Here is a 230,686-nt window from a genome sequence, read left to right on the forward strand (position 1 = left end):
AAACAGAAACTAAAAAATTGTTTGACGAAATCGAAATTCCGTTAGTAAGCGTTTTGGCTGATATGGAAACAGAAGGAATTCGTCTGGATGTTGATTTCTTAAAAGAAATGTCTAAAGAAATGGATGTTGAAATTAAATCTTTAGAAGAAAAAATATATGAAACTGCAGGCGAAAAATTCAACCTTGCTTCTCCAAAACAACTAGGAGATATTTTGTTTGATAAACTCAAAATTGGCGGAGCAAAGCAAAAGAAAACCAAAACCGGTCAATATGCAACCGGTGAAGAAGTTTTGACTTATCTGGCAAACGACAATCCGATTGTGCAGCAAATTTTAGACTGGCGTCAGATGGTAAAACTTCAAAGTACTTATATCCTGGCTTTACCGGAACAGGTTGATAAAAAAACGCTGCGAGTTCATACCGATTATATGCAGACCGTTGCTGCAACGGGACGTTTGAGTTCTAATAATCCGAACTTGCAAAATATTCCAATTCGTACCGAAAGAGGTCGCCAGATTCGTAAAGCTTTTGTCGCACGCGATGAAAACCATACCTTAATTTCTGCCGATTACTCGCAAATTGAGTTAAGAATTATTGCTGCTTTGAGTGGTGAAGAAAACATGATTAAAGCTTTCCAGGATGGAGAAGATATTCACAGAGCAACTGCTGCAAAGGTTTTTAATGTTGCCTTAGAAGAAGTTTCACGCGAACAAAGAAGTAATGCCAAGACGGTAAACTTCGGAATCATCTATGGCGTTTCTGCTTTCGGATTAAGTAATCAGACTTCATTATCAAGAAGCGAAAGTGCTGCTTTGATTGATGCATATTACAAAACATATCCACGTCTTAAATCCTATATTTCTGAACAAGTTGATTTTGCACGTGAAAAAGGTTATGTACAAACTATTTTAGGTCGTCGTCGTTATCTTAAAGATATTAATTCAGCAAATGCTGTTGTGAGAAGTGCTGCAGAACGAAATGCTGTAAACGCACCAATCCAGGGAAGTGCTGCCGATGTAATTAAAATTGCGATGATTAATATCCACAAAAAATTAAGAGAAGAAAACTGGAAATCTAAGATGTTACTGCAAGTTCATGATGAGCTTGTGTTCGATGTTCATAATGATGAACTCGAAAAAATTCAGCCAATGATTAAACACGAAATGGAAAATGCTTTTAAAATGGCTGTTCCATTAGAAGTTGAACTTGGTTTGGGTAAGGATTGGTTAGAAGCGCATTAATCGATATTAGATTTCAGATTGTAGATTTTAGATTTTTTGAACCAATGATAAAAAAGACTTTCATATTTCTTTGCATTTTTTATTGTGCTTTTTCGTTTTGTCAAAATCAGACTTACTATTTAGAAGGAACTTTGGCAAAAAGTAAAATCTATATGAAAATTGACGTTTATAAGTCAAACGGCGAAACAGATTTAGATGCTGTTTATTTTTACCAAAATTCATTAAAAGACATCAAATTAGAAGGAAAATTCAAAGACGCTAATAATTTCACTTTTTATTTTAAACCCGGAGATGCCGTCAGCGAAAAATTTTATTTAAAAAAGTCAAATAATAATTTCGATGGATTTTGGTATGATGCAAAAGAAAAACAATTACCAGTTCATTTGGTTCCTGTAAATTTTGCCAATTACAAGTCTAATCTAAAACTTCAATTTGAGGATGATAAACTCAATTTTGTAAAGTTTAAATTTCTAGAGTTTAAAAAAATTAAAACAACAACTTACAACAACAAAGAGTTTATATGGTATTCTGAAAAGCATTGTGATTCTGATTTTTTTAGACTGGGAAGTAATTTTTCAGATCAAAATAAAAATACAGTCAATCCAATTTTAGAAGAAATTCATGTTCAAAAAACATTAATACAATTAAGCTGTTCCTCAAGTTTCGAATATAGTAATGGTAAAGGTGTAGAAACAACAGCAACTATAAATTTTCTCAACACTAATTTACTGGGCTTTGAAACTTTTGATTCCTGGGATTGTGGAGGTGCTCATCCCGATTTTGGCAGCAGCGGTTTTCTAATTGATTTAAATAATGGAAAAGAATATGAAATTGATGATATTCTGGCATTTGACAAAAGTGTAACTGGCGACCAAAAGAATAATTTTTCTGCTTTTTCTAAATACAGAAGCGACTATTTTGCTCCAAAATTATTAGAACTTATTACTTCAATTGAACATTTTAAGAAACCCGATACGGAAGACGACTGCGATTATACCGATATTGAAAATTGGGATTTTATTTCATGGAGTTATACAGAAAAAGGAATAACATTTACACCATACTTTCCAAGAGTAAACCGTGCTTGTGAAGAACCTTTTCTGGTTCCGTTTGAGAAATTGAAAAAGTATAAAAATCCTAAATTCCCATATTCATTATAATAAAAACCCATCAGTTTCTGCTGATGGGTTTCGTTATCTTAAGCTTTTCTTGTCGATTCTCTTTCTTTCAATTTTGTTTTGATGATAATCGTTTCGTAATCAGAAGTTTCTCCTTCTGGTTCTTCAAGTCTTTCTATTAGTTTTTTGGCAGCAACTTCACCAATTTCAATTCCGTGCTGGCTTACTGTAGTTAAACTTGGAGACAAACGTCTTGAAGCTAAAATTCCATCTGCAAAACCAATTATCGAAATATCTTCCGGAACTCTGTATCCTTTTTTCAAACTTACTCTTAAAGCAGCAACCGAATCATTTTCATCCAAAGCAAAAATCGCATCAATTTTATGATCGAAAATGGCATCAATTTTAGCTTTCATATCATCTTCAGAATCAGTACGAAGAATAATTTTTTCGTTTACAGGAATATTATTGTCTTTTAAAGCTTTTAAATACCCATCGGCTCTTAATTTACCAACACTTAAATTATCTACAGAAGAAATTAAGGCGATATTTTTACATCCTAAATTAATTAAATGCTGGGTTGAGTTTAAAGCCGAATCAAAATCATCAACGACTACTTTATCACATTCTACTTCATCAGCAATTCTATCAAACATCACAATTGGTGTTCCGTCATTAATAATAGCCGAGAAGTGATTGTAATCCTGAAGTTTTTGTGCTTCTTCAGAAACAGAAAGAATAAATCCGTCGATAGTTCCGTTGCTTAACATCTCCATCGTATGAACTTCCTTTTCTAAAGATTCATTAGAAATACAAGTAATTACATTATATCCTTTTTTATCTGCTACTTTTTCGATTCCGCTAAAAACCTTTGCGAAAAAAGAGTTTAATATATTAGGTATAATTACACCAATTGTTTTCGTTTTACGGTTCTTTAAATTCAGACCAATAACATTCGGTTTATAATTTTTGAGTTTGGCATACTCCTTAATTTTCACCTTCGTCTGCTCACTAATTTCCGGGCTGTCATTCAATGCCTTAGACACTGTTGACACAGAAACACCTAGTTCCTTCGCAATTTGTTTTAGAGTTGCTTTAGCTTTCATCTAATAAAAGTTTATGTAATTAATACAAATATAGTAGAATTACCGAAAATAAAACAAAAAACACCTACCACTATTTCAAATTATAACATCTATTCGAAATAATTCTAAAAAAGAAGAATTTTCTGAAACCGCGCGTCTAAATATTTCGTTAATAAACTTAATACAATGTTATTAACTTAATAAGTCTAGATTATGAAAAATGAAGTTAAAGTCCAGGGAATTAATGCGTCTTTGGATAGCAGAAGGAGCTTTCTAAAGCTCAGCGGACTAACATTAGTTACTGCAGGTTTGGTTTTAGCTGGATGCAGCGATAATGATAATGACGATAATATGGAGGATAATACCTTACCAGGAGTCAAAAATGGTGTATTTGACTTAGGGTCAGGAGATTTTGGTGTTCTTACTTATGCATATGCCTTAGAGCAGTTAGAAGCAGATTTTTACACCAAAGTTGTAAATGCCTCAAATTTCAATACAGTCTTTAATGATATTGAACGTCAGGTTTTGACTGACTTATATCATCATGAAGTAATTCACAGGGATTTTTTTAAAGCCGCTTTAACAGGCGCGCTTCCAGATCCAGGTTCGCAATTACTTCCCTCTTTAGCCTTTAGTTATGGTTCTTTGAATTTCAACAGCCGTACCGAAGTTTTAGCTACTGCAAAAGCACTTGAAGATACTGGTGTCGCTGCTTATAACGGAGCTGGCCGACTTATAAAAACTGCAGATTACTTATTATTAGCAGGAAAAATTGTTTCTGTTGAAGCCCGACACGCTTCTGCAATTAGAAGTTTGATTAATCCTAATTCAAAAGATTTTGCCGGAGATGATATCGTAAACACTTCAACAGGATTAGATACTGCAAAAGATCCTTCGAAAATCCTACCAGTTGCCGCAGGATTTATTACGACAAAATTCACTGCCAAATATTTACCTTAAATAACTAGCTAAAATTTAGAAATTATGAATATTTTAAAATTTATAGAAACCTTTACTGATGACAGCTTAATGAAAAGCACTGGTTCAAGAAGAGACAGTTTTGCTCAGTTTGGGAATATAGGAAAAAATCTGGCGCTGGCATCAATTCCATTTGGATTATCGGCTATAGCCAATAAAGCTCTTGCAAAAGACATTACAGCAACTCCGGCTACACCAATTGGAGCTTTGCAGTTTGCATTGACTCTGGAATATCTTGAAAACGAATTTTACGCAATGGCATTAGATTCTGGAGTAATTCCGGCTTCTGAAAATGGCGGACGCGATTTAAAAGTTTTTCAACAAATATCAGCACATGAATCAGATCACGTTTCATTTTTAATTGCCGGACTTGGAGGAACAATGAGTGCTAACTTTGTTCCAAAACCCACTTTTGATTTTACTGTTGGCGGTGCATTTGATCCTTTTAATGATTATCCAACCTTTTTAGCATTGGCACAAGCATTTGAAGATACAGGAGTTAGAGCCTATAAAGGTCAGGCCGCAAATTTAATATCAACACCTGATTTACTCACCGCAGCATTACAAATCCACTCAGTTGAAGCCCGACATGCTTCTGAAGTTAGAAGACTACGAGGTTTAAAAGGCTGGATCTCTAATGCTGAAAGAGGCGCCGGAATGCCCGCCGCAACTCAGGCTGTTTATGATGGCGAAGGTGTAACGATGCAGGCAGGATTTAATACAGCAACAGCATTTGGTGCCGCAGCAGGATCAGAAGCTTACGATGAACCACTTACAACGCAGCAGGTGGTAGATATTGCCAATATTTTTATTGTTTAGATAAAAAAAAATCTAAATATTAAACCAGCTTCACGTAATTTTGAAGCTGGTTTTTTTATGCTTTTAAAAATAAAAACTGAGCGCCTGATTTTCAGGATATAAAATATTCTTTTCAGGTATTTGGTTTTAAAATAATTAATTGTACTTTTGCATCCCCTTTATTGGGGATGGAATGTTTAATTAAAATAATATTATGGACGCATTAAGCTACAAAACAGTTTCAGCTAGCAAAGCCACTGTAACTAAAGAGTGGATTGTTGTTGACGCTGAAGGTCATAACTTAGGACGTCTTGCTTCTAAAGTTGCAATGATCTTAAGAGGTAAGTACAAGCCAAGTTACACACCGCACGTTGACTGTGGAGATAACGTAATTGTTATCAACTCAGAAAAAATTAACCTTACAGGTACAAAATTGAATGACAAAATTTACATGCGTCATACAGGTTACCCAGGAGGACAAAGAACTTTAACTGCTAAAGTATTGCAAGCTAAAAACCCTGCATTATTAGTAGAAAAAGCTGTAAAAGGAATGTTACCTAAAAACAAATTAGGAGCTGAACTTTTTAGAAATCTAAATGTTGTTGTAGGATCTGAGCACAAACACGGAGCTCAAAAACCTAGAACTGTTAACCTAAATGATCTTAAGTAATGGGAGTTATTCACAAAATCGGTAGAAGAAAAACCGCTGTTGCACGTGTATATGTTTCTGAAGGAACTGGAAACATCACTGTAAACAAAAAAGAATTCGCAACTTACTTTCCAACTGCAACTTTACAATACAAAGTTTTACAACCATTGTCTATGACAGAAAACGTAAACAACTTTGACGTAAAAGTAAATGTTTATGGAGGTGGTACAACTGGTCAGGCAGAAGCTGTAAGAATGGCATTAGCACGCGTAATGTGTGAAGTTAATGCTGAAAACAGAGGAATCCTTAAACCAGAAGGTTTATTAACAAGAGACCCAAGAATGGTTGAACGTAAAAAATTCGGTCAGAAGAAAGCTCGTAAGAGATTCCAGTTCTCTAAACGTTAATATTACCTGTCTTGTTCAGATGGGACAAGACATTATCAATTATTTATTGAAATTAAAAAACACAGTTATTGTTGCTCTACTATCGAGGTAGGATATAGTTTAGCATCTAAATGTATGAAGCCTGGGAAACCGCCATTCAGACATTGCTAATCAACAGAACGTAAACTAGTACAAAAATGGCAAACAAAATAGAAGTAAAAGAATTACTAGAAGCAGGTGTTCACTTCGGACACATGACTAGAAAATGGGATCCAAACATGGCTCCTTACATTTATATGGAGCGTAATGGTATTCACATTATCAATCTATATAAAACTGCAGCTAAAATTGAAGAAGCTAACGAAGCTTTGAAAAAAATCGCTGCATCAGGTAGAAAAATCTTATTCGTAGCTACCAAAAAACAAGCAAAAGACATCGTTGCTGATAAAGCAAAAGCTGCAAACATGCCTTACATCACTGAAAGATGGCCAGGTGGTATGCTGACTAACTTCGTAACTATCAGAAAGGCAGTTAAAAAAATGTCTTCTATCGATAAAATGAAGAAAGATGGTACTTTCAACACTTTATCTAAAAAAGAGCGTTTACAAGTTGATCGTCTACGTGCTAAATTAGAGAAAAACTTAGGTTCAATTGCTGATATGTCTAGACTACCTGCAGCATTGTTCGTAGTAGATATCAAAGCTGAACACATCGCAATAAAAGAAGCTCAAAAATTAAACATTCCAGTTTTCGCAATGGTTGATACGAATTCAGACCCAAGAGAGGTTGATTACGTGATTCCTGCAAATGATGACGCTTCTAAATCAATTGACAAAATTTTATCTTTAGTAACTACTGCAGTAATCGAAGGTCTTTCTGACAGAGGTTCTGAAAAAGAAGTTGAAGTAGCTGAAGAAGCTGCTCCTGCTGCTGAAGCTGAAGCTGCTCCTGCAACTGAAGAATAAATCAAATTTTAAATTCCAAATTTTAAATTCCAAAATCCAAATACTAAAATTAAAAACGTTTTGTTGATAATTTATTAAAATTGGAGTTTGGGATTTAAAAGATGGAATTTTTTACTTTTAACATTAAAAATTCAAAATATTATGTCAACAATTACTGCTGCAGACGTAAATAAATTAAGACAATCTACAGGTGCCGGAATGATGGACTGTAAAAAAGCTTTAGTTGAAGCTGAAGGAGATTTCGACAAAGCGATACAAATCCTTAGAGAAAAAGGACAAAAAGTTGCTGCTAACCGTTCTGACCGGGAGTCTGCTGAAGGAGCTGCTGTTTCTTTTATCAATGCTGACAACACTAAAGGAGCTATCATCACTTTAAACTGCGAAACTGACTTCGTAGGTAAAAACGAAGCTTTCGTTGCTTTAGCTAAAGATTTAGTAGAAAGAGCTATCAACTTCTCTACAAAAGAAGAATTATTAGCTTCTGATTTCAACGGAATTACAGTTGCTGAGAAATTAATCGAGCAAACTGGAGTTATCGGTGAGAAAATCGAAATCGGTGGTTTCGAAATTTTAGAAGGTGCTTACGTTGGATCTTATGTTCACGTTAATAAAATTGCTGCTTTAACTGCAATTTCTGCTCCAGTTGCAAACGCTGAAGCTTTAACAAAAGACATCTCTATGCAAGTTGCTTCTATGGGAGCTGACACATTATCTTACAAAGATTTTGATCCTGCTTTCGTTGAATCTGAACTTGCTGCTCGTATTGCTGTAATCGAAAAAGACAACGAAGAAGCAAAACGTTTAGGAAAAACTTTGAAAAATGTTCCTAAATACATCTCTTTCTCTCAATTAACTCCTGAAGTTATCAAACAAGCAGAAGAAGATGCTAAAGCTGAATTAAAAGCTGAAGGAAAACCAGAGCAAATCTGGGACAAAATTCTTCCAGGAAAAGTACAACGTTTTATCTCTGATAACACAACTTTAGATCAGGAAAAAGCTCTTTTAGATCAAAACTTCATTAAAGATGACAGTAAAAAAGTTGGTGATTACGTAAAAGGATTCAATGTTGAAATTACAGGTTTCAAAAGAGTTACTTTAGGTTAATATATTATTTTCAATATTAAAAAGCCCGAATATTTATTTATTCGGGCTTTTTTACTTTTTAGATTTCAACCGGAAAATTTCTTGCTCGCATCAATGCATCAGAATTTGGAGCATGACCTCTGAAATTCTCATACATTTCTTCATTATCAATTGTATTTCCAACGCTTAAAACAGTATCATAAAGACGTTTTGAAACTATTTTATCAAAAGGTCCATTTGATTCTAAAAATGCTTCATAAGCATCTGCATTAATAACATCTGCCCATAAATAACTGTAATATCCAGCAGCATATCCATCACTAGAAAAAATATGCGCAAATTGTGGAATTCTATGACGCATTACAATTTCGGACGGCATATTAATTTCTGTCAAAACATCTTTTTCAAACTTATGCGGATCAATTGTTTCAGTTGTTAAATGTAGTTTCATATCGACAAATGAACTCGAAATTGTTTCTACAGTTGCAAAACCTTCATTAAAATTTGCTACTTTTCCTATTCTTTCGACCAACGATTGCGATAAAGGTTTATTAGTTTTATAATGAAGTGCAAACTTATTCAATACTTCAGGAGTTGCCAGCCAATGCTCTAATAATTGGGAAGGAAACTCAACATAATCTCTCGCAACTGAAGTTCCTGACAAACTCGGATACGTTACATTCGAACATAAACCATGCAGTGCGTGTCCAAATTCATGAAATAACGTTGTTGCATCATCCCACGAAATTAACACCGGTTCATCACTATTTCCTTTTATAAAATTACAGTTATTGGAAACTATTGGCAGAATGTTCTTTTTTATTTTTTGCTGATCCCGATGCGAATTCATCCATGCGCCAGAACGCTTGCCAATACGTGCATAAGGATCAAAATACCATAAACCAATTGGTTTTCCGGTATTTTTATTATTAACTTCCCAAACACGAACATCCGGATGATAAACAGGAATATCAAATAATTGTTTAAACCCTAAATCAAACAACTCTCCTGCTGTCCAAAACATTCCTTCACGCAGATTTTCTAACTGTAAATATTGTTTTATTTCGTTCTGATCTAAATCATATTTTGCTTTACGGACTTTTTCTGCATAGAAACGATAATCCCAAGGCTGAATTTTAAAGTTTCCTCCTTCTCTGTCGACCATTTCCTGCATATCCGAAACATCATTTTTTACTTTTTCCAGCGCAGGATTCCACACAGATTTCATTAAATCTAAAGTCTTTTGAGGATCTTTAGCCATTTTATTTGACAAACTCCACTCTGCAAAATTATTGAATCCTAATATTTTAGCTTTTTGCGTTCGTAATTGTAGAATAGAAACAAGTGTTAAATTTGTATTATTCGAATTAGCATTATCTCCTCTTTTCACAAAAATAGCAAAGGCTTTTTCTCTTAAATTTCTCTTATTAGAAAAAGTCAAAAAAGGTTCAATCGAAGACCTTGTATTGCCTATACATGCCAAAACCGAAAGATTTCTTTCTTTGGCTTCGGCAATTGCAGCATTTTTAAATTCTTCCGGCAAACCATCTAAATCTTCTTCTGTTTTTAATTCTAAATACTGTCCGTTTTCTTCAGCCAGTAATTTTTGACTGAAAAGCGTAAAAAGTACAGCCAGCTCCTGATTAATTCTGGCTACTTCTTTTTTATCGGCTTCATTTAATTCAGCACCTTCACGAACAAAATCAGTATAATAAAGCCAAAGTAAACGCTGTTGCTCAGCAGTAAGTTTTTTACTTTCTTCAGATTTGTACAACTTTTCAATTCTTAAAAACAGCTTTTTGTTTTGATATAATTTATCACTAATCCCTGCTAGTTTAGGAGACATTTCTGTATCAACTGCATTAAATTCTGGACTGCTTAAATTCGATCTGTAAATGCCGTAAACTGCATGAATTCTATCAAGCTTTTCGCCTGACAGCTCTAATGCTGAAATTGTATTTTCAAAATCAGGCTCTGCCGGATTATTTGCAATTGCTTCAATTTCATCCAGTTTTTCCTGAATGGCAAATTCAATAGCTGGTTTAAAATCTGAAATTTTATATTTTGTAAAATCCGGAACTCCTCCATAAGGACCTTCCCATTCCTGAAGTAACGGATTATCTAAATAAATTTGTTTTGTCATAATAAAGTATATTAATTTCTATCGTCTTTTCAACAACGACTGAATCTCAAAATTAACCAATCAAAAGCAAACTTCAAATGAAGTAATTAATCCATTTCGAACATTTCGAGAAATAGTTTAAATTTGAAACATCATAACCAAAATACGATGTTTAAAACCAGAAAAGAAATTGTTTTTGTAATCCTGGCAGGGATCTTTATAACTAATGCCGTTGTGGCTGAGCTTATTGGAGGAAAGTTAATTCAAATTGGCCCTTTTGTAATGAGTATAGGGATTTTGCCCTGGCCTATTGTATTTTTAACAACCGATTTAATTAATGAATATTTTGGAGAAAAAGGAGTAAAAAAACTTTCTTTTATAACCGCATGTTTGATCGCTTATGCCTTTTTAATTTTGTTTATGGCAATTGTCATTCCGGCCGCAAAAGGAATAAGTCCCGTAAATGACGAACAATTTCAAGCGGTATTTGGACAAAGTATGTGGATTATTGTGGGAAGTATAATTGCTTTTATGGTTTCGCAGTTAATTGATGTTAGTGTTTTTTGGTTTTTCAGAAACCGCACCGGACATAAAAAAATATGGCTGAGAACAACCGGATCTACTGTTATATCACAATTGTTTGATTCTTTTATAGTTTTGGGAATTGCATTCTGGCTTCCCGGAAAAATTGATCTTAAAACTTTTATTTCTTCCGGTTTAGTTGGATATACTTTTAAATTATCAATTGCTATTGTGCTTACGCCTGCGATTTATTTAGGTCATCATTTAATTAAAAAATATTTAGACGAGGATCCTGCTAATAAATCTTCTTAAATTAATCTTTGACTAATGGAACCAATAAGATGCGGCTGGTGTGCTGCCAGCGATTTATATAAAAAGTATCATGACGAAGAATGGGGTAAACCTGTTTACGACGATCCCACTATTTTTGAATTTTTAATTTTAGAAACCTTTCAGGCCGGACTGAGCTGGATTACAATTTTAAATAAAAGAGAAAACTTCAGAGCGGCTTTTGATAATTTTGATTATAAAAAAATGGCCAATTATTCTGAAGACAAAATCGAAGAATTGATGCAAAACAGCGGCATTATCCGAAATAGCTTAAAAATTAAATCTGCTGTTACAAACGCTCAGGCCTTTATTAAAGTTCAGGAAGAATTTGGAACTTTCTCTGATTATATCTGGAATTTCACAGGAGGAAAACCTATTATCAACAATCCAAAAACTTTAAAAGACGTTCCGGCTACAACGCCAATTTCTGATGCAATTAGCAAAGATTTAAAAAAACGCGGTTTCAAATTTGTCGGTTCAACCGTTATTTACGCTCACATGCAGGCCACCGGAATGGTCAACGATCATATCGAAGACTGCTGGACGAGAACAAAGTAGTTTTTGTTTCAGGTTTCAAGTTTCAGGTTACTTAACCAACGTAATCGCTCCGCAAAAATTACCAAACTAATACAACTTGAAACCTGAAACTTTAAACAAAAAACATTATATTTGCTTCACACTTTAGGGGTGTCTGCATAACGCAGGCTGAGATTTTACCCTCTGAACCTGATCTAGTTCATACTAGCGTAGGGAAAAGTAAGATGACTTCTTGAACGCATTTTTATGCGTTATTGTAGCCATTCCTAATGTGTATCTATACACTAAACTTGAAAAGGAATGGAACTAAAAATCAATCAACAAACTAAAAAATTCAATGCTGAATCGCTAAGCGTTCAATCATTGCTCGATCTCGAAATTCCGCATAAACAAAACGGAATCGCCGTTGCTGTCAACAATACCGTTGTTCCAAAAACTAAATGGAATGAATTCTTCGTACAAGAAACCGACGAGATTTTAATTATTTCCGCTACGCAGGGAGGATAAAGTTTAAAATTCCAAAAAGGAAATTCCAAATTCCAATTTTATACTGGACGTAGACGAACTACTGTGCGTCTCTACAGAAACAAATGCGTTAAAAAACACAATCCATATCAACTTGAAACTTGAAACTTCAAACCTGAAATAAAAATATTATGACAAACGAAGAACAAATATCCAGAACCCCTTTTCCTAATTCTAAAAAGGTTTATATCGATGGAGAAATTCATCCTATAAAAGTAGCCATGCGCGAAATTACTTTAAGCGATACCAAACTTTCGAATGGTGGAATTGAGAAGAATCCTCCCGTAACGGTTTATGACACTTCCGGAGCTTATACAGATCCAAATATTGAAATTGATATTAGAAAAGGATTACCACGCATACGCGAAAGTTGGATTTTAGACCGAAATGATGTCGAAATTTTAGATGAAATAACTTCAGATTACGGTCAAAGCCGATTGAAAGACGAAAGTTTAAATCATCTTCGTTTTGAATATTTACATCAGCCAAAACGTGCCAAAAAAGGTGCAAACGTAACGCAACTATATTACGCAAAACAAGGCATTATTACTCCAGAAATGGAATACATCGCTATTCGCGAAAACCAAAGAATTGAACTTTTAAACGAACAAACCAAAGCAATGCAATGTCAGCACGGCGGAAACAGTTTTGGTGCAAATACTCCAAAAAACAAAATTACACCTGAATTTGTACGTTCTGAAGTAGCTTGCGGGAGAGCAATTATTCCAAACAACATTAATCACCCAGAAAGCGAACCGATGATTGTGGGTCGTAATTTCTTAGTAAAAATTAATGCTAATATTGGAAACAGTGCCGTAACTTCCAGCATTGAAGAAGAAGTTGAAAAAGCAGTCTGGGCATGCCGCTGGGGAGCTGATACCATAATGGATTTATCTACAGGAAAAAACATTCACGAGACCAGAGAATGGATTATTAGAAATTCTCCTGTTCCAATCGGGACTGTTCCGATTTATCAGGCTCTTGAAAAAGTAAAAGGAATTGCAGAAGATTTAACTTGGGAAATTTTCCGTGATACATTGATTGAACAAGCAGAACAAGGTGTTTCGTACTTTACAATTCATGCTGGAGTTTTGCTTCGCTATATTCATTTAACCGCAAATCGTGTTACTGGAATTGTTTCGCGAGGCGGATCGATTATGGCAAAATGGTGTTTGTTTCATCATAAAGAAAACTTCTTATACACCCATTTTGAGGAAATCTGCGAAATCATGAAGCAATATGATGTTGCTTTTTCTCTTGGAGATGGTCTGCGTCCAGGCTCAATTGCAGATGCGAATGATGCTGCACAATTTGCAGAATTGGAAACTTTAGGCGAATTGACAAAAATTGCATGGAAACATGATGTGCAAGTTTTCATAGAAGGTCCAGGGCACGTACCAATGCACATGATAAAAGAAAACATGGACAAACAGTTAGAACATTGTCACGAAGCACCATTCTATACTTTAGGGCCATTAACGACAGATATTGCACCGGGTTACGATCATATAACTTCTGCAATTGGTGCTGCAATGATTGGCTGGTACGGTTGCGCAATGCTATGTTATGTAACTCCAAAAGAACATTTGGGTTTGCCAAACAAAAAAGATGTAAAAGACGGCGTAATCACTTATAAAATTTCTGCGCATGCTGCCGATTTAGCAAAAGGTCATCCGGGAGCTCAATATCGTGACAATGCTTTAAGTAAAGCTCGTTTTGAATTCCGTTGGGAAGACCAGTTTAATTTGGCTTTAGATCCTGATACTGCAAGAGAATTTCATGATGAAACACTTCCTGCCGATGGTGCAAAAGTGGCACATTTCTGTTCGATGTGCGGGCCAAAATTCTGTTCTATGAAAATATCACAGGAAATCAGAGATGTTGCTGCTGCAGAAAAAGGAATGCAGGAGAAATCGGAAGAATTTATTGAGCAAGGGAAAGAGATTTATATTTAGAGTTTTAGAAAATAGAGGAAAGAATATAGAAAAAAGATATGATTGTAATTTCTAATCCTTTTTTTATTGAAGATGAAATTGAAATGCTGAATTCTTTATTGGAGGAAGGATTGTCTTTGCTTCATATTCGGAAACCTGATTTTTCTGAATTGGAAATGGCTCAATTTATTAATCAGATAAAACTAGAATTTCGAAATAAATTGGTTTTGCACAATCATCATCATTTAGCAGAAGATTTTGGCATTGACCGATTTCATTTTTCTGAGAAAGAAAGAAAACAGAATTCAGGCTTTCCTGCAAGGTTTTCAAAACCTTGTAGGTCTAAATCAACGTCAACACATTCTATTGAAGATTTTAATTCGTTAGAAAACGAATTTGATTATGCATTTCTAAGCCCCGTTTTTAAAAGCATTTCTAAGGAAAATTACTATCCAAAAAAAAATCTTTTTGAAGAATTAAAATTAAAAACAAATCGGCAAACAAAAATTATCGCCTTAGGCGGAATTAATTCAGTAAATATTCAGGAAGTTTTCGAAAAAGGTTTTGATGACGCAGCACTTTTAGGAAGCGTTTGGAAAAACGAAAATCCATTAAAACAATTTAAATTATGTCAAAAGATCGCCCTTTCGTACTTACAATCGCAGGTTTAGATCCGTCTGGTGGCGCTGGAATTTTAGCTGATATCAAAACATTTGAACAGCATAAAGTTACAGGTTTTGCTATTTCGACAGCTAACACGATTCAGACCGAAAATCAGTTTTATGAAATTCAGTGGACAGGTTTAAGTTTTGTAATTCGTTCCATTGAAACCCTTTTTTTAAACTATAAAATCAACGTTGTTAAAATCGGAATTGTTTCTTCCCTGCATGATTTAAGCCGAATCCTTTCAACTATAAAATTGCTTTCGCCTTCAACAAAAATTGTTTGGGATCCGGTTTTGAAATCAACAACTCAATTTGATTTTTTAAATATTGAAACTCATTCAGATCTAAATAAAATACTCCCAAAAATAGATTTAATTACTCCCAATTATCATGAGACAGAAATATTATTTCCTGGTTTTATTTCTAAAAATCTTTGGAAAGAAAACCAGATTTCAACGAACATTTTGCTAAAAGGCGGACATAACGAAAAGGCTTTGGGAAGAGATCGTTTATTTCTAAAAGATGAAGTTTTAGAATTGCTTCCATCAGAAAAAAATTGTTTTGAAAAACACGGTTCGGGCTGTGTGCTTTCATCAGCAATCGCTTCTAATCTTGCATTAAATCAAAACACAACAGAAGCGTGTAAAAATGCCAAAATTTATATCGAAAAATACCTGAGTTCAACATCAACTTTAATTGGATATCATTATGTATAGCAAACTTCAATATATCTCGCAAGGAGAAACAATCGAAAAACAATTGTACAATATTCATCAGGCACTTGACTCCGGATGTAAATGGGTGCAAATGCGATTTAAAAACCAAACCACAAAAGACACTTTTGCTTTAGCCGAAGCCGTAAAACCTTTATGCGAAAAATATACTGCAAATTTTATTGTAAATGACGACATATACCTCGCCAAGCAAATAGATGCTAATGGCGTTCATTTAGGCTTAACTGATACTAAAATTGATGAAGCCAGAGCTTTTTTAGGCATATCAAAAGTTATTGGCGGAACTGCAAATACATTCGAAGACATTGAAAATCATATGAAAAATGATTGTGATTATATTGGTTTAGGGCCTTTTCGCTTTACAACTACAAAAGAAAAATTAAGTCCAATTTTAGGTTTATCGGGATATTTTAATATTCTTCAAAAAATTAAAAAAAATAAAATCGAGATTCCGGTTTATGCTATCGGCGGTATTACTTTAAAAGATGTCAGTCCGTTAATGGAAACCGGAATTCACGGAATTGCACTTTCTGGCATCATCACCGAAAGCGATGAAAGAGAAAAATTAATTCAACAATTAAACGAAAAATTATATGCAGACATCATTGTTTAATATTGGCGATAAGAGCTTTAAATCCCGATTATTTCTAGGAACGGGAAAATTTGGTTCGAATGAAGAAATGGAAAACGCAATTTTAGCTTCTCAAAGCGAATTGGTTACGGTTGCACTTAAACGAATTGATCTTGAAACGGATACAGACGCCATTTTATCGCATTTAAAACATCCTAATATCAATTTATTACCCAACACTTCTGGAGCGCGAAATGCTAAAGAAGCAGTTTTTGCTGCACAATTAGCTCGGGAAGCGTTAGAAACCAATTGGGTAAAACTAGAAATTCATCCTGATCCGAAGTATCTAATGCCTGATCCGGTTGAGACTTTAAAAGCCGCAGAAGAATTGGCAAAGCTTGGTTTTATTGTACTTCCTTACATTCACGCCGATCCTGTTTTGTGCAAACATTTAGAAAATGCAGGAACTGCAGCCTTAATGCCTTTGGGTTCGCCAATAGGAAGTAATAAGGGTTTAAAAACGATTGATTTTCTTGAAATTATAATTGAACAAAGTAATGTTCCGGTTATTGTTGATGCAGGAATTGGCGCTCCTTCTGACGCTGCAAAAGCAATGGAAATAGGTGCCGATGCTGTTTTGGTAAATACTGCAATTGCCGTTGCGGGAAATCCGAAATTAATGGCTGAAGCTTTTAGAGAAGCTGTTATTGCTGGGAGAAAGGCTTTTGAAGCCAAAGTTGCCAATCAGCAAAATTATGCTTCGGCTTCTAGCCCTTTGACTTCTTTTCTTTATGAGTAATTTTTTTCAACCGCAAAGTTCGCAAAGACAAGCGCTAAGAACGCAAAGCTTTGCGAACCTTGCGTAAAACTTTGCGCTCTTTGCGGTTAAACATTATGAACACATTCAAATCTATTTTCGAGCAATATAACTGGGATGATATCCAGACCAAAATATATAAAACTACATCAAAAGATGTCGAAAGAACATTGGCTAAAACCAAATATAATCTCGATGATTTTTTGATTTTGATTTCTCCAATCGCTCAGAATTATTTAGAACAAATGGCACAGAAATGCCACGAAATTACCAAAAAACGTTTCGGAAAAACAATACAAATGTATGCCCCGTTGTATTTAAGCAACGAATGCCAAAACATTTGCACCTATTGCGGATTTAGTCTCGATAATAAAATCAAACGAAAAACCCTGACTGACGCAGAAATAAAACTAGAAGTTGAAGCTTTAAAAAATACTGGTTTTGATCATGTTTTATTGGTAACCGGTGAAGCGAATTATACTGTAAATATTAATTATTTCCTGAATGCCATTAATTTAATTAAAAACGATTTTTCTATTATTTCAGTTGAAGTTCAGCCGCTTTCAACCGAAGATTATGAGCGTTTACATAATGCCGGAGTATATTCCATTTTGGTTTATCAGGAAACGTATCATCAGGAAGTCTATAAAAAGTATCATACCAAAGGCAAAAAATCAAATTTTGATTATCGATTAGAAACTCCAGACCGAATTGGTTCGGCAGGAATTCATAAAATTGGTTTGGGTGTTTTATTGGGTTTGGAGGACTGGCGAACTGATAGTTTTTTCAACGCTTTGCATTTAGATTATCTTCAGAAAAAATACTGGCAGACAAAATATTCGGTTTCATTTCCGCGTCTGCGTCCTGCCGAAGGAATTATAGAACCCAATTTTATTATGGATGATAAAGATTTGACGCAGCTCATCTGTGCCTATCGTTTATGGAATGAAGATTTAGAAATTTCTATTTCAACGAGAGAGAATGAAAAATTCAGAAACAATATTATTCCAATTGGCGTTACGAGTATGAGTGCCGGTTCTAAAACTAATCCGGGCGGTTATGTCGTAGATCCGCAGTCTTTGGAACAATTCGAAATCAGTGATGAGCGCTCTGCAGATGAAATTTCAAAAATCATAAAAAATGCAGGCTATGAACCTGTTTGGAAAGATTGGAGCAAAAGTTTTATTTAATAAATTCCAATATTTAAACCCCAAATTCCAATCTAAAATCAACAATCTAAAATCTAAAATTTAAAGTGAGCATCATAAAAGAATTCCTTCGCTATAACAGACAAACTATTCTTCCAGAAATTGGTGATGAAGGACAGGAAAAACTAAAAAAAGCCCGCGTTTTAGTTATTGGAGCAGGCGGTTTGGGCTGCCCTATTTTACAATACATAGCAACAGCAGGAGTTGGGTTTATCGGAATTATGGATTTTGATACAATTGAAATTCATAATCTTCACAGGCAGATTTTATATACCGAAAATGAAATTGGTCAGCATAAGGCAATTGCAGCAAAAGAAGCTGTTGTAAAATTAAATCCACTAATTAAAGCTTTTGCAATCAATGAAAAATTAACCGCCGAGAATGCATCAAAAGTTATGCAACAATTTGATATTATTGTTGATGGTTCAGATAATTTTTCGACACGTTATTTAGTCAACGATACTTGTGTTAGACTCAATAAACCGTTAGTTTACGGAAGTATTTTGAGATTTGAAGGCCAGATTGCGGTTTTTAATCACAACGGAAGTAAGAACTTAAGGGATTTATTTTCTGAAATGCCCGATCCAAAAGATGTCCCAAATTGCAACTTAAATGGAGTCTTAGGAACTTTACCCGGAATTATCGGAAATATGATGGCACACGAAACCTTAAAATTGATTTTAGAATTACCAACTTTAAAAAATGAAATAATAATTTTTAATACGTTAAACTGGAATTTTACAAAATTGAATTTCTAAAAAACAAGCACATCACCAACATTGATAATTCCCGAATTCAGACTCACAATATTGGTTCCGAATAAAACCGAATTATCTACGTTTCTGTATTTACTTAGCGTTTTTAGAGGTTCTTTTTTCAAACGCCCATTTTCCGGATCATTGTTAACCATTACGCATCTTCCGCAGGGCTTTACATTTTTAAATTGAACTTCACCTATTGTAAAAGCCTTAAAGTCATCTTCTTCATGAGGATTTTCACTCGTAACTACAATATTCGGACGAAACCTTTTTATTGTAATTTTTTCATCGAGTTTATCATTCAAAAAATCTAAACTTTTCGATCCAATTAATAAATAAGGATAACCGTCGGCCAAACTTACATTAAAAGTTTGTTTTGCTCTGGAGCTTTCATGTTTGCGGTCTCCATTTTTTAAGATTTTGACCAATTTACATTCAAAACCCAAATGCCGGCTAAACCATTTTGAACTTTCAGGATTTACCTCAACAACTTCACTTTTATCATCCCAAACATTTACTTTTATTGGGTTTCCCAGATGTTCATTAATAGAAAATTCATGTTTGTGAGCCTGAAAAGTTATACTAATTTTTCCATTTGAAATTTGTGGATAGAACTGACTCATAATACGATGTTCCCTCTGCGTTAACATTTGATTTTCAGCATCAATTAACATCCATCTTCGGTCATTTTCAAAACCCATTTCTTCTGCCTTGGCAGATTGAAGGCTTATTCCCGCCAGGCTTTTTATTGGATAAATATATATTTCTTTTACAACATGAATAGTACTCATTTTTATTTGCTTTTTAAAATGGACATAAATTCGTCACGATCAATTTCGCGACAGCCTAAACTATCTAAATGCGGATTATAAACCTGACAATCTAATAATTTGTAATTTTCTTTCTTTAAATGATTTACCAATGCAATAAATCCAACTTTTGAAGCATTTGATATTTTAGAAAACATACTTTCACCACAAAAAATATGGCCTAAATCTATACCGTACAAACCACCAACCAGAACCCCTTCCTGCCAAACCTCAACCGATTTTGCAATTCCTTGTTTATGAAGTTCAACATACGCTTGGATCATTTCATCCGAAATCCAGGTTCCGTCCTGACCGTCGCGTAATATTTTCTGGCAGTTTAAAATTACTTCTTCAAAATTTGTATTGAAAGTAACAGTAAAAATATTTCTATTCAAAATGTTACGCATGCTTTTGGAGACATTTAATTCGTCTAAAAATAAAACCATACGAGGGTCCGGAGCCCACCACAGAATCGATTCGCCTTCGTTAAACCACGGGAAGATTCCGTTGTTATACGCCAGTTTCAATCGTTCAGGGCTTAGATCACCTCCAACTGCCAAAATGCCTTCATCATCGGCTTCTGAAACAGGTGGAAAATATAAATTATCAAATATAAAATACATCTTAAATAATCATTTTTGAAATTCCAAACTTTTTAATCTTGTCAATTCAACCAAAGGGAGAAATGACATAAACTGCAAAAAAATAAAATTCCAAATCCCAAATTCAAGTAAATGAATTGGAATTTGGAATTTAATAATTTGAAATTTTAAACTCTTAGAACGGTAAATCGTCTGGTTCGTCTTCGTTTAAATTTGTAGCCGGAGCAAAAGCTTCTGCAGCAGGAACTGACGGAGTTTGTGCAGGTCCTTCTGGTGCCAATCTTTCGATTCTCCAACCTTGAATACTATTAAAATATCTTGTTTCTCCTTGCGGATTAACCCATTCTCTTCCTCTTAAATTGATAGAAACTTTTACTGCCTCTCCTTGTTTGTAGCTGCTTAGTAAATCGCATTTATCTTGTGTAAATTCGATTAAAATGTGCTGCGGATACTGCTCATCTGTAGTTACTACTAATTCTCTTTTTTTGAATGAAGCACTAACTTGCTGCTCAGGATTAACGACTTTTACTTTTCCTATAACTTCCATCTTCGTCTATATTAATTATTGTTTCTATTCTTATTTTTTAGCTAAAAGCACTTTCCATGCCGATTCGATATCATCTTTATCCAAATATTTTTTGGCTTCTAAGTGCACTTTTTTCTGATCATCTGAGCTTAAAACTCCTTTTACAGAAAAATTTTCTTTCACAAATATACTAACTTCTTCTGTTGTAGGCAAGGCTTCGATATTTCCAAGTTTTCCGAGATCATTCCCGTTAAACACAGCACTTTCCTTAATAAAATTAGGAATCGCATCTACTCCAACACCCAAAGTTGTCAGCGGTTTTGGCACTTCAAAAAGTCCTTCCTTAGATCTTGAATACCAATTTGCTCCTAATCTTGAAACCAAATCTATTTTATGCTGATCGATCGCTCCGTTTTCATCCAGAATCGCTTCGTGAATATGAATTTTTACTACTTCACACAAAATCAAATTTCCGGCTCCTCCTTCTGTTCCTAACGGAATAATCTGCGTTATCTTGCATTCAAATTGTACGGGAGATTCTTTTACCCGATATGGTTTAACAAAATCAGACGGAATTTGTGTTAAACCGGCTTTTATAAATTCATTTACCCCTTCTCCATATTCTGTACTTGCCAGTGAAGTCTGCTGTACCAAATCATAATTAACTACGTTTATTACAACCTCTTTCGTAGCTTCTGCATTGATTAATGTATGTTTTACCGTATTGTCACGAACACGTCTTGAAGGCGAAAAAACCAAAATTGGCGGATTAGCACTAAAAACATTAAAAAAACTAAAGGGTGACAAATTTGGAATTCCTTTTTCGCTGATTGTACTGGCAAAAGCAATAGGCCTTGGCCCTACTGAACTTTGCAGATAACCTTGTAACTGCGCCGTTGAAATTTCTTTTGGATTGATGCTAATCATAATTATTATTGTTTAACCGAACCTCATTTCGGTCATACAAAAGTATAGAAATCGTTCAATTCAGAGAAATAGTTTTTGAAGATTAAAACAAAATCTTTTTAAAGTCTTCAAAATATAAAATGTGTTTATTTCGTTATATTTATACCTCAAAAATTAGTTTATGCGTTTTTCTGAAAGTAGAAATACAACTCGCTGGGTCATAATTCTTATTTCCTTTTCTATCATTACTTTGATTCTTTGGAATACTTATACTTTTTTCCAAATTTTCAAAAATGAACAGCGTTTAAAAATGAATCTTTGGGCCAATGCACAAAAAAAAATCATCAACTCTGATGAAAATACTGATTTGGATTTACCTCTTGAAATTATAAACAACAACACTTCGGTTCCTGTAATGCTCGTGATGTACGATAAGGTGATTAATTCTGTAAATGTTCCGGATCATATTATTAATGACAAAAAGGAAACTTTATCGTTTTTGAATCATTTGAAAAGCGAAAATGACCCTATTGTAATTGAATACGCACCTGGAAAATTCCAGCAGATGTATTACGGTAATTCGGCTTTGCTGAATAAACTCAAATATTATCCCGTTGCTTTATTATTGATTATTTTTTTGTGCGGTGCTTTGATTTATAATTTTTACAAAAGCACAAAAATGGCAACACAAAATAAATTGTGGGCCGGTATGGCAAAAGAAACGGCACACCAAATTGGAACACCTTTATCCTCATTAATTGGCTGGGTTGAGATTTTGAAAACAGAAGAAATTGATCCGTCGATTACACTAGAAATTCAGAAAGATATTGAGCGTCTTCAGACTATAACTGATCGTTTTTCTAAAATTGGTTCTGTTCCTGTTTTAGAACCGCACAATATTATAGCCGAAACATTAAATACGTATGAATACCTTCAATCTCGTTTTTCTAAACAGGTTTCATTTTCGTATGAGGTTCCTGAGCAATTGATTTTTGCATTGATTAATCCAACACTTCACAGCTGGACAATTGAAAACCTTGTAAAAAATGCGATTGATGCCATGAAGGGAAAAGGAAGTTTAGAACTTCATATTGAACAGGATTCTCATCATGTAAAAATAAACGTAAAAGATTCTGGGAGCGGAATTTCTAAAAACCAGTTTAAAACCATTTTTGAACCCGGCTTTACAACCAAAAAACGCGGCTGGGGATTGGGACTTTCTTTAACGAAACGAATTGTAGAAGAGTACCACAACGGAAAAATTAAGGTCCTGCATTCTGAAATTGGAAAAGGAACTACTTTTCAAATCAGCTATAAAATTGTTGATCCTGCTTAAGATTTCGGCATAAAAAAACACCAACTCAAGTTTTGAATTGGTGTTTTTATTTTTTTATCTCTTAAAGATTAGACTGAATATCTTTTGCTAAAGCTTCAAATTCTTCTTTTGTAAGCGATACTTTATTTTGAAAACGCATTTCGTCCATGTGATTCAACGGAATCAAATGTACGTGTGCATGAGGGACTTCAAGACCTACAACAGCAATTCCGATTCTTTTGCAGGGAACTGTTTTTTCAAGGGCCGCCGCAATTTTTTTAGAGAATTTCATTAAACCTAAATACAGCTGATCATCCATATCAAAAATCTTATCGATTTCTTGTTTAGGAATACAAAGCGTGTGTCCTTTAGCGTTTGGGTTTACATCTAAAAATGCTAAATAGTTTTCGTCTTCAGCAATTTTATAAGCTGGAATTTCTCCGTTTATTATTTTAGTGAATATTGAACTCATCGTTTATTCGTTTAATCGTTGTTTCGTTTAACCGATTAAACAATTAACCGATTAAACAATAGAAAATTTATTCTCTTGTAATTTCAAGAATTTCGAATTTCAGGGTTCCGTTTGGCACTGTAATTTCAGCTACTTCTCCAACAGATTTTCCTAGTAATCCTTTTCCAATAGGAGATGTTACAGAAATTTTTCCTGTTTTTAAATCGGCTTCACTTTCTGCAACAAGTGTATATTTCATTTCCATTCCATTGCTTTGGTTTTTGATTTTTACATTAGATAAAACCAAAACTTTCGAAACATCTAGTTGGGATTCGTCGATTAATCTTGCATTTGCATACACTTCTTCAAGTTTTGCAATTCTCATTTCTAATAAACCCTGCGCCTCTTTTGCTGCATCATATTCGGCATTTTCAGATAAATCTCCTTTGTCTCTTGCGTCTGCTATATCTTGAGATGCCTTTGGTCGCATTACACTTTTTAAATGCTCCAATTCATCTTTTAATTTTTTTAACCCCTCAGCGGTATAATAAGATACTTTACTCATAACTTCATCGTTTATATAAATAGAAAAAATCCCATCGGGACGGGATTTTGTATTACAAATATACTATTATTTTTAATAGTACATAATTATATGTTAATCATATAAAAATCAAATCTAAATAAATTATTTTTGTTTAACTAATTCTTATTAAAATAATGAAAAAATTCTGGCTCTTAATTCTCTTTGTTTCTGTGCTTTTCTCATGCAGCGACAGCGAACGCAGTAATAACAATCCGTACATTCCAAATTACAACGTTAATTTGTCTGTAGATATGAACCTTCCTTTATATTCTAATCTAAAATATGTAAGTAATGGTGTTATAGTTCCAAATTACGGAGCCAAAGGAATTATTATTTTTAATGCCGGAAATAGTTATAATGCTTACGATGCTGCATGTCCAAATCAGGAATTAAGTTCTTGCAATGCCATGACTATTGACGGCATAAATGCCGTATGTTCTTGTGACAAAACTTCTTACAGTTTGTTTACCGGACTTGGAGGAAAACAATATCCGCTAAAACAATATAGAGTACAAGTAACCGGAACAGTGATTCACGTTTACAATTAAAACAAAAAGCCTGAAATTAAACTTTCAGGCTTTTTTTGTTTTAGAATTTCAAAGTTAATCTAGCTAAGAAATTGATTCCTGCCTGTGGATAATAATATGGGTAAATGTCCCACATGGCTCCGTTTGAAACATATTTTTTATCCAGAATATTATTTACCAAACCAGTTATCATAATTGATTTAAAAATCGATTTTGGTTTAATTTCAAAAGAAACATTTAAATCGTTTACAAAATAATCTGCCAGTTTTGCTTCCGGTAATTCGATATTGTTCATGTATTGTTCGCCAACATATTTCTGTAACAATGAAATATGCAAACTCTTAATTGGGCTGTACACGATTATATTTCCTGCAATAACTTCCGGAGAATATGCAATTTTTGTTGTTCCGTAGTTTTGTCCTTCAACAGCCAGATCAACATTTTTATTACTACTCAAAGTAAAGTTTGGTCTAAGTATGAATTTTTCTGAAAGCGAAATCGTCGCATCAACTTCAAATCCTAAACGGTAACTTTTATCAGTATTAGAACGAATTGGCGCTCCAACATCATCTAATCTTCCCGTTAAAATAAGCTGGTCTTTGTAACCCATATAATAGAAATTAGAATTCAATTGGAATTTTTCTGAATTAAATCTCCAGCCTAATTCAAAATCGTTCAGTTTTTCAGGTTTTACATTTCCGCCTTCATAATCGGTTCTGTTTGGTTCACGGTTCGCTCGTGCGTACGAAAAATAAAGGGTGTTTTTTTGATTGATTTCGAAGTTTAAACCCGCTTTTGGATTAACGAAATTAAACGTATCGTCTACCAAACCTGTTTCCGGACTGTTGGCTTTATATTCTACTCTTCTGTATTGTAAATCTCCGTAAAAACTCAATTTCTGAGTTAACTGATAATTTGCTTTTGCGAAAATATTCCCGTCTGTTTTGGTTGAAAAATCATCGTAATAATGATCTCCCAGTTCAGATTGTGATGCATATCTTGCCCAAATTACTTTTCCGTAATGATCGCCTTCGTATTTATTCCAGCCTCCACCAAAAATAACGTCCAGTTTTTCTTCTTTATATTTTAAAGAAAAAGTTGTTCCGTAGAAATCATTATCTAACCATTTTTGACGGACTAAATCAGTCGTAGTAATAGCACCAACCGGATTTAAATTATAATCGGCCATATCGGCATCTTCTTTATAATTTTCGTAGTAACCTTTTCCTTTTGTATAATGAAAAGCTAAATTAGAACTCCATTTATCAGACCATGATTCACTCCAGTGTAACTGATAATGATCTTGCTGATAATTATCTGTTTCATTATCATAAAAACGTACATTTCCTGCTTCGTCTGTATACATTCCTGCAGAATTAAAAGTTCGGTCTGAATTTAGAGTTTCTGCATCAATTCCGTTCCAGGATTGGTATGTTTTTTCGGTTCCGCCAAAAACCAACGCTTTAATTAAAGTAGTTTTTCCAACATAAGTTCCTTGCAGAAAATACGATTTCAAATCGGAGCTGGCACGATCAACATAACCATCAGATTTAATAGTCGATAAACGTCCTGCCAATTCAAAATGATCATTTAGCAAACCAGTACTAAATTTTACCGTTTCTTTTTGAGAATTAAAACTTCCAAATGAACCTGAAACTTCTCCAGTTGGTTTAGACGCATAACTATCAGTAAGCATATTTAAACTTGCTCCAAAAGCACCAGAACCATTTGTAGAAGTTCCTACTCCGCGTTGTAATTGCAGACTTTCTACAGAAGAAGCAAAATCAGGCATATTTACCCAAAAAGTTCCCTGACTTTCAGCGTCATTATATGGAATTCCGTTTATGGTAACATTTACCCTTGTAGCATCGCTTCCGCGGACTCTGATTCCGGTATAACCAATTCCTCCTCCAGCATCAGAAGTTGTTACTACTGATGGCAGATAATTCATTAAAACGGGAATATCCTGACCAAGATTTCTGTATTTAATCTCTTTTTTATCCATATTACTAAACGTAACCGGAGTTTTTGAAGTAACACGAACTGCCGAAACCAACACGTTATCAAGCTGATTGACTTTTGTCGAATCCTGTTCCTGTGCGAAAGAAAATAGAGAATAGAATAAAGAAAATAGAGTAAAGAAAATGATTTTGGTTCGTGTATATTGAACCTTTGTACCTTTGCAACTTAGTACCTCAGTACCTTTAAAAAATGTTTTCATTCGTAAAAATTTACGAATAAAAGGGGGAATTATTCTTTTGTTAAATTAATAAATGTGTTTCACGACAAAGTAAAGTGTGCACGCTCGAAATTGTCGTTTTTCCCTTAGCAACATTACTCGCTCAGGTTCTTTGGGTATGATCTCAGCTCGTTATTTAGAGCACCCCTTTGAGACAGTGCAAATGTAATGTTAAATATTTCAAAAATCAAATTCCAAATTCCAAAAGCACCTTCGAAGGATTTGTTTTTGGAATTTGGAATTTAAAAATTGAGATTTAATCTATATTTGGTTTTCTTCTTGATTGTTTTAAATCAGAAATATTCTTTTTGTCTTTAATTCTTTTTTTGATTACAGCTTTTGGAACTTTTGTTGCCTTTCTAATCTTTGGAACATACAAACCTTTTTTGATAATTTCTAAAAAACGTTTCGTAACAATTTCTTTGTTTTTAAGCTGACTACGGTCTTCGTCGCAATTTAAAATTAGAATATTTTCAGAAGTTAAACGAGCAGAAATATTACTTTGCAACAAAAGTTTTTCTTCTTCAGATAAAGCTTGCGATGCGTTTAAATCAAAAGACAAAACAATTTTTGATGAAACTTTGTTCACATTTTGTCCGCCGGCGCCGCTGCTTCTAACCGCTTTAAAACTTAACTCTGATATGATTTTTTCTATATCCATTATTGTGGTTGATGCGCCGGTTTTAATAAATCGTTTACGGTTTTTACGGGATTAAAAGTAATTAACGGAACGGCAACAAAAACCGTCAGCCAGTTAGACATCGAACCATTCCACAATCCGGGAAGTTCATAACTTTTTACAGGTTTTCCTTCTACACTTTTCTCAACAATAAATCCAGATTTTTGATCTACAAATTGTTTCAAATCAAATTTTTCACCTTTATAGTTTTTAATTCCGCAAACTAAATCAACCGGATTAAAATGGGTCGCTTCTTCTAAAATTTCAAGCTGTTTTTTATTGGTTAAATCAACCTGTGAGGTTTCTACAATCTGCAGAGAAATTTCACCTTTTTCATTCATTACCCAAAATGGTCCTCCGCCCGGTTCTCCTTCATTTTTTACCATTCCGCAAACTCTGATTGGTCGATCGAGAAGTTCTTTAATTTTTACAATTTTATTTTCAAAAGTAAATTTATTAAAGTCTTTAGTCAGTTTAACGTTTAGTCTTTGTGTCAAAAACTCAACAATATCTATAAGAATATTTTCGTTTATTTCACCTTTTTCAATTGCGTTTAAATAAGCAAAAACTTTTTGTTGTATTGCAATTAAAATTCCGCCTAAAGCTTTCTTGTATAACGTGATTTTATCAATGTGATTTTGAATTACATTGTCTATATTTTTTATAAAAATAATATCTGAATCCAGATTATTTAGATTTTCAATTAAAGCGCCGTGTCCGCCCGGTCTAAAAACCAAATTGCCATTTGTACTTCTCACAATCTTACTTTTTGTATCTACATTGATTGAATCGGTACTTTTATTTTGATAAGAATATCCTATATTAATTTTAGTTCCGGATTCTTCTTCAATTTTTTCTTTTACCTCATCAATTGCCGTTTCAAATAAATCCTGATGAATTTCTGAAACTGTAAAATGCAGATTCGAAACATTTTTTGCTGTAGCATAATGCACACATTCATTTAAATGTTCTTCAATAGGATTTGCAATATGAGTTTTATATAAATGAAAAGGTAAAACGGCTTTTGGTTTGTTTGCAGAATTATAATATTCTGTAGATAAAAGCAATTTTATAAAATAGTAATTTTTATAATCTCTTTCCAGATTGTCAAAATCAGGATAAAGTTCTTTTAATTTTTTATAAACGGTTTCAAAAAAAGGGAACTTATCCATCCCGATAATAAAAATGGCTAGTTCTTTATCTTTTTTTCTGTTGATGTAAGCGTTTATGGTTTCTTTCTTGATATCAAAATCATTAATAAAGGCAGTCAGAAACTTGAACATTCTGGTTGCGGCACCAGAAGCAGGAACAAATTTTTTGATTTTTAAGTTCTCTTTCTGTTTATCAAAAAAAACAGCTTTTTCTACAAAATCAGATTCAGACAAACTTAAAATTCCGTTATTGATAGTTGCCGCACTTATTAAATTACTTTTTGCAATTCCTTTTTTAAATACTTTTAATTGTTTTACAATATTTTCAAACGGAATACCATGATTATAGATTTCTACAAAATCCTCAGACGACAATCCTTTTTCTTTTAAAACTGCCAAAGCATCAACAATCATTGTAGCTTTTGCTAAACGGCTTTCTTTATTTCCCGAAAGCGTTATAAAAGGTTTTTTAGTATCTATTAAAGTTTGTTTGAAGACAGAAAATACCGTTTCTCTTCCTTCCGGAGTGTCTCTAATATCGTCTTTTTCCCAGGGAACATCAATATCCGTTAGAAAAAACAAATCATAATTATGCTCTAATGCCGCTTCGTTTAAAAGCGGATCGCAAAAACCGTAATATACTTCAGAGAAAACTTTGGTTACCATTAAATTGGTATCGCAAAATAAATATTTATTGGCTTGGGCGAGTTTTTCATTTTCCAATGCAGTTTGCCCGTAAGCAATAGGCATCATATCATCGGCCGTACAGATATGCTGATTTTCTTCCCATTTTTCCTGTAGATAATTGCGTGCAAATTCCGGAACCCATTCGGTTTCGTAATATTCTGCAAGCTGTTTTGCTAAAGTTGTTTTTCCTGTACTTTCAGGTCCAAATAAAGCAATTTTTATTATAGTTGACTTTTGCTGTCTAAGATTTTTCTCCATTCTAAATAAGCTGAAATAGCTAAAATTGTAAAAATTAAATATTGAAGTGACAGCATACCTAAGTTGCGATATGCATAAAGAGGTACAACAATTATATCACCAATGATCCAAAGTGTCCAGTTTTCTATTTTTTTTCTGGCCATGTACCACATTCCTGCAAAGAATATTCCAGACGAAATCATATCAACGTAATTGTCTGGTTCTATTTTACGTCCAAAATATTTATAAATGCCGAAAACTACAAAAACGGTCACAATAAACAGTAAGATTCCAATTATTTTTTCATTAAAAGTTGTGCGTGTAATAGGTAGATTATTCTCTGCAGTCCCTCCTTTTGCCCACACATACCACCCATAAATACTCATTATTGAAAAATAAAAATTGATGATCATATCCCCAATATAACCTGCAACATATAGCAAATAAACCGATATTGCCGTAGCGATTAATCCTGTTGGATAGACCCAGATATTTTCTTTCTTAGCAAACCAAACACTTAAAATACCGAATACAAAAGTTATAAACTCTAAGACAATATGCCATAAGGGTATACCTTTATAATAATCAAGAAAAAAATCTATCATTGTTTTGAGAAATTTGGATTCTTATTTATAATTCAAAAAAATGGCTGTCATTTTCAAAAGCAGTTCCAATAACTACTAAATCTGCACCGGCGTTGTAGGCATTTTTGATTCCGTGCAAATCTACAATTCCTCCTCCAACAATTACAGGAATTTCTATGTTTTGAGCAATTAACGATATCATTTCCAGCGGAACTGGCTTTTTTGCCCCGCTTCCGGCTTCCAGATAAATCAATTTATTTCCGAGCATTTCGCCGGCTTGAGCGGTTGCAAGGGCCAGATCTAAATTTTCACGATTAAGCGGTTCCGTTTTACTAACGCGGGCAACTGCCGTTTCATTGCCGCTTTCGATCAAAATATATCCTGTTGAAATTACTTCGAGATTTGTTTTCTTTAAAATTGGCGCTGCCTGCACCTGATATTCAATTAAATAATCCGGATTTCGACCTGATAATAACGACAAAAATAAAATACCGTCGGCTTTTGATGAAATTTGAGAAGGATCTCCAGGAAACAAAATTACCGGTAAATTGGTTTTTTGTTTTAATTCCGCAATCAATTCTTCTAAAATATTATTCTGAACAATACTTCCTCCAACAAAAATATGCGTAGCAGGCGACTGATTGATTTTTTCAATTAATCGTCCTAAATTTTCTAAAAGAATTTTATCGGGATCTAAAAGAATAGCCAACAGTTTTTGACCCTTTTTTTTAGCATCTAAAATTTGCTGATGAATCGTGAGTAATTTTTGCTCCATAACGGCTGTAAAAGTAAAAAGTTTTTAACGTAGAAGAACTATTTTGAATAAATTATATTTGTAAAGTCTGTATTAATAATCAAACGAACAAATTATGATTGCCTCTGAATTATTAGAAAAATACGGTGCCTTAAAAAAGTCTTTTGAAAAAGGTGAAATTATTTTTGAAGAAGGAAATCTGCCTACCCATTATTATCAGATAATTTCGGGCGAAATTAAAATGAGTAATTACAATGATGACGGACGCGAATTTATTCAGGGAATATTTTATAAAGAACAGTCTTTTGGTGAACCGCCATTATTTTTAAACCAAAAATATCCGGCCAATTCAATTGCGGTTGAAGACAGCAAAATACTTCTTCTTCCAAAATCAAATTTCATGAAAATGCTGGAAGAAAATGCCTCAATAAGTATCAAAATAATCGAAACTCTTGCGCAGCGTTTGTATTATAAATCGGTTATGGCAGCTGAGATTTCTACACATGAACCTGAGCATCGTGTTTTAAAATTAATTGACCACGGAATTGCTTATTTTAATTTTAAGAAAGACCAAAACGGATTCTTAATTAATTTTACGAGACAACAAATTGGAGATTTAACAGGTTTGCGTGTAGAGACAGTTATTCGGGCTATAAAAACTTTGGAAAAAAAGGGCGAACTGAAGATTATTAATCGAAAAGTATACAGATAAAAAAGTTCTCGTTTTATGATTAAAATCATAAAACCGAAATCTATTGTGGGTGTACCTTTGTTGATATAAAAATCTGAATATCATGACACTATATCAAACAACATTCGACATTTTCAATAGAAATTATATGGGTTCTGCAGCAATGGCAGTAATTGGACAAAGCTGTTTAGGAGGCGCCGCAGCAATGTACGTTTTAGCAAACGGAACTTCAATTCCGCAAATGATTCAACTGGCTATTATTGTTTTAGCCTGTATCTTTGTAAATACTTCAATTTTGGCACAAATGAAACACAAAGTAGTTTTCAACCTTTTGATTCTTAGCTCAATATTAAGTGTAATATTTATTCTTTTAAACACTATATTTCTGTGAAAAAGCAAATAGCAAATCGAGATGATATTTCTTTTTTAGTTCATCAATTCTATACCAAAATAAGAGCCGATAAAGAAATCGGCTTTTATTTTAATACTATAATACAGGATTGGGATGCACATTTGGAAAAGCTTACAGATTTTTGGGAAACTAATTTGTTTGCCGTCCGTAAATACAAAGGAAACCCGCATGCGGCGCATAATGAAGTCGACGAGCATTTTGATGAAAAAATTACCGTAAATGAATTCGGAATCTGGCTGAATCATTGGGCTCAGACTTTAGATGAATATTTTGAAGGCGAAAATGTAGAAACCTTAAAAAGACGAGCCCGAAAAATGAGTACGTTTTTATATATGAGTATGTTTCAGCATCGACAAAAAGAAAGTGAAGTTTAAACGCGTTACAAGTCATTGCGAGGAGCGAAGCAGCTTCGTTCCTCGCAATGACCAACCTTTGTGACTATTTCTCAAAAGCATAAACCAGAGTAAAAGTACCATCAAAATTATCAGATTTAATTTCCTGATAATGCACATCAAAATCTTTTATCAAATTATCAAAATGAAGACTTGCCTGCGTCTGGGTTTGATCTAAAGAAAAGTTGCTCACATTAATATGATCTTTAAAACTTATACCTTTCTCATTTCTAATTTTAAAGATTGCTTCTTTAGCTCCCCAGATTACGGTAAGTTTTTTTATGTATTCCTGAGTAGGTGCAGGATTTAAATATGCGCATTCATAATCTGTAAACTTATCTGCAATTTTTTGAATTTTTTCGCGCTGTAATTCCATATCAATTCCTACCGTTTCGTGACTTATTATAATTGCCGAAAAATGATATGAATGTGTTATTGAAATATAATTGTGACAATCAAAATAAGGCTTGCCAAATTCATCATAATGCAGATCTTTATCTGTAAAACCCATTTCCTGAATCAGCATTCGAACACTTAAAAAAGCACGCTGATGCATTTGCGATTTCATTCCATCCAATCTCTTCTGTGTTTTTTCCTTCAAAAAAACTACTTTGCTCAATAACTCATCGAGAGATTCTGTTATTTCCCAAATTAATATCTTAGTCGATTCGTTGAATTGTATTGTTTGAAATAAAGGCATTTCTTTTTAATTCTAAATGATAAATGGTTAATTGTGATTTTTTAAACCATATGGTGATATAAGGAAATATAACTGTTGGTTCAAATAATGTACTAGTAAATATAAGCAATTGGCGGCAAAGGTAATAGTTTCAGAATCTTTTTTAAATGAACGTACATAACTTATGTGGTTAAAATCGTTTTGTAAACTAATGTTCTAAAGATTAAGAAATTAAAGATTTCACAAATCTTACAGAAATTAGTAAAATTCAAAAGCTATTCCTTAAATTTGCAAAAATTTTACAATACAAATATACTATAAATGAGTACAACGACTACGCCTTATGTGGCTTTCAAAGTAAAAGACATTTCTCTAGCGGCTTGGGGAAGAAAAGAAATTGAACTAGCTGAAGCTGAAATGCCAGGTTTAATGGCGCTTCGTGCTGAATATAAAGACGAACAACCTCTTAAAGGTGCTCGTATTGCTGGATGTTTACACATGACGATTCAAACTGCTGTTTTAATCGAGACTTTAATTGCTCTTGGTGCTGAAGTTACTTGGTCTTCTTGTAACATTTTCTCTACTCAGGATCAGGCTGCTGCTGCTATTGCCGCTGCCGGAATTTCTGTTTATGCCTGGAAAGGTTTAAATGAAGAAGAATTTGACTGGTGTATTGAGCAGACTTTATTCTTTGGTGAAGACAGAAAACCATTAAACATGATTCTTGATGATGGTGGAGATTTAACTAACATGGTTATTGATCGTTACCCAGAATTAGTTCCTGGAATTAAAGGTCTTTCTGAAGAAACTACAACTGGTGTTCACAGACTTTACGAAAGAGTAAAAGCTGGAACTTTACCAATGCCTGCTATCAACATTAACGATTCTGTTACTAAATCTAAATTTGATAACAAATATGGTTGTAAAGAATCTGCTGTAGATGCTATTCGTCGTGCAACTGACTTAATGTTAGCTGGGAAAAGAGTAATTGTTTGCGGATATGGTGACGTAGGAAAAGGTACTGCTGCTTCTTTCAGAGGAGCTGGTTCTATTGTAACAGTTACTGAAATCGATCCAATTTGTGCTTTACAAGCTGCAATGGACGGTTACGAAGTTAAAAAATTAGATACTGTAATTGCTAATGCTGACATCATCATTACTACTACAGGAAATAAAGATATCGTTGTGGGAAGCCACTTCGAAAAAATGAAAGACAAAACTGTTGTTTGTAACATCGGTCACTTCGATAACGAAATCGACATGGCTTGGTTAAACAAAAATCACGGTGCTTCTAAAATCGAAATCAAACCTCAGGTTGATAAATATACTATCGCTGGAAAAGATATCATTATCTTAGCAGAAGGTCGTTTAGTAAACCTTGGTTGTGCTACAGGTCACCCAAGTTTTGTAATGAGTAACTCATTTACAAACCAGACTTTAGCTCAAATCGAATTATGGAACAACAGCGCAGCTTACAAAAATGAAGTTTATATGTTACCTAAACATTTAGATGAAAAAGTTGCTGCTTTACACTTAGCTAAGTTAGGCGTTGAACTTGAAGTTTTAAGAGAAGATCAGGCTGCTTATATTGGTGTTGAAGTTCAAGGTCCATTTAAACCAGAATACTACAGATATTAATCTATTTTAGATTTTAGATTTATCTAAATACATATTCAAACCCGACAGATTTTAAAAATTTGTCGGGTTTCTTATTTAAATAATTAATTGCAAATCATTAAATTTTTTAGTTATTTTTGTAAGAAAAATTATCAATTTTTATATTACCTAATAAATTATGATTTCTACTAAAAATTTACAATTAATGCCCCAAAAAGAAGATTTACAAAGAATCTGTAAAGCAATTTCCGTTTTAGATGCTATCTTTTGTGATGAATGGGAATTCAGATACTACTCTTACAATTCAAAATGGGCAGATGGTGAAGAATTTTGCGAAATGAGAGATGGCAGTGGAGACCATATGCTGATTCTTTTTCTTAAAAATAATTGCATAATAAATGGACTTGCAAAAGAATATTGTTCACAAGTCGCATCAAAACAAGATTTAACACTAGGAATGCCAGAAATATATAATGATTTTATATTTGGAGAGCCCGTCTCATCAAGAGGAACAGATTTTTGTTTATGGACTAATAATGATGGAGAATGGACAGTAGGAAATATTGGAAAGAATGATGATGGCTCAGAAGAACTTCTAAATATTTTTGATGGAAATCCCGAAACCTATATTAATTGGGCATATGAATATTTTTTAGATGACACCCAAGATGAAGACGAAGAAAAGGAAGATTACAAAGCTAAACCTACTTCATTAGAACCTGTATTTGAAATTTATAAAGGAAAAAAATTAACTAAAGAAATGGTTTTATTACTTGATAAAAATTTTAATGATTGGAAAAGACTCGAAGAAGATCTAAAGGAAATAAATTACGATTACGATTTTAATTAGATTCTTATTCTAAATACAAATTTCAAACCCGACAAGTTTTAATAACCTGTCGGGTTTTCTTTTTTAAAGAATATTTCATTTTAAAAAACGTTATGTATCTTTATAGTAAATATATTCTTTCATGACACGCCTTTTTATTTTCTGCACATTTCTTGTTCTAAATATATCTGCATTTGCTCAAAACAATGACGTCTGGACTTCATTTCCAAACAAAGACACTACGCTAATTGGGTTTAAAGACAAAAATGGAATAATCAAAATAGAACCAAAATTTTCAGGTTTTACAACGGCACGAAAATTCGAAAATATTATCGCTGTTACAGAAGAAAGGAACGGAAACTGGAAAAGCTATTATTTAACCAAATCCGGAAAAATAGTTGGACAAGACAGCTTATACGTTTTTGATAATGGTCCAGACTGCGAAAACGAAGGTTTTATAAGATTTACAGACCGTAAAACTGATAAAATGGGAATGTTTAATGCTAAAGGAAAAATTGTAATTCCGGCAGAATACAGCAATTTAACCAAAGCTAAAAACGGAATGTTTATAGGTCTAAAAGATGCTCAAAAAGAAATTAGTGGCGAACATTTTTTTTGGAAAGGCGGAAAAGAATTTCTTATCGATATCAACAATAAAATCTTAATTGAAAATTTTCCGTATAATGATGATCTAAACTTTTATTCATTAGAAAAATCAAAAGAACCAAGTAAAGAGGAAATAAGAGAAAATTTTCATGGAGTTGACGGACAATATTATTCTTTTATAAATTATGATAAGGAATTTAAATTCTGGCTTAAAAACACTTTGCTGAAAGAATTATCCAAAGCTAATTTAGAAAAACATTCTTCAGACAAAATCACATTTTGGAAAGAACCAGATGGCTGGTTTAGTGAATCTAAAACGAAATTTATCAATCAAAATTATACGTATTTAAAACTAAAACTTGAAGAACTTAAAAGTCCAAAAACAGATTACTTTGTTTTTTCAGAAGGATTAAATCAGTTTATTTTTGAAACAGAAGAATACGACGTTTATTTCAATAATTGCAGAGAATCAAAAAACTGGATTTATCCTGTAAAAAGTATTGTTATCAATCCAAAAAATAAACTTGATCAAGGACAGGATCATTTTGAATTCTTAAGAACTGAAAATGGATATAAATTAATTAGTGTTTCTTCTGCAAAAGCTAATCTTAAATAATCATTCTCGTGAACATGCAGAATCGCATTTTTTTATTTTAAGCTTAAACTTTGTGCTCTTTGCGATTAGAAAAACTCAGCAAGTTTCGGATTTTATACCAGCCAAAACCAATCGATCTTTGCCTTATAAAATTGAATGAAAATGAACACACAGGAAAACATCAATTACAATCGTATTGCAGACGCAATAGATTATATTAAGGCAAACTTTAAAGATCAGCCGAATCTTGATGAAGTTGCCGAAAGAGTACATTTGAGTCCATTTCACTTTCAGAGGCTTTTTAGTGATTGGGCAGGAACAAGTCCGAAGAAATTTTTGCAGTATACCAGTTTAGAACATGCCAAGAAATTATTAAAAGAAAATCAGGCTACTATTTCCGAAACAGCATACGAAACCGGACTTTCCGGAACCAGCAGATTACATGATTTATTTGTAAACATTGAAGGAATGACACCGGCTGAATATAAAAACGGTGGAAAAAACCTTTCTATAAATTATAGTTTTGCCGAAAGTCCGTTTGGGAACATTATTGTAGCTTCAACCCAAAAAGGAATTTGTTTTATGGCTTTCGCCGAAGATGAAGCTATCGGATTTCATGATTTAAAAAACAAATTCCCAAATGCAACTTTTTCCCGAAAATTAGATTTAACACAGCAAAATGCACTTTTCATCTTCCAAAATGACTGGAGCAAATTATCTGAAATTAAACTGCATTTAAAAGGAACTGATTTTCAGTTGAAGGTTTGGGAAACTTTATTAAAAATCCCAATGGGGCAGCTTTCAACTTACAGTGCTATCGCGCAGAAAATTCAAAAACCAAATGCCTCTCGAGCCGTTGGAACTGCAATTGGAAGCAATCCGGTTGCGTTTTTAATTCCATGTCATCGTGTTATTCAATCTTCTGGAATATTTGGCGGTTATATGTGGGGAAATACCCGAAAAACAGCAATTATTGGCTGGGAAGGCGCACAGGTAAATTCACAATTATAATTTATGTACAACGTATATCCGTAGAGACGCACTGCAGTGCGTCTAACGTTCCGTAATTATTGTTGCCGACAATCTTTGCGTAGACGTACTGCAGTGCGTCTCTACGATACTTTGTCTAAAGTTCAATCTTTACTTAAATATTTATGCAAAATATACAATCTAAAATTGCTTCTCAAAACTGGGAAAGCATCACCGAATCTATGCATGAAAATGGATTCGCAATAATTCCAAAGGTACTTAATAACGAACAATGTGAAGATTTAAAATTCGAATATGATAATCCGAATTTATACCGAAAAACGGTTGTTATGGAACGTTACCGATTTGGGTTAGGTGAATATAAATATTTCAACTATCCTCTGCCCGATTTAATTCAAAACATTCGTTCTTCGATTTATCCTAAACTGGCTCCAATTGGAAATGCCTGGATGAAAGTCCTTAATATTAATACCGTTTTTCCGGAAAAACATGAAGATTTATTAAAACAATGCCATGACAACAATCAGCTTAAAGCCACCGTTTTAATTTTAAAATACGGCGAAAGCGGTTTCAACACTTTACATCAGGATTTATATGGTGACGTTTATTTTCCCATTCAAATTGTACTTTTTCTGAATGAACCGGATAAGGATTTTACGGGCGGCGAATTTGTTTTAACTCAGCAAACTCCAAGAGCGCAATCAAAAGCAATTGTGTTGAAACCCAAAAAAGGAGATATTTTAGTTTTTACAACCAATTTCAGACCTGTAAAGGGTACAAAAGGATATTATCGCGTAAATATGAAACATGGCGTGAGCGAAATTCATTCAGGTGAACGTTTTACATTGGGAATTATTTTTCATGACGCGCTTTCGTGAATATTTTTTTTCCGCCACGAATTCACGAATTATTTTTAAAATCTATGCACATAGAATTAGTTTAATTCGTGAATTCGTGGCGGAAAAATTAACACAAAACGAATATGATTAAACATAACAAAATTTCAGATTCAGAACTTCGAAATAAAATTAAAAATGCGGAGATTTGTTTTGGCGGAAACCAAAAATTAAAAATCTACGGAACTTTAAAATGTTCTTCGGGAAAAAGAATGAAACGGGAAAATCGGGTTTTCTTTTCTTCTGAAATTGAAGCCAAAGAAAACGGCTTTAGACCTTGCGGACATTGCATGAAACCCAAATATCTAAAATGGAAAAATGGACTTATTTAATCCTCAAATTGACGAAAACACCAATCTGCTTCCGAAAGACGGAACTGTAAATTATTACGGAAAATTGTTTTCGAAAACAGAAGCCGATTTCTATCGTGATACTTTATTAAATACAATTGAATGGAAAAATGATGAAGCCGTTATCTTTGGAAAATTGATTTTAACCAAACGAAAAGTAGCTTGGTACGGCGATCAGGAATTTGAATATACATATTCTAATACAACGAAAAAAGCGCTTCCGTGGACTAAAGAACTTTTAGAATTGAAAAAAGTTATTGAAGAAAAAACCGGAGCAACTTTTAATTCTTGTCTGCTGAATTTGTACCATTCCGGCGAAGAAGGAATGGCCTGGCACAGTGACGCCGAAAAAGATTTGAAAAAGAATGGCGCAATCGGATCGGTAAGTTTTGGTGCAGAACGTAAATTTGCTTTTAAACATAAAGAATCTAAAGAAACCGTTTCTTTAATTTTGGAACATGGCAGTTTATTGGTTATGAAAGATGAAACGCAGACGCATTGGCTTCATCGTTTACCACCAACAAAAACTACTCAGAAACCCAGAGTGAATTTAACTTTTAGAACTATTGTAGAGTAATCAAAAAGTAAACCCGACAGGTTTTAAAAACCTGTCGGGTTTGTAATTTATCGTTTTTTTTGGGAAACGTTTTCATAAGAAAGCTTTAAGGCATCTTCAAACATTTCTGGTCTTACTCTTTCTAATTCTACAATTGTCCAGCCTTGTTTTCCCCATTTATTCGGGATTGGATAAAAAATCTTCTCGCTTGATGCACAAAAAACAGATTGATCTATTTCAGTTAATTTTAAAACGGCGTGATTGTTCTTTTCGTCAAAAGTGGCAAATATTTTTTTGTTCACACGAAAAGAGGTTTTCTCAAAATGTGGCTCTTCTGCTGTATTTGGAAACGACAAAGCTAACTTTCTAAAATTTTCAAAACTAACCATAATCGCAAATTTAAAATTAAATTTTACCAACCTTGATACAATCCATTTTTAAGGACTTCATCATATTTTTCTTTATCAAAAGAATAAAGGTTTGGAGCTTTGTGTGCCACATTGCTTTTCTTTTCGTCTAACTTAGTAAGAATTCCAATGTTTGTGATTTTACGCAAAAAATTTCTGCGATCCAGTTTTTTGTCCAAAATGGTTTCGTATAATTTTTGAAGCTCGGGAATGGTAAATTTTTCCGGCAGCAAATTGTAACCTATTGGCATTAAATTCAATTCGACTCTCAAAGTATCTAATGCTTTGTCTAAAATTTCTCTGTGATCCAGTATTAATTCAGGAACTTCTTTATGATCAATCCATTCTACAATTTCATTTCTATTAAGTGGATTTGGCAGAATCTTAGAAAAATCAACCAGCGCATAATATCCAATTGTTACGAAACGTCTTGTCAGCCATTTTCCTTTTTCAGGATCTATGCCCAGATATTTCAAAACTTCTTTTCCGAAATGATTATCATTACGTTTGATTTTTCCAAAAGTCGAAAATTGTCTTAAAAAAACGCCTTCAACTCCGGTTCTTTCGTTCAAAACTGTAACGGCTGCTGTATCAATATCCTGATCAATTGGAATAAAACCACCCGGTAAAGACCATGTTTCACTATGCGGTACTTTAATCAGTAAAACTTTTAATTGGTTATCATGAAAACCAAAAATCACGCAGTCTATGGAAAGTCCCGGCTGGTAATTTTCGCTATTTTCTATAATAGATTTCAGCATTTTTATTTTATTAAGTATGCAATTTACTTCATTTTAAAAAAAACCAGCATAAATTCTCATAAATCTATTCTTTAAAGTCCTTTAATATAGAGAAAAATGAAAAGTGTACTTATCACAATTTTAGTTAAAATTACAAAACTAATTAAAAAAATAAGTACATTGCGTCATTATAACACATTTGGATATAAAATTGTTAAAACTAAATTTTTAAGAAAGAAAAAGATTACAAATTATTAATTTTGCCTTTCGGAAAATGAAATGCAAAATTATTTAATGAATGAGATTATGAGTATCAATCCGCTAAAGAATATTAACAAAAAAATCAGAACCAAAATCTGGACTTCTTTCGGATTTGTGTCTAAGACTTATCTTTTGGAAGCTTCTCTAAAATACAGCGAAGAGCAGGAAAGAATTTTCAACCAAATGATTGTTGAAACGGAAGCAAAGGATAAAAAAGCAAAACGTGAAGCTTTTGATAAGGCTTTGTACGCTTCTTATAAAGGAATTGGCGCTATGGATTTTATAAATACGGTTTTGAAATAATTATTTTCTAATCCTTTTTTTTATAAATTTAAAACGAACCTCACAACATGTGAGGTTTTTTATTGCTAAAAAATATTATATTTTTGATCGAATAGCTTTATTATTTATTTTTGTCGTTTTAAAAGTAAGAATATACATACAAAAAATCAATATGGAAAACATAATAGAATCAGAGAATTATAAAATTCAAAAACCTGAAAAATGGGCTTCAGAAATTAATGATGATGAATTAATTCAATACATAAAAGAATCCGATTTTTCGAATAAACAAATTGAAGAAGGAAGAGATTTTTGTTATTTTCTGGATAAAGTTTTTTATACCAGTGATAATGAAAACAGTGAATATGCCTGTGTTGCTTATACGCTTAACGAACCTTCAAATCTTGAAAGTGCTTCGGTAAGAGATGTAGTTGTTGAGGAAAACGAAACATATATTATTCATAGAATAAGTGTTTTACGAGATGGCGTTTTTATCGACAAAATTGCAGATACAAAAATAAAAGTTCTTGACAGCGAAAATCAAAGTGAGGGCGGTGTTTTAAGCAGTAATAAAAAAATAAATATTACGATAAAAGACCTGCGCCTTTATGATATATTAATTACTGAAGATTCGAGAATAAAAGTTTTTACGGATCGCGATTTTATGCGCAGAGAATTTTTTAAATATGTTTATGTAACCCCAAGTACCTACTGGGCTTACGGAAACTATAAATTCCGTTTTATAAATGATCGTAAAGATCCTATTGCTTACAAAAAAACATTTTTTAGAGATGAAGAAGGGAATGTCATACAACCTGAAATTAGTTATTTGAAAAAAGGGGAAAAGTTTGTTATTGAAAAAGAAGATTACATTAATTCGTTTGATATAAACAGAGAAATTGCTCCGTATATAGATTTCGCAACAGATAGCAACTGGACTGATCTGTCAAATTATATTTCGCCATTTTATGAAGAAATTTTCAGTAAATCATCCCTAAAAGAGTTTGCCCCTAAACTGGCAGAAAAACTGGATGCAATTTCAGATAAAGATGAGCAGCTTCAATATGCTATTGATTATGTACAAAACCATGTATACTATATTTTTAATGCAGATGAAATGAATGGACATAAACCACAGGAACCTTCAATAACCTATGAAAACAAACAGGGAGATTGTAAGGCGAAATCTGTTTTACTAAAAGTGGTTTTAGATTATATTAATATTGATTCCTCTGTTATTTTAGTTAACTACAATTCAGATCATTATATCAAACATTACCTGCCTTCACTTCTTACTTTTAATCATGTAATTGTAAAAATTAATTATAAGAATGAAACTTATTTTATTGATGCCACAGCCAGAGACGAATTCGGACTGATTGAAAATCGTGGTTTTATTTATTTCCTGCATTATCTGGAAGTAAAACCAAACCAGCAGTTACAAATTAAAAAGCCTTATAGATTCTCTTACTATGGTATTAATGAAAAGGTAGATTTAAATGCACAAAATAATACGGGAGAATTAAAACTTACTACAACTTATAAAGGAAACCGTGCCAATTTTATGCGTAAATATTTCAAGAATACAAATAAGAGGGAAATCATTGACAGCTGGAATAATTTCCTGTTTTATGCTTTAAATTATTCTAATGATAGAAACGGAACTGATATAAGAACCATTTTTAAGAATGCCGCAATTGAGATTCTAAATGATGATAAAAAGCTGAACGAATTTACAATTCAGTACAGTGCTTCTATTCAAAATCCTTATTTTACAGATGTTCAAAAAAATCGCTTTTTAATGTATTTTGATCGAAATGTAGTAAAAAATAATGCTCGTGATTTTATGCATGCTGATATTCCGTTTTGGCATAATTTTGATAACGAAAAATATGAAATCAATCTTCATACGGATCAAAAAATAGATACTGAGGAGAAATATACCATTCAGGAAAGTACGATCAATAATCCTTATTTTGATTTTACAAGCCGTAAAAAAGTAACAAAAAACGGGGCTTCAGTTTTTATAGAATTTAAACCTTTGGTAAATTTAGAAATCCCAACGGAAGATTTTGAAAAATTCAGGACAGATCATCATACTATTGCAGACAGTAATTATGGATTAGGAATTGATATTATCGAACAAGGTATAATGAACATGTTAAAATACAATTTCAAGAAAAGATTTAAATAATAAAAAATGGGGTTTTAAAGGCCCCATTTTTTATTCCACTCTATTTTACTAATTTACTAATTCAAAATCAGATTTTAGTTTAATATCTGCTGACGAAGCACCAATCATTACTTCAAAATCTCCCGGCTCAGCTGTCCATTCTAACTTATTATTGTAGAAAAAAAGTTTTTCTTTATCAATTGTAAATTCAATTGTTTTAGTTTCTCCTGCATTTAATTTCACTTTTTGGAAATCTCTTAATTCTAAAACCGGACGTACAACTGATCCGAATTTATCTTTGATATACAACTGAACTACTTCATCTCCGGCAACTTTTCCAACGTTTGCTAATTGAAATGAAACTTTAATGGTTTCGTTGCTTTTGATTTTTGTCGAAGAAAGTTTTAATCCTGAATAATCAAATTTAGTATAACTCAAACCATATCCAAAAGGAAATTTAGGTGAGTTTTTTAAATCGATATAAGCAGAAACATAGTTTTTTGAATCTTCATCTTTAGCTGGTCTTCCTGTACTAAAGTGATTGTAGTAAATAGGAATCTGACCTATTTCTCTTGGGAAAGTTATTGGTAATTTTCCTGACGGATTGTAATCTCCAAATAAAACATTTGCAATTGCATTTCCTGCCTCTGTACCTAACCACCAAGTATAAACAATTGCCGGAACATTATCTGCCGTCCAGTTGAAAACAAGCGGTCTTCCGGCATTTATTAAAACTACAACCGGTTTTCCTGTTGCCTGAATTGCTTTTACTAAATCTTCCTGAACACCCGGTAAATGAATATCGCTTCGGCTTTTTGCCTCACCGCTCATATCGTGTCTTTCACCAATACTTAAAATTACAACATCTGCTTGTTTTGCAGTTTCAACAGCTTCGGCAAAACCGTCTTTATTGTCTCCGGTAATATCACATCCTTTTGCATAAAGTAATTTTGTGTTTTTACCTACTTTATTTTGTAAACCATCCCATTGCGAAACTACCCATTTATCGTAATTAACATCCGGTAATTCAACAGACCAGAATCCCATATTGGCTTTGTATTCTTTTACCATTGGGCCAATAAATGCGATTGTTTTTACATTTTTAGAAAGCGGTAAAGTCTGGTTTTCATTTTTTAATAAAACGATACTTTTTTCAGCAACTTCAAGAGCTGCTTTTCTGTTTGCAGGATTTGCCAAAACTTTTTCTGCTCTCTTATCATCAGAATATCGGTATGGATCATCAAATAAACCTAATTCGAATTTCTTGCGAAGAATACGTTTTACTGCATCATCAACTAAATCAATAGAAACTCTGCCTTCTTTTATTAATTGTGCTAAGTTGTAACGGTATGCGTTACTTTCCATATCCATGTCACTTCCGGCAGTAATGGCAGAGTAAGCAGCTTCTTTAAGATCTTTTGAATATCCGTGAGCAACCATTTCTCCAATAGATCCCCAGTCAGAAACTACAAATCCCTGAAAATTCCATTTTCCTTTTAAAATATCTCTTTGTAAATGTGCATTTCCAGTTGCAGGAATTCCGTTTAAATCATTAAAAGAATTCATAAATGTTGCTGCACCAGCATCTAAAGCTGCTTTAAAAGGCGGTAAATACGTTTCAAGAAGCATTCTTTCGCTCATATCAACTGAGTTGTAATCTCTACCTCCAACTCCGGCTCCATAAGCTGCAAAATGTTTTACGCAGGCCATAACCGAGTTTAAATCTCCTAATTTATTTCCCTGAAAACCTTTTACTCTTGCATAAGCAATTTTAGAACCTAAGTAAGTATCTTCTCCAGCTCCTTCCATTACACGTCCCCAACGCGGGTCACGGCTAATGTCTACCATTGGTGCAAATGTCCAGTGAATTCCACTTGCAGAAGCTTCTTCTGCTGCAACTCTTGCTGCTAATTCTATAGCTTGTAAATCCCAGCTTGCTGCTTCGGCTAACGGTAATGGGAATGTTGTTTTGTATCCATGAATAACGTCCTGACCAAATAACAACGGAATTTTAAGACGTGACTGCATAGCCAGTTCCTGATATTGTCTGGTATATTTTGTTCCAATAATATTTAACATCGAACCAATTAAACCGGCTTTAATTTCGGCTTGTTTGTTTGGATTTATTGTAATGGGCCCTGTAGCCTGATTATCTCCCGTGTATTGATTAAGCTGGCCAATTTTTTCTTCAATTGTCATTTTCTTCAACAGATCATTTACTTTTTGATCTATTGTCTGCTGCTGTGCCGTTGCAAAAAGCGCGGCCATCAACAAAGCAAATGTGGTTATTTTTTTCATGAATTTGATTTTGGTTACCAAACGTAAGTTGCTACTGCACCAGCGTTTAGTGTAGTTGAAGTTTGTTTTTGATTGTATTTAATATTGAATGTTTCTGCTGTATTTCCGTCGTTTTCTACGATTAGAACGATTTGTCCAGATGGTGTTTTGAAAGCTGCGTTGTATAGATTTCCTGCAATATTACTTCCAATTCTCACAGAACCTTCCGGTATAAATTTAGAAGCGTGTCCAATAATATAATACCCTACTTCACGCTTAATGTTTTGATTTTGATCAATCATTAAAGCTCCTTTACAAGTTGAACATCCGCCTGGTGTAAATGGTTTGTAATATTCATCATTTGCAAGTCCCCACGAAAGTGCATTTTTACTCCAGTTACGCATTGAACCAATTACAACATTTTTTACGCTCCATTTTAAATCATTTTCAAAACTGCTTCCTGATCCTGTATATTGTTCTGTAAAGTATAAATCTTTGCTTGGAAATTCATTATGAACTGTAGTTAAAGCGCTGATATCGCCTTCGTATAAGTGAAAAGCTGAACCTGCAACAAAAGGATTTGCTTTTGCATTTCTTAAAATTGTCAAAGGATATTCCGGTTTATTACAGTTGTGGTCATAAACTATAATTTTGGTTTTGATTTTGGCTTTCGCGAAAGCGGGACCCAGATGATTTCCAATAAAATCTGCCTGCTGCTCTGCCGGCATAAACATACTTGGGTTATTTCCCGGATGCAATGGCTCATTTTGCGGCGTAATAGCATCAATAACAATTCCTTGCGATTTCATTGCCTGAATATATTTTACAAAATAATCAGCGTAAACTCCGTAATATTTTGGCTGTAAACTTCCTCCTTTTGAGCTTCCGTTGTCTTTCATCCAAACTGGCGGAGACCATGGAGAACCCATAATTTTTATGTTTGGATTTATTTTTAAGATTTCCTGTAAAACCGGAACTACGTCATTTAAATCCGGACCAAGATTAAAATGTTCCAGATTTAAGTCAGTTTGTCCTTCCGGCATATCATCATACGAAAAAACTTTTTCATTCAAATCTGAAGCTCCAATACTTATACGCAGATAACTTAAACCAATTGCATCATTTTTTCTGGAAAACAATTCCTGAAGCAATGCATCTCTTTTTGCTTTATCCAGTTTTAAAATCGCCTGTGCGCTTCCTCCTGTTAACGAAAATCCGAAACCTTCTATGGTTTGAAATTTTTCTGAAGGATTTACTTCAATGGTTGGGTTTGAATTAGTTTCTGTACTAAAAACTAAATCCTCTTGTTTTTTTAGTTTTGAAGTTTCATCAGTAGTTGTAATCCATGATTCTGCTTTTCCAGAATTGGATGCAACACTTTTTGAAGATCCGCATTTTATCTGCACAGCGATAAGCGGCAGTAAAAGCAGGATTTGAAGTTTTTTGTTGATGTTTTTCATTTTTAATCTATTTCTATTAAAACAGGTAAATGATCTGATGGATATTTTAAATCTTTAGAATCACTTAAAACTGCATGTTTTTGAATTGTAAGTCCGCTATTTTTTGAAATAAAAATATAATCCAGTAATAACGTAACGGGTTCATTGTGTTTGAAATCATTAAATGTTCCTGATGGCCCAAAAGGTTTTTCTTTTGAAACATCTTTGGTATCATCCATTACTTTTTTAATTTCTTCAATTTGCGGCGTATTAGGTTCTGAGTTGAAATCTCCCATCAAAAATGCCGGGTATTTCTTTGTGTTTAGTTCGTTTATTTTTTTCAAAACTAGCTGAACGCCCTTTACTCTTGCTTCATTCCCCATATGATCTAAATGAAGATTGAAAACCCAAAACGTTTTTTTCGTTTTTAAATCTTTAAAAAGTCCGTAAGTACAAACTCTGTTGCAGGCTGCATCCCAGCCTCTTGAAACTACATTTGGCGTTTGTGACAACCAAAATGTGTTTGATTGTAATACTTTAAAACGATCTTTTTTGTAATAAATCGTGCAGGCTTCTCCTAATCCTCCTTCTTCTCTTCCTATTCCAAATTTGTTATAATCTGGCAGAGCCGCTGCAATATCTATTACCTGATTTGGAGTTGCTTCCTGTACTCCAAAAATTTCAGGACTATAAAATTGTATTTGTGCAGTAAAATAATCTTTTCGTTTCGGCCAGGCATTTTCACCATCAGAAGCAACATCTAAACGAATGTTGTAGGTCATAATTTTTAGGTTTTGACCATAAAATGAAACGCTCACAAAAAGTAAGAATACTACTAAAATAAATTTATTTGTCTTTTTCATAATTTAAAAAATTTTAATCTGTAAAGCTAGTGTTTATATAGCTTTACAGAAAAAAACTAGTTTAAAACTTATGTTAATTATATACTCTCACGTAATCAACTTCAAAAATTGCGCTAGTGAAATTGGGGTCAACTGTTCCTCCAAAATTTCCTCCCATTGCTAAATTTAAAATCAGGAAAAAGTTTTGATTGAACGGAGTTGAAGCCGAATTTACATAAGTGTAAAATAAATTATCGTCTACATAAAACTTAATGCTTTCTGCGCTCCACTCTGCAGCATAAATATGAAATTCTGTCGCTGAATTTGGAACTGTTATTGTTTTTGTATCAGGTGTATTTCCTGAACGTCCCGGAGAATGCAGTGAAGAATGATTTACGTCTGGATTGTTTCCAACAGATTCCAGAATGTCTACTTCTCCGCATAATGGCCATCCGGCTGTATCAATATTGTCTCCCAACATCCAGAATGCCGGCCAGGTTCCGCCGCCAACAGGCAGTTTTGCACGTACTTCGGCACGACCGTATTTGAATGAAAATTTTCCTTTTGTAAGCATTCTTGTTGATGTATAGTGGCTTCCCATATACTCTTCTTTGATTGCTTTTATTTTTAATGTTCCGTTTGAGATAAATACATTTTCAGGACGTGATGTATAATATTCTAATTCATTATTTCCCCATCCGTCTCCGGTTCCGGTATTGTACCCCCATTTTGAAGAATTTGGAGCTCCGTCTACATCAAATTCATCTGACCAAAGAATTTTTCTGGCTACATAAATATTTACAGAAGATGTAGAACTAATAAATTGCCCTCCGGCATTGTAAGCCGAAACAATGATTGAATATGTTTTTGTTCCCGAAGCTGTAAAAGTATAGCTAAAATCTCCGCTTGTAATTTCTTTTAGCTGATTGTCTATTAAAACTTTATATGAAATGGCATTTGCTGCATTTATCTTTAAGTTTACTTTTCCGCTTCCATCTCCGTTAGGATTTGCCGCCGTTTTACCCACAACTTCTACCTGAACAGAAAGATTGGATGGCGCCGGATTTACCGGAGTATCATCTGAACTATCATTTCCTCCACTGCAGGATTGAAAAATCAGCAATAGCATAAATGCCAAAATTCCAGTTTTATTGATTATATTTTTGATGCTTTTCATACCTTATTATTTTTTAGAAACACTTTTTTTACCGTTCAAAAAATCTAAATAATTCAAATTGAATCCTCCTTTATCAAAAACTACTTTTATTTTATTTTCTCCTGATTTTAATTCAACATCAGATAAAATAATCGTTTTCCATTTATCATTTCCGCCAGTTGCAGGCAATGTTATTGTTTTTGATTTTTCTCCATTTGAAGTTTCTAAATGAAGTTGTCCTTCTGCACTTTCGCTTGAGTAACGAATTGCCACGTTGTATTTATTTTCTTTTTTTACCTGAGAAGTAAATTGAAGCCATTCTCCATCTTCGATAAAGGAAACCTGATAACCATTTGATCCGGCATCTTTACAAGGCAGAATATCAACTCCGTCGTTGCGCATTACGTTTCCTTTATTCCATTGATCAAAAGTTCCCGTTGCAACTCTGTAATTCACGAAATCTTTATCAGAATAAGCAAATCCGTTTGTTCCTAAATCATATTGCGTTGCGATAATTTTTCCGGGAATTACATGATTTTTATATGCTTTTGTATCGTTTGTCTGTACTTGTCTAAACATCGCATCGATTACGTCTGGCTTAACAGTTACGTTTTGCGTTTTATAGTTGTCAGCCATTTTCATTAATGCTTTTTTCGAAAATTCTGGTGATGGTTTTGCTCCGCCATCTTTCCAGTATTTCAATAAAACATCATATTCCGGAATTTTGGTTACCGAAGTTACACCCGCAATATTTTCGATTTTTTTCATTGGCCAAAATGCCCATCCAATATTGTTGGTTTCTACTAAAGTCAAAGCATCTTTAAACCAAACATTTGAATTTTCGCCGCTTTCTCCTAACCAAATCGGAACGTTATATTGTGTTCTGTAATCCAGCATTTTCTGGATTGATTCTTTGTCGTTATGATTCCAGTATTTATGAAAACTCAACGCCATGTTTTCATCCCATAACGGAAAAACGCCATTGTAATTATTCCCCCAGCAATTCCCTTCGATAATTACTAAGTGATTGGTGTCGACTTCGCGAATTGCTTTGGTAACAGCAACCATTAAATCTCTTAAAGGTCCGTTTGAATTTTCGTCGCAGCCATTTTTATTTGATCCGGTAAAACCCCAGTTTGGTTCGTTGATAATATCATAACCGCCAATCCACTGACTGTCTCTGTAGCGAGAAGCCAGTTTTTTCCATAAAGCGATCATTTTTTTCTGATTGGCTTCACTTTGCCATAATGATGGTTTTGTGGTATCATAATCAGAAATTGCAGCGTCGTTTCCTTGTCCGCCCGGTGCTGCGTGTAAATCTAAAATTAGGTAGATTTTGTTTGCTTCACACCATTTCAGCAAATTATCAGTCATGGTAAAACCTTCATCAATCCAAGTGATTTCACCATTTTTTTCCTGCTCAATTGGCGGAGTATAAAGGTTATAATGCATTGGAAGACGAATCGAATTGAATCCCCATTTTGCTAACGAATCAACGTCTCTTTTTGTGATTCCATTTGCTTTATATGCCGCATAAAATTCTTTCGTTCCTTGTTCACCAACAACGTCCTGAATTTTTTGTTTTATTTGATATTGCGGACTTGCAAAGGGCTGTGTTTGCAGCATATATCCTTCCTGAACCATCCATCCGCCAAGACCAAGACCCCTTAGAATAATGTTATTTCCATTTCCATCAACAATTTTTTGTCCGTCTCTATGTAAAAAACCCTGGCCGAAAACTGTAAACGAAAATAAAAGCTGCAATGCTAATACTACTTTTTTCATTTGAAAATTTTTCATTTCCGGTTAGTTTTATTTCCATGTATAAGTTCCAACAGATCCTGCATCTAAAGATGTAGTAACCCATTTGTTATTGAACTTTATATTGAAAATTTCTGCAGTTGACGAGTCATTAACTACTACTAATACTTTTGATCCCGAAGGCGTAATAAAAGCAACATTTTGTAAACTTCCGCTTGACGTACTAGAAATTCTAACAGATCCTGCGGGAACAAATTTTGATGCATGTGCGATAATGTAATATGCTACATTGCGCTGAAAACTTTCGCTTGATGTTACTGTCAGGGCACCTTTACACATTGAGCAGCCGCCATTTGTGTGAGGCTGAAAAGCTCCGTCATTAGCTAAATTCCATTCTAATGCATTTTTGCTATAATTTCGCATAGAACCAACAATTACATTTCGAACATGCCATTTTAAATCTCCTCCAAAATCACCTGCTGAAGATGTCCATTGTTCTGTGAAATATACATTTTTAGTTGGATACGAATTGTAAACATTACTTAACGCACTAATATCTCCTGCATACAAGTGAAAGGCAGATCCGTCTACAAATGGAAAAGCATCGGCATCGGCCAAAATTGCTTTTGGATAATTTGGATTATCGCAATTGTGATCGTAAGCAATAATTTTTACATTAAGATTTGCCGCTTTAAAAGCCGGTCCTAAATTGTTTTTAATGAAGTTTGCCTGTTCTAATGCAGACATATACATACTTGGGTTATTTCCGTCATGCAAAGGTTCGTTTTGCGGCGTTACTGCATCAATTGTAATTCCTTCAGCCTTCATCTGCTGAATGTATTTTACAAAATATTTAGCGTAAACATCATAATATTGTGTTTGTAATTTTCCTCCAACAAAACTGTCTTTGTCTTTCATCCAAAGTGGTGCTGACCAAGGTGTAGCCAGAATTAAAATTTTAGGATTGATTGCAAGAATTTCTTTTAAAAGCGCAATTACTCCAGCTTTGTCTTTGTCTAAACTGAATTTTGCTAAAGTTAAATCTGTTTCTCCTGCTGCAAGATCATCATAAGTAAACGGTTCAGCATTTAAATCTGATGCTCCAATACTGATTCTTAAATAACTAACTCCAATTGAATTAGCACCTGTACCAAATAATTCTTGTAAAAGTGCACTTTTTTTAGCAGCTGTTAATTTATTAATTACATCAGCACTTCCACCTGTTAATGTGTATCCAAAACCATCAATAGTTTGATATTTTTGAGATTCATTAACTTCTATATTTGCATAATTATTGACATTTGTACCAAACCCAAGAGTTCCGGTTTGTTTTCCTAATAATACACTTTGGTCACCTTTTGTCAACCAAAAATCAACATCGTTTGTTACCACAACCGGAGGGTTTACAACTGGCGGATTTACTACAGGATCTACTGTATCATTTGAAGTTGAACATCCTGCCTGAGAAAATATTGCTGCTGAAAAGAACAATATTTTTATAGTGTTTTTAATGTTTAGTTTCATTTTTAATAGTTTTTTAGGTTAGGCGGTTAGTATACGATTGTTTGTATAGCATGTGCCGGGATAGTTATAGTATTTTGTGAATCGTGGTTTTTTATTGTGTAAACAATCTCATCATCTGATTGGTTCATTACAATTGCAATTACTTTGCCATCAGAGTTTTTAAAAGATGTGCTTATTAATTTTTTATCGCTAATTGTCTCAAATATTCTTTTTGCTTTTGGCTGAATAAATTTTGAGAAATGTCCAATGTAATAATACATCGGTGTGTAAATCAATTCGTCTTTTATAGTGTCTGCATGGATTGGTGCAAAACAGAAATTTCCAACATGATTTGGTCCTCCGTTTTGATCCAGAAGAATGTTCCAGTCTGTCCAGCCAACTGTTCCATTATTGAAATCGTTGATCATGTTAAGTCCGTATCTTTCTGCATTTCCCCAAAACTGAAATCTTGAAGCATCAAATTTTTCGATACAGCCTTCTGTAAAAAGTAAATTTTTATTTGGAAAAGCTTTGTGAACTTCACCAACTGCTTCGAATTTCGGTGTTCCACCGTTCCATGTTTCATACCAGTGAAATCCAATTCCCCATGCGTATTTTGAAACTGCAGGGTCAGAGAAAACAAGATTTGCTCTTTTGGTTAACATATCACCGCGATTGTGATCCCAGATAATTACATTTTTAGAACTTAATCCTTCTTTTTCTAAAGTTGGTCCCAGGAAGTTTTTCAGGAAATCTCTTTCTGCTTCCGGAGTATATATGCAAGATTCCCATCTTTGTTTTGCCATTGGCTCATTTTGAATCGTTAATCCCCAAACCGGAATTCCTTCTTTTTCATAAGCTCTTATAAATTTGACATAGTAGTTTGCCCATGACTGAGCAAATTCTGGCAACAAAACGCCGCCGTGCAAAATATCATTATTGTCTTTCATGAAAGCTGGGGGACTCCATGGACTAACAAATAAAGTTAATTTCCCGCCGGCAGTTTCAATTGCGCTTTTAATTAATGGAATTCTATATTTTCGATCGTGATCAATGTTGAAGGTTTTTAAATCTTTATCACCTTCGGCTACATAAGTGTAACTGTCACTGCTGAAATCACAGCTGTGAATATTTGTTCTGGCAAGAGTATACCCTATTCCTTTATTTTTGTCGTAATAAGCAGTTAAAAATTCCTGCTGTTTTTTTGGAGATAATTTGGCAAAAACTTCTGCACTTGCATCTGTAATGGCGCCGCCAATTCCTAAAAAAGTCTGATCTGTTTTTTCGGTATCTAAAGTAATTGAAACCGTTGATTTTGTTTGTTGTGATGAAGGATTTGAAATTAAATTATCTGATACTGATAATCTCAAATTGGTATTTTCGGCTGTAGTATAAACCGTAATTTTGTTGTTTTTGGATGCAGAAACAGCTGATCCGTTTGCAGTTTTTGATGTTGAACAACTTACTTGCAAGATTATTATTGAAACTAATAAGATTCTATTGATGGTTTTCATTGTTACTTCAAAAAAGCATTTCAAATTAAAAATTGAGGGCTGAATTGGATGATTCAAGCCAGCCCTCTTCTGTTAACTCAAAAAATATTAATAAACAAGCGTTTGAATAGCATGAGCAGGAATTTTAACTACAGTTTTTTCCGTTGCTATTATCAAATTATATGTAATTTCTTTGTCTGTTTTATTCATTACAATTGTCGCCATAGTACCATCTGTATTTAAAAATGATGTACTTAACAAACCGCTTCTGCTTACTGCAGTACTAACTCTTTTAGCATTTAAACGAATAAATTTTGAAAAATGCCCTATGTAATAATATGATGGCGTGTAAATTAATTCTCCTGTTGTAGTATCGGCATGAATTGGTGCAAAACAGAAATTTCCAACATGATTTGGCCCCCCGTTTTGATCTAACAAGATATTCCAGTCTGTCCATCCAACAGTTCCGTTATTGAAATCGTTAATCATAGAGATTCCATATCTTTCTCCGTTGCCCCAAAACTGATATTTTGCAGCATCGAATTTTTCAACACAGCCTTCTGTAAACAAAAGTTTTTTGTCTGGATATGCTTCATTTACTTTGGCAACATTATCAAACATGGAGTCTCCGCCTGACCAGTTTTCATACCAGTGAAAACCCATTCCCCAAACGTATTTTGCAGCTTCAGGATCAGAATAAATTACGTTTGCTCTGTAATTCATTAAGTCACGATTGTGATCCCAAACGATGATTTTTTTATCTCCAAGTTTTTCTTTTTTCAAAGTTGGCCCAAGGAAGTTTTTAATAAAATCTCTTTCAGCTTCAGCTGTATAAATACAAGATTCCCAAGTTTGAACCGCCATTGGTTCATTTTGAGTTGAAGTTCCCCAAATCGGAATTCCTTCTTTCTCATATTCTTTTATAAACTTCACATAAAAATTTGCCCAGGTTTGATAGTATTCCGGTAATAATGTTCCGCCTTTTAATACGTTTCCGTTGCTTTTCATAAAAGCATTTGGAGACCAAGGCGCTGCATATGTTAATAATTTTCCTCCGGCAGTCTGGATTGCCTGCTTAATTAACGGAATACGAAATTGTCTATCATGATCAATAGAAAACGTTTTTAATTCTTTATCACCTTCTTTGATATAAGAGTAGCTTCCACTGCTAAAATCAGAGCTCTGTATCGTGGTTCTTAGCAAAGAATAGCCAATTCCTTTTTGTTTATCGTAGTAGGCATTTAAGAATTCTGTTTGTTTTTCTTTTGAAAGTTTAGCAAAAATTTCGGCACTCGCATCAGTTATGGCGCCGCCAATCCCCATAAAGGTTTGAAACTTTTTCGTCGGTTCTACAAAAACAGAAATCTCCGTTTCAAGAGGTTGTTTTGATGCTGAAAAAGACAAATTATCTGTTGATGTTAATCTTAGGTTTGTATTTTCAGCGGTTGTATAAACCGTAATTTTTTTTCCGTTGGTTGTAAATTCTTTCTTTGCTTTTGTCTGCTGGGCAAGAGCCGATACTGTAAACAAAAAGCATAGAAATTTTAAAGTATTTTTTTTCATTCTATTTTCCTTATTTTTTTAATTCTAAAAAGAAGTTTTTTTCAGAAACTCATTTTCTGACTGCGTAAGGATTTAAAAATAGCCCATACTCATAGTGATTATGGGCTATTTACAACCAAACTTAAACTTAACTTAAACTTTTATTTTCCTCTCATTTCAATTCTGCTAACAGTAATTCCATCTTTTGTAAAATTGTTACCACCAGAACGAATTACTAAATAAATTTTTCCTGTAGTATCAAATTTCACAACATTAGAAACAGAAGCAGTAGCGTCATTTTTAACACAGCCAACAGAAGAAAGCCTTCCTGTAAAAGCTGCTTTTGCACAGCCATCCCAAGTGCTCAGACCCATTACTTTGTTGTCTTTATATTCAACGCCGTCTTTAGGTGCAGATTTACCAGCATATACTTCAAACCATGTTTCATCAGATCCACTTGGACAAGAAACTAACATATCGATTGTATATTCTTTATCTTTAACAACATCAATTGCCTGATAAATTCCTTCTTGTGCCCATCCGCCTGGAGAGTGAATTGTTGCTGTTCCATTATTAAATGACCAAAATGCAGCACCAGTAGTACTTAATTTTGTTGATGACCATTGAGCTATATCAGCTGCATTATTGAAAAATCCTCCTTTTACTAAATTAGGTTTAGCAGGGTCAGAAGTTGCAACTACAATATCATGAGAAACTTTAGCTGTAGCACCTCCAGCAGCAATAGCTGTATGTGTTACAGTATAAGTACCAGCATCTGGTAAAACAATTTCTTCTGTCATTTTACCCATATATGATCCATATCCTATGTCCCATTTAGATGAAATAACTCCATTTTCCTGAGCAGTTAAAAGATAAGTATTCACTTTCCCTGCCACAGGAGTAATTGTAAACGCAGCATCAACATTTGTAGCTGTTAAACCGTTATTAGCCGGATCATCATCGCAGCCAGTAAGCGTACCTAATGCTATTGCAAGCATTAGGTAAGCACTTCTTTTTAAAATTATACTTAGGTTCATTTTTTTTGGTTTTTGGTTAGATAGTTGTTTTTTTATTGGTAGTTAGGGTTCTGTTTCAATTTAGTCCCTGTTAATTCTACATAAGGAATTGGGAAAATTTCATCAGTACCTGCATTAAATCCTCTGTCAGATAATGCTGCAGCTGCATCTCCCCATCTTACTAAGTCAAAGAATCTGTGTCCTTCTCCGGCAAGCTCCATTCTTCTTTCATTTTTAATTGCTGCTAATGTTACAGGAACAGAAGGAAGACCAACTCTAGCTCTTACAGCATCTAATAATGCCTGAGCTCTAGCACCAGTAGCACCTAGTGCTTCAGCTTCTAATAAATAAGTATCTGCTAATCTGATAACATATGAGTTTTGTTTGTAATTCAACTCAGCAGCTCCACCACCTGTACGTACATCTGTTTTTCTTGGTAAAAATTTATTCAAGAAATAACCTGTGTCTTGGTAACCAGGAATATAATCTGCTTTTCCAGCCGCTTTTAAAGCTTTTAAGTCGAAAATAGTTGCATCAAATCTTGGATCATTCTTCATTGCATCATAAAGTTTTTGTGTAGGAACACTAAAACTCCATCCTGATGGAAGATCTGCAGCAGTAGAATTTGCAGGTCTAGAATAACCTCTAGGTCCAACCATTACGTTTAAAGAGTTTCCTTCATCTCTTCCAGAACCCCAGAATCCCCAGTCAGAGTTTCCTGCACTTGTATGCGATACTTCAAGAAGTGATTCAGCATTAAATTTATTAGCTACAACCCATAAATCATCGAAATCTGCTAATAAGTGATTTCCATATTGATTTGGCTGTCCTGGAGTACCGTTTACCTGAGCAAGGATTGCAGCTGCTTCTGCATTTTTCCCATCATACAAATATACTTTTCCAAGAATTGCCTGCGCAGCACCTCTAGTTAAACGACCAGATCCTGTAGCAGCATCTACACTGGTTGGTAAAGCTGGAATAGCTTCAACTAAATCTTTTTCGATTTGAGCATAAATTGCAGTCGGAGCTGCTTGTTCAACATTTAACATTGTAGATGTTGTAAGAGGCTCCAGGATTAATGGAATATTCTTAAACATTCTAACTAAGTTGAAATAGTATAATGCTCTTAATGCTTTAGCTTCTCCTGTGAATCTAACTTTTAAAGCATCTGACATATTAACTCCATCCATTTTTGACAACAAAACGTTTGCTCTGTAAATCCCTTGGTAGTGGTCATTCCAGAAACTTCCCGGAATGATTAATGAAGTTAATGAGTGAGTTGAGAAATTTTGAATTCCCTGACCGTCTGAAGCTCCACCTCCGCCAGCATAGAAATCATCAGAACCAGCATTCATCATGGCAACCATATTCTCAAAACCACCAGTATTTTTTCTCAATGGATCGTAAACCCCAACAAGAGCAGATGTAGCTTGTTGTTCATCTTTATAATAACTAGTTGATAAGAAAGATCCTTTTGGGTCAACGCTTACGAAATCTTCAGAACAAGATCCTCCTAAAGCAGCCAAAGCTACAACAGCGTATATATATTTAAATTTATTTTTCATGATTCTTTAATTATTAAAATTGTACGTTCGCTCCAAGCATGAAAGTTCTCGCTTGTGGATAAACACCTCTGTCTACACCAAATACCTGACCTCCAATTTCCGGATCATATCCTGTGTATTTAGTGATAGTGTATAAGTTCTCACCAGTTAAGTAGAAACGAATTCTGTCTGCTCCAATTTTAGAAGAAAGATCAACTGGAAGAGTATATCCAACCTGAACGATTTTCAAACGAGCATAATCACCGCTTTCTAAATAAAAATCAGACATTTTGCTGAAGTTACCATTACTATCATTATTAGCTAATCTTGGGTAATCATTTGAAGTACCTTCTCCTGTCCAACGACCTAAAGCTTCTGTTTGATAGTTAGCATTCAAGATATCTAATCTGCGTAATCCTTGGAAGATTTTACTTCCAGCAGCACCCTGAATGAATGTCATAAAATCAAATCCTTTGTAATCTAAGTTTAATGTTAAACCGAAAGTATATTTAGGAATACTTGTTCCTAAGAATTGTTTGTCATCATCAGAAATAGATCCGTCACCATTGCTGTCAACCCAACGGAAATCCCCTGGTTTTGCATTTGGCTGGATTAAACCTCCAGCTGCATTTGTATAAGCATTGATTTCAGCTTGGTTTTGGAAAATTCCTGCTGTTTTATATCCGTAGAACTCATTGTATGAGTGACCAACCTGAGTTCTCGTAACAGGTCCCATAGATTGGAAAGAAGCATCTCCAATAATGAATTGATTATCTTTACCTACGTAAGTAATTTCATTTTTCAAGTAAGCAACGTTTCCGTTTACACCTACATTAAAATCACCTAATTTTTTCTTCCATCCTAATTCAAATTCAATACCGCTGTTGTTCATATCAGCAACGTTTGCCCATGGCTGCTCAGCAACCCCAACATATCCAGGAATTACAACTGGTCTTAAGATACCTGTTGTTTTCTTTTTGTAGAAATCTAATGTTAAATTGAAATCATTAAATATTCTTGCATCAAGACCAATACTTGTTTGAGAAGTTTCTTCCCATTTCAAATCAGGGTTATCAAGAGTTACGTTAGCATAACCTGTTGTGATAGCACCTGTATTTCCGAATGAATAGTTGTAACCTCCAGATACTAATGAAATATATCTAAAATCAGCCACCTGGTCGTTACCCACAACTCCGTAACCTCCTCTAATTTTTAATGAATTTACTGCGTTATTTTCTTTCCAGAAACCTTCTTTTGAAACAACCCATCCTAAAGAGAATGAAGGGAAAACCCCGAATTTATGATTTTCTCCGAAACGAGTAGATCCATCACGACGAATAACTCCAGTTACAAGATATTTCTCCATATAATCGTAATTTAAACGACCGAATAAAGATGTTACTTTATGCTGAACGAAATCATCTGTAGCACTGTTTCTGTCTGCTTGTGGAATATCAAATTTGAAAGAAGCATCTTTATAGCTTGTAATAGGTAATCCAAACATTGTAGCTCCAACATATCCACCAATATTATCAACATAAGATCCCTGACCAGCTAAAACGCTAAAGTTGTGATCTCCAAATTTGTTAGAATAAGTAAGAACGTTTTCAATGTTCCAGTTGAATGATTTGTTGTTATTTTGGTAATAACTGTTTTTAAGAACATTAACGTTTGCACTTAAGAAATAAACAGGAGTAAATCCTTGGTCTCCCCAGTAAGCAAGTTTACCTCCAAGTGTAGATCTAACTTTTAAATGTGGAGTAATAGCAGCTTCTAAATAAGCATTACCTACGAAATCATCAGACCATCCATATCTTCCTAATCTTGTTTGGATGTATCCTAATGGGTTTGTCATCTCCTGACCAACTACGCTGGAAATTCCGTAAGGATTTCCGTTTGCATCACGAACTACAGGGTTTGTAGAGTAAGGTGCAGCGTTTGCAACAGCAGGATCAGTAACTACTAGCGGAGTTAATGGATCAAGGTTGATAGCAGAACTTAAAGGACCTCCAAACTCACTGTTTGTATTTCCAATTCCAACAGTTTTTTGTCTTGTGTATCCAAAAGTTTGTCCGAATGTGAAATATTTAGAAATTTTATGAGTAGAGTTTAAACGGAAATTCTTTTTTGTATAGTTAGAAATTTCTGTAGCAACAATACCTTCTTGATCCTGAATACCAAAAGAAGCATAGAATGTAGAAAATTCTCCACCACCACTAATACTTAATTCGTGAGTGTATCTGAAAGCGCTGTCATTAAAGATAGCATCCTGCCAGTTTGTTCCTTTTCCAAATGCAGCTGGATTAGAATATAAAATTCCTCCTCCGTCAGCAACTGATTTTTCGTTCATTATAGTAGCATACTCAGTAGCATTCAATAAATCTAATTTTTTTGCTGGAGAAGATACACCTGCAAAACCATTATAGTTTACTGTAATTTTACCTGCTTTACCTTTTTTAGTAGTAACTAAAATAACCCCTGTTGCAGCACGAGTACCGTAGATTGCAGCAGAAGCAGCGTCTTTAAGAACCTCGATAGACTCAATATCTGACTGGTTTAAGAAACCAATTCCACCGGCATCAACAACGTTACCGTCAACAACCCAAAGCGGGTTATTTCCACCATCACCGAAAGTTGTTATACCACGTACACGAATTGTAGATCCTGCACCTGGCTGACCTGAACTTGAAGCAATAGTTACACCCGCAACACGACCTTGTAATGCTTGTTCAACTCTACCATTTGGCACTTTCTCTAAATCTGCAGCTTTTACACTAGAAATTGCACCCGTAACTACTGCTTTCTTTTGAGTTCCGTAACCAACTACTACAACCTCATTTAATGATTGTGATTCTGGTTTTAATTGAATAGTAATTTTTGAACGCCCGTTTACAGCCTCAGTAACCGTAGCATATCCTATAAAAGTAACTGTCAAAACTCCGTTTGAAGGCACTTGAATTTGGAATTTCCCGTCAAAATCTGACGCCGTCGACTTTGTTGTACCTTTCAGTAAAACAGTTGCACCCGGAACCGGCATTCCACTCTCATCGTTTATCATTCCATTTACCGTGACATCCTGAGCCACTGCTATAACCGAGAATAACAAAGACGAAACACAAAAAATAAGTAATTTTGTTAATTTCATTTTTCTAAAAATTTTGGTTAATTAATTAGTAATTTGATGCAATAATAATGTTATTTTTTTACTATCAGCATTTAATTTTCACTACAAAAACACATCAAATCAAAATTTTATACATTACAAAAACACATCATTTTTTTTTTAATAATTTGATTTATAATATTTTAAAAATAAAAAATAAGATGTTATCAAAATGTTAATTACAAAAATAAACACTACAATTATATAAGATTGTTTATTTTTATGAACGAAATGCTTTTCTACAACGTGATAGTAGAGGAAATAAATTCACAAATACCTATAAATAAACTAATTAGCTACTAAAAAACAAAAAAATCCGAATAATTAATGAAATTAGCAAAATCATATTTTTATATTACTTTTTTTACATTATTCACAATTTCTTTTTTTGGTCAGGTAAAAAATATTGGATTACCGGATGTAAGAAATTACAAGCGAAATGAATATAAAGGAGGAACTCAAAACTGGAATATCGATCAGGATAAAAACGGAAATCTCTATTTTGCCAATAATAATGGGCTTTTACAGTTTGATGGCTCTTCATGGAGAAAATACCCACTCCCAAATTTAACCTCTGTAAGATGTTTAAAAATTGATAAATCTGGAAAGATCTTTGTTGGAGGATATAACGAATTCGGATATTTTCAACCGGATAATAAAGGAAAACTGCAATACACATCATTAGCCAAAAAAGTTGATAAGAATAAAATCAAAATCATTGATTTTATCTGGAAAATTCATTCTTTTAACAATCAGACGATTTTTCAATCATTTGCAAGGGCTTATATTTTTACAAATGGAAAATTATCGATATTAAAAGCGCCAAAACGTTTTCAATTTTCATTTACTGTAAATAACAGACTTTATTTTCAAGATGTCGAAAAAGGGATTTTAGAATATAAAAATGGAAAACTATATTCTCTTCCTAATACAACAAGCCTAAACAATACCGAAATCTGGGCAATGTATTCTCTCGGCAAAAACAAAACCTTAATTATTACTTTAGAAAAAGGGTTGTTTATTTATGAAAATAACACGGTAAAAGCCTGGAATACCGAAGCCAACAATTTTGTAAAAAGAAACAACTCTCTTGGAGGGGTAATTATAAATAACAAATTTATAGTACTGAATTCTGTATTAGATGGAATTGCGATCTGTGATTTTGATGGAAAAATAATTCAGCATATCAACAGAAAGAAAGGTCTGCAGAACAATACTGTTTTAACTTCATTTATAGATAATAAAAACAATTTGTGGCTTGGACTTGATAATGGTATTACTTTCGTTAACGAAAGCTCCCCATTTACTTATTTTGGGTTTAGCTACGATATTAGTACAGTTTATGCATCTGTTATCCATCAAGGTAATTTGTATGTAGCAACAAACCAGGGGGTATTTTATCATGCCTGGAATAACAGCTTTAAAGAAGATGTTTTTAAACTTGTAGAAGGTACAACAGCTCAGTCATGGAACGTACAAGTAATTGATAATGAGCTAATTTGTGCCAACAACAGAGGTGCACTTGCTATAAAAGGAGGAAGCGTTGTTAAAATTATAGATTCAAAAGGATATTTTGGATTTAAGAAAATACCAAATCATCCGGGATTTTTTATTGGTTCAAATTACGACGGATTTGCTATTTTTCAAAAAACTCCAAACGGACTCACATTTAAAAATCAGGTTGCCGGATTTGATAAATCATCTAATAGTTTTGAACTAGACCAATCTTATTTATGGCTTAAAAAAGATGAATCTATATACAAAATGTCTTTGAGCGAAGATTTATCGCGATTTTCAAGCATAAAAAAAATTGACCGTTTGGTTCCCGAGTTTAAAAACATAGGAAGTATTCAAAAAATTGACGGAAAAATATATTTTCAAACCCACAATCATTTCTACAAATATTCGATTGAGCAGGAAATATTTTATGAGGACAAAAACATGACCAAATTATTCAAAAATATACCTGTAATTAACGCTTTGAGCGAAGATTCTCAATCAAATTTATGGTATGCATATGATGAATCTTTGGGTGTTTTAATGAAAAAAAATAATACTTATAAAAATATTGTTGCTCCGTTTTCTAATCTTACCGGAAATTTGGTAAGCAATTACCTGTCTGTAAACACAATTGATTCTAAAAACATATTTATTGGTTTAACAGATGGTTTGGCGCATTACGACTCTGAATTGCTCAATAACTTTGTAACAAAACCAAAAGCCTTTATTCGAAGTTTTTCATTTCCCGGCGACACTATTATTTTTGGAAATAATCAAAGTAAAACTGAAAACATCCGTATTCCGTATTCCTCAAATCATGTACGCTTTACGTTTTCATCTCCAACTTATGAAAACCTCGAAAATGTTCAGTTTTCATATCAATTAGAACCTTTTGATGATAAATGGAGTAACTGGTCAACAATTTCGATTAAAGAATATACAAACCTTCGGGAAGGCGACTACGTGATGAAAGTAAAGGTTAGAAATAGTTACGGAGTACAGTCTGAGCCTTCAACAATTTCTTTTACGGTTTCTCCGCCATGGTACAGACATTTCCTTGCTCTGATGCTGTATTTTGTATTATTAATTGTCGCAATCTATGTAATTTCTAATCGAATTAAAATGAAAATTAGAAAAAACAAATATTATGAAACAATCGAACAAAGAAGACTTTATCTTGAAAAAGAATCTAAAATAAGACAAGAACAATACGATTTAGAAAAAGAAATCGAAAAACTTAAAAATGACAAACTTCAAATAAAGATTCTTGCAAAAGACAAAGAACTAGTAAACAACTCTTTACAAGTTGTAAAGAAAAACAAAATCTTAAATGGAATTATCCACAAGCTAAAAGAAATTGATATTGATGCACTCGATGATTCAACAAAGTTTCAGGTCAGCAAACTTAATAAAAGCATTGTAAAAGAGGTAAATACAGACAAAAGCTGGAAAGATTTGGAAAAACACATCAAGAACGTCCATTTTGAATTTTTGAAACGTTTAAAAGAGAAATTTCCAACCATTTCACCCCGCGAACTTGATTTATCGACATATTTATTAATGAATATGTCAACCAAAGAAATTGCAGAGATTATGAACATATCAACAGGAGGAGTTGAACTTGCCCGTTATCGTTTAAGAAAAAAACTTGGTTTAAATAAAAAAGAAAACCTGATTGGTTTCTTAATGAGTATTTAATAAAAAAGCCATTCATATGAATGGCTTTTTTATTATGAAATATATTCTAAAGTTCGTTCAAGAGCCATTCCTCTCGATCCCTTTATCAATATTGTATTATCTTTAAATTGAGTGCCTTTTAAGTAATCTGCAAAAGCATCAAATGTCTCAAAAAACTTAATACCATCATTTGAGATCTTATTTTCATAAAACGACTTTCCAATTAAATAACAAAGCGATTCATTTTGATTTGATAACGAATCAACAATTGCTCTATGCTCTTGTTTGCTTTCATCTCCAAGTTCAAACATATCACCCAGAATCATAATTTTATTCTTATTTTCTAATTGTAAAAAATTAGTAATTGCAACTGCCATACTGCTCGGATTTGCATTATAAGCATCTAAAATGATCTCATTTGAACCCTTTTTTAACAATTGAGACCTATTATTCTCCGGGATATAATTTTCAATTGCAGTTTTTATTGCCGTATCATCTACTTTGAAATATTTTCCAATCGCAGCTGCTGCATTAATATTATTGGCATTGTAAAGCCCAATTAAATGCGATTCGACAGTAAAATTGTTATAATCAATAACTACAAAAGGATTTGCTTTAATATCTTTAATATTTAAATCTGCCGTTTTCTTATTTACCCCAAAAGTAAATGATTTTATGCCGGCTGATCTTTCAATTTGAATTGGATCTTCAAGATTTACAAATACCTCTTTGTCGTTTTTTGATAAATACTGATACATTTCACTTTTACCTTCAACAACACCCTGTACACCGCCAAAACCTTCTAAATGAGCTTTTCCAAAATTTGTTATATAACCAAAATCTGGCTGGGCAATTTCGCATAAAAATTCAATTTCTTTTTTATGATTTGCTCCCATTTCAACAATTCCTATTTCTGTTTCTTTTGTAAAAGAAAGCAGAGTTAAAGGAACGCCAATATGGTTGTTTAAATTTCCAATAGTAGCTTTAGTTTTAAACTTTTGAGACAGAACAACATTTATAAGTTCTTTTGTTGTTGTTTTACCATTACTGCCTGTAAGGGCGACAATTGGAAGTCTTAAATAGTTCCGATGAAATTTAGCAAGCTCCTGAAGCGTTTCTAAACTATTATTGACTAAGATTGTTCTTTCATCAATAAAATAAGATTCGTTGTCAATAACAACATACAAAGCACCCAAATCAAGTGCTTGTTTTGCAAATGTATTTGCGTCAAAATTCTCGCCTTTAATTGCAAAAAACATAGAATCTTTTTCAATTTTTCTGGTATCGATTGAAAGAGATTTGCATTTTAAAAACAAGTTATGAATTTCCTGAATATTCATTTATAATTATTTTACAGATCATAAAAATAGAAAAAAGGAATAAAAAAATTCCAAATTCCGTACTGAAATATTCAGCTTTTGGAATTTGGAATTTTTTTAAATTGAAATATCTAAATCTTAATTTCTTGGTGATTTTCTTTTTTCAGTTTTAGCACCTACTCTAGACATCGCACATCTGAATCCAATGTAATCAGTTGCCATATCCTGAGGGAAATATCTTCTTTGAGCAGGGTCTAACCAGTAAGCTCTGTCTCTCCAAGAACCTCCTTTGTAAACTCTAACTTTATCATCAATTAAAGTAGTACGTTTACTAGAGTTATCATATTTTCTAATCATTTTTCCTAAACTATCTACTGTAACATTATGTTTAGGAGAATTGTACATTACCTGATCAGCTTTTGGTCCAGATTCAGAATCTCCGAAATCAAAGAATCTTGAAGATTGTTTGTCACCGTCTCTGTAGTTGATATTATCGCTTGTACTAAAGTTTTGTCTTAAGTAAGTTTCCTGCTCGTCAACCGGCACCTGAGCAATTTCCCCAGGAAGGTTTCTAGCAATTACTTTACCGTTACTTAAAGTATCGTATTTAATTGAAGCAGTCGAAACGATTTCAATTTTACCATCTTTACCAATTTTATTTTTAGCATATTGATTTCCTCTATAGTAGTTAAAATCATTTGCTTCGTTATCAATAACAGGTCTGTAAACATCGGCAACCCATTCTGCTACGTTTCCAGCCATATCATATAAACCGAAATCATTTGCAGCATAACTTTTTACCTTATTTGTAATATCGGCACCGTCATCTGACCATCCGGCAATTCCACCGTAGTCACCATTTCCTTGTTTAAAGTTAGCCAATTGATCACCTCTGTTTTTACGTTTAGATGAACGTGTATAATCTCCAGACCAAGGATATTTCTTTTGTCCTTTGTAAATATTGTATTCTCTTTGTCCAACATCTGCAGCAGCAGCATATTCCCACTCAGCTTCTGTAGGAAGTCTGTATTCTGGTAAAATAATACCAGAAGAACGCTGAGCATAAACGTTTTTCTCTTCAGGAACTACACCATCTTTACCTGCTTTAGGTCTTTTCCCGTTAGGGTTTTTCTTTAACACTAACTCTTCATTTCCTCCATAAGTTGTAGATGGAGATGCAACGTAAGCTTCTGTATTAAATAAACTCTCAGCACTTACATCATTGGTTTTAGCGCCTTTTTTAAGATAACCATTTTTTTCTAAAACAGCTTCGTTTACACGGTCTGTTCTCCATTTACTAAATTCAACAGCCTGAATCCAGTTAACACCAACTACAGGATAGTCAGCATAAGAAGGGTGTCTTAAATAGTTATTAGTCATCGTTTCATTATATCCTAAACGATTTCTCCAAACTAATGTATCTGGTGATGCACCTTCGTAAATATTTTTGTAATTTTCTTCTGTTGGAGGGAAAACTTTTTTCAACCACTCAAGGTATTCTAAGTACATACCATTAGTAACTTCAGTTTCATCCATGTAGAATGATTGAACGTGTTGTTGAGTTGGTGTGTTATTCCAATCGTGCATAACATCATCCTGTACTTTACCCATAGTAAACGTACCTCCTTCAACAAAAACTAAACCAGGTCCAGCCTGTTGTTTTTTTCCAGCATTTCTAGCAGCTGTTCCATTCTGACTATCTACATCCCAGCCAGTTGCTCTTGAAGCGTGACTCGAACTCGATTTTTTGCTACAACTAGCCGTGCCCAACATCAATACCATTGACATCATTAATTGCAAGACTACAATTTTGTTTACTTTCATACTCATTCTTAGGTGATAAATTTAGGTGCTGCAATATAATAATTAACATTTAATTAGCAACATCTGTTCTAATAATTTTATTTCGCTGTTTTTTACCAGAAAATAACCTATAGTTACGAACGCAAAAATATACTTTTTATTATTTACTGTAACATGAAATACTATATTTTTACTTACTAATTTTTTTTTAATTAAATTTCGGTTTTTAAAGTAATGAAACACACCATAATCCTATATATTTTTTTAATACCAATCTTATCGTTTTCTCAGGTAAACGGGAGCTTTACGCTCGATTGGCAAGGCAAAAAAGAGATGAATTATGGCGAGAACAAAATTATTATTCCGTACTTTTCCGGAAACGCTTTTCGCTTCGACATTACTAAAAAAAGCATAAGTCTGCTGCTTAATTTGAATCAGTCAAACGTCGGAAACAACAGTTCTGTAGAAATTACAAACGTAAATTTTGAGCCAGTTTCAAGAGCAGATTTAGGTGATTTAGCAGCAGAAAATATTCCAAATAAAATAAATGAATCACTAAAAATTACTAATTCAAGAGGAATTAAACAAACATTTCTGAGTCTTTACCCTATTGTTAAAGAAGGAAATAACTTTAAACGGATAAGATCTTTTTCTTACATAATTAGTAATTCTTCGGCAAAAAACAGTAATTCATCTGTATATCAAAAATCGGCAGCAATTTCAAATTCTGTTTTAGCCTCTGGAGAATGGTATCGTTTTTATGTAGAAAAATCTGGCGTTTACAAAATTACCAGGTCATTTTTGCAAAGTTTAGGCTTTGATCCAAGTAAAACTGATTCTAGAAGAATTAAAATATATGGAAACGGCGGACGAATGCTTCCACTCGCCAATAATATATATTATCCTGAAGATTTAACAGAAAATGCTATTGAGGTTATAGGTGAAAGCGACGGAACTTTTAATAATGAAGATTACATCCTTTTTTATGCCGAAGGGGTTGAAAACTGGAACAACGAAAGCCAAACCAACTTAAACCTTTACAGCAATAGATCTTATTATTACATAACAACATCAGGAAGTGACGGAAAAAGAATTTCAACCCTTAATCAGCCAACTGCAAACAGCACTTTAGAGCTAAACACGTTTGATGACTATCAATACCACGAAATTGACCAAACCAATATTGCTCACTTAGGACGCCAATGGCTGGGGGAATCTTTTGATATTAATCAGGAGCAGGAATTCAGCTTTAGTTTTCCAAATCTTGAAACTTCCATACCTGTAAAAATTGAATTAAATGCAGCTTCGGCAGCTTTTACTCCTACTTCATTTATTGTCTCTGCAAACGGGCAAAATATCGGAACGTTAAATTTTGCAAGCTTAACGCCGAGTTCAGAAATTAAATACCTTACTCAAAAACTTCCTTCAAACACAACATTTACCGGCGCAGAAAGCATAAAAATTAAGCTTACCTATAATAATAATGGTGTTCCGGGCTCAAAAGGGTATTTAGACTACATTAATTTAATTGCAAAGAGAAAGCTTCTTGGCACTGGAAAACAATTTAAATTTCAATACAATTCAGCCGGATCAACGACAGGAGTTGTAAACTACACTATCGGAAATGCTTCAGGCATTTCTCAAATCTGGGATATTACAGACCTATATAATGTATCAAAAATTGAAAACCCAAACCAATCTTCTTTTAGTTTTAAAGCCAATTTAGGCGAAATTAGAAATTACATCGCAATTGATCCTGCTGATTATTACACACCTTTAAAAGAAGGTCAGTCAAAAATTGCAAATCAAAACCTAAAAGGAACTATTTTTAAAAACAATCAGAATAGTTTTCAGGATATTGATTATGCAATTATAACACCAAAATCTTTAGCCTCACAAGCCGAAAAACTGGCCAGTTTTCACCGCAATAATTCTAATTTAAATGTAAAAGTCATTTCATTAGAAGATATCTATCAGGAATTTTCTTCAGGAAAACAAGACATTGCAGCCATTAGAAACTGCGTTAAATACATTTATGACAATGCTTCTTCTGCAGAAAAAAGAATTAAATATTTAAATTTATTTGGAGATGCTTCGTATGACTATAAAGACAGAATTTCAAACAACACCAATATTGTACCTATATATCAATCTTTGACCAGCAATTCAACAGGTGAAGCCTCATTTGCATCTGATGACTTTTTTGGTTTAATGGATTCAAATGAAGGTATTGTTGCTTATCCTTTTGATGGAATTGACATTGCTGTTGGCCGTATGTTGGTTTCAGACAACGCTCAGGCTCAGGAAATGGTCAATAAAGTTTTAGAATATCACGACGTTAAATCTTACGGAAACTGGAGAAACAACATTGTTTTAATAAGCGATGATTCTGATCAAAGTTCTGATGCTTCACTTCAATCACGTCAAAATAATTTAGCCGATGTAATTGCGACCGAAAAACCTTTTTTTAATATCGACAAAATACTTTTAGACTCATATACACAAGAAGCTTCTGCAGGCGGATCAAGATATCCAAAAGCAAGAACTGACTTTTTTAATGCTTTCGAAAAAGGCGCTTTAGTATTCAATTACTTAGGCCATGGAGGCGAAGACGGGTTGGCGAGTGAAAGAATTTTTGAAAAATCAGATGGACAAAATCTTAATAATCAATATAAATATCCTTTATTTATTACAATTACCTGCGAATTTTCGAGATTTGACGATCCTACCCGACCAACTGCAGGCGAGTATACTTTTTGGAATCCAAAAGGCGGCGCTATTTCAATGCTGACCACAATTCGCGAAATAGGTCAGTTTAATGCCGAAAATTTTAACGACAGTTTGAGTAAAAATCTTCTTTCATACGGCTCAAATCAATACAATAGTATTGCCGAATCTCTTCGAATTTCAAAAAATGAAAATCCAAGTTCTGCGAGTAATGTTGTTGTATATATAGGAGATCCGGCTTTGATGCTGGCAATCCCAAAACCACGAATTAATTTAACGAAAGTTAACGATATTGTGATTTCGCAGCCAATTCCAGATTTTAAATCACTCTCAAAAATTAAAATCAGCGGCGAAATTACGGATGAAAACAATGTCATTTTAAGCAATTATAACGGCGAATTAGCAACCGCTATTTTCGATAAAATGATAACATCTACTACATTAAATAATGATGGATATAGTCCTGCAATGTCATTCAAAACTCTGGGAGAAACCATATTTAGAGGAAACGCGTCTGTAACCAACGGTCAGTTTGAGTTCAGTTTTGTTGTTCCAAGAGACATTCGCATTCCTGTCGACAATGGCCGAATTAGTTTTTATTCTAAAAAAAATCAGGCGTTAGAAAACCAAACCGGCTATAATAACACCATAAAAATTGGAGGGATAAATGAAAATGCACCTCTGGACAATATAAGTCCAAAAGTTAAGTTATATATGAACGATGAAACTTTTGTGTCTGGCGGAATTACAAATGCATCACCTTTTCTTTTAGCATTTTTAGAAGATGAAAATGGCATCAATACAGCTAGTGGAATTGGGCATGACATTATAGCTGTATTAGACGGGGATACAAGTAATCCGTATATTTTGAATGATTATTATCAAACAAAATTAGATGATTATACCAATGGAAATTTACGTTTTCCGTTGAGAAATCTATCACCGGGATTACACACTATTAGTTTTACGGCATGGGATGTTTATAACAACCCTGTAACAAGCGAGATTCAATTTGTAGTTGTAGGAGATGAAGAATTAACACTAACACACGTTCTAAATTATCCAAATCCGTTTTCAACCTATACACAGTTTTGGTTTTCGCACAACAGACCTTACGAACCTTTAGATGTTCAGGTTCAGGTTATGACAATTACCGGAAAAGTAGTTTGGACAAAAAATCAAATTATTACAACCGAAGGATTTTTATCGAGAGAGATTACATGGGACGGAAAAGATGATTTTGGCGACCGAATTGGAAAAGGAGTTTATATTTATAAACTTACCGTAAAGTCTAATTTAACAAATAAAAAAGCAGAAAAATACGAAAAACTTGTCATTCTATAATAAATTATATATTTGTAAAACAAATACCATTAAACCCAAAAATGAGAAAAATATCACTTTTACTAATTTGTTTATTAGTCATTTCTTTCGCAAAAGCCCAAAACATCGAAAGACCAATTACCACAGGAGTTCCGTTCCTATTAGTTGCAGCTGATGCGAGAGCTGCAGGTTTAGCAGATCAAGGAGTAGCAACCTCTTCAGATGTATTTTCTCAACAATGGAATCCGGCGAAATATGCTTTCGCAGAAGACGCTCAGGGACTTTCTATTAGTTATACTCCTTACTTAACAGATCTTGCCAATGACATTTCACTTGGTCAGTTAACATACTATAACAAAATCAATGAAAAAAGTGCTTTTGGAGCAAGTTTCCGTTATTTTGGTTTTGGAGGAATCGAATTAAGAGAAACCGGAGACCCAAATGAAGCTACAAGAGAAGTTAGCCCAAACGAATTTGCGCTTGACGGATCGTATTCATTAAAATTAAGCGAAACATTCTCGATGGCCGTTGCCGGCAGATATATCAGATCTAATTTAAAAATTCCGTCAGGTGAAGTTGATGCCTCTGCAGCAAGCTCTTTTGCTGTTGACGTAGCAGGTTTTTATCAATCAGAAGAAATTGCTTATTCTGATTTTAACGGAAGATGGAGAGCTGGTTTTAACATCCAGAATCTAGGCCCTAAAATCAGCTATGATAATGACGATTTAAGTTCAAACTTTCTGCCAGCCAACTTAAGATTAGGAGGAGGTTTTGATTTTATATTTGATGAATACAATAAACTTGGCGTAAGCGTAGAATTTACAAAACTTTTAGTACCAACTCCTCCCGGACCAGGAACTCCGGTTGACGCAAATGGAGATGGAGATTTTACTGATCCGGGAGACATTTCTCAATCAGAAGCAGACGCCATCAGCTACAACAAATATAAAGATACCGGATGGGTAGAAGGTATTTTTAAATCATTTGGAGATGCTCCAGGCGGATTTAGTGAAGAATTAAAAGAAATCACATATAGTGCAGCTGCAGAATATATGTATCAGGATTCATTTGCAATGCGATTAGGTTATTATCACGAAAGCCCAATGAAAGGAGCAAAACAATTTTTCTCTTTAGGAGCTGGTTTCAAATACAACATTATGAGAATTGATGTTTCTTACCTATTCTCATCATCAAAAATCAAAAATCCGTTAGAAAATACACTTCGTTTCTCTTTAACGTTTAACTTTGGAGACAAATACGAAACATATTAAAGAAAAATCATAAAAAATAAATACAATCCAAATTTCTATCTTTTTAGGAATTTGGATTTTTTTTCCTCAAAAAACAATGAAAGAAATAAGCATTACATCATCATTTACCATTTACGACAATATCAACGAGCTTTCTCAGGAAATTCAGGACTTAATGAATCAGGCCGTTGAAATTCGTGAAAAAGCTTATGCCCCATACTCACAATTTAAAGTAGGAGCCGCTTTACTTCTGGACAACGGAAAAGTAATTTTAGGATCTAATCAGGAAAATGCTGCTTATCCATCAGGATTATGTGCAGAAAGAACAGCCATATTTTATGCAGGAAGTGCTTATCCTGAAGCCAAAATTTTAAAAATGGCTATTACAGCAGCTTCAGACACAAATCAAACTCAGGCGCCAATTCCTCCATGCGGTTCTTGTCGTCAGTCGATTGCAGAATACGAAATAAAACAAGACACCCCTATCGAAATCTATTTTATGGGAGAAATAGGCGAAGTTTACAAATCGGCATCCCTAAAAAATTTACTCCCATTTATGTTTGATAAAAAGTTCTTGTAAAAAAAAGCCAAAAAAGACCTTTTAAATTTTAGTTCTTAAACGGAATGTCTTATTTTTGCATCCCGACCTTTCGGGCGCAAATTTGTGGGAGGAAACTATTTTGCGGTAAAGGCACAATAATCGAAACACAAACAACTTTAGCAAAAGAAAGAATTCAGATGAAAGAAGTTACAAAAGAGGTATATTTAAAGTGGTACGAAGACATGCTGCTTTGGAGAAAGTTTGAAGACAAACTTGCAGCATTATACATTCAACAAAAAGTTAGAGGTTTTTTACACCTATATAATGGTCAGGAAGCCGTATTAGCAGGTGCTTTGCATGCTATGGACTTGACTAAAGACAAAATGATTACTGCATACAGAAACCACGTTCAGCCAATCGGTATGGGAGTTGATCCTAAAAACGTAATGGCAGAACTTTTAGGAAAAGCAACAGGAACTTCTAAAGGTATGGGAGGTTCTATGCACATTTTCTCTAAAGAACATGGTTTTTATGGTGGTCACGGAATCGTAGGTGCTCAAATTCCTGTAGGAGCTGGTATTGCTTTTGCAGATAAATATTTTAACACTGGCGGTGTTACCTTAACTTATTTTGGTGACGGAGCTGCAAGACAAGGTTCACTTCACGAAGCATTCAACATGGCTATGCTATGGAAATTACCAGTTGTATTTATTGTTGAAAATAATGGATATGCAATGGGAACTTCTGTAGAAAGAACTGCTAACCATACTGACATCTGGAAATTAGGTTTAGGTTATGAAATGCCTTGCGGACCAGTTGACGGAATGAACCCGGTAAAAGTTGCTGAAGCAATGCACGAAGCAATCGAAAGAGCGCGTCGCGGAGACGGACCAACTTTCCTTGAAATGAAAACGTACCGTTACAGAGGACACTCAATGTCTGATGCTCAATTATACCGTTCTAAAGAAGAGGTAGAAGAGTACAAAAAAATTGACCCAATTACACAAGTTCTTGATGTAATTCTAGATCAAAAATATGCTACAGAAGCAGAAATCGAAGTAATTGACCAAAGAGTTAAAGACTTAGTTGAAGAATGTGCGAAATTTGCTGAAGAATCTCCATATCCAGACTTACAACAATTATACGATGTAGTATACGCACAAGAAGACTATCCATTTACACCTCATAAATTATAATAAATCATGGCAATTAAAGTAACTATGCCTCGTTTGAGCGATACTATGACGGAAGGAACGGTAGCAACTTGGCTTAAAAAAGTAGGCGACAAAGTAAGCGAAGGTGATATCTTAGCTGAAATCGAAACAGACAAAGCAACAATGGAGTTCGAATCTTTTAACGAAGGAACTCTTTTACATATCGGAATCCAAGCTGGAGAAACTGCTCCGGTTGATTCATTATTAGCAATCATTGGTAACGAAGGAGAAGATATATCTGCCCTTTTAGCTGGTGGTGCTGCTGCTCCTGCTGCCAAAGCTCCAAAAGCGGATGCTCCAGCTGCTGAAGCAAAAACTGAAACTGCTGCTCCTGCAAAAGCAGCTGAATTACCAAAAGGTGTTGTAGTAGTAACTATGCCGCGTTTAAGTGATACAATGACAGAAGGCACAGTGGCAACCTGGTTGAAAAAAGTGGGCGATACTGTAGCTGAAGGCGATATTTTAGCAGAAATTGAAACAGACAAAGCTACTATGGAGTTTGAGTCTTTCAATGCCGGAACATTATTATACATCGGAATTCAGGAAGGAAACACTGCTCCTGTTGACAGTTTATTAGCTATCATTGGGCCAGCAGGAACTGACATCTCTGGAATCGCTGATAATTTTACTGCCGGAGGCGCTGCAACAACAAGCGCTCCTGCTGCAGAAGAAACAAAAGCTGCTCCTGCTGCTGAAAAAGCACAAGAAGCTGTAGCTGAAACTTCTAACGGAGGAAGAATTTTAGCTTCACCATTAGCTAAAAAAATCGCTTCTGACAAAGGAATTCAACTAAGCCAGGTTAAAGGATCTGGAGAAAACGGACGTATCGTAAAAAGCGATATCGAGAACTTTACTCCATCTGCTCAAACACAAACTGCTTCTTCAGCACCAGCTGCTAAACAAGAAGCTGCCCCTTCATCTGCACCAAAAGTATTCGTTCCTGCTGGAGAAGTTTACACAGAAGAGATCAAAAATTCTCAAATGCGTAAAATCATCGCAAAACGTCTTTCTGAATCTTTATTCACTGCGCCTCACTACAACTTAGTGATCGAAGTAAGTATGGACGAAGCTATGCAGGCTAGAGCTGCTATCAACAGCGTTCCAGATACAAAAGTATCTTTCAACGATATGGTAATTAAAGCTTGTGCTTTAGCATTGAAAAAACACCCAAAAATCAACTCTACCTGGAAAGAAGATGCTATCATCATCAACCACCACGTAAACATTGGTGTTGCCGTAGCTGTTGAAGACGGATTAGTAGTTCCTGTATTGAAATTTACTGACGCGATGAGTTTATCTCAAATCGGTGGTTCAGTAAGAGATCTTGCCGGAAGAGCTAAAAACAAAAAACTTGGACCACAAGAAATGGAAGGAAGTACTTTTACAGTATCTAACCTTGGTATGTTTGGTATTACTGAATTCAATTCAATCATCAACCAGCCAAACTCTGCAATCCTTTCTGTAGGTGCAATTGTTGAGAAACCAGTAGTTAAAAATGGTCAAATCGTAGTTGGAAACACAATGATGTTATCATTAGCTTGTGACCACAGAACGATTGATGGTGCAACTGGAGCTCAGTTCTTACAAACATTAAAACAATACATCGAAAGCCCAGTTACAATGTTGGCGTAATCGTTGTTAATTTTATAATTAAATCCCGTTTTGTTTATTCAGAACGGGATTTTTTGTTTAATTTTCATCCTCAAATTCAAAAACTCACAAAATGAAGAAACTAATTCTTGCCACTTTATTTCTGACAGCAATTGCCTGCCAGAAAAAAGAGCAAACAGAAAAAACAGCTGCCGTTACAGACGAACACAGTTACTCTAAACCAGAACTGGCTGTTGCAAAACATCTTGATCTTGACATCAAAGTCGATTTTGACACTCAAACCATTTCAGGAAAAGCGTCATGGACTATTGATAACATCAGCAAAGGAAATGAGATAATCTTCGACGAAAACACTTTAAATATCACTAAAGTAACTTTAGGTGATGACGAAAAAGAAACAAAATTTGAGCTTGGAAAAGACACAGAATTTCACGGAAAACCTCTTCATATCGCTATTGAGCCAAATACAACTAAAGTAAACATTTACTACAACACGACTAAAGATGGTGTTGCGCTACAATGGCTAAAACCAGAACAAACAGCAGACAAAAAGAAACCTTTTGTTTTCTCTCAAGGCGAAAGCGTTTGGTCACGTACCTGGATTCCGTGCCAGGATTCGCCGGGAATTCGTTTTACTTACAATGCAAAAGTTACGGTTCCTAAAGATTTATTAGCAGTTATGAGCGCCGTAAATCCGCAGAAGAAAAACGACACTGGAGTTTATACTTTCAAACAAGACAAAGCAATTCCTTCTTACTTAATGGCAATTGCCGTTGGAGACATCGAATTTCAAGCTATTGACAACAGAACTGGAGTTTATGCAGAACCATCTGTTTTAAAAAGTGCTGCTTATGAATTTGCTGAGCTAGGCAAAATGGTAAATGCAGCAGAAAAATTATACGGACCTTACAGATGGGGACGTTATGACGTATTGGTTTTGCCTCCAAGTTTTCCTTATGGAGGAATGGAGAATCCAAACTTGACTTTCTTAACTCCGGGAGTTATTGCTGGTGATCGTTCGCTAACAAGCTTATTAGCACATGAATTAGGCCACAGCTGGAGCGGAAACTTAGTTACAAACGCAACTTGGGATGATATTTGGTTAAACGAAGGTTTTACAACTTATGTAGAACACAGAATTGGAGAAGCTATTTTCGGTAAAAAAGAATTTGACATGCAAAACGTTATCACCAACAAAGAACTGGTTGACAATGTTGCTGAATATGGAGATACAAATCCAGACACAAGATTAAAAGTTAGTTTGACTGGAAGAAATCCTGATGACGGAATTAGCATGATTCCTTATGTGAAAGGATATTCATTTTTAAGAGTTATTGAAAATGCAGTGGGACGCGATAAATTTGATCCGTTTATTAAGAATTACTTCGATTCTCATGCATTCCAATCTATCACAACAGAAGATTTTGTAAAATATTTAAACGAAAATCTTATTAAAGGAGACAAAGCTTTAGCAGATAAAATCCAATTAGACAGCTGGATTTACAAACCGGGAATTCCATCAAACATTCTTCCTGTTAGTTCAGCAGAATTTAATGCAATTGATGCGATTCAAAAAGGCTGGAGAGAAACCGGTGTTGCAGGGTTAAGCAAAAAAATCACCACAACTGCCGAAAAACAACATTTTATTGACCTACTTCCTACTGATATTACAGCAAAAGAAATGGAAGCAATCGACAAAGAATTCAACTTTACAAAAGGCGGTAATTTCATTATCAAACGTCAATGGTTTGTTCAGGCAATTCGCCATCAATACAAAGCGGCTGATCCGGCAATTGAACAATTTTTAATCGGAATCAGCAGAACGGGATCTGTAATGATGCTTTACAAAGAAATGGTCAAAACTTCAGAAGGGAAAGTTTGGGCAAAACAGGTTTTTGAAAAAGCTAAATCTGGTTATCATGCCACTACTATTCAGGCTGTTGAAGGTGTTTTAAAATAAAAACAACCACAAAAATTCCGTTTACAATTTTATATCCCAAAGGGATTACATATCGGTAGAAAAAAATTGCGATCGTTCCTATTGTCCCGTCAGGGACTATACATTACAGCGAATAGTTTAGTCCCTGACGGGACAAATAATCATAATGCATAATATTTTTTCTACCGTTATGTAATCCCTTCGGGATAAATCATGATTATTTAATCCCCAATTACGAATGTAAATGGGGATTTTTTCATTCAAAAAACTATCTAGGGAAAATTATCCATCACATAGCGTCAATCCTCCATGTTTTAAAATCTGCAATCGTTGCAACTTTGTAATGTCAAAAGACAACAACAAATAACAACTTTAAAAATTAAATAAAATGGCACGATTAACAGCTTTAAACCCAGAAGAAGTAACAGGAAAAACTAAAGATTTATTCAACGCAGTTCAGGCAAAATTAGGCGTTGTACCAAACATGATGAGAACAATGGGAAATTCACCAGCGGTTCTTGAAGGATATTTAAACCTAAGCGGTGCTTTGAGCCACGGAAAATTAAGCGCAAAAACAGGAGAATTAATCGCCTTGGCAGTTTCAGAAAGCAACTCTTGTGATTATTGTTTAGCCGCTCACACTTTTATTGGAGAAAAATTAATAAAAGCAGATCCTGAAGTTTTAAAAGCAGCAAGATTAGGAAATTCTGCCGACGCGAAAACAGAAGCCATCTTACAATTAGCAAAAACATTAATAAGCAAAGGTGGTTTAGTAAACGATGAAGATGTAAACAAAGCTAAAAATGCAGGAGTTTCTGATGCTGAAATTGCAGAAATTATCGGACACGTAGCTTTAAATGTTTTAACAAATTACTTCAATAATGTAGCAAATACTGAATTAGACTTTCCAACAGTTTAATCGAAAATTGCACATTCACTATAACAAAAAACAATTTATAAAGATAGCTGCGGATTTATTTCATGGCTATCTTTATATTTTCAAAAACAAAATAAATCATGAGTTCTCAAAATGTTTTTACTTTAATCAATCCACAAAATGGTAATTTGGCTTTCAAAATTCTTCCTTTTGGTGATAACAGCCATTTTGATCATTTACAGCGAAACAATTATTACTCTTTAATTTGGGTCACAAAAGGAAAAGGCAAAGTAAAAGCTGATTTTGCAGAACATCAATTTGAAGAAAACTCACTTCTCGCCTTTTCTCCCTATCAGCCTTTTATGCTTTGCGTAAACGAGCCAATTGAAGGAATTGCAATTCATTTTCATCCTGACTTTTATTGCATTCACATGCATCAAAAAGAGGTTTCCTGCAATGGTGTATTATTCAATAATATTTATCAGCCGCCTTATGTTCAGGTTACAGAACAAGCGTCGCAAACTTTCAATATGGTAATTGAACAGATGAAGGCTGAAATTCAAAATGCGGAATTGGCACAATATGAATTACTAATTTCTTACTTGAAAATATTTTTGATCACCGCTTCAAGATTAAAAACAGAACAATTGGAAGAAATGAAATCGGTTCCGGATTCAAAAGAACCCGTAATCCTTCAAAACTTAAAAGATGCGATTGAGCTTAATTTTAAAACCAAGCATTCAGCTGGAAATTATGCTGAATTATTAAATATTTCTCCAAAAGCATTAGCCAAAATATCTAAGAATTATTTCAATAAAACTTTAACTGATTTGATTTCGGAAAGAATCATTATTGAAGCCAAAAGAGAATTGTACTTAACCAATAAAACTGTAAAAGAAATCGCCTACGAATTGGGTTATGATGATGAACATTATTTCAGTCGTTTCTTTAAAACGAATGCCGATGTTTCGCCTCAAATTTATCGTGAGACTGTAGGTTTTGGAAAAATGGAAGCTTAGTTTTTATTCTTCGCTTCAATCCACTTTGACATATACATAGTGCTTTTATAAGCGTGATGCTGCAATAAATTCCCCATAAAATTATGAAGACGATGACTTTCAGAATTTATTAAAAGTGAGTTTACCAGTGAAATCAATTGATTAGAATAATTATTTTTTTGATAGCATTTATTAATGATTGCAATTCCTTTTTTTTGAGCTTCTTTCCAAAGATTTTCGTCTTGATAAAGCGCAATTGCTTTCTTGGCAAACTCATCTGGATTATCTTCAATAAAACCATTCCAAGTTAAATCTTCATGCATAGCTTCAGAACCAACTGAAGTCGTTACACTTGGCGTTCCGCATTGCATGGCTTCTAGTAATTTTCCTTTTAATCCTGCTCCAAAACGAATTGGCGCTAAAACCACTCTGGCATTTTTTACAATTTCATTAGCCTCTTCTGCCCTTCCCATAATGTAAAAACCGTTTTTAGGCTGATGCAACTGCAATGCTTTTTGTGAAGGATAAGCTCCATAAACCTTTAAAACAGCTTCTGGAAAATCCTTTTTTATGGATGGCCAAATAGCTTCTTTCAAATATTGAACAGTGTTCCAATTGGGTTCATGAAGAAAATTTCCAATAAAAACAAAATCATTTCTGTTTTCAAAAAAAGGCAGGTTCAGCAAATCTTCCTCTTTCATTTCATCAACCAAAAAAGGAAGATAGAAAAGTAAATCTTGATTGATTTTGAAAACCTCTTTTAAAATTTTCATTTCAAATTCAGAAATAATCAAAGACAAATCGCATCGCAAAATACTGGCAATTTCCCTTTTTGCAACTTCTTCAGATAATAAATCAATCAATTCAAAAGTTCGATTTTTTTTAAAAGCTTTTTGTCTTGCCGTTCTAAGACAATGCAAATCTTCGGTATCTAAAATTCTAATCGCTTTCGGGCAATTTTCAACCACTCTCCATCCAAATTGTTCTTCAATCATAAAACGATCAAAAAGAACAACATCTGGATTTAATTCTTTTATAAAATCATCAAAACTTGAAGAATTAAGTTCAATGCTTTTTTTTATTACTCCAAACTCAGACAAATCAACCATAAAATCGCTGTCCTGAGCTGCGCTTACAAATGTAATTTCGTATCCATTTTCTTTAAAAATAGAAATCAGTTGCATCATTCTTCCACCTGCTGCAGAAGACTTTGGCTCAGGCCAGACAAACCCAATAATTAAAAGTTTTTTTAGCTGATTCATTGTAATTGGTTTCAACTTACAAAATAATGCTTTTTTCGGCGCAATCGCACAACATTTCCTGATTTTTAGTAATAAAAAACACTAATTTTGCAGGAACTAAATGCTGGGAAATTATGTTGGGATTAAAATTAGCTACAGACCCTCGCTGGGTAAATATCGTTGAGTCAAATATCGAGGAAATTTTAACGGATCATGCGTGGTGCGAACAAAAAGCTGCCTCAAATGCAATCAGCATTGTGACGTATAACTCTGAAATCGAAGAATTGGTAACCGAAATGCTTGAAATTGCCAGAGAGGAACTGGAGCATTTTCAGATGGTTCACAACATTATAAAACAACGTGGGCTTACTTTGGGACGTGAACGAAAAGATCATTATGTAAATGAACTTTTTAAATTCATGAAAAAAGACGGAAGCCGTCGTGACGCGCTTTGCGACCGTTTACTGTTTTCTGCAATGATTGAAGCCAGAAGCTGCGAGCGTTTTAAAGTGCTTTCTGAAAATATTAAAGATGAAGAATTAGCAAAATTCTACCGCGATTTAATGATTTCTGAAGCCGGACATTATACTACTTTTTTAGGGTTTGCCAGAAAATACCAGGACAATATCGACATCGACAAACGATGGAAAGAATGGATTGAATATGAAGGTTCTATTATTACCAATTATGGTAAAAAAGAAACCGTTCACGGATAAATTACGCTCTTTTTTTACTCTCTTTTACTTAAACACCAAAAATTGCTATGCAAAAAAGTAAATCCAGATCAATCGTATTTAAATTTGCGAAGTATTTAGGGATAACTTTCGCTGTTATTTTAGCATTATTATTTTTAACGCCAATTGTTTTTGAAGATCAAATTAAAGAACAGATCAAAAAAACAGCCAACGAAAGACTAAGCGCAGAATTAAATTATTCTGATGTTTCGGTTTCCTTTTTCCGTCATTTTCCCTCCCTGACTTTAACCTTAGATAATTTAAGTCTTAATGGTTCGGCACCATATAAAAATGAAAAATTCATTACAGCAAAAGAGGTTTCTTTTGGGATAAATGTTGCCAGTTTAGTTTTTAGCAAATCGGTAAAAATTGACCAGATTTATTTGTCAGATTCGTTTATTAACGTAAAAGTAAATCCAAACGGAGAAGCAAATTACAACATTTATAAGTCGCAGGCACAAGCGTCTAAATCTAAAGACAGCACAGATACTGCACTAAAACTGGAGCGAATCGAAATTTTAAACAGCAAAATTATCTATGACGATCAGTCTACAAAAGTTCATTTTGATGCGTTTGGTTTCAATTATTTAGGAAAAGGAGATTTAAACAAAGCTGTTTTTGATTTGTATTCTAAAGCAAAAATTGAAAAGTTAAATATTATTTATGAAGATGAACCTTATTTAATGAACAAAAAAATTGATGCAGATTTAATTACAAAAGTAAACATCAATTCGTTATCGTTTTTCTTCCAGCAAAATAACTTAAAAATCAACCAGCTTTTGGTCGATTTTAAAGGAAAATTTGACATCCTGAAAGATGGTTATAATATGGATTTTGTTATAAAATCAGACAATAGCGATTTGTATGATGTATTTACTGCTTTTCCGCCAAAATACATTACCTGGCTTTCTAAAACAGAATTAAAAGGAAACACCAATCTTCTTTTTACTTTAAAAGGAAATTACATCACGTCACAAAACATTGCACCTGATTTGAATTTGGATGTGAAAATTGATAACGGATTTGTCAATTATGAGAAAAGTGCTTTTCCGGTTTCAAATTTGAATTTAGATGTTAAAACAAAAGTTCCGTCATTAAACCCTGATCTTTTAACAGTTGATGCTAAAAATGTTTCTTTAAACATCAATCAGGATTATTTAAAATCAAAATTCTTCATAAAAGGCGCCAATACTCCTGAAATCAATGCCGATTTTAAAGCTAAAATGGACCTTGCTAAATTAACAAAGGCATTAGGAATTCCGGATGTTGAATTAAAAGGATCGCTTGCGGGAGATATTCAGGCGAACGGTAAATACGATCAAAAAAACAAACTTTTCCCTATTACAAAAGGAGTTTTTGATTTAGAAAACGGATATCTAAAAACGAAATATTATCCAAACCCAATTACGAATATTGTTATTAAATCTAAAATCGACAATCAAAAAGGAACTTTTGACGACTTAAAAATTAAGCTAAAACCTGCTCAATTTACTTTTGAAGGAAAACCGGTTTTTGTAGAAGCTGATTTAAGTGATTTTAATGATTTAACGTATGACATTAAAGCCAAAGGCGAGCTGGATGTAAACAAAATCTATAAAGTATTTTCTCAAAAAGGATTGGATTTAGACGGTTTTATTAAAGCCGATTTAGCTCTTAAAGGAAAACAAAGTGATGCAGAAAAAGGAAATTACAGCAAATTAAACAACAAAGGAACTCTTGAATTAAGAAACATTGGAGTTACTTCAGAATATCTTCCTAAAAAATTCGTCATTAAAGAAGGTATTTTCAAAATCAATCAGGATAAAATGTCGTTTAATAATTTCCTGGCGGCTTATGGTCAGTCTGATTTTAAAATGAATGGTTACCTCCAGAATGTTTTTAATTATGCAACCACAAATACAGGCGTTTTAAAAGGCTCTTTTAAAGTTTTTGCACAATATATCAATGTTGATGAATTTATGTCTCAAACATCAGCAGATGCCTCGGTAACAAAAACACCAGCGCCAAAAACAGAAATAAAAGCCAAGCCTGCACAAACTGGCGTAATCATTATTCCAACAAATCTAAATTTACAATTATTAGCAAATGCTAAAAAAGTAAATTTTGACAAATTGAATCTTCAAAACGCAACAGGTTATTTAACCATGAACAAAGGTAAACTGACAATGCAGAATACCGGATTCGATTTAATTGGCTGCAAGGTTTCTATGAATGCCAATTATCAGGCTATAACGCTGCAAAAAGCAAATTTTGAATACACCATTAAAGCTTCTGATTTTGATATTAAAAGAGCATATAACGAAATTGAAGTTTTCAAAAAAATGGCAAGTGCTGCCGAAAAAGCACAGGGAATTGTTTCTTTAGATTATAAATTAAAAGGCCGTTTAAACGGAAATATGGAACCGGTTTATCCTTCACTAGTTGGCGGCGGAGTACTTTCTGTAAAAGATGTAAAAATAAGAGGCTTGAAAATGTTTAATGCCGTAAGCAAACAAACCAGTTCTGAATCGATGAAAAATCCTGATGTTTCAAAAGTAGATATCAAAAGCACAATCAAGAACAACATAATGACCGTAGAACGTTTTAAATTTAAGTTTGCCGGCTTTCGCCCAAGAATTGAAGGAACAACAAGTCTTGACGGAAAACTGAATTTAAAAATGCGTTTAGGATTACCTCCGTTTGGCATATTTGGCATTCCGCTAACAGTTACCGGAACTCAGGACAATCCAAAAGTAAAAGTAGGACGTAAAACTGAGGATTTGGAAGAAACTAAAGATACTGAATAGAAATTTCAATTTTTTTAAATTACAAAATTTAAAACTTCAAATTCCAATTTAAAAATACACATCGACCTTTGTCAAAGTTTTAAACTTTGACAAAGGTTTTTTTGCCTAAACAGAAACCTACAGGTTTTAAAAAACTGTAGGGTTTAGAAACAAAAACTATACAAATTCTAATAAAACAAAAAACCCGATCTTTTCAGAACGGGTTTTTTATAAAAGTAAATCTTTATAAAATATTAAGCCTCGAATGGGATAATAGATACATAAGATTTGTTATCTCTTTTCTTTTGGAACTTAACAACTCCATCAACTTTTGCATGCAAAGTGTGATCTTTACTAATGTAAACGTTTTCACCTGGATTGTGTTTTGAACCTCTTTGTCTAACGATGATGTTACCAGCAATAGCAGCTTGACCACCATAAATCTTAACGCCTAGACGTTTTGATTCTGATTCTCTACCATTCTTCGAACTACCGACACCTTTCTTGTGAGCCATGACGTATGAGTTTAAATATTGTTATTATTCTTTAGTAGCTTCTTTCTTTGCTTTTGGAGCTGCTTTTTTAGCTTTTGGAGCTTCTACTTCTTCAGTAGCTGCTTCTTCTGCTACAACTGCTTTTTTAGCCGCTGCTTTTTTAGTTCCTCCTGCTGCAGTAATACCTTCAATTACAATTTGTGTAAGATATTGTCTGTGACCATTTCTCTTTTTGTATCCTTTTCTTCTTTTCTTTTTGAAAACGATAACCTTATCACCTTTTAAGTGTTGTAACACTTTAGCTTCTACTGAAGCACCTTCTATAGCTGGGGCGCCTAAAGTTACATTTCCGTTATCATCTAATAAAAGAACTTTGTCAAAAGAAACTTTTGAACCTTCTTCGTTAGCTAAACGGTGAACATAAACCTTTAAGTCTTTGCTTACTTTAAATTGTTGCCCTGCTATCTCTACGATTGCATACATACCAAATTGATTTATTGATTTTTAAGGTTGCAAATATACAACTAATAATTTATTGTGCAATCTCTTGCATTAAAAATATTTCAAGTAGTTTAACCACTGTTTTTCAAGGCTTTTTAAAAGATTTTCATCTTTAATCAGAAGTAAAAGATTGTTAAATTCCAATCAAAACAAAGATAAACCTTCAAATAATAATTAAAAAAGTTATTTTTGATGTAACTATAATCAACACTTTACTACCTACAAATTTTACGGGTAATATAATTTTTATTAATCTTTATGAAAAATTCAATAATGATGTTAAGTGCAGCAATAATGCTTGGCGGTGTAGCGCATGCTCAAAAGGTGGCTTTTGAAGAATATAATTTAGACAACGGCATGCATGTCATTTTACACAACGATCCGTCGGCTCCTGTCGTTATTACTTCTGTAATGTACCATGTTGGTTCAAAAGACGAACGCCCGGACAGAACTGGTTTTGCTCATTTCTTTGAACATTTATTATTTGAAGGAACTCAAAATATAAAACGCGGCGAATGGATGAAAATAGTTACCGCAAATGGCGGTGTAAACAATGCTAATACTTCTGATGACAGAACATATTATTACGAAGTTTTTCCATCAAACAATTTAGAATTGGGTTTATGGATGGAATCTGAAAGGTTAATGCATCCTATTATTAATAAAATTGGAGTTGAAACGCAGAATGAAGTCGTAAAAGAAGAAAAAAGAATGCGTTACGATAATCAGCCTTACGGAAATATTCTTCCTGAAGTTAAAAAGAATATGTTCAAAAATCATCCGTATCGCTGGACAACTATCGGTTCTATGAAAGATCTGGATGCAGCAACTCTTGAAGAATTTCAGGCATTCAATAAAAAATTCTATACACCAAACAATGCTGTTTTAGTCGTTGCTGGAGATTTTGATAAAACGAAAGCCAAAGATTGGATTCAGAAATATTTTGGCCCAATTCCGAGAGGTGAAGAAGTTAAAAAACAAACTTACACCGAAGAACCTATAACACAAACAATTAAAGCAACTTACGAAGATCCTAATATTCAGATTCCGATGGTGGTAGCTTCGTACAGAACCCCATCTATGAAAACAAGAGACGCAAGAATTTTAGATTTGATTTCGTCTTATTTAAGCGATGGAAAAAGTTCTAAATTGTACAAAAAAATCGTTGACGACAAAAAAATGGCGCTTCAAATTGGCGCAGTTGGTTTTAGCCAGGAAGATTACGGAACCTATATATTATATGGATTGCCAATGGCTCCGTACACTACAGCTGATATCTTAAAAGAAATGGATGAAGAAATCGTAAAAATCCAAACCGATTTGATTTCTGAAAAAGATTACGAGAAATTACAAAACAAATTCGATAATAATTTTGTGAATGCCAATTCGAGCGTCGAAGGAATTGCAGAAAATCTGGCTTCGTATTATTTACTTTATGGAGATGTAAATTTAATTAACACTGAAATTGATATTTATCACTCTATAACAAGAGAAGAAATTAGAGAGACTGCCAAGAAATACCTAAATCCAAACCAACGCTTAATTTTAGATTATATTCCGACACAAAAGTCTCAAAACTAAGAATATCGAATCATGAAAAATCTACATACTTTTTTAATCTTTTTATTCCTAACTGGAATTATGCAAGCACAAGACCGTCCACAACCAAAACCAGGAAATCCACCGGTAGTAAACATAAAAAAACCTCAAACCTTTGTATTAGCAAATGGCATGAAGGTATTAATTGTAGAAAATCATAAACTGCCTCGCGTAAGTTTCAATCTTACTCTAGACAATGCGCCTTTTACAGAAGGAAACAAAAAAGGAGTTGATGAATTGACAACCAGTTTAATTGGTAACGGAACCAAAAAGACCTCAAAAGAAGCCTTTAACGAAGAAATTGATTTTTACGGGGCCAATATAAACTTTACATCACAAGGCGCTTTTGCAAGTTCATTATCAAAATATTCCGGACGAGTTTTAGAACTTTTGGCAGAAGGTGCTTTACAACCCAATTTCACCCAAACTGAATTTGATAAAGAAAAAGCAAAATTACTTGAAGGTCTTAAAGCCGATGAAAAAAGCGTTCCGGCAATTGCAAACCGTGTTGTTGATGTTTTAGCCTTTGGAAGAAACCATCCAAACGGCGAATATCTTTCTGAAGAAACCGTGAAAAATGTTACGCTCGAAGATGTTCAAAAAAATTATGCAACTTATTTCGTTCCGGAAAATGCTTATTTAGTGGTTATTGGCGATGTGAAATTTAAAGAAACAAAAGCTGCGGTTGAGAAACTTTTTAACGGATGGAAAAAACAAGCTGCTCCAAAAAACACATATCCAAATCCGGAAAATCCTTCTAAACTTCAAATTGATTTTGTAGATGTTCCAAATGCTGTTCAGTCTGAAATTTCTTTGGTAAACACTGTAAATTTAAAAATGAGTGACCCTGATTTTTTCCCAGCCGTTATCGCAAATCAAATTTTAGGAGGTGACTTCAACAGTTATTTAAACATGAATTTGAGAGAACAGCACGCATGGACGTATGGTGCAAATTCGAGTATTGGAGCTGGAAAATATGTAACTAAATTTAAAGCTTCATCTGCTGTTCGAAATACAGTTACAGACAGCGCAGTTGTTCAGTTTATAAAAGAGATTAAAAGAGTTCGCACAGAAAGAGTTGATCCAGAAGTTTTAAGAAATGTAAAAGCAGGCTATATCGGCCGATTTGTAATGCAGGTCGAAAAACCTCAGGCCGTTGCCCGTTATGCTTTAAACATTGAAACTGAAAAACTTCCGGCTGATTTTTACGAAAAATATATTCAGACAATTAATAATGTAACAGCCGACGATATTTATCGTGTTGCAAACAAATATTTCTTGCTTGACAATATGCGAATTGTTATTGTTGGAAAAGGTTCTGATGTGATTCCTGGTCTGGAAAAACTTCAAATTCCTATTTATTATTTTGACAAATACGGAAATCCAATTGAAAAACCAGCCGTTAAAAAAAATGCACCAACTGATGTTACAGCAAAATCTGTTTTCGAAAATTATATCAAAGCTATTGGCGGAGAAAAAGCCGTAACTGCCGTAAAAACCCTTTACATGAACGGATCTACAACAGTTCCGCAAGCTCCTACTCCATTGACTTTTACTTCAAAATTAGATTCCAAAGGTAAAATGATGGTTTCGCTTTCTATGGGAACTATGAATTTAATGAAACAGGTTGTCAATGACAAAGGCGCTTACATTGAACAGCAAGGAAAACGTAAAAACCTTGAAGGTGACGATCTTAAAGAAATGAAAGCAAACGCCGCTCCTTTTGAAGAATTACAGCTAGTTAAAAGGACTGATCTTAAAGTAGAAGGTATTGAACCAATTAACGGAAGCGATGCTTATGCAATAAAAGACGGCAATACAATTCATTATTATGATGTCAAATCAGGATTAAAAGTAGCCAAATCAAAAATCCGTCAACAAGATGGAAAATCAGTTACACAAATAACTAATTTCAATGATTATAGAGAAGTAAAAGGTGTAAAAGTTCCTTTTAATTTAGTTCAGAATGTTGGTTTTGAACTGGATATCAAAATGTCTGAAATTAAGATTAATGAAGGAGTTTCTGAGGCAGATTTTCTTTAAAAGGTTCAAAGCAACAAAGGCTCAAAGTAACAAAGTTTTTTTACAGGCTTTGTCAAAGTTTAAAACTTTGACAAAGCTTTTTTTTAATTACGTTCTTTTTTGTCATGCTGAGCGTAGTCGAAGCCCGGTCCTGGTTCACAAGCCTTTCGACTAAGCTCAGAGTGACAAACTAACTCATAACTCATAACTCCAAATCACTTCTTAGCCGATAAATAAACTCCAATCAAAATAATAAAAGCACCAAAAAACTGAATTGGCGTCAGCATTTCATTATCTAATAATCCCCAGAAAAAGGCAACAATTGGAATTAAATACGTTACTGATGTTGCAAAAACCGGAGATGAAATCTGGATTAATTTGAAGAAAAGAATATTGGCAATTCCGGTTCCTAAAATACCTAAAATCATTACAAAGAAAATAGAATGCTGTGTTGCTTCAAAAGTCAGTTTCTGAGAGATATCTGTTATACTTAAAATAATCAGAGCCGGAACTAATAAAACAGTAAAATTTCCTGTTGTAATACTTACCGAATTCAAATCAGGAAGATATCTTTTAATCAAATTAACATTTATGGCATAACAAAGAGTTGCAATTACAACCAATCCAACATAATAATAGTTTTGTCCGGGATGCGCCGATGCGCCGCTTAAAACCAAAAGTAAACATCCGACCAAACCAATAAAAACACCCAAAACTTGTCGTTTTTGAAACTGAATTCCAAAAATAAGAATTCCCAAAACCAATGTGTTTAAAGGTGTTAGTGAATTTAAAATGGCTACAATTGAACTGTCAACTTCAGTTTCGGCAATGGCAAAAAGATAAGCCGGAATAAATGTTCCAAAAAAAGAAGTCAACGCAACAAATTTCCATTGACGGCGTGAAATCTTTTTTAAACTTTTAAAACCAACAATCAATAAAAAAAGTGCTGCAAAAATAATTCTGAACGAACCAACCTGAATCGCTGTTAAACCAACTAATCCTCTTTTAATTAAAATAAAAGAACTTCCCCAAATTAGAGACAATACCAGTAAGTAAGCCCACTTTAATTGTTTTGCATCCATAAAATCTATTTTACTGCAAATTTGTACTATTTTTATGAACTGACCTCTCGTTTTTTATTAATTTTGTAACAAAATGTAATTACTCAATTAAAATCATATATAATGAAATTTACTAAAATCATAGCTTCATTGGCAATCGCAGGTTTAGTATTTGTGAGCTGTAAAAAAGAAGAAGATAAAAACTTAGCCAACATAAAACCATTAGAAACAACTGCGAAAGAAAAGAAAGCAATTGCTGCAGAAAATGTACAAACGGCAAGTTTCAATATCGAAGGAATGACTTGTGCAGTTGGATGTGCTAAAACTATCGAAAAAGAATTATCAAATTTAGATGGCGTACAAAAAGCTACTGTAGATTTTGATAAAAAATTAGCGACTGTAACATTCGATAAAACGGTACAAAATTCTGAATCTTTAACAAGAGTTGTTCAGGAAACGGGAGACGGAAAAACATATAAAGTTTCGAATTTTAAATCTTAGGTTTACAAGGTTTATAAATTAAAAAAGGCGTTCAATTGAACGCCTTTTTTAATTTATTTCCATTTCAATGTTTCCATTAAACGCTGCATATCATTTTTGATATAACTTGCTGCCGGCATTATCGAATCAAAATTTGGTTTTGCATAAAAATAAACCGATCCTGCAATAAAATGTTTTGTGCTGTCTGTAACGTAAAACTGAGAGTTTGTAGCCGCGTTTCCGTCAACTTGATAAAACATTCCGTAAACTTTCTTTTGAGGGTTTAAATACGGCTGTTCTAAAATATCATCAGCTTTAATTACGTGTTCGTAAGTCAGTTTTTGAGCATCTTTCAACAATTTTTCGATATCTCCGTGAACGGGTTTATACGTCAAATAAATTGTGGCTTTCATTTTTGGGTACGTAATTGCAAATCCGCATTCTTTCTCACCTTTTATTATTGCATCCTCATTCATCTCAAAAGTAAACGGACATGTATTTTCAAAATTGACATATTTCGCTTCCGGATAGTCTAATCTAAGGAAACTTGCAGGTTTTGGCAATACTTCGTCTTTACAGCTTACAACTGTCAAGGTTAATAAAATTACCGCTGCCGAAATTATTCTTTTAAACATTTATTCTATTGTTACTTTTATTTGTTTTATACGCTTTTTATCAACGGTTTCTATTGTAAAAACACAGTTTTCAAAAGCTACTTTTTGATCTTTTTTAGGGAAATTACCCAAGATTTCCAAAATAAATCCGGCAAGCGTTTCGGCTTCTCCTTTATGCGATTCAAATATATCTTCATCAACATCAACAATTCTGTAGAAATCCTTCAGGTTTATTTTTCCTTCAAAAAGAAAATTCTTTTCGTCAATTTGAGAGAAATTCAAATTTTCATCGTCAAATTCGTCGCTTATATCTCCGACAATTTCTTCAATAATATCTTCTAAAGAAACCAATCCGGAAGTTCCGCCATATTCATCGACTACAATGGCCAAATGACTTTTTAGGCTTTGGAAATCTTTTAATAAATTATCCAGTTTTTTATTCTCAGGAACAAAAAATGCTTCTCTTATTAAAGATGCCCAGTCGAATTCGTCTTTGTCGATATGCGGAAGCAGATCTTTTACAAATAAAACGCCTTCTATCTGATCAATATTATCTCTGTAAACCGGAATTCTCGAAAATCCTTTTTCGATTATTTTAGGATAAATTGCCGAAAATGATTCTGTTATTTCGAGAGCAAATATATCAATCCTCGGACTCATAACCTGCTTGGTATCTGTATTTCCAAAAGAAACAATTCCTTCCAGAATTTTTTGTTCCTCAGTTGATGTTCCTTCAGAATCTGTCAATTCTAAAGCCTGAGAAAGCTGATTTATCGAAAAATTATTTTTTTGTTTCCCTAATTTATTGTGCAAATATAAAGTAACACTGCGCATTGGCAAACTTATTGGCGAGAGTAATTTATCCAAAATAGAAATTGAATAAGCGAAACGTTTGGCAAATTTTATATTGTTTCGGCTTGCGTAAACTTTTGGCAGCACTTCTCCAAATAATAAAATGAGAAACGTAACGACAATTACTTCTAAAATAAATTTCAAAACAGGAGATTCAACACCTGCAAAAATATTTCTTCCTATAAAAGAAAATAAAATTACGACTCCAATATTTAAAAAATTATTGGCGACTAACAGAGTTGCTAAAAGTTTTTTGGGTTTGTCTAAAAGATCTGAAATAATTTTTCCTTTTGAGAGGTTTTCCTGAAGCGTATCATCAATATCTTTTTGAGACAGAGAAAAAAGTGCAACTTCGGCACCTGAAACTATTGCCGAAAGAAACAGCAAAATAAATATTCCGACAAAACCAATTATTAAATTGGTGTCTAAAAAATCAGAAAAGAGTAAACTGGGCTCCGGGTCCAAATTATATAAGATTAGTTAAACAATCAAAAAGGCAAATCATTTATTGGCAGGCCTTCGTTTGGAGCATCAAAGTTAGTACTTTTTGCTGCTTCCTGCTCATGGCTTTGTCTGTGATTTGCAGTTTCTTTTTTGGTAGTCAGAAAAGTAAATTCTGTTACCTGAATTTCTGTTGTATATTTTGTCGTACCATCTTCAGCCTGCCACTGCCTTGATTTAATACGTCCTTCAACATATATTTTATCACCTTTAGAAAGGTATTTTTCGCAAATTTCGGCGGCTTTGTTACGCACAACCAAATTATGCCACTCTGTAGATGTTATTTTTTCATTGGTCGTTTTATTAATATAAACTTCATTTGTAGCCAGCTGAAAGCGCCCTATACAGTTCCCTCCATCAAAATAATGCATTTTTACATCATCGCCCAAATGACCAATAAGCATAACCTTATTTAATGTTCCGTTCATAATTAATAGTGGTATTTCTATCAAAGATACATTTTTTTAGCAATTTATTTCTTGCTTTTCTATAAAATTATAAATTACAATTGGAAAAGGAAAAGTTTTTAAAGTTTTCAAATCAATTCCATTTTCAAGCACGTTGCTAATTTTTATTTTCCAAAATTGAATATGAAGATGTTGGTGCGAAAGTTTATGAATTACGGTCGCCTCACTGCATTCTTCTATACCTATTATATTATAAGTAGAAAATATATTTTTTGTTATTTCTTTTGAAACGTAATCAAAGTCTACAATTTCACTTGTTTCCAAAAGAGGAAATTCATATAAATTGTGCCAGATTCCTTTTGCCGTTCTTTTTTGTATCAAAGTGTTTTCCAGAGAATCTTCTAAAATAAGATAATTAAAAAAGCGATTGGTAATTTTTACCTTTTTAGATTTTACAGGCAGAGAATCAACTTTCTTCTTTTGTAATGCCAAACAACTGTCGTTAAAAACACAAATTGAACAATTTGGATTTTTAGGGACACATTGCAGTGCTCCAAATTCCATAATTGCCTGATTAAAAACTGCAGGATTGTCTTTTGGCATTAATTCAAAAGCTAATTTTGCAAATTCTTTTTTTGTCGCCGGAAGCATAATATCCGATTCAATATCAAAATACCGTGAAAGTACACGAAATACATTTCCGTCTACAACCGGAACTACTTCATTATAAGAGAAAGAGGCAATTGCCGCTGCGGTATATTCTCCAACACCTTTTAATTTTAAAAGTTCTTTATACGAAGGAGGAAAACTTCCGTTTAAATTTTCAGCCACAAATTTTGCTGTTTTATGAAGATTTCGCGCACGCGAATAATAACCAAGTCCCTGCCAAAGTTTTAAAACTTGTTCTTCTGAGGCATTTGCAAGATCAAAAACAGTAGGAAATTCCTCCGTAAAAGCAAAAAAGTAAGGCATTCCCTGCACAACTCTTGTTTGCTGCAACATAATTTCTGAGAGCCAAATTCGGTACGGATCGGTAGTTTTTCGCCATGGAAGATCGCGTTTATTTTGTAAATACCATTTTATCAGTGTGTTATGAAAATCCATTGCCAAATCCTTAAAATGCAAAAGTAAATGTTTATGTAATTAAAATTTAACGAATTAGCTTGATTAATTATTTTTTTAATTCCTATATTTGCAAACTCAAAAAAATAGTACACCATTTATAAATAAAATAGGAAAGAAAATGACGAAAGCAGATATCGTAGCGAAAATTTCAGAGAAATTAGGTCTTGAAAAAGGAGATGTTCAAGCAACAGTAGAAACTTTTATGGAAGAAGTTAAAACTTCTTTAGAAACAGGAGACAATGTTTACCTAAGAGGTTTCGGTAGTTTTATTGTAAAAACCAGAGCTGAAAAAACTGGTAGAAACATTTCAAAAAACACTACAATTAAAATCCCAGCACACAACATCCCTGCGTTTAAACCTGCAAAAGTATTTGTAGAAGGAGTTAAAACTAACAACGAAGCAAAATAATATTAATTAACATAAAAATCTGACACGATATGCCAAGTGGTAAAAAAAGAAAGAGACATAAGGTAGCTACTCACAAACGTAAGAAAAGAGCGAGAGCTAACCGCCACAAAAAGAAAAAGTAGTTTTAAACTACTTTTTTCTTTTTAAAAGTTCATTGAAATTGAAAAAAGATAAAAAGAGAAAAGAAACAGAAAATAGACGAAAAAAATCTATTCTCTACTACTCTATTCTCTACTAATCTTCTTTCACCGGGTAAATACCTGTTAAAATATTGTTTAATCCATCCTTGTAGAAGTTGATGGTTTTTGGTTTTTGGTTTTTGGTTCTTTTACCAACAACTATCAACAAACAACCGACAACCAATTCACGGATAAAAATTTACAGTGTGAATAAAGAATTAATCATTAGATCTAGTTCTGATGCCGTAGATTTTGCCTTATTAAAAGATGGAAAACTAATTGAATTACACAAAGAAGAAGAGAAAAGTAACTTTCAGGTGGGTGATATTTTTATTGCCAAAATTAGAAAACCAGTTGCAGGACTTAATGCTGCTTTTGTAAATGTAGGTTTCGAAAAAGATGCCTTTTTACATTATCACGATTTGGGTCCAAACTTAGCTTCTCAGCTGAAATTCATAAAACTTGTAAGCGCAGGTAAAATAAAAGATTTCTCCCTAAAAACCTTTCAGTTTGAAAAAGAGATTGACAAAGATGGCATCATTACTGATATTTTAAGTGCCAATCAATCTGTTTTAGTTCAAGTAGTTAAAGAACCTATATCGACCAAAGGTCCAAGAATAAGTGCTGAGCTTTCTCTTGCCGGAAGATTTATTGTTCTAGTTCCTTTTTCTGACCGTGTTTCTATTTCTCAAAAAATAGAAGACAAAAAAGAAAAGGATCGTCTAAAAAAACTTGTTCTATCGATCAAACCTAAAGGATTTGGTGTTATTGTTCGTACAGTAGCCGAAGGCAAAAACGTAGCCGAATTAGAAAAAGATTTGCAGAACCTGCTTGGCAGATGGTCTGCAATGTGTAAAAAATTACCAACTGCTCATCATCCATCAAAAGTATTAGGAGAGCTTAACAGAGCTTCTTCGATATTGAGAGATGTATTTAATGATACCTTCAGCGGTATTCAAATAGATGATGAAGAGTTGTACCACCAAACGAAGGAATATCTGCAGGAAATTGCACCTTCAAAACAATCAATTGTCAAGTTTTATCAATCAAATGATACTCCAATTTTCGAGAAATACAATATAGAGAGACAAATCAAAACTTCTTTTGGCCGAACTGTTTCGATGAGTAAAGGTGCTTATCTTATTATAGAACACACTGAAGCTCTTCACGTTATAGACGTAAACAGCGGAAACCGTTCGAATAAAGCAACCAACCAGGAAGACACTGCCATGGAAGTAAATATGATTGCCGCTGCAGAAATCGCAAGACAGCTTCGTCTGCGTGATATGGGCGGAATTATCGTAGTTGATTTTATCGATATGTCTAATCCAGAAAACAGGAAAGTTTTGTTCGACTTCTTGCGAGAAGAAATGAGCGACGATAAAGCAAAACATAAAATATTACCGCCAAGTAAATTTGGTTTGGTCCAGATTACAAGACAGCGCGTAAGACCAGAAGTTAATATCAAAACCAGAGAGGAAGATCCTAATAAACATAATGGTGAAATTGAAGCACCAATATTAATAATTGACAAGATCACCGCTGATTTAGAAAGACTTTTAAAAACCCACAAAAAAGTTGTGCTTAACACACATCCTTTTGTGGCTGCATACCTCAGCAAAGGTTTTCCATCATTACGTTCAAAATGGTTTTTTGAACATAAGAAATGGGTGAAAATCATACCTCGTGACGCTTACACGTATTTAGAATACCATTTCTACGACAACAAAGGAAATGTTATTTCAGAATAAAAAACATAAAACCGCCTTTCGAAAGACTGGCGGTTTTTTTGTGGCTTTTTTTTCGCTATTTTTTTCCGCCACGAATTCACGAATTATTATAAAAATTAATTCGTGAATTCGTGGCGGAAAAAAATTTATTCTCTCACAATTTCAATTTTTCTTCTAATTTCATTTCCGCTAGCATCTACAACAGTGATATAATGTACTCCTGTTGTCGGAGTTATTGGCAATTCATGAAATGTTTTTGTTGTTGCTTTATAAACATCATCTACATACCAAAATAATTCTTTATCCCTTTCAGAATATGCTACTTTTAAAATCACGGGCTGGACATTACTATTGAAATCTTTCGTCAAATAGATTTTACTATTCGCCTTTGGATAAATAAAATCCATTGTTGTGGTCTGGGTTCCTTCACAGCCTTCTTTAAATGGAGGCAGCGGCAGATATTCTATATGCTGGCTTTTGTAATACCACGCCATAACCGGAGGCAGTACAAACCAGTTTTTAGTAACAATATTATCGACACTCTCACAACTGCTGTTTACCTGGAATTGCTCTGTTTTATCTAAATGAATTGTTCTGTGATACGGACAAACTTTAGTCGATTTTCCTTTTTTAGTAACCCACTGCTTGATTTTCGGACAATTATCTTTTGCTAAATATCCGCTTAATCGGCAAACCTCAACTTCGGCCAAATCATTATAGGGTGTATCAAACCATCTTTGTCTTGGCAGTAAATTAAAAACATCAAACAAAATTGGCGCCGCGCTGGTTACTCCCGTCAAGGTTGGTCTTCCCTCTCCTGTTGCATTTCCTACCCAAATTCCAACCACATATCGCGAATTGGTTCCTATTGCCCAAGCATCACGATTTCCAAAACTTGTTCCTGTTTTCCATGCAATTTTTAGCGAACTGTCGTAAAACTTCCAAGCTTCGTCTCCTTCGGGTCTGTTGACTTCTTCCATTGCGTTGTACGTCAACCAAATTGATCCTGCACCCAGAATATTCTTTTGATCGGTTTCGGATCCAAAATCGGGCTTAAAATCGTTTTTATAGTTGAGTTCTGTAAATTCGTTTGTTCGATATTTACTGTTATTTTTAGTATAATAATTGACCGTAGACGAAAGATTTGCGTACGTTCGGCATAAATCCCATAAATTACTTTCGGCACCGCCCAAAATAAGTGACAAACCATAATGATCTGGCGTTTTATTAATATTCTTTAACTTGAATTTTTGAAGTTCTTCATAAAATTTGTTTACACTAAATTCCTGTAACATCAGCACAGCAGGAATATTCAATGAACGTGACAATGCACGATGTGCGGGTACTGCACCATCAAATGTAAGATTAAAATTCTGAGGTGTATATCCTGAAATCTGCGTTGGAATATCGGCCACTAAAGTATTCGGCAATAATTCCCCGTCATCCAACATTGCGCCATACAAAAGCGGTTTCAGGATACTTCCTGTACTCCTTGGCGCATCAATAATATCAACATCTTTTTGGTGATCTTCATCAGCTGGAGAATTTCCAACATAACTCATTACATTTCTGCTCTGAACATCAATTACCAAAATCGCCAGATTATGAACTTCGTTCTGCTTATACTGATTGTAATAATATCTAGCAATTTGATTAACACGATTTTGCAAAGCATAATCAATTGTTGTTTTTACTCTGGTTCCTTCTTCATCTTTTGCCACTCTCTGCAATAAATGAGGCGCAATCTGCGGAAGATCATACGGTTTTTGAGGCAAAGGTTCTTCTATCGAAAGTTCATACGTCTGCTTGTCGATTATGCCTTCCTGATGTAGTTTTAGCAAAAGTCGGTTTCTTTTATTAAGTAGTTTTATTTGATTTTTCCCCGGATAAATCAAGCTAGGCGCATTCGGCAAAACAGCTAAAACTGCATTTTCCGCCCAAGATAATTGATTGGATTGTACGCCAAAGTAACGCCATGAAGCCATTTCTAATCCAACAACATTCCCTCCAAATGGCGCATGTGCTGCATACATTTCAAGAATTTCATTTTTAGAATATCCTAATTCTAATCTTGTAGCGAGAATAATTTCTATTAATTTTTCGAAATAGGTTCTATTTTTTCCTTTTCGGGAAAGTCTGATTACTTGTTGCGTCAGCGTACTTCCTCCTCTGACTACTTTTCCTGCTTTTCTATTTTGTTTAAAAGCATTTATCATCGCACCAGGATTGAAACCGGGATGTTTATAGAAATACTCATCTTCAAAATACACAATGCATTTCTTAAATTTATCTGGAACGCTGTCTTGTGCAGGAAAACGCCATTGTCCATCACGCGCAATTTTAGCTCCAAGAAGTTCTCCTTCTTTGCTTTCTATTACCGTAGAGTATGGTTCTTTGAATAAAGTTCGGGGTATCGAAAAATAGTAAATCAGCAAGAGCAGAAATGCAATTGCTGATTTTATTTTGTTTTTTTTAATCCAATTTATAATGCGTTGGAAAAACGCTTTCATTTTATTTTTCAATACTTATTTTTTTTCACCGCAAAGACGCAAAGATTTACGCAAAGTTCGCAAAGTTTTTCTATCGCAAATTCGGCAGATTGAGCAGATTTATTTTATCCGCTTGATCTGCAAAATCTGCGGGAGACTTTTTCTCAAAGCTCACAAAGTTTTTATGACACAGATTACGCGGATTAAAAGGATTTTTTCATTCGTCATGAATTCACGAATTTAAATTATTACAAATTAATTCGTGAATTCGTGGCTAACAACTTTACTTCACAACCTCAACCCAGAATCCTTTTGTTCTGGCTAAGAACGTATTATCATACATAGCCTCACATTGTAATCCAGGTAAATAATAATTTCCTAAATACGATGCGTTTAGCAGAATTCGGAAAACTTTGGTTTCTCTCGCTTTCATTCCGAAATAGAAATTTGTTCTGTCGTCACGAATATCGATATAATCTGCAATATTATTTACAGCATCTCCGTAATCTGTGAAACGGGTATTTACAATTTCGAATCCTGAAGGCAGAATTTGCGATAAAGCCACATTTTGAACACTCTCTCCTCTTTGGTTTTTAATCGTAACCTCAGCAATAAATTCAGTTCCCTGATTGATTCTCGAAACATTAATTATGCTTCCTTTTCTATTTTTGAAAACAATAGAAGCCGTAACATCAATTTGCACCGCATTTTCTTGTCCGATTGGCAATATTCCCGTATTCAGTACACGAACATAAACCGTATTCGCTTTATTGTTTTTCAGTGTAATGCTGTTTGTTCCAGAAGCAACAGACAGACTGCGATCAGCAACCGATTTACCCGTATTTATAGTTTCTCCTTTCCCGTTTTTACTAAACTGGACATTGATTCCTTTTGGACCATTGCTTACCGCAAATTTTGACATTGCGTATAGACAGTAAGCTGTTGTCTGCGTGCTCATCCATTGATTTGCAGACATCTCTTTCGCCAATTTTGTCGCTGTTACAAAAGCTTTTTGTTTCTGGTCCAAAAGAAGCATAGTTTCCAGAGCCATCGCTCTATTTCTTTCGCTTGAACCGTAATAGTAATAGCTATATTCATCTGAACTTCCGTCAATACTTGTTCTTAAAAACAAACTCTGTCCAGCCGATTTTTGTCCTGCCAAAACATAAGCAGCTGCCAAACGAAGCATACTTTCATTTGAAATACCTTTTGTTTCTCTCAATCTGTTCATTGACGATAAATCTGCATTTCCTGCTAATGCTAAAGTGTATAAACGATATGCTTGCGCTAAATCATTTCCGTATTTTGGTTCAAAACGCCATTGTTTTGCTTCTTTTTGCTGATAACTTAACCATTTTGATTTGAAATTAATTGGCAGTACATATCCTTTTTTCTCTGCTTCGATCAAGAAATGTCCTGCATACGAAGTTCCCCAATCGTCTGCAATTGCATTTCCTTGCCAGTACGGCATTCCTCCATTTGATAACTGGAAATTACCCAATCTCTGAATTCCAGCCGCAATATTTTTTTGAATTAAGTCTTTACGTTTAGCATCAATATCAGCCACATCTCCCAAATACAATTGTGGGAAAACAGATGAAGTAGTCTGCTCTACACAACCGTGAGGGTACTGAATCAAAAATTGTAATCTTCCATTTAGATTCATTGATGGCATTGAAGAAACTTCCAATCTTGCTTTGTTGCTTCCTGCAATTCCAAATGTTTTCCAAGAAATTGTTTTAGTGCTATTTGGTGCTAAAACAACATCGGTAAATGTACTTGTAACCGGATTCGGGTTCGTCATGTCGATTTCAACATCATAAACCGATTTCTCGCTTCCAGATGTTGCAATTACCTGAACTTTTGCAATTCCAGTCGCAGAACCAACAACTAAATTGAAATACGCCATTTTTTCATCGGGCTGTGCAAAATTTAATTTTTGAACCGCACTTCCTGCAACTTTCAATCCGTTACTTGTTTTTACCTGAATTGTTACGTTTTTAATCTTATTTTCAGTTGCAAAAACCGTCACAGGCAATGTCACTTTTTCTGATGGTGAAATTTTTCTTGGCAATGAAGCTAAAACCATCAACGGACTCTTAACCTGAGTTGCTTTCTCAACGCTTCCGTAAGCGCTTGTATTGGCATCTCCAGCCACCACCATTGTTCGAACTGATCCAATATATTTTGGCAGTTTTAACTGATGTGATTTTGTTTCGCCTTTTCCTAATTTAAATGGCCCGTAATACAGCACTACAGGTTTAAAACGGTTGGCTTTTTTAGCTTTTCCGCCTCCTAAATCCTGATCACCACCAATACTGAAAATCTGGTTTATTTTTCCGCCGTAAGCACCAATTACATCATCGTAAACGTCCCAGGTTTTTACTCCTAAAGCTTCGCGAACATAGAAACTATCCCAAGCATTTGGCGTTTTAAAACGAGTTAAATCCAAAAGACCTTCATCTACAACAGCGATTGTATAAGTCATTTCTTTACCAGATTTCTCCCCCACTTTTACTGTAAATGGCTGTTCTGGTCTTAATACATCTGGCATATTTAGAGTTGGTGCCAAAATGGTATTTTTATCAACCACTTCGATTGGCACAATTCCGTACATACGAATTGGCGAATCGTTTTTAGTAGAAGCGTGAGGCTGTAATAATGTAATATTGAAATATACATTTGGCGCCATTGCTCCTGTAATTGGAACCTCAACTTTAGTTTCTCCTTTTTTAGTCTCAGCCCAAATAGTCTGCACTACTCTTGAACCGTTTTCTACAGAAATTAAAGCACGTCCGCCTTCACTTGAAGGGAAAGAAATCTGTGCTTTTTCTCCAACGGCATAATTCTTTTTATCGGTAGAAAAAACTAACATATTTGCGGTTGAAGCATCTCTGTTACGCGTTTTTCCGGACCAAATTGGCCAGTCGATATTTACGGTTAAAGAAGTTGCATGCCCGCTTTCTCCATCTTCAACACGAATTAAGTAACGCCCCCACTCTTCGTCTGTCAAAGCAAATTGAAAACTTCCTTTTCCGTTGGAATCCGTATTGATGACAAATGTTTTATATGAAGTTGTCGCATTCGACGAGTTGTAATTTGATAAATTATCACTTGAAGAATCCCACCACCATCTCCAGTCAACTTTATAAATTCTGACTTCCAGATTTCTAACAGATTTTGGCCTTCCGTTTTCATCTACCGTAACGATTTCAAAACGATTGTTTGTTCTCGTTTCAAGCATATTGTATTTGTTCAATTCCGGCGATTTTAATCCCACATACGTTTTGTACGGAGAATAAGTTGTTGACATAACATCGGTACTAAAATCTCCGCCTTCTTCATATACTTTTGTAATGAATGAAGCGCGAAGCATTCCCGGTGCCTGACCTTGCAATCTTGGCTGAATGTTCACAGATGCTTTTCCGTTTTCGTTTAATTTTCCAGAGAAAACATTGATTTCTTCTGTACTGAATTGACGTGCCAAATCATCAAAAGTATATTTTTCATAACCTTTAAAAGTCGTGCTTTGCTGAGAGAATTTAGCCTGCATTTCTACATTCAAATTCTTGGCAATTGCACCATGAAGCCATGTTACCTCAAGATTATCCGTGTTTGGATAAGAAGCTGAAAGTGTTTTTCTGCTAAAGGTATTTTTGATTTTTAAACGATTTGGTTTGATCGTTTCAATCTTAATACTCTTATAGAATTTAGCTCCACCAACGCTCACCATCGCTTCCCAGTTTCCTGTTGGCGCATCCTGATTTGTTGGCACTATAAAAGCATAATGATTTAAATCGTTTGTTTTTTGAACCGTTTGATAAACTGTTTTACCATTTGGATCATTTAATCTAAATTTAATTGGATGCGATTTCGGAAGTTTATTCGCTGCATCATTTAAAATGAAAGACAAATACAAATTATCTCCCGGACGCCAAACTCCTCTTTCTCCATAAATAAATCCTTTCAGTCCTTTTTGTAGAGTTTCTCCAGCAACATCGAAATTACTCACCGATAATGAAAGTCCGTCATCTAATTTCACATAAGTCGATTGATCGCCTAAAGTTACAATGGCGAAATACGCGAATTTGTCCAATTGGAAAGATGCAATACCTTCACTGCTTGTTGCTTCTGTTGCTATTTTTTGCTGTTGAAAATTATATAAATCCACTCTAGCATTTGAAACTGGTTCTGTCGTAACGATATTATTTACAGCAAATAAATACGATTTATTTTCACCTCTTTTAGCAATAACTCCTAAATCTGAAGCTAAAATATTGGTTGCAATTCTTGCATTGTAATAGTAAGAACCCGTACAAGGATCTTGGCTTTCTCTCCAGTCGTAATCATCATAATAATAATCGTCGTAAGAGTTTCCGCTGTAGTTTACGTCGTTTTCATCAACTTCTTCTTCCTCGGTTTCATCATCATTACCTTCTGAAGTTTCACATTTATAAAGCGAATATTTCTTTTTATATTCAAATTCAACTCTGTAAATCGCTCCAGGTTCCGGCTTAATTATTTTAGATAAATCTAAAGCATACGTATTCCATTTAGAAAGATTTACGAGAGTGCTTTCCCTTAAATTCAACGTAGTTTTGGCAATGGGCTGCGCTACTTTTTTGAGGTTTTGTCCGCCGTTTAATTCATTGTATTGAAGAAATTGCAGAATATTATTCTTGTAAATCTTATACACTTTTACATCAACGGCACTCAGATTTACTGCTTCGAAATTTAATTTTAAATTGTTTGAACTTGGTAGAATCGTTCCGTTTTTCACAAAACGGATGTTTGGTTTGATCTGATCAAAAGAGATTTTCTCACTATAATTGTTCTCCAGCTTTTTACCGTACTGACTTTCTATTCCCTGAAAAACTTCCAGCAATAATTCGCCCGTTACTACTTGTTCCGGTTCTTCGTCTGGCACATATTCAACGGCTTGTTCTGCAACTGCTGCAGCTGAATCTACGGCAACGGCGGCTGAATCAACCACAACAGCAGCCGAATCTACAGCAATAGCCGCAGGTTCCTCTGTAGCAACTGTTACGGGTTCTTCTTTTTTAGGCGCATTTTGATTGGTAAAATATACTTTAAGTAAATTTCCTTGTGTAGAAAATTTCAAGTTCTTAGTATTTTGAATCGAAACCAATCCGGCAAAATCCTGACCTTTTTCTAAAGGTTCAGAGAAATTGATTAAAACCTGCTGGTTGTTTCCGTCTGGAATTTCAACTTTAATAACTTTAAATTCATTTATACTGGTAATCGGGAAATCGATTTGTCCTTTTTGATCAATATCAAAATCACTTCCGTCATAAATAATCTCCAAGTTTGATGCTTCTGACTGACGCTGGATACTGTCGATTATAAAACGGAATTCTTTTGCGGGACCAGATACTTTCTCAAATTTAATTTTAAGATTATTTCCATAGTGTTTGGCTTCAACCAGTTTTTGAGCCGTTTCCAAATCAATATTATCTGCTGTTTTTAATACGCAGTTTAAATATTGATATTCTTTGCTGTACGACTGAATATCGCCTGTATTGATAGTAAAATCCTGTTTTACCGTTTTTACTGTAAAATTGAATTTAGAAAGCTCTTTTTCTTTGTCTTTTGGGATGGCAGTTAGTTTATCTAAGTTTAAAGTAACCTGATATTCTGTTCCCGGCACTAATTTTTTCTCCGGAATAAAAGCTATTGTATTCGTAGAAAGTGCTACAACTTTTCCGTGAACACCTGGCGAAATATCAAACAAATCATCGTCTAATTCCTGATTGGGTTTCCAATCATTTTTATCGAAAGCTAATACAACTCGAATATCAGAATCTGAAGAAACGATTCCGCCCGTAAAACTGGTTATGTACTCTTTGAATAATGAAAAATCAGAATTAAAATCCGCAGCTGATTTTCTGCCGCAGGATTGAAAAATAAAAAACACAAAAAATACGAGAACTAAACCTTTTGTTTTCACTTTTATTTAGAGTTAATGGTTAACAAACTAAGCAATTTAAATGCCCTGCCGTTAAAAGCGATAGCAGCAAATGAGATTTAAATTATGTTAAAAGTAAAATATTTTCCGGTTTCTTTAAGAAGAAAATTCTCTAGTATTCATTATTTAACTTTTGTTGAAGTTTTATTATTACTCTCAAAGCTCAGAACCTAATTTTGACAACACTTTATCCATCTCAAGAAAGTGTTCTTCGGTATTTGAGGAATAATGCATTTGATTGCCGTTTATGACAACAATTACATCATCTGAATAATTTCCATAGAATTTTATTCCTTCAACCCATTGCCTGAAAGAGACTCCTTTATTTGAAAAATTCTGAGTAATGAAATCTAATTCATTTGGTTCGATTTCGTAAAATGTATCACAAGTAAAATCTAATGCGAAACTTGCTTGTAAATACGCCATTGCAGTGAAAAAATCTGTCAAAGTTTCTGTTTCCAGATTCCATTCTTTTTCATCATAACTCATGTAAACTGGAGGATTAGATTTTGATAAATCCTCTTTGTGAATTCCCCAAACACATGCCTTTTGATTTTCAGAATAAAATATCAAATAATCATCGTTTTTATAATGTTGAAAACGTTCTGGAACAATCAACAAATCCTGTGTATGATTTAAGTTTTGAATTTTACCTAATTCAGCATAATAATCAACAAAAACGTTAGGAAGCTGTCCGAAGATATCTTTTACAATTTGAATTTCATCGTTTGTAAAACCATTTGGCTCTGCAATATGAAATAGCTTTTTTATTACTGAAAAATCTGTCATGTTATTTAGTATTATTTACGTCTTTCGAGAAAGAAACGTTTCATTAAATCGGCAGCTTCGTTTGCCATTACACCAGAAACAACAGTAGTTTTAGGATGCAGTTTTGTTCCCATATTAATAAAACCGCGTTGTTCATCTCGCGCACCAAAAACAATTTTAGAAATCTGACTCCAATACAAAGCGCCTGCACACATTTGGCAAGGTTCGAGTGTTACATAAAGCGTACAGTCTTTTAAATATTTTCCACCAAGAAAGTTTGCCGCTGCGGTAATAGACTGCATTTCGGCATGAGCCGTAACATCATTTAGCAATTCGGTCAAATTGTGGCTTCTAGCAATAACTTTATCTGCTACAACGATTACAGCTCCAACAGGAATTTCGCCTTTTTCAAAAGCCGCTTCTGCTTCCTGCAAAGCTTTTTTCATGAAATATTCGTCAGTAAAAGGATTTTCCATAGATGCAAAAATAAAACTTTACTCATTATTTTTACTACATTTAAATTTTGAAATTTGAATATGGAAAGAAATTACAAAATCAGCATTCCTGAACCATGCTTTGAAGACTGGAACAAAATGACGCCAAATGAAAATGGTCGTTTCTGCTTGAGCTGTTCTAAAACGGTTGTTGATTTTACTTCTATGCTTCCGGAAGAAATTCAGCACTATTTTACTCAAAATAAAAATGAAGGGGTTTGTGGGAGATTTAAAAACTCGCAACTAGAGACCATCACGATTCAAATTCCAAGTCGGGTTTTACATACGCAAACACAATACCATAAAATGTTTCTGCTCGCTTTATTTATTGCTATGGGAACAACTTTATTTAGCTGTTCGGACAAAGATGGAAACAAAAACAGAATCGATAAGGTCGAAATTGTGAACACAGAGAAAAATCAAGATGAAAATAAAACTGTTCCAGCATGTTATGGACATCAATTTGAACCTAAATAAGCAAAATATGTCGGAGAACTTTCTAAAGGATTTACAACTGGAGTACTTGTAATGACTGAAAAACCTTTGAAATATGATGTCGTTTTTAATTCAAATGATTTAGATATAGTACCCTCTCCAAAAGATGGAATGAAAAAATTCTATTCTTATTTTTCAAAAAATTATACTGATTCAAAACAGTTAAAAATGTCAATCTTGTTTGTTGTAGAGAAAGATGGCACTTTAAGCAATTTCAAGGTAATGAAAAATACATCATCAGCAAATGAAGCAGAAGTCATTAAAGTTTTAGAATCTGGTCCAAAATGGATTCCTGGAAAAATAAACAATCGAATTGTACGGTCAACTTTCATTTTACCAATTACATTTAAATAATGAAAATAAAACATAATATAACTCTTCAGATAAACTGCAAATTGATTTTGCCAATGCTGTCTGCGGTTATAACTCTATTTTTTTTCGGCTGTCAAAACAAAGAAGATAAAAAACAAGAAATTAAGAGTCTTAAAATTGTCGCAGATACTTCAACAACAAAATCAGATTCTTTAGATAAAAATATTAATAGAAAAAAATTAGAACAAACACAGTCGCCTTCTTTAAAAGTTGAATTAAAAAAAACTATACCAACATCATCTAAAGAATCTACACTGAAAAAAACCTCAGAACCTAATAAAATAAAAAAAGATGATGTTTCAACAGCACCAAAAGCTCCTTTGAATTCTAACGCTGAATTTCCTGGCGGAATAGAACAATTCCATAATTTTTTCATGAAAGAATATAAAAAACCGGAAGATGTAAGCTATTGGAAACTCAATTTCACACTTGCATTTGCAGTAGAAAAAAACGGCAGCATATCTTTTCTTGAATGTTCGCCAGCTGTTGAAGAACCACTACAAAAAGAAATCATCAGAGTTTTAAGTTTATGCCCGAAATGGCAGCCGGGTGAATCGAACGGAAAAAAAGTCAGAATGCAATATTCTGTTCCTATTTTATTGAAGTAGACTCGGCAAGAAAATTAAATTTAAAACCGTAAATTTGCTTTTTACCATACAAATGAAAAGCGATTTACTTTCTAACATATACAATCCAGCCGATTTACGTCTTTTAAAACAAGAACAGCTTACCGAAGTTGCGCAGGAATTGCGTCAGTTTATTATTGATATTGTTTCTGTAAAAGAAGGACATTTAGGCGCAAGTTTAGGCGTTGTAGAACTTACAATTGCTTTGCATTATGTTTTTAATACACCAGAAGATTTATTGGTTTGGGATGTTGGACATCAGGCGTATGGACATAAAATCCTGACCGAAAGAAGAGAAAATTTTGATACCAACAGACAGATTGGAGGTATCTCTGGTTTCCCGAAAAGAAGCGAAAGTATTTACGACACTTTTGGCGTTGGACATTCATCCACTTCGATTTCTGCTGCACTCGGAATGGCGATTGCTTCTAAACTAAAAGGCGATTTTGACAAACAGCATATTGCAGTTATCGGCGATGCTTCTATTGCCAGCGGAATGGCTTTTGAAGGTTTAAATCACGCCGGAGTTACTGATGCTAATATACTGGTAATTTTAAACGACAACGCTATTGGGATTGACCCAAGTGTTGGTGCTTTAAAAAAATATCTCACGGCTGTTAAAAATGGTAAAAACCCGAAGCAGAATAATATTATAAAGTCTCTGAATTTTGATTATTCAGGGCCAATTGACGGATATGATTTTCCGACTTTAATCAAAGAATTAAACCGATTAAAAAAGATAAAAGGCCCAAAGTTTCTTCATATTGTAACTACAAAAGGAAAAGGTTTACAGCAAGCTGAAGAAAATCAGGTAAAATATCATGCACCTGGAAAATTTGATGCTTCGACTGGAGAAATTCATTTAAAATCCGAAGAAAATCTTCCTCCTAAATATCAGGATGTTTTTGGCTTGACCATTTTAGATTTAGCCAAAAAGAATGAAAAAATAATCGGTATTACGCCTGCAATGCCCTCGGGAAGTTCATTAAAATTTATGATGGATGAATTTCCGGAACGCGCTTTTGATGTTGGAATTGCAGAACAGCATGCCGTAACGCTAGCCGCCGGAATGGCAACTCAAGGCATGATTGTGTTCTGCAATATCTATTCGACATTTTTACAGCGCGCTTACGATCAGGTTATTCATGACGTGGCACTACAAAATTTACGTGTTATTTTTTGTTTAGATCGTGCAGGATTGGTCGGCGAAGACGGCGCAACACATCATGGCGTTTTTGACATTGCATATTTACGTTCGATACCAAATATGATTATTTATGCACCTTTAAACGAAATTGAACTTCAAAATATTTTATATACGTCACAATTAGGTTTAGACCACCCAATTGCTATTCGATATCCGAGAGGACGAGGTGTAACTTCAAATTGGGAAGTAGAAAATTTCGGACATTATGAAAAAATTAAAATTGGAGAAGGAAAGTGTTTAAAAAAAGGCACAAAAACAGCTGTTTTATCTACAGGAACAATTGGAAACAATGTTATTGAAGCTTTAAACGAATGTACCAATTCAGAATCAATTGCACATTACCACTTTCCAACTATTAAACCACTAGACTTCAATTTATTAAAAGATACATTTTCCTCTTTTGAAAACATAATTACGATTGAAGACGGGACTAAAAAAGGAGGTTTCGGAAGTGCTGTTTTGGAGTTTGCTGCTGAAAATAATTTCAAGAATAAAATTGAAATTTTAGGTGTGCCTGATGAATTTATTGAGCATGGAAGCGTGCTGCAGTTACAACAATTGTGTGAAATTGACGTTAAATCTTTAATAAAACTTTTTTCAAACGGTGTAAAATAATTATTTTGCAACACCAAAAATACAAAAATAAGCCTAATGAAATTATTACGTTCTACTCTTTTACTACTGTTGTTACTGTGTACTTCAAAAAACTTTGCACAGATTATACAAACAACTTTAGACCCGAATCAAATACCAAAACCGCCATCAAACTGGACTAAAAAAAATCAGCTGGGTTTTGACATTTCAGAAATCGCTTTTGTGAATTGGAGTGCCGGGGGAACAAGTTCTATCTCAGGGTTATTTAAAGGCGAATTCGGACGAACTTTTATAAAAGGAAATCATAAATGGGTTAATGAACTTATTGTAAAATATGGTTTAAATAAACAAGACGGAACCGAACTTCGAAAAACAGACGATGCTCTTTTAATAAACTCTACATACGGTTTTAGAAAAGATACAATTTCAAACTGGTATTATTCTGCTAAGTTTAATTTCAATACACAATTTACAAACGGTTACAATTATCCAAACCGTGATATTGCCATCTCCAAACCTTTTGCGCCAGCTTACGTGTTTCTTGGAGCCGGAGCAGAGAATTCAAACAAAAAGAAAAACAGAACGTTTTACTTTTCTCCAATTACATTAAAAACTACTTTGGTATTAGACCAATATTTGGCAAATCAAGGTTCTTTTGGTGTTAAAAAAGCGGTTTATGCACCTGATCCTTTAGATCCAAACAATCAAATTTTAATTGAAGAAGGTCAAAAAGTAAAAGCGGAATTTGGTATTCTTTTTACTGCCTATATGAAAAGCGAAATCTATAAAAACGTTTTTTACGAAAACAGATTAAGTTTATATACTGATTATTTAAACCGTTTCGGAAATGTCGATGTTGATTACGACACGCGTCTGGATCTTGTTGTAAATGCTTATGTTAAGGCCAATATAGGAGTACATTTAGTTTATGATGACGATATTAAAACTAAAAAAGATGTTGTTGATCCTGTAACCGGAAGTACTTCTCAGGTAAACGACGGACCAAGAGCACAATTGCGCCAGGTTCTTGGAGTTGGTTTAGTTTATGCTTTTCAATAAAATCTTAAGCCGAAAGTCTTAAAGTCAAAAGTTGAAAGTCATAAATTTAAGAACTTGAGTGAGTTAAATCGATTCATTGATTTTTTTTGGAATCACATAAAACTTGCACTGCATAATAATATTCTTTTCAACTTTTGACTTTAAGACTTTCGGCTTTATGACTTTTAACTTACTTATTTTTTCTTCCCTGAATCATTTCATATAATTCCAACGCATTTCCATCAGTTAAAAGAGAAACATAGTGGCAGATATGAAGCAGACGCTCATAAAGATTCCCTTTTTCTAAATGATGTTTTTCCGGCAGCATTTTCAGGATTAATTTATCATAGTTTGATGCAGTTCCTTCGTATTTATTATTAAATGCTGTAATAAATTTATCCAATAAGGTTTGGATGATTTGATAACCCACAATTTCTTTTTCGATAACTTCTCGGCTCTGATAGATTTTTTCAACGCTTAAGTTGATAATATCATTCATCTGCGCTTTGTATTTACTTTTATCGGTTAGAGCGTAAGGGAAATTTCCGGCCAGAATTGCTTCTTCATTTTCAATAAAAACATCAACTGCATCGTTGATTAAGGCTCCAATTGCCAGAGCACGCAAATAACTAATTCTGTCTTCTTTTGTTTCCAGCAATTTGTATTTAGCAACGCCAATATTATCTTTTACCAGTTTTATTAAATATTCCAGAGCATAATCTTCAGAAACCAAACCAAGATTTATTCCGTCTTCAAAATCGATAATTGTGTAACAAATATCATCAGCTGCTTCAACCAAATAAGCCAAAGGATGTCTTTCAAAACCAATATCGCCATCTTCTTTATTTGAGATCATTCCCATATCTTCGGCAACTTCCTGAAAAAAGGTTTTGTCTGACTGGAAGAAACCGTATTTTTTATCGGCAATATTATTCGTTGGTTTTTTCGGAAGACTTTCTTTTGGATATTTCATAAAAGCACCTAAAGTTGCGTACGAAATTCTAAGTCCGCCTTCAATTCCCGGACGACTTCCGGTTAAAACTGAAAAACCATTAGCATTACCTTCAAAATCAATTAGATCCTGCCATTGTTTTGCCGTTAATTTATCTTTGTATTTTAACCCTTTTCCGCTTGAAAAATATTCTCCTATGGCTTTTTCTCCCGAATGTCCAAAAGGCGGATTTCCGATATCATGTGCCAATGAAGCTGCAGCAACAATAGCTCCAAAATCATTCATGTGATAACCGTGAACTTCTTTTAAATAAGGATATTTTTCGATGATTTTTTTTCCAACCAAACGTCCTAAAGATCTTCCTACAACCGAAACTTCTAAACTGTGTGTTAAACGTGTATGTACGAAATCTGTTTTTGAAAGCGGAATTACCTGGGTTTTATCCTGTAAAGACCGAAATGCCGCAGAGAATATAATTCGGTCATAATCGACCTCAAAACCTAATCGTGTATCGTCTTGTTCTACACGTAATCTTTTGCTTGTATCGCCCTGACGTTTTAATGATAAAAGTTGTTCCCAGTTCATTTTACTATTTTAGATTGTAGATTATTGATTTTAGATTTGAGGATTCTAAGATCAAAAATACATTTTATTTTAAGATTTTTCTATTGATTAAAATTCTAATGCCGTACTGTATTTTATTTCTCCCATTACAAAAATGCTGTTTGTATTTCCTATATTTTCTATTGTCGATAATTTATTCATTACAAAATCCTGATAACTAGCCATATCCTGTACCAGAATTTTTAGCATAAAATCATAATCGCCCGCAATATTATAGCATTCTATAATTTCAGGAAGCGCTACAATATCTTTTACAAAATTGCTTCCTACATTTTTGGCGTGTTCTTTTAAACGAACATTGCAAAAAACCGTCATTCCGCGATTCATTTTTTTTCTGTCGAGCAATGCAACATACTTTGTTATAAATCCGTCTCTTTCCAGCCTTTTTATACGCTCATAAACAGGCGTTACAGTAAGAAATAATTTACTCGCCAGGTCTTTTGTGTTGATATTTGAGTTCTCCTGAAGGTGTTTTAAGATCTGTAAATCGGTTTTATCGAGGTTTTCCATAGTTTTTTTTACGGCTAAAGGTTCATTTTAATACATTTCTCAGTAATTAAATCTTTAAAATCATATTTTTAAAACACATTTTACTGAAATAATCACCAAATATAAGTTATAAAATCTAAGACAGTACATTTGTTCAGTAAAAAATACTGAAATCAAAATGAAAACAAATAATTTAGGTTATCCGAGAATTGGGAGCAACAGAGAATTAAAAAAAGCCAGCGAATTGTATTGGGCTGGAAAAATTTCGGCAGCAGAACTTATCGAAACCGGAAAAGAAATTCGCCAGAGAAATTGGCATTTACAATGGCAGGCCGGAGTCGATTTAATTCCGTCAAATGACTTTTCTTTTTATGATCAGGTTTTAGATTTAACGCTGACTGTTGGCGCAATTCCGCAGCGTTATCACGAACTGGCAAGAACAAATTCTACTCTTGATTTGTATTTTGCTATGGCAAGAGGAGCGCAAAAAGAAGGTCAGGATGTTGTGGCAATGGAAATGACAAAATGGTTCGACACAAACTATCATTACATCGTTCCTGAATTCACAAAAAACCAAAAGTTTGAATTGTTTTCAGAAAAAGTAATCAACGAATTTAAAGAAGCAAATGCTTTAGGAATTGCTACAAAACCTGTTTTAATAGGCCCAATTTCGTATTTACTTTTAGGTAAAGAAAAAGAAGAAGGTTTTAACCGAATTGATCTTATTGATGTGTTATTGCCGGTTTATTTCGAAATCTTAGAAAAATTACAAGCGGAAGGTGCAGAATATATTCAGCTTGACGAACCTTTCTTAGCTTTAAATTTAACTGATAAAGAAAGAAACGTTTTCACGAAAGTGTACAACGAAATCAACACACGTTTCCCAAAACTAAAAATCATTTTAGCAAACTATTTCGATTGTTTTGGAGAAAATCTGGATACAGCATTGGCATTGCCGGTTGATACTTTCCATTTAGATTTAGTTCGCTGTCCGCTTCAGTTAAATGATATTTTAGAATCTGGAAAACTGGCATCAAACGTAAATCTTTCTTTGGGAGTTGTTGACGGAAGAAATATCTGGAAAAATGATTTCAAAAAATCTTTAGAATTAATCAAAAAAGCGACTGATGCTTTAGGCAAAGACCGAATTTTAATTGGTCCGTCTTGTTCTCTAATTCACAGTCCGTGCGATTTAGATTTAGAAACAAACGATCAGACGCTTACTCCGGAAATTAAACAATGGCTGGCTTTTGCAAAACAAAAAATCAACGAAATTGTTCTTTTAAAACAAATCGCTTCCGGTGAAGTTGACATTAAAAACTCTGTTGATTACGAAAGAAATGTTATTGCAAATGAAAACCGTAAAACTTCAAAATTAATTCATAATAATGAAGTTAAAGCTCGTGTAGCCGGAATTACTGCTGCTGACGATAAACGTAAAAGTGTTTTTGCTGCAAGAAGAAAAAGCCAGATTGAAGCCTTAAATCTACCGCTTTTCCCAACCACAACTATTGGATCTTTTCCTCAAACTGCTGAAGTGAGAAGCTGGAGAGCAAAGTTCAAAAAAGGGGAATTAACTGCGGAGCAATACAATGATTTAATCGAAAAAGAAACTGAAGCTACGATTCGTTTTCAGGAAGAAACCGGAATTGATGTTTTGGTTCACGGAGAATTCGAAAGAAACGATATGGTGGAATATTTTGGTGAGCAACTAGACGGATTTACTTTTACAAAAAATGGCTGGGTTCAAAGTTACGGAAGCCGCTGTGTAAAACCTCCTGTAATTTATGGTGATGTTTCGAGACCAACTCCTATGACGGTAAAATGGTCGAAATATGCGCAGTCTTTAACTCCAAAATGGGTAAAAGGAATGCTTACGGGACCAGTAACTATTTTGCAATGGTCATTTGTTCGTAACGATCAGCCTCGTTCTGAAACTTGTACACAGATTGCTCTTGCCATTCGTGATGAAGTTGTCGATTTAGAAAAAGCCGGAATCAAAATTATTCAAATTGATGAACCTGCCATTCGCGAAGGTTTACCATTAAGAAAAGAAGAATGGGCGAAATATTTAGACTGGGCTGTAAAAGCGTTCCGTATTTCTGCAAGTGGTGTTAATGATGACACACAAATCCACACGCATATGTGTTACAGTGAATTTAACGACATTATTCAAAACATTGCTGATATGGATGCCGATGTTATTACAATTGAATGCTCGCGTTCGCAAATGGAACTTCTGGATGCTTTTGCCAACTTTAAATATCCAAACGAAATTGGACCTGGAGTTTATGACATTCACTCTCCGCGTGTTCCTTCAAGCTCAGAAATGGTTCGTTTGTTAGAAAAGGCTTCGGCTGTAATTCCTGTAGATCAGTTATGGGTAAATCCAGATTGCGGGTTGAAAACACGCCATTGGGATGAAACTAAAAAAGCATTAATCGAAATGGTTGCAGCGGCTCAGGAAATGCGCGCAGCGGTTGAAAATCCTGTTAATTAATAGTTTCTTTTAGATATATTTTTGTTTTTTAATGTCAGCTTGGTGGAGTCAAAAATTAGTTATGATTTAGTTTCGACTTTACTTTAGCTGGCATTATTTTTATACAAAAAAAAGCATCCGCCATGGCGGATGCTTTCTGAAATTGAATATATAATTTAAGATTAGAAGTTTTTAGAAATTCCAATGTTAAATGTTTGTCCAAAGTTGAAGTAGAAGTTACTAACATCCGGACCATTGTTGTCATAGCTGTAAGTATCGTAACCTAAACCACCAATGCTGAAGTTAAGACCAAAACCTTTTTTCATGTTGATGAAAAGAGCTGGAGTAATACCTACATACATACCGTCTGCTTTGTATTTTGTGTAGTTTGGTCCAACATAATCTTTTTCTGTTCTGTTTTGGATACCAGCTCCTAAATCAGCAAATACAGAGAAAGTTTGGTTTAATGGCACAGAATAACGTACAAATGCTCCTAGTTTAAAATCATTAGTTTTGTACTCATTTACTCCTTGATCATTTTTTGAAGAAGCTGCAGTAAATTCGCCCCCTACAGTCCAGTTATCATTAAATTGGTAACCTACTTTTGGAGAAAAGTAAAATTCGTTACTTTTAGTTTCAGAATTTGTATAATCACGTGTTTCAGAAGAATAACCGATGCTTCCTGCTACTAAGATTGTACCTTTTTGTGCGTTTGCAAAACTGCAGATAGCTAAAGCAGCCATCACTAGAATTTTTTTCATAATTTGGGATTTATTTTAATTTAGCATTCCTTTAACAATAACAATGCCGTGAATACTGGGCTCTATAATTTTTTTATAATTACTTTAAAAGATAATTTTTAGCAATCGAGAGTATTTCTGTTTACTTTTGTAGCAAATAAAAAATCATGTCGATAGAAGTAAACAGTATATCAAAAAGTTACGGAGAGCAAAAAGCTTTAAATGAAATTTCTTTTAAAATTGAAAAAGGAGAAATAGTTGGATTTCTTGGTCCAAACGGAGCTGGAAAATCTACTTTAATGAAAATTTTGACCACTTATTTACTTGCCGACAGCGGTTCTGCCCTTGTAAATGGCCACGATGTCATGACAAATGCAAAAGCAGTACAGCAGTCGATAGGATATTTACCAGAGCATAACCCGTTGTATTTAGATTTGTATGTTCGTGAGTATTTGGCTTTTAATGCCGATGTTTATAATGTTCAAAAGTCAAGAATTGAAGAAGTAATTCAACTGACAGGACTGACACCGGAAAGCCATAAAAAAATCAGTCAGCTATCAAAAGGATACCGTCAGCGTGTTGGGCTTGCCAATGCTTTATTGCACAATCCTGATGTTTTGATTTTGGATGAACCAACTACAGGTCTGGATCCGAATCAGTTAATGGAAATTAGAAATGTAATCAAAAATATCGGTAAAGATAAAACCATTTTTTTATCAACACATATTATGCAGGAAGTTGAAGCAATCTGCGATCGTGTCATAATTATTGACAAAGGGCAAATTGTTGCCGACAACAAATTAGATCATTTAGTTTCTGCAGACAAAGAGCAAGTTATTGAGGTTGAGTTTGATTATAAGGTAGAAGAACAGCTTTTGGCCAAATTAGAAAACATTTCTTCATATATAAATACACATGACATGACCTGGGAATTGACTTTTATTACTGACAAAGACATGCGCCCAGCCATTTTTGACTTTGCAAACGAAAATGGTTTAAAAACTTTACAATTAAATCAGAAAAATAAAAACCTAGAAGCTGTTTTTAGAGAAATTACGAAGTAGTTTTTTAGTTTACAATCTCAGATTTATAAAGAAAGCCAATTTATTATTCGAAATAAATTGGCTTTCCTTTTTTAAATTTTTCTTCTCTTATTCATAATATTATCTCCTCACGGCTAAAAAGTGATATTTTATATACAACTTTTATTTATTTTTATTTAGACTTGTTTTAAATAATACTATATTTGCCAACACAAACTAAAAATTCAATTGCTAGTTACATTATTGTGTTAGCCTTATAACATATAGAATTTAATTTCATTCCTTGAAACTTGTTTTTTTGTTTTTTATTTTTTTTGAAAAGAGAGCCTGCCAGTCTTAGCAGGCTCTTTTATTTATAGATCTAAATCGTCAAGAATTGTTTTCATTTCTTCGATTACAATGCTAATATCATCTTCTGTAGTTCGCCAGTTTACAAATGAAGCTCTGATTCCTTTTTTATTTTCATAAAATGTTGGTGTCATAAAAACTTTTCCGGTATCATTTAGTTTAGTTAAAAATACATTTACTTTATCCTGATTTTCATTTCCCTTTAAGGTAAAACAAACATTATTTAAGCGGATTGGAGCCAGAAGTTCAAAATATCTGTTTTCAATAAGTTTATTTCCAAAATGTAGCGCCAGTGATGTACTTTTTTCAATAATATCACAAAAGCCTTCTTTTCCGTAAGCTACCAAAGAAAACCAAACCGGTAAAGCTCTTAAACGGCGTGAATTTTCCGGAACAACATTTAAATAATTAAAATTCTCCAGCGGATTTCCTAAATACGGAGCATTCGAATTCTGGAACGTTTCAATCTGCAAATTGATATGTTCTTTTTTAATTAAATAAAAAGCACTTTCGTAAGGAACATTCAGCCATTTATGACAATCAATTGTAATACTGTCCGCTCCTTCCCAGCCTTTTACGAAATGTTTGTATTTTTCTGAAACTGCTGCAAAACCACCAAAAGCACCGTCAATATGCCACCAGAAATTGTATTTTTCTTTTAGTTTTAAAATGGCTTCAAAATCATCAAAATCGGCAGTATTTACCGTTCCGGCACTCGAGATCAGTATAAAAGGTTTTCCGTTTAAGCCTTTTATTTTTTCTTCTAAATCGGCCAAATCCAAAGCTTCGCGATTTCCTTCAATAGTTTTTACAACCGTATAATTCTGACTCCCGATTCCTAACATCGACAATGATTTTACAGAAGAAGAATGAGGAGTTGCGGTTAAAACATTGATGGTTTCTGAAATTCCGTTTTTAGCAAAATCTTTCCCAAACTGTTTTCCAAACCATTGTCTGGCAACACCTAAAGTTGTAAAATTCGACATTGTTGCACCCGTAACAAATCCGCCCAAAAATGAATCCGGAAGTTCTAATAATTGCAATAGTAAATTGATGGTTTCAAATTCTATTAAGGCTGAATTTCCGCCCTGCGAAGTTACAGACTGTGTATTTTGATCGTAAACCGATGCCAGCCAGTCGCCTACAATAGAAGCAGGTGTTGATCCTCCCGTAACAAATCCCCAATAACGCGGTCCTGGTGATGAAACTAATAAAGGCGACAATCTTTCATTAAATTCTTTTAAAGCTTGTACAGAACCCAATCCAAGTTCATTTAAACTACGTTTTGGATCGATTGTATTTTTATTTGAAGTTGGAATATTTTCTAAATTTTTTAAAAAGTCAATTCCCTGCTGTTTGGCTTTTTCTAAGATATTTTCGAAATTGTTTAGATCGTGTTGTAATATTGAATTCATAAGTTTATTGTATTAGTTATGTCGCGCAGATTGCGCGGATGAGAAAGATTAATAAAAATTTGAGTGTTTTAAGGAACTGCTACCACTTTGTCTTTTCGGAGAATCTAGAAACCATCATCGAACAGATTACATCTCCATTTGCATTTAATAAAGTAGCAATCGGATCTACCAAAGTTCCCAGAATCATAGCGACCGGAAGTGCCTGTTCCATTGGAAAACCATAAACTGTTATGGCCAGAATTTCTCCAATATAACCTCCGTTTGGGATTCCTCCTTCTACAATCGAAACGATAACTGTAATTCCGAGTGCCAAAAGAATTGTCATCGGATCTGAAAAATCTTTACCAAACATGGCAAACAAAAAAGTTATTTTTAAGATAGATGACATGCTCGAACCGTCTTTATGCAAAGGCGCTCCAAGTGGAATAACTAGGTTTCTAACATGTGCTGGAATTCCCATTTTTTCTGCTGCCGCTAAATTGGCAGGAATCGTTGCGATACTGCTGCAAGTTCCTACTGCTGTTAAAGAAGGCATTATATTGTTGCTCCAAAAAACTTTAAAAGCTCTTTTTCCGCCAGCAACAAGTGCATACAAACTGAAAAAGACAAAGAAATAAAACACACAGGCTGCATAATAAACGGCCATTGGTTTTGCATAAACTCCCAACAATTGCGGGCCAAAAACACCAACCTGATAGGCAAAGTAAGCTCCTAAACCAATTGGTGCAAATTTCATGATGATGTTCAAAAGCTGCTTCATGACCTCGTTTCCTGAGTCTAGAAAACTCTTGAAAGCCTTTCCTTTTTCTCCTGATTGTAATGTGGCAAAACCAACTAAAAAAGAGAAAATAATTAAGGCCAGCATACTTTTTCGAGACAATAATTCGAAGAAATCATTGGCTGTAAGCAATTTTGCAATTTGATCTCCTGCCGATCCTGAAGCTACTTCTTCAAACGGTACTTTGGCAATCGCTATATCTTCATGAATTGGAAAAAAATAAACAGCACAAATCATCACAATGGCCGAAATCAAAATGGTAGCGAGAAAAACCAACACCATTATGACAAATAGTTTTCCTAGCTTTTCTGTTCTTTCCAGATTCGCAACCGAAGATCCAATCGTGAAAAAAATAAGCGGAATAATGGCAGTAAAAAGCAAATTTAGAAAAATGTCACCCAACGGTTTTATGATCAAAACATCTTCTCCGAATACCAATCCGAAAATACTTCCGATTATAATACCGCCCAAAAGCCATAAAATACTGCTGTAACTCTGCAAAAAATTGATTTTTTTAACTTCCATAATGATAAAAGGATTTAGAATTCAGCAAGCTTTATATTTTCAAACACATAGAAACATAGTTCTCTTTGTCCATAAAGGCATTTCATTTCTTTAAATAAACATAGACTATGTCTGAAAAATTTGTTTTTCTTTTAATTCTTCTCAGTTAAAATTAAAAAATCTATGTTTCTATGTGTTTAAAAATTTCATTTATTTCTCCAAAACAATAGTAGTAAAAGCCCTGTCAACCAATTCGCCGGTTTTACTTTTTACTTGTTCTGTCTGTGTTTCTGTATAAACGATTTTAAAATCTGATTTTTTAACCAATTCCTGCGCTTTTTGAGTGCTGTACAATTCAAATTCGAATTGAGTAAAAGGCAGTGTTTTCATGAAATCTTCTTCCGCAAATGTCAAACAGAAATTACCGCCTGACTTTAAAACCCTGTAGATTTCTGAAACTAATTCTTCAGGCTTTTGCCAGAAATAAATCGTATTGACAGTAAATATCTTATCGAATGATTCATCTTCAAACGGAACTGCGTTTCCGTCATAAAGCGAAAAGAAAGCTTGCTTTTGAGAAACAAAATTTCGATTGATCTGGCGCGCTTCCTGAAACATTAGTTCCGACATTTCGAGTCCGTAATATTTTAGTTTTTCGGCTTGTTCAAACAGAAATTCTAGGTGGCCTGCGTTTCCGTGACCTAATTCCAAAATTCTATTTCCGTTTGAAATATTTAAATTCTGAATCGAATGTTTGGTCATATTGATGTTCGTTTCGTTCATCATATTAGCCATTTCGATTCCTTTTTCTCCTTTTGGATGTTTTAATTGTGAAGCTATGGCTTGTAATTCTTCTTGTTTCATGACTGTAAAAGTTAAATTCCAAAATTTAAAAATTGCTTCGCCAATTCGCTTACGCTCGGGTCCAAATTCCAAGACCACCTTCTTAGTTCTCTACAACTTTGTCAAAGTTTAAAACTTTGACAAAGTTCCTCACAAAGACCTTAAAAAACCTGACTTGCAATCTGGCGAATATTCTCAGATTTACCCATTGAATAATAGTGTAAAAATGGAACTCCAGCGGCCTTTAATTCTAATGATTGCTGAATCGCCCATTCGATTCCGACTTGTTTGATTTCAGCGTTATTTTTGCATTTATCTACAGCATCGATTAAATCTTCTGGTAAATCGATTCTGAAAATCTGCGGTAAAACTTGTAAATGTCTTTGAACAGCAATTGGTTTAATTCCAGGAATAATCGGAATTGTGATGCCCATTTCTCTTGCTTTTTCTACGAAAGCAAAATATTTCGAATTATCAAAAAACATTTGTGTTACTACGTAATCAGCTCCCGCGTCAACTTTTTCTTTTAATCTTTTTAAATCTGATTGTAAAGAAGGAGATTCTAAATGTTTTTCAGGATAACCCGCAACTCCAATACAAAAATCGGCTTTGTTGTCAGCATCCATTACTTCATGGAGATATTTTCCGCAATTCAAATCGTTGATTTGTTTCACCAAATCAATTGCATAATGATTACCGCCAGCTTTTGGTGTAAAAGACTGCTCGTCTTTCATAGCGTCTCCGCGAAGTGCCATTACATTGTTGATTCCTAAATAATGACAATCAACAAGCATGTATTCCGTTTCTTCTTTGGTAAAACCACCACAAAGCAAATGCGGAACCGTATCAACATTATATTTATGTTTTATAGAAGCACAGATTCCAAGCGTTCCCGGACGCATACGAGTCAGTTTTTTGTCCAAAAGTCCGTTACCGCGATCGATATAAATGTACTCTTCACGCGAAGTCGTTACATCAATAAATGGTGGTTTAAACTCCATTAACGGATCAATATTATCGTATAATTCCTGAATGCTTTTCCCCTTTTGAGGCGGAATAATTTCAAATGAGAATAATGTTTTTCCTTTGGCGTTTTCTATATGTTCTGTTACTTTCATTTTAAGTCTTAAAGTTTGAAAGTCGAAAGTCGAAAGTCTTTCCTTTCGGACTTTAAGACTTTTGACTTTTGACTAATTTAATCTGCTATATTAGGGTTTAACCATTTCATTGCGTAATCAAGCGGTACATTTCGGCGTTTGGCGTAATCTGTAACCTGATCTTCTTTTATTTTTCCGAGTCCGAAATAGCGGCTTTTCGGATTTCCAAAATAATATCCTGAAACCGATGAAGCCGGCCACATTGCCATACTTTCTGTTAGTTTCACTCCAATTTGTTTTTCAACATCCAAAAGTTTCCAAATCGTTGGTTTCTCCAAGTGATCTGGACAAGCCGGATAACCTGGAGCAGGACGAATTCCTTTATAATTTTCTTTAATCAATTCTTCGTTGGTTAAAGATTCTTCGCTGTCATAACCCCAGAAATCTTTACGTACTCTCTCGTGAAGATATTCGGCGAAAGCCTCAGCAAAACGATCGGCAAGCGCTTTCACCATAATCGAATTATAATCGTCTAAATTCTTTTCATATTCCGCTGCCCATTCGTCAACACCAAAACCAGTTGTTACACAGAAAGCCCCCATATAATCGGTTACGCCGCTGTCTTTTGGCAGAATAAAATCGGCCAAAGCGATATTTGGAGCACCTTTTGTTTTTTGCGACTGCTGACGAAGCGTTAAGAATTTCTCTAATACTTTTCCGTTTTCATCGCGCAATTCGATATCATCGTCATTTACCTGATTCGCAGGGAAAATTCCGTAAATACCTTTTGCTTTTAGTTTTTTCTCAGCCAAAATAACTTTCAGCATCGCCTGAGCATCGTTAAAAACAGAAGTTGCTTCTTTACCCACAACCTCATCGGTTAAAATTGCTGGATATTTTCCGTACAATTCCCAAGTCTGGAAAAATGGCGTCCAGTCAATATACGGAACCAAAACATCTAATTCTACTTCGATAGTTTGTGCACCAATTACTTTTGGTTTAACTGGAGTATATTCACTCCAATCCAACGGTAATTTGTTTTTACGGGCATCTTCAATCGTCAGGAAGTTTTTGTCTCTCGAACGATTTAAGAACGTTTCTCTAAACGAATCGTATTCTGCACGAATATCTGCAGCGTATATTTTTCTATTATGATCTAACAAGTTTCCTGCAACCGTCACAGCTCTCGAAGCATCGTTTACGTGAATTACAGTTTCTCTGTACTGAGGTGCAATTTTCACGGCCGTATGCGCACGCGAAGTAGTTGCCCCACCAATCATAATCGGGATTTTAATATCTTGTTTGTCTAATTCTTTGGCCAGATAAACCATTTCGTCAAGCGAAGGCGTAATCAGTCCGCTTAATCCGATGATATCAACATTGTGCTCAATTGCAGCCGAAATAATTTTTTCCGGAGGAACCATTACTCCTAAGTCTACAATCTCGTAGTTATTACAAGCCAAAACTACCGAAACGATGTTTTTACCAATATCGTGAACGTCACCTTTTACAGTCGCCATCAGGATTTTTCCGTTTCCTTGTTTATCACCAGCTTGTTTGCTAGCTTCGATAAAAGGCAATAAATAAGCCACGGCTTTTTTCATTACACGAGCCGATTTTACTACCTGAGGCAAGAACATTTTTCCGCTTCCGAATAAATCTCCAACTACATTCATTCCGGCCATTAAGTTAATCTCGATAACTTCAATTGGTTTTGTTGCTGCCAAACGTGCTTCTTCGACATCTTCTTCAATAAAAGCATCAATTCCTTTTACCAATGAATGTGTAATACGCTCCTGAACAGTTCCAAAACGCCATTCCTGAATCGTTTTTTCATCGCTTTTTGCTTCGCCTTTTACACTGTCTGCAAAATCCAAAAGTCGTTCAGTAGCATCATCTCGTCTATCTAAAATTACGTCTTCAACGTATTCTAATAAATCTTTCGGAATATCATCATAAATCGTCAACATTTCTGGGTTTACGATTCCCATCGTCATTCCGTTTTTAATCGCGTGGTATAAAAATACTGAGTGCATCGCTTCACGAACAGTATCGTTTCCTCTAAAAGAGAACGAAACGTTACTTACTCCACCGCTAATATGTGCATGAGGAAGATTCTCACGAACCCATTTTGTTCCTCTAAAGAAATCCAATGCGTTCAATCTATGCTCTTCCATTCCCGTTGCAACTGGGAAAATATTCAAATCGAAAATAATATCCTGCGGGGGGAAATTTACTTTGTTCACCAAAATATCGTACGAACGCGCACAAATCTCCACTCTACGATCATAATTATCGGCCTGACCGACTTCGTCGAAAGCCATTACAATAGCCGCCGCTCCGTAACGTTTGATTAATTTGGCGTGGTGAATAAAGGCTTCTTCTCCTTCTTTTAACGAAATCGAGTTTACAACGCTTTTTCCTTGTACTACTTTAAGACCTGCTTCAATGATTTCCCATTTCGAACTGTCGATCATAATTGGCACTCTCGAAATGTCTGGTTCTGCAGCAATTAAATTCAAAAATTTAGTCATTGCCGTAACCCCATCAAGCATTCCTTCATCCATATTAATATCGATGATTTGTGCTCCACCTTCTACCTGCTGTCTTGCAATATCAAGCGCCTCGTCATATTTCTCTTCCTTGATTAATCTTAGGAATTTTCTTGAACCTGTTACGTTTGTACGCTCACCAACATTTACGAAAACACTTTCAGGCGTAATAATCAACGGTTCTAATCCTGATAATACAAGGTCTCTTCTTTTTTCTGTCATTTCTTTTTAAAGTTACTGAGATCCTAAGATGCTAAGGTTCTAAGTTTTTTATTCTATATTTTTTTAGGTCTTTAAACCTATAATCTTTTTAATCTTTTTGGCGTGTCCCTCCGGGTCGGGCTATCCGTTACAAGTCCTCGCTCTTCCTTCGTCAGGCTGTGGGCTTTTCACTTCTATCCCTCACGCAAACTCGGTTTCATAAGAAATTCATTCTCTTTGATTCTCTCAAATATCCCCCTTTATATTCAATTTGCCAGTTAAGGCTATCCAATTTTTCAAGAGTGATAAAATATTTTTTACTGTAAATATTTTTAGCAAATATTGTTTTCCAACCATATTTATCCACACTATCCTTTTCTACAATAAATAACCTTGCTTTTTTATCTTCTAATTTTTGAAAATAATTATCCCAATATCTTGGTCTATCACTATTAGCAATCATTTTTCCTCTCATGATTTCCTCGAAAACAAACGGAGCATCATAATCTCCTCTTTTACTTTCATTAAAATTATCTTGATATTCATAATAAAAGCCTGAATCATTCATACTATCATTTTCGGATAGAATGCTATATATTATTTTATCAGAGCTGTTTTTAACAATCAGTTCTCTTGTATCTAATTTATCACAAGAACAAAAATTAAGTAAAATAAAAATCAAAAGAATTTTACTTGCTTTTAGCATAATTTTTATCTGCACAAAATTTTATAAATTATTCAAAAACCGGAGCAACTCTCGGTTTATAATCTTTCGCAACTTCAGCCATTAATCGAATATGATCTGGAGTTGTTCCGCAACAGCCACCGATGATATTGATTAAATTGTCTTCTAAATATTCTTTAATGAATGCTTGTGTCTGTTCTGGCGTTTCATCATATTGTCCGAAAGCGTTTGGCAATCCTGCGTTTGGATGTGCCGAAACATTAAAGCTCGTATTATGTGCTAATGTTTTCAAATACGGTTTCAACAAATCGGCTCCAAGAGCGCAATTGAATCCTACACTTAACAACGGAATATGCGAAACTGAAATCAAAAACGCTTCAACAGTTTGTCCAGAAAGTGTTCTTCCTGAAGCATCTGTAATCGTTCCTGAAACCATGATTGGAATATCAAGATTACGTTCTTCTTTTACTTCTTCGATTGCAAAAAGCGCCGCTTTTGCGTTTAAAGTATCGAAAATCGTTTCTACTAAAAGCAAATCACAGCCACCGTCCATTAAAGCTTCTGCTTGTTGTTTGTATGCAATTCGTAAATCGTCAAACGTTACGGCTCGGTAACCTGGATCGTTTACGTCTGGTGACATACTTGCTGTACGGTTTGTCGGTCCGATTGAACCGGCAACGAAACGTGGTTTCTCCGGATTCTTTGCGGTAAACTCATCGGCAACCTCGCGTGCAAGTTTTGCCGATTCGTAGTTTAACTCGTAAACCAAATCTTCCATGTGATAATCGGCCATACCGATTGTCGTTCCTGAGAAGGTGTTGGTTTCTACGATGTCAGCACCAGCTTCAAAATAAGCGGCATGTACATCGCGGATTGCTTGTGGTTGTGTTAGGGATAGTAAATCGTTGTTTCCTTTTAACGGATGCGGAAAATCTTTGAAACGCTCTCCTCTGAAATCTTCTTCGGAGAAATTATAGCGTTGCAACATTGTTCCCATTGCTCCGTCAAGGATTAGGATATTTTTTTTTATTGCTTCTTGTATTGTTATTGCCATGTTTTTTTGTTTTAGCTGCTAAGACGCTAAGGTTCTAAGATGCTAAGTTTTTTTTATTATGATTTAGAAGTTTAAACCTAACAGGTTTTAAAAACCTGTTAGGTTTACTTCGAATATTTTTTTCATTTTAATTCCAAAAACTCACTATTGCTGGCTCATTAGCCCCGATTGAAGTGGAAATCCTTTTGTTTTTTTCTTTAAAAAACAAAAGATTGCAACGAAAAGCGGGAACTATTGAATGCAAAAATGCGCCAATGATTCGCTCCTTCTACTGAATCTGTTTCAGTAAATATTATATGTTATCGAGAAAAGTTTTGAGAAATACTTGTAATGTATTTGTGTTATCTATCTTTAATACTGGAAAATGTCGTATAAAGTAGAATTTAGCACCTTCTTTATGATAAAGGGTTGCTAAGGTTTCATTGGGTCTATCCCTCCGCCTTTCGTGATAACTGACAATAATTTTAAGAACAGTGCAAAGGTATGAAATGGCAATTCGATTTGCAAATGTTTTTTTTGTAAGGTGCTGAGGGACTTAGGTGCTAAGGTTTTTTAGTTTCTGTTTTTCAAACATAGCCCGCGGTTTCAACCGCGGGAAACGTATTGTGATTATGCGTTATGTTTATATGTTGCGGTAATCCGATAGGTCTATTCGTTGCGTTCCAGTGGTTGAAACCACTAGCTATGTTTTTATGTGTTTTCTAAAAAAAATAAAGCTCAAACTTTTAGTTTGAGCCTTGTATATAAAAAACCTTAGCGCCTTAGTCCCTTAGAACCTCAGCACCTAATAATTAAACAATCGCTTTAACAACCGCTTTTGGAGCTTCTTTACGAGTTCCATCAAAACCGTCTACACCAGAAACTGTTGTGTATTTCAATACGTATTTTTTACCTGGATTGATGATTGAATATGCAGCCTGGCACATTAAAGTTGCTTCGTGGAATCCGCAAAGGATTAACTTTAATTTTCCTGGATATGTGTTTACGTCTCCAATAGCAAAGATTCCCGGAATGTTAGTTTGGTAATCTAATGCATTGTTTACTTTGATTGCATTTTTCTCGATTTCTAATCCCCAGTCGCCGATTGGACCTAATTTTGGTGTTAATCCGAAAAGTGGAATAAAATAATCGCATTCGATTTTACGGTGTGCTCCGTTTTCTTCGATATCTAATGATTCTACATGCTCAGCACCATTGATTCCGATAACTTCTGCTGGCGTGATTAATTTGATTTTTCCCGCTGATTTTAGTTCCTGTACTTTTTCTACAGAATCTAAAGCTCCTCTGAATTCGTTTCTTCTGTGGATTAAAGTTACTTCTGAAGCTACATTTGCCAAGAAGATACTCCAGTCTAATGCTGAATCTCCTCCTCCTGCAATAACAACTCTTTTGTCTCTGAATTTTTCAGGATTTTTAATGAAGTATTTTACTCCTTTATCTTCATAAAACTCGATATCTTCGATAAGTGGTTTACGAGGCTCAAAACTTCCTAAACCTCCAGCGATTGCGATAACTGGCGCGTGGAATTTAGTTCCTTTGTTTGATGTTACAATGAATGTTCCGTCTTCTTGCTTTTCAACTGTTTCAGCACGTTCTCCTAAAGTAAATCCTGGCTCAAATTGTTTGATTTGCTCCATTAATCCGTCAACTAAATCTCCGGCTAATACTTCCGGGAATCCAGGAATATCATAAATTGGCTTTTTTGGATATAACTCTGATAGTTGTCCTCCTGGCTGTGGAAGCGCATCTAAAATGTGGCATTTTAATTTTAACAATCCTGCCTCAAAAACGGCAAATAAACCTGTTGGGCCTGCTCCAATTATAAGTATATCTGTTTTAATCATTATGGTTGTTGTTTATAATCATTCTTAATAATACAAAGAAACGAATAATTTATTCTTTTGACAATGATTTTTATCAATATTCATTTCTTTTGAAATTTCATCAATCGGGTTGAAACCCGACGCTACAATATAAATTCGTTCCTTCGGAATTTTTTACTCTTTATTTTTCAAAGAAGCTGTTATTTCGTTCATCTTCTTTACTTTATCTTCAAAATTGCCTTTTAAGGTTTTTCGATATTCGTTTAGATTCTCAACCATTTGATTGATATCTTCCGGAATTACTTCTTCAAAAAACTCACGCAATCTCTTTGCCGTTGTTGGCGATTTTCCGTTGGTTGAAATGGCGATTTTGACATTCCCTTTTGTTACGATTCCGCCCAGATAATAATCGCATAAATCTGGTGTATCGGCGATATTGCAAATCAAATAGCGTTTTCTTGCTAAATCGTAAACCTTTTTATTTACTTTCAAATCGTCTGTACAGGCAATTACCATGTGACGCTTTTTGAGCATTTTCTTTTTAAACTTCGATCTTGTTAATGTTATCGAAGGATGTTTTTCGGCCAAAACTTTTATTTCTAAATGAAATTCTTTTGCCACTACCTCAACATTTGCATTCGGACTTGACTTAAGCAAGAAAGAAAGCTTTTCCAGACCTACATTTCCTCCGCCTACAATCAATACATTTAAATTGTGAAGCTTTAGAAATATTGGATATAATTCGTTTTGTTCCATTTTAATTTAATTTCATCTAAACAAAATTAGATGATTTTATTGAACATTAGGAAAATCTAATATTGCAATGTTTATCGTTTTCGCCGGATTAAAATCCGGCGCTACAATATGGATTGTTCCTTCGGAACTGAAAATCTATATTCTATATTCTTTTTTCTATTATCTCATCGGGTTGAAACCCGACACTACAATATGAACCGTTTCTTCGGAACTTTATCTTGCGATTTCTTTTGATAGAAATTCTTCGTAAAATCCTTTTAATTTGTTGCTTTCGCGGACAACTTCACCAAGAACAATAATCGCTGGTGAACCTAATTCTTTTTGTTTTACAACTTCTAAAACTGAATCTACTGTTCCAACACCTACTTTTTCTTCAGGTGTTGTTCCGTTTTGGATGATCGCAACGGGTAAATTCCCTTTATCTTCTTTTTGAAACAAATCGATTATTTGAGGCAATTTGTGCATTCCCATCAAGATTACCACTGTCGCAGATGATTGTGCTGCCAAAGCTACATCTGAAGATAATTTTCTATCCGATGCTGTTCCCGTAATCGCCCAAAAGCTTTCTGAAACTCCTCTTTTTGTAATTGAAATTCCCTGACTTGCGGGAACTGCAACTACTGATGAAATTCCCGGAACTACAATCGTTTCAATTCCGAAACTTTCTGCAAAATCAACTTCTTCACCGCCTCTTCCGAAAATGAATGGATCTCCACCTTTTAATCGAACTACATTTCCGTAAGTCAAAGCATTATCTACAATCAGTTGATTGATTTGATCCTGCGTGTAAGCATGATTTCCGATTCTTTTTCCAACAAAAATTCGGATGGCACTTTTAGGTGCATAATCCAGAATTTCTTCGTTGGCCAAAGCATCGTATAAAACCACATTTGCTTCAGCCAATGCTTTTACAGCTTTGAGCGTCAGTAAATCGGGATCGCCCGGACCTGCACCGACTAAAGTTATTTTGGGTTTTATATTATGCATTTGCTAATTCCTGTGCTCTGAAAGTTTCGATTTTGTCAAAGAAAACAGTTGCTTGTGCAATGTAATCTTTAGCGAAAGCTTCTGATGGTTCATTTTTATTGATTTGGTAAACCAAGTCTTTAAAAGTTGAATTCAATTCAATTTTACTAGTTTCGATGAAAACAGTGTCAAACAAATCAACGATTCCTGCGTGATGATTTGTTTTTTGGTTTTCTGCCAACAACAATGCTTTTGCACCGTTTACAAATCCTGCGTAAGCATGATAAATTGCATCTGACCATTTTTTCTCGTCGAAAGATTCCTGAGCCAGGATCAATTTTTCTTTAGCTTCAAACAATAATGTCGCTACTAAATCGATCACCACTCCGGCACATTCCCCAACTCCAACTGCTTTTACGTAATTGTCTGCATTACCCCAATCCACAAAATCAGCTTCTGTTAAATTGGTTACATCTGCATACGGTTTTAAGATTTCGTAGAAATATTTTTCTCCTTTTGTATCATAATAATCTAGGAATTTTTGTCCGCTTCCGTTGGCATCAAAATCATTTAAGATGGTACGCAACGCATCCGGACCTCTACGGCTAGGTACTTTGATTACTTTATCAGCAAAACGTCCTGCTCCGTTTCCTAATCTTCCTCCACCTAATAAAACTTGTAAAGCCGGAGCTACCAGTTTTCCTGAGTTGATAGACATTCCCTGAAATCCAATGGCAGACATATTATGTTGTCCGCAGGCATTCATACAGCCTGAAATTTTAATTTCGATTTCACGGTTGTTTAAATACTGTGGATATTCTGTACTTAAAACTCTTTCTAATTCTTCTGCAATACCGGTACTACTTGCAATCCCCAAATTACAAGTATCAGTACCCGGACATGCCGTAATATCTCCAACTGAATTATATCCTAATTGAACAAAGTCAAGTTTGGCTAATTCTTGATAAAAGAAAGGAAGATTCTCCTCTTTTATGTGACGTATTACAATATTTTGACGCAATGAAAAACGTAATTCATTTGCTCCGTAATTTTTAATTAAATCGGCTAATAATCTCGCTTTATCAGTATAAAAATCTCCTAATAAAACTTTGATTCCAATTGCATAATAACCGTCTTGTTTCTGTTTGATTACATTCGAATTTTTCCACGCTTCATACGCTTCTGTATCTTCGATTGTAACTTGTGGAACTTCTAATAACGGCTCTGGAATTGGTCCGTCAAAAGCGGTTGTATCAATTTCGTATGTTTCAAAAGCGATGGCTTTTTTCTCTTTTTCAACTAAATCAAGGAAAGCATCTTTCCCCATTTCTTTGATTAAGAATTTCATACGCGCTTTCATTCTTTTAGCACGTTCTCCGTATCTGTCGAAAATACGGATGATTCCTTCTGCTGTTGGAATGATTTCGTTTACAGGAACAAACTCTGAAAGTAATTCTGCATGTGCCGGCTGAGAGCCTAAACCTCCTCCAAACATGATTTTAAAACCTTTTTGTCCGTCTTTAATTTTCGGAATAAATCCTAAATCGTGTAAATAACTCAACGCAGTATCTTCATCTGAAGAGGAGAACGAAATTTTGAACTTACGTCCCATTTCCTGACAGATTGGGTTTCTTAACAAATATTGAAAAAGTCCGTGTGCATAAGGCGAAACATCAAATGGTTCGTTTACATCAACTCCAGCCAATTCGCTTCCTGTGATATTTCTAACGGTGTTTCCACAAGCTTCACGAAGCGTGATATCGTCTTTAGCCAAATCTGCCCAAAGCTCAGGAGTTCTGTCTAAACTTACATAGTGAATCTGGATATCCTGACGTGTTGTAATATGCAAACGTCCTGTAGAATATTCATCAGACACTTCTGTAATTCTTCTTAACTGCTCGCTGGTTACTTTTCCGTAAGGCAATTTGATACGAATCATCTGAACGCCTTCCTGACGCTGACCGTAGATTCCGCGTGCTAAACGAAGACTACGAAAACGCTCATCATCAATTTTTCCTCCGCGGAATAAATGAATCTTTTTTTCTAATTCGATAATCTCCTTCTGAACTACCGGATTTTCTATTTCTGTTCTAAAACTTTCCATTTCTTTTTAGTTTGTAGTTTATTGTTGGTTGTTTATAGTTGGTTGTTGACAGCAGAACTATCAACTAAAAACCACAAACCATCAACTATCTAATGAAACCTACTCCTGCTGTTGTGTTTGTTGCTGTATCAATTAAGATGAAAGCTCCGTTTGATTTGTTTTCGTTGTACGGATCAAAATATAACGGTTTGCTTAATTTGATGCTCACTTCTCCGATTTCGTTAATTGCTAATTGTGTTGCCGGAGTTGTTCCTGAATAGTCTGTTGCAATAGTATTTTTGATGCTTTCTACTTTTGCTAAAACTCTGTTTGTATTATGTTGTACCAAGTATTTTGTTCCTGGAACGAGTTTTTTGCTGTCCATCCAGCAAACTGTTGTCGTAATATCTTTTTCAATTTTTGGAAGCTCATCTGATTTTACAATCATATCACCTCTCGTTACATTGATATCATTTTCTAATTCGATTGTAATTGAAGAACCTGCTGTAGCTTCATCAAATTGCTTATCAAAAAAGTGAATTTTAGATACTTTTGATTCTGTTAACGATGGAAGAACTGTTACAGCATCTCCAACTTTAATGGAGTTTCCGTATAATTTTCCTGCGTAACCTCTGAAATCGTGGTATTCTTCTGTTTTTGGACGAATCACAGTCTGAACTGGGAAACGTGCTTTTCCTGCTTCGTAAACATCATGAGAATGCAATCCTTCCAAATGCTCTAAAACAGTTTGTCCTTCATACCAAGGCATATTCTCCGATTTGTCGACTACGTTTCCGCCGTTGATTGCACTTAACGGAATGTAACTTACGTTTTGTTCTTTGAAAGTACTTTTTGCGTTTAATGCCTCAAAATCGGCTTTGATTTTATTGAAAACTTCTTCTGAGTAATCTACTAAGTCCATTTTATTAATGGCTACGATTACCTCTTTTACTCTCAATAAATTATTGATAAAAAAGTGACGGTATGTTTGCTCAATTACACCTTTTCTCGCATCAATCAAAATGATAGAAACCTGAGAAGTGGAAGCTCCCGTAACCATGTTTCTAGTATATTCAACGTGCCCCGGAGTATCGGCGATAATGTAACTTTTCTTTGCAGTCGAAAAATAAATGTGTGCAACATCAATCGTAATTCCTTGTTCTCTTTCTGCTACTAATCCATCAGTTGCCAAAGAAAAATCAAGATAATCATATCCTTTTTGTTTACTGCTTTTTTCGATTGCTTCTATTTTGTCAGTCGTCAATGATTTTGTATCGTACAATAATCTCCCGATCAAAGTACTTTTTCCGTCATCTACACTTCCTGCTGTTGCTATTTTTAAAACGTCCATTCTAATATTTTTGTTTCAGGTTTAAAGTTTCAGGTTTCATGTTCTCTCGAAACTTATAAATCTGTATGTTTTTGTTTTCTTGATTTTTACTTTTAAATTTCGTTCTGAATTGCATTTACAATTAACAATTCATAATTAACAATTATTAAAAGTATCCTTGTTGTTTTCTTTTCTCCATCGCCGCTTCAGAACGTTTATCATCGATTCTGGCTCCTCTTTCAGAAATGGTTGATGATCTGATTTCTCCAACTACTTCTTCGATTGTTGCTGCGTAAGATTCAACTGCTGCTGTACAGCTCATATCTCCAACGGTTCTGAAGCGAACAATTCTTTCTTCGATTTGTTCGTCTTCTTCTTGGTACACAAAAGGAGAATGCGACCAGATTAAACCGTCTCTCAAAAAAACTTTTCTTTTATGTGAGAAATAGATTGACGGGATCTCGATTTTTTCTTTCTCGATATAACTCCAAACATCTAATTCTGTCCAGTTTGAAATTGGGAAAACACGAACGTTTTGACCATTTTCAATTTTTCCATTTAAGATATCAAACAACTCAGGTCTCTGATTTTTTTCGTCCCATTGTCCGAAATCATCACGAACAGAAAAAATACGTTCTTTTGCTCTTGCTTTTTCCTCATCACGACGAGCGCCACCAATACAAGCATCAAACTTAAATTCTTCAATTGCATCTAAAAGTGTTGTTGTTTGCAAACTGTTTCTACTAGAATATTTTCCAGTTTCTTCAACTACTTTTCCTTCATCAATAGCATCCTGAACATTACGAACGATCAACTCTAAACCTAATTCTTCTACCAATTTATCTCTGAAAGCAATTGTCTCAGGGAAATTATGTCCCGTATCAACGTGCAATAGAGGAAACGGAATCTTAGCAGGGAAAAATGCTTTTTGCGCCAAACGCACCAATGTGATAGAATCTTTTCCTCCTGAGAAAAGTAAAACCGGTTTGTCAAACTGTGAAATTACTTCTCTGAAAATGTATATCGCTTCACTCTCTAAAGCGTTTGTTTTTAATACTGAACTCATTGTTTTTTTGTTTGATATTTTTTAGTTTCAAGTTTCAGGTTTTAAGTTGTGAGTTACTCTAAAACTTTCCGCTATTTATTCTATTCTTTATTCTTCATCGGGTTAAACCCATAAAATATAAATTCCTTTTCTATTTCCACCGGATTAAAATCCGGCGCTACAATATGAATCGTTCCTCCGGAACTTTAAATCTATATTCTTTATTCTATAATCTATTTTCTAAAAGAAAGTCTTGCTTCTTGCCTCTAACTACTCTTTCTTAGCGCTATGCAAACCACACTCTTTATGGCTTGATTCCCACCACCATCTTCCGGCTCTGATGTCTTCTCCAGGAAAAATCGCTCTTGTACAAGGCGCACATCCGATGCTTACGAAACCTTGTTTATGCAATGCATTTTGAGGAACATTGTTTTCTGAAAGATATGTCTCAACTTCTTCTAAAGTCCATTTTAATAACGGATTGAATTTAATGATTTCGAAGTTTCCATCGTATTCAAACAAACTTAGATCATGTCTGTTTTCTGATTGTTCTGCTCTTAAACCTGTAATCCAAACTGAGTTTCCTGCCAAGGCTTTTCGTAACGGAACCACTTTTCGAATAAAACAGCATTCTTTTCTGTTTTCAACTGAATCATAAAAACTGTTTGGTCCTTTCGTCTGAAGCAGATTTTCTACTGAAGCTGCTTCTGGGAAATAAACTTCGATTGGTCTTTTGTATTTTTTTAATGTTTTATGAAAAACATCATACGTTTCCTGAAATAATCTCCCTGTGTCTAAAGTAAACACCTTAATATCAGTATTACTTTTTGCAATAAAATCGGTAATTACCTGATCTTCCTGGCCAAAAGAAGTCGAAAAAATTACTTTTCCAGGAAATTCTTTTGCTAAAAAAACTAAGGTTTCGTCAAGCGAAAAAGCTGCAGTTTTCTCTAATAATTCTTGTACAATACTCGCACTCATAAATCTCTCCTTTCTAAAATTATCTTTTACAATAATTTAGATAATGTTTTTAAACTCAATAATATAATTAGAATCCCAACGGCAACCATCATTGGTTTTCTTTTGATTTTATTCACTAAATAAGCTGCTAATGGCGCTGAAACTACTCCTCCTAAAATCAATCCGATGATCACCTGCCAGCCATGGATTCCTCCAAAAAGCATGAATGTGATTCCGCTTGCAAATGAAATCGCAAACTCAGCTGCGTTTACCGAACCAATAGTATATCTCGGATTTCTTCCTCTTCCTAATAAAGTCGAAGTTACGATTGGACCCCAGCCTCCGCCTCCAACAGAATCCATAAATCCTCCAAAAACAGCTAAAGCGCCTAATCTTTTGGTTTTCTTTTTTAAAATATTCTTTTTTAATGCCTTTCTGATAATAACTATTGCCAAAATCATCATATAAACCGCAATAAAAGGCTTAATAACATCCCCGTCGATTACATCAGATAATAAGTAAGCTCCAGTAATTGAACCTAAAACTCCCGGAATCAATAAATGCTTTACCAGTTTTTTATTGATGTTTCCGAATCTATGATGAGAAAGGGCCGATGCTCCCGTTGTAAACATTTCCGAAACGTGAACCGCTGTACTGCTCACAACCGGCGGAACTCCATAAGCCAATAAAAACGAAGTCGAAGTCGCTCCGTAACCCATTCCTAAAGTTCCGTCAACCAATTGGGCAAAAACTCCAATGGCTAAAAACACTAAAAACTCTGCATTAAAACCATTCACAAATCCATCCCACGTAAATTCTGCGTGATGATTGTATATTAATACAGATAATAAACCTACTAATAAAACAACAGGAATTCCAATCCAAAGCTTTTCTTTAAAAGAATCAACCGTATTTATTTTCAGTTCTTTTTCCATATTAAAATAATTAAATTTGATTTAAAAATCTATTACCCTATCGGGTTAGTAGATTACTTTGCAAAAATACTACTTATTTCTAAATTACAAAGCAATATTATCGTTTTTTTAAACCTCAGTTATTTATTTAGTAGTTTCTAAAAGAGATATTTAAAACTTCAACTTCATAATTTCACAAATAAGGGCTGATTACGTTGTTTTGAAACAATAAATTCCATTCAAAGATTTGGTTTTTAAATACCTTTTTTAACCTCTACAATATCTATAGAATAATTATAAAAATGTTGTATTTTAGCGCCAAATTTTTATTTATGGATTTTCAAATTGGTCTTGTAATTGCTGGATTAGTTGTAGGTTTTATTGTTGGATTAACAGGAGTTGGAGGCGGTTCCTTAATGACTCCAATTTTATTATATTTTCGTATTTCTCCAACAACAGCGGTAGGTACAGATTTACTTTATGCAGCTTTTACCAAAATGGGCGGTGTTTTTGTTCATCATAAAAAAGGCAATATTAACTGGAAAATTACAGGCTGGTTAACACTTGGCAGTGTTCCCGCTTCTTTATTGACATTATGGATTTTAAACAGCATTAAAACTGATATTGAAACAATAAACAGTGTAATTAAATACAGTTTGGGGTGGGCATTATTATTTACATCTGTTGCCATTATATTCAAAAAGAAACTTTTGGTTTTTTCTCAAAAACATGCGGGAGACAAATTTCATAGCGAAAGTCATACTCAAAATATGCTGACTATAGGAATTGGTGTTTTATTGGGAGCAACTGTAACTCTGACTTCTATTGGAGCCGGTGCTTTAGGAACGGTAACTTTATTTTTTCTTTACCCTCTTTTGCCAACACCTCGTTTAGTTGGTACTGAAATTGCCCATGCTGTTCCATTAACATTGGTTGCCGGAATTGGCCACGCTTCTATGGGGAATTTAGATTTAGTTCTGTTAGGACAATTATTATTAGGATCGCTTCCGGGAATTTATATAGGAAGTAGTTTAAGCGGAAAAGTTCCCGATTTATTTCTTAGAAATGCAATCGCTGTAATGCTCTTTCTAGCCGGATATAAATTGATTTTTTAATTATCACTCATATAAAAAAAGACCATTTCAAATTCTAGAAATGGTCTTTTTTATAGTTATAGTTATTCTTTAAAACGCAATATCTGCCAAAGAATTACTTTCTAATATTTTAAGTGTATTATCACGAACCTCTGTCATTAAACGTCTTGCCGCACAGGTAGATTCATCATCACAGTCATCGCATTTTTCATAAAAATTATGACTCGCACACGGAAGCAGTGCAATAGGACCTTCCAGAATGCGATAAACTTTTGCCATACTGATATCCTTTGGATCTTTTATCAGATAATAACCTCCGCCTTTACCTTTTTTTGCACCAAGAAATCCTGAATTTCTTAATAACAATAAAATACTTTCTAAAAATTTTATCGAAATATGCTCGTTTTTGGCAATTTCAGCGATTTGAACAGGTTCATTATTTTCGCGTCTGGCTAAGTAAGTTAAAGCTTTGATTCCGTATTTTGTTTTCTTTGAAAGCACTATAATATGTTTTAGATTTAAACTGCATATTTTAGATTTTTTCTAAAATAAACGAGTTTTATATTTTTCTGCAACAAAAATAGGCTTTTTAAATGAGAAAAATAACAGTCAGTTAGTTAAATTCTACTAAATCTATCAGATTACTTCGTTACTTCCTATTAAATTGAATTCGTGAAATAGTTTTACTTCTTTTTCTAAATCTTTTTTATTAGCCACATACGTATCCGAAATAGAATCGTGCCAGCCTCTGTTTCCTAAAAAAGAAAGTGCATCAAAAGGAATTAGTCGACATAAAGTTCTTTTAAAAATAGTACCAATAGAAGGTCTTTCTCCATTCTCATCTACCACAATAGTCCCCGTGATAAATTTACCTAAAGTTCTTCCAAAAAAAGTTTCTGTAAAGGTGTAGTAAAAAATTAAAATAGCAAAAAACAGAATTTGCCCTTCAAAATCGCTCATATTTCCAAGCCAGTACATCAATCCGTTTAAGCCAAAAAGATTTGCCAGAAGAGCCATGACAATTCCAAAAACAAAAATTAGAACAAAAACTGTAACTACATCTATAATATAGTTTATAAATCGGCTTCCGTTTGATGCCAGTAATTTTTCATCAAGAATATAAGTAGTGTTACTCATGGTTTGGTTAGTTTACTAAATTGATTTAAAATTTATAATGAAAACAAAAATATATTTTTTAATGAAATAACCATTAAAAAAGAATGACGATTTTTAACAGTAATAAAATTACAGTCAAAAATCGTCATTATATGATTTAGAAAATCTAAAATTGCTATCCTAAAGCTTGTTTTAAATCAGCAATTACATCTTCTACGGTTTCTAAACCTACAGAAACACGAACTAAACCTTGCGTGATTCCAACAGCCAATTGATCTTCTTCAGATAATTTGCTGTGCGTTGTAGAAGCCGGATGCGTAACAATTGATCTCGTGTCTCCAATATTTGCTGATAACGAACAAAGTTTAATTGAATTCAGGAATTTTCTTCCCGCTTCAATTCCGCCTTTAATTTCAAACGCAATAATGTTCCCACCATGTTTCATTTGTTTTTTAGCGATTTCGTATTGTGGATGCGATTTCAGGAACGGATATTTTACGCTGTTTACGTTTGGATGACTTTCTAAAAACTCAGCTACTTTCAAAGCATTTTCGCAATGTCTTTCTACACGAATGGCTAAAGTTTCTAAACTTTTTGATAAAACCCAGGCATTAAACGGCGACAAAGCCGGACCTGTATTTCTTGAAAATAAATAAATCTGTCTGATTAAATCTTCACTTCCAACAGTAACACCGCCTAAAACACGTCCTTGTCCGTCGATTAATTTGGTTGCTGAATGCACTACCAAATGCGCTCCAAATTTAATTGGCTGCTGTAAATATGGCGTTGCAAAACAGTTGTCGATTATTAAAATCAAATTGTGTTTTTTGGCAATATCTCCCAACAATTGCAAATCAATTACATCTACACCAGGATTTGTTGGTGATTCTGCATATAATATTTTGGTATTTGGTTTGATAAGACCTTCAATTGTTTCCGGCTTATTGATTTCAAAATACGATGTTTCAATATTCCATTTTGGAAAATAAGTCATAAACAAAGCATGCGTAGAACCAAAAACGCTGCTTGCCGAAACGATGTGATCTCCTGCATTTAATAAAGCTGCAAAAGTCGAATAAACTGCCGCCATTCCGGTTGCAAATGCATAACCAGCCTCAGCACCTTCCATTTTGCAGATTTTCTCCACAAATTCTGTCGTGTTCGGGTTGCTGAAACGGCTGTAAATATTTCTTTCTTTTTCTTCTGTAAAAGAAGCTCTCATATCTTCGGCATCTTCAAAAACAAAACTTGACGATAGGTACAAAGGCACCGAATGTTCCAGATACTGAGATCTTTCTAATTGTGTTCTAATGGCTTGTGTTTCAAAACCAAATTCTTCTGTATTCATTGTGTTGTTTTTTTGTTTTTTTGTTTCAAGTTTCAGGTTTCAAGTTTTAAAACTGAAATCTAAACTTAAACAAGTCAATTATTTATGCACAATCTGAGCATTTTCAAATTATCTAATTGACTAATTATCTAATTTATAAAGCTTCGTTGTTTAGTACAACTTTGTAGCTAATTGTTGCCGTTGGTTCAACTGTTTTGGCAACTGAGCAGTATTTCTCAAAAGAAAGCTGAGCTGCTTTTTTTGCTTTATCCGGATTGATTTCTCCTTCTAAATAAAAAACCACATCGATTTCTTTAAAAGGTTTTGCTTCTTCAATCTGGACACGCGTTCCTTCAACCTCAGCGTTAAAAGAAGTGATTTCCTGACGCTGTTTTTTCAAAATCGAAATCATATCAATTGCGCTGCATCCTGCAACGCCCATTAATACCAATTCCATTGGACTTGCGCCTAAATCGCTTCCGCCAAATTCGGCTCTGCTGTCAACGTCAACTACATGTCCGCGCTCATTTTTTACTTTAAAATGAAATGCGTCATTTACTCTGTTTAAAGTTACTTTCATTGTGTTGTTATTTTTTTTGTTTTTGTTTTTCTGTATAATTTCCACAATCTTGTCATTTCGACGAAGGAGAAATCTTCGTTGCTAAATCGACAAAGATTGACATTACTTTGTCGAGCTACTTGCGGAGATTTCTCCTTCGTCGAAATGACAAACAGTAGCAAAACTCTGTGAAATCAACAATCTAAAATCTGAATTCTAAAATCTAAAATCAATTACCCTTTATCAGATAATCTCAAAATATCTCCGAAAACTCCTCTCGCCGTAACAGCAGAACCTGCACCGGCTCCCTGAATAACGATTGGACGATCTCCGTAAGATTCTGTATAAATTTCGAAGAAAGAATCTGAACCTTTTAATCCGCCTAAAGCAGTATCTTTTGGTACTGATACTAGTTTTACTTCAAGATTTCCTTTATCATTTTGCAAATCTCCAGACAATTCACCAATGTATCTTAATACGTGATTTGGTTGTTGATCGGCTTTTATTTTCTCGTAAATTGGATCGAATTCTTTTAATTTTGTCAAGAAATCAGAAACATTTCCTTCTCTTAAATGTTCCGGAATTAGGTTTTGAATTGAGATTTCTTCAAACTCATTTTGCAAATCTAATTCTCTTGCCAAAATCAATAATTTTCTTCCCACATCATTTCCGCATAGATCTTCACGCGGATCCGGTTCTGTATATCCGTTATCAATGGCTTCTTTCAGAATTTCGCTAAACGGAACATCTTTTGCCGAAAAATTATTGAATAAATAACTTAATGTTCCAGAGAAAACCCCTTTAATTTTTGTGATATTTTCTCCTGAAAGATGCAGTAATTTAATTGTATCAATTAACGGTAAACCTGCACCAACATTGGTTTCGTATAAATAATTCTTTTGGTTTTCTGCCAAAGCTTTTCTCAATTCTTTATAAAAACCATACGTCAATGTATTCGCCACTTTATTTGAAGAAATCAAATCGAAACTGCTTTCTACAAGCGGAACATAATTTTCTACAAATGATGCACTTGCCGTATTATCAATCGCAATTAAGTTTTCTAAATGATACTCATTTGCATAAGCGATAATATCTTTAATTGTATACGGTTCTCCTTTTGTTTCAATATCGTTTTTCCAGCTTGAAGTTACGCCATTTTTATTTAAAAGAAGCTTTTTAGAATTCGCAATTGCGAAAACATTCAGCTTAATATCTTTACGTTTTTCAATTGAAGAAGCCGATTCTAAAATTTGATTGATCAAAGTTCCGCCCACTAATCCGTGACCGAAAATTGCAATGTTGATTTTTTTAGAAACTCCAAAAATCTCTCCGTGAATTACGTTTAAAGCTTTTGTTAGTTCTTCTTTTTTCACAACCAAACTCACGTTTTTGCCTGTAACCGTGTTGTTGAATAAAATTGGAACTATTTTATTTTTGATTAAAGCCGTATAAGGTTTGTGGAAAGTACTCAAATCCTGCCCGATAATCGAAATTACCGAAACATTATCTGTTACTGTAATCTGATTTACATCTTTAGAATAAAAGTCGTTTTCGAACTCTTTTTCTAACTCAACCATCGCCAGAGTAGCTTTGTCTTTTGCCACAACCAATCCAATTCCTCTTTCTGAAGAACCTTGTGAAATGATACTTACACTGATGTTGTGATCGCCCATAACTTTAAAAATTCGGGCATCAACTCCGGCTTTTCCAAGTAATCCGCGTCCTTCAAGATTTACAAGTGAAACATTTTCTAAAACAGAAAGCGTTTTAATTCCTTCTTTTTGAGAATTTGAAGTGATTAATGTACCGTGATTTTCGTGATTGAAAGTATTTAAAATACGAAGCGGAATATTTTTTTCTAATAATGGAATTATCGTTTTGGCGTGTAGAATTGTCGCGCCAAAATTCGCTAATTCATTCGCTTCATTAAATGATAAATATTCGATTTTTTTAGCATCGGCAACTAGATCAGGATTTGCTGTGTAGATTCCGTCAACGTGTGTGAAGTTTTGAAGTTCTTCGGCATCAAGATAATTAGCAATTAAAGAAGCGGTATAATTGCTTCCGTTTCTTCCTAAAGTTGTGGTGTCGTTGTTGTTGTTTGAACCAATGAAACCTGTAACGATATTGACTGTTTCTCCGTTATGTAATTTGAAATAGTTTATTACGTTTTTCTTTGAAAGTTGTTCCAAAGGCTGAGCGTCACCAAATTTAGAATCTGTTTTTAATAATTCTCTTGTATCCACAAAATTGGCCGGAATTCCTTTTTCAACTAAAATTGAAGTCAATAATTTTGCTGAAAGCAATTCGCCTTTAGATAAAATCTGATCTTTGATTTTGTTGCTGTAATCGCCAATTAAGCTTACTCCTTCGAATAATTTATCCAAAATATTAAATTCTTCAGATAAATCTACCTGCGGATAATCTGAAGTTTGGTAAGCTTTAAAACTTTCTAAAAGTGGTTTGTAATTTCCGTTTTTAGCAGCAATTCTTAAGATATCTTCTAATTCATCTGTCGCATTTCCGCGTGCAGAAACGACTACGGCAATTTTTTCGCCTTGATTTACTTTATCAGAAATGATTGAAACTACTTTGTTAAGTCCTTCTCCGTTTGATAATGATTTACCTCCAAATTTTAATATTTTCATTTTATTTTGCTATTGTTTCTGCCTTAAAAATTCCGGCAAGTAAATGATCTAATTGTTTGTACTCGATTAAAAAAGCGTCATGTCCGTGAACCGAATCAATTTCGCTGTAAAAAACATTGTTTTTAAATTTCTTTAATTCATTGTAAGTTTCCAGATTTTCTTTTGGTGTAAAAAACAAATCTGAATTGATTGCAACGATATGAATCGCAGCGTTTGATTTGGATATTAACGTTTCGAAATCCTCACTATTTCTGGTAATATCTATGGTTTTAAGCAGCTGGTTCATCAATTTATAAGATGCTAATTGATAGCGCTGCTGTAATTTTTTTCCGTGATGTGCCAGCCAGCTTTCGATATTAAAAATCAAAAGATCCTGATTGATAGTTCTCTGGAATTTTTCTTTGAATGATTCCGGTGAGCGGTAACACAACATAGCATGGATTCTCGCATCTTCGATTGGTTTTGAAGAATTATTCAGAATCTGCTCCTGCAAAAAACAATTGGCAATCATCCAGTCGGTCGATTTCCAGTCTGTTGCAATAGGAATTAAATGTTCTGTAATGTTGGGTTCTAAAGCCAGAATTTCCCAGGCAACGCCGCCGCCGACAGAACCGCCGATTATGGCAAATACCTTTTCGATACTTAAAGCTTTTAAGCCTTTGATGAAGATTTTGGCAATATCTCTGGTTGTAAAATCCTGATAATTTTCGATTAGGAAAGAATCGTTTCCGTTTCCTGGAACATTAAACGCCAAAACGGTATATTGATTGGTATCGATGGTTTTTGCTTCGCCTATTAAATCATTCCACCAGCCATTTTCGCCAGTCACATTTGCGTTTCCGGTTAAGGCGTGATTTACCAATACAATTGGAGCAGTATACAGCGGTTTACCAGCAAGTGTAAAACTTAACGGTAACGACGAATACAATGCACCACTTTCGGTGATGAAATCTTGAATTATAATGGGACTTGGTATATTTTCCAATTTCAAATCTTTTTTTACTTTTTTGATTTGTATGTGGAAATATTAGAAAGAAAGTCTAGAGTTTGAAACTAGAAAAAATTCTTGTTGTTATCTTTCCACGTTTGGGCGTGGTAGAATGCAGCACCTTCTTCGAATTAACGAAGGGTTGCTAAGGATTCATCGGGTCTAATCCCTCCTCCTTTCTTTATAACATTTCAATACGTTTTTGAACTTAACGGTGCAAATTAACTACTAATTTCTTAAACTAACAAATTTTATCGAAACTGATTCTTCAATTTCTTAAACATTATTCAATCAGAAACTTTTGTACGCACAAAATTACCGAACGTTATGCCCAGTAAAGTCATGCAGGTTTTAACCTATTTTATGGCTGCTTTTCAAGTTAGATGAAAAGGGTTTCATTTTCTTTTGAATACATCAAAAACAATAATGAATTTGGTGCTTTTTTTACCGCTTTTTTATCTGTTTCAGTTACACCGAAACTTGGGTGGATTAATTCGTTTGCAGGCGGCGGGTTGTTTCTTTCAGCTTTTATGTTTCTGTACGTTGAAAGTTTTTTTCTTAAGTAAGTAATTGCGCTCATATTATTAAGTTTAAGTTAGTTATTGTAATCTTTATTTTTTCTTTAATTCTTTGTTATCCTGCCAAAAGGAATAAAAAAACCCTTTTGGATTTTTAATACCAAAAGGGTCTAAGTTTTTATACAACTTATATATACTTTTAGTATCAACAGACGCGTACACAAATACGTGCGACATTAAACATCTTGTTCATCTGTAGGGACTTATTCATTTGCGATTTGACTGTTATTTTAAAAAAATCTTGCATGTATTTTTCTTTAAAGCTTTTTTCAGATTTGATTAGGACCTCAAAAGCGAATATTTATTTTAACAAATAAACCTGTATTTTTAACAGATCTTACTTGTCTTACAAATGTGCGAATAATTTTCGAATATTCCAAGTTATAAAAGCCTTATTTTTCTTAAAAAACGTTAAAAAACAGCTTTTTATCGTTAAAAAACGTCTTACAAAATTCCAATTTGAACGAAAGAAAGTTTTGTCTTACAAAAAATTAACTAACTTTAGTTTCAATCTATCAAAGAACTACTAATATTAAAGCCACTTTTACAGCCAGACAGCTTCTTTATTTTTTATTTTTTCGGCAACTTTTAAAATGTCTGTTATCAAGCCTCTTGAAATAGCTTGTTTGCATGGCGGTGCACTCTGAATTACAATAGGTGTATTGGCATACGACTGGGTATAGATTTCAAAAATAGAATCGGAACCTTTTAGCTGACCAATTGCCGATGTCACGGGTTCTGATACTAATTTTACTTCGAGTGTATTTTTTTCGACATCAAATTCACCAATATATCGTAAAACATGATTGTCTTTTTGGGTTATTTTAGCAATTTTAAATGATCTGTCGACTGCATCTTTATTGAGAATTCCGTTTTTCTCTAAATGTTCTTCCTGAATAAGAGAATTAATTTTAATATCCGAAAAGTCAAATTCTTTTCCAATTTCACGGGTTAAAATCAATAATTTTCTTGCTGTATCGTTTCCTGATAAGTCTTCTTTAAATGTAGAACGCATTAATCCGAGAAGACTGGCATCTTTCAAAATAGACGAAAAGGTATTTTCTTCGGCAGAAAAACGATTAAATACATAACTTAGATTATCTGAAAATACACCGCGGATTTTTGTGATTTTTTCTCCGGAATAGTACAAATCTCTTAATGTCTGTAAAACCGGAACTCCTGTATCCACGGAGGTTTCATACAAAAACTCTTTATCGTACTTTTTAAGATTTTCTCTTAATTGCTTATAAAGATCAATTGGGAGCGTGTTTGCTTTTTTATTTACGGCAACAATATTAAAACCGTTTTGGATTAACGTATTATAATGACCTATAAGTTCATCACTCGCAGTTGCATCGACTGCAATTAGATTTTCAAATTCGTTTTCTTTTGCAAATTCGATAATATCTTCGACCCTAAACGGCACTGCCAATTGTCTAAAATTGGTTTCCCATGCATACCCTACGCCTTCTTTCTCAAAAAAGGCAACTGTAGAATTGGTAATTATAGGAAAATGAAAATCGACATTTTTACTTTGCAGAAAAAACTCCTGACTTTCTATAATCTGATTGATTAATGTACTTCCTATATTTCCTATTCCGAATAGAATAATATTTATTTTAAGCTTTGACATAATTTTAATTTTTAAAATATATCTGTGTTATTGAAACCATATAAAGTAATGTAAGTTCATTTAATGCAAAACATTTTAATGATAGATGGGGCTAAATACGTAGACGCACTGCGGTGCGCCTCTACATATGGTAAAAATTCTTTTCATAAAAAATCACCTCTAGCAGAACTCACGCTGCTAAAGGCAATTTTTCAAACAAAAAACAAAAAAACCTAATTTTTATTGATACTATACTGCGACTGAGTTACGCTTTCAAAAACCGATTGTAAATCGGCAATTAAATCTTCAACATCTTCAATTCCAACAGAAAGTCGGACTAAATCTTTTGTAACTCCGGTAGCTAATTGTTCTTCTTCTGACAATTGCTGATGCGTCGTGCTCGCCGGGTGGATAATCAGCGATTTGGTATCACCAATATTAGCCAGAAGTGAGAACAATCTTGTTTCGTCTACCACTTTTTTAGCGGCATCAAAACCTCCTTTTAATCCAAAAGTGATAATTCCGCTTTGGCCTTCAGGAAGATATTCTTTTGCTAAATCATAATATTTATTTGATTTCAAACCTGGATAATTTACCCAGACTACCTCATCTTGTTTCTCTAACCATTCAGCCAGAGCCAAAGCATTTTCGCTGTGTTTTTTAATTCGGATAGGAAGTGTTTCTAATCCCTGAATAATCTGGAATGCATTAAATGGGCTTAAAGCTGCTCCAAAATCACGCAATCCTTCGATTCTTGCTTTTGCGATAAAAGCTGCATTTCCTAAAGCTTCGTGATATACTAATCCGTGATATCCGGCAGAAGGTTCTGTAAATTCAGGGAATTTTCCGTTGGCCCAGTCAAAATTTCCGGCATCGATAATCGCGCCTCCTAATGACGTTCCGTTTCCGGCTATATATTTTGTTAAAGAGTGAATTACAATATCGGCACCGTATTTAATCGGGTTTAATAAATAAGGTGTCGCAACTGTATTGTCTACTATAAAAGGCACTTTGAATGCTTTAGCTTGTGCCGAAATTCCTTTTAAATCTAATACGTCTAATTTTGGGTTTCCTAAAGATTCTACAAAGAATGCTCTGGTATTTTCTTTTGCTGCTTTTGTGAAGTTTTCAGGATTTGAAGGATCGACAAAAGTGGTTGTAATTCCTAATCGCGGTAAGGTTACACTTAATAAGTTATAAGTTCCGCCGTATAAACTGTTTGATGCTACGATATGATCGCCCGCTCTCAATAAAGTCAATAAAGCAGTTGAAATTGCTGATGCACCCGATGCTGTCACTACAGCTCCAATTCCGCCTTCGAGTGCTGCAAGGCGCTGTTCTAAAACATCATTTGTCGGGTTATTTAATCTGGTATAAATAAATCCGGCTTCGGCAAGACCAAATAAATTGGCCGCATGATCAGCATTATTAAATACATATGATGATGTCTGATAAATGGGTACTGCTCGTGTTCCTGAATTTTTAGTAACATCGTGCCCTGCGTGTAATGCGTTGGTTGCAAATTTTTGTGTGCTCATGATTTCTTAGTTTTTTAAATATTGTTAATACTTATATATTGTAATTGATATTGGTTTTTGAAATTGAAATTATGAATGGATTTATGCAAAAGAAAATTCTCGTTCGAGTTCAGGATCATACATTTGAAACAATAATGATTTTTGAACTTTTCTATCCTGCTCTGCATTTATTCTTCTAATTTCTCTTGATATTTCTTCAGATTTAATATTGTCTTTTTGAGAATCGTTTCTCAATAAATATTCGACTGCTATGGAATTTAATGTTTTCATGATTTTTAATTTTAAAGTATTGAAATGAAAAAAGCCCTTTCGGATGGCGACCAAAAGGGCTTATAGCTTAACTATAACAAAGATTGTATCTTTCACTTTTGGCAACAGCAAGGTTGGATGCACATTTGCATCACGCTACAACACATCATATTTTTTCCTGCTATTGTTTTCATTGTAATTAAAAATTAATTCATTTTTTAAACTCGACCAATTCGATAGAGTAAATGTAACAAGTATTTTTCTAACTGCCAAATAAAATTTTGATATTTAACAATAAATTTTTGTAAGTCACGTAAATAAAGGCTTCTTCTATAAAAAATTGACCCACAGATGTTACGGATTAAACGAATTAGCACCTTTATCTGGGTTGAAAAAGGTTAGCCACAGATTAAAAAGATTACATTGATTTTAAAAATCAGTGCTAATTCGTTTAATCCTTAAAATCTGTGACTTATTTCTTTTCAGAATTTTATTGATTCAAAAAAACCGGTGTTAATCCGTTTAATCTGTATAATCTGAGGGCCATCTTTTTTTAGAATTTAAAGCTCAAACGTGCAAAACCAAATCTTCCGTTTAATCCAAACTGCGATACAGCTCTTGAATATGCAAACTGATTGGCATTTGACAAATCTGTACTTGGTGCCGGAGATAAAGTTGGAGTTGTGTTTGTGAAAGCCGGAGTTGATGGATTATTTCTGTCCGGATAAACATCTCCTATATTATTAAAGCCAACTGTTGCTCTAAAATGTTCATTGATTTGATATCCGAAAGATAAATCGGTTACCAGTTTTGCACTGTATTCCGGATGTTCGTATACCGAAGCAAATCCATCTAAATTAACATCTGTTGCTCCCGGATCTGTAACTTTTCCGAAATAACTGTTTCTTAAATAAATGTCCAGTTTTTTAATGCTGAAAGTTGTTGTTAAGTTTGCTTTTAATTTCGGAATTGCTTCTTCTAAATACACTCGGCTTGACTCAGGAAAAAATGAATATATATAAGGATCTCCTCCTGCATTAACAATAGACTGCGGAATATGCAAATCTCCTACTCTTTTAGTTTCATTATAACTCAAAGCAAAATCATTTCTGATTACAAAATCCTGAATTACATCGTATTTTTGAGAAATTACAACATCAATTCCTTTTGTTTCAGAGTCGATTCCGTTTGTCCAGAACGAAGCTCTTTCTACACCTTTTGTATCAAAAGCCTGTTGAAACAAAGTCAAAGCTTCTGCCTGCTGCGGAGAAGTTGCTGCAGCAATCTGAGCATCTGTTGGTCTTGAATATTGACCAGTTAAAACAATTCTGTCGTTGATTCTGGTGAAATAAGCATCGGTTGCGATTGTAATATTGGCTTCTGGGATTTTAAATGTAAATCCTGTACTGATGCTTTTTGATTTCTCTGGTTTTAAATTTTCTACGCCAATACTTTTTGCTGCCTGAGAATCATTTGTAAAATAGCCAACCTGATATGGCGAACCATTAATAAACTGTGTTGAACTGCTTTCGAAATATTTTTGTTGTAAAGACGGCGCTCTAAAGCCTGTTTGTCCAGAAATTCTCCAGTTGATATTTTCGTTTAGTTTTAAAAGAGAAGCTAATTTAAAATTAATTGTGCTTCTAAAATCTGAATAATTTTCATAACGTGCCGCACCATTTACAAGCCAGTTTTCTGTAGCATTTAACTCTAAATCAAGATAAGCTGCACCGCTTCGTCTGTCTCTTTCTTTAGCATCTGAAGGCTGAAATCCTGAAAATCCCTGCGCTCCTGCTCCGCGTTTGTTTCCAAAGAAATCAGTCACAATTAAAGGTGAATTGCTTGGCAGAATTCCAGAAACCAAAGTTCCGTTTACATCATATAATCCGTATGAAGCTTCTTCTCCTTGTTTGATTTGATAATTTTCATATCTGAATTCACCTCCAAAAGCAACGTTTAAACCAGAAAGAAAATCAAATTTTCTGCTGAAATCTAAATTGGTCGTACTTTGCAAAAAAGAAACTTTTCCGGCATCAAAACTTGTTGGAGAATTTACGCCCAAAGTTGCATTGATAGTATTGTTTACATCATATTTAAAAGAGTTTGTTCCAAGGTTCGAACTCAAATCAGTATCAAAACCAAATAATTGTGTATTTACTCCAAGTGCTGCAGAAGCATCTAAAATTCCTGATTCAATTTCCGGTAAAAATCCGTTTTCATACACTTGCGTGAAAGTTCCTGAACCATTTGGTAATCTGTTAAAAGCATACGATTTTCCATCTCTATATGATACTCCACCAAATGAATACAATGAAGTTGTTTCGGTTAAAGGATATTTTGCATTATAATAGGCTTGTCCCGAAGCAAGTTCTGACTGACCAACACTCATATTATAGTCGGCTCTTTCCTGATTTCTATAAGCTAATTCATTATTAGTTACATCAAAATTTAGCGCTGTCTGCAATTGTGCAATTGTTGTTGCAGATGAAATTGCATTTTGCTGTGCCGGTGTAAAATAACTTACCTGCGGCGCATATTGCTGAATCGTACTTATAATTTGTACCGAATTTGGAGTCGTATTGATATTGCTAAAAAGAGAGTTGATCTGAACTCCGTTTTGCGCGGCTCTGTTTTCTACAGCATTGTAAGCATTAAAAATGGCATTGCTTCTAATTCCTGCGCGGCTTGTCACTTGTCTTGTTACAGCAGTTCCGGTAACATTTAAAAAACTTCCCGGTTTTCCTAATGAAGTTCCGTAGTTTAAATCAACCTGAACAGTTTGTCCATCGGCTCCGCCTTTAAAGTTGTTAGATCCCGAAGATAAATTAGTTCCGTACTGAATTCCTCCTGAAAGATAATTGGCATTCTTTTTTAGAACGATATTGATTACTCCGGCAATCGCATCAGAACCGTATTGTGCTGCTGCTCCGTCTCTTAAAACTTCGATTCTTTCAATGGCGAAAGATGGAATCGCATTTAAATCTGTTCCTACAGATCCTCTTCCCGGTGATCCGTTTATGTTTACTAAGGCACTTGTATGTCTTCGTTTTCCATTTACTAAAATTAAAACCTGATCCGGGCCTAAACCTCTTAATTGTGCCGGATCAACGTGGTCTGTTGCATCGGCAGTTGATGTTGCGTTACTGGTAAAAGATGGTGCAACATAATTTAAAATCTGCGTTACGCTGGTTTGCGGCGCTCCTTTTGTTATTTCAGAAATATTAAAAACATCAACAGGAACCGGAACATCAGTTTTTACTCTGTTTTTATTTCTGGTTCCAATTACGGTAACTTCTAATAATTCATTATTCTTTAAAGTATCCTGCTCCGTTTTATTATCCTGAGCATAAAGGCCTGAAAATGTCACAAGACCTAAAACGATTAGTACATTCTTCTTCATTTCTTTTTTACTGATTAATTAGTGTTTTTGGCTTAAAAAAAATCTTACAGTTTTTTCAGTTTCAAACAAAAAAAACCTCTGCGGCCTGCAGAGGTTCTATTTATGTGGTTGAAAATAAACTACAATAGAGTCTCTGCGGAAAGTTCCGGCATCTTACAAGACATCATATTGCAAACTGTAAATTTCATTTGTTCTGTTATTTTAACGAGGCAAATTTGCGAACTATTTTTTAACTGACCAAACAAAAACCAAAATATTTTCTATTACCCTATCAAATTAGTATATTACTGTTAAATTTCTGCTATAAAAAATAAAAAAAGTTGAACTTTAATTTGCAAATCAAAATGGTTTTATACCTTTGCACGCGAATACAGAGGAAAAATTTGAACTGATTGCAACCTCTTCATAATGAAATGATTCGTTATGAATGCCGAAACCAGGATTTCGGTAGTAAAAAATGCTAAAGCAGGTATTCTCCTTTAGCACTTTCAGCAATTACTTTTCCTCGATTAATGTTAATTTAATAAATTATTATGGCTTATTTATTTACGTCAGAATCTGTTAGTGAAGGGCATCCAGACAAAGTTGCAGATCAAATTTCGGATGCTTTAATTGATAACTTTCTGGCATTTGATGCTGACTCAAAAGTAGCTTGTGAAACTTTGGTTACTACTGGTCAGGTTATTTTAGCAGGTGAGGTAAAATCGAATACTTATCTTGATGTACAGCAAATTGCACGTGAGGTAATCCGTAAAATTGGATATACTAAAAGTGAATATATGTTTGAAGCGAATTCTTGTGGAATTCTTTCAGCAATTCACGAGCAGTCTGCAGACATTAACCAAGGTGTTGACAGAGCTAAGCCAGAAGAGCAAGGTGCTGGAGATCAGGGAATGATGTTTGGTTACGCTACAAACGAAACTGAAAACTACATGCCATTGGCATTAGATTTATCTCATAAATTATTACAAGAGTTAGCTATTTTAAGACGCGAAAACAAAGAAATCACGTATTTACGTCCGGATGCTAAATCTCAGGTTACTTTAGAATACAGCGACGATAACAAACCAACTCGTATTGATGCGATTGTTATCTCAACTCAACATGATGATTTTGATGAAGAAGCGGCAATGCTTGCTAAAATCAAAAAAGATATTGTTGAAATTTTGATTCCAAGAATTATCGCTAAAAACCCTAAACACGCACATTTATTCAACGATAAAATCAACTATCACATTAACCCAACAGGAAAATTCGTTATTGGGGGACCTCACGGAGATACTGGTTTAACAGGAAGAAAAATCATTGTTGATACTTATGGCGGAAAAGGTGCTCACGGTGGTGGTGCATTCTCTGGAAAAGATCCAAGTAAAGTGGATAGAAGTGCTGCTTATGCAACTCGTCATATCGCTAAAAACTTAGTTGCTGCTGGTGTTGCTGACGAAATCTTAGTTCAGGTTTCTTACGCTATTGGAGTTGCTGAGCCAATGGGAATTTTCATTGAAACTTACGGAACTTCTAAAGTTAACTTAACTAACGGTGAAATCGCTAAAAAAGTAGAGTCTATTTTTGATATGCGTCCTTACTTTATCGAGCAAAGATTAAAATTAAGAAATCCAATTTACAGCGAAACTGCTGCTTACGGACACATGGGACGTAAACCAGAAACGGTTACTAAAACTTTCTCTGCTCCGGGCGGAAACGAAAAAACGGTTACTGTTGAGTTGTTTACATGGGAAAAACTTGATTTTGTTGATCAGGTAAAAGCTGCTTTTGGATTATAATCCAGATTTTTAGACTGACTTAGATCGTTAGACATCTTAGTCCTAAATATAAAAAATCCGATTTCTAAAATTTAGAAATCGGATTTTTATTTGTGTAGCTGTTGCGTAATTTATTAATACGTTCCGTTTTGCATTTTTGATAATGTTTCTTTTATTTCACCTGCAGTAACTTCTTCAACATTTTTATCTAAATATTTTACCGCCAAAGCCTGAGTTGCAATTGCTTTTTCTTTTTGACCGTCTTTATAATACAACTGCGCCAAGGTGTCTAAATAATAAGGATTATTTTTTGTTACTACCAAACTGTATTCTGACCAAACAATAGCACTTTTTATAAAAGATGCATTTTGAGGTTTTAAAACAACTTTCCACGCTGATTCATTACACAAATTCGAGTGGTAATCTTTAAATGAATTCCATCCATCATAAGAATAGCTTGAAGCTGGGTCTAATGAGGTGTATATTGCATCTAATTTTTCAATTGGGCTTCCTTTTTCTGAAGCTAAATTAGAGTCAAAATAAGTGCCGAATTCTTTTAAGAAATTAGTATTCGATCCGTCTTTATCTTCTATCTGACTTAAATAATCAAAATAGTTTCGGTATGATTCAAAGTTTCCTTTTCCTAAAGCGATGATCTTTTTATAAATCGAAATATTCTTGTCTTTGTTTACTTCTCCTGAAGTTCCTTCCTGAGAAACATAAGTATTTTGCTGTAAGGCCAAAGATATTTCAGAAACAACATTTCCTAAAGTATGTATTTCTCCTTCTTTATTATTGAATGCTGCACGTTCTGCTTCAATTGTATCTGAGTGTTTTAAAAGATAATCAATTGCTAAATAATCTGTGTCGTTTAAGATTCTGTCTTCGTTAAAAAGCTGTTTTGTAAATCCTTGATTTTTGATTTCTTTTACTATTGTTTCTACCAAATACAAGTTTGGTTTTGTATCTTTTTGATGCGCTTCAATTAGTTTTTTCCAGGTTTGCGCAATTTCTTTTTTATCTACAGTTGCTTTTGTGATTACAAATTCGGTAGAATTTGGATCATCTAATGTATAGTCTGAATCATAATCGTATGATGTTTCTAACAATGCTGCTTTGTTAAACGCTCTGATCAAATCAGCATCGGCAGCTTTTTTATTTTTGAAAACTTTATCAATCGAAACAAAAGCGTCTGCACGCTGCAGCTTTCTGTAAAAATCTCCGTAGTAACTAAACTGATACGATTTGTCTGTTAAATCAGATTTTGCAACTGCTAATACATCTCCGTTTCCGTTTAAAACAACTACACTCGGATCATCCGTTATTTTATTGTTTTTGAGCCACTTTTTATCATCTCCTCCGGCCAGATAATAATTGAAAACGTCGTATTGCGGATTGTAATTATCATACATATTATAAGAGGTCTGCTCTTCCTGACCTATTACAAATGCATCAAAATTAGTTTTGGCTAACTTATTTTTATTATCTGCTAAAACAACCAGAAACTTACTGCTCTTTTCTTTCGTTGCTGCGATTGCACTTTTTAGATTATTTTCTATTTTTAATTTAAACTTATATTGCGCTGCAGCCGGAGCTTCAGTATAAGCAACTACTGCTGATGTATCAATTACTGCTGTTGCTGTGTCAACTAATTCTTCATAATCTGTCTTACCCGGATAAGTCCAGTTTGAAACAATTTCACTTTGAAGAGGAACAACTTTAGAAGGTTTTACAGGTTGTACTTCTTTTTCATTTAAAAACACTAACGGATTTTTTCCTCCTTTTTCAGAAATTTTCAACTCGTTTGTTTTCTTATCATAAAATCCGGCAATTTTTAAATCTCCTAAAACTTCCAATTCATAATTGATTGTCACTTCAGAAACATCTTTTGGTAAAGCATATTTATAAACATTGCTTTTTCCGTTATATTCTTCGTAAACTAAATATAAAAAGTCTGCTTTTTCGATTTCAAATTCCAAATCTGTTTTTTCCCAATCTGGATCTGATTTTGCTTTAATATCCGAAAGTTTTTGATATTGAACTGTTTCTGAACCTTTTTGTGTTCCTATATAAAAAGAATAATAAGAAGGATCTAAAAATTTAATTTTAATCTTTTTTGCTTTTTTATCTGTTGCAAAAGAAAGATCAAATCTGTTTTCTGATTTTGTAGTATTAATGAAATTTAAGGAATCTCCTTTAATTTCGTAACCTCCCGTGTAGAAAACCAATTCGTATTTATTATCATCTAATAAATTTAATTTGATTTTCTGGCCTTTGTTTGTAGATAGATAAGTTCCTTTTTCGATGCCTTTTGTTTGAGAATAAGACATAAAAATTCCCGAAGTAAATAGTAATAAAATCCAAATAAAATTGCGCATATTATAAAAATTTGGCTGTTAATATCAGCGTAAAGATATTTCATTCTTATTTAAAATAACAGCTTAATCTTTAAATTTCAGTAAATTCTGATTATAAGTTATATTTCATCGAAAAGATGATATAACGCGGCTGTACTGTGTATTGAGAAACTCGTGTAGAAAATTGTGAGAAATTGTCGTCATTGAGATATCTGGTGTTTAACAAATTAGTTGCAGATACTTTATACTCCCATTTACTGTTTTTCTTTTGATAAATTAAACTTGCACTCAAGAAATCATATTCGTTATCGACGGTTTTATCTCCATTATAATAATGATAAAATTCATACTCAGACACAAATGAAAAACTATCCAGAAAATAATAATCTAATCGAGCGAAAGGTTTGTCTGTATAAAAAGTTGAACCGCTGTATTTATTGACTAAAAGATTGTAACCAAACTCAATATTAGGCAGATTTTTATAATTTGTCGAAGCTCTTACGGTATAACTCTGCACGAAACTTTCTGTTGTTGCTAACTGGTTATTTTGAATATTATTGAATTTTGACCAGTTTAAACTTGCATTTGCAGAAGCTTTGTAATTCTTTAAAAATGAACGTCCGTAAGCTCCCATTCCGGAAAAAGTTTCATCGGCTAAATTGGAATTATAAGGAACTGAAGACTGATTAATTCCGTCAAAATTAGCTTCTGTTTTAATAGCATCCACTTTTCTCGTATAAGTTGCATTTGCAAAAATATTCTCGAAATTAAACATGTTATACTTAAAATAACGAAGCGAATGTACTTGCGAAGTTGCATTTTCTAAGGCACGATTTCCTCGAAACAAACTGCTGTAATCAGATAAAACATAACCTGCTGCCAGCTGATTTATATCTGTAAAATCATTTGTTAGAGAAAAATTATATGTAAGCGTTTCTGATTTTTTGATTTGATATAAAGCAAAGAAATCAGGCAGAATTTTGGTGAAATTTTGAGAATAATCTGTCCCCAGCTGTGCATTTGTCATCGAATAAGAATGCAGGCTGACACCGGGCGTAAAAGTAAATTTACCCGTTAAGATTTTATAATGAAGACCAAGAAAAACATCATTAAAATTATAATCAACATCATTATTGTTTTCTGCTGTATTTAGATCATTTTTATCTCCGTCATCCAAAATTTGAAAAATATGAGAATTGAAGTTCTGATAAGAATAAGTATTTCCTAAAGTAACATTAAAATTACTTTTTGGCGTAACCATGTAATAGTAATCTAATTTCGCATCAATTTTATTGGTTTTTACAAAACGGTCCTGATTTAAATCATTTCGATTCTGGCCAGAAATATAACCTGATAAATCAAACGGCTGCGATTTTAGATTCGCATTATAAAAAGGATTTTCATCCTGATATAAATGCTGCATTTCAAAAGCAAAAACATTTTTATCACTTTGAGTATAATACAAACTCAGATTTTGGTTTATTGAGGTTGGATCTTGCTTTTTGCCCGTTAAAATAGTTTCGACTGCCGAAACATTATTAACAACCGATTCACGAAGCAAATCTGTATCTTCATCTTGTTTTGATAATTTAGTCAAGACGTCATAATCAAACTGAAATTTTGTATTAGGTTTATAAGTAGAACTCAATTTGAATAATCCTAAATTGTTTTTCTGGTGTGTTAATTCGTCCCTTTTCTGCTGATTTCCAGAATCAAGAATAGTAGTTTGCGATTTGGTTTCTAAATCTGTTTTTGAAGTAGAAAGAATTCCAAAACCGCTTAAAGTCCAGGCTTTTGTTGGCGAATAAGAGAAATTGGTTGCGCCAAATTTAGTTTCGATTTCCTTGGCGCGATTGTTTCTTAAAACCGAAATTCCTAAATCGTTTGATGAAATATTAAAGGAACTTCCGCCTTTTTTCATCATATTTTTAAATCCTCCCGTAAACTTAAAATAATCCTGTGCCGTAAGCGGCAGTTCTCCAATATTATTAAAATTGGTAATTAAATTGATGCTGTATTCCGGGCTGTAATAAAATAATTTTGGGTTTATGATATATCGGCTGTCGAGTTCTGCAACGCCAATCCCGGCAGTTACATCTCCAAACCAAAAGTTCTTTTTACCTTCTTTCAGCTTAATATTCATTGCCACATTTTCCTGATCGTTTTCTAAACCTTTTAATTGACTTACTTCATTAAAGTTCCTTAAAACCTGAACTTTATCAATAGCATCCGCAGGAATATTTTTAACGCCAAGTTTGGTATCTCCGTCAAAAAAATCTTTTCCTTCAACCATCAATTTGCTTACTTTTTTTCCTTCAACTTCGATTTCTCCATCGGCATTTACCTCAACGCCCGGAAGTTTTTTCAGGACATCTTCGAGTTTTCGCTCTGTTCCGGTTTTAAAAGAATCGGCATTATAAACTATCGTATCGCCTTTTATAGAAACCGGCATTTCCCGAACTATTTCTACACCTTCAAGTTCTATTCCTGCGCCGTCTAAAACTATATTTTGTGCAATGTTTTCAGTTTTGGTCGAAACAGCAATTTCTTTTGATTTCATTCCCAGATAACTTACTTTTACTGTATAAGAAGTGTTGGGTTTTAGAGTTAATTGAAACTTACCTTTATCATTGGTAATTCCGTACGAATCCATGGCTTTCGTCGTATTGTTTACAGCCATAATATTGGCCATTTCCAACGGATTTTTTTGTTCGTCCTGAATAAATCCGTCAAAACGAACACTCTGTGAAAAAGATATAGAAGCAAAAAGTAAGGCAGATAAAAAAAGTATCTTATTCATTATAAGAATATTGAATTTGGATTTTGGAATTTGAAACTTGAAATTTATGTGAAAATTTTATCTCCCCATTGGCGGCGGACCTCCGGCTCTTCCACGGTTCATTTCTCTAAATTCTTCCATTTTTTTAATTACAGTTGTATCGTAATCTTTTTGAGAAATTACTTTTCCTTTTTTAGATGGTTTTATTTCTACTTTTTCTTTGGCATTCAAGACAATTTTAGAACATAAAATAACCGTTTTTCCATCATTTACTTCTAAAATTAAACCTGGTAACCCCCAATAATTTTCCGGTCCCTGATTTACAGGAATTTCTGGCGTATACCAAGCCGTAACTACGATTTCTTTTGGTATCTCGAAGTTGTCTTCAAAATTGGTTTTTGTTTCTCCTGATGTTTTTTTGGTTTCATCCTTTTTTTCTTCGTTATTTTTCGGTCTGAAATTTCTAAAATCAGTTTTGCTTGCTTCTTTTACAGCCGTTGCTTTAAAACAATTGTAACCGCCAATTTGTTTGGTTTCCTGTTCCAGTTTCCAATTCAATTTTGGCAGAGAATCTACAACGAGAAATTCTTTTCCCATAAATTCCTTGTCGACTGTATACGTTTTACTTTTTACATCTTTATAAAAAGTTCCGCCGCCGCCCATCATCGAACTCATCATAAGACGAAAACCGCCTTGCTGTCCCGGAGCGTCAAGTTTTTCTTCTTCTTTATAAATAGAAGCCGTTTTATCAAAATTTAATATGAAAGTTTTTTCCAGCATTTGTTTCATACGGTCTTCCATTGTTTTTTGCATTTCTGGGGTAATGTCGCGATTACCAGCTCTCATTCCTTCTAATTTAGGTGCTTGAGTTTTAGATTCGTAAACAGCCATTCCCTGAAAATCTTTTTGTGCGTGCACTTGTGTAAAAGCAAAGACGAATAGTAAATATGATAGTTTTTTCATGTGGTTATATTTAATTAAGACTGTAAGTCTGGTAAAACTTACATTCAAATTTATTACTAATTTTAAAATACTGAAAGTTAAATATATCAATGCCAAAATGGTATCGACAAAATCGAATCTTTTTAAGACTATTGTAATTTACAAAGGTTTAAGCTCAAAAAATAGCTAAAACTCTGTTTTTTACTCCAGTTTTTGTACTTTGGCTTATTGAAATTGAAACTATTATGAATAAAACAATACGCCAAATTTTGTTACTGCTGTTTATTGCGTGTTCGTTTTCGACATTTTTAGGGCAAAGCCAAAAAATAAATGCTTCTTTAGTTTCAAAATTTAAAATTGCTGCTGATGAATTTATTGGTTATGATTCATTTGGCTATTCTTATCAAATAAAAAATAATGTTTTTAGCAAAGTAAAAGGAAACGAAATCTTCGAATACAAGAATGTTTCTTTAGGAAATATCACTAAAGTCGACATTCAGAATCCGCTTAAAATTGTATTGTTCTACGAAGATTTCAACAGTGTCGTTTTATTGGATAATCAATTAAATAAAATGACGGAAATTAATTTTTCTCAAAATGCAGTTCCAATTGTTGTCAGTGCAATTGGAATGTCGACGCAAAATCAGCTTTGGATTTTTAATACGCTGAATCAGCAAATATCGCTTTTTGATTATTTAAAAAATGAATATAAAACAGTTTCGGTTCCGCTTACCGAAGGCATAAAATATTACCAAACAGACTTTAATACTTTCTATTGGATTGATAAAAAAAACAATTGGTTTTCTTGTGATATATTTGGAAAAATTTCGAGTTTGGGAAATGTCGCAGATTTTGATAAAATAGAAATAATTTCGCCTCAAAAATTCATTTTCAGCAAGGCTAACTCATTGTATTTGAGAGAAAATACTAACACATTTTTTGAAATTGAAGTTTTAGAAAAAACGTTTGACAAATTCTATTACAAAGACCAAATTTTATCTATTTTTACAAAGAAAGAAATTGTAAATTATAAAATCGTAACACCGTAATGCACATAGCAATAGCAGGAAATATAGGCGCAGGAAAAACAACATTAACTAAATTATTGGCCAAACATTTTAAATGGGAACCTCATTATGAAGATGTGGTTGATAATCCGTACTTAGACGATTTTTACCATCAAATGGAGCGTTGGTCGTTTAACTTGCAGATTTATTTCCTAAACAGTCGTTTTCGTCAGGTTTTGCAGATTCGCGAAAGCGGAAAAAAAATTATTCAGGACAGAACAATTTATGAAGATGCGCATATTTTTGCTCCCAACTTATATGCAATGGGATTGATGACAAGCCGTGATTTTGAAAATTACACCTCTTTGTTTGAATTAATGGAATCTTTGGTAAAAGCGCCGGATTTATTGATTTATTTAAGAAGTTCCATTCCTAATCTTGTTGGACAAATTCACAAACGCGGACGTGAATATGAGAATTCAATTTCTATCGATTATTTAAGCCGTTTGAACGAAAGATACGAAGCCTGGATTCAGACTTATACTAAAGGAAAATTATTAATTATTGATGTTGATAATATTAATTTTGTTGATAATCCAGAAGATTTAGGAAACATTATTAATAGAATCGATGCTGAATTGAACGGTTTGTTTTAGAAGACAGATTTGACCGATTTTCATGAAATAAAAAATGCCTCTAAAAATTATTTTAGAGGCATTTTTTATTTATAAAATTTAAAGCCAAGATAATTATTTAATATTTGTTATATTGAATCATAATTGTATAGTCCCTACGGGACATTATTCCAACTATTATTATTTTTTCTACCGATATTTAACTCCTAAAGGAGTATGATTTTTGATTCTTTATTTTTTATTCTTTTACCAAATATTAATTCTTAAAGGAATATGATTGCCTATTCTTTATTGTGTTATCAAATTTTTAATTCCTAATGATATATCTCGTAGAGATTATATATCGGTAGAACATTATCACACCCACAAACATTTGTCCCGTAGGGACTATATCAAGTTTTTTCTTCAATACGAATTCATTAAATAAAAAAAATGCCTCTAAAATTATTTAGAGGCATTTCTGTTTTAAGAAGCTTTATCAAAATTGTTATTTCGCAGCTTCAACTTTCGCCAGAACTTCTTCTTCTGTTCCTTCAAAAACTTCGGTTGTGGTTTTGCCGTTTTCTGTTTTGGTAACAGTTCCGGTAGTTTTTCCGTTTATATTTTTAACTTCAACACTAACTGATTTTTGCTCATAATTAGCATTTATATATTTTCCGTTTGCGTCAAAATGTGCTAAACATTTTGCTGTTTCTTCTGCAGAACAGCCTTTTTCTTTACACATTTTGATACATTCTTCTTTTGTCATTCCAGATAAATCTCCACATTTAGAAATTCCGGCATGCATTTCAGTTTTTGCACAGCAAGAAGCTTTTCCTGCAATATTTGATTCAGAATGTCCTTCTCCCAAAATTGGCGCAATTACCAATCCGATCAAACAAGTCAATTTGATTAAGATATTCATTGAAGGTCCTGAAGTATCTTTAAACGGATCTCCTACTGTATCTCCCGTTACGGCTGCTTTATGAGCATCAGAACCTTTATACGTCATTTCGCCGTTAATCATAACTCCGGCTTCAAAAGATTTTTTAGCGTTGTCCCAGGCACCTCCGGCGTTGTTTTGGAAAACTGCCCAAAGAACCCCGGAAACGGTAACTCCAGCCATATATCCTCCCAGCATTTCAGCAATTAACTGATTGTTGTCTGCATAAACTAATTTTCCAATCAATACAATTAAAATCGGGAAACCTATTGTTAATACTCCAGGAAGCATCATTTCGCGTAAAGCAGCTTTTGTAGAAATTTCAACACATTTTCCGTATTCCGGTTTTCCGGTTCCTTCCATAATTCCCGCAATTTCCTTGAATTGACGACGAACTTCATAAACCATATCCATTGCCGCTTTTCCAACAGAATTCATGGCTAAAGCTGAGAAAACTACCGGAATCATTCCTCCGACAAATAACATTGCTAAAACTGGTGCTTTAAAAATATTAATTCCGTCAATTCCTGTAAAGGTTACATACGCTGCGAATAAAGCTAATGAAGTCAAGGCTGCAGAAGCAATTGCAAATCCTTTTCCTGTTGCTGCAGTTGTATTTCCTACTGAATCTAAAATATCGGTTCTGGTACGAACTTCTTTTGGCAATTCGCTCATTTCGGCGATTCCTCCAGCGTTGTCAGAAATTGGTCCGAAAGCATCAATTGCCAATTGCATTGCTGTAGTTGCCATCATTGCCGAAGCTGCCAGCGCAACTCCATAAAATCCTGCTAAAGCATACGAAATCCAGATTGCTACAGCAAACAATAATACGGTTGGAAAAGTCGAAATCATTCCCGTTGCCAAACCGGCAATTACGTTTGTTCCTGCTCCTGTAGATGATTTTTGAACAATTGCCAAAACTGGTTTTGTTCCTAATCCTGTATAATATTCTGTTACTGATGAAATTGCTCCTCCAACAACTAATCCAACTAATGTTGCATAGAAAACACGCAATGAAGAAATGTCTTTTGCTCCTTCTCCAAAGAAAGTCATCTGCATGGTTTCAGGAAGCATATGTTTTACTAAAAAGAAACAAGCTACAGCTGTTAAAACAATCGAAACCCAGTTACCTATATTTAATGCTTTCTGAACTTGCGCTTCTTTAGCATTATCATCTGAAATTTTTACTAATGTTGTTCCGATAATCGAGAATAAAATTCCGAAACCGGCAATCGCCATTGGAAGCAAAATTGGACCAATTCCGCCAAAAGCATCATTGATACTTCCACCCATATCTTTAATCACATAGTTCCCAAGAACCATTGCCGCCAAAACGGTTGCTACATACGACCCGAATAAATCGGCGCCCATTCCGGCCACATCACCCACATTATCACCTACGTTATCTGCAATTGTAGCAGGATTACGCGGATCATCTTCTGGAATTCCAGCTTCAACTTTACCAACTAAATCGGCACCAACGTCTGCAGCTTTTGTGTAGATTCCACCGCCAACTCTGGCAAACAATGCAATTGATTCTGCTCCAAGCGAAAATCCTGCAAGAGTCTCTAAAACAACAGTCATTGTTTCGGTATCTTTCCAAACTCCATCAGAAAATAAATTAAAGAAAATTATAAAAAAAGCTGTTAAACCTAATACTGCCAATCCTGCAACACCTAAGCCCATTACGGTTCCTCCGCCAAAAGATACTTTTAATGCCTGTGGCAGACTTGTACGCGCTGCCTGTGTGGTTCTAACGTTTGTTTTGGTTGCTATTTTCATACCTATATTACCGGCATAAGCTGAAAAAAGTGCTCCAAAAATAAATGCAATTACGATCAATAAATGTGTTTTTACACCTGGAATAAAAGTAATTCCTGCCAAAGCTAAACTTGCAATTATAACAAAAATGGTTAAAAGTTTATATTCTGCTTTGAGGAAGGCTAAGGCTCCTTCGTAGATGTAATCTGAAATCTCTTTCATTTTACCGTCTCCGGCATCTTGTTTTAACACCCAACTCCTTTTTATTCCCATGAAAAGTAATCCTAAAACTGCCATAACTATAGGCAGGTAAATCATAAATGCATTCATAATTATTAATGGTTTTGGTTAATAGTCAACAAACTAACTAAAACGAATTTAAACAAAAAAGCAATACTCCTGACGGAGTATTGCTTTTTTTATAAAATATGAATGCTTTAATTATTTAATGCTAAATAATCCGGCTGGTTTATTTTCAATATCATCAAAACGCTTAGTGCATTCAGCAATAATTGCGTAAGCTTCTTTTACATCTCCCCATCCTTCTACATCTACTTTTTTGTTCTCAAGGTCTTTGTAAACCTGGAAGAAGTGCTCGATTTCTTTTACTAAGTGTGGGTTAATATCAGAAAGGTCGTTTAATGAATTCCAGATTGGATCTGAAACTGGTACACAAATAATTTTTTCGTCTGGTCCTTTATCATCTGCCATGTGGAAAACACCAATTGGTTTTACTTCCATAACACATCCTGGAAAAGTTGGTTCGTTTACTAAAACCAATACATCAAGAGGGTCACCATCAAGTGCTAAAGTTTCCGGAATAAATCCGTAATCTGCAGGATACATCATTGAAGAGAATAACATTCTGTCAAAACGCATTCTTTTAATTTCAAAATCGTACTCGTATTTATTTCTGCTTCCTCTTGGTATTTCGATTAATACATCGAAAGTTGTTAGTTTGTCTGCGGTCATTTTCGTTTTTTATTATTTCTAAAATTTCGATTGCAAAAGTAACTAAAGAATACCTTTTTACAATGAAAAAAGTACATTAATCTATGTATTTATACATTAATTAATATACTTTTCTTTTTATATAACAGACAGTTAATATGTAATTTTCCTATTTCGCTTTGTTAAGTAATGATGCCAGAGTAAATAGGTCGCAAAAGAACGATAAGGGCGCCATTGCTCTGCATGGATTTCCATTTCCTGTTTATCGTGAATATCGAATAGCTCTTTCATAGTATTTACAACCGCAATATCACCAAGCGGAATCAAATCCGGTTCCTGGAGACAGAACATTAAATAGATGTCAATTGTCCAGTTTCCAATTCCTTTGAGTTTGATTAATTCTTCCCGAACTTGTTTAGCAGGTTTAAAAGCCAGACTTTCTACATCTAATTCTTTACTTAAAATGGCTTCGGATAAAATCTTAATGTATTTTGTTTTTTGGCGGCTTACACCCAGATTTCTATATTCCTCATCAGGCAAAATCGCCATTGTTTCAGGATTGCAGGTTGTATAGGATTTTATTTTTAAGAATGTGGCTTTCGCCGAATCGATGGAAACTTGCTGCTCAAGAATTAGCAAAACCAATGTTTCAAAACCCTGCGGACGCTTTGGTATTGGCGGAAGCCCATATTTTTCGATTATTTCCCGAAATACCGGATTTTTATTGGTTAGAAAATCTATGGCTTCTTGCATGATGGCGAACTTTTAACTTCGATTAAACATTTTTTTTATCTTATTCTAAATCATTTTACCCTGATATATATCTACCGTAAGGTAATTTATTAATAGAATATATAATCAGTGTAGAAATCAATAGACAAATTAAAGTTACTAAGGGAATTGCAAATACAGGATTTATAAAATCATAATCTATTTTAAAGGTTCGTATAAATCTTAAAATTAAAACGTGCACCAGGTAAATTCCATAACTATATTTACTAATAAAATTTGTGATTTTTACTACTACAGAATTACTGATCTCAAGATTCTTAAAAACGAGAAAAAGACCAACTGAAACCATTAAAATATTTAAAGTATTATAGTTATAAAAATACTCGTCAAAACTATTTCTATCGTGGGATAAAAAATAAGTCCCGAATATTGTAATACTTACTCCTGTAAACACCAAAAATAGAGCAGTAATATTAATTATTCTTTTAGGAAACGAAAAAGATTTGATTGACAAATAATATCCTAAAACCAGATATCCTATAAACCCCGAAAAATATGTGAAATCAACATTAATTCTGAATATACATAAAGCTGGCTGATTAATAAATAGAGTAAATATCCATATAGATATAAAATACAAAATCTCTTTTTCCGTAGCGTTTTGAATCCATTTACTGATGATCGGCACAAATAGATATATCCCAATAATCATATAAATATACCAAAGATGATATGAACTGCCATTTAGTAATAGATAAGTTACCCATTCAATAATTTCCCAAATAGACATTTCATGACCTGCAGAAATATTATCGTGTAGTGCAAACATTGCATAAACAAAACTCCAAAATAAGAAAGGCAAAACTATTCGTGAAAATCTTTTTTTAAGGAATTCGCTTAATTCGTATGTTCTGCTTAACATCAATACTCCTGTTAACATCACAAATACGGGTACACAAAAACGCACAAAACTATCATAAATATTCCCCGTCCACCAAACAAAATTTGAGACATAACCATATAGATATAAAATCTCCGCTGTTGCATGTACAAGAATTACACTAATCGTAGCTGCAACTCTTAGGTTAGTTGTCCAGCTCATTTTATTACCCACTTGGTTTTCACTCATAAAATATTATTTGTTAATTATAATTATGAAAGCGAAGAATCTAAATGATGGTTAGAAATAAAATCCGAAAGATCCTTTTATTGCAAATTTATGAGCATCGGGCATATCCAGATAATTTCCTCTCCAAGAAAAATCAAGACGGAAAACTTTGAAGATATTACCAATCCCGGCATGGTATTCATAATATACTTTTTCGGGTGCGTTGTAAGGCAATCCAGAAGCATTAATTGCGCGATTGGCATCAGAAATGGTTCCGTGAACAGCTCTCACTCCAATAAATTCTCTCCAATTGAGCTTTCTCATAAAGGGAACTCTCGCAAATAATCTTCCACCAAAATCATGGTTCCATTGCAACGTTGTATATTGATCTGTAACAAATTCGTAGAAATTCAGGTTACTAAACGTATTTTCGATTGTAAAATAGGTCTGGTTACCCGGAATTACACTCATTAATCCTAACGGAATTGTACCAAATGTTTTTCCGGTTTCCAAAATAATATTCGATCTTCCTAAAGGTCCAATGATAATTGGCTGTTTATAAAAAACCTGAATTTTTTCGTAAGCAAAATCGCTGTCAAAAACGCCTTTTAAACCATAACTAAAGTTTACAAAGAAATGACTGAAAGGACTGTCAACTAAATCACGTTCGACCCCATAACCAATCGTTTTACGGTTTGGCATATATTCAAACTGAATATTGGCTTCTGATTGTTTAACATCGCTTTTTATAACACCTGTTGGATTTTCTGTGCTTGGCAAGGTTGTATAATAATCCAGACTAAATGTTTTAGATGCTGACTCTAATGTTCGATACGAAAGTCCCGCCTGAACTATAAAGTTCTTTTTAGGCTCCATCTCTATCGAAATGTTACTTAAATTAATATTGGTAAGTTTTCCGTTGCTTCCAGTTGTAAATAAGGCAGAAGAAGCAAAACTTCGTCCGAGAATATCATTTGTCGTGGTTAAACTCGCACCAATTTGCTCGATGTCGCGCCTGTTTCCTCCAGAAATAATTAATCTGTTTTTCTTGTCCAGCATCCATTTTCCAGAAACTCCGTATTTGAATTTATTGTCATCAAATCCGTAAGCCGTATAAGCTTGTATACGCCAAGGATCATTTGGCCCGAAATAGGTTCTTCCTCCTACTCGAAGTCGCAAACCTTCAACTTCATTATAACCGAATGTGGAGAAAATAGGTCCGTAATCGAAGTTTTTAAACTCGACGTAACCGCTTCCTAAAATAGAGACGAGATTATATATCTGCTTAAATCGCTTGACCGTTTGGAGCGTATCGAGCATTTTATAAATTCCTGCTTCGTCTTTATTTAATTTTTCAAAACGATTTTCTTCCCAAAATTCCGGCGGTCGTTCGTAGACCGCATTGTCTATGAAATTGACTTCTTCTTTATAGAATTTCTCCGGTTTTTGAATATTGAATTTATGATTTCGATATAAAGTCGTTCGTTTTCCGTAAACACCTTTTGATTTTTCTTTTTTATTTAAAGCAAAATCAGACATCATATAATCACGTGTCAAAAGGAAAATCGAATCGTTTTCTACTTCAAATTCCTGCTCGATATAAATATCTTTTACCCAGTTAATATTGGCACTTTTGGTAACGCCCATATTAATTTTCTTGATGGCAAAAGTGGTATCGTTTACCCAGAAATCTCCCTTAAAGGTTAATTCGTTTTTACGTCTCGGATAAAAAACAATATTAAAACACCATTTTTTGTCGATATAAGCACTGTCTTTCAATACATAATTGTAAACGTCAATTCCGGTTCTTGAAAGTGGACTTGTAAAACTTTTATCGAAAAATTTAAGGTGATTATCGTAAATATTATAATCTGAATAAAGATCTTTTACAAAAGATAAAATCTGCTGATTTCCGTTAAAACCAGACATTTTATTTCCGGTTAAGTTTTCTTTTACCTTCTTTAATTTATTATCTCCGTAAACATCATAAACTGATTCGTTGATAAAAATTGGCAGATAGGTTTTGCCCGTAACATCTGAAGTATCAACATGATTAAAGACAAACTCCATGCCTTTAAAAAGTTTATTTTTCATGAAAGCACTATCAATAGTGTTCATATCAAACTCAACTTTTTCATACTTCTGCATTTGATATTGATTGAATTGGTAAAGCCCGTTTTTACGTTTTCTTTCCCATATTTTTCTCAAAATATCAATTGCCGGATTATTCTTTTTAGATGTTTTTCCTGTATAGATTACAACTTCGTTTAATGCCTGAGGTTCGTTTAAAACAATTTTAAAATCATAATTAACCGATTTTTCTAAAGGAACTTCTTTATCTGAAAATCCGGCAGAACTTACCAATAATGCGGTATAAGTATTTGGAGATTCGAGATAAAAACGGCCATCTTCGTTAGAAACGATTCCGGTATTTGAACCTTTAAAAACAACATTTGCAAAAGGTATCGGCTGATTAGACTTGTCCAAAACAATTCCACTCACTTTCGTTTGTGCAGTGGCAATAGCCGCAAATGCGAATACAAAAAATAGGCTGAGTAAAATTATTTTTTTCATTGTCTGGGCAAAAAAAAACTTCATCAATTAACTATGAATGATGAAGTTTTTGAGTATTTTAAATATGTATTACTTGTATAACACTTTTTTTACTGCTTTTACTACATCACCTGCATTTGGCAGCCAGTCTTTTAATAATACCGGAGAGTAAGGTGCTGGAGTATCTGCAGTTGTAATACGTTGAATTGGTGCGTCAAGGAAATCGAATGCTTGTTCCTGAACAATATAAGTGATTTCAGAAGAAAGGCTGGCAACCGGCCAAGCTTCTTCAAGAATTACTAAACGGTTAGTTTTTTTAACCGATTTAAGAATTGCATCTTTATCCATTGGGCGAACTGTTCTTAAATCGATAATCTCACAAGAAATTCCTTCTTTTGCTAATTCATCAGCAGCGATAAAAGCTTCTTTAATGATTTTTCCGAAAGAAACGATTGTTACATCAGTTCCTTCACGTTTAACATCGGCAACACCCAGAGGAATTGTGTACTCTCCGTCTGGCACTTCACCTTTGTCTCCGTACATTTGCTCAGATTCCATGAAAATAACAGGGTCATTATCACGAATCGCTGATTTTAATAAACCTTTTGCATCGTAAGGAGTTGAAGGTACAACAACTTTAAGACCCGGAGTATTAGCAAACCAGTTCTCTAAAGCCTGAGAGTGAGTAGCTCCTAATTGACCCGCAGAAGCAGTTGGTCCGCGGAAAACGATAGGCACATTAAACTGTCCTCCTGTCATTTGACGCATTTTAGCAGCGTTATTTATGATTTGATCAATACCAACTAAACAGAAGTTGAATGTCATATATTCTACAATTGGGCGGTTTCCGTTCATTGCAGAACCTACTGCAATTCCTGAAAAACCAAGCTCAGCAATTGGAGTATCGATTACTCTTTTTTCACCAAACTCAGCAAGCATTCCTTTTGAAGCTTTGTAAGCTCCGTTGTATTCTGCAACCTCTTCTCCCATTAAATATATGGATTCATCGCGACGCATTTCTTCGCTCATTGCTTCACAAATGGCCTCTCTAAATTGTATTGTTCTCATATTTTTTATTGTATGTTGAATTTTCTGAAGAGCAAAAATAAATATTTTAAATAACTTAAAAGCATAAATTGAATTTAAAATCGCATCTAGCGCTTTCTCTCTTTAGCTTTTAACTTCTATAAGTTTACTGAGATATTCACGAAAACGATATAATAGCCGTATAACCTAAACTTAAATGTGCAAAAACTATTTTTTAGACAAACTTTAATCTATTTGTTTAATTCCTGTTTCTTCGAAATTCTGAGATCAAAACGGAAAAACTCAAAAATTAGTATTTAAAGAAGCAAAATTTAACCATTGTTTAATGTCTAAACGTTGCAAAATTCCTAATAATCAGATAAAATGAATGCATTTTTATTTTTGTATTCCGATGAAAACACCGTAAAACCACACAATCTTCGAAATCGTAATAGTTTTAGAAAATATTATGCATGCATAGTATAATTATTCCAAATTAAATTCTAATTTTGTAAAAGCATATTATAAATTCAAAATATATACTTATGAAAATACTAGTTTGCATCAGTCATGTGCCTGATACTACTTCAAAAATTAATTTCACCAATGGTGACTCAGAATTTGATACTAATGGTGTACAATATGTAATTAATCCTAACGACGAATTCGGTCTTACACGTGCTATTTGGTTTCAAGAACAGCAAGGTGCAAATGTAACGGTTGTAAACGTTGGAGGTCCTGATACTGAACCAACATTACGTAAAGCTCTGGCAATTGGTGCAAACGAAGCTATTCGTGTTAACGCAAATCCAACTGACGGATTTTTTGTTGCTAAACAATTAGCAGAAGTAATTAAAAATGGCGGTTATGATTTAGTTATTGCCGGAAAAGAATCTCTTGATTATAACGGAGGAATGGTTCCAGGAATGATCGCAGGAATTTTAGGTTATAACTTCTTAAATTCTTGTACAGCTTTAACAGTTGACGGAAATAATGTAAAAGCTGTTCGTGAGATCGACGGAGGAAAAGAAACTGTAAGCACTGCGCTGCCTTTAATTATTGGAGGTCAAAAAGGTCTTGTTGAAGAAAAAGATTTACGCATCCCGAACATGAGAGGAATTATGACTGCAAGAACAAAAGCTTTAACTATTCTTGAACCTGTTGATGCTTCTGTAAATACAAAAGCTGTAAAATTTGAAAAACCTGCTCCAAAATCAGCAGTAAAATTAGTTTCTCCAGATAATTTAGATGAGTTAATCAATTTATTACACAACGAGGCTAAAGTGATTTAAGATTGTAGAGTTTAGATTTTAGATTGCAAATCGCGCAATACTAAATCTAAAACCCACATTTGATTCACTTCAAAATCTAAAATCAATAATCATTTTAGATTTCAATTTCCAAAAATCTGAAATCTGAAATCTAAAATCTAAAATCTAAAATTGTTATGTCAATATTAATATATGCAGAATCTGCAGAAGGAAAATTTAAAAAAGTAGCTTTCGAATTAGCTTCTTATGCAAAAAAAGTAGCCGAAAGTTTAGGAACAACTGTTACAGCTTTGACAGTAAACATTAGCGATGTAAGCGAATTAGGCAAATACGGAGTTGATAAAGTTTTAAAAGTAAACAACGATAAATTAGCTGGTTTTACCGCTAAAGCTTATGCTGATGTCATTAAACAAGCCGCTGAAAAAGAAGGAACAAAAGTAGTTTTACTTTCTTCTACAACAGATAGTATTTACCTTTCATCATTAGTTGCAGTAGCTTTAAATGCTGGTTTTGCTTCAAATGTTGTGGGATTACCAGTTAGCACTTCACCTTTTCAGGTAAAAAGAAATGCTTTCTCAAACAAAGCTTTCAATATTACACAAATCGATACAGATGTAAAAGTGCTTGGTTTGGCTAAAAACTCTTACGGGATTTTCGAAAGTGAAGGATCTGCTGCTGCAGAAGATTTTAACCCAACAATTGGTGACAATGATTTTGGTGTAAAAGTAGAATCTGTAGAAAAAGTTACAGGAAAAGTTTCTATCGCTGATGCTGATATCGTTGTTTCTGGCGGACGCGGATTAAAAGGCCCTGAAAACTGGGGAATAATCGAAGATCTTGCTTCTGTTTTAGGCGCAGCTACTGCATGCTCTAAACCTGTTTCAGATTTAGGATGGAGACCTCACAGCGAGCACGTTGGACAAACAGGAAAACCGGTTGCAACAAACTTATACATTGCCGTAGGTATTTCTGGAGCTATCCAGCACATTGCGGGTATTAACTCATCAAAAGTAAAAGTAGTAATCAACAATGACCCTGAAGCTCCTTTCTTTAAAGTTGCTGATTATGGTATTGTTGGCGATGCTTTTGAAATTGTACCTAAACTAACAGAGAAATTAAAAGCTTTTAAAGCTCAGCATTCTTAATTCAAGAATTCTCTTCAAAATATTGCTGCCTAAAAACAAGATGTTGTATCTTTGTTTATAGGCAGCTTTTTTGTTCCATATTTTTTGATTAAAATTGCACCTTTATTTTCCAAACAAATAAAGCATTAAGATGAGGCGCTAAGTGCCTTTTTTACAAACATATATGAGTCTAGTAAAATTATCTATAAAAGGAATTTCATACAGTCAAACTCAAAATGGCGCTTATGCCTTAATTTTGAACGAAGTCGACGGTGAAAGAAAATTACCTATTGTTATTGGCGCTTTTGAAGCCCAATCGATAGCTATTGCCTTAGAAAAAGAAATAAAACCACCACGTCCGTTAACACACGATTTATTCAAAAACTTTGCAGAAAGATTTGATATTGTTGTAAAACAAGTAATTATTCACAAACTTGTTGATGGCGTTTTTTATTCAAGCTTAATCTGCGAAAGAGATAAAATCGAAGAAATTATCGATGCAAGAACTTCTGATGCTATTGCATTGGCATTACGTTTCAACGCACCAATTTTTACGTATAAAAACATTCTGGACAAAGCCGGAATTTATTTAAAATCAAACTCTTCAGATTCTGATCAGGGGTCTCAGGAAATCGATGATGTACTTTCTAATCCTGAAACTTTTGGACACGAAGAAGAAACAAACCAGTCTGGAGACGTTTATGCAAAACACAGTTTACAGGAGTTGAACGAACTTTTAGATCAGGCCGTTTCTCAGGAAGATTACGAAAAAGCCGCTAAAATTAGAGACGAAATCTCGAGAAGATAAAATTATTGTTTAATCGTTAATTTGTTGATTCGTTAAATCGATTAAACAATTAAACGAATAACCAAATAAACAAAACATGAAACAATACTTAGATTTAGTAAAACACGTTTTAGAAAACGGCAATCAAAAAGGAGATCGTACAGGAACCGGAACAAAAAGTGTTTTTGGTTATCAAATGCGTTTTGATTTAAGTGAAGGTTTCCCAATGGTTACAACCAAAAAACTACATTTAAAATCAATTATCTACGAATTGCTTTGGTTTTTAAAAGGCGATACGAACATACAATATCTTCAGGAAAACGGAGTAAAAATCTGGGATGAATGGGCAGATTCTAATGGTGATTTAGGACCCGTTTACGGACATCAATGGAGAAACTGGAACAGTGAAGAAATTGACCAGATTTCTGAATTGATTACCGAATTAAAAACAAACCCAAATAGCAGAAGAATGCTGGTTTCGGCATGGAATCCTTCGGTTTTGCCAGATACAAAAAAATCATTTGAGGAAAACGTTGCCAACAACAAAGCTGCATTACCTCCTTGTCATGCATTTTTTCAGTTTTATGTAGCAGCTCCAGATTTAGAAAAAGGAGAAAAGAAAGGAAAATTATCTTGTCAATTATATCAAAGAAGTGCCGATATATTTTTAGGAGTTCCTTTTAATATTGCTTCTTATGCATTACTAACTATGATGATTGCACAGGTTTGCGATTTAGAACCAGGTGAATTTATTCACACTTTTGGAGACGCGCACATTTACAATAATCATTTCGAGCAATTAGAATTACAATTAACACGTGAACCAAAACCATTACCAAAAATGATTTTAAATCCGGAGATTAAAAACATTTTTGATTTTGATTTTAATGATTTTACACTTGTAGATTACGATCCGCATCCTGCAATAAAAGGCAGCGTTGCTGTATAAATATTAAAAAATCCGCTTGAATAAATTAAGCGGATTTTTTTATACAACTAAAACACCATTTTCACTTCCGGCGTAATCATTCCACTTGTAAAAATCGGCTTCAGGATCGTTTACGTAAGTTCCGTCGATAAGGTACTTGAATTCGTAAATCGCATCTTTAACCAAATCATAAGTTGCTTTAAAAGTTCCGTTTTTAAGCTTACTTAAAGCTCCTTCCGAAGGATCCCAATTGTTAAAATCGCCAACGACTGCTGCCGAATCAGCATCTTTAGCATCAATAGAAAATGTAACTTTAACAACAGGTTTCGTTTTAATAAATTGTTTTTTCAAAGACATAACTATTTAGTTTTTAGATTTATACAATAAAATTAAACAAATTCATCTGAAGATTCGACAGCAATGTAACCGATTTATGATTATGACAAAAACAATATGTAATTTTAATTAGATACATAATTTAATGCGCTTTATTTTTCGTATTTCAAATTGAAAGAAAATTTTGAAGGAAATATTCTGCAGTCATAATAGGGAGTTTTGAAAATTAATTCTAACTTTATAATCTCATTTTTATCTTATGGAAAAAGAAGTACACGAACAATACGAGTATGCTAGAAGACGATTAAGACAAAAAAAGGTCTTATATTTTCATTTTGTTCTTTTCCTGCTTGGGAGTTTATTTTTATTTATTGCCAATAAATTTTTTGGATTTGGAGAAGGAACAACTCAAAACTGGTGTATTTGGGGTATTACTATCTGGCTTTTCATTTTTATTTTACATTTCATAAAAGTTTATATCACTGATCGTTTTATGAATAAAAAATGGGAAAGGGAGCAAATTGACAGACTTGTTGCTCTTCAGCAAAAAAGAATCAGTCAATTAGAATCTAAAATAAACGACGATACAGAGAATAAAATTTAGTTACAACACCACCATGATTATAATGATAGCGGCAGTTGCCGAAAATAATGCCTTGGGAAAAAATAATGAGCTCGTATGGCACTTGCCAAATGATTTTAAAAGATTCAAATCTCTCACAACCAATCATCATATTATAATGGGAAGAAAAACTTTTGAAAGTTTCCCTAAACCTTTACCAAACAGAACTCATATTGTTATTACACGCCAAACAGATTATAATCCGGAAGGATGCATTGTGGTTGACAGTATGGAAAAAGCTATTGAGTTGTGTCCCGAAAATGAAGACTCTTATATTATTGGCGGCGGAGAAATCTACAATTTAGGTCTGCCTTATGCTGATATAATTGAAATTACTAAAGTGCACCATAGTTTTGATGCTGATGCTTTTTTTCCGAAAATCAGCAAAAGTGAATGGCAGCTGGTAGAATCAGAAGAAAATTTTAAAGATGAAAAACATCTTTATGATTATACTTATGAAACTTACATTAGAAAATAAATAAAAAAACATCCTCTTTTGAAGGATGTTTTTTAGAGAACGATTGATTTTTTAAACTTGACTCGCTCAAGAAAGTAGTTTTTGTAAAATCACAAACGTCAAGTGACATTTGAAATAACTGAATAACATTTAATGTTAAATTGAGATGAATCTCAAAGAGCCTTTAATAACAAATACCACTAAGATATTAAAGGCAAGAAAATTAAAATTTCCAAAAACAAATTTAATCCTAAGAACGTACTTCGCACTTTTTAAAATAGTATTCCCCCAAGAACAACACTTTAAAAACTACTTACTTGAACAAATAACAACCAGTGCAAAAAAATTGTCATTTGATTAAGCCAATGTGAAATTATCAATCATTAAAATTTCATCATTTTTACTTCAACAAAGTTGTGCATAAAATCAGCTCAGAACAATACCCGCTTTTAGTGATTTTTTAAAAATACCCACTTTTGGTGATACCTAAACAGTTTTTTTAAATTCCCCGGAAAACATTTAATTTGACATTTTAAAAAACTCAATTACAGTTAAAGTAGATTGTTTATATTTGCGTAAATTATAATAATGTCTGAAAAAATAACTCCATATAAAGACTCTTCTTTAGGTAAGAAAGAGCAGGTTGCCCAAATGTTTGATAACATTTCTGGGAACTATGACAATTTGAATCGTGTAATTTCATTTGGTATTGATACTAAATGGCGAAAAAAAGTACTTAAAATAGTTTCTGATTCTAAACCAAAAGTTATTCTTGATATTGCTACAGGAACTGGTGATTTGGCCATTCTGATGTCTAAGACAAACGCCGAAAAAATTATTGGCCTTGATATTTCTGCAGGAATGCTTGAAGTTGGGAAAAAGAAAGTTGAGGAAAAAAAACTTTCTCATGTTATTGATTTAGTTTTGGGTGATTCTGAAAATATTCCTTTTGAGGATAACTATTTTGATGCTATTACAGTAGGTTTTGGAGTTCGTAATTTTGAAAATTTAGAAAAAGGTTTTGCCGAAATTTTACGAGTTTTAAAACCAAACGGCGTTTTTGTAATTCTCGAAACTTCTGTTCCTGATAAAACTCCGTACAAACAAGGATATAAATTTTACACTAAAAATATACTTCCGGTTATTGGAAAATTGTTTTCAAAAGACAATTCAGCTTATGGATATTTATCTGAATCTGCTGCAGCTTTTCCTTATGGAGAAGCATTGAACAATATTTTGAGAAAAACTGGGTTTATAGATGTTGTAGCAATGCCGCAAACTTTTGGTGTAGCAACCATTTATTCAGCATCTAAAAAATAGTATGAAAAAAATTGTAATTTTAATTTTACTGGTCTTAACGACAAAAGGATATTCTCAGTTTGCTAAAAGTATGTTTAGCAAAGATCCTATTATTAACCTGGAAAACTGGCAGAAACAGCGTGTCTATTTTGGTTATTATTTAGGCTTTAACAGTTTCGATTTTAAATTTGATTACAAAAATCCTGTGCAAAACGATATTCAGGTAAAAAAAACAACCGGATTTAATGTTGGTGTAGTTGCAGATTTAAGGCTTCAGGAATATATCAACCTGCGTTTTGAGCCAGGTTTGTATTATACAAAACGAGATTTATATTATCCCGGTGTTGGAAATTTAGAGAAAGATTATTTGAGAGAAGTTAATAGTACTTATATTCATTTTCCTTTATTATTAAAGTTTTCATCCTTAAGAACCGGAAATATTCGTCCATATTTGGTTGGCGGAATGTCTACAACTTTAAATTTATCAAGCAACTCAAGCTCTCCAGACGATAACTTCGAAGGAAAATTTAGAGTAAAACAATGGACAGCTGCTTATGAGATTGGTTTTGGAATTGATTTCTTTACCGAATATTTTATTTTCTCACCTTCTGTTAGGGGAATGTTTGGCATAACAGATGAATTAATTCGCGACAAACCTATAAACGGTCCAAGTCCATGGACAGACAATATCGACTCGATGAAGTCAAGAGCAATTTTAATAAATTTCACATTTCATTAAAACAAAATCTTAACTATTTCGTTTAAATTCACTTAGAATAATTGCTGTTGCTGTAGCTACATTTAAACTTTCGGTTTTTTGCAGCTCGCCAAATCTTGGAATTGTGATTCGGCTGGTAACTGTTTTTTCAATTTCTGCAGAAATTCCATTGGCTTCATTACCCATAATAATGATTCCGTTTTGAGGCAGATTTGATTGATAAATATTATCACCATCCATAAAGGTTCCAAAAACAGGAAGTTTTGTCTGGCTTATAAAAGTTTTAAGATCAACATAATTTACGTTTACCCTGGCAATAGACCCCATTGTAGCCTGAACTACTTTTGGGTTATAAATATCGACGGTTTCTTTTGAGCAGACAATTTGTTTGATTCCAAACCAGTCGCAAAGACGCATTATTGTTCCTAAATTTCCGGGATCACGAATATCGTCCAGAGCCAAAATTAAACCTGAATCAATGATTTGATTTTCCTTAGGCATTTTAAAAACTGCCAGACAAGAATTTGGAGTTGTTAAAGCACTTATTTTTTTCAGTTCCTGGTCATTAATAAGCGTACGTTTTGTAGATTGAACTTCTTTAAAATCATCCTGAGTAGTGTATAAATGTTCTAATTCAAAATTGGATTGCAGCAATTCCTGAATTACTTTTACACCTTCGGCAAAAAATAATTGATTCGCAAAACGCTGTTTTTTTTGATGCAAGCCTGATATAAGCTTTATTTGGTTTTTACTAACCATAAAATAAATGTACTTTTGAATTAAATATTAAAAAACACTTGAAAAATAATTCCACAAAAATAACAGCATTTATTCTAATAGCAATACTTATTTGCGCTTGTAATGCTGTAAAAAGAGTTCCGGATGGAAAAAACCTTCTTGTAAAAAATAATATTCTCGTAAACGGAAAATCTACAAATGATGAAAATGCATCTAATCAATTGTACCAAAAACCAAACGGTACATTGTTAGGTTATAAGCTTCGTTTAAATTTATACAATCTTGCCAATTTAAATCCTGACTCGACTTATCAGGCTAAATTCAAAAACAATCCGGGCTTATATGAGCGTCAGGCTAAATTTTTATCTGCAAAACAAGTAGATAGACTTGGTCAGTCTTTTTTATATAAAGGAATACATGAGTTTTTAAAAAATACGGGAGAACCACCTGTAATTATTGATACGGCAAGAACTAAAAAATCTTTACAGCGCTTAAAATTTTATTATTTCAATAATGGTTATTTTAATGTCGTAACAGATTATACAATAGACAGTATTGCAAGAAAAAAAGCTCAGGTAAATTACAACATCACAACAGGACCAGCGTATATTCTTGATACAATTAAAACCAAAATCATGACTCCGGCACTGGATTCGTTATATAAGACAAACAACGAACCTTCATTTTTAAAATCAGGAAATCAATATAAAACCACTGATTTTGAAGAAGAAAAAAACCGTATTACAACTTATTACAGAAATCACGGTGCTTACTTTTTTCAGCCAACGTATGTAACTTTTGACATTGATACCATTGGCAAGAAAAATAAGGCTGATGTAACTTTAATAATCAACAATAATACTATTCAGGAGAGAGATTCAAGCAGAACTGAACCTTTTAAATTATACACAATCAGCGATGTAAATATTTATACTGATTATTCTCCTGCTAATGCAAAAAGCAAAATTAACGACAGCACAACATACAATAATTTCAATTTATACAGTTACAAGAAATTAAAATATAAACCTCGCGCTATTACTGATGCTATTTTTATTACTAAGGGAAGTGTTTTTTCTGACACAAGAACCACACTTTCTTCTAGATATTTGAATAATCTTAAAATTTTCAATTATCCTTCTATACAATATGAAGTTGACAAACGCGATTCGACAGCACAGTCTTTGATCGCAAATGTTTATCTAACGCCGAGGAAAAAATACAGTTTTGGAGCAACTTTAGATTTAACGCACTCTAATATTCAGGATTTTGGAATTGGAGCCAGTATATCTGAGACTATTCGTAATGTCTTTAACAGAGCAGAAACCTTAGAAATTTCGGCTCGTGCCAATATTGGTTCGTCAAAAGATATGGCAAACCCAAACAACAATTTTTTCAATGTTTCTGAATATGGATTGGATTTAAAATTAAATTTTCCAAGAATCCTGATGCCTTTTGGAACCGAAAAAATTATTCCTAAAAGAATGATTCCTTCCACTTCCATAGCTGCAGGTTTTTCAAAACAGCGAAATATTGGTTTGGATAAAGAAAATTTCACCGGAGGAATCGCTTATAACTGGTCTCCAAAAAGACGTAATACTGTAAAGTTTGATTTATTAAATGCACAATACGTTCGAAACTTAAATCCGAATAATTATTTCAATGTGTACAAATCATCTTATAATGAATTGAATGGAATTGCCGAGACATATAATAATGATACTTCAAATCTTGATACAGATGGAAATTTAACTATCCCAACAGGAACTACAAATTTTACTAATCAGGTATTAACTCAGCAAACGGACTTAAAACCTGGAGATCCGGAATATAAAGATGTAGAAAGTATCGAAGAAAGAAGAGTTCGTTTGACAGAAAATGACTTTATTCTGGCAACCAGCTATACTTTTACAAAGACCACTAAAACGGATTTGGCAGATAATACTTTTTATCAGTTTAAAACAAAATTAGAATCTGCGGGAACTTTATTGTCTGCGATTTCAAGCATTGGAAATTTAACTAAAAATGCAAATGGCAATTATGAGATTTTCAATCTGGAATATGCCGAATATATTAAAGGAGAATTTGATTATATCAAACATTGGGATTTTGGAAAAGAAAAAGTATTGGCAGTAAGAAGCTTTTTCGGAATCGCTATTCCATTTGGAAATTCGAATTATATCCCATTTTCACGAAGTTATTATTCAGGAGGTTCAAACGACAACAGAGCATGGCAGCCCTACTCTCTTGGTCCGGGAAGCACAAATGCTTTAAACGATTTTAATGAGGCCAATATGAAAATTGCCCTTAGTGCCGAATATCGTTTTAAAATCTTTGGTGATGTTAAAGGTGCAATCTTTGCAGATGCCGGAAATATCTGGAATGTACTCGATAATGTTATTGACAACAAAGCAAAATTTAATAACTTAAACGATTTAGATGAAATTGCTTTGGGTTCTGGATTTGGTTTACGATATGATTTAAGCTTTTTTGTTATTCGTTTAGATTTAGGCTTTAAGACTTATAATCCGGCACACGAGAAAGGCGACCGATGGTTTAAAGAGTACAATTTTGGACACTCTGTTTTAAATTTTGGTATAAATTATCCGTTCTAATGCTAATTAATTCTTATTTTTGCAACCTAAAAACTAAAAACAACTATAAAAAAATTTAAAATGGCACACAACATTAAACCAGGAGTAGCTACAGGAGATCAGGTTCAGGAGATTTTTAATTATGCAAAAGAAAAAGGATTTGCTTTACCAGCAGTAAACGTTACTGGATCAAGCACAATCAATGGAGTACTTGAAACTGCAGCAAAACTAAATGCGCCAGTTATTATTCAATTTTCAAACGGAGGAGCACAATTTAACGCTGGAAAAGGTTTATCTAACGCAGGCGAAAAAGCAGCTATCGCTGGTGGTATCGCCGGAGCAAAACATATCCATACTTTGGCAGAAGCTTACGGTGCAACTGTAATCTTACACACTGACCACTGTGCAAAAAAACTTTTACCTTGGATTGACGGTTTACTTGATGCTTCTGAAAAACATTTCGCAGAAACAGGAAAACCATTATTCAGTTCTCACATGATCGATTTATCTGAGGAGCCAATCGAAGAGAACATCGAAATCTGCAAAGAATATTTAGCCAGAATGAGCAAAATGGGAATGACATTAGAAATCGAACTTGGTATTACAGGTGGTGAAGAAGATGGTGTTGACAACTCAGACGTAGATAGCTCAAAATTATATACTCAACCAGAAGAAGTAGCTTACGCTTACGAAGAATTATCTAAAGTAAGCCCTAAATTTACAATTGCTGCTGCTTTCGGAAACGTTCATGGTGTTTACAAACCAGGAAACGTAAAATTAACTCCAAAAATCTTAAAAAATTCTCAGGATTTTGTACAAAACAAATTCAATACTGGCCACAACCCAGTTGATTTCGTTTTCCACGGAGGTTCAGGTTCTACACTTGAAGAAATCAGAGAAGCTATCGGTTACGGAGTTATCAAAATGAACATCGATACAGATTTACAATTTGCATACACTGAAGGAATCCGTGATTATATGGTAAACAACATTGAGTACTTAAAAACTCAAATTGGTAACCCAGAAGGTCCAGATGCTCCAAACAAAAAATACTACGATCCAAGAAAATGGGTTCGTGAAAGCGAAGTAACATTCAACGCGAGACTTGAACAAGCTTTTGCTGACTTAAACAATGTGAATACACTATAATTTTAGATCTCTGATTTTAGATTTTAGATTTCTTTCTGGAATCTAAAATCTAAAGTCTAAAATCTTAAATCTTAAATTTTAAAAAATGGCTTGGTTTAAAAGACAAGAAAAAGGGATTACGACCGCTACAGAAGATAAGATGGACGTTCCGAAAGGATTGTGGTACAAATCTCCTACTGGAAAAATTATTGATGCTGACGAATTAGCTAGAAATTTATTCGTAAGCCCTGAAGATGATTTTCACGTTCGAATTGGAAGCGCAACCTATTTTGAAATTTTATTCGACAACAACGAATTTGTTGAGTTAGATAAAAACATGACATCAAAAGATCCTCTGCACTTTGTGGATACAAAAAAATATGCAGACCGATTGAAAGATGTAATGGAAAAAACTCATCTTAAAGACGCTGTACGTACGGGAGTAGGAAAATCTAAAGGAAGAGAACTTGTAATCTGCTGTATGGATTTTGCATTCATCGGCGGATCTATGGGAGCTGTTGTAGGTGAGAAAATTGCAAGAGGTATTGATCACGCTATTAAAAACAAACTTCCGTTTGTAATGATTTCTAAATCTGGTGGAGCTCGTATGATGGAAGCTGCTTATTCGCTTATGCAATTAGCAAAAACATCTGTAAAACTAGCTCAATTAGCTGAAGCTAAATTACCATACATTTCTCTTTGTACAGATCCAACAACGGGTGGAACAACTGCATCTTACGCAATGTTAGGAGATATCAACATCTCTGAGCCGGGCGCTTTGATTGGTTTTGCTGGTCCGCGTGTTGTACGTGATACAACAGGAAAAGATTTACCAGAAGGTTTCCAAACTGCTGAGTTCTTATTAGAGCACGGTTTCTTAGACTTTATCACGCCTAGAAAAGAATTGAAAGATAAGATCAACTTATACATCGATTTGATTCAGAATAATGATATTAGAAAATAGTTTTTAAACTGTTTTAAAAACATAAAATCCCAGAAAGTAATTTTTCTGGGATTTTTTTATTGTCAAAATATATGTTCCTACAGAATTTCATTTTCCAGAACTTTAGCATCTCAGAGCCTTAGAGCCTTCAAAAAAAACCTTTGAGCCTTTGCTTCTTCGAACCTTTGAACCTTCAAAAAAATTACATTCCTGTTCGAATTGCCTCAACCGGATCTAAATTTGCGGCTGAAATTGCAGGCAGAATTCCAGAAATCAATCCTATAAGAGCCGCTAAAGTTGTTCCTAAAAGAATATTTCCAAGACTTAAAACAAATTCAAAGTCAAGCACTTTTGTTAAAATGACAGCAATTCCCCAAACCATTAATAAACCAATAATTCCACCAATTACAGAAAGAATAATGGCTTCAAATAAAAACTGAAATAAAATAAATTTGTTTTTAGCTCCCAATGATTTTTGAATACCAATTAAATTCGTTCTTTCTTTAACCGAAACAAACATAATATTAGCAATTCCAAAACCTCCGACTAAAAGAGAAAATCCGCTGATAATCCACCCTACAACATTCATCTGACCTAAAATTCCATCAATAAAATCGGTAAAACCAGAAAGCACGTTAATGAAGAAATTATCCATTTCTCCAGCTTTCATTCCGCGAATTGCCCTAAGTTTTTGAGCAACTTCTGCTTTATAAGCATCCATATCGACACCTTTAGTGGGTTTTAAAACAATAACCGGCGTCATGGCATCACTGTCGCCATACATTCGACGTAAAAAATTTGCAGGCAGATAAACCGATGTATCATTGCTGTCTCCAAAAAATCCAGCCCCTTGTTTTGTCATTACTCCAATTACAGTAAAACGCTGTCCGTATAAGCGAATATTTTTGCCAATTGGATCAAGACTCCCAAAAAGACCCTGAGCAATTTCATATCCCAATACAATAACCGCAGTTCCGGAATTTGATTCAGATTCATTGTAAAACCTTCCTTTGTCAAAACTTAAGCCGTCGATATCGACCATTTCAAAAGATGAAGGAATAATATTTACATCGGCAACAGTTCGCGAATCATACTTTAAAGTTTCTCTATTTACAAAAAGCTGATACCCTACCTGATCTGTATTGTTCATAGAATTTTTTAAACCTACATATTCGTCATATTTTACATTTGGAAACTGTTCTCTTTTCCATTGTGGAATTTCAGATGGACCAAAGTTGAATTTCATTAAATAAATCGTATTTTTATCTAAGCTGCTCAGATCCTTAGAGATTTTTTTATCTAAAGAATCAACCGCAGCCAGAACAGCAATTATTGAAAAAATGCCAATTGTAACACCAAGAAGCGACAATAAAGTACGAAGTTTATTGTTTCGCAAAGCATTTAAGGCAAAGCTGAGACTTTCTTTTAATAATCTTAAATAAAGAAGCATATGAGAGTTTTTTCAATAAAGTAAAATTCAATAATTTAAAAACAAAAACCTAATAAAAGTTAACTTACTCATCAGTAGATTTTTTTAAGAGAATGTTACATTAAAATCTTTTAAAATAATATAGAAAAAAACTACTTTTGCAGTCTGAAAATCATAACTACACAATGAGCACAACTAAAAAAATACAATCAGCGTTAATATCTGTTTTTTCGAAAGATGGATTAGAACCAATCGTTAGAAAATTACATGAGCAAAACGTAACACTTTACTCAACTGGAGGAACAGAAGATTTCATTAAAAACCTTGGAATTCCAGTAGTTCCTGTTGAAGACATTACTTCTTTCCCGGAAATTCTTGGAGGAAGAGTAAAAACATTACACCCGAAAATTTTTGGCGGAATTTTAAATCGTCAGGACAACGAGAGTGATGTTCAGCAAATGAAAGAATTTGACATTCCTCAAATTGATTTAGTAATTGTTGATTTGTATCCTTTTGAAAAAACAGTTGCTTCTGGTGCAAGCGAACAGGATATCATCGAAAAAATTGATATTGGCGGAATTTCATTAATCCGTGCCGGTGCTAAAAACTTCAAAGATACTGTAATTGTGGCTTCGGTTAACGAATACAGCCTGCTTTTAGACATCATTACAGAGCAAAATGGCTCTACAACTCTGGAAAACAGAAGATTATTTGCTTCAAAAGCATTCCATGTTTCATCTCATTATGATGGTGCTATTTTTAACTATTTTAATACAGACGAAACCATTTATAAAGAAAGCATTGCAAACGGACAAGTTTTAAGATATGGAGAAAATCCACATCAAAAAGGATTTTTCTTTGGAGATTTTGATGCAATGTTTAAAAAAGTTCACGGAAAAGAGTTATCTTACAATAATTTATTAGATGTTGATGCTGCAGTTAATTTGATTGCCGAATTTAAAACCGACGGTCCAACATTTGCTATTTTAAAACACAATAATGCTTGTGGTTTAGCTTCAAGAAAAACAATCAGCGAAGCTTATTTAGCTGCTTTGGCATGTGATCCTACTTCTGCTTTTGGTGGAGTTTTAATTTCAAACACTAAAATCGATTTAGAAACTGCTCAGGAAATTAATAAATTATTCTGCGAAGTTGTAATTGCTCCAGCATATGATGATGAGGCCATTACAGTTTTACAAGAGAAAAAAAACAGAATTATTTTAGTTCAAAATGAAGTTGAATTACCTGCAAGACAAGTAAGAACGTGTCTTAATGGTTTGTTAATTCAGGACAGAAATAATATTACAGATAATAAAGAGCACTTAAAAACCGTTACCATTACAGAACCTACTGCTCAGGAGATCGAAGATTTGATCTTTGCTTCTAAAATTTGCAAGAATACAAAATCAAACACAATTGTATTTGCAAAAAACGGAACATTGATTTCTTCGGGTACAGGTCAGACTTCAAGAGTCGATGCTTTAATACAAGCTGTAGACAAAGCAAAAGCTTTTGGATTTGATTTAAATGGAGCTTCGATGGCAAGTGATGCATTTTTCCCATTTCCGGATTGTGTAGAATTAGCAAAAAAAGCAGGAATAACGGCAGTAATTCAGCCGGGAGGTTCGATAAAAGACGAATTAAGCATAAATTATTGCAATGAAAATAATCTTGCAATGGTATTTACAGGAACACGTCATTTTAAACATTAATTTGTTTAACTTTGTTCGATAAATTATTTTATAACATTTTAAACCCCTAAAAAACTTATGGGATTTTTTGATTTCATGACCGAGGATATTGCGATAGACCTTGGAACCGCAAACACTTTAATCATTCATAATGATAAAGTTGTTATTGATAGTCCGTCTATTGTTGCACGTGATAGAGTATCAGGCAAGATTATTGCTGTTGGTAAAGAAGCCAACATGATGCAAGGTAAAACGCATGAAAACATCAAGACCATAAGGCCGTTAAAAGATGGTGTAATTGCCGATTTTGATGCTTCGGAAAAAATGATCAACATGTTCATTAAAAGTATTCCAGCATTGAAAAAAAGAATGTTTACTCCTGCATTGCGCATGGTAGTATGTATTCCTTCCGGTATTACTGAGGTGGAGATGAGAGCGGTTAAAGAATCTTGCGAAAGAGTAAACGGAAAAGAAGTTTATTTAATTCACGAGCCAATGGCAGCAGCGATTGGTATTGGTATCGACATTATGCAGCCAAAAGGAAACATGATTGTTGATATCGGAGGTGGTACGACAGAAATTGCAGTTATCGCTTTAGGCGGAATTGTTTGTGATAAATCTGTAAAGATTGCGGGTGACGTTTTCACAAATGACATCGTTTATTACATGCGTACGCAGCACAACCTTTTTGTTGGGGAAAGTACTGCCGAAAAAATTAAAATTCAAATTGGAGCAGCGATTGAAGATCTTGACGGACCACCAGAAGATATGTCTGTTCAGGGTAGAGACTTACTTACCGGTAAACCTAAACAAGTCGATGTTTCTTACCGTGAGATTGCAAAGGCTCTAGATAAGTCTATTCAGCGTATTGAGGATGCAGTAATGGAAACATTATCACAAACTCCTCCTGAGTTAGCTGCCGATATTTACAACACTGGTATTTATTTAGCTGGTGGAGGATCTATGTTAAGAGGTCTAGACAAGCGTATTTCTCAAAAAACAGATTTACCTGTTTATATTGCAGAAGATCCTTTAAGAGCAGTTGTTCGCGGTACAGGAATGGCTCTTAAAAACATTGCAAAATTTAAAAGTATCTTAATCAAATAAGATTCAAAAAATAACAATCAATATACTTTTGTTAGGGTTAAATTTCTAATATTTGACCCTAATAAAAATTGAAACCTTAAAGCATACCTGAAACAAAATAACCAGACACAAAATGCAGCAAATTTTTAATTTCATTATAAGAAACAGTAATCGATTGCTGTTTTTGCTGCTTTTAGGTATTTCGTTGACTCTCACAATTCAATCGCATTCCTATCACAGAAGCAGAGTAATCAGTTCAGCTAATTTTTTAAGCGGAGGTGTTTATGAAAGAATAAATCGTGTAAACGAATACATGAATTTAAGAACTGAAAATGATGAACTTGTACTTGAAAATGCAAGGTTAAAAAGTCTTTTATTCAATAAAAAAGATACCACCAAAGCTCCAATTGCAGACAGTATAAAAGGTGTCAAACCAGCTGATATTATTGTTTCAAAAGTAATTCATAACTCTTACAATACACACGAAAACTATATCACACTTAATTCCGGAAGAAATGCAGGAGTTAAACAAGATATGGGTGTAATTAACAGTTTAGGAATTATTGGTGTTATTGACAATACTTCACCAAATTATTCAACTGTAGTTAGTATTTTGAATATGAAGTCTCAGATTAATGCTAAACTGAAGAAGACAAATCACTTTGGTTCATTAACCTGGGATGGAAAAAGTACTGGATTTGTACAATTAGAAGATGTTCCAAGATTAGCATCTGTTAGAAAAGGAGATACTATTGTTACAGGAGGACAATCAGTAATTTTCCCCGAAGGAATAAATATTGGCACTGTAGAAAATATATACAAAAAAGAAAACTCAAGTTTCTATGTTATTAGAGTTAAACTATTTAACGACATGACAAACTTAGGACACGTATATATTATCAAAAGCAAGGACAGAGAAGAGCTTATTAATTTAGAAAACAAAAGCAAAGAAAAAGATGAGTAGCGCTTTGTTGGTAAATATTTTTCGATTCATTATGTTGCTGGCAATTCAGGTTGTTATTTTTAACAATATGAATTTTTTAGGATACATAAGTCCTTTTCCATACATCTTGTACATTATTTTATATCCGGTAAACAGTAACAGATCTGGTTTAATCATTTCCAGCTTTTTATTAGGAATCGTAATGGATATGTTTTGTAATTCAGGCGGAATTCATGCCACGGCCTGTGTTATACTTGCGTATTACCGACCGTATATTTTTAAATTTTCATTTGGTTTAAGCTATGAATATCAAACCATTAAATTAAATGAATCTTTAACACCCGAGCGGTTTTCGTTTATATTAGTTTCTGTTTTATTACATCATATTGTATTATTTACTTTAGAAGCTTTTCAGTTTAAATTCATATTTGACATTTTACTAAGAACATTATTTAGTTCTATTTTTACAATAATCACTTCAATTATAATAATTTATATTATTAAGCCCAATAAACGATGAGAAAAGTTCTGCTGCCCTCTTTAATTATTATTGCAGCATCTTTGCTAGTGATTCGGATATTTTATCTGCAGATTATTGACGATTCATTTAAATTGAAATCAGAAAATAATGCAATTAAAAAAGTCTATGACTATCCAGAACGCGGCTATATATACGACCGACATGGTAAATTATTGGTTGCCAATCAGGCTTCATACGATATCATGGTAATTCCCAGAGATATTAAAGAAAATCTTAATATCACTGAATTCTGTGCACTTTTAAATATTACCCGAGAAGATTACGATAAACGAATTGCAAAAGCAAAAGTTTACAGTCCGAGACTTCCGTCTGTATTTTTATCTCAGTTAAACAAAACTGAATTTGCAGCCTTTCAGGAGAAAATCAGAAAATATGAAGGTTTCTATTTTCAAAAACGTTCTCTTCGTGATTACGAAGTAGATTACGGCGCAAATATATTTGGTTTTATTACTCAGGTAAACGAAAAACTAATTGCAAAAAACCCATATTATAATAGCGGGGATTTAATTGGAAAACAAGGCGTTGAAGAAAGCTATGAAAATATTTTACGCGGTATAAAAGGTGTAAAATATATCCAGAAAGATAAATATAATCGAGAAATTGGTCCTTATAAAGAAGGGAAATATGACACCATTGCTGTTGCGGGAGAAGATATTAATTTAACTATTGATGCCGAACTTCAAAAATACGGTGAAGAATTAATGATTAATAAACGAGGCGGAATTGTTGCGATTGAGCCAAAATCAGGTGAAATATTAGCACTTGTAACTGCTCCATCTTACGATCCGGGAATTTTAGTTGGAAGACAAAGATCTAAAAACTATACTCTTTTATATCATGATTCTATTGCCAAACCTTTATACGACCGAGGACTTTTAGCAGAATACCCTCCTGGTTCACCTTTTAAAATTTTAACAGGTTTAGTGGCGCTGCAGGAAGGTGTTATTAATGAACAGACGACTTTTATGTGTCATCACGGATTTAGCTATGGTGGCGGTCGCTTCATGAAATGTCACGGCTTTGGACCTCATCAATTGCATAATGGTATTTACAACTCTTGTAATACTTATTTTGGGCAGGCTTATATGTTAACCATCAATAAATATTCAGATCCGGGTAAAGCCGTAGATGTTTGGAGCGGTCACGTAAAAAGTTTTGGTCTAGGACAGTTTATGGGTTATGATTTACCAACTGGTAAAAGAGGTAATATTCCAACGTCAAAAACTTATAAGAGAATTTATCCTAACGGAGGATGGCGAAGCTCAACTATAGTATCAAACGCAATTGGGCAGGGAGAGGTTTTAATGACTCCAATTCAATTAGCAAATATGATGGCAACTGTTGCCAATCAGGGATATTATTACACTCCTCATATCATTAAAAAAATTGAAGGTGAAAAAATTGATCCTAAGTTTACGACAAAACACGTAACAACAATTGATCAAAAATATTTCCCTCCTGTTATTAGCGGTTTATTCGATGTTTACAATAAAGGTACGGCTTACGCTCTTAAGGTAAATGGAATTGATATTTGCGGAAAAACGGGAACAGCAGAGAATTATGCTAAAATAAACGGTAAAAGAGAAAAACTTAAAGATCATTCGATATTTGTTGCATTTGCACCAAAAGACAATCCAAAAATCGCAATTGCAGTTATGATTGAAAACGGGGGGTTTGGAGCGACAGTTGCAGGACCAATTGCGAGTTTGATGATTGAAAAATATTTAAGAAAAAAAATCACAAGAACTGATTTAGAAGTTCGTGTTTTAAATAAAAGTTTAGCCAGCGAATATGCAAAATTGGGCGGAATGAGTGAAGCCAGCGCAATAGAATCGACACCAAAAGACTCTATTTTGAAAGCTAAAATTGTAGTTCCAAAAGCACCAGCAGTTCCAAAAACAGAAACTAAAAAAACAGCAATAGACACTACTAAAAAGAACTAAGAAAGATTATTTCAAATGAAAAATCAAAGTGTAAAAAATAACATTGACTGGATAAGTGTCTTTATCTACATTGCATTGGTAGTATTAGGATGGCTGAATATTTATTCGTCTTCATTATTATCAACCGATGGAACGTACCAAAAACAATTAATCTTTATTGGATGTACAATTCCATTAATTTTTGTTGTTCTTTTTGTTGATGGTAAATTTTACGAAAAATACGCCAGTATAATTTTTGGAGTATCACTTTTATCATTGGCGGGTTTATTTATATTTGGAAAAACTATTGCCGGTCAGCGATGCTGGTATGCTATTGGAAGCTTTACCCTTCAGCCGTCTGAATTTGCAAAAGCTGCAACATCATTGGCTTTAGCTAAATATCTGAGTGATACACAAATTAATTTAAAAGAAACAAACAGGCAATTGCAGGCTCTGGCAATTGTATTTCTGCCTGTTATGCTGATTTTACCTCAACCTGATCCTGGAAGTGCTTTAATTTACAGTGTTTTCATTTTGGTTTTATTTAGAGAAGGACTTCCATCATGGTATGTCTGGACTGGTTTTATTACCATTTTATTATTTGTTTTAACACTCGTTTTAGAACCTTATGTCGTTATTCTAATTTCATTGGGTGTCTTAATGATTATACATTTTAAAGGCAGAGCTGTAGATCGAAATCTTCTTTTAAGTGCTATCTTGCTTGCACTTATTTCGGGGTTTGTTTTTTCTGTTGATTACGTATTTGACAATGTATTTAAGCAGCACCATAGAGACCGTTTTAATATTCTTTTAGGAAAAACAGTTGACATGAAAGGTATTGGTTATAATACAAACCAGTCCGAAATTGCAATTGGATCCGGAGGATGGATAGGAAAAGGTTTCTTAGAAGGAACACAGACTAAAGGAGGGTTCGTTCCAGAACAACATACAGATTACATCTTTACGACTGTTGGTGAAGAATGGGGATTTGTAGGCTCTTTAGTAGTTATTTTACTTTTCACAGGGTTATTTTTAAGAGTAATTTATTTAGCCGAAAGACAAAAAACCAAATTCAGCAGGGTTTACGGATATTGCGTCGCGGGAATTTTATTTATTCATTTCTTTGTAAATATTGCGATGGTTGTTGGTATTTTCCCAACAATTGGAGTTCCTCTGCCATTCTTTTCTTATGGAGGTTCCGGACTTTGGGGATTCACCATTTTGTTGTTTATATTCTTAAAAATGGATGCTAATAAAGTAAATGAATGGTAGTTTTATAATTGTTAATTGTTAATTGTTAATTGTTAATTGTTAATTGTTATAAATTTATTTTCTAAAATTTAAAACAGCCTTCAGCTTCAACTACGGGACAAAAAAATACAAGAATTCTATTTTATCTATATATAATTTACACCTAAAATATTGAATAAAAAAAGTCCGAAGTTTTAAAAAACTTCGGACTTTTTTTATTTTTGAGTTATCGATTATATTTCTTCACTTGGTCTTTTTTTCAAAAGTTTTAATAAAACCGGGAATGTCGATATAATGATGATTATAATGATAATATATTCGATATGTTCTTTTAAATCAATTCCTTTTTTCAGGAATACACCGTATAAATAATGTCCGGCAAAAATTAAGATAAACGACCATAAAAACGAACTCAAAATATTATAGAACATAAATTTCTTTTTATCCATAGAAACTATACCGGCAATAATTGGCGCAAAAGTTCTAAAAATCGGAAGGAATCTTGCATAAATAATTGCTTTTCCACCGTATTTTTCAAAGAAATCTTTTGACTGCAAAAGGTATTTTTTCTTAAACCAAAACGTATCTTCTTTTTTAAATAAATAATAACCACTTTTCGCCCCAAACCAGTAACCTGTCATGTTTCCAAAAACTCCCATAACAGCTACAGCTGTCGAAAGCAAAAACACATTAATAAAATCTCCGGGAATATAAACTACATTTTGAATTAAGTCGCGGCTGTAAATACCTGCTAGAAAAAGTAAACTATCACCTGGCAAGAAGAAACCTGCGAAAAGTCCCGTTTCTGCAAAGACAATAAACAGAACAATAAATAACCCAATCTCAAAACCTCCGATACTTAAAGTTATATAGAATTCAGGGTTTAGTAACTGGGTCCACTCAAAATTATTCATAAAACGAATTTGGTTATACTTATAAGTTTGTGAAATTAACAATAATTTACCTTAACCACAATTAAATGCTATATTTTAAAGATTAATTAACTATTAAAAAAGCCCGAAGATTAACTCGGGCTTTCAAAATTATTTTTCTCTTTCGTACTTACAGCAAGAATGTAAGTTTTCATAATCCTCATCTTTGGCTTTTACTTCTTTGGTATCATGGCCTGCTTTTGCAATAGCAGCATTCAAGTCCTGAGTCGAAGATTTTTCTTCATTTAAAATCACAGTCAACTGATGTGAACTAATATCCCAAGAAGCAGTTTTTACACCCGGAACCCCAAATGCTGCTTTTTCGATGCGTTTTTTACACTGTTCACAATTTCCGTTTACTTCTACAGTATATTTTAAATTTTTATTTTTTTTAGTTTGAGCCTGAGCCGAAAATCCTAAAAAAGTAATCATTGTTATTAAAATCAAGTTTTTCATTTTCTGATATTTAGTATTATAAATTTATTATTGATATTGATATTATATTGATATTGATATTGATATTATATTGATATTGATATTGTTAACTTATTTTATTTTGAAACGCAGTCCGGCGTAATACATTTGTCCAAAAATTGGTGCATATGCAACAGAAGCATCAAAATTTGGTCCGAAAGGGTCATTTGTTCCCAAAATTGCTTTTTGTTGTTTATAATTTCCAATATTTTCTCCTCCTATATAAACCTCAAAAACTGGCGAAAAAACTCTTGTAACCTGAGCATTCATAACCGCATAAGAAGGAGAAAAATCAGGAAACTGATCCTGTACAGGATTTGATGCCGTGTACGGAAGCTGTTGTTTTCCAGACCAATTAAAAGTATAATCAAATTTCCATTGTTTATTATCGTTTAAGTTTGTTTCGTATTCTAAATTTCCAAGGAAACGATGTTTTGCCTGAAGCGGACGCTGAAAAGTTCCTCTTAAATAATCTGTTTGAATGTCATAATATTTGTAAGCTGTTCTCAAATTCAAATTATGAAATAACTCATAATTAAATTCAGCCTGAAGACTGTTTGCAAAAGAACTTCCTTTTAAATTATAAAACAAAACTTCTTGCGGACTCTGCATCACGTCTACAACAGCCTGATTTTGAAAATCGGTTCTATAGATATCAAATCCGGCTTCGGCATTTTTATTGAAAAGTTTAAATTTCTGAGAAAAACTCACGCCATAATTCCATGCAATTTCCGGATTTAAACCATAAATCTTCCCACTGTTATCCAAAATTGAAAATGTTCTTGAACTAGCAAAAAGCTGTTGGTTTTCGGCAAAAATATTTGCTGAACGTTTCCCTCTTCCTGCAGAAAAACGAATTACACCATTCTTCCACGGATTGTATCGCACATGTACACGAGGCGTTACAAAAAAACCTAATCGGTTGTGATTATCTACTCTTCCACCCAAAATTATGCTGAAGTTATCTGTATTATCATATGTATATTCAAAAAATGCCCCAATTGAATTATCAATTCGGCTATAATCAGTAACATTTACAAATTCCTGATACTGATCGTATGAAAAATTCAAACCCGTCGTAAATTTATGCATCGTATTATTGATAATCGAATTGAAAATCAAATTCGAATAAAAACTATTCTGATGAATATCATATTGATTTAAACCAAAATACGAATCTTGTTTATGACTATTGAAAGCATTTTGAAAACCAATACTTTGATACGGCATATCTTTAAAAACGTAACCTATTTTGGTTGAAACGTCAAAACGTTCCGTATTGATTTCAGATCCCCAGTGATTTGTTGTGCCGCGATCCCGATCTTTATCAAAATCAACTTCTCCGGTTTGTTTTTTATCATTCATATATCTGAAATTGATAAAACTTACCAAACCACTTTCGGCATCATAATATTGGTATCGGTTTAAAATATTGATTTGTTTTCCTAACGGATTATCAAGAAATCCATCATTATTCATGTCATTTTTTGCAACACGGGTATTTCCATGAACAAATAAACTTGTGGCCCATTTGTCTGATAATTTTTTATTGAAATGCGTATTCAGTTCAAATCTTGAATCGGTAGAACCATAAGCATTCAAGAAAAACGGAATATCGTTTAATGGTTTTAAAAGCTCGGTATTTATTTGTCCCGAAATACTTTCATAACCATTTATAACACTCCCCGCTCCTTTTGTAATCTGAACACTTTCAATCCAGGTTCCGGGTGTAAATGACAATCCATAAGCCTGAGATGCCCCTCGAACTGAAGGAATATTTTCTTCGGTAATCATTAAATACGGACTTGTTAAACCCAGCATTTTGATTTGTTTTGTTCCGGTTAGGGCATCCGAAAAATTCACATCAATGGATGGGTTTGTTTCAAAACTTTCGGCAAGGTTGCAGCATGCGGCTTTTAAAAGTTCTTTGCTCGTAATTAAAGATGTATTTGCTGTAAGGGTATAGGATTTTTTAATTCCTTTTTGCTTTTTTGTAACTTTTACTTCCTCTAAATTTTCTTGTGAGAATGCAGAAAACGAAAGCAAAAACATCATAAAAAGCATGATATTTTTTGGCATAAAAAAAGATTTTAATATTATTTAGAAATTTATGTTTGGATGTTTCTTTCAAATAAAGAGTACAAACAATTCATTTCAAGCCATAGAAAAAGACTTGATTCTAAACATTAAAATCAGGAATAAAAAATGTATTGACTATATAATTTGAATAAGGGAGGCGCGTTGGCATCAGAATAATATGCAACGATCTGATTGTTTTTGAAATTTGGAATTGACAAAAAAGCAATCGGTTTGTATTCCTGAATTACTGCCGGAAATGCAAATTGGAAAAAGAAAACTTTGAAAGTTGCATCGCTTGATTTTTTTTCAAATTTTACAACTTTGTCCTTGCAGCAAGATGATTTTTTTTCTTTTTCTCCGCAGCATTTTTTTTCTGGCGATGCAGAAACAGACGTATTTAAAGATACCGAAGCAATTTTTCCTCCGCAATAATGCACATCAAAGGCAAACCCAATGTTGGAAACCAACAATAGGAACGCTAGAAATAATACTGTGCACTTTTTTAAACTCATTTTGCAAAAGTATTTAAAAAGGCTCAAATAAAATTTAAATGAAATGTTATTTTTTTAAATTCTGCAACTGATAATAAAATGCCGGAATAAACAAAATTACAAATATGGGCTGAATAATAAACCTTCGCACATAAAATAAAAGCCAGCTTTTTTCTGGAAAATATTCAATTATTATAAAAAACATTACGAATAGAATGACCGAAAAAAAAGCAAACAAAACCGAACTGAAAATCAAAATTCCCTTATCCTTAAAAAGTATATAAATTAAAATAAGAGATAAAGCTGTGTTTAAAACGAAACGAAACAACAAATTTAAAAAGAGTTTTAAAGAATCGACTTCGGGCAGTTTTATATTATTAAAATCAGATTCGAAATATTCTAAAAAAGGATCGTAAAAAAGAGAATTCTCAAAAGCTCTTATTAATCCGAAACAGGAAATAATAAGTATCGAAATGAAAATTTTATTTTTTTGTTCTATTATTTTATTTAGCATATTTCGAAAATTTATTCACCCAAATAATCCATAAAACAAAAACGGTTCCGTAGATAATTAACGGAAAAAGAACACCGTGCAACAAGTGATTTTTTTCGGGAAAATGAAATAAAAGAATGGTCAATAAAGCTATTCGAACAACGTTTAAAATATAGATAAAAACAATTCCGAAAAGAATATAATATAATGTGATTTTAAAATTTCCTGAAAAAGCGAGTACAAAAGAAATAAAAAGAATTATGACACTTACAGCATTACAGCCTTCAATTATACGAATGATAAAATGATTATTAAACAAGACTTCTAACCATGAATTCGAAAGGCTCTTTTGGACTTTCACATCATAATTAAATATTTGAAGTAATTGCTCAACATTACGGCCGACAAAATTTGTGATTCCGTCGACTTCATCAGCTTTAAAACTATTCAAATAAAACTTATATAATATCGTTAATACAATATAAGCTGCGAAAAAAGTGCCTATAAAAATTAAAAAAGGCCTGAATTGGGCTAAATATTTTTTCAACAGATTTTTTTTTCAAATTTATGTATTTTTTGAGTTCAGCTTTAAATACTTTTGTATAAAATTTTCAAATCATGACATTTCAGGAATTACAACCAAAAATAAGCGCTATAGTATCTGATAATAATAAAGTTAGAGACGAAAAACTATTAGCTGTATGCCAATTATTAAACGAAAATGTAGAATACTACAACTGGGTTGGTTTTTATTTTGCCAATCACGAAAACAAAACACTTCATTTAGGACCTTATGTTGGTGCCGAAACTGATCATACTGTGATTCCGTTTGGAAAAGGAATCTGTGGACAAGTTGCAGAAAGCAATGCTAATTTTGTTGTGCCGGATGTAAAAGCTCAGGATAATTACATTGCCTGCAGTTTGACAGTAAAATCAGAAATCGTGGTTCCGTTATTTGTAAACGGAGTAAATATTGGACAAATTGATATTGACAGCCACGTAATTGATCCTTTTACAGAAGCTGACGAAAGATTCTTAGAGTTTGTTAACCAAGAAGTTGCTAAATTATTCTAGAAGAACTATTTTTAATGTATAAAAAATAGGCCTGAATGAAAAAAAGCATTTTCATAGTATTCCTCTTTCTAATTTCAGCCAATCTATTTGCGCAGATTAACATGGTTTCGAAAAAAATTTTTCTTGACTCGTTAAATCATGAAACTACGCCTGAAAACTGCGTTTATACGAGAGTTATTACCAACTATTCTCAAAAAAGTGTGAGATATGTTGTTACAGATTTTTATAAAAACGGAAGAAAGAAAATGACAGGTGCTACTTTAGACAGAGATAATCTGAAAAAAGACGGAGAATTCATTTACTATTATAAAAACGGCGCAAAAGAAGCTGTCGTAAATTATTCTGAAGATCATAAATCCGGAAAGGAAATTAATTGGTACGAAAACCAAAGCAAAAAATCTGAAAAACAGAATATCTGGGATCCAAAAACAAAAAAATCCCAAACTTTAATTCTTAATTTTTGGGATTCGGATAAGACTCAAACCGTGACTGACGGAAATGGAGAATATGAGGAAACCGATGGTTTTATAACTCAAAAAGGTGTTGTTAAAGACGGTCTGAAACAAGGGATTTGGCAGGGAAATGATTTGTTACATAAAACTAGTTTTACAGACAATTATGACCGCGGAATTTTAATTTCGGGTATAAGTATTGATGAAAACAATATAAAATTTGCTTATTCGTCTTTAAGTGAAAAACAAACCGGTAAGAAAATTCAGAAATCAAAATAAATTGGTGTTCAGCAAATTTAGATTTAGTAATTCATAACAATATAAAAGAGAGTATTTTAAATAAAAAAAGGCCTTTTCAAATCATTAAAAAAGATTTTATTGCGTCTTATTTTTAGATTCTTTTATTTTTTTTTGATTTTTCTGTTTTTTTAATCTAATTTTGCACCCGTCTTACAAAAGCTGTACGACATACATAAAAATCATTAAATAATATTGGAATGTATTTAACTAAAGAAAAGAAAGAAGAAATTTTTGCACAACACGGTGGTGCTACAAACACTGGAAGCGCAGAAGGACAAATCGCATTGTTTACTTACAGAATTGGTCACTTAACTGAACACTTAAAAAGAAATCGTCACGATTACAACACTGAGCGTTCTCTTGTACTATTAGTAGGTAAAAGAAGAGCTTTGTTGGATTACTTGAAAAAGAAAGATATCAACAGATATCGTGAGATTATCAAAGTATTGAATATCAGAAAATAATCAATATAGAAAAGAGGTGCGAGAGTGCCTCTTTTTGTTTTTACATTACAGGCATTTACAAGAAAAAAAGTTTGGTTTTTCATTGGGTTTTAGATAACAACAACTACACACAACAACAACTACAACACAACTAAAACCCATTGTATAATCAAAAAGGAAAATTTATGATTCCACAAGTTTCACAAGAAATTATCGATTTAGGAGATGGAAGAAGCATCTCAATCGAAACTGGTAAATTAGCAAAACAAGCCGATGGTTCAGTTGTTGTACGTTTAGGAAACTGTATGCTTTTAGCAACTGCAGTATCTGCAAGAACATCAAACCCTGGTGTTGACTTTTTACCATTAACGGTAGATTACCGTGAAAAATTTGCTGCAGCAGGACGTTTCCCTGGAGGATTTTTCAAAAGAGAAGCAAGACCTAGCGATAGCGAAGTATTAACGATGAGATTAGTAGACCGTGTTTTGCGTCCGCTTTTCCCAGACGATTACCATGCTGAAACTCAGGTAATGATTCAATTAATGTCTCATGACGATGAAGTAATGCCAGATGCATTAGCAGGTTTAGCAGCATCTGCTGCATTAGCTGTTTCAGATATTCCATTTTACAACTTAATTTCTGAAGTACGTGTTGCACGTATCGACGGAAAACTAGTAATCAACCCAAGCAGAGCTGAATTAGAAAAATCAGACATCGATATGATGATCGGAGCTTCTTTAGATTCTGTTGCGATGGTTGAAGGTGAGATGAAAGAAATTTCAGAAGCCGAAATGGTTGAAGCAATTAAATTTGCTCACGAAGCAATTAAAGTTCAAATCCATGCTCAGCAAAAACTAAGAGCAAAACTTAGTTCTCAGGAATACAGAACTTACGAAGGTGAAGTTGAAGACGAAGCTGTTTACGCAAAAGTAAAAGCTGCCGCTTACGATAAATGTTACGCAATTGCTCAGGAAGCTTCTGGAAAAGCAGAAAGAGGAGAAAAATTTGCTGCTGTAAAAGAAGAAGCAAAAGCTTTGTTTACAGAAGAAGAATATGCTGAAAATGCAGAACTTGCAGGTTTAGTTGGAAAATATTTCTACAAAACAAACAAAGAAGCAGTTCGTAACGTAATTCTTGAAAAAGGAATTCGTCTTGACGGAAGAAAAACTACAGAAATCAGACCAATCTGGTGTGAAACTGATTATTTACCTTCTGTACACGGTTCTTCTTTATTTACACGTGGAGAAACCCAGGCTTTGGCAACTGTAACTCTTGGAACTTCAAGAGAAGCAAACCAAATCGATTCCCCATCTGAACAAGGTGAAGAAAAATTCTACTTACACTATAACTTCCCTCCTTTCTCAACTGGTGAAGCAAAACCATTAAGAGGAACTTCAAGAAGAGAAGTTGGTCACGGTAACTTAGCTCAAAGAGCTCTTAAAAATATGATTCCTGCAGATTGTCCTTATACAATTCGTGTTGTTTCTGAGGTTTTAGAATCTAATGGTTCTTCTTCTATGGCAACAGTTTGTGCCGGAACAATGGCTCTTATGGATGCCGGAGTTCAAATGACAAAACCAGTTTCTGGTATTGCAATGGGATTAATTACTGACGGTGAGAAATTTGCTGTATTGTCAGACATTTTAGGTGATGAAGATCACTTGGGAGATATGGACTTTAAAGTAACAGGAACTGCCGACGGTATTACTGCCTGCCAAATGGATATCAAAATCGAAGGATTGCGTTATGACATTATGGAACAAGCTTTAGCTCAAGCTCGTGACGGACGTTTACATATTTTAGGAAAATTAACTGAAACTATTGCAACTCCAAGACCAGAAGTTAAAGCTCATGCACCAAAAATTATTACCAGAACTATTCCTGGAAGTTTCATTGGAGCATTAATTGGACCTGGCGGAAAAGTAATTCAGGAATTACAAAAAGCTACTGGAACTACTATCGTAATCAATGAAGTAGACGAACAAGGAGTTGTTGAAATTTTAGGAACTGATCCTGATGGTATCAAAACAGTATTGGCTAAAATTGACGCGTTAACTTTTAAACCACAGGTAGGAGAAGCTTACGAAGTAAAAGTTATTAAAATGCTTGATTTTGGAGCTGTTGTAGAATATACTTCTGCGCCAGGAAACGAAGTATTACTTCACGTATCTGAATTGGCTTGGGAACGTACAGAAAATGTTGCCGATGTAGTTAAAATGGGAGATGTTTTCCAAGTTAAATATCTAGGAATTGACCCTAAAACTAAAAAAGAAAAAGTGTCTAAAAAAGCACTTGTTCCAAGACCTCCACGTGAGGACAAAAAAGAGTAATCAGATCTTAGTTTACTAAAGGTTTATTCATAGAAAACCCCAATTCATTTAGTTGAATTGGGGTTTTTAAATTTAATTATTGGCGATATACTATTCCAAACATTAAATTTTGTGAACCATAATTCTTTTCTACCTGGTCATTAAACAATCTATATGGCGACCACTGATAATGACATTGTAATCCTGTATTTCTATAATTCAGCTTAATTCCTTGCGATAGATAAAATGTAGTCAAAACTTCTTTTGTATGTTCTCCGTCTCCAAATTCTAATTCTTTTGGAGCATTATAAAAATTTAAAGCCAAACCAATTCCAGAATTCCATTCTAAATTAAAATCTGTTTTTCGTTGAGATAACGGAATAACTTTTGCAAAACGAGTCCCTATATTTATTGCAAAGTGACTTGATTTGTATTGCACAACAGAATCCCGATATTTAAAATTGACATTTACAGGGTTTTCTGGTACAAAAAAATTAAATCCAAAATCTACAAAATCTTCTCGATTTAACTTATTTCTAAACCAAAATCCAAATGAAGGCGAAAGGTCAAATTTATTAGAAAGTTTACCAATTGGCTGTACAAAACCAGCCTCAACATAAACTCTTTCATAATCATTAGATGAATTTTGAGATTGATTTTGAGCAAATGCAAATTCTGAAAACATTAGAACGAACAGTAATAAAAATCCTTTCATAATCTACCAGTTTAAAAAAGGCATTGACCTTTTATTATTTATATTCCAAAGTCCCAATTGAAAACCTTTTGAATTTGACTTGTTCAAAATTCCAATTTGCACACCTTTATTAATTCTGGTTTGATTAAAAATTCCCAAGTGCAATCCCTTTAATTGATACGATTGGTTATATATACCAACCGTTGAGCCTGTCAAATCATTATTTGCATTATAAATCCCTACTGAAAGTCCGTTTTGATGACCAATAATAGTTCCTAAAACAGTAACCGAAAATCCATTAAAATTGTTGAATTTATTTCCAGCAGAAATATTTAATCCGTTCATATTAGTCGTGGTAAGAAAACATCCCGTACTAATATTTAATCCATTCAATTTCAAATCAGGAGCACAATTCATATTCTTAATTTTATAATAATCTTCAGTATTTTTAACACTGTCTGATTTTTTATTATTCCGAATAATTTCCGGCAGATATACTAATGACATAAAAGCCATTAAAGCGCCTACAGCTGGTGCAGGATTAGCCTCTATATTTATGCCATTAATGATTTGATAATCGATATTTTTATTCTCCAAATGTCCTAGCCCTAATACAAGCCCGTTTACTTTATCTGTTTTTTTAGACATTGGCGAAAGACTGAAAATCTGCGAATGCAATGGTATCGAATCATTTGCAATTAAAACTGAATTCTGGGCATAACAACATCCAAAAACAAAATTCAGAACTATTAAAACCGATGTTTTCATAAATCATTTTATTTTAAAATTACAAAGTAAACGTATTGCATTTATCACATACTGATTTGTGCAAACCAATAAAATATTTTTATATATTTGCGATTATCGCAAATTATGAAACATCAGGAATTATTCTTAAAAGCTATTAGAAGTAAAATTTCTAAATCGAATTCATTAATTGAAGAAATTGCGACTATCCTGGAAATCAGTTATGATGCATCGCATAGACGAATATCTCAAAAAAGCAAATTCTCTATCGAAGAAACTATAAAACTGGCCAATCATTTTAATATTTCACTAGACACTTTATTTTCTGAAAAAGAAAAAGTTATTGTTGAGAAAACTATTGAAATTGAAACATTGAAAGACATGCTTCATTATTTCAGAACTTCAGCGCAACAGATTGAAATACTAACAAAAAACCCGCAAACAAAACTTTTTTATTCTGCCAAAGACATTCCGCTTTTTTACTTTATGGATGGGACAATCTTGTCAAAATTTAAGGCTTTTGTCTGGCTGAATCTTTTAAATACAAATCAAAAAAAAGTATCTTTTGAAAACTTTGTAATCGAAGAATCTTTTACAGAATATATGCAGATATTAAAAAAGTCTTATGAAAGTACGATAGTAAACGAAGTCTGGAACGACACTACGATAAACAGCAGCCTACAGCAGATTCTGTATTTTTACGAAGCTGGTTTATTGAATTTTAAAAACGCAAATGCACTTTGCAAAGACTTAAAAAGAATATTAAATGTCATACAGGATAAGTGCAACAACGATGGTAATTTCTCTCTTTATTATAATGAGCTAATATTACTAAATAACAACATGCTTATAGAAACTGAAGAAAAATTAACCATGTTTGTTCCTTATACTCTTTTGGGTTATTTTATTACAGACAACAAAAACAGCTGCGAAAATGTTCATCGGTTTTTTAAGCAGCAAATTCTTAACTCTGTTCCACTTGGACAATCAGGTATTAAAGAACAAAATCTTTTCTTTAATCGCGCCATTCGAAAAATAGATTATTATCTCGAAAAGATAAATTCGCAGGTCGATTTACTATTTTAATATTTAATTCGCTTCATTGTAAACCTGTTCAATTGCCTCAATAAATTTTATTTTTTTAAAGCAAATTCTGTTTTTTAGTCGATGAACGACAATAAATGAATAATTTAACCAAAAAAACACGACAATCTTTCTATTTTTTTAAAGAAATGAAATATCTTTAACCCACCAAAAATAAAACTATTAACCCTAAAAACCTTATTATGGACTTTAATGTCATTCAAATCACAAGAATTAATACTGAACCATTTTCTTTTACAGACAAAACCAACATTACTTTCCCTGTTCCTCCTTTAGCTTCTGCAAAAATTTATGACGATAATGGAGTAAAAACATTAAAAATCTGCGCCACTCTTTACATTAATTCTAAAGATTCACAAAATCCTGTAGTTGGAACACTAACTGAACATGTTAATATTGTCGAAATTTATTTTGATTATGACTGGGATGAAGAAACACCAGAAACTTATGATGTATGGTATGTTGAAATAGATTATAGTTCTCAAACTGTTGAAAATATTACTACTGTTATGTCTTATTTAAGAGACATTGATCCGGAAACATCAAGAGGTACTGAGACGACTGTAAAATATCCATGATAATTTATATTTGTATAGTATAAGGCATCGATAAAAATACTTTTGTCCAGATATTTTTGTAGATGCCTTTCTTTTTTACTTTTATAAAACAAATTATATGTTGAGAGCAAAACTAATTTTAATTCTGTTAATTTTATTCTTATGCTTTCCCGCTTTCTCCCAAGAAAAATACAATAACGTTTTATTAAATTCAGAACTTAAAATAAAAGTATTAAAATTTAAGGACGAAATTAATTTTAAAAAAGCGCAGCAATTTTTCTTTCAAAAAAACTGGGATTCCACTTTAGTATATTCTATGAAACAACTAAATTCCGGAAAAGCAAAAGAGCTGGCAGATTATTGTCATTTTTTGAGAGGAAGCAGTTTTAGAGAATTAAAACTTTTTGAAGAAGCCAAAACAGAACTTAATTTAATTTCGAGAAATTTTACCTTATATCCTTTAGTTTATAACAATTTAGCCATTACCTCATTAGAATTAAAAGACTTTAAAAAAAGTATTTTTTATTTTAATCAGCTCGAAAAACTTTCTGATAAAGACCAAAAAAAATATTATATCAAGAGTCTTCATGAAAATCTGGGACTTTGTTATTTGCACTTAAAACAATTTGATAAAGCAGAAGCTTATTTTTTAAAAAGCAGCGAGATTTTAAAAATAGAAAAAGATACAATTTCATTAATTGGCAGCTATAATAATATTGCAAATTTATATTATGAGCAGTATAAAGATAATTTAGCAATTCCTTATTTTGAAAAAGCTTATCTATTATCATCTAAAGTGAAAGATTTTGAAGTTAAAAGACAGACTTCAAAAAATATGGCGGTTGTTGAAGAAAACAGAAATAATTTTAAAAAAGCTTTAATCTACAGAAAAGAATCTGAGCAATGGAAAGATTCCCTAAACAATCAAAGCAAAATTTGGGCTTTGGCTGATTACGAAAAAAAATTCGCTGTGGCACAAAAGCAAAAACAAATTAAAGTACTTGAGGTTGAGAATAAATTAAAAAACACACAGCGAAATACTTTATTTTTCTCTTCAATTGGTTTATTGTTAATTTTAACTGGCGGTGTATATCTATATGCCCAAAAAGTAAAAAATGGCAAAACAATCTTACGTCAAAAAAACAAACTTGATGAACTAAATGCGACTAAAGATCAGCTTTTTTCTATTGTAAGTCATGATTTACGTTCATCTGTAAATGCATTAAAAAACAGTAATTCAAAATTATCTGCCACGCTTGAAACTAAAAATTACGACGAATTAAATCATTTAATTGTTCAGAACAGCAGTATTGCAAATGGAACTTATAGCCTGTTAGATAATTTGTTACACTGGGCTTTATTGCAAACCAAACAATTGTATTTTAATAAAGAATCGGTTCATTTATATTCTGTTATACAGCAAATAGAATACAATTACAAACCCTTATTGTTAGACAAATCAATTACGTTTCAAAATTCGGTTTCAAAAAATATATTCATTTTTGTTGATCTTGATTCTTTGAAGATTGTATTTAGAAATTTATTAGATAATGCTATTAAATTTTCAAAAGAAAATGGACAGATTATATTTTCAGGAAACGATATTGACTCTGATTTTTATCAGATTATAATTCAGGATACCGGAATTGGAATGAATGAAAATACTATTAACGAATTGCTTCAGGAAGGAGAATTACTGGCCAAAAAAGGCAATTCTGAAATTATAGGAACCGGTTTGGGTTTACAATTATGTAAACAAATGATAAAGAAGAATAACGGAACATTTAATATCGAAAGCGAACTAAACAAGGGAACTAAAATGATATTAACATTCCCAAAAACAAAATGAAATGGATAATATTAATGTTTTAATTATAGAAGACACTTTAGAACAGAGCGATGCGCTGGTAAAAGTACTAACAGACAACAATTATAATGTTGCCGGAGTTGCCAAAAATTATACAGAGGCACTGAAACTTTTTTATGAAAAATCTGTTGATATAATTATTATTGATGTTTTTCTTGATGGAAAACCAGAGGGAATAACCTTTGCAGAATCTATCAATATAATTCCGCATGCATCTAAACCATTTGTCTTTTTAACTAGTTCTCAGGACCGCCAGATTTTTGAAAGAGCAAAGCTTACAAAACCTTTCAGCTTTTTAATGAAACCTTTTAATGAACTTGAAATTTTGTATGCTATTGAAATGGCAGTTGAGAAGTTTTACGAACAAACAAATGTTTTCTTAAGTGAAGAACAAAATACTGTTATTAGTAATGATTCACTTTTTATAAAAAAGAAAAACTCTTTAAAAAAGGTAAACTTAGAAGATATTTTATATATCGAGGTTGAAGAGCGTTACTGCAATATCGTAACTGAAAAAGAGAAATTTGTAATTTTGATTTCGCTTACCAAAATAAGTGATTTGTTAGATAAAAATAAATTCATCAAAACACATCGCAACACAATTGTTAACACAGATAAAATAGAAGAGATCATTCTTGCAGATAATCTGATTATTTTGAAAGGAAATCATAAAATAAACCTAAGCGATACTTATAAAGATTTTATAAAAAAGATGAATATTTTATCTTAAACTAATTACCTAAATATCAATACGTATCCTCTCCCGTAGAGGATTTTTTATACTTATTTGAAAGAAAATTTTTAAAAATAACAAGCTTTAAATGCGCTTCATGACATAGAAAAAGGGTTTCGTGACATTTTCATATTTATAAAATGAGATCAAAATTACTTTTATCTCACCTAAGTCAAAAACATAACTAAACTATAGATGAAGATAGCATTAACGAGACAGCCTGAAATGAAACTTTTGCCAACTATAAAAAAAATAAAAAACAATCCGTGGGTTGGGATTGTAGTTTCACTGGCAATAATTATTCCCTGTTTATATAAAATTTTAGATGATGTTACAGTTTTACGATTCGAATATATTCTACTTGCAATTGCATTTCCTGTTTATATACGATCATTAAAAAAGATATTCGATGAAATCCTTAATAATACAGATGATTTCAACGATTAAGATTTAAATACACAATTCTAACTCCAATCAGATTATTAGTTAAAAACCCTAAATCATTATTGTGATTTAGGGTTTTTGTTGTATAAAAAATAACTTTTTATCACATTTTAACAGATATACGTTTTGTTTATAACCTTTTTTTAATAAATTTGAAAACCCCCAAAACAAATCACTAAAATCCTCTGAATCCTTTGAAAAATTATCAAAAAAAGTCCGCTTTCCTTATTTTATTTGGATTATTCTTAAACTTTTACACCATTCACAGTCAAACAAATAACGACATAAATGTTTACAATTGGTTTGACAAGACTGTTGGCAAAGATAATCTTGATTTAAATAACGGAGTACCACACATTAATCCATACCGATCTATTGGAGACAGCCATTTGTACTTGATTAACAAATATGAAATTGGAAAAATTGATTATGATGGCCAGAAATATTATGAAGTAAAACTTAAATATGATATTTACAGAGATATTTTAGTTTTAAATCCATATGGAGAATCTGAAAACATTGGAATAAATCTTAATCAAAGTAAAGTTGAAGCTTTTTCAATTCTTGATAAAAACTTTGTCAAAATTGACACGAAAAGTCAAACCGTTCCTGAATTTGTTCCGGGTTATTATGAAGAAAGTAAAGTTACCGACGATTTTACATTCTATATAAAACATCATAAGGACATACAAAAAACAGTTTCTGAGAATGGCATATTATATAGCTTTAAAGAAAACAACTCATTTTTTATTGATCTAAAAAACAATATTTATTTGATAAGAGGAAAAAGCGATATCATAAAATTATTTCCTGATCAGAAAAAACAAATCAATGGGTTTTATTTAATGAATAGAGAACTGCAAAAATCTGATTTAAATCAATTCATGAAAAATTTGATGAAATACATTTCTAATTCTCTTTCAATTCAAACCAAATAAGACAATGAAAAAAATTTTACTCGCCTTTATTATTATTTTATTCTCATTTCGATTGTCTGCACAAAATTCTAATGAGAAATTTTCAATCACTTTTAAAGATGAAACTTTAGAAAATGCCATTAAACGCATTGAAACTGCGACTTCTTATAAATTTTATTTTGATCCAACGTGGGTTAATGCTAATAAAGAATTAATTTCAGGAACGTATACTGATGCGAAAATTGACGATATTTTAAATTCAATTTTAAGCAAAACCGATTTGAATTATATTGTTTTAAAAAACAAAGTAATCCTTACTCTTAACAGTACAATTCACGATAGACTGCCATCAAATTATTTTAGTGATGCGCCAGTAGAAACGAATCAAAACAATGGAAATGATCATTCAGACAATCCTGTTTTCTATCAACAATATGATTCTTTAAACAGTTACAGCGTTACCAAAAAAGCTTCGATTGTTTTTATTGGAAAAGAAAACAAAGATGCTGTTAAAAGAAATTATACTGTTTCCGGAACGATACGAAATGAAGAAACAGGAAAAGCAGAACCTAACATTTACATTAAAGTAAGAGGCAAAAACATTAATACATCGACTGATCTTGATGGAAATTACAGCTTAATTCTGCCGCGCGGAATCAATGTTATTGAAATAAAATCTCTAAGCCACAAAGAAGTTGTGAGAACTTTAATGGTGTATGACGACGGAAAATTTGACATTGGAATCAATGAAAGATCGAACCAATTAGATGAAGTTGTCATTAAAAAGAAAGGACAAAAAACAACCGAAACTACTGTTTCTGGTCTAGTTTCTATAGATATTGAAGGCATTAAAAACGTTCCTTTAATTCTTGGAGAAAGAGATATCTTAAAAGTAGCAACAACATTTCCGGGTATTAAAACTACCGGAGAAGGATCTGCAGGATTTAATGTAAGAGGTGGAAAAGACGATCAAAACCTTATCCTCTTGGATAATGCTGTTTTATACAATCCGCAGCATTTTTTAGGTTTTTTCTCAGCGATAAATCCTTATACGGCAAAGAAAGCAGATATTTACAAAGGAAGTATTCCAGCAGATTTTGGAGGTAGATTATCATCTGTATTTGACATTACTACTAAAAACGGAAATCCCGAAAAATTCTCTGGTGAAGGCGCAATTGGACCAATTACTTCAAATCTTACCTTGAGTATGCCAATCGAAAAAAATAAATCGAGTATTATTTTTGGAGGACGAGCTACTTATTCTGACTGGATTTTAAAATCTCTTGATGATGAAAATTTAAAAAACAGTCAGGCAGGATTTTACGATGGAATTCTTAAATACAACAATCAAATTAATGCCAATAATAATCTTGAGGCAACTGCTTATTACAGCCATGACCGCTTTAGTTTAAGTTCAGATTCTATTTATAAATACAGCAACCGACTTGCTTCTTTAAAATGGGATCATACTTTCAGCAAAAAAAGCAAAGCTGCTTTAATTTTTACAAACAGCGAATACAAGTTTAATATTGATTATGATTCTAATGATATTAATTCATTTGATTTTGGTTATAAAGTAAACGAATCTCAATTGCAGTTAAAATTGAACTATCAGCTTAATCCTAAACATACTTTATCTTATGGTGTTGCCAGCAAATTATATAATATCTTGCCGGGTTATCAACATCCAAAGAGACCAGAGGCCACTTTAATTTCAAAAGATATTGAAAAAGAAAGAGCGCTCGAATCGGCACTTTATTTAGCCGACAGCTATAAGGTAAATGATAAATTATTACTCGATTTAGGATTACGATACTCTTATTATGCTTCTTTAGGAGAGGCCAATGTAAACTCGTATCAGGCAGGATTACCCTTGAGTGACGAAACCGTAACGGGAACAACTCATTATGGCAAAAATGAAGTTATAAAAACATATGGCGGATTTGAACCTCGCTTAGCAGCTCGCTATTTTATTACCGAAGATTTTTCGATAAAAGCTGGTTATGATGTAACACGTCAATATATTCACCTTTTATCAAGCAACGTTACACAATCGCCAACAGACACGTGGAAATTATCTGATTCTAATGTAAAACCGCAAACAGCACAGCAAGTTTCTTTAGGTTTATTTAAAACATTAAATGACGAAGAATACGAAGTAAGTCTTGAAGGATATTATAAAAAATCGAAAAACATTTTAGATTATAAAGTTGGTGCGCAATTATTACTAAACGAAAATGTTGAAACTGAATTATTACAAGGTGAAGGAAAAGCTTATGGAATTGAATTATTATTAAAGAAATCAACCGGAAGATTAAATGGATGGATTGGTTATACTTATTCTCGTTCTTTGATTAAATTAGACAGCCAGTTTAGTTCTGAAATTGTTAATAATGGTAACTTTTTCCCGGCAAATTTTGATAAACCTCATGATTTAAGTGCAATTTTAAACTACAGATTTACAAAACGCTATAGTTTATCTTCAAACTTCTTATATCAGACTGGGAGGCCAATTACATATCCAATAGGGACATTTCATTATGGAAATTCAGAATATACACTTTATAGCGACAGAAATGCTTATAGGATTCCAGACTATATCCGTTTAGATATTGGTCTTAATATCGAAGGAAATCATAAAATTAAAAAGTTAGCACATAGTTTCTGGAATATTTCAATTTATAATGTTTTAGGAAGAAACAATCCATACTCAATTTATTTTGTGACAGATCAAAACGGAAAAGTAAAAGGATATAAAACTTCTATTTTCTCGATTCCGGTACCAAGTATAACTTATAATTTTAAATTTTAATTCCATTTAGGATGAAAAATTTTAAACTACATAGTATTCTCATTTTCTTATCAGCTTTTATTTTAAACAGCTGTACAGAAGCATATCCGCTATTGACGAATACTTACGAAGAAGCATTAGTTGTTGAAACTACAATAACTAATGAGCTGAAAAATCAGGAAATAAAACTTACAAAATCTGCGAGATTCGAAGATGAAAAGTATCTTCCGGAAAGTGGAGCTGAAGTTTATATAACTGACAATTCAGGAAACAGATATGATTTTGAAGATCAGTCAGACAGATACGTGTCAACCGTAGCATTTCAGGCTGTACCCGGAATTCAGTATCAATTGCACATTAATACAAAAGACGGCAGATCTTTTGAATCATCACCAGAAGTACTTTCGACAGTAACCCCAATTCAAACTGTTAAAGCTGCAGTAGAAAAAGATAAAGAAGATAAAAGAGGTGTCGGCATTAGAGTAAACAGCTTTGATCCTACCAATAAATCTCATTATTATAGATATGAATATGAAGAAACCTATAAAGTTGTAGCACCAAAATGGGTTCGCACTAAAGCTGTTATCAATGCGAATGGAGCACTAACTTTTATTGACAATGATCCTAATACAAGGATTTGTTATGGAAATAAAAAAAGCACAAATGTTCTTTTATTAAGTACTACTGATTTAAAAGAAGATCGTGTCGATTATCTTATTCGCTTTATAAGCGATCAGGATTATATAATCACAACCAGGTACAGCATATTGGTAAAACAATATGTCGAAAGTTTAGCCGCATTTAACTACTACAGTACGCTGAAAAAAATATCGGGAAGTGCGAGTTTGTTATCTCCAACACAACCAGGAATTGTGTTAGGTAATATAAAATCTATAAAAAATCCAAGTGATAAAGTAGTTGGTTATTTTGATGTGGCTTCTGTATCAATAGAAAGAATCTATTTTAATTATGATGATTTATTTCTAGGCGAGGCACCACCTCCATTTTATACAGACTGTCAGGAATTTTGTTATGCTGATTATCCTTTTAGTCCAGATCCCTGCACGCATTCTCCTCCTTTTATAGATGATGTAATGCTAGGCACTGTTAACTATTATTTAAGTTCTCGATTCTATTATTGGGTATATGCTCCATGTGGAGACTGTACCACAATTGCATCAAATGTGAAACCAGCGTTTTGGGTAGATTAAAAATTATAAATTAAAAACTAAAAAATAGGTCTCTCAATAAAAAAAGAACTATTTTAAAATATATTATGAATATATCTTATAACAAAATATTATTAATTATAATGATCTGTTTTTTTGTAAATGGATGCACAGAAACTTATCCTTTGCTTACGAACACATACGAAGAAGCTATAGTGGTAGAAGCCACTTTAACAAATGAACTAAAAAATCAACAAATAAAAATAACAAAAACTTCCCGATTCGAAGACAAGAATATACAAGTAGAAAAAAACGCAGAAGTAATTGTAAAAGACAATCAAAATAATTCGTATTTGTTTCAAGAAAACTCTGGTGTCTATGTTTCACAAACTGCATTTCAAATTTTACCAGACAGACAGTATACTTTAGAAATTAAAACAAAAGACGGAAAAGTATACCAATCAAGTCCCGAAGTACTTCCAACAGTTAGCCCAATTCAAAGCATCGTTCCATCAGTTACCACAAACAAAGACAATCAGACTGGTGTTCAGATTAATGTTAATAGCTATGACCCAAACAGAACTTCAAAATATTATCGCTTTGAATATGAAGAGAGTTATAAAATTATAGCTCCAAGATGGTCATTATCAAAATTAGAAGTTACTGGACCTCAATCTGTACAGCTTGTTCCTAACTCATCAAATACCAGAACTTGTTACGCAGTTAAAAATTCAACCGATATTATTTTATTAAATACAAATGATTTGGGAGAAGATCGTGTAAACTATCCTATTCGCTTTATTGAAGAAGATAATTACATAATCGGTCATCGATATAGCATTCTGGTTAGACAATATGTCGAAAATTTAGCAGCTTACAATTTTCACAAAACAATGAGAGATATTGCCAGTTCTGCAAGTATTTTATCGCCGAAACAACCTGGAGTACTTTCTGGAAACATAAAATGCATAAGCGATTCTAACACAAAAGTTATTGGTTTTTTTGAAGTATCATCAGTTTCAGAACAAAGAATATTTTTTAACTATACTGATTTATTTCCCGGAAGACCATCTCCTTATTTTAATACCTGCGATGACATTCCATTTAGGTTTTGTTTTGCTGGAGAAGATTGCAGTGGAGAATCTATGATTTATAATATTGAACAAAATTTAATGACATATTCTTCAAATGCGGGCATAAACTACATTTTAGTAGACGCCGTATGCGGAGACTGTACATCATTTTCATCTAACGTAAAACCTTCATTTTGGATAGACTAAAACACATATTTTTATTGTTTGTATTAATTAATACACAATTAAGCAGAGCACAGCAAACTATTGCAGTAGATGAAACTGTTTTTATTCATACTAACGCAACAACACTGGTTTCGGGTGAAACTTTGCTGTACAAAATCTATTGCCTAAAAGCAACTGACAAAACACAAAGCAATATCAGTAAAGTTGCTTATGTAGAATTAGTTGATGATAGTAAAAAATCCGTTTTTAAAACAAAGATTTCTTTAGAAAATGCAAGCGGACAAGGCGATTATTTTATTCCGACAACCTTAAAAAGCGGAAGTTATAAACTAATTGGCTACACAAACTGGATGTTGAACAAGCCGGTTTCTGAGTTATTTCAATTAAACATCAATATTGTCAATCCTTATAAAGTTGATGAAAAAACTGTAGCTTCGAATATTTTAGCAAACGGCTCAAATATTTCTAATGAAAATTTGACAAACGAAAATGTTTTAATCAAACTCAATAAAAAAACATTTACAAACCGCGAATTTGTTGATTTAAAAATTCAGTCAGCAAATAAAAATTTCGAAAATGGAACGTATTCACTTTCAGTTCGAAAATTAGATAACATTCCTGCACAAAATAAAATTTCTGCAGTAAAATTTGCTTCAAATGTTTCTTATCCGTTTGTATTAGATTTACAAAAGCAAGACCAAAAAATAATTCTACCGGAACTTAGAGGCGAAATTATTTCAGGGAAAATCACTGCAAAAAATAATAATGATAAAGTTGATAACCTTTCCGTAGGATTATCAATTCCTGGAAAATCATTTGCTTTTGAAGTTGTAAAAACTGACGCAAAAGGAAACTTTATTTTCAACGTTAATAAAACCTTTTACACATCTAATATTGTTATTCAAATTATTGATGAAAAAGCAAATAATTATGATCTTGTTATAAACAATGCGCCAGAAATTGATTACTCTCAGCTATCTTTTGAAAAGGACTCAAAATTGTCTTATACATTTAAAGAAAGTTTATTAGAAAGATCAATTTCAAGTCAGGTTGAAAATGCTTATTTCCATAAAAAAGTTGATAATATTGAAAAAGCTCCAACATCAGAACCTTTTTATTATTCTACTGTAAAAGAATATATTCTTGATGATTATACACGATTTAAAACTTTAAAAGAAACAATCACCGAAGTTGCTGTCGAAATTTTTTCTAAACAAAAAGACGATAAACTTTTCCTTCATGTAAATGACCCTAGCATTTTTCCGCAGCTTCCAGAACCTGCTCTTGTTCTTGTTGATGGATTATATTTAGAAAATCAAAATGATCTTCTAAATTATAACATGAAAAATGTCTATAAAATTGAACTTACTGTTGGAAGATATTATGTTGGGGCAAAATCATTTAATGGTCTAATCAGTTTTACAACTTTCGACAGAGATTTTAAAAGCACTCAAACCGGTTCGTGGATTTCAAAACCAACTGTTTTAAGACCGCAGCCAAAGAAAATCTACAACAAAGTTAAATATGAAAATGCTGCTGACAATGAAAGAATTCCAGATTTTAGAAATCAATTATTATGGAATCCTGATGTTCAGTTAAACAAAGATTCTGAAACTTCATTCTACACTTCAGACCTTTCCGGGACTTTTGAAATAAGATTGGAAGGGTTTACTAAGACCGGAATTCCGGTTTCTATCAAAGAAAATATTGAAGTTCAAAATGCAGTTTCAAATTAATTGAAAAAAAAATATTCTTTATAAAAATTCGTAACTTATTCAAAACCTGTCTGTTTCCAGACAGGTTTTTTATTTTTTAAAAAAAACAAATTATTTTTGATACAAATTGTAACTTTTTTGATACTTCATACGTATAACTACTTGGACACTTAAAAATTGAGGAGACAAATAAGATGAGACAACTTAAAATCACCAAGCAGGTAACTAATCGTGAAACTGCATCGTTAGATAAATATCTACAAGAAATCGGAAAAGTTGACCTAATTACCGCTGATGAAGAGGTAGAATTAGCACAAAGAATAAAGGCTGGTGATCAAAGAGCTTTAGAAAAATTAACAAAAGCCAACCTACGTTTCGTTGTATCGGTTGCTAAACAATATCAAAATCAAGGATTAACTCTTCCTGATTTAATTAATGAAGGAAACCTAGGTCTTATCAAAGCAGCACAGCGTTTTGATGAAACTCGTGGTTTTAAATTCATTTCTTATGCCGTATGGTGGATTCGTCAATCGATCCTTCAGGCTCTTGCAGAGCAATCACGTATTGTTCGTTTACCATTAAACAAAATTGGTTCTATCAATAAAATCAACAAAATGTATGCATTATTAGAGCAATCTAATGAGCGTCCGCCTTCTGCTGAAGAAATTGCAAAAGAACTTGACATGACTGTAAATGACGTAAAAGAGTCTATGAAAAACTCTGGTCGTCACTTATCAATGGATGCACCTCTTGTTGAAGGTGAAGATTCTAATCTTTATGACGTATTACGTTCTGGAGAATCTCCAAACCCAGACAGAGAATTAATTCATGAATCATTACGTACTGAAATTGAACGTTCATTAGAAACATTAACGCCAAGAGAGGCTGATGTTGTACGTTTGTATTTTGGTCTTGGTGATCAGCACCCAATGACTCTTGAAGAAATTGGAGAAACTTTCGACTTAACTCGTGAGCGTGTTCGTCAGATTAAAGAAAAAGCAATCCGTAGATTAAAACATACTTCTAGAAGTAAAATCCTTAAAACTTATTTAGGATAAATAATATTTGTTTCAGATTTAAAGTTTCTAGTTGTTTTTTGTAACTTGAAACATAAAACTCGAAACCTTGTAAAGCAAACAACAGTTTGATTGACTGTTCGTTTTTTGATTGATGATTGAAACTCCGGCTGATTACCGGAGTTTTTTATTTTTACTGAATTTTTTTTATCGCAAAAGCACAAAGAAATTACGCAAAGTTTGCTCAGTTTTTTATTTAAGGTTATTCAAGAACAGGAAGTTCACAAAGTTTTGCATTTCTGTATGCTTATAAAATAAAGAACAAAACTTAGTGAACTTTGCGTAATTTCTTAGTGCACTTTGCGGTTAAACTTTATCTTTGTTATAAAACAACTACACAATGAAAAATACATTTATTGCTCCTTCTGTTCTTGCGGCTGATTTTGCCAATTTACAACGCGATGTCGAAATGATAAACAACAGTCAGGCCGACTGGTTTCATATCGATATTATGGATGGAGTTTTTGTTCCCAATATTTCATTCGGAATGCCCGTTTTAGAAGCTATTTCAAAACATGCAAAAAAATATATTGATGTGCATTTAATGATTATTGATCCCGATCGATACATTAAAACTTTTGCAGATTTAGGCGCAAACGGTTTAACTGTACATTATGAAGCCTGTACACATTTACACAGAACACTTCAGGCCATTAAAGCCGAAGGAATGAAAGCCGGAGTAGCTATTAACCCTCATACCAATATTGATTTATTAGAAGATGTAATAAACGATATTGATTTAGTTTGTGTTATGAGTGTAAATCCAGGTTTTGGAGGACAGTCTTTTATTGAAAACACTTATGATAAAGTAAAAAAACTTAAAGCTTTAATTACACGCAAAAACGCATCAACTTTAATCGAAATTGACGGTGGTGTAACCAGCAAAAACGCAAAACAATTAGTAGAAGCAGGAGCAAATGTTTTAGTTGCCGGAAGCTTTGTTTTTAAAGCAGAAAATCCAACAGACACAATTGCAGATTTAAAAGTCCTTACTACTTTTTAAGTTTTTTAAATTGGGAAAAAAGTCAATGCCGGTCATTTTTTCTATAGTTTCAATAGGAACTACAAAATCATAAATTGACTCATTACTATCTTTATTGGGAACCAGAAAAGCAATTGCTTTATGTTCTTTTCCTGATTTTGCTAAAACAATTTTATAAAAATATTCAGGAACAGAAACCTTTTCTGTTCCTATTTTTTTATCTGAATCTTTCAAAACGCCTCCCGTTACTACATAAATATCATTGTATTTATCAGCCCAATAACGTGTTTTTTGTTCGATTCTGTTCCAAATTCCACTATTAAAATCGTGTCTTTGCGGCGAAATATTCGATGTATAAAAAGTGTCATTATAAGCCTCTTCGCTAAATTCCATATCGCCGGCTGGACAAAGATGACCTTTATCATAACCCGATTTTTTATAATTTCTCCAATCAGCAGAACCTGTAGTTACTTTTGGATCTTCTATAAAATAGGGCCGTTTGTAATTTCCGTTTTTCAGGTATTCTTTCTTTAATTCATATGCAACCCATTCAGCCTGTTCAAATTTTTCATTATAAGAAAGTGTATAATATTTATGCTTTACAATTTGGTTTGTAGTCGAAGTTGGCTGATAAGAAAGAGAATATAACCCTTCACCAGATGCATTGCTTTGATCAGAAATAAATGAATTTTGTTCTTTTACTACTTCTGCATTTGATATGTTTTCCTTTTTGCAGGAAAGCAGCGTGAATACTAATAAACCACAAACTAAAATACTTTTCATAAATATTATTTTAATTTTCAAACTTAAAAAAAACGCTTCATAAATTTTACTTTAAGAAGCGTTTTTAATAACAAATTAAATTTTTTAATTCTTTAAGATTTTACCAATTTATCTTTTTTCATTTTAGGAGAAACACCCGCTTTTACTAAAGATTTAGATTGTAAATCATCTAAAACATTTAAAGCTTCTTCAACATAAACATCTTTAGATAATGCCTGGTGCCAAGCTTCTCTTTTTTCTTTTAATGTTGGATCGTTATTCATTTCAACCTCTTCATAAGGCAATGATTTAAAAACTAAATTGTTTCTATAATCTGAAATTGGTTTGTATTTCTTTCCCTCATTTTCAACCTGCTCCTGAGTTTGTTTAAAACTATTGATATTCAGGCTGTATGTGTTTTCTTTGTTTTTAATATCGATCCATTTTGCATTGTCTTCAATTAATTTAAACTGAGCACTTTGAGCAATTCTGTTTCTACTTTTCTCAATAGCTTTGCTAAAGTTTTCATTAGAAGTCCAAGTACTGTAATCTGCAGGATCAATTTTATCCCAAGGCATTGCATTATCAATATCACGCTCTCCCATTTTTAAGTAAGCATAACGATCCGGCATAACAACATCACTATGCACACCTTCTAATTGAGTAGAACCTCCATTAATTCTGTAGAATTTTTGACCCGTAATTTTCAAAGCCCCCAAATCTCCATAATTTGCATTACGAACAAACTGGTTCAAATCCAATACATTTTGTACCGTTCCTTTACCGTAAGTTTGTTTACTTCCGATAATAACTCCACGTTTATAATCCTGAATTGCAGCTGCCAAAATCTCAGAAGCCGAAGCAGAGAAACTGTTCACCATAATTACTAATGGTCCGTCCCACTCTATTTTTTTATCTTTATCGTATAAAACTTCTTTCTTTTTTCCTGCAGATTTTACCTGAACAATTGGTCCTTCTTCGATAAATAAACCTGCGATATCAACAACTGTAGAAAGAGATCCTCCACCATCATCACGAACGTCAAGAACAATTCCGTTTATATTCTCTTTTTTAAGTCTTTCTACTTCAAGAGCGATATCTTTTCCGGCGTCACGGCCATCTTTATTTTCAAAATCAATATAGAATTTCGGAAGATAAATAACGCCGTATTTCAATCCGTTTTTCTCAACGATACTAGATTTTGCATACGTTTCTTCAATTTCAACAACATCTCTGATAATTGAAATTACTTTAATACTTCCGTCAACTTTTTTAACTGTAAGTTTAACTTCTGTTCCTTTGTGACCTTTAATTTTTTTCACAACATCATCAAGACGCATTCCAACGACATCAACAGGTTCTTCATTTCCCTGGGCAACTTTCAAGATTAAATCCCCCGCTTCAAGTTGTTTTCCTTTCCATGCTGGTCCTCCGGAAATTAATTCATCGATTTGAGTAAAGTCATTTTTCTTAGTTAATCTTGCACCAATTCCTTCCAGTTTTCCGCTGATATTCACATCAAAACGATCTTTTTCTTCTGGAGCAAAATAACTTGTATGCGGATCAAAACGTGTCATAATTGAATTCAAATACACTGAAAACCAGTAATCTTTATTCAAATCTTTAATAACACTGAAATTATCATCAAGAGATTTTAATGAACTTTCGCGTGTTTCTTTTTCTAAAGTTTCAAAAGATTTTTCCTGATAAGAAGGATCTTTTTTCTTTTTTTCCTCTTCAATTTTTTGTTTAGTTACAAGCGAAGAAAGTGTAGACAACTTAATTTGTTTTCTCCATCTTTCATTAATTTCAGTCAGATTTTTAGCATACGGAAGATGCTCATAATCTGCATTAAAAGTTTCTTCTGTATTATAATTAAAAGGCTGCGCTAAAATCGTTTTGTAACGTTTTTTGCTTTCTTCCATTCTTTTCATTAATCTCGTATAAGTCAAATTAAAGAATGTCAAATCTTTGTTCAAAAACTGATCGTCAAGCATCAACTCATATTGCTTAAATTCATCAATGTCAGACTGCAGGAAAAATCTCTTCGAAGGGTCTAATGCCTCGATATAATCTTTAAAAATACCTTTTGAAAATTCGTCATTAATTTCAGCCGGACTGTAGTGTCCTTTTTCAATAACGAAAGCCAGTAATTCTAAAAGTGTCTTGTCTTTATTTGGATCCGGATCATCATTCTTGTCGGCATTTATTTTAAAAGCAAACAGGGTCAAAGACAAGCATAATACGGCTATAAGTATTTTATAATTTCTTTTCATAAACTTAATAATAGCATTCATCAAATTTTTTAATCTAAGTTACGGTAAAAACTATGCCAACATGCCAAGATCAGTATAATTTTTTGTTAAAGATATAAAAATGTTTGTTGCCTAAAAGTCTTCTGGAATTTAGTTTACAATTTTTATTTATTTGTTAGTATTCTACCAAAATCTGTTACTACATTTGCCCTAACAAGCTTTAATTTTGATAATTCAAAAATGTAAAACGCAGCATGAAAGACGAAAAACCACTCATATTAGTAACAAATGACGACGGAATTCTTGCTCCGGGAATACGAGCTTTAATTAGCGTTATGGAAACCATTGGCGATGTTGTGGTGGTGGCTCCGGACAAACCTCAAAGTGCAATGGGACATGCCATCACAATAAATAACACTTTGTTTTTAGACAAAATTTCTAAAGATGATGACACAATTACAGAATACAGCTGCTCTGGAACACCTGTCGATTGTGTAAAACTGGCAGTAAATGAAATTTTAAAACGTAAGCCGGACTTATGTGTTTCGGGTATTAATCACGGATCAAATTCTTCTATAAATGTAATTTATTCAGGAACAATGAGCGCCGCTGTCGAAGCCGGTATTGAGGGTATTCAGGCGATTGGTTTTTCTCTTTTAGATTTTGACTGGAATGCCAATTTTGAACCCGTTAAATCTTTTGTCAAAAAAATAGCTTTAGAAACCTTAAAAAATAAACTTCCACCCGGAGTAGTTTTAAATGTCAACTTTCCAAAATTAAACGAAAAAGACATTAAAGGAATAAAGGTCTGCCGTCAGGCGAAAGCGTATTATGCCCAAAAATTTGATAAAAGACAAACTCCTTACGGTAAAGATTATTACTGGTTAACTGGGAAATTTACTAATGAAGATAATGGTGAAGATACAGACGAATGGGCACTTGAAAACGGATATATTTCGGTAGTTCCCGTTCAGTTTGACTTAACCGCACATCATACAATGCAGCAACTTAACACCTGGAAATTAAATGGATAATAAAAAAGAAATCTTAATTGGATTTTTAGTCGGAATTTTTACTTCGCTTCTCGGAAGTTATTTGTTTATCACTTTTTTTACAAAGTTTGATATTTCGACAGGAATTCAAGCCCTAAGACAAATGGGTTATTTAGGAAAAGTAATTACAATTGGAACTGTTTTAGACCTTGCCGTTTTTTTACTTCTTTTACAAAGAAATAAAGAAATGATGGCCCGAGGCGTGATTTTGGCCGTGATCGTTCTGGCAATTTCGACTATAATTATTTAATCTTATCTTTGTGCTGCAATAAAAATTCGTTGACATGAAATACTACATAATAGCTGGCGAAGCTTCTGGAGATTTACACGGTTCAAATTTAATGAAATCCTTATATGAGGAAGATCCTCAGGCCGACATTAGATTTTGGGGCGGTGATTTAATGCAAAAAGCTGGCGGAACATTAGTAAAACACTACCGCGAATTGGCTTTTATGGGATTTGTTGAAGTGGTTTTTAACTTAAAAACTATTTTAAATAACATCAAATTTTGTAAAAAAGATATCTCCGAATTTAAACCAGATGTTATCATTTTTATTGACTATCCGGGATTTAATATGCGTATTGCAAAATGGGCTAAAGAACTCAATTACAGAACTCATTATTATATTTCTCCACAAATTTGGGCCTGGAAAGAAAATCGAATCAACGCTATAAAACAAGATGTTGACAGAATGTTTGTGATTTTGCCTTTTGAAAAAAGTTTTTACGAAGACAAACATCATTTTCCGGTAGATTTTGTTGGACATCCATTAATTGATGCTATTCAAAATCAACCCGCTTTTAATGAAGCGACTTTTAGAGAAGAAAATAATTTAGGCGAAAAACCAATCATTGCCGTTTTACCCGGAAGCCGTAAACAGGAAATTACCAAAATGCTAAGCGTAATGCTGAGTGTTGTAGATGATTTTCAGGATTATGAATTTGTAATTGCCGGCGCACCAAGTCAGGATTATGAATTTTATCAGCAGTTTATAAAAAACAAAAACATCGCTTTTGTTTCTAATAAAACATATGATTTACTGCGTTCTTCAACAGCAGCTTTGGTTACTTCGGGAACTGCAACTTTAGAAACAGCACTTTTTAAAGTTCCGGAAGTTGTATGCTATAAAGGAAGTGAAATTTCGTATCAAATTGCAAAACGAATTATTACTTTAAAATATATTTCGCTTGTCAATTTAATTATGGATCAGGAAGTTGTTACCGAATTAATTCAGGGCGACTGCAATACAAAACGCATCAAAGAAGAATTAAACAAATTACTTGAACCTTCGCATCGCGAAAAACTCCTGAAAGATTATGACGTTTTAGAGCAAAAACTAGGCGGTGTTGGTGCAAGTAAAAAAACAGCCAAACTTATTGTTGCCGATTTAAAATCTTAAATATTAGTGTTTTGAAAAAGATATTCGTTTTTCTTATTTTATCAATCGGATTGGTTTCCTGTAAATCGACTTCGACTGCTGTAAGCAAAAGCGAATCGAAAAAAGAAAACCGATCTATAGTAAAAAATTTAATTGAAACTGCAACAGATAATATTGGTGTAAAATACAAAGCGGGCGGAACTACAAAAAGCGGTTTTGACTGCTCTGGATTGGTTTATACTACTTTTGAATCTGAAAACATAAAATTGCCGAGAAGTTCTTACGAACAGGCAAAAATTGGAAAAGTAATTCCATTAAACGATGCCAAAAAAGGCGATTTGATTTTCTTTAAAACCAATAAAAGCAAACAGATTAATCATGTAGGTCTTATTGTAGAAGCAAATTCAGATGAGATAAAATTTGTACATTCTTCTACCTCAAAAGGTGTTATTATTTCTTCTACCAAAGAAGCGTATTATAAAAATTCATTCGAACAAGTAAATAGAATACTCGAATAATTGTTACACATTGGAAACAGTTAATTTTAACACATAGAAACATAGATTCTGTGTTTTGTAAAAGGCGCTTCACTTATTTTTAAAACACATAGCTATGTGTTAGAAACTGGTTTCTTTTTAAATTCTTTAAAATAAACAAAGAGCTATGTTTCTATGTGTTTAATATTTTGCCCAACAAATTCTTAAACAAAAATATATTTATTTTCTTACAAATTTTTAATACTTTTAACCCATGAAAGTATTAGATTTTCCTTTAATAAAAATTACGATCGCTTTTCTTTTCGGAATTTTAGTTTCTTATTATTGTGCGCCTTCAATCAAAATTTCACTTGCATTTCTTGGGATTTGCAGTTTCGTATTCTGCATTTTCTATTTTCTTTCGAAGAAAAACAAAAAGACAAATATCTTCTTCGGAATCTGCAGTTACCTTATTTCTTTTTCAACCGGAATATGTGTTTTACTTTTTCATACGGATACTTATGATAAATCAAATTATACACATTCAAAAACAGTATTTGAAAATCCTCAATTTATAACTTTTACATTACGAGAAAAACTCAAAAGCAACGATTATAATGATCGTTTTATTGGCCTGATAAACAGTATTGATAATAAAGCTTATTCTGGAAAAGTTATTATCAATATTCAAAAAGACAGCTTAAAAAATCCATTAATTATTGGGAATCAGATTAGAGTTAAAACTACTTTACAAAGAACATCTTCTAGTAAAAATCCGAATCAGTTTGATTATGCAAAATACTTAGCCGACAAGCAGATTTATGCACAGGTTTATTGCAAAAAATCTGAAATCAGGATTAACAAAAAAATCCAAAAAGACATTTGGTACTATTCTGGCCGTCTACATTCGACTATTCTTAAAAATCTGGAAAAAGCACATTTTAGCAAAGACGAAATGAATGTGGCTTTGGCATTGATTTTAGGACAACAGCAGGAAATTTCATCCGATATAATAAAAGATTATCAGTACTCGGGAGCAACACATGTTCTTTCGGTTTCGGGGCTGCATGTTGGTTTTATAATGCTTTTTATAATGTTTATTCTAAAACCAGTTCCAAATACCCGAAAAGGTTCTGCCATAAAACTAATTTCAATTTTAATTTCGCTTGCAGGATTTGCAATAATTTCCGGATTATCTCCTTCTGTACTGCGTTCAGTTGTAATGTTTTCGTTTGTTGCAATTGGAAATCATTTACGCCGGAGCGGCAATATTTATCACACTTTATTGGTTTCCATTTTATTGATATTGCTTTTTGAACCTTATTTTTTATTTGATGTTGGTTTTCAATTAAGTTATCTGGCCTTGTTTTTTATTGTTTGGCTGCAACCTGTATTAAAGAAAATCTGGTCGCCAAAAAACAAAATAGCCATTTATATTTGGAATGCTTTGACAGTTTCGTTTGCAGCGCAAATTGGCACTTTGCCTTTGTGTCTTTATTACTTTCATCAATTTCCCGGTTTGTTTTTCGTAACCAATATTATAATTCTGCCTGTTTTATCTTTTATAATGATTGCCGGAATTATTGTTATGATTTTTGCTATTTTCAAAAGTCCGCCCGAAATTCTGGTTTATGTTTTTGAAAAAAGTATTTTCATATTAAACAAAATGATTCATTACGTTGCATCATTTGAATCTTTTGTCATTCAGGATATCAGCTTTAATTTTTATTATTTAATTACACTCTACTTCTTAATTATAACTGCGACAATTTGGTTTAAAAAACCGAGTTTCAATAAACTTGTGATCGTATTGGTTTCAATAATTTCCGTACAGCTTTCTTTGATTTATACAAAAAGGGAAATTTCAAATCAAAAAGAATTAATTGTTTATAATACCAAAAAGAATACATTAATTTCAAAAAGATTTGGCAGCGAAATTACACTTTTTACCCGCGATACCACTTTAGAGAAAAGCTCTAAGAGTAATACTTTTAATTCTTATTTGGTTGGTAATTTTAGTATTTTGAATACATCTCAGCAAATTAAAAATGTTTTATTTTTTAATGGAAAAAAGATTGCCATACTAGACAGTTCGGGAGTTTATGAGAATACGGTTCAGCCGGATATTTTAGTTCTAACTCAGTCTCCTAAAATAAACTTTGACAGGCTTTTAGAAGATTTGCATCCAAAAATTATCATTGCTGATGGATCAAATTCATATTCTATTCAGAGAATGTGGAAAGAAAGCTGCAAGAAAAAAAATATCCCTTTCCATGCTACTGCCGAAAAGGGATTTTATCGATTAAATTAATTTCTTTATTATTTTATTCTGGATTTAAAATCAAATTAGAATCTGCAATAAAAGCTTTTACACCATTTGAACTATACGGAAGTCTGCCTAATAAGTCAAAAGCCGTTTTTCCTTTTCTAATTGCAGCATTGGCATAACAAACCTCAGGCAAGTCTACAACCCCAAATGCATTCTTCAATTTAATGTTTTGCTCTTTAGCATCATTTGATATTGCAGCATCGGATAAATCAAGTTTTAACAGAATCACATTTTTGCGGGACCATTTTTCAAAATCTAATGTTCTAAACACCTCTTTTTCCAGGCTTTCGGGAGCAGTAGCTGCCGTAAATAAAATTAAAAGTGGTTTTCTTTCTTCATTGCTTATGTTAATCGCATCGGTTATATTGGTTTTCCATTCTAAATTTTGCGATTTACCTAAAAATGTTACTAGAAAAAATAGCAGGATAAGTAGTTTTTGGGTCATAGTTTATTGGTTTTTGGTTGGTTAATAAAACTAAATTAACACAAAACCAACATCAAACAATCGCCTTTAAAACAAATAGTTACAAAAAAACTGCATTAAAATGAAATTGATTTTTTAAGGTTTAAAATTTGAAAAAAATGAAAATTTTACCATGTTAAAATATTAAATGTACAATTCACATTTTAGCTTTGTTTAAAAAAATATCCCTTTTCAACAATAATTGAAAAGGGATTCTACAAATTAAACTAAGAAAACTTAATTTAAAGTTATTACTCACTAGGATGCAAAATATTATTTGATTCTGCAATCCATGCTTTTGCTCCTCCTGGCTTGTAAGCAATTTTTCCAAGGGCGCTAAAGGTTGTTTTATTTTTTCTTATTGAAGCCATCGCAAAACAAACTTGCGGCAAATCATCAACACCAAATGCATTTTTTAATTTAATGTTCTGTTCTTTATCTCCATCTGAAGCTGTAGCATCAGATAAATCTAATTTTACAAGAATTACATTATCGCGTGACCAAACCGCAAAATCCGGGGTTTTAAATATTTCATTCTGAAGATTTTCTGGTACACCTGCGGCAGTAAATAAAATTAACATTGGTTTTCTTTCTTCATTACTGATTGCGATCGCATCAGTCATGTTTGTTCTCCATGCAAGTGTTTGTGCCTGCATGAAAAATGAACCTAAAAAAAACAGTAGGATAAGTAATTTTTTAGTCATATTATATCGGTTTTGGTTAGTATAGCATGACGAAATTAACACAATATTTTAATTATCCAAATTTAATTACATCAAAAATTACATTATATGTTTTTTTATTTATAAATTAATATTGAAATAATAATTTAGCAACAACAAATGAAAATCTTTTCTTACTAAACAAAAAAACTCCTTACAAAATTGTAAGGAGTTTTAATATATAATTTAAGATTTCTTAATTGTCTATTTAAGATTTTTTAGGATGAACAATGCTTTCTGCAACGGTTAACCAAGCAGAAGGACCTCCGGCAACGTAACCTGTTTTTCCAAGTCCCTTAAAGTTAATTCTTCCATCTCTTGTTTCAGCACTTGTAAAGAATACTGTTGGGAATCCCTGAATACCAAATGCTTGCTGCAGTTCGTTATTCTGATTTTTAAGCTCTGGCGTTTGAGGCACAGCTCTTGGATAATCCAATTCTACTAAAACAACATTATCAGCAGCCCATTTTTTAAATTCTGCAGTTTTTAAAACTTCATTTTGCAAACGAATACACCATCCGCACCAATCACTTCCGGTAAAAAACATCAGCATTGGCTTTTGTTCTTTATTACTTACTGTGATTGCTTCTTTAACATCAGTATACCACTTTAGTTCCTGAGCCTGACTTGCAAATGCTCCAACTACAAAAAAAGCTATTAATAATATTCTTTTCATAACGAGTTATTTTTGGCAAATTTAAACAAAAAATGAATTGAAAAAACATGCACTATTTTACTTCCTGCATTAACCTTCTAATTAATGGAGTTAGAACAATTAATGCAATACCCGCAACAAGCGAATAAACTGCCAATTGATAATATCCATCTGTATAAGCAATAAGTTTAGACATTAAGGTTGTTCCTGTATTGGCATCAGATATTTCGGCGCCTAATTTTCCGGCAGCAAATTGCCCAAAAGCACTTGAAAGAAACCACAATCCCATCATCATTCCAAACAAACGTTTAGGAGATAATTTTGTAATTACTGACATCCCGATTGGACCAATGCATAACTCTCCAAGTGTATACACAAGGTAACCTAAAGCAAAAACATCCAAAGAACTTAATCCATCAGCATTTACAAAAAATCTGGCGCTGTAGAAAATAAAGAACCCGGCAGCCAGTAAAACAAATGATAAACCAAACTTAATGACAGTATTTGGTTCAATTTTTCGCTTGGCCATAAATATCCATAATAATCCTACCAATGGACTAAAAATGACAACATACAACGAGTTGATACTGTTATTTACCACATTTGGATCAATGTGAAAAAACAACATCTTGTTAGACAAATTATCTTTTGCAAACAAAGATAATGAGCCTCCTGATTGCTCAGAAATTGCCATAAACATAAAATATCCAAAAATGAATACAAATGCAGCTAAAAGTTTTCGCTGTTGTTTTCCATCCTTTAACATTATCAGTTCATACGCAAAATATAATAATGCAACTATTCCCATAGTATACATAAAATATTCTGTGAAGTCAGAATTGATAACCATTATATATACTAATGGTATAACAACAAAAGAGCCAACATACACTGCAATTTCATATAAATTGCGTTTTTTAGGCGCATGATTTTCTAATGGAGAATTTCCGATTGGCGCTAAATGTTTTTTCGTCAAAAGAAAAGTGATAACCCCAATAATCATTACAATTGCCGCAGAAAGGAAACAAAGACTCCAAGAGTAGTTTTTTCCTAAATAAATAGGAATTGCACCTCCAAGCATTCCACCAATATTGATACCTGCATAAAATAATCCGTAACCTGCATCACGGCGACCGTCACCTTCATGATATAACTCACCTACCATCGAAGAAACATTCGGTTTAAAGAAACCTGTTCCGATAATAGAAAGCGTTATTCCGTAATAAAAGAAATCATGTGGAGAAGCCGCAATAAGTAAATTCCCCAGGATCATTACAATTCCTCCAAAAAGAAGCGACTTCTTAAATCCTAAAATTTTATCGGCGAAAATTCCACCAATAAAAGTAAATGCATAAACAAATGCCTGAATGGCACCGTATTGTAAATTTGCTTTTCCTTCAAGTAAACCTAATTGGTCTACCATAAAAAAAGCTAAAACACCACGCATTCCGTAGAAACAAAAACGTTCCCACATTTCAACCAAAAACAAGTACCACAATTGTTTTGGGTACTTGCCTTTAAAATTTTGAATCTGTTCTAAAGTAATTTCGTTTTCCATCTTATCTAACACCGTGCATCATTTTTTTCAACAATGGAGTCAAAGCAAATAATACAATTGCCGCGATACCAGTAAGAACAACAAATACCATAAAGAACTCATATAAATTATGAATTTCAAATCCTGCAAAAATAGGATTATGATCACTAATTTGATGTTTATCTAATAATGCCAATTGTTCTGCTGTAGGTGTTATCTTTTTGTCTAAAACTGCCTGAAGATCAATTCCTAATTCTTTTGCTTTTGCAAATTTATCTCCGGTTGCCGGAAGTATAGAACCCAAAGTTCCTCCTAAAGCATAACCTGATGCATTAGACAAGAAAAATACTCCGTATAATAATGATGCAAAACGTTTTGGCGATAATTTACCTACCAATGATAAACCAATTGGTGATAAACATAACTCCGCACAAGTGTTTAAGAAATATAATAAAATTAACCATTTTACAAGTAACAATCCTGATGTTCCTAAGAATGAAACCTGAGTGGCAATCATAAAGAAACTTATTGAAATAATTACAAGTCCGGCTGCTAATTTTACTGGCGAAATTGGTTCTTTATCTCGGGCTCTTAAGAAATCCCAAAGAACACTAAACGGAACAGCCATTACAACAACAAAAAGTCCGTTAAAAATCTGAACCATTGATGGCGGCATTAACCAGCCAAAGAAATGTCTGTCTGTTTGGTTATCTGCAATAAAAGTCAACGAAGAACCTGCCTGCTCAAATGCTGCCCAGAAGAAAATAATAAAAAAAGAAACTATATAAATTACAATAATTCTGTCTCTTTCTATTTTTGTTAAAGAAGTATCAGAAATAATTAATCCAGCAAGAGCCAATCCACTTGAATAAATCAAAGTATAGATTAAATTTTGTCCTACTACATAATGGAAAAACAATCCTAAAACTAGAAATGCAACTCCTGCAAAAGCTAATGATTTAGAAGAGAAATTTGCTTTTTGAGCTTCTCCTTCTTCAAAATCTTCTGCTACATTTTTAGAAGGCAAACCTCCTAATGGTCTTCCTTCCGGAGAAACCACATATTTGTTTTTTAAGAAATAGAAAAGAATTGTTCCGATAAGCATTGCTCCTGAAGCTGCCATAAATCCCCATCTAAAAGCGTGAATATCTCTAATTCCGCCTGCATCTTTTACATCTCCTAATAAAGGACAAATAGACTGTCCTAAGAAAGCTCCAATATTAATACCCATGTAAAAAATAGTGAAAGCTGTATCTAATTTTGTTTTTTCTTGTTTTGGATACAAACTTCCAACCATACTAGAAATATTTGGCTTGAAGAATCCGTTACCAAAAACAATTACTCCTAATCCGCAATACATAATAGCTTTTGCTAATGCTAAATTAGATTCAAAGACACTTCCACTGGTAAACAATAACATTTGTCCAATTGCCATTAATAATCCGCCCAAAAGGATACAATTTCTGTTTCCTAAAAAACGATCGGCAACAAAACCTCCAAGCATTGGAGTTAAATAACAAAGTCCAAGGAAACCTCCATAAATTAGTGAAGCTTCTTCTTCCTTCATTAATAATGAATTCACAAGAAATAAAGTTAATAAAGCTCGCATTCCATAGAAATTGAATCTCTCCCACATCTCCGTTCCAAACAATACCCAAAGTCCTTTTGGATGCCCAGTTTTTACTTGAGTTTCTCCCATATTATTCATTATTTTTAAGGTTAATATTTTTTAAATTATAAATTTTCTTTGATAAAATTAGTCATCTTATTGTAAAGCTGAATTCTCGTTTTTCCGCCATAAATACCGTGGTTTTTATCTGGATAAATTTGAGAATCAAATTGCTTATTAGCCTGAATTAATGCTTCCATCATTTGCATTGAATTTTGCACATGAACGTTGTCATCACCAGAACCGTGAATCAATAAAAATTTACCTTTCAATTTATCAACGTGGTTTATAGGAGAGT

General features: G+C 33.4%; 195 protein-coding genes and 3 riboswitches (2 of these 198 only partly in view). Of the genes, 97 read left to right on the plus strand and 98 right to left on the minus strand.

From position 1 onward, the window contains the following. Positions 1-1,241: the 3' end of a DNA polymerase I gene (gene polA, locus BUC29_RS01535; protein ID WP_073412710.1), read on the plus strand. Its footprint begins 1,597 nt before the window's first position; only the last 1,241 of its 2,838 coding nucleotides appear in the window; its start codon lies beyond the left edge, outside the window; its stop codon occupies positions 1,239-1,241. A 152-nt stretch (positions 1,242-1,393) separates the two neighbouring features. After that, the gene (locus tag BUC29_RS01540; RefSeq protein ID WP_244160734.1) at positions 1,394-2,401 is read left to right on the plus strand and encodes a hypothetical protein; all 1,008 of its coding nucleotides are present in this window, start codon (positions 1,394-1,396) and stop codon (positions 2,399-2,401) included. Positions 2,402-2,439: 38 nt separating this feature from the next. On the opposite strand, the gene BUC29_RS01545 is transcribed toward BUC29_RS01540, so the two are convergent. Then, a complete protein-coding gene (locus BUC29_RS01545; protein WP_073412712.1) occupies positions 2,440-3,465 on the minus strand; it encodes a LacI family DNA-binding transcriptional regulator in 1,026 nt (341 codons plus the stop codon). Positions 3,466-3,657: 192 nt separating this feature from the next. On the opposite strand from BUC29_RS01545, the gene BUC29_RS01550 reads away from it, so the two are divergent. From BUC29_RS01550 to tsf, 6 genes are all read left to right on the plus strand, one after another. After that, complete coding sequence (locus tag BUC29_RS01550; RefSeq protein ID WP_073412714.1) at positions 3,658-4,404, plus strand: ferritin-like domain-containing protein; 747 nt, start codon at positions 3,658-3,660, stop codon at positions 4,402-4,404. A gap of 24 nt (positions 4,405-4,428) precedes the next feature. Next, positions 4,429-5,241, plus strand: coding sequence for a ferritin-like domain-containing protein (locus tag BUC29_RS01555; protein ID WP_073412716.1), 813 nt, complete (start codon positions 4,429-4,431; stop codon positions 5,239-5,241). Between the two features lie 193 nt (positions 5,242-5,434). Continuing rightward, positions 5,435-5,890: a 50S ribosomal protein L13 gene (gene rplM, locus BUC29_RS01560; RefSeq protein ID WP_057117474.1), complete on the plus strand. Its 456-nt coding sequence runs from the start codon at positions 5,435-5,437 to the stop codon at positions 5,888-5,890. Further along, positions 5,890-6,276: a 30S ribosomal protein S9 gene (gene rpsI, locus BUC29_RS01565; RefSeq protein ID WP_012023687.1), complete on the plus strand. Its 387-nt coding sequence runs from the start codon at positions 5,890-5,892 to the stop codon at positions 6,274-6,276. Before rplM ends, rpsI begins: the two co-directional genes overlap by 1 nt. Before the next feature lie 176 nt (positions 6,277-6,452). After that, positions 6,453-7,220 carry a 30S ribosomal protein S2 gene (gene rpsB / locus BUC29_RS01570; protein WP_073412718.1) on the plus strand — a complete coding sequence of 256 codons (768 nt, stop codon included), beginning with the start codon at positions 6,453-6,455 and terminating at the stop codon, positions 7,218-7,220. Positions 7,221-7,361: 141 nt separating this feature from the next. After that, positions 7,362-8,324: a translation elongation factor Ts gene (gene tsf, locus BUC29_RS01575; RefSeq protein ID WP_073413567.1), complete on the plus strand. Its 963-nt coding sequence runs from the start codon at positions 7,362-7,364 to the stop codon at positions 8,322-8,324. A gap of 58 nt (positions 8,325-8,382) precedes the next feature. Here tsf and BUC29_RS01580 read toward each other — a convergent pair whose 3' ends face one another. Then, positions 8,383-10,446 (minus strand): M3 family metallopeptidase, encoded by a 2,064-nt coding sequence (locus tag BUC29_RS01580; RefSeq protein WP_073412720.1) that lies wholly within the window; start codon positions 10,444-10,446, stop codon positions 8,383-8,385. A gap of 147 nt (positions 10,447-10,593) precedes the next feature. Between BUC29_RS01580 and BUC29_RS01585 the strand changes: the two genes are divergently transcribed. The 10 genes from BUC29_RS01585 (at position 10,594) to BUC29_RS01630 (ending at position 19,026) form a co-directional block, all read left to right on the plus strand. Next, the gene (locus BUC29_RS01585; protein WP_073412722.1) at positions 10,594-11,259 is read left to right on the plus strand and encodes a queuosine precursor transporter; all 666 of its coding nucleotides are present in this window, start codon (positions 10,594-10,596) and stop codon (positions 11,257-11,259) included. Positions 11,260-11,274: 15 nt separating this feature from the next. Further along, on the plus strand, positions 11,275-11,835 hold the full coding sequence (locus BUC29_RS01590; protein WP_073412724.1) for a DNA-3-methyladenine glycosylase I: 561 nt from the start codon (positions 11,275-11,277) through the stop codon (positions 11,833-11,835). Positions 11,836-11,950: 115 nt separating this feature from the next. Beyond that, positions 11,951-12,047: riboswitch (TPP riboswitch) on the plus strand. Between the two features lie 67 nt (positions 12,048-12,114). Continuing rightward, positions 12,115-12,321 carry a sulfur carrier protein ThiS gene (gene thiS / locus BUC29_RS01595; RefSeq protein ID WP_073412727.1) on the plus strand — a complete coding sequence of 69 codons (207 nt, stop codon included), beginning with the start codon at positions 12,115-12,117 and terminating at the stop codon, positions 12,319-12,321. A 149-nt stretch (positions 12,322-12,470) separates the two neighbouring features. Then, complete coding sequence (thiC, locus tag BUC29_RS01600; protein ID WP_073412729.1) at positions 12,471-14,294, plus strand: phosphomethylpyrimidine synthase ThiC; 1,824 nt, start codon at positions 12,471-12,473, stop codon at positions 14,292-14,294. A 38-nt stretch (positions 14,295-14,332) separates the two neighbouring features. After that, positions 14,333-14,944: a thiamine phosphate synthase gene (locus BUC29_RS01605; protein WP_073412731.1), complete on the plus strand. Its 612-nt coding sequence runs from the start codon at positions 14,333-14,335 to the stop codon at positions 14,942-14,944. Next, entirely contained in the window at positions 14,902-15,654 is a 753-nt protein-coding gene (locus BUC29_RS01610; RefSeq protein ID WP_073412733.1) for a hydroxymethylpyrimidine/phosphomethylpyrimidine kinase, read from the plus strand. The genes BUC29_RS01605 and BUC29_RS01610 overlap by 43 nt, the downstream gene beginning before the upstream one ends. Next, the gene (locus BUC29_RS01615; protein ID WP_073412735.1) at positions 15,647-16,285 is read left to right on the plus strand and encodes a thiamine phosphate synthase; all 639 of its coding nucleotides are present in this window, start codon (positions 15,647-15,649) and stop codon (positions 16,283-16,285) included. Before BUC29_RS01610 ends, BUC29_RS01615 begins: the two co-directional genes overlap by 8 nt. Continuing rightward, positions 16,266-17,042: a thiazole synthase gene (locus BUC29_RS01620; RefSeq protein ID WP_073412738.1), complete on the plus strand. Its 777-nt coding sequence runs from the start codon at positions 16,266-16,268 to the stop codon at positions 17,040-17,042. The genes BUC29_RS01615 and BUC29_RS01620 overlap by 20 nt, the downstream gene beginning before the upstream one ends. 95 nt (positions 17,043-17,137) lie before the next feature. Further along, a complete protein-coding gene (gene thiH / locus BUC29_RS01625; protein ID WP_073412740.1) occupies positions 17,138-18,250 on the plus strand; it encodes a 2-iminoacetate synthase ThiH in 1,113 nt (370 codons plus the stop codon). Positions 18,251-18,315: 65 nt separating this feature from the next. Next, positions 18,316-19,026: a HesA/MoeB/ThiF family protein gene (locus tag BUC29_RS01630; RefSeq protein ID WP_073412742.1), complete on the plus strand. Its 711-nt coding sequence runs from the start codon at positions 18,316-18,318 to the stop codon at positions 19,024-19,026. Here the strand turns inward: BUC29_RS01630 and BUC29_RS01635 are convergent. The 4 genes from BUC29_RS01635 to BUC29_RS01650 all read right to left on the minus strand — a co-directional run bounded on the left by BUC29_RS01635 (position 19,023) and on the right by BUC29_RS01650 (position 21,890). Beyond that, complete coding sequence (locus BUC29_RS01635; protein ID WP_073412744.1) at positions 19,023-19,817, minus strand: MOSC domain-containing protein; 795 nt, start codon at positions 19,815-19,817, stop codon at positions 19,023-19,025. The genes BUC29_RS01630 and BUC29_RS01635 overlap by 4 nt on opposite strands. Before the next feature lie 2 nt (positions 19,818-19,819). Next, positions 19,820-20,458 (minus strand): leucyl/phenylalanyl-tRNA--protein transferase, encoded by a 639-nt coding sequence (aat, locus tag BUC29_RS01640; RefSeq protein WP_073412746.1) that lies wholly within the window; start codon positions 20,456-20,458, stop codon positions 19,820-19,822. 154 nt (positions 20,459-20,612) lie between these two features. After that, entirely contained in the window at positions 20,613-20,984 is a 372-nt protein-coding gene (locus BUC29_RS01645) for a DUF3127 domain-containing protein (RefSeq protein ID WP_057121274.1), read from the minus strand. A 30-nt stretch (positions 20,985-21,014) separates the two neighbouring features. Further along, the gene (locus BUC29_RS01650) at positions 21,015-21,890 is read right to left on the minus strand and encodes a flavin reductase family protein (protein WP_073412748.1); all 876 of its coding nucleotides are present in this window, start codon (positions 21,888-21,890) and stop codon (positions 21,015-21,017) included. A 160-nt stretch (positions 21,891-22,050) separates the two neighbouring features. On the opposite strand from BUC29_RS01650, the gene BUC29_RS01655 reads away from it, so the two are divergent. Beyond that, positions 22,051-23,205: a sensor histidine kinase gene (locus tag BUC29_RS01655; protein WP_073412751.1), complete on the plus strand. Its 1,155-nt coding sequence runs from the start codon at positions 22,051-22,053 to the stop codon at positions 23,203-23,205. A gap of 61 nt (positions 23,206-23,266) precedes the next feature. Here BUC29_RS01655 and BUC29_RS01660 read toward each other — a convergent pair whose 3' ends face one another. Both BUC29_RS01660 and greA read right to left on the minus strand, forming a co-directional pair. Further along, entirely contained in the window at positions 23,267-23,656 is a 390-nt protein-coding gene (locus BUC29_RS01660; RefSeq protein WP_073412753.1) for an HIT family protein, read from the minus strand. 67 nt (positions 23,657-23,723) lie between these two features. Continuing rightward, the gene (gene greA, locus BUC29_RS01665) at positions 23,724-24,200 is read right to left on the minus strand and encodes a transcription elongation factor GreA (protein ID WP_073412755.1); all 477 of its coding nucleotides are present in this window, start codon (positions 24,198-24,200) and stop codon (positions 23,724-23,726) included. 155 nt (positions 24,201-24,355) lie between these two features. On the opposite strand from greA, the gene BUC29_RS01670 reads away from it, so the two are divergent. Next, complete coding sequence (locus tag BUC29_RS01670) at positions 24,356-24,769, plus strand: Rieske (2Fe-2S) protein (RefSeq protein ID WP_073412757.1); 414 nt, start codon at positions 24,356-24,358, stop codon at positions 24,767-24,769. A gap of 40 nt (positions 24,770-24,809) precedes the next feature. On the opposite strand, the gene BUC29_RS01675 is transcribed toward BUC29_RS01670, so the two are convergent. The 5 genes from BUC29_RS01675 to BUC29_RS01695 all read right to left on the minus strand — a co-directional run bounded on the left by BUC29_RS01675 (position 24,810) and on the right by BUC29_RS01695 (position 31,100). Next, positions 24,810-26,969, minus strand: coding sequence for a TonB-dependent receptor (locus tag BUC29_RS01675; RefSeq protein ID WP_073412759.1), 2,160 nt, complete (start codon positions 26,967-26,969; stop codon positions 24,810-24,812). Between the two features lie 274 nt (positions 26,970-27,243). Next, the gene (gene arfB / locus BUC29_RS01680) at positions 27,244-27,648 is read right to left on the minus strand and encodes an alternative ribosome rescue aminoacyl-tRNA hydrolase ArfB (RefSeq protein WP_073412761.1); all 405 of its coding nucleotides are present in this window, start codon (positions 27,646-27,648) and stop codon (positions 27,244-27,246) included. Next, positions 27,648-29,762: a DUF4301 family protein gene (locus tag BUC29_RS01685; protein WP_073412763.1), complete on the minus strand. Its 2,115-nt coding sequence runs from the start codon at positions 29,760-29,762 to the stop codon at positions 27,648-27,650. The genes arfB and BUC29_RS01685 overlap by 1 nt, the downstream gene beginning before the upstream one ends. Beyond that, positions 29,726-30,346, minus strand: coding sequence for a nicotinamide riboside transporter PnuC (gene pnuC, locus BUC29_RS01690; protein WP_073412765.1), 621 nt, complete (start codon positions 30,344-30,346; stop codon positions 29,726-29,728). The genes BUC29_RS01685 and pnuC overlap by 37 nt, the downstream gene beginning before the upstream one ends. 25 nt (positions 30,347-30,371) lie before the next feature. Beyond that, complete coding sequence (locus BUC29_RS01695) at positions 30,372-31,100, minus strand: phosphoglycerol geranylgeranyltransferase (RefSeq protein ID WP_073412767.1); 729 nt, start codon at positions 31,098-31,100, stop codon at positions 30,372-30,374. Positions 31,101-31,194: 94 nt separating this feature from the next. Here BUC29_RS01695 and BUC29_RS01700 point away from each other — a divergent pair, with 94 nt between their 5' ends. The 3 genes from BUC29_RS01700 (at position 31,195) to BUC29_RS01710 (ending at position 32,556) form a co-directional block, all read left to right on the plus strand. Further along, positions 31,195-31,791, plus strand: a complete 597-nt coding sequence (locus BUC29_RS01700) for a Crp/Fnr family transcriptional regulator (protein ID WP_073412769.1) — start codon at positions 31,195-31,197, stop codon at positions 31,789-31,791. A gap of 82 nt (positions 31,792-31,873) precedes the next feature. After that, complete coding sequence (locus BUC29_RS01705; RefSeq protein ID WP_073412771.1) at positions 31,874-32,161, plus strand: hypothetical protein; 288 nt, start codon at positions 31,874-31,876, stop codon at positions 32,159-32,161. Beyond that, positions 32,158-32,556 carry a group III truncated hemoglobin gene (locus tag BUC29_RS01710; protein WP_073412774.1) on the plus strand — a complete coding sequence of 133 codons (399 nt, stop codon included), beginning with the start codon at positions 32,158-32,160 and terminating at the stop codon, positions 32,554-32,556. Before BUC29_RS01705 ends, BUC29_RS01710 begins: the two co-directional genes overlap by 4 nt. Before the next feature lie 64 nt (positions 32,557-32,620). Here the strand turns inward: BUC29_RS01710 and BUC29_RS01715 are convergent, their stop codons facing one another. Further along, positions 32,621-33,274, minus strand: a complete 654-nt coding sequence (locus BUC29_RS01715) for a 4'-phosphopantetheinyl transferase family protein (RefSeq protein ID WP_073412776.1) — start codon at positions 33,272-33,274, stop codon at positions 32,621-32,623. 300 nt (positions 33,275-33,574) lie between these two features. Between BUC29_RS01715 and ahcY the strand changes: the two genes are divergently transcribed. The 7 genes from ahcY (at position 33,575) to BUC29_RS01750 (ending at position 39,713) form a co-directional block, all read left to right on the plus strand. Continuing rightward, on the plus strand, positions 33,575-34,891 hold the full coding sequence (gene ahcY, locus BUC29_RS01720; protein WP_073412778.1) for an adenosylhomocysteinase: 1,317 nt from the start codon (positions 33,575-33,577) through the stop codon (positions 34,889-34,891). A 157-nt stretch (positions 34,892-35,048) separates the two neighbouring features. After that, positions 35,049-35,720, plus strand: a complete 672-nt coding sequence (locus tag BUC29_RS01725; RefSeq protein WP_084538569.1) for a hypothetical protein — start codon at positions 35,049-35,051, stop codon at positions 35,718-35,720. 121 nt (positions 35,721-35,841) lie between these two features. Further along, the gene (locus tag BUC29_RS01730) at positions 35,842-36,921 is read left to right on the plus strand and encodes a hypothetical protein (RefSeq protein ID WP_073412782.1); all 1,080 of its coding nucleotides are present in this window, start codon (positions 35,842-35,844) and stop codon (positions 36,919-36,921) included. Between the two features lie 141 nt (positions 36,922-37,062). After that, positions 37,063-37,911, plus strand: coding sequence for a bifunctional helix-turn-helix domain-containing protein/methylated-DNA--[protein]-cysteine S-methyltransferase (locus tag BUC29_RS01735; RefSeq protein WP_073413569.1), 849 nt, complete (start codon positions 37,063-37,065; stop codon positions 37,909-37,911). 143 nt (positions 37,912-38,054) lie between these two features. Continuing rightward, entirely contained in the window at positions 38,055-38,768 is a 714-nt protein-coding gene (locus tag BUC29_RS01740) for a 2OG-Fe(II) oxygenase (protein WP_073412784.1), read from the plus strand. A 104-nt stretch (positions 38,769-38,872) separates the two neighbouring features. Then, positions 38,873-39,118 carry an Ada metal-binding domain-containing protein gene (locus BUC29_RS01745; protein ID WP_073412786.1) on the plus strand — a complete coding sequence of 82 codons (246 nt, stop codon included), beginning with the start codon at positions 38,873-38,875 and terminating at the stop codon, positions 39,116-39,118. Further along, on the plus strand, positions 39,105-39,713 hold the full coding sequence (locus BUC29_RS01750) for an alpha-ketoglutarate-dependent dioxygenase AlkB family protein (protein ID WP_073412788.1): 609 nt from the start codon (positions 39,105-39,107) through the stop codon (positions 39,711-39,713). The genes BUC29_RS01745 and BUC29_RS01750 overlap by 14 nt, the downstream gene beginning before the upstream one ends. 47 nt (positions 39,714-39,760) lie before the next feature. Here the strand turns inward: BUC29_RS01750 and BUC29_RS01755 are convergent, their stop codons facing one another. Both BUC29_RS01755 and BUC29_RS01760 read right to left on the minus strand, forming a co-directional pair. Further along, positions 39,761-40,081 (minus strand): MmcQ/YjbR family DNA-binding protein, encoded by a 321-nt coding sequence (locus BUC29_RS01755; RefSeq protein ID WP_073412790.1) that lies wholly within the window; start codon positions 40,079-40,081, stop codon positions 39,761-39,763. A 23-nt stretch (positions 40,082-40,104) separates the two neighbouring features. Beyond that, entirely contained in the window at positions 40,105-40,860 is a 756-nt protein-coding gene (locus BUC29_RS01760) for an NUDIX hydrolase (protein WP_073412792.1), read from the minus strand. Positions 40,861-41,118: 258 nt separating this feature from the next. On the opposite strand from BUC29_RS01760, the gene BUC29_RS01765 reads away from it, so the two are divergent. Further along, entirely contained in the window at positions 41,119-41,403 is a 285-nt protein-coding gene (locus tag BUC29_RS01765; RefSeq protein WP_244160735.1) for a hypothetical protein, read from the plus strand. Between the two features lie 151 nt (positions 41,404-41,554). Beyond that, entirely contained in the window at positions 41,555-43,576 is a 2,022-nt protein-coding gene (locus BUC29_RS01770) for a hypothetical protein (RefSeq protein ID WP_073412794.1), read from the plus strand. A gap of 48 nt (positions 43,577-43,624) precedes the next feature. On the opposite strand, the gene BUC29_RS01775 is transcribed toward BUC29_RS01770, so the two are convergent. From BUC29_RS01775 to BUC29_RS01825, 11 genes are all read right to left on the minus strand, one after another. Next, positions 43,625-45,853 (minus strand): glycoside hydrolase family 3 N-terminal domain-containing protein, encoded by a 2,229-nt coding sequence (locus BUC29_RS01775; RefSeq protein ID WP_073412796.1) that lies wholly within the window; start codon positions 45,851-45,853, stop codon positions 43,625-43,627. A gap of 14 nt (positions 45,854-45,867) precedes the next feature. After that, positions 45,868-47,292, minus strand: a complete 1,425-nt coding sequence (locus tag BUC29_RS01780) for a glycoside hydrolase family 30 protein (protein WP_073412798.1) — start codon at positions 47,290-47,292, stop codon at positions 45,868-45,870. 2 nt (positions 47,293-47,294) lie between these two features. Next, positions 47,295-48,134, minus strand: coding sequence for an endonuclease/exonuclease/phosphatase family protein (locus tag BUC29_RS01785; RefSeq protein WP_073412800.1), 840 nt, complete (start codon positions 48,132-48,134; stop codon positions 47,295-47,297). A gap of 73 nt (positions 48,135-48,207) precedes the next feature. After that, entirely contained in the window at positions 48,208-49,290 is a 1,083-nt protein-coding gene (locus BUC29_RS01790) for a glycoside hydrolase family 16 protein (RefSeq protein WP_073412802.1), read from the minus strand. A gap of 6 nt (positions 49,291-49,296) precedes the next feature. Then, complete coding sequence (locus BUC29_RS01795; protein ID WP_244160737.1) at positions 49,297-51,069, minus strand: cellulase family glycosylhydrolase; 1,773 nt, start codon at positions 51,067-51,069, stop codon at positions 49,297-49,299. A 12-nt stretch (positions 51,070-51,081) separates the two neighbouring features. After that, on the minus strand, positions 51,082-52,554 hold the full coding sequence (locus tag BUC29_RS01800) for a glycoside hydrolase family 30 protein (RefSeq protein ID WP_073412804.1): 1,473 nt from the start codon (positions 52,552-52,554) through the stop codon (positions 51,082-51,084). Between the two features lie 26 nt (positions 52,555-52,580). Continuing rightward, complete coding sequence (locus BUC29_RS01805; protein WP_073412806.1) at positions 52,581-54,047, minus strand: glycoside hydrolase family 30 protein; 1,467 nt, start codon at positions 54,045-54,047, stop codon at positions 52,581-52,583. 87 nt (positions 54,048-54,134) lie between these two features. Next, on the minus strand, positions 54,135-55,589 hold the full coding sequence (locus BUC29_RS01810) for a glycoside hydrolase family 30 protein (RefSeq protein ID WP_073412808.1): 1,455 nt from the start codon (positions 55,587-55,589) through the stop codon (positions 54,135-54,137). A gap of 140 nt (positions 55,590-55,729) precedes the next feature. Next, a complete protein-coding gene (locus BUC29_RS01815; protein WP_139260381.1) occupies positions 55,730-56,605 on the minus strand; it encodes a hypothetical protein in 876 nt (291 codons plus the stop codon). 32 nt (positions 56,606-56,637) lie between these two features. Next, the gene (locus tag BUC29_RS01820) at positions 56,638-58,149 is read right to left on the minus strand and encodes a RagB/SusD family nutrient uptake outer membrane protein (protein ID WP_073412812.1); all 1,512 of its coding nucleotides are present in this window, start codon (positions 58,147-58,149) and stop codon (positions 56,638-56,640) included. 13 nt (positions 58,150-58,162) lie between these two features. Beyond that, positions 58,163-61,273 (minus strand): SusC/RagA family TonB-linked outer membrane protein, encoded by a 3,111-nt coding sequence (locus BUC29_RS01825; protein ID WP_073412814.1) that lies wholly within the window; start codon positions 61,271-61,273, stop codon positions 58,163-58,165. Positions 61,274-61,618: 345 nt separating this feature from the next. Between BUC29_RS01825 and BUC29_RS01830 the strand changes: the two genes are divergently transcribed. Then, entirely contained in the window at positions 61,619-64,489 is a 2,871-nt protein-coding gene (locus BUC29_RS01830; protein ID WP_073412815.1) for a triple tyrosine motif-containing protein, read from the plus strand. Between the two features lie 32 nt (positions 64,490-64,521). On the opposite strand, the gene BUC29_RS01835 is transcribed toward BUC29_RS01830, so the two are convergent. Together BUC29_RS01835 and gldJ are read right to left on the minus strand one after the other, a co-directional pair. Continuing rightward, on the minus strand, positions 64,522-65,808 hold the full coding sequence (locus BUC29_RS01835) for a UDP-N-acetylmuramoyl-tripeptide--D-alanyl-D-alanine ligase (RefSeq protein ID WP_073412816.1): 1,287 nt from the start codon (positions 65,806-65,808) through the stop codon (positions 64,522-64,524). Positions 65,809-65,925: 117 nt separating this feature from the next. Next, positions 65,926-67,611, minus strand: coding sequence for a gliding motility lipoprotein GldJ (gene gldJ / locus BUC29_RS01840; RefSeq protein ID WP_073412817.1), 1,686 nt, complete (start codon positions 67,609-67,611; stop codon positions 65,926-65,928). Positions 67,612-67,824: 213 nt separating this feature from the next. Between gldJ and porU the strand changes: the two genes are divergently transcribed. The 8 genes from porU to BUC29_RS01880 all read left to right on the plus strand — a co-directional run bounded on the left by porU (position 67,825) and on the right by BUC29_RS01880 (position 80,091). Continuing rightward, entirely contained in the window at positions 67,825-71,661 is a 3,837-nt protein-coding gene (gene porU, locus BUC29_RS01845) for a type IX secretion system sortase PorU (RefSeq protein ID WP_073412818.1), read from the plus strand. A 41-nt stretch (positions 71,662-71,702) separates the two neighbouring features. Continuing rightward, positions 71,703-72,911: a type IX secretion system outer membrane channel protein PorV gene (gene porV, locus BUC29_RS01850; RefSeq protein WP_073412819.1), complete on the plus strand. Its 1,209-nt coding sequence runs from the start codon at positions 71,703-71,705 to the stop codon at positions 72,909-72,911. A 76-nt stretch (positions 72,912-72,987) separates the two neighbouring features. Continuing rightward, positions 72,988-73,470 (plus strand): cytidine deaminase, encoded by a 483-nt coding sequence (gene cdd / locus BUC29_RS01855; RefSeq protein ID WP_073412821.1) that lies wholly within the window; start codon positions 72,988-72,990, stop codon positions 73,468-73,470. Positions 73,471-73,628: 158 nt separating this feature from the next. Then, complete coding sequence (gene pdhA / locus BUC29_RS01860) at positions 73,629-74,627, plus strand: pyruvate dehydrogenase (acetyl-transferring) E1 component subunit alpha (RefSeq protein ID WP_073412822.1); 999 nt, start codon at positions 73,629-73,631, stop codon at positions 74,625-74,627. Between the two features lie 6 nt (positions 74,628-74,633). Then, the gene (locus BUC29_RS01865) at positions 74,634-76,277 is read left to right on the plus strand and encodes a pyruvate dehydrogenase complex dihydrolipoamide acetyltransferase (RefSeq protein WP_073412824.1); all 1,644 of its coding nucleotides are present in this window, start codon (positions 74,634-74,636) and stop codon (positions 76,275-76,277) included. Positions 76,278-76,368: 91 nt separating this feature from the next. Further along, the gene (locus BUC29_RS01870; RefSeq protein WP_073412825.1) at positions 76,369-78,216 is read left to right on the plus strand and encodes a hydrolase/aminopeptidase; all 1,848 of its coding nucleotides are present in this window, start codon (positions 76,369-76,371) and stop codon (positions 78,214-78,216) included. A gap of 367 nt (positions 78,217-78,583) precedes the next feature. Further along, on the plus strand, positions 78,584-79,114 hold the full coding sequence (locus BUC29_RS01875) for a carboxymuconolactone decarboxylase family protein (protein WP_073412826.1): 531 nt from the start codon (positions 78,584-78,586) through the stop codon (positions 79,112-79,114). Between the two features lie 98 nt (positions 79,115-79,212). Then, positions 79,213-80,091 carry a helix-turn-helix domain-containing protein gene (locus tag BUC29_RS01880; RefSeq protein WP_073412827.1) on the plus strand — a complete coding sequence of 293 codons (879 nt, stop codon included), beginning with the start codon at positions 79,213-79,215 and terminating at the stop codon, positions 80,089-80,091. Here BUC29_RS01880 and BUC29_RS01885 read toward each other — a convergent pair. Next, entirely contained in the window at positions 80,088-81,332 is a 1,245-nt protein-coding gene (locus tag BUC29_RS01885) for a glycosyltransferase family 4 protein (protein WP_073412828.1), read from the minus strand. The two genes, BUC29_RS01880 and BUC29_RS01885, sit on opposite strands and share 4 nt — an antisense overlap. Positions 81,333-81,445: 113 nt before the next feature. Between BUC29_RS01885 and miaE the strand changes: the two genes are divergently transcribed. Further along, on the plus strand, positions 81,446-82,027 hold the full coding sequence (gene miaE / locus BUC29_RS01890) for a MiaE family protein (protein ID WP_073412829.1): 582 nt from the start codon (positions 81,446-81,448) through the stop codon (positions 82,025-82,027). A 47-nt stretch (positions 82,028-82,074) separates the two neighbouring features. Further along, complete coding sequence (locus BUC29_RS01895; RefSeq protein ID WP_073412830.1) at positions 82,075-84,831, plus strand: AsmA family protein; 2,757 nt, start codon at positions 82,075-82,077, stop codon at positions 84,829-84,831. Positions 84,832-85,064: 233 nt separating this feature from the next. Here the strand turns inward: BUC29_RS01895 and rpmA are convergent, their stop codons facing one another. Both rpmA and rplU read right to left on the minus strand, forming a co-directional pair. Then, entirely contained in the window at positions 85,065-85,325 is a 261-nt protein-coding gene (gene rpmA / locus BUC29_RS01900) for a 50S ribosomal protein L27 (protein WP_008466657.1), read from the minus strand. Between the two features lie 24 nt (positions 85,326-85,349). Next, a complete protein-coding gene (rplU, locus tag BUC29_RS01905; RefSeq protein ID WP_073412831.1) occupies positions 85,350-85,787 on the minus strand; it encodes a 50S ribosomal protein L21 in 438 nt (145 codons plus the stop codon). 276 nt (positions 85,788-86,063) lie between these two features. Here rplU and BUC29_RS01910 point away from each other — a divergent pair, with 276 nt between their 5' ends. Then, positions 86,064-87,386: a M16 family metallopeptidase gene (locus BUC29_RS01910; RefSeq protein ID WP_073412832.1), complete on the plus strand. Its 1,323-nt coding sequence runs from the start codon at positions 86,064-86,066 to the stop codon at positions 87,384-87,386. Positions 87,387-87,398: 12 nt separating this feature from the next. Further along, positions 87,399-89,447: a M16 family metallopeptidase gene (locus BUC29_RS01915; RefSeq protein WP_073412833.1), complete on the plus strand. Its 2,049-nt coding sequence runs from the start codon at positions 87,399-87,401 to the stop codon at positions 89,445-89,447. A gap of 194 nt (positions 89,448-89,641) precedes the next feature. Here BUC29_RS01915 and BUC29_RS01920 read toward each other — a convergent pair whose 3' ends face one another. After that, entirely contained in the window at positions 89,642-90,508 is an 867-nt protein-coding gene (locus tag BUC29_RS01920; protein ID WP_073412834.1) for a DMT family transporter, read from the minus strand. A gap of 102 nt (positions 90,509-90,610) precedes the next feature. Here BUC29_RS01920 and BUC29_RS01925 point away from each other — a divergent pair, with 102 nt between their 5' ends. Then, the gene (locus tag BUC29_RS01925; protein WP_073412835.1) at positions 90,611-90,988 is read left to right on the plus strand and encodes a heavy-metal-associated domain-containing protein; all 378 of its coding nucleotides are present in this window, start codon (positions 90,611-90,613) and stop codon (positions 90,986-90,988) included. A 53-nt stretch (positions 90,989-91,041) separates the two neighbouring features. On the opposite strand, the gene gldD is transcribed toward BUC29_RS01925, so the two are convergent. The 4 genes from gldD to mutY are packed head-to-tail and all read right to left on the minus strand — an operon-like array spanning position 91,042 to position 94,445. After that, positions 91,042-91,602 carry a gliding motility lipoprotein GldD gene (gldD, locus tag BUC29_RS01930; protein WP_073412839.1) on the minus strand — a complete coding sequence of 187 codons (561 nt, stop codon included), beginning with the start codon at positions 91,600-91,602 and terminating at the stop codon, positions 91,042-91,044. After that, complete coding sequence (locus BUC29_RS01935; protein ID WP_073412840.1) at positions 91,603-92,898, minus strand: gliding motility-associated protein GldE; 1,296 nt, start codon at positions 92,896-92,898, stop codon at positions 91,603-91,605. A 23-nt stretch (positions 92,899-92,921) separates the two neighbouring features. Then, positions 92,922-93,362 carry a single-stranded DNA-binding protein gene (locus tag BUC29_RS01940; protein WP_073412847.1) on the minus strand — a complete coding sequence of 147 codons (441 nt, stop codon included), beginning with the start codon at positions 93,360-93,362 and terminating at the stop codon, positions 92,922-92,924. A 36-nt stretch (positions 93,363-93,398) separates the two neighbouring features. Then, positions 93,399-94,445: an A/G-specific adenine glycosylase gene (gene mutY / locus BUC29_RS01945; protein WP_073412849.1), complete on the minus strand. Its 1,047-nt coding sequence runs from the start codon at positions 94,443-94,445 to the stop codon at positions 93,399-93,401. Between the two features lie 139 nt (positions 94,446-94,584). Here mutY and BUC29_RS01950 point away from each other — a divergent pair, with 139 nt between their 5' ends. After that, positions 94,585-94,875, plus strand: a complete 291-nt coding sequence (locus BUC29_RS01950; protein ID WP_007805026.1) for an HU family DNA-binding protein — start codon at positions 94,585-94,587, stop codon at positions 94,873-94,875. A 385-nt stretch (positions 94,876-95,260) separates the two neighbouring features. Next, positions 95,261-96,805, plus strand: a complete 1,545-nt coding sequence (locus tag BUC29_RS01955; RefSeq protein ID WP_073413575.1) for an Rne/Rng family ribonuclease — start codon at positions 95,261-95,263, stop codon at positions 96,803-96,805. A 125-nt stretch (positions 96,806-96,930) separates the two neighbouring features. Here the strand turns inward: BUC29_RS01955 and pbpC are convergent, their stop codons facing one another. From pbpC to BUC29_RS01975, 4 genes are all read right to left on the minus strand, one after another. Then, positions 96,931-99,306: a penicillin-binding protein 1C gene (gene pbpC / locus BUC29_RS01960; protein ID WP_073412852.1), complete on the minus strand. Its 2,376-nt coding sequence runs from the start codon at positions 99,304-99,306 to the stop codon at positions 96,931-96,933. Between the two features lie 250 nt (positions 99,307-99,556). Beyond that, positions 99,557-105,241, minus strand: a complete 5,685-nt coding sequence (locus tag BUC29_RS01965) for an alpha-2-macroglobulin family protein (protein WP_073412854.1) — start codon at positions 105,239-105,241, stop codon at positions 99,557-99,559. Positions 105,242-105,415: 174 nt separating this feature from the next. After that, positions 105,416-106,048, minus strand: coding sequence for a hypothetical protein (locus BUC29_RS01970; protein ID WP_073412856.1), 633 nt, complete (start codon positions 106,046-106,048; stop codon positions 105,416-105,418). 11 nt (positions 106,049-106,059) lie between these two features. Continuing rightward, on the minus strand, positions 106,060-106,503 hold the full coding sequence (locus BUC29_RS01975; protein WP_008466631.1) for a nucleoside deaminase: 444 nt from the start codon (positions 106,501-106,503) through the stop codon (positions 106,060-106,062). Between the two features lie 60 nt (positions 106,504-106,563). Here BUC29_RS01975 and BUC29_RS01980 point away from each other — a divergent pair, with 60 nt between their 5' ends. The 5 genes from BUC29_RS01980 to BUC29_RS02000 are packed head-to-tail and all read left to right on the plus strand — an operon-like array spanning position 106,564 to position 110,874. Then, positions 106,564-106,998: a hypothetical protein gene (locus BUC29_RS01980; RefSeq protein WP_073412858.1), complete on the plus strand. Its 435-nt coding sequence runs from the start codon at positions 106,564-106,566 to the stop codon at positions 106,996-106,998. A gap of 51 nt (positions 106,999-107,049) precedes the next feature. Further along, a complete protein-coding gene (locus tag BUC29_RS01985; RefSeq protein ID WP_073412860.1) occupies positions 107,050-107,370 on the plus strand; it encodes an energy transducer TonB in 321 nt (106 codons plus the stop codon). After that, positions 107,370-107,996 carry a hypothetical protein gene (locus tag BUC29_RS01990; protein ID WP_073412862.1) on the plus strand — a complete coding sequence of 209 codons (627 nt, stop codon included), beginning with the start codon at positions 107,370-107,372 and terminating at the stop codon, positions 107,994-107,996. Before BUC29_RS01985 ends, BUC29_RS01990 begins: the two co-directional genes overlap by 1 nt. A 52-nt stretch (positions 107,997-108,048) precedes the next feature. Further along, positions 108,049-109,836 (plus strand): 1-deoxy-D-xylulose-5-phosphate synthase, encoded by a 1,788-nt coding sequence (locus BUC29_RS01995; RefSeq protein WP_073412864.1) that lies wholly within the window; start codon positions 108,049-108,051, stop codon positions 109,834-109,836. 36 nt (positions 109,837-109,872) lie between these two features. After that, the gene (locus BUC29_RS02000) at positions 109,873-110,874 is read left to right on the plus strand and encodes a DUF3078 domain-containing protein (protein ID WP_073412873.1); all 1,002 of its coding nucleotides are present in this window, start codon (positions 109,873-109,875) and stop codon (positions 110,872-110,874) included. Between the two features lie 169 nt (positions 110,875-111,043). Here BUC29_RS02000 and BUC29_RS02005 read toward each other — a convergent pair whose 3' ends face one another. Together BUC29_RS02005 and BUC29_RS02010 are read right to left on the minus strand one after the other, a co-directional pair. Then, positions 111,044-112,390 carry a deoxyguanosinetriphosphate triphosphohydrolase gene (locus BUC29_RS02005; RefSeq protein WP_073412875.1) on the minus strand — a complete coding sequence of 449 codons (1,347 nt, stop codon included), beginning with the start codon at positions 112,388-112,390 and terminating at the stop codon, positions 111,044-111,046. A gap of 87 nt (positions 112,391-112,477) precedes the next feature. Then, positions 112,478-112,939, minus strand: a complete 462-nt coding sequence (locus BUC29_RS02010; RefSeq protein WP_073412877.1) for an Lrp/AsnC family transcriptional regulator — start codon at positions 112,937-112,939, stop codon at positions 112,478-112,480. Between the two features lie 157 nt (positions 112,940-113,096). Between BUC29_RS02010 and metE the strand changes: the two genes are divergently transcribed. Next, entirely contained in the window at positions 113,097-115,418 is a 2,322-nt protein-coding gene (gene metE / locus BUC29_RS02015) for a 5-methyltetrahydropteroyltriglutamate--homocysteine S-methyltransferase (RefSeq protein ID WP_073412879.1), read from the plus strand. 161 nt (positions 115,419-115,579) lie between these two features. On the opposite strand, the gene BUC29_RS02020 is transcribed toward metE, so the two are convergent. After that, positions 115,580-116,158 (minus strand): outer membrane beta-barrel protein, encoded by a 579-nt coding sequence (locus tag BUC29_RS02020; RefSeq protein WP_073412881.1) that lies wholly within the window; start codon positions 116,156-116,158, stop codon positions 115,580-115,582. A gap of 146 nt (positions 116,159-116,304) precedes the next feature. Here BUC29_RS02020 and gldA point away from each other — a divergent pair, with 146 nt between their 5' ends. Continuing rightward, positions 116,305-117,201: a gliding motility-associated ABC transporter ATP-binding subunit GldA gene (gene gldA, locus BUC29_RS02025; RefSeq protein ID WP_073412883.1), complete on the plus strand. Its 897-nt coding sequence runs from the start codon at positions 116,305-116,307 to the stop codon at positions 117,199-117,201. Positions 117,202-117,533: 332 nt separating this feature from the next. On the opposite strand, the gene BUC29_RS02030 is transcribed toward gldA, so the two are convergent. The 15 genes from BUC29_RS02030 to BUC29_RS02100 form a co-directional block, all read right to left on the minus strand. After that, entirely contained in the window at positions 117,534-118,943 is a 1,410-nt protein-coding gene (locus tag BUC29_RS02030) for a pyridoxal phosphate-dependent decarboxylase family protein (protein WP_073412892.1), read from the minus strand. A 79-nt stretch (positions 118,944-119,022) separates the two neighbouring features. Next, on the minus strand, positions 119,023-120,246 hold the full coding sequence (locus BUC29_RS02035) for a dicarboxylate/amino acid:cation symporter (protein WP_073412893.1): 1,224 nt from the start codon (positions 120,244-120,246) through the stop codon (positions 119,023-119,025). A gap of 189 nt (positions 120,247-120,435) precedes the next feature. Continuing rightward, on the minus strand, positions 120,436-121,089 hold the full coding sequence (locus BUC29_RS02040; RefSeq protein WP_073413577.1) for a class I SAM-dependent methyltransferase: 654 nt from the start codon (positions 121,087-121,089) through the stop codon (positions 120,436-120,438). Between the two features lie 140 nt (positions 121,090-121,229). After that, positions 121,230-122,186 carry a methylenetetrahydrofolate reductase [NAD(P)H] gene (gene metF / locus BUC29_RS02045; protein ID WP_073412894.1) on the minus strand — a complete coding sequence of 319 codons (957 nt, stop codon included), beginning with the start codon at positions 122,184-122,186 and terminating at the stop codon, positions 121,230-121,232. Between the two features lie 77 nt (positions 122,187-122,263). After that, complete coding sequence (gene metH / locus BUC29_RS02050) at positions 122,264-124,939, minus strand: methionine synthase (RefSeq protein ID WP_073412895.1); 2,676 nt, start codon at positions 124,937-124,939, stop codon at positions 122,264-122,266. A gap of 196 nt (positions 124,940-125,135) precedes the next feature. Continuing rightward, positions 125,136-125,624, minus strand: a complete 489-nt coding sequence (locus BUC29_RS02055) for a hypothetical protein (RefSeq protein WP_073412896.1) — start codon at positions 125,622-125,624, stop codon at positions 125,136-125,138. Positions 125,625-125,652: 28 nt separating this feature from the next. Continuing rightward, complete coding sequence (locus BUC29_RS02060; protein WP_008466611.1) at positions 125,653-126,657, minus strand: homocysteine S-methyltransferase family protein; 1,005 nt, start codon at positions 126,655-126,657, stop codon at positions 125,653-125,655. A gap of 338 nt (positions 126,658-126,995) precedes the next feature. Then, positions 126,996-127,112, minus strand: a riboswitch (SAM riboswitch). Positions 127,113-127,448: 336 nt separating this feature from the next. Continuing rightward, the gene (locus BUC29_RS02065) at positions 127,449-128,501 is read right to left on the minus strand and encodes an NAD(P)/FAD-dependent oxidoreductase (RefSeq protein WP_073412897.1); all 1,053 of its coding nucleotides are present in this window, start codon (positions 128,499-128,501) and stop codon (positions 127,449-127,451) included. Positions 128,502-128,654: 153 nt separating this feature from the next. Then, the gene (locus BUC29_RS02070) at positions 128,655-129,236 is read right to left on the minus strand and encodes a precorrin-2 dehydrogenase/sirohydrochlorin ferrochelatase family protein (protein WP_073412898.1); all 582 of its coding nucleotides are present in this window, start codon (positions 129,234-129,236) and stop codon (positions 128,655-128,657) included. A 213-nt stretch (positions 129,237-129,449) separates the two neighbouring features. Continuing rightward, positions 129,450-130,223, minus strand: a complete 774-nt coding sequence (gene cobA / locus BUC29_RS02075; protein ID WP_073412900.1) for a uroporphyrinogen-III C-methyltransferase — start codon at positions 130,221-130,223, stop codon at positions 129,450-129,452. Beyond that, positions 130,216-132,306: a HEPN domain-containing protein gene (locus BUC29_RS02080; protein WP_073412901.1), complete on the minus strand. Its 2,091-nt coding sequence runs from the start codon at positions 132,304-132,306 to the stop codon at positions 130,216-130,218. The genes cobA and BUC29_RS02080 overlap by 8 nt, the downstream gene beginning before the upstream one ends. An 85-nt stretch (positions 132,307-132,391) precedes the next feature. Next, positions 132,392-133,636: a sulfate adenylyltransferase subunit 1 gene (locus tag BUC29_RS02085; RefSeq protein ID WP_008466602.1), complete on the minus strand. Its 1,245-nt coding sequence runs from the start codon at positions 133,634-133,636 to the stop codon at positions 132,392-132,394. A 145-nt stretch (positions 133,637-133,781) separates the two neighbouring features. Then, positions 133,782-134,681 carry a sulfate adenylyltransferase subunit CysD gene (gene cysD / locus BUC29_RS02090; RefSeq protein ID WP_008466601.1) on the minus strand — a complete coding sequence of 300 codons (900 nt, stop codon included), beginning with the start codon at positions 134,679-134,681 and terminating at the stop codon, positions 133,782-133,784. Between the two features lie 249 nt (positions 134,682-134,930). Beyond that, a complete protein-coding gene (locus BUC29_RS02095) occupies positions 134,931-135,641 on the minus strand; it encodes a phosphoadenylyl-sulfate reductase (RefSeq protein WP_073412909.1) in 711 nt (236 codons plus the stop codon). A 26-nt stretch (positions 135,642-135,667) separates the two neighbouring features. Further along, positions 135,668-136,555: a sulfite exporter TauE/SafE family protein gene (locus BUC29_RS02100; protein WP_073412917.1), complete on the minus strand. Its 888-nt coding sequence runs from the start codon at positions 136,553-136,555 to the stop codon at positions 135,668-135,670. 311 nt (positions 136,556-136,866) lie between these two features. Here BUC29_RS02100 and BUC29_RS02105 point away from each other — a divergent pair, with 311 nt between their 5' ends. Then, a complete protein-coding gene (locus BUC29_RS02105) occupies positions 136,867-137,649 on the plus strand; it encodes a sulfite exporter TauE/SafE family protein (protein WP_073413579.1) in 783 nt (260 codons plus the stop codon). Positions 137,650-137,718: 69 nt separating this feature from the next. Here BUC29_RS02105 and BUC29_RS02110 read toward each other — a convergent pair whose 3' ends face one another. From BUC29_RS02110 to BUC29_RS02160, 11 genes are all read right to left on the minus strand, one after another. Further along, entirely contained in the window at positions 137,719-138,129 is a 411-nt protein-coding gene (locus tag BUC29_RS02110) for an RrF2 family transcriptional regulator (protein WP_073412918.1), read from the minus strand. A gap of 135 nt (positions 138,130-138,264) precedes the next feature. Continuing rightward, positions 138,265-138,765, minus strand: coding sequence for an RDD family protein (locus BUC29_RS02115; RefSeq protein ID WP_073412919.1), 501 nt, complete (start codon positions 138,763-138,765; stop codon positions 138,265-138,267). 154 nt (positions 138,766-138,919) lie between these two features. Continuing rightward, complete coding sequence (locus BUC29_RS02120) at positions 138,920-140,092, minus strand: trans-sulfuration enzyme family protein (RefSeq protein WP_073412920.1); 1,173 nt, start codon at positions 140,090-140,092, stop codon at positions 138,920-138,922. A gap of 133 nt (positions 140,093-140,225) precedes the next feature. After that, positions 140,226-140,651 carry an OsmC family protein gene (locus BUC29_RS02125; protein WP_073413581.1) on the minus strand — a complete coding sequence of 142 codons (426 nt, stop codon included), beginning with the start codon at positions 140,649-140,651 and terminating at the stop codon, positions 140,226-140,228. A 212-nt stretch (positions 140,652-140,863) separates the two neighbouring features. Next, the gene (gene thrA, locus BUC29_RS02130) at positions 140,864-143,278 is read right to left on the minus strand and encodes a bifunctional aspartate kinase/homoserine dehydrogenase I (RefSeq protein WP_073412921.1); all 2,415 of its coding nucleotides are present in this window, start codon (positions 143,276-143,278) and stop codon (positions 140,864-140,866) included. 1 nt (position 143,279) lies between these two features. Beyond that, positions 143,280-144,269, minus strand: coding sequence for an alpha/beta fold hydrolase (locus BUC29_RS02135; protein WP_073412922.1), 990 nt, complete (start codon positions 144,267-144,269; stop codon positions 143,280-143,282). 78 nt (positions 144,270-144,347) lie between these two features. After that, positions 144,348-144,456, minus strand: a riboswitch (SAM riboswitch). A gap of 189 nt (positions 144,457-144,645) precedes the next feature. Further along, on the minus strand, positions 144,646-144,846 hold the full coding sequence (locus BUC29_RS02140) for a hypothetical protein (RefSeq protein WP_073412923.1): 201 nt from the start codon (positions 144,844-144,846) through the stop codon (positions 144,646-144,648). Between the two features lie 542 nt (positions 144,847-145,388). After that, positions 145,389-146,477: a homoserine dehydrogenase family protein gene (locus BUC29_RS02145; protein ID WP_073412924.1), complete on the minus strand. Its 1,089-nt coding sequence runs from the start codon at positions 146,475-146,477 to the stop codon at positions 145,389-145,391. A gap of 212 nt (positions 146,478-146,689) precedes the next feature. Beyond that, entirely contained in the window at positions 146,690-147,994 is a 1,305-nt protein-coding gene (locus tag BUC29_RS02150) for an O-acetylhomoserine aminocarboxypropyltransferase/cysteine synthase family protein (protein WP_073412925.1), read from the minus strand. A gap of 81 nt (positions 147,995-148,075) precedes the next feature. Then, on the minus strand, positions 148,076-148,264 hold the full coding sequence (locus tag BUC29_RS02155) for a hypothetical protein (RefSeq protein WP_073412926.1): 189 nt from the start codon (positions 148,262-148,264) through the stop codon (positions 148,076-148,078). Between the two features lie 532 nt (positions 148,265-148,796). Then, entirely contained in the window at positions 148,797-151,643 is a 2,847-nt protein-coding gene (locus BUC29_RS02160; RefSeq protein WP_073412927.1) for a TonB-dependent receptor plug domain-containing protein, read from the minus strand. Between the two features lie 533 nt (positions 151,644-152,176). Here BUC29_RS02160 and metK point away from each other — a divergent pair. Further along, positions 152,177-153,427, plus strand: a complete 1,251-nt coding sequence (gene metK / locus BUC29_RS02165) for a methionine adenosyltransferase (protein ID WP_073412928.1) — start codon at positions 152,177-152,179, stop codon at positions 153,425-153,427. A 113-nt stretch (positions 153,428-153,540) separates the two neighbouring features. On the opposite strand, the gene BUC29_RS02170 is transcribed toward metK, so the two are convergent. The 3 genes from BUC29_RS02170 to BUC29_RS02180 form a co-directional block, all read right to left on the minus strand. Next, positions 153,541-155,784: a hypothetical protein gene (locus BUC29_RS02170; RefSeq protein WP_073412929.1), complete on the minus strand. Its 2,244-nt coding sequence runs from the start codon at positions 155,782-155,784 to the stop codon at positions 153,541-153,543. A 91-nt stretch (positions 155,785-155,875) separates the two neighbouring features. Continuing rightward, positions 155,876-158,563 (minus strand): carboxypeptidase-like regulatory domain-containing protein, encoded by a 2,688-nt coding sequence (locus tag BUC29_RS02175; protein ID WP_073412930.1) that lies wholly within the window; start codon positions 158,561-158,563, stop codon positions 155,876-155,878. Between the two features lie 57 nt (positions 158,564-158,620). Beyond that, positions 158,621-159,505 (minus strand): GLPGLI family protein, encoded by an 885-nt coding sequence (locus BUC29_RS02180; protein ID WP_073412931.1) that lies wholly within the window; start codon positions 159,503-159,505, stop codon positions 158,621-158,623. Positions 159,506-159,729: 224 nt separating this feature from the next. Between BUC29_RS02180 and BUC29_RS02185 the strand changes: the two genes are divergently transcribed. Both BUC29_RS02185 and BUC29_RS02190 read left to right on the plus strand, forming a co-directional pair. Then, positions 159,730-160,533 carry a hypothetical protein gene (locus tag BUC29_RS02185; RefSeq protein WP_073412932.1) on the plus strand — a complete coding sequence of 268 codons (804 nt, stop codon included), beginning with the start codon at positions 159,730-159,732 and terminating at the stop codon, positions 160,531-160,533. Next, on the plus strand, positions 160,533-161,147 hold the full coding sequence (locus BUC29_RS02190; RefSeq protein WP_053470079.1) for a deoxynucleoside kinase: 615 nt from the start codon (positions 160,533-160,535) through the stop codon (positions 161,145-161,147). Before BUC29_RS02185 ends, BUC29_RS02190 begins: the two co-directional genes overlap by 1 nt. A gap of 466 nt (positions 161,148-161,613) precedes the next feature. Here the strand turns inward: BUC29_RS02190 and BUC29_RS02195 are convergent, their stop codons facing one another. The 6 genes from BUC29_RS02195 to BUC29_RS02220 form a co-directional block, all read right to left on the minus strand. Then, entirely contained in the window at positions 161,614-164,139 is a 2,526-nt protein-coding gene (locus BUC29_RS02195) for a sodium-translocating pyrophosphatase (protein ID WP_073412933.1), read from the minus strand. A gap of 111 nt (positions 164,140-164,250) precedes the next feature. Further along, positions 164,251-164,781 carry an inorganic diphosphatase gene (locus BUC29_RS02200; protein ID WP_073412934.1) on the minus strand — a complete coding sequence of 177 codons (531 nt, stop codon included), beginning with the start codon at positions 164,779-164,781 and terminating at the stop codon, positions 164,251-164,253. 132 nt (positions 164,782-164,913) lie between these two features. After that, positions 164,914-165,513, minus strand: coding sequence for a DNA-3-methyladenine glycosylase family protein (locus tag BUC29_RS02205; protein WP_073412936.1), 600 nt, complete (start codon positions 165,511-165,513; stop codon positions 164,914-164,916). Between the two features lie 55 nt (positions 165,514-165,568). After that, positions 165,569-166,621 (minus strand): acyltransferase, encoded by a 1,053-nt coding sequence (locus BUC29_RS02210; protein ID WP_073412938.1) that lies wholly within the window; start codon positions 166,619-166,621, stop codon positions 165,569-165,571. Between the two features lie 51 nt (positions 166,622-166,672). Next, complete coding sequence (locus BUC29_RS02215; protein ID WP_073413583.1) at positions 166,673-169,174, minus strand: DUF5686 and carboxypeptidase-like regulatory domain-containing protein; 2,502 nt, start codon at positions 169,172-169,174, stop codon at positions 166,673-166,675. A gap of 69 nt (positions 169,175-169,243) precedes the next feature. Next, a complete protein-coding gene (locus BUC29_RS02220; RefSeq protein WP_073412940.1) occupies positions 169,244-170,221 on the minus strand; it encodes a pyruvate dehydrogenase complex E1 component subunit beta in 978 nt (325 codons plus the stop codon). 503 nt (positions 170,222-170,724) lie between these two features. On the opposite strand from BUC29_RS02220, the gene BUC29_RS02225 reads away from it, so the two are divergent. The 4 genes from BUC29_RS02225 to BUC29_RS02240 all read left to right on the plus strand — a co-directional run bounded on the left by BUC29_RS02225 (position 170,725) and on the right by BUC29_RS02240 (position 174,310). Continuing rightward, the gene (locus BUC29_RS02225; protein WP_073412941.1) at positions 170,725-171,471 is read left to right on the plus strand and encodes an electron transfer flavoprotein subunit beta/FixA family protein; all 747 of its coding nucleotides are present in this window, start codon (positions 170,725-170,727) and stop codon (positions 171,469-171,471) included. Between the two features lie 155 nt (positions 171,472-171,626). Further along, entirely contained in the window at positions 171,627-172,595 is a 969-nt protein-coding gene (locus BUC29_RS02230; protein WP_073412943.1) for an electron transfer flavoprotein subunit alpha/FixB family protein, read from the plus strand. A gap of 163 nt (positions 172,596-172,758) precedes the next feature. Further along, the gene (locus BUC29_RS02235) at positions 172,759-173,382 is read left to right on the plus strand and encodes a bifunctional nuclease family protein (protein WP_073412944.1); all 624 of its coding nucleotides are present in this window, start codon (positions 172,759-172,761) and stop codon (positions 173,380-173,382) included. Positions 173,383-173,458: 76 nt separating this feature from the next. Continuing rightward, on the plus strand, positions 173,459-174,310 hold the full coding sequence (locus tag BUC29_RS02240) for a thymidylate synthase (RefSeq protein WP_073412945.1): 852 nt from the start codon (positions 173,459-173,461) through the stop codon (positions 174,308-174,310). Positions 174,311-174,349: 39 nt separating this feature from the next. Here the strand turns inward: BUC29_RS02240 and BUC29_RS02245 are convergent, their stop codons facing one another. Further along, complete coding sequence (locus BUC29_RS02245; RefSeq protein ID WP_073412946.1) at positions 174,350-174,646, minus strand: isoamylase early set domain-containing protein; 297 nt, start codon at positions 174,644-174,646, stop codon at positions 174,350-174,352. Positions 174,647-174,884: 238 nt separating this feature from the next. Between BUC29_RS02245 and BUC29_RS02250 the strand changes: the two genes are divergently transcribed. The 4 genes from BUC29_RS02250 to porT all read left to right on the plus strand — a co-directional run bounded on the left by BUC29_RS02250 (position 174,885) and on the right by porT (position 177,742). Continuing rightward, a complete protein-coding gene (locus tag BUC29_RS02250) occupies positions 174,885-175,229 on the plus strand; it encodes a 2TM domain-containing protein (RefSeq protein WP_073412947.1) in 345 nt (114 codons plus the stop codon). A 13-nt stretch (positions 175,230-175,242) separates the two neighbouring features. Continuing rightward, positions 175,243-175,725, plus strand: coding sequence for a dihydrofolate reductase (locus BUC29_RS02255; RefSeq protein ID WP_073412948.1), 483 nt, complete (start codon positions 175,243-175,245; stop codon positions 175,723-175,725). A 567-nt stretch (positions 175,726-176,292) separates the two neighbouring features. Beyond that, positions 176,293-177,024, plus strand: coding sequence for a bifunctional demethylmenaquinone methyltransferase/2-methoxy-6-polyprenyl-1,4-benzoquinol methylase UbiE (gene ubiE / locus BUC29_RS02265; RefSeq protein ID WP_073412957.1), 732 nt, complete (start codon positions 176,293-176,295; stop codon positions 177,022-177,024). Position 177,025: 1 nt separating this feature from the next. Then, the gene (gene porT / locus BUC29_RS02270; protein ID WP_073412958.1) at positions 177,026-177,742 is read left to right on the plus strand and encodes a type IX secretion/gliding motility protein PorT/SprT; all 717 of its coding nucleotides are present in this window, start codon (positions 177,026-177,028) and stop codon (positions 177,740-177,742) included. 9 nt (positions 177,743-177,751) lie between these two features. Here porT and BUC29_RS02275 read toward each other — a convergent pair whose 3' ends face one another. After that, complete coding sequence (locus BUC29_RS02275) at positions 177,752-178,480, minus strand: TrmH family RNA methyltransferase (RefSeq protein WP_073412960.1); 729 nt, start codon at positions 178,478-178,480, stop codon at positions 177,752-177,754. Between the two features lie 38 nt (positions 178,481-178,518). Between BUC29_RS02275 and tamL the strand changes: the two genes are divergently transcribed. The 3 genes from tamL to accD all read left to right on the plus strand — a co-directional run bounded on the left by tamL (position 178,519) and on the right by accD (position 183,145). Continuing rightward, the gene (tamL, locus tag BUC29_RS02280; RefSeq protein WP_084538571.1) at positions 178,519-181,074 is read left to right on the plus strand and encodes a translocation and assembly module lipoprotein TamL; all 2,556 of its coding nucleotides are present in this window, start codon (positions 178,519-178,521) and stop codon (positions 181,072-181,074) included. A gap of 60 nt (positions 181,075-181,134) precedes the next feature. Beyond that, a complete protein-coding gene (gene fbaA, locus BUC29_RS02285; protein WP_073412962.1) occupies positions 181,135-182,202 on the plus strand; it encodes a class II fructose-bisphosphate aldolase in 1,068 nt (355 codons plus the stop codon). Between the two features lie 85 nt (positions 182,203-182,287). After that, positions 182,288-183,145, plus strand: coding sequence for an acetyl-CoA carboxylase, carboxyltransferase subunit beta (gene accD / locus BUC29_RS02290; protein WP_008466538.1), 858 nt, complete (start codon positions 182,288-182,290; stop codon positions 183,143-183,145). Between the two features lie 181 nt (positions 183,146-183,326). Here the strand turns inward: accD and BUC29_RS02295 are convergent, their stop codons facing one another. After that, entirely contained in the window at positions 183,327-184,574 is a 1,248-nt protein-coding gene (locus BUC29_RS02295) for an ABC transporter permease (protein ID WP_073412964.1), read from the minus strand. Between the two features lie 164 nt (positions 184,575-184,738). On the opposite strand from BUC29_RS02295, the gene purH reads away from it, so the two are divergent. From purH to rodA, 6 genes are all read left to right on the plus strand, one after another. After that, positions 184,739-186,265, plus strand: a complete 1,527-nt coding sequence (gene purH, locus BUC29_RS02300) for a bifunctional phosphoribosylaminoimidazolecarboxamide formyltransferase/IMP cyclohydrolase (protein WP_073412966.1) — start codon at positions 184,739-184,741, stop codon at positions 186,263-186,265. A gap of 57 nt (positions 186,266-186,322) precedes the next feature. Next, positions 186,323-187,351, plus strand: coding sequence for a rod shape-determining protein (locus tag BUC29_RS02305; protein ID WP_008466528.1), 1,029 nt, complete (start codon positions 186,323-186,325; stop codon positions 187,349-187,351). 112 nt (positions 187,352-187,463) lie between these two features. Next, a complete protein-coding gene (mreC, locus tag BUC29_RS02310) occupies positions 187,464-188,294 on the plus strand; it encodes a rod shape-determining protein MreC (protein ID WP_073412968.1) in 831 nt (276 codons plus the stop codon). Next, positions 188,287-188,793 carry a rod shape-determining protein MreD gene (locus BUC29_RS02315; protein WP_073412970.1) on the plus strand — a complete coding sequence of 169 codons (507 nt, stop codon included), beginning with the start codon at positions 188,287-188,289 and terminating at the stop codon, positions 188,791-188,793. Before mreC ends, BUC29_RS02315 begins: the two co-directional genes overlap by 8 nt. After that, a complete protein-coding gene (gene mrdA / locus BUC29_RS02320) occupies positions 188,790-190,757 on the plus strand; it encodes a penicillin-binding protein 2 (protein ID WP_073412972.1) in 1,968 nt (655 codons plus the stop codon). The genes BUC29_RS02315 and mrdA overlap by 4 nt, the downstream gene beginning before the upstream one ends. A 15-nt stretch (positions 190,758-190,772) precedes the next feature. Next, entirely contained in the window at positions 190,773-192,008 is a 1,236-nt protein-coding gene (gene rodA, locus BUC29_RS02325) for a rod shape-determining protein RodA (RefSeq protein ID WP_073412974.1), read from the plus strand. 212 nt (positions 192,009-192,220) lie between these two features. On the opposite strand, the gene BUC29_RS02330 is transcribed toward rodA, so the two are convergent. The 6 genes from BUC29_RS02330 to xrtF form a co-directional block, all read right to left on the minus strand. After that, the gene (locus tag BUC29_RS02330; protein WP_073412976.1) at positions 192,221-192,901 is read right to left on the minus strand and encodes a DedA family protein; all 681 of its coding nucleotides are present in this window, start codon (positions 192,899-192,901) and stop codon (positions 192,221-192,223) included. 129 nt (positions 192,902-193,030) lie between these two features. Continuing rightward, positions 193,031-193,375 carry a heavy-metal-associated domain-containing protein gene (locus BUC29_RS02335; RefSeq protein ID WP_073412978.1) on the minus strand — a complete coding sequence of 115 codons (345 nt, stop codon included), beginning with the start codon at positions 193,373-193,375 and terminating at the stop codon, positions 193,031-193,033. 90 nt (positions 193,376-193,465) lie between these two features. Then, positions 193,466-195,472 carry a TonB-dependent receptor plug domain-containing protein gene (locus BUC29_RS02340; RefSeq protein ID WP_073412980.1) on the minus strand — a complete coding sequence of 669 codons (2,007 nt, stop codon included), beginning with the start codon at positions 195,470-195,472 and terminating at the stop codon, positions 193,466-193,468. A gap of 113 nt (positions 195,473-195,585) precedes the next feature. Continuing rightward, a complete protein-coding gene (locus BUC29_RS02345; protein ID WP_073412982.1) occupies positions 195,586-195,984 on the minus strand; it encodes an HYC_CC_PP family protein in 399 nt (132 codons plus the stop codon). Between the two features lie 46 nt (positions 195,985-196,030). Continuing rightward, positions 196,031-196,477, minus strand: coding sequence for an exosortase F system-associated membrane protein (locus BUC29_RS02350; RefSeq protein ID WP_073412984.1), 447 nt, complete (start codon positions 196,475-196,477; stop codon positions 196,031-196,033). Then, complete coding sequence (xrtF, locus tag BUC29_RS02355; RefSeq protein ID WP_073412986.1) at positions 196,467-197,003, minus strand: exosortase family protein XrtF; 537 nt, start codon at positions 197,001-197,003, stop codon at positions 196,467-196,469. The genes BUC29_RS02350 and xrtF overlap by 11 nt, the downstream gene beginning before the upstream one ends. 71 nt (positions 197,004-197,074) lie before the next feature. On the opposite strand from xrtF, the gene BUC29_RS02360 reads away from it, so the two are divergent. From BUC29_RS02360 to BUC29_RS02375, 4 genes are all read left to right on the plus strand, one after another. Then, the gene (locus BUC29_RS02360; protein WP_073412988.1) at positions 197,075-197,530 is read left to right on the plus strand and encodes a GAF domain-containing protein; all 456 of its coding nucleotides are present in this window, start codon (positions 197,075-197,077) and stop codon (positions 197,528-197,530) included. 35 nt (positions 197,531-197,565) lie between these two features. Next, positions 197,566-198,261, plus strand: coding sequence for a toxin-antitoxin system YwqK family antitoxin (locus BUC29_RS02365; RefSeq protein WP_073412990.1), 696 nt, complete (start codon positions 197,566-197,568; stop codon positions 198,259-198,261). Positions 198,262-198,479: 218 nt separating this feature from the next. Next, on the plus strand, positions 198,480-198,746 hold the full coding sequence (gene rpsO, locus BUC29_RS02370; protein ID WP_073412992.1) for a 30S ribosomal protein S15: 267 nt from the start codon (positions 198,480-198,482) through the stop codon (positions 198,744-198,746). 164 nt (positions 198,747-198,910) lie between these two features. Next, a complete protein-coding gene (locus BUC29_RS02375; RefSeq protein ID WP_073412994.1) occupies positions 198,911-201,055 on the plus strand; it encodes a polyribonucleotide nucleotidyltransferase in 2,145 nt (714 codons plus the stop codon). Between the two features lie 76 nt (positions 201,056-201,131). Here BUC29_RS02375 and BUC29_RS02380 read toward each other — a convergent pair whose 3' ends face one another. Together BUC29_RS02380 and BUC29_RS02385 are read right to left on the minus strand one after the other, a co-directional pair. Then, positions 201,132-201,749 carry a hypothetical protein gene (locus tag BUC29_RS02380; RefSeq protein WP_139260383.1) on the minus strand — a complete coding sequence of 206 codons (618 nt, stop codon included), beginning with the start codon at positions 201,747-201,749 and terminating at the stop codon, positions 201,132-201,134. Positions 201,750-201,752: 3 nt separating this feature from the next. Continuing rightward, complete coding sequence (locus BUC29_RS02385) at positions 201,753-202,496, minus strand: LA_2272 family surface repeat-containing protein (protein ID WP_073412997.1); 744 nt, start codon at positions 202,494-202,496, stop codon at positions 201,753-201,755. A 105-nt stretch (positions 202,497-202,601) separates the two neighbouring features. On the opposite strand from BUC29_RS02385, the gene BUC29_RS02390 reads away from it, so the two are divergent. The 12 genes from BUC29_RS02390 to rpe all read left to right on the plus strand — a co-directional run bounded on the left by BUC29_RS02390 (position 202,602) and on the right by rpe (position 217,110). After that, complete coding sequence (locus tag BUC29_RS02390) at positions 202,602-203,561, plus strand: hypothetical protein (RefSeq protein WP_073412999.1); 960 nt, start codon at positions 202,602-202,604, stop codon at positions 203,559-203,561. 200 nt (positions 203,562-203,761) lie between these two features. Next, positions 203,762-204,157 carry a hypothetical protein gene (locus tag BUC29_RS02395; RefSeq protein ID WP_073413001.1) on the plus strand — a complete coding sequence of 132 codons (396 nt, stop codon included), beginning with the start codon at positions 203,762-203,764 and terminating at the stop codon, positions 204,155-204,157. A gap of 295 nt (positions 204,158-204,452) precedes the next feature. Continuing rightward, positions 204,453-205,985: a tetratricopeptide repeat-containing sensor histidine kinase gene (locus BUC29_RS02400; RefSeq protein ID WP_244160743.1), complete on the plus strand. Its 1,533-nt coding sequence runs from the start codon at positions 204,453-204,455 to the stop codon at positions 205,983-205,985. A gap of 1 nt (position 205,986) precedes the next feature. After that, positions 205,987-206,733: a LytR/AlgR family response regulator transcription factor gene (locus BUC29_RS02405; RefSeq protein WP_073413005.1), complete on the plus strand. Its 747-nt coding sequence runs from the start codon at positions 205,987-205,989 to the stop codon at positions 206,731-206,733. 198 nt (positions 206,734-206,931) lie between these two features. After that, positions 206,932-207,183, plus strand: a complete 252-nt coding sequence (locus BUC29_RS02410) for a hypothetical protein (RefSeq protein ID WP_073413007.1) — start codon at positions 206,932-206,934, stop codon at positions 207,181-207,183. A 191-nt stretch (positions 207,184-207,374) separates the two neighbouring features. Beyond that, positions 207,375-208,118, plus strand: coding sequence for a hypothetical protein (locus BUC29_RS02415; RefSeq protein WP_073413009.1), 744 nt, complete (start codon positions 207,375-207,377; stop codon positions 208,116-208,118). Between the two features lie 4 nt (positions 208,119-208,122). Next, positions 208,123-210,909 carry a TonB-dependent receptor gene (locus tag BUC29_RS02420; RefSeq protein WP_073413011.1) on the plus strand — a complete coding sequence of 929 codons (2,787 nt, stop codon included), beginning with the start codon at positions 208,123-208,125 and terminating at the stop codon, positions 210,907-210,909. Positions 210,910-210,920: 11 nt separating this feature from the next. After that, positions 210,921-212,099 (plus strand): DUF4249 domain-containing protein, encoded by a 1,179-nt coding sequence (locus BUC29_RS02425; RefSeq protein WP_073413013.1) that lies wholly within the window; start codon positions 210,921-210,923, stop codon positions 212,097-212,099. 101 nt (positions 212,100-212,200) lie between these two features. Beyond that, positions 212,201-213,337 carry a DUF4249 domain-containing protein gene (locus BUC29_RS02430; RefSeq protein WP_244160745.1) on the plus strand — a complete coding sequence of 379 codons (1,137 nt, stop codon included), beginning with the start codon at positions 212,201-212,203 and terminating at the stop codon, positions 213,335-213,337. A gap of 14 nt (positions 213,338-213,351) precedes the next feature. Beyond that, positions 213,352-215,052 (plus strand): hypothetical protein, encoded by a 1,701-nt coding sequence (locus BUC29_RS02435; protein WP_244160746.1) that lies wholly within the window; start codon positions 213,352-213,354, stop codon positions 215,050-215,052. A 173-nt stretch (positions 215,053-215,225) separates the two neighbouring features. Beyond that, complete coding sequence (locus BUC29_RS02440) at positions 215,226-216,089, plus strand: sigma-70 family RNA polymerase sigma factor (protein ID WP_007804760.1); 864 nt, start codon at positions 215,226-215,228, stop codon at positions 216,087-216,089. Positions 216,090-216,447: 358 nt separating this feature from the next. Then, entirely contained in the window at positions 216,448-217,110 is a 663-nt protein-coding gene (rpe, locus tag BUC29_RS02445) for a ribulose-phosphate 3-epimerase (RefSeq protein ID WP_073413019.1), read from the plus strand. Here the strand turns inward: rpe and BUC29_RS02450 are convergent. Further along, on the minus strand, positions 217,087-217,872 hold the full coding sequence (locus BUC29_RS02450) for a DNA/RNA non-specific endonuclease (protein WP_073413021.1): 786 nt from the start codon (positions 217,870-217,872) through the stop codon (positions 217,087-217,089). The genes rpe and BUC29_RS02450 overlap by 24 nt on opposite strands. 92 nt (positions 217,873-217,964) lie before the next feature. Then, positions 217,965-220,148: a carboxy terminal-processing peptidase gene (locus BUC29_RS02455; protein ID WP_073413023.1), complete on the minus strand. Its 2,184-nt coding sequence runs from the start codon at positions 220,146-220,148 to the stop codon at positions 217,965-217,967. Positions 220,149-220,360: 212 nt separating this feature from the next. Here BUC29_RS02455 and surE point away from each other — a divergent pair, with 212 nt between their 5' ends. From surE to BUC29_RS02480, 5 genes are all read left to right on the plus strand, one after another. Continuing rightward, on the plus strand, positions 220,361-221,140 hold the full coding sequence (gene surE / locus BUC29_RS02460; RefSeq protein ID WP_073413025.1) for a 5'/3'-nucleotidase SurE: 780 nt from the start codon (positions 220,361-220,363) through the stop codon (positions 221,138-221,140). Next, positions 221,133-221,408, plus strand: a complete 276-nt coding sequence (locus BUC29_RS02465) for a hypothetical protein (protein ID WP_073413026.1) — start codon at positions 221,133-221,135, stop codon at positions 221,406-221,408. Before surE ends, BUC29_RS02465 begins: the two co-directional genes overlap by 8 nt. Positions 221,409-221,442: 34 nt before the next feature. Continuing rightward, positions 221,443-222,558, plus strand: a complete 1,116-nt coding sequence (lpxB, locus tag BUC29_RS02470; protein WP_073413028.1) for a lipid-A-disaccharide synthase — start codon at positions 221,443-221,445, stop codon at positions 222,556-222,558. A gap of 11 nt (positions 222,559-222,569) precedes the next feature. Then, positions 222,570-223,055 (plus strand): C40 family peptidase, encoded by a 486-nt coding sequence (locus tag BUC29_RS02475; RefSeq protein ID WP_073413030.1) that lies wholly within the window; start codon positions 222,570-222,572, stop codon positions 223,053-223,055. 232 nt (positions 223,056-223,287) lie between these two features. After that, entirely contained in the window at positions 223,288-225,324 is a 2,037-nt protein-coding gene (locus BUC29_RS02480) for a ComEC/Rec2 family competence protein (RefSeq protein WP_073413032.1), read from the plus strand. A 13-nt stretch (positions 225,325-225,337) separates the two neighbouring features. Here BUC29_RS02480 and BUC29_RS02485 read toward each other — a convergent pair whose 3' ends face one another. The 6 genes from BUC29_RS02485 to BUC29_RS02510 all read right to left on the minus strand — a co-directional run. Next, positions 225,338-225,787 (minus strand): thioredoxin domain-containing protein, encoded by a 450-nt coding sequence (locus tag BUC29_RS02485; protein WP_073413034.1) that lies wholly within the window; start codon positions 225,785-225,787, stop codon positions 225,338-225,340. A gap of 269 nt (positions 225,788-226,056) precedes the next feature. Beyond that, entirely contained in the window at positions 226,057-226,509 is a 453-nt protein-coding gene (locus BUC29_RS02490; RefSeq protein WP_073413036.1) for a hypothetical protein, read from the minus strand. 226 nt (positions 226,510-226,735) lie between these two features. Next, positions 226,736-227,203, minus strand: a complete 468-nt coding sequence (locus tag BUC29_RS02495; RefSeq protein ID WP_073413038.1) for a thioredoxin family protein — start codon at positions 227,201-227,203, stop codon at positions 226,736-226,738. A 52-nt stretch (positions 227,204-227,255) separates the two neighbouring features. Further along, positions 227,256-228,740, minus strand: coding sequence for a peptide MFS transporter (locus tag BUC29_RS02500; RefSeq protein ID WP_073413589.1), 1,485 nt, complete (start codon positions 228,738-228,740; stop codon positions 227,256-227,258). A gap of 1 nt (position 228,741) precedes the next feature. Continuing rightward, positions 228,742-230,418, minus strand: coding sequence for a peptide MFS transporter (locus tag BUC29_RS02505; protein ID WP_073413587.1), 1,677 nt, complete (start codon positions 230,416-230,418; stop codon positions 228,742-228,744). Positions 230,419-230,453: 35 nt separating this feature from the next. Beyond that, on the minus strand, positions 230,454-230,686 hold the end of the coding sequence (locus BUC29_RS02510) for a S9 family peptidase (RefSeq protein WP_073413040.1). Its footprint extends 1,939 nt past the window's final position; 233 of the gene's 2,172 nt are visible here — the last part of the coding sequence; the start codon falls outside the window, past its right edge; its stop codon occupies positions 230,454-230,456.

The sequence above is a fragment of the Flavobacterium defluvii genome (assembly GCF_900129555.1).
GTDB lineage: Bacteria > Bacteroidota > Bacteroidia > Flavobacteriales > Flavobacteriaceae > Flavobacterium > Flavobacterium defluvii.

Bases quoted from the DNA above. Each gene is read 5' to 3' on its own strand.
- BUC29_RS02335 (WP_073412978.1), bottom strand. From the start codon at position 193,375: ATGAAAAACTTGATTTTAATAACAATGATTACTTTTTTAGGATTTTCG.
- gldD (WP_073412839.1), bottom strand. From the start codon at position 91,602: ATGTTTAAAAGAATAATTTCGGCAGCGGTAATTTTATTAACCTTGACA.
- BUC29_RS02205 (WP_073412936.1), bottom strand. From the start codon at position 165,513: ATGCAAGAAGCCATAGATTTTCTAACCAATAAAAATCCGGTATTTCGG.
- rplM (WP_057117474.1), top strand. From the start codon at position 5,435: ATGGACGCATTAAGCTACAAAACAGTTTCAGCTAGCAAAGCCACTGTA.
- BUC29_RS02480 (WP_073413032.1), top strand. From the start codon at position 223,288: ATGAAAGTATTAGATTTTCCTTTAATAAAAATTACGATCGCTTTTCTT.
- BUC29_RS01545 (WP_073412712.1), bottom strand. From the start codon at position 3,465: ATGAAAGCTAAAGCAACTCTAAAACAAATTGCGAAGGAACTAGGTGTT.
- BUC29_RS01645 (WP_057121274.1), bottom strand. From the start codon at position 20,984: ATGGAAGTTATAGGAAAAGTAAAAGTCGTTAATCCTGAGCAGCAAGTT.
- BUC29_RS01775 (WP_073412796.1), bottom strand. From the start codon at position 45,853: ATGAAAAAAATAACCACATTTGCTTTGTTGATGGCCGCGCTTTTTGCA.
- BUC29_RS01750 (WP_073412788.1), top strand. From the start codon at position 39,105: ATGGACTTATTTAATCCTCAAATTGACGAAAACACCAATCTGCTTCCG.
- porT (WP_073412958.1), top strand. From the start codon at position 177,026: ATGAAAAAAATTGTAATTTTAATTTTACTGGTCTTAACGACAAAAGGA.
- BUC29_RS01700 (WP_073412769.1), top strand. From the start codon at position 31,195: ATGATTGCCTCTGAATTATTAGAAAAATACGGTGCCTTAAAAAAGTCT.
- BUC29_RS01650 (WP_073412748.1), bottom strand. From the start codon at position 21,890: ATGATTAGCATCAATCCAAAAGAAATTTCAACGGCGCAGTTACAAGGT.
- BUC29_RS02080 (WP_073412901.1), bottom strand. From the start codon at position 132,306: ATGGAAAGTTTTAGAACAGAAATAGAAAATCCGGTAGTTCAGAAGGAG.
- greA (WP_073412755.1), bottom strand. From the start codon at position 24,200: ATGAGTAAAGTATCTTATTATACCGCTGAGGGGTTAAAAAAATTAAAA.
- BUC29_RS02060 (WP_008466611.1), bottom strand. From the start codon at position 126,657: ATGGCAATAACAATACAAGAAGCAATAAAAAAAAATATCCTAATCCTT.
- BUC29_RS02185 (WP_073412932.1), top strand. From the start codon at position 159,730: ATGAATAAAACAATACGCCAAATTTTGTTACTGCTGTTTATTGCGTGT.
- BUC29_RS02350 (WP_073412984.1), bottom strand. From the start codon at position 196,477: ATGCTAAATAAAATAATAGAACAAAAAAATAAAATTTTCATTTCGATA.
- BUC29_RS02390 (WP_073412999.1), top strand. From the start codon at position 202,602: ATGAAACATCAGGAATTATTCTTAAAAGCTATTAGAAGTAAAATTTCT.
- BUC29_RS01940 (WP_073412847.1), bottom strand. From the start codon at position 93,362: ATGAACGGAACATTAAATAAGGTTATGCTTATTGGTCATTTGGGCGAT.
- BUC29_RS02490 (WP_073413036.1), bottom strand. From the start codon at position 226,509: ATGACTAAAAAATTACTTATCCTACTGTTTTTTTTAGGTTCATTTTTC.
- BUC29_RS02500 (WP_073413589.1), bottom strand. From the start codon at position 228,740: ATGGAAAACGAAATTACTTTAGAACAGATTCAAAATTTTAAAGGCAAG.
- BUC29_RS02140 (WP_073412923.1), bottom strand. From the start codon at position 144,846: ATGAGCGCAATTACTTACTTAAGAAAAAAACTTTCAACGTACAGAAAC.
- BUC29_RS02225 (WP_073412941.1), top strand. From the start codon at position 170,725: ATGAAAATACTAGTTTGCATCAGTCATGTGCCTGATACTACTTCAAAA.
- BUC29_RS02220 (WP_073412940.1), bottom strand. From the start codon at position 170,221: ATGAGAACAATACAATTTAGAGAGGCCATTTGTGAAGCAATGAGCGAA.
- BUC29_RS02070 (WP_073412898.1), bottom strand. From the start codon at position 129,236: ATGGAACAAAACGAATTATATCCAATATTTCTAAAGCTTCACAATTTA.
- BUC29_RS02210 (WP_073412938.1), bottom strand. From the start codon at position 166,621: ATGAGTGAAAACCAAGTGGGTAATAAAATGAGCTGGACAACTAACCTA.
- BUC29_RS01810 (WP_073412808.1), bottom strand. From the start codon at position 55,589: ATGAAAAAAAATACTTTAAAATTTCTATGCTTTTTGTTTACAGTATCG.
- BUC29_RS02200 (WP_073412934.1), bottom strand. From the start codon at position 164,781: ATGACCGCAGACAAACTAACAACTTTCGATGTATTAATCGAAATACCA.
- BUC29_RS01540 (WP_244160734.1), top strand. From the start codon at position 1,394: ATGAAAATTGACGTTTATAAGTCAAACGGCGAAACAGATTTAGATGCT.
- BUC29_RS01995 (WP_073412864.1), top strand. From the start codon at position 108,049: ATGAAAAGCGATTTACTTTCTAACATATACAATCCAGCCGATTTACGT.
- BUC29_RS02425 (WP_073413013.1), top strand. From the start codon at position 210,921: ATGAAAAATTTTAAACTACATAGTATTCTCATTTTCTTATCAGCTTTT.
- BUC29_RS01910 (WP_073412832.1), top strand. From the start codon at position 86,064: ATGAAAAATTCAATAATGATGTTAAGTGCAGCAATAATGCTTGGCGGT.
- BUC29_RS01820 (WP_073412812.1), bottom strand. From the start codon at position 58,149: ATGAAAAATAAATTTAAATATATATACGCTGTTGTAGCTTTGGCTGCT.
- BUC29_RS01610 (WP_073412733.1), top strand. From the start codon at position 14,902: ATGTCAAAAGATCGCCCTTTCGTACTTACAATCGCAGGTTTAGATCCG.
- BUC29_RS01970 (WP_073412856.1), bottom strand. From the start codon at position 106,048: ATGACAGATTTTTCAGTAATAAAAAAGCTATTTCATATTGCAGAGCCA.
- BUC29_RS02315 (WP_073412970.1), top strand. From the start codon at position 188,287: ATGAGTAGCGCTTTGTTGGTAAATATTTTTCGATTCATTATGTTGCTG.
- BUC29_RS01885 (WP_073412828.1), bottom strand. From the start codon at position 81,332: ATGAATCAGCTAAAAAAACTTTTAATTATTGGGTTTGTCTGGCCTGAG.
- metE (WP_073412879.1), top strand. From the start codon at position 113,097: ATGAAAACAAATAATTTAGGTTATCCGAGAATTGGGAGCAACAGAGAA.
- BUC29_RS01815 (WP_139260381.1), bottom strand. From the start codon at position 56,605: ATGAACCTAAGTATAATTTTAAAAAGAAGTGCTTACCTAATGCTTGCA.
- BUC29_RS02000 (WP_073412873.1), top strand. From the start codon at position 109,873: ATGAAATTATTACGTTCTACTCTTTTACTACTGTTGTTACTGTGTACT.
- BUC29_RS02125 (WP_073413581.1), bottom strand. From the start codon at position 140,651: ATGAAAGTAACTTTAAACAGAGTAAATGACGCATTTCATTTTAAAGTA.
- BUC29_RS02170 (WP_073412929.1), bottom strand. From the start codon at position 155,784: ATGCGCAATTTTATTTGGATTTTATTACTATTTACTTCGGGAATTTTT.
- BUC29_RS01915 (WP_073412833.1), top strand. From the start codon at position 87,399: ATGAAAAATCTACATACTTTTTTAATCTTTTTATTCCTAACTGGAATT.
- BUC29_RS02455 (WP_073413023.1), bottom strand. From the start codon at position 220,148: ATGAATGCTATTATTAAGTTTATGAAAAGAAATTATAAAATACTTATA.
- BUC29_RS02035 (WP_073412893.1), bottom strand. From the start codon at position 120,246: ATGGAAGTTAAAAAAATCAATTTTTTGCAGAGTTACAGCAGTATTTTA.
- lpxB (WP_073413028.1), top strand. From the start codon at position 221,443: ATGAAATACTACATAATAGCTGGCGAAGCTTCTGGAGATTTACACGGT.
- BUC29_RS02380 (WP_139260383.1), bottom strand. From the start codon at position 201,749: ATGAAAGGATTTTTATTACTGTTCGTTCTAATGTTTTCAGAATTTGCA.
- BUC29_RS01825 (WP_073412814.1), bottom strand. From the start codon at position 61,273: ATGAAATTAACAAAATTACTTATTTTTTGTGTTTCGTCTTTGTTATTC.
- BUC29_RS02420 (WP_073413011.1), top strand. From the start codon at position 208,123: ATGAAAAAAATTTTACTCGCCTTTATTATTATTTTATTCTCATTTCGA.
- BUC29_RS01880 (WP_073412827.1), top strand. From the start codon at position 79,213: ATGAGTTCTCAAAATGTTTTTACTTTAATCAATCCACAAAATGGTAAT.
- BUC29_RS01550 (WP_073412714.1), top strand. From the start codon at position 3,658: ATGAAAAATGAAGTTAAAGTCCAGGGAATTAATGCGTCTTTGGATAGC.
- cysD (WP_008466601.1), bottom strand. From the start codon at position 134,681: ATGAGTTCAGTATTAAAAACAAACGCTTTAGAGAGTGAAGCGATATAC.
- BUC29_RS02120 (WP_073412920.1), bottom strand. From the start codon at position 140,092: ATGAATACAGAAGAATTTGGTTTTGAAACACAAGCCATTAGAACACAA.
- BUC29_RS02495 (WP_073413038.1), bottom strand. From the start codon at position 227,203: ATGAAAAGAATATTATTAATAGCTTTTTTTGTAGTTGGAGCATTTGCA.
- BUC29_RS02215 (WP_073413583.1), bottom strand. From the start codon at position 169,174: ATGAAAAAAATAATTTTACTCAGCCTATTTTTTGTATTCGCATTTGCG.
- BUC29_RS01745 (WP_073412786.1), top strand. From the start codon at position 38,873: ATGATTAAACATAACAAAATTTCAGATTCAGAACTTCGAAATAAAATT.
- BUC29_RS01925 (WP_073412835.1), top strand. From the start codon at position 90,611: ATGAAATTTACTAAAATCATAGCTTCATTGGCAATCGCAGGTTTAGTA.
- rodA (WP_073412974.1), top strand. From the start codon at position 190,773: ATGAAAAATCAAAGTGTAAAAAATAACATTGACTGGATAAGTGTCTTT.
- cdd (WP_073412821.1), top strand. From the start codon at position 72,988: ATGAAAGAAATAAGCATTACATCATCATTTACCATTTACGACAATATC.
- BUC29_RS01785 (WP_073412800.1), bottom strand. From the start codon at position 48,134: ATGAAAAAGACAAATAAATTTATTTTAGTAGTATTCTTACTTTTTGTG.
- porV (WP_073412819.1), top strand. From the start codon at position 71,703: ATGAGAAAAATATCACTTTTACTAATTTGTTTATTAGTCATTTCTTTC.
- BUC29_RS02295 (WP_073412964.1), bottom strand. From the start codon at position 184,574: ATGCTTCTTTATTTAAGATTATTAAAAGAAAGTCTCAGCTTTGCCTTA.
- BUC29_RS02465 (WP_073413026.1), top strand. From the start codon at position 221,133: ATGGATAATAAAAAAGAAATCTTAATTGGATTTTTAGTCGGAATTTTT.
- BUC29_RS01615 (WP_073412735.1), top strand. From the start codon at position 15,647: ATGTATAGCAAACTTCAATATATCTCGCAAGGAGAAACAATCGAAAAA.
- gldJ (WP_073412817.1), bottom strand. From the start codon at position 67,611: ATGAAAGTAAACAAAATTGTAGTCTTGCAATTAATGATGTCAATGGTA.
- BUC29_RS02430 (WP_244160745.1), top strand. From the start codon at position 212,201: ATGATCTGTTTTTTTGTAAATGGATGCACAGAAACTTATCCTTTGCTT.
- BUC29_RS01655 (WP_073412751.1), top strand. From the start codon at position 22,051: ATGCGTTTTTCTGAAAGTAGAAATACAACTCGCTGGGTCATAATTCTT.
- BUC29_RS01590 (WP_073412724.1), top strand. From the start codon at position 11,275: ATGGAACCAATAAGATGCGGCTGGTGTGCTGCCAGCGATTTATATAAA.
- BUC29_RS01755 (WP_073412790.1), bottom strand. From the start codon at position 40,081: ATGGTTAGTTTTGAAAATTTTAGAAAGTTAGCTTTGTCGTTTCCAAAT.
- porU (WP_073412818.1), top strand. From the start codon at position 67,825: ATGAAACACACCATAATCCTATATATTTTTTTAATACCAATCTTATCG.
- BUC29_RS01985 (WP_073412860.1), top strand. From the start codon at position 107,050: ATGACTGAAAAACCTTTGAAATATGATGTCGTTTTTAATTCAAATGAT.
- BUC29_RS02450 (WP_073413021.1), bottom strand. From the start codon at position 217,872: ATGAAAAGTATTTTAGTTTGTGGTTTATTAGTATTCACGCTGCTTTCC.
- BUC29_RS02340 (WP_073412980.1), bottom strand. From the start codon at position 195,472: ATGCCAAAAAATATCATGCTTTTTATGATGTTTTTGCTTTCGTTTTCT.
- BUC29_RS01875 (WP_073412826.1), top strand. From the start codon at position 78,584: ATGGCACGATTAACAGCTTTAAACCCAGAAGAAGTAACAGGAAAAACT.
- BUC29_RS01975 (WP_008466631.1), bottom strand. From the start codon at position 106,503: ATGGAAAATCCTTTTACTGACGAATATTTCATGAAAAAAGCTTTGCAG.
- BUC29_RS01670 (WP_073412757.1), top strand. From the start codon at position 24,356: ATGAAAAAATTCTGGCTCTTAATTCTCTTTGTTTCTGTGCTTTTCTCA.
- BUC29_RS02160 (WP_073412927.1), bottom strand. From the start codon at position 151,643: ATGAAGAAGAATGTACTAATCGTTTTAGGTCTTGTGACATTTTCAGGC.
- BUC29_RS02005 (WP_073412875.1), bottom strand. From the start codon at position 112,390: ATGAACTGGGAACAACTTTTATCATTAAAACGTCAGGGCGATACAAGC.
- BUC29_RS02240 (WP_073412945.1), top strand. From the start codon at position 173,459: ATGAAACAATACTTAGATTTAGTAAAACACGTTTTAGAAAACGGCAAT.
- BUC29_RS02255 (WP_073412948.1), top strand. From the start codon at position 175,243: ATGATTATAATGATAGCGGCAGTTGCCGAAAATAATGCCTTGGGAAAA.
- BUC29_RS02115 (WP_073412919.1), bottom strand. From the start codon at position 138,765: ATGAGTAACACTACTTATATTCTTGATGAAAAATTACTGGCATCAAAC.
- BUC29_RS01990 (WP_073412862.1), top strand. From the start codon at position 107,370: ATGAAAATAAAACATAATATAACTCTTCAGATAAACTGCAAATTGATT.
- BUC29_RS01920 (WP_073412834.1), bottom strand. From the start codon at position 90,508: ATGGATGCAAAACAATTAAAGTGGGCTTACTTACTGGTATTGTCTCTA.
- BUC29_RS02485 (WP_073413034.1), bottom strand. From the start codon at position 225,787: ATGACCCAAAAACTACTTATCCTGCTATTTTTTCTAGTAACATTTTTA.
- BUC29_RS01830 (WP_073412815.1), top strand. From the start codon at position 61,619: ATGAAATTAGCAAAATCATATTTTTATATTACTTTTTTTACATTATTC.
- BUC29_RS01675 (WP_073412759.1), bottom strand. From the start codon at position 26,969: ATGAAAACATTTTTTAAAGGTACTGAGGTACTAAGTTGCAAAGGTACA.
- rpsB (WP_073412718.1), top strand. From the start codon at position 6,453: ATGGCAAACAAAATAGAAGTAAAAGAATTACTAGAAGCAGGTGTTCAC.
- BUC29_RS02505 (WP_073413587.1), bottom strand. From the start codon at position 230,418: ATGGGAGAAACTCAAGTAAAAACTGGGCATCCAAAAGGACTTTGGGTA.
- BUC29_RS02405 (WP_073413005.1), top strand. From the start codon at position 205,987: ATGGATAATATTAATGTTTTAATTATAGAAGACACTTTAGAACAGAGC.
- BUC29_RS02400 (WP_244160743.1), top strand. From the start codon at position 204,453: ATGAAACAACTAAATTCCGGAAAAGCAAAAGAGCTGGCAGATTATTGT.
- thiC (WP_073412729.1), top strand. From the start codon at position 12,471: ATGACAAACGAAGAACAAATATCCAGAACCCCTTTTCCTAATTCTAAA.
- BUC29_RS01795 (WP_244160737.1), bottom strand. From the start codon at position 51,069: ATGAAAAATTTTCAAATGAAAAAAGTAGTATTAGCATTGCAGCTTTTA.
- rpmA (WP_008466657.1), bottom strand. From the start codon at position 85,325: ATGGCTCACAAGAAAGGTGTCGGTAGTTCGAAGAATGGTAGAGAATCA.
- BUC29_RS01715 (WP_073412776.1), bottom strand. From the start codon at position 33,274: ATGCCTTTATTTCAAACAATACAATTCAACGAATCGACTAAGATATTA.
- pnuC (WP_073412765.1), bottom strand. From the start codon at position 30,346: ATGATAGATTTTTTTCTTGATTATTATAAAGGTATACCCTTATGGCAT.
- BUC29_RS02195 (WP_073412933.1), bottom strand. From the start codon at position 164,139: ATGAATGCATTTATGATTTACCTGCCTATAGTTATGGCAGTTTTAGGA.
- BUC29_RS01800 (WP_073412804.1), bottom strand. From the start codon at position 52,554: ATGAAACTAAACATTAAAAACACTATAAAAATATTGTTCTTTTCAGCA.
- BUC29_RS02180 (WP_073412931.1), bottom strand. From the start codon at position 159,505: ATGAAAAAACTATCATATTTACTATTCGTCTTTGCTTTTACACAAGTG.
- BUC29_RS01735 (WP_073413569.1), top strand. From the start codon at position 37,063: ATGAACACACAGGAAAACATCAATTACAATCGTATTGCAGACGCAATA.
- BUC29_RS01605 (WP_073412731.1), top strand. From the start codon at position 14,333: ATGATTGTAATTTCTAATCCTTTTTTTATTGAAGATGAAATTGAAATG.
- mrdA (WP_073412972.1), top strand. From the start codon at position 188,790: ATGAGAAAAGTTCTGCTGCCCTCTTTAATTATTATTGCAGCATCTTTG.
- mutY (WP_073412849.1), bottom strand. From the start codon at position 94,445: ATGGATTTTCATAACACACTGATAAAATGGTATTTACAAAATAAACGC.
- BUC29_RS02250 (WP_073412947.1), top strand. From the start codon at position 174,885: ATGGAAAAAGAAGTACACGAACAATACGAGTATGCTAGAAGACGATTA.
- BUC29_RS02275 (WP_073412960.1), bottom strand. From the start codon at position 178,480: ATGGTTAGTAAAAACCAAATAAAGCTTATATCAGGCTTGCATCAAAAA.
- thiS (WP_073412727.1), top strand. From the start codon at position 12,115: ATGGAACTAAAAATCAATCAACAAACTAAAAAATTCAATGCTGAATCG.
- BUC29_RS01765 (WP_244160735.1), top strand. From the start codon at position 41,119: ATGCAAAATTATTTAATGAATGAGATTATGAGTATCAATCCGCTAAAG.
- BUC29_RS01980 (WP_073412858.1), top strand. From the start codon at position 106,564: ATGGAAAGAAATTACAAAATCAGCATTCCTGAACCATGCTTTGAAGAC.
- tsf (WP_073413567.1), top strand. From the start codon at position 7,362: ATGTCAACAATTACTGCTGCAGACGTAAATAAATTAAGACAATCTACA.
- BUC29_RS01740 (WP_073412784.1), top strand. From the start codon at position 38,055: ATGCAAAATATACAATCTAAAATTGCTTCTCAAAACTGGGAAAGCATC.
- purH (WP_073412966.1), top strand. From the start codon at position 184,739: ATGAGCACAACTAAAAAAATACAATCAGCGTTAATATCTGTTTTTTCG.
- BUC29_RS01635 (WP_073412744.1), bottom strand. From the start codon at position 19,817: ATGAGTACTATTCATGTTGTAAAAGAAATATATATTTATCCAATAAAA.
- BUC29_RS01790 (WP_073412802.1), bottom strand. From the start codon at position 49,290: ATGAAAAGCATCAAAAATATAATCAATAAAACTGGAATTTTGGCATTT.
- BUC29_RS01725 (WP_084538569.1), top strand. From the start codon at position 35,049: ATGATTTCTACTAAAAATTTACAATTAATGCCCCAAAAAGAAGATTTA.
- BUC29_RS02305 (WP_008466528.1), top strand. From the start codon at position 186,323: ATGGGATTTTTTGATTTCATGACCGAGGATATTGCGATAGACCTTGGA.
- BUC29_RS01760 (WP_073412792.1), bottom strand. From the start codon at position 40,860: ATGCTGAAATCTATTATAGAAAATAGCGAAAATTACCAGCCGGGACTT.
- BUC29_RS02150 (WP_073412925.1), bottom strand. From the start codon at position 147,994: ATGAGCACACAAAAATTTGCAACCAACGCATTACACGCAGGGCACGAT.
- thrA (WP_073412921.1), bottom strand. From the start codon at position 143,278: ATGAAAATATTAAAATTTGGAGGTAAATCATTATCAAACGGAGAAGGA.
- accD (WP_008466538.1), top strand. From the start codon at position 182,288: ATGGCTTGGTTTAAAAGACAAGAAAAAGGGATTACGACCGCTACAGAA.
- BUC29_RS01780 (WP_073412798.1), bottom strand. From the start codon at position 47,292: ATGAAAAACATCAACAAAAAACTTCAAATCCTGCTTTTACTGCCGCTT.
- BUC29_RS01685 (WP_073412763.1), bottom strand. From the start codon at position 29,762: ATGGAGAAAAATCTTAGACAGCAAAAGTCAACTATAATAAAAATTGCT.
- BUC29_RS01770 (WP_073412794.1), top strand. From the start codon at position 41,555: ATGGAAAACATAATAGAATCAGAGAATTATAAAATTCAAAAACCTGAA.
- BUC29_RS02100 (WP_073412917.1), bottom strand. From the start codon at position 136,555: ATGGAAAAAGAACTGAAAATAAATACGGTTGATTCTTTTAAAGAAAAG.
- metK (WP_073412928.1), top strand. From the start codon at position 152,177: ATGGCTTATTTATTTACGTCAGAATCTGTTAGTGAAGGGCATCCAGAC.
- BUC29_RS02030 (WP_073412892.1), bottom strand. From the start codon at position 118,943: ATGAATTCAATATTACAACACGATCTAAACAATTTCGAAAATATCTTA.
- surE (WP_073413025.1), top strand. From the start codon at position 220,361: ATGAAAGACGAAAAACCACTCATATTAGTAACAAATGACGACGGAATT.
- BUC29_RS01895 (WP_073412830.1), top strand. From the start codon at position 82,075: ATGCAAAAAAGTAAATCCAGATCAATCGTATTTAAATTTGCGAAGTAT.
- BUC29_RS01695 (WP_073412767.1), bottom strand. From the start codon at position 31,100: ATGGAGCAAAAATTACTCACGATTCATCAGCAAATTTTAGATGCTAAA.
- BUC29_RS01730 (WP_073412782.1), top strand. From the start codon at position 35,842: ATGACACGCCTTTTTATTTTCTGCACATTTCTTGTTCTAAATATATCT.
- BUC29_RS02105 (WP_073413579.1), top strand. From the start codon at position 136,867: ATGGATTTTCAAATTGGTCTTGTAATTGCTGGATTAGTTGTAGGTTTT.
- BUC29_RS02175 (WP_073412930.1), bottom strand. From the start codon at position 158,563: ATGAATAAGATACTTTTTTTATCTGCCTTACTTTTTGCTTCTATATCT.
- BUC29_RS02235 (WP_073412944.1), top strand. From the start codon at position 172,759: ATGAGTCTAGTAAAATTATCTATAAAAGGAATTTCATACAGTCAAACT.
- BUC29_RS02440 (WP_007804760.1), top strand. From the start codon at position 215,226: ATGAGACAACTTAAAATCACCAAGCAGGTAACTAATCGTGAAACTGCA.
- BUC29_RS01950 (WP_007805026.1), top strand. From the start codon at position 94,585: ATGACGAAAGCAGATATCGTAGCGAAAATTTCAGAGAAATTAGGTCTT.
- BUC29_RS02330 (WP_073412976.1), bottom strand. From the start codon at position 192,901: ATGAATAATTTTGAGTGGACCCAGTTACTAAACCCTGAATTCTATATA.
- cobA (WP_073412900.1), bottom strand. From the start codon at position 130,223: ATGCATAATATAAAACCCAAAATAACTTTAGTCGGTGCAGGTCCGGGC.
- BUC29_RS02245 (WP_073412946.1), bottom strand. From the start codon at position 174,646: ATGTCTTTGAAAAAACAATTTATTAAAACGAAACCTGTTGTTAAAGTT.
- BUC29_RS02190 (WP_053470079.1), top strand. From the start codon at position 160,533: ATGCACATAGCAATAGCAGGAAATATAGGCGCAGGAAAAACAACATTA.
- BUC29_RS01835 (WP_073412816.1), bottom strand. From the start codon at position 65,808: ATGAATATTCAGGAAATTCATAACTTGTTTTTAAAATGCAAATCTCTT.
- BUC29_RS02365 (WP_073412990.1), top strand. From the start codon at position 197,566: ATGAAAAAAAGCATTTTCATAGTATTCCTCTTTCTAATTTCAGCCAAT.
- BUC29_RS01620 (WP_073412738.1), top strand. From the start codon at position 16,266: ATGCAGACATCATTGTTTAATATTGGCGATAAGAGCTTTAAATCCCGA.
- BUC29_RS02375 (WP_073412994.1), top strand. From the start codon at position 198,911: ATGATTCCACAAGTTTCACAAGAAATTATCGATTTAGGAGATGGAAGA.
- BUC29_RS02230 (WP_073412943.1), top strand. From the start codon at position 171,627: ATGTCAATATTAATATATGCAGAATCTGCAGAAGGAAAATTTAAAAAA.
- BUC29_RS02145 (WP_073412924.1), bottom strand. From the start codon at position 146,477: ATGTCAAAGCTTAAAATAAATATTATTCTATTCGGAATAGGAAATATA.
- BUC29_RS02395 (WP_073413001.1), top strand. From the start codon at position 203,762: ATGGACTTTAATGTCATTCAAATCACAAGAATTAATACTGAACCATTT.
- rpsO (WP_073412992.1), top strand. From the start codon at position 198,480: ATGTATTTAACTAAAGAAAAGAAAGAAGAAATTTTTGCACAACACGGT.
- BUC29_RS02020 (WP_073412881.1), bottom strand. From the start codon at position 116,158: ATGAAAAAAATTCTAGTGATGGCTGCTTTAGCTATCTGCAGTTTTGCA.
- fbaA (WP_073412962.1), top strand. From the start codon at position 181,135: ATGGCACACAACATTAAACCAGGAGTAGCTACAGGAGATCAGGTTCAG.
- aat (WP_073412746.1), bottom strand. From the start codon at position 20,458: ATGTATTTTATATTTGATAATTTATATTTTCCACCTGTTTCAGAAGCC.
- ahcY (WP_073412778.1), top strand. From the start codon at position 33,575: ATGAGTACAACGACTACGCCTTATGTGGCTTTCAAAGTAAAAGACATT.
- miaE (WP_073412829.1), top strand. From the start codon at position 81,446: ATGTTGGGATTAAAATTAGCTACAGACCCTCGCTGGGTAAATATCGTT.
- BUC29_RS02385 (WP_073412997.1), bottom strand. From the start codon at position 202,496: ATGAAAACATCGGTTTTAATAGTTCTGAATTTTGTTTTTGGATGTTGT.
- BUC29_RS02410 (WP_073413007.1), top strand. From the start codon at position 206,932: ATGAAGATAGCATTAACGAGACAGCCTGAAATGAAACTTTTGCCAACT.
- BUC29_RS02055 (WP_073412896.1), bottom strand. From the start codon at position 125,624: ATGCTAAAAGCAAGTAAAATTCTTTTGATTTTTATTTTACTTAATTTT.
- BUC29_RS01660 (WP_073412753.1), bottom strand. From the start codon at position 23,656: ATGAGTTCAATATTCACTAAAATAATAAACGGAGAAATTCCAGCTTAT.
- BUC29_RS02040 (WP_073413577.1), bottom strand. From the start codon at position 121,089: ATGAAACAAGAAGAATTACAAGCCATAGCTTCACAATTAAAACATCCA.
- arfB (WP_073412761.1), bottom strand. From the start codon at position 27,648: ATGGATATAGAAAAAATCATATCAGAGTTAAGTTTTAAAGCGGTTAGA.
- mreC (WP_073412968.1), top strand. From the start codon at position 187,464: ATGCAGCAAATTTTTAATTTCATTATAAGAAACAGTAATCGATTGCTG.
- metH (WP_073412895.1), bottom strand. From the start codon at position 124,939: ATGACAGAAAAAAGAAGAGACCTTGTATTATCAGGATTAGAACCGTTG.
- BUC29_RS01585 (WP_073412722.1), top strand. From the start codon at position 10,594: ATGTTTAAAACCAGAAAAGAAATTGTTTTTGTAATCCTGGCAGGGATC.
- BUC29_RS02095 (WP_073412909.1), bottom strand. From the start codon at position 135,641: ATGAGTGCGAGTATTGTACAAGAATTATTAGAGAAAACTGCAGCTTTT.
- BUC29_RS02085 (WP_008466602.1), bottom strand. From the start codon at position 133,636: ATGGACGTTTTAAAAATAGCAACAGCAGGAAGTGTAGATGACGGAAAA.
- BUC29_RS01555 (WP_073412716.1), top strand. From the start codon at position 4,429: ATGAATATTTTAAAATTTATAGAAACCTTTACTGATGACAGCTTAATG.
- rplU (WP_073412831.1), bottom strand. From the start codon at position 85,787: ATGTATGCAATCGTAGAGATAGCAGGGCAACAATTTAAAGTAAGCAAA.
- BUC29_RS01865 (WP_073412824.1), top strand. From the start codon at position 74,634: ATGGCAATTAAAGTAACTATGCCTCGTTTGAGCGATACTATGACGGAA.
- BUC29_RS02360 (WP_073412988.1), top strand. From the start codon at position 197,075: ATGACATTTCAGGAATTACAACCAAAAATAAGCGCTATAGTATCTGAT.
- pdhA (WP_073412822.1), top strand. From the start codon at position 73,629: ATGAAAGAAGTTACAAAAGAGGTATATTTAAAGTGGTACGAAGACATG.
- ubiE (WP_073412957.1), top strand. From the start codon at position 176,293: ATGTCTGAAAAAATAACTCCATATAAAGACTCTTCTTTAGGTAAGAAA.
- BUC29_RS02155 (WP_073412926.1), bottom strand. From the start codon at position 148,264: ATGAAAACATTAAATTCCATAGCAGTCGAATATTTATTGAGAAACGAT.
- metF (WP_073412894.1), bottom strand. From the start codon at position 122,186: ATGAAAGTAACAGAACATATAGAAAACGCCAAAGGAAAAACATTATTC.
- gldA (WP_073412883.1), top strand. From the start codon at position 116,305: ATGTCGATAGAAGTAAACAGTATATCAAAAAGTTACGGAGAGCAAAAA.
- BUC29_RS01870 (WP_073412825.1), top strand. From the start codon at position 76,369: ATGAAGAAACTAATTCTTGCCACTTTATTTCTGACAGCAATTGCCTGC.
- BUC29_RS01705 (WP_073412771.1), top strand. From the start codon at position 31,874: ATGACACTATATCAAACAACATTCGACATTTTCAATAGAAATTATATG.
- BUC29_RS02345 (WP_073412982.1), bottom strand. From the start codon at position 195,984: ATGAGTTTAAAAAAGTGCACAGTATTATTTCTAGCGTTCCTATTGTTG.
- rpsI (WP_012023687.1), top strand. From the start codon at position 5,890: ATGGGAGTTATTCACAAAATCGGTAGAAGAAAAACCGCTGTTGCACGT.
- BUC29_RS02065 (WP_073412897.1), bottom strand. From the start codon at position 128,501: ATGATTAAAACAGATATACTTATAATTGGAGCAGGCCCAACAGGTTTA.
- BUC29_RS02010 (WP_073412877.1), bottom strand. From the start codon at position 112,939: ATGGAAAACCTCGATAAAACCGATTTACAGATCTTAAAACACCTTCAG.
- BUC29_RS01805 (WP_073412806.1), bottom strand. From the start codon at position 54,047: ATGAAAACCATCAATAGAATCTTATTAGTTTCAATAATAATCTTGCAA.
- thiH (WP_073412740.1), top strand. From the start codon at position 17,138: ATGAACACATTCAAATCTATTTTCGAGCAATATAACTGGGATGATATC.
- BUC29_RS01580 (WP_073412720.1), bottom strand. From the start codon at position 10,446: ATGACAAAACAAATTTATTTAGATAATCCGTTACTTCAGGAATGGGAA.
- rpe (WP_073413019.1), top strand. From the start codon at position 216,448: ATGAAAAATACATTTATTGCTCCTTCTGTTCTTGCGGCTGATTTTGCC.